Origin of the sequence: Haloarcula sp. KBTZ06 (genome assembly GCF_048595605.1) — an archaeon.
In the GTDB taxonomy this organism is placed as follows: Archaea; Halobacteriota; Halobacteria; order Halobacteriales; family Haloarculaceae; genus Haloarcula; species Haloarcula hispanica.
Genome location: NZ_CP184337.1, coordinates 1 through 220,145 on the forward strand (window position 1 = coordinate 1; position 220,145 = coordinate 220,145).

Below are 220,145 nucleotides of genomic sequence, written 5' to 3' on the forward strand. Positions count from 1 at the left end.
ATGAGCGACGACCCCGAGGACCGGATGCTCGGCTGGGACGAGTCCGTCTTTCGGGACGAACACGTCTTCGAAATCGACTGGCTCCCGGAGACGTTCAAACACCGGGACACCCAGATGGAGACGCTGAAGTACGCGCTCCGGCCGGCCGTCCGCGGGTCGCGCCCGCTCAACGTCATCGCCCGCGGACCGCCCGGAACGGGGAAGACGACGGCCGTCCAGATACTGTTCGACGAACTCACCGCCCAGACAGACGTGAAAACCGTGCGGGTGAACTGCCAGATGGACTCGACGCGCTATGCCGTCTTTTCCCGCCTGTTCGCCGAGATATTCGACTACGAGCCGCCGTCCTCGGGTATTTCGTTCAAGAAGCTGTTCTCCCAGATAACCGACAAACTGGTCGAGGAAGACGAGGTACTCGTCGTCGCGCTGGACGACGTGAACTACCTGTTCTACGAGAGCGAGGCCAGTGACACGCTGTACTCGCTGTTGCGCGCCCACGAGGCCCACTCCGGCGCGAAAATCGGCGTTATCTGTGTCTCCTCGGACCTCGAACTGGACGTCATCGACGCCCTCGATACCCGCGTCCAGTCCGTGTTCCGCCCGGAGGAGGTGTATTTCAACCCCTACGGACAGGCCGAAATCGCGGACATCCTGGGCGAGCGCGCCGACCGGGGGTTCAACGAAGGTGTCGTCGGCCCCACGGTGCTGGACCGCGTCGCCGAACTGACCGAAGAACAGGGCGGGGACCTCCGGGTCGGTATCGACCTCCTGCGCCGGGCCGGGATGAACGCCGAGATGCGTGCCTCCCGCTCTGTCGAAACGGAGGACGTCGAGGAGGCCTACGACAAGTCCAAATACGTCCACCTCTCCCGCCGGTTGCGGGAACTGTCGGATTCGGAAACCGCGCTTGTGGAGGTCATTGCCGCCCACGACGGCCAGCAGGCCGGCGACATCTACGACGCCTTCTCCGAGCAGACAGACCTGGGTTACACCCGGTACTCCGAGATCATCAACAAGCTCGACCAGCTCGACATCATCGACGCCGACTACACCAACGTCGAGGGTCGCGGTCGGTCGCGGGAGCTGACGCTCAACTACGACGCCGATGCGGTGCTGGAACGGCTGTAGCACATCGTATTAGAGCGTATTCTTCCGCTCCTCCGAAGCGGAACCGAGTCACTCCATCTTCTCGAACGTCGTCTCGGCCCACTGGACGGCGTAGTCAGCGCCGTACTCCAGATAGGCGTCGGTGTCGAGCGCGGCAAACGGCGCGGGCAGGTCGAGTCCGTGCTTGACGCCGCTACAGGCGAGTTCGGCGGCCGCGGCGAACTCCGTTTGGCCCTGGGCGATTTCGCTGGGGAGGTCTTCGAGGCGGGGCTGGAGGCGCTCGCCGGCATCCTCCCATGCCGCGTACAGCTCGGGGTAGTCGTCGGCCCAGTCGGCGAACTCCGCGCGGGTCTGGAGGCCCAGATACGCTGTGTACACCGCCGCTGCGAGCTGGTACCGGGCGTTGGCGTCGAGGTGGTCCTCGGTGGCGGCCACGAACTCCGGGTACTGTTCGCCGAAAAAGCCCAGAAAGTGCTCGGGTTCGTCGAGGCTGACCTCGACGAGCGCCTCCGCGACGAGAAACGAGACGAAGTCGTCCGGCGAGGTCTCCAGCCGTGGCTTGACAAACACGCAGGGGGGTTCCGTCTGGTGAGTCCAAGCAACGCCGCCGTCGCCCGGCATCCCGATAGTCAGGTCTCCGCCGATGTACTCCTGTAGCACCTCTGGCGCTGTGGTCGGCAGCCACGCGCCGTCGTAGGAAATCTGGTCGAGGCTGTCAGTCACCAGCAGGAGTTCCTCGGCGACTGCGGGGTCCAGCGTCTCGAAATCGCGGTCGCAGTTCAGTACGAGCGTCTCAGGGGCGTAGGCCGCACGTACTGCCGGCAGTTCGCCGGTCAGTGAACGCTCGGTGAACATCTACGCCGAGAACAGGACGAGGTTGATGACGATGCCGATGGACAGCAGTGCTGACATGCCGATTGTTCCGAGGACGATTTTCGTGGCCTTGCTCATGCCAATGAGTATCTCGGGCCGGACATTAAAACTTGAGAAACGATTTTGGGGGCCCACAGCGTCTATTGGGTATGGGTCGCGAACGATCTTCCACGGGCACAGACTGGGAAGAGCAAGTCGGCTACTCGCGGGCGATACGTGCGGGTGATACCGTCCGCGTTGCCGGTACCATCGCCACGGACGACGACGGCGAGGTCGTCGCGCCGGGAGACCCGTACGAACAGGCGAAACACGCCTTCGGTATCGTCGAGGACGCGCTCGCGGATCTCGACACCGCTATCGAGGACGTGGTCCAGACCCGGATGTACGTCACCGATATCGACGACCAGGAGCGGGTCGGCGAGGCCCACAGCGAGTTCTTCGGCGACGTGCGCCCCGTAGCGACGATGGTCGAGGTGAGCGGTCTGGCAACACCCGAGGCCGTCGTCGAGGTCGAAGCCGTCGCACAGGTCGAGTGACGCGGTCGACAGCGGGCCGGTGTGGACGATAGCGTTCGCCGTCAGTCGTCGGCCGCGCCCACGCCCGACCGCCTGGCTACCGCCCGCCACCCGCCGGACCAGAACCGGCCCGCGTTGACCGCGGCCTTCAGGTAGAAGTCACCGACGAGCGCGGCGAAGATCGCTGGCAGGCCGAGCCCAAGGCCCGGCGAGACGGCGATGTCGAGGACCGGAACCGTGACGACGAACGACGACGGGAGGGCGAGGGCAGCCACCGGGAGCCGGTAGCAGTAGCCGCCCAGAAACGTCCCGTACAGCGGCCAGCGGGTGTCACCAGCGCCACGAAGGCTGCCCCGCATCGTCCGGGAGATGGAGAAGCCGGCGACGAGCAGGCCGAAGACGCGAACGAACGCCGCCGCCAGGTCGGGGTAGGCGGTCCCGAACAGGGCGACGATGGGGCGGGCAAACACCACGAGCAGGACCGCCGCGACGAGCTGGACGGCGAGCGCGACGCGAAGCGTTTGCCAGCCGTAGGCGGTCGCTTCCCGCTCGTCACCGGCCCCCAGCGACTGCCCGACCAGCGTCGACGCGGCGGTCGCATAGCCCCATGCTGGCATCAGCGCCAGCAGCATCACCCGGCGGCCGATGGCGTAGGCCGCGAGCGTCGGCGTCCCCAGCACGCCGAGGATGAACAGGAACGGGAAGCGGGCGAACGTCTGGAGCAGTCGCATTCCGGACAGCGGGAGCGCGACGCGGACGATTTCGCGCATGAGGTCGGCGCTGAACTGCGTCCCGCCGGGCCGGAGCGTGACGACGTAGCGCCCGGACAGCAACAGCCCGAGGAAAATCACCGCCGCGAGCGTGTTGGCGATGGCCGTGCCCCACGCCGCGCCGGCGATACCGAGTTCGGGGAACGGGCCGACGCCGAAGATGAGGACAGCGTTGAGCGCGACGTTCGTCGGCAGCGTGAGCAGGCGGACGTACATCGGCGTCTTCGTGTCGGCGCTGCCGGCCAGCGCGCGGGCGGCGACCATGCTCCAGAACCGCGGGGCCAGCGACAGCATCACGATAGCCAGATACGTCGCGCCGAACCGGATGGTCGCCGGATCGTCGGTGAGAACCCCCACCAGAAGATCCGGATAGCGCCAGCAGAGCGCCGACAGCGGGATGGAGATGAGCAACGCGATCCACAGCGATTGCTTGACAGCGAGGTTCGCGCGCTCGGGCTGGTCGGCTCCCTGCAGCCGTGAGACGACGCTTATCGTCCCGGAGGAGACCGCCAGCGAGAGCCCGAACCCGACGAAGTAGTACTGGAAGCCGAGTTCGAGGCCGGCAATAGCCGCGTCACCGAGCGCTAGGCCGACCATCAGGAAGTCGGCGAGGCGCAGCAGGATCCGGAGCCCGCCGGTGACCATCACCGGCGCGGCGAGATCCGTCGCGGCAGTCGCCTTCTCTCGGTCGACGAGCCCTGCACTGGCCAGCAATGCGGGGAACGCAGTCAGAAGACGACGGAGGGGACCACCAGTCGACATCGCTCTGACCTGGGAAGTCCAGCCCCCTGTGGGTTTCGGGACGAGGCCATAGGCTTTTCTCCCGTAGCGCCGACAGGCCAGCACATGCCTTCCGTCGAAGCCGGCGAGACGTTCACCGAGACGCGGACGTTTCGACCCGAAGATGTCGACCAGTTCGCCGCTCTCTCCGGAGACGACCAGCCCCGCCACACGGAACCCGATGGGGACGGCCGGCGGATGGTTCAGGGGTTGCTCACCGCGTCACTGCTGACCAGTATCGACGGCGACCTCGAAGTGCTTGCCTCGCGGATGGACCTGCAGTTCCAGCGCCCGGTGTACACCGGTGAGACGCTGGTCTGTGAACTAACAGTTGTGAGCGCTGACCCGCATACCGATGGTGGCGTCGCTCTTGTGGGCGATGTGGCTGTCCGGCGAGTCAATCGCGACGATAACTCTGGTCAGGCTGACACAGCCGCCCCGAACTCGGCAGATAGTGCTCCCGCCGGAACCGTCGTGCTTGAAGCGACCGTCGAAGGACTAATCAGGGAATGAGCTGTTCGCCGTCGTCATCGTAGATCGTGATGGCGTCGACCGGACAGGTCCGGGCCGCGAACTTCGCGTCCAGTTCGGCGTCGTCTGGGACCTCCCGGACGAACACGTCCTCGTCCTGTTCCTCACTGTCCGCCAGCACCGCTTTGCCGGCGTCCTCGTCGCGCTCGAAGGCGTCCCACTCCGCGACACACTGGAACATCCCGATACAGGTGTCATAGTCATATTCGACTCGCATACCCTGTGTTGGCCGCTTGCGGCCAAAGGCGTTCCCCTCGGTGCTCGATGCGCCAGCGGACCGACGCGGTTGCAGTGCGACAGTTTAAATCGGGGCAGGACCCAAGCGGGGTGTAATGGACGTTGCGGACCTGCCGGGCGTGCCCGAGTGGCTCCCGGACCACCTGCGCGACGACGGCATCGAAGAGCTGTACCCGCCACAGGCCGAGGCCGTCGAGGCCGGCGTCACCGAGGGGGAGAACCTGGTCGCGTCGATTCCGACGGCGAGCGGGAAGACGCTCATCGCCGAGCTAGCGATGCTCTCCTCGGTCGCCCGCGGCGGGAAGGCGCTGTACATCGTCCCGCTTCGGGCGCTGGCCAGCGAGAAGCAGGCCGACTTCGAGGAGTTCGAACAGTACGGCCTCGACATCGGCGTCTCGACGGGGAACTACGAGTCCGAGGGAGGGTGGCTCGCGGACAAGGATATCGTCGTCGCCACCAGCGAGAAAGTGGACTCGCTGGTCCGCAACGACGCCCCCTGGATCGAGGACCTCACCTGTGTCGTCACCGACGAGGTCCATCTGGTCGACGACGGGGAGCGAGGGCCGACACTGGAGGTGACGCTGGCGAAGCTCCGGCGGCTCAACCCCGACCTGCAGACCGTCGCGCTGTCGGCGACCATCGGCAACGCCGAGGCGCTGGCGACGTGGCTCAACGCGGGGCTCGTCGACTCGGACTGGCGGCCCATCGACCTCCAGAAGGGTGTCCACTACGGGCAGGCACTCCATCTCGAAGACGGGAGCCAGCAGCGCCTCTCGGTGCACAACAACGAGAAGCAGACGGCGGCCATCGTCCGCGATACGTTGTTAAGTGAAATAGCAGAACTGGAAGAAAAACCGGACCGCCACCGGAACTTAATCGAAGAAGAGACTGGCGAGGTCTTGAGTCTCCAGGACGACTATAGCTCTACGATTAAAGAGGAGATACAAAATCTCTGTATCGATTCGCTTCAGCATGAAATCGGGAACGAACTCGGTGTTTTTGGAGTCGCTATCACGCACGACTCAGACTCTGCAGAGAGTCTCGCCATCCGTCTATCAGAGAGTACAGAGCCCTATATATCTGTGACAGAGAAACAAAACCTCAAAAAAATAGCAGAAAAAATCCGTCAGGTGGGTCATTCACCGTCTACAGACATACTATCAGAACTGCTACCGGCGGGAGTAGGAATCTACCACGATGGACTCTCTAATCAGGAGCGAGAGATAATAAAAGACTTAGCCAACGATGGACGGTTGAAATCATTGGTTTCAACCACTCCGCTCGCATTAAATAATGAGGGGGAAACTGAATCATTCACAGAAGGTGGTTCGATACTTGTATTCGTCAACTCCCGGCGCAACGCCGAGGCGGCGGCGGGCCGACTGGCGAACACCGTCCGGCCCCACCTTACCGCCGAGGAGCGGGACCAGTTGGCCGACATCGCCGAGGAGATCCGCGACGTGAGCGACACGGAGACGAGCGACGACCTCGCGGACGCCGTCGCGGATGGGGCGGCGTTCCACCACGCCGGCCTCTCGCGCGGCCACCGCGAACTCGTCGAGGACGCCTTCCGGGACCGGCTGGTGAAGGTCGTCTGTGCGACGCCGACGCTCGCGGCCGGCGTCAACACGCCCTCGCGGCGCGTCGTCGTCCGCGACTGGCGGCGCTACGACGGCTCGGCCGGCGGAATGGCCCCGCTCTCGGTGCTCGAAGTGCATCAGATGATGGGGCGGGCAGGCCGCCCGGGACTCGACCCCTACGGCGAGGCTGTTCTCATCGCGTCCAGCCACGACGAAGTGGACGAGCTGTTCGAGCGCTACGTCTGGGCCGACCCGGAGCCGGTCCGGTCGAAACTCGCGGCCGAACCGGCGCTGCGGACCCACATCCTCGCGACCGTCGCCTCCGGCTTCGCCCGCTCGCGGGAGGGGCTGCTGGAGTTCCTCGAACAGACGCTGTACGCCAGCCAGACCGACGATAGCGGCCAGCTCGAACGGGTCGTCGACGACGTGCTCACCTACCTGCAGCGCAACGACTTCCTCGAAATCGAGGGCGGAGAGCTGGATGCGACCTCGCTGGGCCACACTGTCTCGCGGCTCTACCTTGACCCGATGAGTGCCGCCGAAATCGTCGACGGCCTCCGGGACTGGGAGCGGGGGGCCAGCGACAGCACCTCGGCCAGCGGGTCGCCGGCTGACGCACCCGCTGAACCGCCGGCAGACAGCGGCTTCACGACCGCTAGCGAACTGGCCGAGGGTGCCGATGGGAGCGACGACGCCGACGCGGACCCGGATGACATCTCCGCGCTGGGCCTGTACCACCTCGTCTCACGGACGCCGGACATGTACCAACTGTATCTCCGGTCGGGCGACCGCGAGGAGTACGAGATGGAACTGTTCGAGCGAGAGGAAGAGCTGCTCGGACCTACGCCGTCGGAGTTCGAGGAGGGTCGCTTCGAGGACTGGCTCTCGGCGCTGAAGACCGCCCGCCTGCTCGAAGACTGGGCGACGGAGGTCGACGAGGCGACGATCACGGAGCGCTACGGCGTCGGCCCGGGCGACATCCGCGGGAAAGTCGAGACGGCCCAGTGGCTGCTCGGGGCCGCCGAATCGCTGGCCAGCGAGGTCGATCTGGACGCTGCGCGGGCCATCAGCGAGGCCCGCATCCGCGTCGAACACGGCGTCCGGGAGGAACTGGTCGACCTGGCCGGCGTCCGCGGCGTCGGCCGCAAGCGCGCCCGCCGGCTGTTTCAGGCCGGTATCACCGACCGCGCACAGCTCCGGGACGCCGATAAGTCGGTCGTCCTGGCGGCGCTCCGGGGCCGCCGGAAAACGGCCGAGAACGTGCTGGAGAACGCCGGCCACCGCGACCCGTCGATGGAGGGCGTCGAACCCGCAGCCGACGTGTCCGTCGACCTCGACGACGAGGCGGACACCGACACGAACGCCGAAGCGGCGGCGAACGAGGACCAGTCGAGCCTGGGTGATTTCTGATGCGGGTCGTCGAGGGCACTGCCGATATCGACGACGTGGGGGCGTTCGTGGAGACGCTCAGTGCAATCGGCGACAGCCACGGCGTCACAGTGCAGGCGTTCGACGCCCGCTACGTCGTGGACCGGGCCCACCTCGAACTGGCTGTCGAACTCGCAACTCGTGCCCACGACCGGGGCGACGCCATTGCTGAGGATTTCGGCGTCGAGATACTGCTGTACGCGGCCGGCCGCCGCCAGATCAACAGTGCACTGGCGATGGGCGTCAGCGAGGGGGCCTGTCCCGTCGTCGCGGTCGTCGTCGACCACGAACGGATAGATTCTCACGTAGGAAAAATCGAACAGAACGGTATCGAAGCAGCCGCGAGCGACGTTCGCGAGCAGCTTACGGCTGCGTCTACCCTGGGTGAGTACGACGAAGACCGCGTCCGGTCGTTCTTCGACGTGACTGACACCGAACTCGCCGCGACGGCCGGCGGCCTTCCCGATGCCGTTCGGGAGCGCGTCGCGCTGTTGCCGGTCGAGAAGTAGCGATAGAATTTTGACGATCTCTGTGCTATTCACGCACATGGACCCACAGCGGACGGCACGGCAGCGGGCCAGCGAACGTGCCCGCCGGGTCGAAGCGTCGGTCGACCGCACCACCGGCGGGGCCGCGTACCCGGTCCGCGTGGAGGAACTGGCAAACGAGTACGGCAGCGCCGACCCGCCCGCCGAGGACCTCTCGGCCGCGCTCGCGGGCAGCACCGACGGCGAGTTCGACTCGCCGACGGAGGTCCGGGCGGCGGTTCAGCAGGTGACACCACAGCACTGCGGTCGTACTGTGGCAACATTCGACGAGCGCGAGCAGTCGTGACCGCGCTGGAGACGCCGCTGTCTCTCGGTGGCGTCGAGGTCTCCCACCGGCTGTACCGCGCACCGGTACTGGAGTGTGCCGGCAACGGCGAGGCCGCCGTCGACACGCTCATCGACGAACTCGAACCCACGGCAGCCTCCGGTGTCGGCCTCCTCTTTCAGGGGGCGAGCATCGTCACCGACCGCGGCGGCTGTGCCGCGCCGAACATGACGCGGGTCCACGACCCCGCCTTCGTCGAGCGGCTCGAACGGCTCACCGGGGCGATTCACGACCACGGCGGTCGAATCTTCCTGCAACTGGCCCACGGTGGTCTCCGGAGCATGGCGACGTGGCACACCGAGTACCGCCGACAGCACCCGGACCAGCGCCAGCTCGCCGTCAGCCGCCCGCCGTGGCAGCTCCAGATGCTTGACCGGCTTGGCCTGATTTCGCTCCAGCCGGATGTGCTCTCGACAGAGGAGGTATGGGCCCTGGCCGAGCAGTTCGGGCGCTGTGCCGGCTACGCCGTCGAGGCGGGATACGACGGCATCCACCTTTCTGCGGCGAACATGAGCCTTATCCAGCAGTTCCTCTCGCCGTTTTACAACCGTCGGAACGACCAGTTCCGGGACGGCGTCCGCTTCCTCGAAGCAATCCACGACGCCGTTCGGGAACACGTCGGCGACGTGCCGCTGGTCACGAAGGTCCCAGCTGAGACCGCTGCGCCGAGTTTCGTTCGACGGCATCTCACTCGGAGGGATGGCGTGGCTATCGCGACGCGAGCGGCGGCTATCGGCTATGATGGTCTCGTTCCGGTCGAGGTGTCCCCGTTCTGGGACATGAGCATTGTCCGTGGTGCGTTTCCGGACCGGGCCTGGGACGCGAGTGACCTGCAGGACGACTACGCAGCAGTCTTCGGCGGCCGACTACGAGCGCGTGCCGTTCAGTTGCTTAATCGCCTGCAAGCCTGCCGTTTCAGCCGCGACCCGGGGTGGAACGCCGACTTCTGCCGGGCGGTCCGCGAGCGCGTGGACGTGCCGGTTCTGCTGGAGGGCGGACTTCGGACGCGGGCCGACTGCGACCGGTTCCTCGGAGCGACTGGAACCGTCCCCGCCGCCGATGCGGTCGGAATGGCTCGCCCGTTCTACGCGGAGCCGCGGCTCGGCGCTCGCCTGCTCAAGGGCGCAGACGCGCTGTGTGAGAGCTGTAACAACTGCATTGTCCCGCAGGTCACCGGCGAACCGGGTCGCTGTCGGACGCCGGCTATCGTCCGCGAGCAAGCCCGACTCCAGCGAGACGGTGCGTACGAGCGACCCGAGTGACCGATTTCGGACGCTCCCGCCGTGATAACTGGGCGGATACAAAGGCTCATACGCCCTCGGTCCCGAACGAACGCCGATGACGACAGGGATTTCGTCCGAGCGCGTCGAACTGTCCGTCGACGGTGAGGACGTCGATATTCACTACCGGACCGGCGGCGAGGGGCCGCCTTTGGTGTTTCTCCACGGCATCGGGCTGGACGCCGCGACAGTTTCGTGGCGTCACGCACTCCCCGCACTCGCGCCGGAACGGACGGTGTACGCACTCGATCTGCCGGGCCACGGCGACAGCGACAAGCCAGACCGCGCGTACACGACCGACTATTACCTTGAGACCGTGGCCGAGTTCATCGACGCGCTCGGTATCGAGGAACCCGCGCTGGCCGGCCTTTCGATGGGCGGCGCAATCGCGCTCGGACACGCGCTTGACGGCGGTCCGGTCGAACGGCTGGTATTAGTCGACAGCTACGGACTGGGTTCCGACGCCTACTGGCGCACAGCGGCCAGCAGCGTCTTGCAGACACCGATACTCGGAAATATGCTCTGGCAGGGTGTGGGATCGTCCCAATCGGCGATCAGAAACAGTCTCCGAAGCATGGGTCCCGGGGAGCCACCCCAGCAACTGGTCGAGGACGTCGACAGCGCCGTCGACCGCCAGACCGTCCGGGCGATGCGGCGCTGGCAGCGCAGCGAGTTCCAGTGGTGTGGCTTCCGGACCGACTACTCCGACCGGTTAGCGGAAATAGACGTGCCGACGATGTTGATTCACGGGGCCGTCGACCCACTGCTCCCCCGTCGGTGGTCCGAGCAGGCGGCCGGGACGGTCACTGATAGCACGCTGAAAATCTTCGAGAACTGCGGGCACTGTCCGCCGCGGGAACACCCCGACCGTTTCAACCGGGCCGTTCGAGCGTTCTGCTGACTATTCTGGCAGGTCGTCGATGAGGACGACCGCTTCGCCGTCGATGACGACTTCGTCGTCTGCGAGGACGCGCGTGGTTAGCCGGTACTGTTCGTCGCCGAGGTCCTCGACGATCTCACACTCGGCAGTGAGTCGGTCGCCGATACGGACCGGGTTGTGGAACTCCAGGTCCTGTGAGAGATAGATCGTCAGCCCAGGCAGGCGTGCCAGGGCCGCGCTGATGAGGCTGCCGACGAGCGTCCCGTGGGCGATGCGGCCGCGGAAGCGCGTCTGCTCTGCGAACTCGTCGTCCAGGTGAAGCGGGTTCGTGTCGCCGCTCGCGGCGGCGAACTGTTGCACGTCGTTCTCCGAGATCGTCTTCGTGAAATCGACGTGGTCGCCGACGCCGAGGCGGCCCGGGTGGTCTTCGGAGATCGAGACGTGCCACTCCGGGAGGTCTTCGTCCGGCTCGATACGGTCTGCGGGCGTGACGCCGTTCTCGTCCTCCTGCTGGACGCCGAACGCAGCGAACGCTGCCCGGTTAGCTGCAACGACGCTGTTGAACATATGTGACGATGTTTCAGTCCATGTGTCTAACAGCGGGTTTCGTGGCGATTCAGAACTCATCTGTTCTGCTAATTTATTGGTCGGAGTATTAAACCTTGGTGTTGGTTTCGCCTCAGATGTCGGTAAATACCGTCTAACGGGCGTCAGACGTGTATTTGGGGTTGAAGTTATCGGTGCTACAGAGCGTAGCACGTCCCTCGACGCTCCTCAATCGGTAATACCATTCTCTACCAATCAATGGTATTCAATGGGTTTCAGCGGAAAGTTTATATTGTTGAGGAGAGTACATGTAGTTGACCGATGGCCGACGAGGATGATGGCCTGCTGTGGCCTCCGATGTTCAAGGGGATGCAACAGGCAAGCGAGAACGCGATGGAACAGCAACAGCAGCTGATGAAACAGATGTTCGCCAGCGGTGGCATGCCGAGTTTCGATATGAATCAGCTCGGTGCCATGAGCCAGATGGCGACGTTCAAGACCCGCGTGCAAAGCGGGGGTCGGATCAGCATCCCCGATGCGGAGCGAGAGGCGCTGGGCATCGACGAAGGCGATATCGTTCAAGCCGTCGTCCTCCCGGTCACTAACAACAACAGCGAGTAATCCAACAATGGTAGACTACACAACCCCCGTCACGACAGCGTTCGAGATGCAGCGTACCACGATCGAGCAGAGCCAGAAGGCGCTCGAACAGAGCGTTTCCTTCCAGCAAAACGTCAACAGCGCGGTCATCGACAGCCTCGACACACAGGAGTCGGCACAGCGCCGCGGCGTCGAGCTTCAGCAGACCGCCTTCCACAGCTACCTCGACGCGATGGCGTCGACGATGCCCGGCATGACCGAGACTGTCGAGCAGATCCGCGAAACCGTCGACGAGCAGTTCGACTTCCTGCTCGAGAACCACGCCGAGATATTCGACAACATGGAAACGGAGCTCGAAGAGGGCGCTGACACCTACGACGAGATGACCGACGAGTACGTCACCGCCGTCAACGATCAGGTCGATATGCTCGTCGAGGCCCACGAGGAACTCGAAGCGCAGTCTGTCGAGGCCGCCGAGCAGTTCGGCGAGCAACTCGAAGAAGTGCAGGAGCAGGTCGAAGAGATTCAGGAACAGGTCGAGGAAGTGCAGGCCGAAGCCGCCGACGCTGTCGACGTCGAAGCGTAAATACGACAGTCGGTTTTTTTGTGCGCCCGCCGCCGAGGTACTATTATGAGTAATACAAACGACATTCAGGAGGAATGGACGGAGATGGTTGAGGAGATGAACAACGCGGTCGCTGACTCGATGGAGCAGAACATGAAGGCGCAGGCGGCCTTCGTGGAGTCGTGGGCTGACGCCGTCGAGGACACGATTCCCAAAGAAGAGGACCTTGCCGACGGGATGGATGGCTACAACCGCGCCTACGAGGAGTGGATCGACGCCGCCGAGCAGATGGTCGAGCGCTCGACCGACGCCGCACAGGGCGAGGACGTCGACCCCGCCGAGTTCCGTGATATCTGGCTGCAGTCCGCCAACGAGGCGTTCAAACACGTCATGGGAACCTCGGCCTTCGCGGCCGCCAACGGCCAGCTCGTCGAGTCGATGATGGAGATGCAACAGGAGGCCGACGACCTGAGTCAGGACGCTCTGGAGCAGATGGGTTTCCCAACGCGCAACGATGTCGACGAAGTTGCTGAGCGGCTCATCGAACTGGAGCGCCGTCAGCACGCGGTCGAACAGAAGCTCGACCGCATTCTCGAACACATGGAAGAGTAACTCATGTCCAGTAACCCGTTCAATCCGTTCGAGGCCGCGCTCAACTGGCAGCGCAAGACGCTGGAGAACATGACCGACGCCGCCGAGACCAGTCAGATCGCCGACGAGCGACTGGAGCTGATGGAGTCCGTCGAAGTCGGCCAGACGCCCAGCGACGTCGTCTACGAGGAGAACAAGCTCGAACTCCTCCACTACGACGCCGAGGCCGCCGGCATCGAGGTCGCCGAGGAGGACAAGGAAGCCGTGCCGATTCTCATCGTGTACGCGCTCATTAACCGGCCGTACATCCTCGACCTGCAGGAAGAGCGGTCGGTCGTCCGACGCCTGCTTGAGGCGGGCCACGACGTGTACCTCATCGACTGGAACGAGCCGTCGCGGCTCGACCAGCACCTCACGCTCGATGACTACGTCAACCGATACATGGATAACTGCGTCGACGTGGTCCGCGAGCGCTCCGGCCAGGACGCCATCAACATCCTCGGCTACTGTATGGGCGGCACGATGTCGGTGATGTACACCGCGCTCCACAAGGAGAAAGTCAACACCCTGGGCCTGATGGCCGCTGGGCTATGCTTCGATCACACCGGCGGCGTCCTCGAAGAGTGGGGCTCCGAGGAGTACTACTCCCCGCAGGACGTCGTCGATACGTTCGGCAACGTCCCCTCGGACATGCTCGACATCGGCTTCGCGCTGATGGACCCCGTCGAGAACTACGTCACGAAGTACATCCGGTTCGCGGAGAACATGGAGAACGAGGGCTTCGTCGAGAACTTCGGCCGCATGGAGCAGTGGCTCGGTGACGGTATCGACGTCGCCGGCGAGGCCTACGTTCAGTTCCTCGAAGACGTGTATCAGGACAACAAACTCTACAAGAACGAGCTTGAGCTCAACGGCAAGCACGTCGACCTGGACAACATCGACATGCCCGTCCTCCAGCTCATGGGCGAGTACGACCACCTCATCCCGCCGGAGGCCTCCAAGCCGTTCAACGACGTCATCGCCAGCGACGACACGCGAACCATCGAGTTCTCGACGGGCCACATCGGTCTCTCCGTCTCGTCGTCGACCCACGCTGACCTCTGGCCCGAGGTCGCCGAGTGGTACTCCGAGCGCAGCAAGGGGAGCGAGGAAGTCGACATCGAGGTCGAGTCCCCTGAAGACGACACAGTGGACCAGTCGGAATCCACTGATATCGAGGTTGACGCGACTGACGATGTCGATGCCGACGCTACCGAGGACGACGCCGACGCAGCCGACGAACCCGCCGACGTCGATAGCGTCTCCGGTATCGGCCCCACCTACGCCGAACGGCTGCACGCCGCCGGCATTCACAGCGTCGCGGACCTGGCCGAGTACGACGCGGCCGAACTGGCCGATATCGCCGAAACCACCGAATCCCGCGCGCAAGACTGGCTCGACCAACTGTAATCCGGCGGCGTTTTTCTGTTTCCCGTTGCACGACCAGCTATGCGCGTCTCGGTCATCGGCGGCTCGACAGTTACCGACGAACAGTACCAACAGGCACGCGAGGTCGGGAAACTACTCGGTGAGCACGGCCACGACGTCGTCTGTGGCGGTCTCACGGGTGTGATGGAAGCCGTCTGTCGCGGTGCGAGCGAGGCGGGCGGTCACACTCTCGGTATTTTACCCGGCGAGCGCCGGGCCGACGCGAACGACTACGTCCAGACAGCTATCGCGACGGGGATGGGAAACGCCAGAAACGTCCTCGTCGTGATGAACGGCGCGGCCGTCATCGCCGTTGACGGCGGCACCGGAACGCTCTCGGAACTCGGCCACGCCCTCGACATAAATCGCCCAGTCGCCGGGCTCGGTACCCACCGCCTCGACGGCGTGGCCGACGGCGACGCCATCGAACACGTCGACACCCCTGCCGAGGCTGTCGCATACGTTGAGTCTGCCGTGCAGTAGCCGTCGTTTCAGTCGAGTAGCCGTCTCAGTACCGCCGCAACAACGAGGTTCCCAACGCCAAGCAGCCTGACCCGACGATGGGCCCCGTCCTGTGGCGTGAACTCCACCGACAGCACCCAGCGATAGCCCAGCCGCGCCAGCGACAGTAACAGCCCCGGAACGAGCAGATGAAGCGCGCCCGCTAGTGCTGTTCCGACCCACAGCAACCGCCGTTCGGTCCGTGTCAGGTCCATACCGACTCAAAGGGATACGTCGGTTTGACCGTGGCGTCTACTTCGTGATAGTAGGATTCTTAGGGGCGAGACGGCGTTCACCGCGGCTACGCTATCGTCATAGCGTCGTTATCCACCTATACTGAAAACAAAAATAGAGAATCGCACCGATTCTTCACGAGGTCGACGGGCGAGGCAGGCATCCGCGGCCGAAGGCCGCGGTTCTCGGAATCGCCGCTTTGCGGCGATTCCGCCTTTTTCGCCCACGTTTTTGCGCGGGGGTTGAGGGCGCGAAGCGCCCGAGGCCCCTGCGCAAAAAGGTGGCTTACATCATGCCGCCCATACCGCCGCCCATGCCGCCCATGCCGCCGCCCATTCCGCCGGGCGCGCCGCCTGGGCCGCCGGGTCCGCCTTCGTCCTCGTCGTCGTCGCCCTGGCCACCCTTGAGGTCGCCAGCAGCGATGACGTCGTCGATGCGGAGGATCATGACGGCTGCTTCGGTTGCGCTTTCGACGGCCTGGGTCTTGACACGGAGGGGCTCGACGACGCCGTCCTCTTCCATGTCGACGACCTCACCCGTGTACGCGTCAAGCCCGGAGGTGACTGCGCCACCGTCGTGCTTGCTTCGGAGGTCGACCAGCGAGTCGATCGGGTCGAGACCGGCGTTCTCCGCGAGAGTGCGCGGGATGACGTCGATGGCATCGGCGAAGGCCTCGACGGCGAGCTGCTCGCGGCCACCGACGGAGTCGGCGTGGTCTCGGAGACCGAGGGCGAGCTGCGTCTCGGGGGCACCGCCGCCGGGCAGGACCTTGCCGTCCTCCAGCGTAGCGGCGACGACGCCGAGCGAGTCCTCGATGGCGCGCTCGACTTCGTCGACGACGTGTTCGGTGCCGCCGCGGAGGATCATCGTGACAGCGCGGGCGTCCTCGACGTCCTCGACGAAGATGCGCTCGTCGCCGGCGATGTCCTTCTGGGCGACGGAGCCGGCGAAGCCGAGGTCGTCGGCTTCGATGTCGTCGATGTTCGAGATGATGCGCGCGCCGGTCGAGCGCGAGAGCGCTTCGATGTCGGACTTCTTGGCGCGGCGCACGGCCAGAATGCCTTCCTGAGCGAGGTAGTGCTGGGCCATGTCGTCGATGCCCTTCTGGCAGAAGACGACGTCAGCACCGGCTTCTTTGAGCTGATCGACCATCTCCTTGAGCTGCTCTTCTTCCTGGTCGAGGAACTGCTGGAGCTGGTCGGGGTCAGTGACGTTGACTTCGGTGTCGAGTTCCGTTTCCGGAACCTCGATGGCCGTGTCGAGCAGGGCCACGTCGGCGTCCTCGACGGCGAACGGCATGTTGTCGTGGACGCGTTCCTTGTCGACGATGACGCCTTCGACGAGTTCGGACTCATCGGTTGCGCCGCCGACGACGGTTTCGATCTGGATGTTGTCTGTGTCGACGCTGCCGTCGTCGTCGACGACGGACTGTGCGGCGCGAACGACGAGTTCGGCGAGGATGTCCTTGGAGGACTCCGCGCCCTTGCCGGTCATCGCCGTCGCGGCGACCTTTTCGAGGGTCTCCGTGTCGTCGGCGTCGACGTCGATGGCGTTGTCCTCGAGAATCTCCTTGGCCTTCTCTGCGGCCTGGCGGTACCCCTGAGCCAGGATGCTGGCGTGGATGTCCTGGTCGAGGAGTTCCTCGGCCTTCGAGAGGAGTTCGCCGGCCATGACGACCGCCGTGGTCGTGCCGTCGCCCACTTCGTCTTCCTGGGTCTGGGCGACCTCAACGATCATGTTGGCGGCGGGGTGCTCGATGTCCATCTCGTCGAGGATGGTGACGCCGTCGTTCGTGACGACGACTGAGCCCGAGTTGTCGACGAGCATCTTGTCCATGCCCTTCGGACCCAGTGTCGTCCGAACGGCCTCGGCGACGGCCGTCCCGGCCGTGATGTTCATCGACTGCGCGTCCTTTCCGGATGTCCGCTGGGACTCCTCGGAAAGTACAATCATGGGCTGGTTGCCCATCTGCTGTTGAGCCATAGTCAAACGATGATTGAATGTGATTCTATATAAAAGCTGTGGTGCCGGACGCTGTATCGCCCGACTACATGCCACACTCGTCGGTGTGATACCGTATCACGTAGGTGGTTTATATACCCTTTCAGGGGCGCTCAGCGGCCCATTCCGAACCGCCGGTGGCGCAGTTCGGGGGTAATCTGGATGCGAGAGATGTCCTGGCCGGTTCGGTACCAGACAAACGCCGCTCTGGTGAACAGTTCGCGACACTCGATGCGGACCTCACGGGGGTTGCCCTCGGTCCGCTCGTGGATGTCCTCGATTGCGGCCCGCGTAAACAGGTCCGGGGCCTGCCCCTCGTAGGGGTCGCCCCGGAAGTACGCCAGCGAGCGAGCGGCGTACTCGGCCACGTCGTCCGGCGAGAACGGGTCGATGCCCTCGTAGTAGCGAAGCCGTGAGTCGAGCGTTCCCCGGATCTCCGCCACCCGCCGCTTCCCCTCCGGTGTTCCGGTGAGGAACAGCCGGACGCCGGCGTCGCCGGCCACCTGCAGCGGCGACAGCAGGTCCGCCTCCAGCACCTCGATTTCGTCGACGACCAGCAGAAGCGTCTTGCCGTCCTCGCGTACGCGACGGACGATTTCGTGGACGGCGTCTTTCGCTTCAGCGGTCGCCCACGGAATCCCGTCTCGGACCTGCGAGTAGTTGCGCTGGTCGATGGAGTAGCCCGCGGCGTAGGCGGCGGTTAGCACCGTCTGGTACAGTTTTCGCGGCGTCGTCTCGCGTGGATTGTCCAGATGCGTGATGACAAAGCCCTCGTGTTTCGAAAGGTCACGCAGGACGATTTCCCGGAAGGCCGTCTTTCCGGTGCCGTAGGGACTCACTAATCCGATGTGCTGGTCCTGCAGGAGCCAGGACGTGACCTGATTCAGCATCTCGGTGTCGTGGCGGACGTACAGCGGCTCGGGCATGTGGTCCAGCCCGGCTTCCTCGGTAAACGGGAGGTCTGTCACGGTATCGGCGGTCCCGCCCAGCGCCTCGCCGAAGGCCAATAGTCGCTGTTCGACCTCCTGCAACTGGTCCAGTAACACGCCGGCGGTGGCGCTCTCGGAACGTTCTTCTTCCTCGGACCGGAGCGATTCGAGCCGGTCCATTACCTCGGAAACCGACTGACCCGCGCCGCTGGTCCCCGATTGCTCTGTGTCGTCCACCACGGCTATCTCTCTCAGTGTTGCCCGTCCGGCGCGTTATATGTTACGCCCCGAATTTCGGGGAAGATAACGCGACCTACCGTCAGTTGCGAACTGACTACAACGGGAGCGGGAACGGAACCGAGCCGTAGGCGTACCCTTCCATGCTGCCGTCCGGCCGGGCGCGGAAGACGATGGTCGGCGAGTAGCCGACATCGGGCTGTTCGCCGTAGACCCGCCGCCAGTCGTCGTCCGGGAAGGAACTGCAGTCGACGACGAGGACGGCTCCGGGGTGGGCCGCTAGCTGGTCGCGAGTCTTCGCGTCACCCGATGCTTTGACCGCGGCGATACCGGTGTTGACCTGCCGTCGGGACGGCGGCCGTGGGCGGGTGACCTCCACGAGCGTGTCCTCGACTCGGAAATCGACGGAGTGGCCCGAGTTCAGTTCGACCTCGGGTCTGATGTCGTTGCCCGCGTCGACGAGCAGTTTGGCGACGTTGAACTCGCCCATCGTCGCTCGCATCCGCGAGAGGTCAAAGCCCTCGCTGGTCCCGAGTTTGCTCGCCATCGTGTAGCGGTAGTCGTCGAGTTCGCCAGTCGCGAGGAAGTCGTCGTAAAACGCCAGCCCGTCCGCCCGGTCGGCGTCCGGGAAGCCGCTGGCGTGGTCCCGGAAGAACGTCCGTGTCGACTCCCGGCCGTCCTTCGAGAGAAACACGGGCAGGAAGAAGTGCGCCAGCGTCTCGTACTCGGTGAGCCACGGGTCCTCCACCTCTAACTGGGCGAACAGCTCACGCTGGACCCACTCGCTAATCTCGTCGGGCACCTCGTCGAACGTGTACTTCTCCGTTCGCCACAGCGTCTCCGGGGTCTCGGTGTTCCCGACCCAGTACGCGCGCTGGCCGTTCCAGCAAAACAGCGCCAGATCGCCGTTGTCCATCTCCAGTCGGCGCGCGGCCCACCCCTCCGGCGGGGCGAACCACGGACCGTTCATCGTCGCACCGAAGGTGTTCTGCAGCGGTGTCAGCAGGTCTGTCCGGACCCGCTTCTCGCTCCATCGCTCGTTCGACCGTCGCAGACGTAAGGGACCAGCCACAGGGCCGTGTAGACGGTCAGTGGTCTTGGGCGTTCCGCCCTATCGAGACACCCCGGTTCGGACTGCTCGCACACTCTGTAGGTCGTGTGGTACGGTTTCTGGGACCACCGTTACATTGATAGTCACTACCAGCCAAGTTTCACCGTGGTAACCTATGTCGATGGGAGCGTACGACGACGACGAACACGAACGCCGTGAACGCAAGAACAGCGAGGTCGACCTGTCGGAAGACGACGACCGGAGCACGTACCACGGGAGTGTTGACTACGACGGTGACGAGTCGACAGAAGAGCTGCTCGACCAGTTCAAGCAGATCAACTCTGACTGACGGCGGCCGTTCTCGACCGGTAGCGCAATAGCCCGACAGAGGCGGCCGTCACGGCTGTGACGGCTATCACATGGCCGACCAGCGCCGCGAGCAGTACCGGCTGGTCAAGCACGAACGGAACGAGCACGAGCTGGAGGACGCCAAAGCCCCAGATCTCCAGGTCGGCCCGGATGAACACCCGCGCCGTCTCGGGGTCGAACCGGTAGCGCGCTGATCGCCACAGACCCGTGACGCTGGCCCACCAGCCCGTACCGATACGGTAGCTCACGTCCCAGAGGATGAGTAGGGTCAGATACACCACCAGTACCGGCGGCTCCGACCCGAACAGTTGGCCCAGAAGTGGCGTCGAGCTGACCTGCGGGTCGAAGACGAACAGGTGGGTGAGCAACGCCACGTACGCGAGGACGGACAGCACGACCTCGACGTTCGAGGCGAACAGCAGCGCGCGGTAGGTCGGTGGAACGTCGATACGGCGGATAAGCGTGCTGATTCGGAGCATCTCGGCGCTTCCGATGGTGGCGACGAACACGACGACCGTTCCGGCGATTGCGGCGCTCCAGACCTCGTAGTACCACGACAGAGCGACGATGGCGACCTCGAAGATGAGGAGCTGTATCGCCATCGCTGCCCACGTCGGTAGCCGAATCCCCGGCAGCGCGCCGATGATGCTCTCGTACACCCACGTTTCGCCGTATTCCGGACGGGCGCTATCCCCGCTCATCTGCCTGCACCACCCGTGGCCGCGGCCGCCTGCGCCGTTTCGCGACTCCGCGGTTCACTGAGGGCCAGCCTGACCGCGTCCGCGAACGGCGTCAGGTCGACGGCGAACTGTGCCTGAGCGGCCTCGGTGTCCGCGACCACTGGCGTCTTCAGCCCGTGGATGAGCGGCCGGGCGACGCTCGATGGCACGTCGGTCAGTAGACCGACCCAGTACGCAGACAGCTTCGGCGTCAGCACCGGTATCGGCACGATTTTCGGCTCGCCCGTGCCCATGATTCGCCCTGTCCGCCGCAGTATCTCCGCGTAGGTCAACACCTCCGGGCCGCCAATCTCGTAGGTCTCGCCGGCCGTCTCCGGCGTGTCGAGCACGTCGACCAGGTACGCGATGACGTCGTCGATAGCGATTGGGTGGCAGTCCGTGCGCACCCAACGCGGCGTCACCAGCACTGGTAGCCGCGTCGTCAGTTCGCGTATCATCCGAAAGCTCGCTGAGCCCGCGCCGATGATGATGGCCGCCCGGAACGTCGTCAGGTCGTACTCGCCCTCCTTGAGGAGGAACTCGACTTCGCGGCGCGACCGGAGGTGCTCGGACAGCGTCTCGTCGTCCTCGCCGAGGCCGCCGAGGTAGACGACTCGGTCGACGCCGGCCGCGTCGGCCGCCCGACGGAAGTTCCGCGCAGCGCGCCGGTCCCGCTCGGCGTAGTCGGTCCCGGCACGCATCGAATGGATGAGGTAGTACGCGACGTCGATTCCGGCGAGGGCGGCGTCGAAACTGCCCGCGTCGAGCAGGTCGCCTGTCGCCACGTCGACGCCGTCGGGCGGGGCGTACTCGCTCGGGTCGCGAACGAGCGCGCGGACGCTGTGGCCGGCCGCGAGGAGCGCCGGGGCGAGGTGGCCCCCGACGAACCCCGTCGCACCGGTCACGAGGACGTGCATACCCTTCCTGCAGGACGGGACGGGGTTAAAACCGTGGCCTGTTCGTGTCGCCCGTCAGGACTGTCGAACGAGCGGCTCGTACCAGTCGCGGTTGTCGCGGTACCAGTCGATGAACTTCGCGACGCCCTCCCGGATGGTGTGGTCCGGGTCGTAGCCGAGCAGTTCCTCGGCGCGGTCGGTCGCGGCGTGGGTGTGTTCGGCGTCGGCGTCGTGGCGTTCCTCGTAGACCAGGTCGAGATCCGGGTCGATCTGGTCCCGGATCTCCGTCGCGAGCGTCTTGATCTCGATGTTGTCCGTCGAGCCGATGTTCACGGCCTTGCCGTCGGCGGCGTCCTCGTGAAGCAGCGTCATGTTTGCGTCGATGACGTCTTCGATGTAAGTGAAATCGCGCGTCTGCGTGCCGTCGCCGTAGATGACCGGCGGCTCGCCGTTGTGACACCGGGAGACGAAATTCGAGATGGCCATGTTCGGGCGCATCCGCGGGCCGTAGACGGTGAAATATCGCAACGCGACGGCGGGCAGGTCGTACACCTCGCTGTAGGCGCAGGCGTAGCGCTCGGCGGCGAGCTTCGACGCACCGTAGGGTGAGACGGGCGTCGTGGGGTGTTGCTCGTCGTAGGGCAGGTACTCTGGCTTGCCATAAACGGAGGAGGAGGACGCCATCACGAACCGCTCGATGCCCTCGTCGCGGCAGGCGTCGAGGAGGTTCAGCGTGCCGTCGACGTTGACCTCGTCGTATTTGCGGGGGTTCTGGACGCTCGGGCGGACGCCGGCCTGGGCGGCCTGGTGGTAGACGTAGTCGGCGTCGGCGACGAGGTCCGTCACTAGCTCCGCGTCACGCACGTCGCCCTCGATGAACTCGTAGCTCCCGTCGCTGTTCCGGGCGGCCGCCTGTCCAGCTTCGATGTTGTGTTGCTTGATATCCAGATCGTAGAACGGGTCGCGGTTGTCCAATACGACCACATCGTGGCTGTCGGCGGCGAACCGCTGTGCCAGGTGGCCGCCGATGAACCCGGCACCCCCTGTGACCAGTATTTGCATTATCTGGACGGTGGCCATCGGACGACAAAAGTATGTCGAGAGTTAACTGTACTGAACTGTTCGAAGGGGCCAGCTACCTTGAAGTGTATACAGCGCATAAAAACTCGCTAATGGCATCTAGAGCCTGCGACGGGTGCGATACGAACGTTTCGATAGCCGGCGGTATCGCCAACATCTGGTCGCAGGAGTCCAGACCGACCGAGGGCATCGTCCTCGAACTCGGCGACGACACCGAGCATTTCCTCTGTTACGACTGCATCGACCAGCTTCCCGACGACCGCGAGGTGACGGCGGCGGACGTGGCCGCCCTCTAAGTCGTCACGTCTCCCGTTCGAATCCGGGCGTCCACCGCGTCACGCGCTCGTCGATTCTAAGACGGCCGTCGCGCCAGCGGAGAAACGTCAGTAGCAGGAGGCCGCCGACGACCACGAAGACCGAGTAGACGATCCCTTCTTCGCCCACCCAGCGTGCGGGGCCGACGATATCGACTGCGATCAGCTCGGGCGTCCGTTGTGAGTGGCCGAGACCGAACACCGCGCTCTGGGTGAAATTGTACCAGGCGTGAAAGCCGATCGGGAGGGCGAGGTCGCCGGTGAGGACGTACGCGCCGCTCAGGACCAGTCCGGCGAGCAGGTAATAGCCGTACTGGCTCGGGTGGTCGACCTTCCCGCCGTGCAGGAAGGCGAAGACGAGCGAACTCGCGAGCACCGCCACGCCGACCGCGGCCCACCGCGGGACGGGCCCGTCGGCCCCTTCGGCGAGGTTCTTCAGCATCGCCCCGCGGAAGACGATCTCCTCCCACGCCGACGCGAGGGCGACGTAGGTGAAGACGACGGCCATCGCCGGCAGGAACGGGAGATCGCCGGCTCCCTCCGCGACGCCGACGACAGTGGCCCAGCCCACGCCGACTGCGACGGCGAGCGCGCCGGCATTGATCACGGTCGCTATCGCACCGCCGACGGCGAATGACCGCCACCAGTGACGGTCGAGCGACAGGCCGTACTCGCCGACAGGTCGGCGGTCGAGGACCCGCGCGCTGACGAACACCGTGGCGACGAGGACCGCTCCGATCCCGGCCGCTTCGAGCGGTTCTCGGATGGGGTGCGTGAATCGGGCCCGAACGACGCTCTGTAGCGCCGCGAGGGCGAGAAACGACAGTACCGCCGGGAGAACCGCACGCAGTGGCGCTCTGAGCCTGCCGTCCGCGCTGTTCCAGATCGGCCAGACGAGGCGAGAGACAGTCCGCTCGACGACGCTCGGGGTCGTCCGGCTGTCTCTTTGCTCCGGTGACTTCGGTGGCATGTCCGGACGACCGGCCGGGACCGACGTATCACCGCGGGCACTGCTTCTGATTCGGAAGCCAGTGGACCGATTTTATTGCGTCTCGCTCGCTTTCAGCGAGCATGGACGCGGTCGGCGACGATGAACTGCTCGCGCTGCTCGAAGACGAGTACGCGCGGGCCATCATCGCCGAACTCACCACCGGACCGATGTCCGTCTCCGAACTCTGTACGGCCTGCGAGATGTCCGACCCGACGGCGTACCGCCGCCTCGACCGACTGGAAGCCGCCGACCTCGTCGCCGAACGGCAGGCCGTCGACCCCGACGGACACCACTACAAGCGCTATGTCGCGACCGTCGAGGACGTGACCGTCACGTTCGCCGACGGGTCGTACGACGTGGCTGTCACGCGGTCCTCGTCGGACCCGGCGGACCGATTCACCGACCTGTTCGAGGGGCTGTCCTGAGATGTTCGCGACGCTACTGCAGATACGCACGGGTGGGACCGATCCGGAAATTGCGCTGGCCGTCGTCGCGCTGTCGATACTCTCCGTCTTGCTCTCGGCCGCCATCGCCGTCGTCCTCGTCCGCGGCTATCGTCGCGGGCCGGGTCGGACGGGCATGCTGACGCTCGCCGTCGGGCTTCTCCTGCTCACGACTGTACCGGAGATCCTCCGCATCGCGCTCCCCACGGCCACCGGCGTCGGTGTCGTCGGGCGCTCGCTCCTCGTGAGCGCCTGCGAACTACTCGGGCTCGGAACGATCCTGTGGACCGTCTACGGGGGTGAGTCGTCGTGACGGTCCCGCTCGACCTGCTCGCGCCGGACGCCGTCGCGGAACTCTCGCGAGCCCTGACGGCCGTCGTCGGACTGTTCGTCGCGTCGCTGGCCTACCGGGGCTACCGGCGCAACGACGCGCCGAAGATGCGGTGGCTCGCCGTCGGAATCGGGTCGCTGACCGCCGGCGTCTACGCCACTGCCACCATCGCTGTCTGGGCGGGCGCTGGGGCTGGCATTGTGTTGCTCGTCAGGGGTCTCGTGACCGTCGCAGGGCTCTGTGCCGTGCTGTACGCGCTGTTCGTCGAGTGACTTCAGATAAGAACAAGTGTCAGATGTGGTCGCCCAAAGGCGACCGGAAATCTGCCTTAGTTGCGGACGACGTTCGTCGCGCGGGGGCCCTTGTCGGCCTGTTCGATGTCGAATTCGATCTCCTCGCCTTCTTCGAGGTCAGGGCCGCCAACGTCTTCCATGTGGAAGAAAACGTCATCGTCCGCGTCCTCAGTCGAGATGAAACCGTAACCGCCTGTGTCGTTGAAGAAATCAACCTTACCGTTTGCCATTGCAAATATACGTACAGGGGGTATATGTATAAGAGTTCCGAGAGTATCAGTACCACGACCGTGTGCCTGTGAACACGACCCACCCCCGTCATCTCGGCTAGCCGCCGACGCTCATCCAACGACAAGAAAGGTTTAGGCCGCCTCGTCCGTTGCTTTCTCGCGTGTACCCCGCGCGGATTACCGACGAGTTCCCGGCCCCGTCCTACCGGGGCAACCAGAAGCAGGCCCTCGCTGACATCCGTGCGGCCTTTGAGAGCGGCAAGGACGTGGTCCTCGTTCGCGCGCCGACTGGGAGCGGGAAGTCCCTGCTCGCTCGGGCTATCGCCGGCTGTGCCCGGACCGCGGGTGAGGCCGCCCCGGAACAGGTCATCGACGCCTACTACACCACACCGCAGGTCTCCCAGCTGGACGACGTGGCCGAGGACGCTCTGCTCGAGGACCTCTGTGTCATCCGCGGGAAGAACAACTACGACTGCATCCTCCCCGGCGAGACGGACACGCCGGTGAACCAGGCCCCGTGCGTGCGCGAACGGAAGTTCGACTGCCAGGTCAAACACCGCTGTCCGTACTTCTCGGACCGCGCCATCGCCTCGAACCGCCGCATCGCCGCGATGACACTGGCCTATTTCATGCAGACCGCCGGCAGCGACGTGTTCGGCAAGCGCGACGTGGTCGTCATCGACGAGGCCCACGGCCTGGGCGAGTGGGCGGAGATGTACGCCACCATCGACCTCTCGCCGCAGTCCATCCCGATGTGGAACGACATCGACGTGCCGGACATCGACGGCCTGGACGAGGCCGTCTCCTTCACTGAACGGGTCGAACACCTCGCCGAGCGCCGGGTGAAGGAACTGCGGAACAAGGCGGAACTCACCGGCGACGAGGTGGCCGAACGTGACTCGCTGAACACGCTCCGACAGGACCTCGGGTGGTTCCGCGAGGACTACACCGACACCGAGAGCGCGACCACCTGGGTCGTCGACCAGGCCGACGGCGAGAACGCCCCGGTGACGATCAAGCCGATGAACCCCGAGCGGTACCTCAAACACACCGTCTGGGACCGCGGCAACCGCTTCGCTCTGCTGTCGGCGACCATCCTCAACAAGGAGGCGTTCTGTGCGAACGTCGGTCTGGATCCCAGTAACGTCGCGCTCGTCGAGGTCGGCCACACCTTCCCCGTCGAGAACCGGCCGCTGTACGACGTGGCCCAGGGGAAGATGACCTACGAGCACCGCGACGACACGCTGCCCGACATCGCCCGGACCGTCGTTCGCATCATGGCACAGCACACGGACGAGAAGGGACTCATTCACTGCCATTCCTACGCTATTCAGGAGCAACTGAAGGACCTCCTCGACGACTTCGGCGTCGGCGCTCGCGTCCGCACCCACGATAAAGACGGCCGAGACGGGGCGCTGTCCGCCTGGAAGCGCAGCGACAACCCCGACGTGTTCCTCTCGGTGAAGATGGAGGAGGCCCTCGACTTGGAGGGCGATCTCTGTCGCTGGCAGGTGCTGTGCAAGGCTCCCTATCCAAACACCCGCGACTCCCGCGTCGCCCGACGGCTCGAAGACGACCAGTGGGGCTGGTACTACCGGACGGCACTGCGGACGGTCATCCAGGCCTGTGGCCGCGTCGTCCGCGCGCCCGACGACTATGGCGCGACCTACCTCGCGGACACGTCGCTCCTGGACCTGTTTGAGCGCGCCGAGCACGATATGCCCGACTGGTTCCGTGCGCAGGTCGACCGCCTCTCAGCGCCCGACCTGCCACGGTTCGCACCGGACCAGGCGCTTTCTGCGCTCAGTTCGGGGACCAAACGCCGGCACGACCGCTCGCGCTCGCGGTCCGGGGACGGCAACCACCCGCTGTCGGACGTGTGGGACTAGAAGAAGGCGAAGGCTAACCCGTAGACCACCGACGACCCGACCATCAGACCGACGAGAATGATGGCGATAATCTGCTGTCTGTCCATGCCGTTCCCTTGACTACTCGCCTAATTAGGCGTTACGACCGTCTGCCCGGGGCATGCTACCTGTTCTCACTTGTCTGGATTGCGTGCGTAAAGACGCCCTACTGCACCCGAGCGTCGACGACAACGTGGGCGACGCCCTCGCTGTACTCCTTGACGCGTTGGGTATCCAGAATCTCGACGTCCCGGCCGGCCTCGGTGGCGGCCGCCTCCAGTCGCTCGATGGGACGGTCGAACACGAGCGCGTCCGGCGTGGCCTCGTGCATGTGGAGGACGCCGCCGGGCGTGAGCGCGTCGAGCGCGCTGTCGAGGTACTCGTGGGAAGCGTCGGGCGGAGCCCGACTGTCCTCCGCGCGCGGCGCGGAGGCCTCGTAGTATCCCATCACGATTCGGTCGGCGCGTGCCTCCTCGGCGAAGCCCGGAACGACATCCCGGCAGTCGGCCCGGTAGGGGTGGACCCGCTCGTCCACATCGTTCAGCATGACGTTCTCGACCAGAAAGCGAAACGCCGTGGGATTGCGCTCGACGGCGGTGACCTGCGCGCCGGCACGGGCCATCGGGAGCGTGAAGTAGCCGATGCCGGCGAACATGTCCAGCACCCGCTCGTCTGCCGCGACGATGTCGCCCATCCGCGCCCGCTCGGCCTTGTTGCCGGGCGAGAACATAACCTCGGCGAGGTCCATCGCGTAGCGCGTGCCGTGTTCGGTGTGGACCGTCTCAGTGTCGCCGTCGCCGGCGATGACTTCGACGCTGGGTTCGCGGTGCTCGCCGGAGATGCCGTGGCGGGCCAGCACCGTTTCGGCCTCGCCGTGGAGCGCCAACAGCGCCTCGCCGACTTCCGCCGGCCGAGGGCTGTCGCCGATGTCGACCAGCACGACGGAGCCGAGGACGGCCCAGGAACTCGGCGCGGCAGCGATCTCCTCGTCGCTCCAGCTGCGCTCCCGGAGGTGGTCATCGAGCGTTCGGAGGCGACGCTCGCCGACCTGCCGGACGACCTCCCGGAACTGCGTCTCCTGTGGCGGGGCAGTTACCGGAACGGCGACGCTGTCCGCGGTCCACTCGGTGATGCTTCTGGTATCGTCGTAGACGCCCTCGGCCCGCAAAGATTCGATAGCGACTTGCGAGCGAGGCTTGGCGACGACAGCGGCTAGCTGCTGGTCGTCCGTCTCGCTCGACTCGCGTCTGGCTCCGTCCTCACTCATCGGTATCCGTGTTGTCTCCCTCGGCCGGGAGAATGTGCAACCCGGCGTGGCTCTTCAGCACCGGCACTTCGTCGGCGTCGGTGTCGAGGTAGTCGGGCCGCGGGACGGTCTTGCTCTCGAAGGTCTCGGGGTCTAACACCTGGGCGGCGTTGTCGTCTTCGACGGCGACGAGAGTGGTCGTCTGGGCGTCCTCGCGGAACCCCAGGCGGCGGGCGTCGGGCGTTTCGCCCTCTTCGAAACTGGCCTCGTAGTCTTCGCCCGTCGTCAGGCGGACGCCCTTGAGGTTCCCCTGCACCGAACGGACCAGCACCGGCCCGTCGCCGTCCTCCGGGTCGATGACCTCGCCCTGGCGGTACCGTGGCAGGCGGACGGCGTAGGTCATCCGGTACAGCTCCTGGCCGTCCTCGTCTTCGGAGATGAGACGCCGCGAATCGGAGTACGACCCGCCGAGCTGGGCGGTGATGCGCTTGGCGATGCCAAGCCCCATCTGGTTCGTCGAGATCTTCATGTCCAGCCCGTTGTCGACGGACTTCGTCTCGGTGATGAAGGCGTTGCGGTCGCCGGTCGCTTCACGGGCGGCGATGTACTCTTCTGCGATTTCTTCGGCCCGCTCGCGCTCGTCGTCGGTCGGGTCGCGCCCGTCGGCCCGCACCTGAACGATGCTGGCGAATGACCCGCCGGCGATCTTCCCGCAGCGCTTGCAGGTCTGCCGGGAGATGCGGACGGGGACGGTGACCTCCTCGGTGACCGGCGTCCCGCGGATGACGCCGGAGAACTCCGCGTGCATCCGGATGTTGTTCTTGTCGAGTTGCTCGGGGGCGACCTGCCAGGCGACCGACTGGGCGTCGACGTGGATACCGAGCGCCTCGCTGACCTGCTCGACGGCGATGTCGGTGTAGTCCTCCGCGCCGATGTCGACCCAGCGGTTCCCCTTGTGGACCGCGCCACACCGCGAACAGACCCGAACCTGGATGGTGTCGGGGGCGTCCACCAGGTCGAACTCCTCGAAGTAGCAGGCGTCACAGAGGACGTGCTCGGAGTTACGCTGACCGCCGGCACCCGCTAACTCCGGGCGCTCGTCGGTGCCCTCCGGTATTTCGTCACCGCAGCGTGGACAGAACTCTCCCGACCGGCTCATTACCGGCCTTACTGTACTGAACTGTTTAAGCCGTGTGTTCCGCCGCCGCGTCAGGACGCCGTCGGCAGGTCCAGCACTGCTCCCAAGCGGTCACTCACCCGTGAGCGTCGGCGCTGGGACGTCGGCGTCGACGGCCTCACGCCAGTCGTATTCCGGCTCCCAGTCCAGCATGCCCTGCGCTTTCGCCGTCGAGAGCGCCGACTGGTCGTCGTCCAGTTCACACTCCGCGGGACGCTCATTCCACTGCTCTTCGACGAGTTCAGCCGTCGGCCGGCCGACGTAGTTCTCGGCGGCGGCGACGTTGAACGCTTCGTGACCGCCGATGTCGGCACCGAGCGCCGCCGCGACCGCTGTCGCCACGTCGCGCACATCGACATACGACCAGCAGTTACCGGTGCCGCCGGCGAGGTCCCCCGTGGCCACGTCCCGGCAGTTGTACTCGCCGGGGTACTGAATCCACGACGGCCGTATCGACGCCACGTCAACGCCGTCGCGCCGGGCGACCATCTTCGCCACCTCTTCGCCGGCGACCTTCGACGTGCCGTACGGGTCCTCCGGCGCAGTCGGATGTGCCTCGTCTATCGGGAGATACGCCGGGAGCGGCGTCTCCTCGGCGAAGGCCAGTCCGTAGGCGCTCTCGGAGGACGCCCAGACGACGTCCGCGCCGGCCCGACCCGCCGCGTCGATGACGTTGTACGTCGCCGAAACGTTGGTGTCGAACACCCGCGAGCCCGCGTGGCGCTCCGGCGCTGGCAACGCGGCCCAGTGGACCACAGCGTCCGGGTCGATTTCGCTGAACAAATCACGGACCTCCACCCCTTCAGTCACGTCGGCAGCCTTGAAATCAATGTGCTCCCGCGTCTGAATCTCCCATCCGGGGTGGTCCAGGTCCACGCAGACGACGCGATACTCGCCGGCGAGGTGGTCGCAAATCCAACGCCCGGAGCGCCCGCGCCCGCCAGTGACGACGACTGTGTCGCTCATGCATCCGGTTGTTGCCCTGAGAGTAAATGTGTGTGGACAGTTGCCCCGCTGACGGTCCTCTGGCCCCGACGTGTGGCACTTTCCCACGATAGCGAGGTTTTAGAGTGTCGACCGTCTATCACTGGGCATGGAGTGGCAAACAGACTGGGGGCTCCGCGGCCGAATGGCCCTGACGATGTTCCTGCTGTTCGCGCTGTACATCGTCTTCCTCGGAGTGCTCGTTGTGGCTTTCGAGAACCTCGCGCTTATCGTGGTCGTCATGGGACTGTTCCTCGGTGCGCAGTTCTTCTTCAGCGACAAGCTCGCCTTGTATTCGATGGGAGCCCGGACGGTCGAACCGGAAGAGTACCCCGAACTCCACCGGACTGTCGACCGCCTGGCTCAGCAGGCCGACCTCCCGAAGCCGAAGGTCGCCGTCGCCGACTCTCGGGTGCCCAACGCCTTCGCCACCGGCCGGTCGAAAGACAGTTCGGCCGTCTGCGTGACGACGGGCATCATGGACACGCTCGATCAGGACGAACTGGAGGGCGTGCTGGCCCACGAGCTGGCCCACATCAAGAACCGTGACGTGATGGTGATGACCATCGCGTCGTTCCTCTCGACCATCGCCTTCCTCATCGTCCGCTGGGGCTGGCTGTTCAGCGGCGGCCGGGAGCGCGGCGGGCAGCAGGTACCGGTCATCGTCGCCATCCTCATCTCGCTGGTCGTCTGGGTCATCTCGTTCCTCCTGATCCGGACGCTCAGCCGCTACCGCGAGTACGCCGCCGACCGCGGCGGCGCGATGATTACCGGCAAGCCCGCCGCCCTCGCCAACGCGCTGATGAAGATCGACGGCCAAATGGACAAAGTTCCGAAGGAGGACATGCGCGACCAGGCGGAGATGAACGCCTTCTTCATCATCCCCATCGACGTCGGCTGGATCGGCCGCCTGGCCAGTACCCACCCGTCGACGGAGAAACGTATCGACCGCCTGCAAGACCTCGAACGCGAACTCGAAAGTCGGTAACGTCTGTTTATTATCTGATTTGCCGGCAGTCGTCTACGCGATAGTGTGGATTCTCACCGTGACAGCTATACAGAGCCAGAAAGCCCCGGCTGTCTGAACTCGGGGGTGGTTCGAAAGACGCTACGCGTCTTTCGTCATCACGAGAGAGCTTCGCTCTCTCGGACGAACTCGCTGCGCGCTTCACTCACTCCGTTCGTTCCAGTGCTTACGTCGTCCGCCGTCGTTCAGCCAGCCGCCCCTTTCAGTCCCTCCTGTGGCTGATTGAGCAGCCGAAACGGGTGGGACTGAAAGGGGCGAGTCGCTGGGCGTACGAGGCGACGTAAGCACCGCAACGTAGTGAGTAGCGAGGGACCACAGGTCCCTCGGACCATGCGAACGGCGCAGAGCGCCGTGAGCAGAGAGCGCAGCGAGTCGCAGTAGCCCAGCGACTCGGGGCTTTCTGGCTGTTAGAACAGTTGTCCCTGTCTTCGTACGCAACCACAGCAACTAGTCGAGACGCAAACCACCTTGGGCTCCGGCCCATAGAGGCACACATATGGGATTGCTCGACGGACTCAAGAGCGTCCTCGGGGTGAAAGCCGAGGCAGACGCGACACGCGACGCCGACCCCGACGACCTGTTCGGGATGAGCACCGCCTACGTCACGATGGAGGCCGACCTGGGGTACGAGCCGACCGGCGAGGCGGCACTGTGTTTCGCCGACGTCGACAGCACGGACTTCCAGGACGCCGTCGACGAGGTCGAATCTATTCTCGACGCCGGGATGGTCGAGACGGGCACGCGGGCGACCTTCGAGACCGACGACCACGGCTACCAGTGGGTCGTGTTGCACGACGACGACTTCGAGGACCTGCTCACGTCGATCCACTTCGCCGCGGACACGCTCGTCGAGCGGCGCTACGGGTCGCGCCTGCTCGCAGCGCTGTTCGCGTTCGAGCACACGCGCGACGACCAGACCGTCTACTGGGTGTACTCCTTCCGCCGGGGCGCGTACTACCCGTTCGCGCCGGACCCACACGACAGCCACGAGCGCAACACCTCCGCAGAGTTCAAACTGGACAGTAACCTCAGCGACGAAATCACCGTCGAGGACGACAAGGAGTACTGGTATCCGCTGTGGCCGGATCGCCCCGGCTACCACCCCTGGGAGTGACATGGCCGACGGCAGCGTCGCTGTCGGTGACCACGTCCGGCCGACCGAGGCCGGCCGCGACGGCCGCGTTCCCGCCGGTGTCTACCGCGTCGTCGGTACGGACGAAGACGCTGTGACGCTACTGGTGGTCGGCGACGCGGCCGGCCGTCGGGTCCACACCGGCGAGATAGTGACAGTCGCTTGCGAGGAACTCGACACGTTCGAGCTCGCCGAGAACCCGGACGCAAGTCGCTCACTTGCCACACACATTCTCTCACAGCTTGCCGGCCTCCGGTGGTCGCTCTGGCTGTTTTGGCGCTCAATCCGCTCCAGGCCGATTTCCGGCACGACTGCGATTACGCTCCTCCTCGTCGGCACGTTCGGCGAAGGGATACTGCCGGTGTCCGAGACGGTGCTGACTGTACTCGTTCTGCTGGGGACGCTGTTGCTCGTCTATCTCGTTCGAGCGGGTCCGGCCTGAATCCGTTTCCACCGCCCACCGACCCTCCTTCCCATCTAAAACTCCCGATACCATCTCGAAGCGTCCCGCTGCCGTCCCACACTTTCACTTTCACTCTGGTGTTAACGAGGCTTTATACCCCCGGACGCACAAGGCACGTCCATGTCCGCAAGTGAGGACCTCGAAGAACTGCCGGGTGTCGGTCCGGCGACAGCAGAGAAACTCGAAGACAACGGCTACGACTCCTACCAGGGGATTGCGGTCGCCTCCCCCGGTGAACTGTCGAACACAGCCGACATCGGCGAGTCGTCGGCGGCAGACATCATCCAGGCCGCACGCGAAGCGGCCGACATCGGCGGCTTCGAAACCGGGTCGACGGTGCTCGAACGCCGCGAGCAGATCGGGAAGCTCTCGTGGGGTGTCGACGAGGTCGACGACCTGCTCGGCGGCGGCGTCGAGACCCAGTCCATCACCGAGGTGTACGGCGAGTTCGGGGCCGGCAAGTCCCAGGTAACCCACCAGCTCTCGGTCAACGTCCAGTTACCGGCCGAACACGGCGGACTGGAAGGCAGCGCCATCTTCGTCGACTCCGAGGACACGTTCCGACCGGAGCGTATCGAACAGATGGTCAAGGGCCTCGCCGACGAGGTACTGGCAGACACGATGGTCCTCCACGGCATCGTTGAGGAGGGGGACGACGCAGACCCGACCGATGAGGACCTGCTCGATGACCTCGTCGCCTCCGTGCTGGAGAAGATCCACGTCGCGAAGGCGTTCAACTCCAACCACCAGATTCTCCTGGCCGAGAAGGCCCAGGAAATCGCAAGCGAGAGCCAGGACGAGGAGTTCCCCGTCCGCCTGCTCGCCGTCGACTCGCTGACCGCCCACTTCCGCGCCGAGTACGTCGGGCGTGGCGAACTCGCCGACCGTCAGCAGAAGCTCAACAAGCACCTCCACGACCTGATGCGGGTCGGCGACCTCAACAACACCGCCGTCGTCGTCACGAACCAGGTCGCCTCCAACCCCGACTCCTTCTTCGGCGACCCGACTCAGCCCATCGGTGGCAACATCCTCGGCCACACCTCCACGTTCCGGATGTACCTCCGGAAGTCCAAGGGGAACAAGCGCATCGTCAAACTCGTCGACGCGCCGAACCTCCCGGACGGCGAGGGTGTCATGCGCGTCGAAGAGGACGGCCTGCTGAACGAGTAGTCCGGATCCGGCAGTCACGGCTCGCCGACTCGATCGACTGCAGACCGTTTTCTCCAGCGGCCTTTGACACCTGCGACAGTTTTCATCCGGACTGGTGTGTGGACTGCTCCCGCGGCCCGAACCCCTTCGTTTCATGTCGAACCGACCCCCGTCTGGCGTCTTGCGACTGTCAGACGCACCGTGGTGAATGTGAAACTTCGCCACCCCAATCGCAAGACGGCAGTACATCTCCTGTCGAAACGGAGGGGTAGCAACCGGGAACCGACAGACGGCTGTCTGGTCGTCGATGTTCGTCGGGGGTAAACTGTCGACTGGAGATATCAGTGCCTACTCCTCGGTGGTCGGACGATGCGAAAATCAGGTGCGCAGCGTCAAATCAGTCGCCCGTCTGTCTCTGCGTCGGCGCTAGAACGCCTCGTCAGTCCCCAGCAGACTTCATACCGGTCTCTTCGAGGTCCGCACCGCCGACCGACGAGCGCAGGGCGTCCATCCCGTCGTCGCGGTCGATACCGAAGTTGTCCCGGTACAGTTCCTGCACGCGGTCGTACTCCTCGTCGCTGAGCGGCGGCGTATCGGGCGCGCCGGCCCACTCGTCGATGTCGGCGTTCGTCCGGAACGTCGGAGTGACCGACGCCACCTCGTCGTTGTAGAGGAGCCACTGGATGGCCGCCTGGCCCATCGTCCGTGCTCCGTCACGTTCTAGGAACCGGATTTCCTCGACTTTCTCCCAGCCGGTCTCGTACCACTCGCTCGGCCGGTGCGAGCGATGGTCGCCCTTGCCGAGTTCCGTCTCGGGGGTCACCTGCTCGTTCAGCAGCCCCGAGGAGTGCGGGACACGAGCGAGTACCGACGTATCGGCGTTCTGCTCGCGGATAGTGTCGATGAAATGCTGGCCGGGAGTCTGCTCGAAGAGGTTGAAGACGGTCTGGAGCGCGTCGAATTCGTTTGCGACCGCAGCGTCGCCCTCGGCGAGCCAGCCAATAGAGGGGCCGAGCGCCCAGCCGATGGCCTCGACTTTCCCTTCCTCGCGGAGTTCGTCCAGCGCCTCCAGCACGTCCTCGTCGACCTCGTCGACGTTGGCGTTGTGGAGCATCAGAAGTTCGACGTGGTCCATGCCGAGGCGGTCGAGCGAGCGGTCGACGGCGGTGTGAACCCACTCAGGTGTGACCTTCTTCGGGAGTTCGCCGTGGCCGGCCTGGGGGTTGTTGTAGAAGTCGTAGCCGATCTTCGTCGAGACGGTGACCTCGTCGCGGTGTTCCGCCAGCGCCTCGCCGATGATCTCCTCGCTGTCGCCGTGGCCGTACACGTCGCCGGTGTCGAAAAACGTCACGTCCTCCGCGAGTGCGTGCTGGACCATGTCGATAGCATCGTCGCGGGTGCGGTCGCCCCACCAGTCCGTGCCGACGACCCAGGCACCGAATCCGACTTCCGAGACCTCGACGCCGGAGTTTCCGAGTGTCGCGTATTCCATACCCGTTGTAGCGGCGCTGTCCACTTAGCCGTCTTGGTTTGCGGTGTCGGACCGCGTCCGAATCCGGAGCTCGGGGGTGGCGATAGCATCGAGCAGTTCGACCGTGCCGTACTCGCGGTGGACCCACCAGTATAGCGCGGCTCCGCCGACGCCAAGCAGCGGGAGCGCGATGAGGCCGCCTTCGGGGCCAAAGTTGCCGCCGGTCACCAGCGTCGGGCCGGTCGCATCGGTTGAGAGCAGGGAGACACCCATGCGGAGGCCGCTCACGGGGAAGCCAAGCAGTGCCAGCGTGTAGTTCCAGGCGACGTGGAAGCCGCTGGCGACCCCGAGTCGCCCGGTCAGGACGTAACACGCACCGAGCAGGAGGCCGTAGAGGGTGATGTTGGTCACGCTGAGCAGCGACGCGCTGGGGTTCGTCCAGTGGAGAACGCCGAATAGCGCGCCGGTCAGCGCCGTCGCGGCGATGACCGCGCGGCGCTTCCCGACCCAGCCAGCGAGCCCCTCGGCCGCATTCGTCAACAGGTAGCCACGGACGAGCACTTCCTCTGCAGTCGCCTGGACGATGAAGAACGCTCCCAAGAGGAGGACAGCGACCGGCGGTCCGAACGCGGTCAGTGGGAGCGGCCCGCTGTCGACGGTAGCGAAGATGACGCTGACTTCCACGAACCCTGCGCCTAGCTCGACAAGCAGGACGAGCGTGGGAAGCCCCGCCCCGAGCGCGAGGCCGAACGCAGCGTCGCGCCACCACTGTCGGTCGAACCCTAACCCGTAGTCAGAGAGCGTCCGTCGGTCCAGCAGATAGCCGAGTACGACAGCGACGGTGGTTCCGGCCGCAAAGAGCGCAATCTGGCGCGCAACTGCGACCGCTGGCGTCACGCCCACCACGGACGACACCACTGCGACCACTCCTGAGAGCAGAACGAGGCCGAATCCGGCGAGAAACACCCACAGTGTGACCCGCCACGGCGCTCGCAGCCGGCGCTCGGAGGGATTGACGATGTAGCGCCGTATCTCCATGATGAAATCCGACCTGACCATGTCGTCGTCTGGAACGGCGGCGTCTTAACTGTGGCTTGCTCGCCGAATTCCGTGGTATATGGTGTCGTGACACGGGTGTTACTGGGTAGGTTTCAGGTAACGGAAACCCCTATCTGCCCGCGAAGCCACGTACTCGACATGACGAAGCGTCACGTGTCGCTGCCACCGCTCGCTGAAGAGGGGCTCAGGGCGTTCATCGACGAGGTCGACGAGCGCCTTTCCGGTGACGAGGACACCTGCGATGTTGTCACTGACGTGTTGGTCGACCTCCACGGCGACCGGGACGCCTACGAGCGCTGGCAGGACGGCGCGGATATCTCCCCGGCCGAGCGGGTCCGGCTTCAGGGGTATGACCCCTGTAACACGACCCTCGAAAGCGAGTACTACGCCGAGAAAGACGAGGAGCGGTTCAAACGCTCGAAACACCTCCAGTGGCTCTGGCGGCAGTTCGACGCGACGCCGATGGCGGACAACGTCGAGTTCGCGCTCCGGTTCCGGCGGATGCTCGCCGACCACCTCTTTGACTCCTGTGGCGAGGGCTGTCGCTTCTTCAAGGGCATCACGTTCACCTACGGCCACAACATCGAGGTTGGTGACAACGTCGTGGTCCACGACGACGTCCACCTGGACGACCGCGGGAAACTCACAATCGGCGACCGCGTCTCTATCTCCGACGATACCCACGTCTACAGCCACGACCACGACGCCGTCGACCAGACCCACGTCGACAACTACCACACCATCATCGAAGACGACGTGCGCCTGACCTACGACTCGATGGTCCGGGCCGGTGTGAAGGTCGGCGAAAACGCTATTCTCGCGGCGAAGTCCATCGCCGGCAAAGATATCCCCGCCCATCACGTCGCTGCCGGCACACCGGCGAAGTCGCTGACAGTCAAGGACGGCTGGGAGTCCGTCGCAGAGCCCATTGAAGGGGCGAACGTCGACCGCCGTGCCGAACGGCAACTGTCCGTTACCCTGCCCGATAATCTGGAGCAGTTCGACGAGTTCCAGCGGGACCTCTCGCCGCCGGACCGCCAGTAGCCGGTGCGGCCACGCCGGCAGTCCTTTTGCCGCACCGACCGAACCCCTGGTATGCGAAGCGTCGCCATCAACGTCGGAGCGAACACGAACGAGCCCGGCTTTCGCGGGCCACTGTTCTCCGACGGCACCTTCGAGTATATTCCCATTCCCGAATCGAAACCGACCAGCGAGCCAGTGCCGACCTACGGCGACCTTGACCTGCGGACCGACGTTTCTGCGGTGGCCGACCAGCCGGTCCACTTCGACCCGGAGTTTCCCGAGGCCGGCGGCGAGCGCTACACGTACGGCGACGAACACGGCGTGAAGGCCGGACCGCTCTCGGAGCTGTCGGCCGGTGACTACCTGTTCTTCTACGCGACGCTGTCGATGGCCGACGAGCGTTCGGCCTGGGCGTCGCCGAAGTGGGGGGCCCACGTCATCGGCCACTTCCAACTCGCTCGTGACGCGGTGACCGGCGACGAGTACCGGGACCTCCCGTCCGAGGAACAGGCACAGTTCGCCTCGAACGCCCATGTGAAACGCGACCCCTTCGACGCTCGCGTTCTCATTCGCGGCAACGCCGACGAGTCACGACTGTACGACACGGTCGTCCCGCTGTCGGCACCGAGCGGCGGCACCGACGCGAACGAACTGGTCACCGACCTGTCGTCCGACTCGGGGAAGGGGCCGTGGTGGCGACGGCCGATGCGGTTCGACGAGGGTGGCACGGAGCGACTGCTCGAACTGGCTGAGAGCCACCCCAGCGCCCTCGAACGCTGAGGCAGCCGAATGAGTTATCACCGGTGAAAATAGAATGTGAAAGCATATGTCCAGACGGACTCAGGTAGCTGATATGCGTCTCTCTAGTGGGGTCCCCGGCTTCGACGAACTCATTGAGGGGGGGCTACTCCCGAATCGTCTTTATGTGGTCAGCGGCCCGCCGGGCAGCGGGAAGACTACTTTCTGCTCACAGTTCATTACACAGGGCGTCAAAGAGGGCGAGACGTGCCTGTACGTGACGATGCACGAGACCAAGACGGAGTTGATGCAGGACATGGCCGGCTACGAGTTCGGGTTCGACCGGGCCATGCAGTCTGACGCCATCCAGTTCCTCAACCTCGTCACCGAGAGCGGAAAGCGAACTATCACGCAGTTCGGCAGCGAGGGCGGCCTGACGAACCGCCTCGTCGCTTATATCAGACAGAACGACATCCAGCGGGTCGTCATCGACTCGACGATGCTGTTGCAGCATTTCATGAACGACGTCGAAGACGAGATCACGGGCTTTCTCTCCGCGCTGAAACAGACGGACGCGACGACGCTGCTCATCTCTGAGATGACCGACCCGTCCTCCTACAGCGACGAACACTACCTCGCACACGGCGTCGTCTTCTTCCACAACTTCCTCGAAAACGGGAGCATGACCCGCGGCGTCCAGGTTATCAAGATGCGAGGCACTGCCATCGACTGTGACATTCGGGAGATATCCTTCTCTGACGCCGGACTGCAGGTCCACGCCGACCGGAAAGTGGAGACATGAGCCGCTACGAGCGCGAGTTCGGGACCGACTGGGAGACCCTCGACAAGGACGAGGCGACCGACCGGGCCTACGCCATCGGCGTCGCCGAGCGCCTCGGGGAGTACAACCGCGAGGAACTCGAAGCCATCTACGCCGAGATGAACTCGGCGTACCACAAGAGCATGGTCGAACTCGCGTACGACGAAGGCCGCAACGAAGCGAAGGAAGCGGCGGAGACGACCAACGCCGACCGGGACGCCCTCTGGGCCGACCTGATCAACGGCGAGAAGACGTACATCGACGAAGACGACGTGCCGACCAGCGGCCGCGACGGTCTGCCGTCGGCGCTCGACTCCTCGGAACTGCTCGACAGGCAGTCGATCGACAGCACTGACGCCGTCGACAGACCGGACTTTCTCGACAGGTAGCTGGCTCCAGTGTGTGCACTCACCGACAGCGATAGCGCTGCTGCTCGCCCGTGTAAAAACGAAGGAGACGGGAAACCCGTCCAGAGCTGGGGTGGCCGCAGGTAGTGCTGGGCCGTTAGAAGGAGACTTGGTCCGGCCCGTCTTCGCCCATGCAGACCGGGTCGCGGTCGGAGTAGCCCTTTCGGCCGATGGCCTTGCTCGACACGCCCGCGAACGCCGCGAACTCGGCGTCTTCCGCGCTCTCGAAGGTTTCCGGGGCCGACCGGCTCAGCGCGTCGCCCAGCCGTTCGGTGCCGTTTGGCAGTTCTAGCTCCATGTCGCCGTCGCCCTCGATGATCTCTTCAGCGGAAACCGGGTAGTCATACGATTGGAAGGCGTCCGTCGCGTTGCTTAGCATTCGCATATGTCCCGAAAGTTCATGGTCGATAATAAACCTTCACTATAGATAATCATAATGTCTCTTAATGCGTATAAGGAACTCACGTTTCGTGTGCCCACGACACATGGCTCGACCAGAAGCGGCTTGCTGCTGGGGATTGTGGGTGTTGTATGGTCGTCGCTGACTTGCACGTACACACGACCCGCTCCGACGGGACGCTCTCCTTCGACGAGGTCCCGGCCGCCGCGAGACGAGCGGGCGTCGAGGTCGTCGCCCTCACGGACCACGACCGACTCCAGCCTGCACTCGACAGCCCCGTTACCGACCGGGACGGCGTGACGCTGCTCCACGGCATCGAACTCCGCGTCGAAACCGGGACCCAGCGACTGGACCTGCTGGGCTACGGCGTCGACCCGACCGACGAACTCCGGGCCGAGTGTGAGCGCATCCAGCGGAACCGCCGAGAGCGCGGCGCGCGCATCATCGAGTGTGTCGAGGACCGGTTGGGCGTCTCGCTCCCCGTCGAACCGCGTGACGGCCTGGGTCGCCCCCATATCGCCCACGGGATCGCCGAGGTGTCGGATCACACCTTCCAGTCCGCATTCGACGAGCTAATTGGCGACGACTGTCCCTGTTACGTCGCCCGGGAGGTCCCGTCCTTCGAGCGCGGCTGTGCAGTCCTCTCGGACGCGTGCGGGCTGGTCGGCCTCGCCCATCCGTTTCGATACCCCGATACGGCGGCCGCGCTGTCCAAGTGTGCGTCGCTCGATGCCGTCGAACGGTGGTACCCCTATGGCCGTACGGTCGACGACAGCCTCGTCGACGACGCTATCGAGCGATACGACCTCGTGCCGACGGGCGGCAGCGACGCTCACGGCGAGACGCTGGGTGACACCGGTCTGGACGCCGCCGCCTGGGGCAAGGTAGAAACAGCGCTCAGCGTCTGACAACCGGCAGACGGAACCCGAGGGTTCAATGTCGTCCGGGGCTACTATTCAGGTATGCAGTGTCACTACTGCGACCGTGAAGCCGACATCGCCGTCGAGAGCGACGGCATCAAGGTCGGTGTCTGCAAGACGCATTTCCGTGAACAGATGGCGGAACTGGAAGACGCCGACTGGCTCGAAGACCTCGACGAAGAACTCGACATCGACCGACGCGAGTGACCGACGCTCCGTTTTGCTGCTTCTGCCGTGGCGTGCCCCAGTGGCACCGATGTGACTCGCCCTGACTAACGGTTAAGGACTGTCCGCTGTACATGGCAACTATGGAGAAAGTCAGTCTTGACGCCGTCGAGTCGCGAATGGGGCCGGCGTCGGTCAAGCGGGCGCTCGCCGGGTCGCTCGGCACCGATGCCATCGCGCTGAACTACTACGAACTGGCACCGGGCGAGTCCTTCGGCTTCGGCTACCACCGACACCCGGACCAGGAGGAGGTGTTTCTCGTCCAGTCGGGCACAGCGACGTTCGAGACGGAGGACGGCGACGTGCGCGTCGGAGCCGGTGAGGCGATCCGCTTTGCCCCCGGTGAGTGGCAACGCGGCCACAACGAGGGCGACGAGCGCGTCGTTGCGCTTGCGCTCGGCGCGCCACAGGAGATGGGCGACACGGACATGCTTCGGCACTGCGAGGAGTGTGGCGGTCGCACGCACAACTACGTCGAGATGACGGACGACCGGGACGCGCTGGTGACACGCTGTGAGGAATGTGATGCCGAGACCGGCCGGTTCACCTGACCGTCAGAAGGTACTTCGACGGCTTAGTCATCGGAAGCAGCGGCGGTGCCGGTCGCGTCACCAGTCTGACGCGCGGCGAACTCGGTGAAGTTGTCGAACAGTCGCTTGGCCTCGCAGGCGGCGCGGTAGTTCTCCTCCGTGACGCCGTCCAGCACCGCCTCGATGCGCTCGTCGGAGAGCTGGCCGTCCTTACCTTTCGTCACCGTCTCGGCCGTCCTGGGGTCGTACTCGGGGTGGAACTGCACCGAGAAGACGTTCTCTTTCCGGAACCCGTGGACGCCGTAGTCGTTCTCGGCGAACGTGGTCGAACCCGGCGGCACCTCGGCGACACGGTCCGAATGCGTCGTGAAGACGGTAAACGACTCGTCGACGTCGGCGAGCAGTTCGTTCTCGCCGTCGTGTTCGACGGTTCGGTAGCCGATCTCGTACTCGTCCATCGCCTCGACGGTCCCGCCGAGCGCGTGCGCCAGCAGTTGGTGGCCGAAACAGACGCCCAGGAACGCGATGTCGCGGTCGACCGCGTCGGTCACCCAGGATTCGAGGTCCCGTATCCAGGGCTCGTCCCAGTAGACGGACGCGCGGCTGCCCGTGACCAGACAGCCGTCGAACGCGAAGGTGTCGGGCAGTTCGCGTTCGGTCACGTCGTATTCCACGAGGTCGGCGTCGAGTTCCCGCCGGAAGTTCCGGCGGTTGTCATCGCCGTCGTGGGCCGCGTTCAGTAGGGCGATCCGTGGCCTCATTACCAGTATGCAGCGGCTCAAACGGTAAAAACGTACGTACTGACGGTAGTGATTGCCGCTCACAGTGACGGGACACCGGCGTCGAAGCAGGCGCGGGTACAGCGGCTATCGGAGATAACTGGCCATTCGGAACTGTCTCGCTACGGGGCGTCGACGACTACGATACGTGCGTTTACGTTTGGTCCGCTTCCGGGTTGTTCGTCCGCCGATAGGAGCCCACCATCTTCCACAGCGTGTCGTTGAAGTCGTCGTTGTTGGCTTCGCTCTCGATCTGCCGGTACAGGTTTTCCGAGACTTCGATACGGGGCATCAAGTACGTATAGAGAGCGGGAGTAAATAAATCTCCGCTGACACGGAATCGAGTAAAAGCTTCAACGACCTCCTCTAGGGGCCATATAACCATCTGGCACCGAAAGAGATGAACCAGGCCATCCAGACGCAGAATATGACCAGCCACGTCCCGTACTGGACTGTTGGGTCGGGAATCAGAACGTACGCCACGACAAGCAAAACGGCGATGCTTGCCGCGGCTGCGGCGTCCCAGCGGTCCAGTGCGGGCGGATCGACCATCTGGGACTACTGTGAAATGCCGTAAGTATCGTTGTCCCAGTCGTTGACGCCGGTGTCGTAGACCGCCTGCTCGCGTTCGATGGCATCGATTCGCTCGCGGTCGGCGGCGTCGAGTTCCCAGTCGAACAACGCGAGGTTCTGGCGGACGTGCTCGGGAGAGGAAGACTTCGGTAGCACCACCACGTCGTTCTCGACCGCCCACTTCAGGATAATCTGGGCCGGCGACTTGTCGTATTCCTCGGCTAACTCCTGAATCACGTCGTCGGCGAACACCTCGGTCCGACCCAGCGGCGCGGCCGCCTCGACGACGGTGTCAGTGTCGCGGCAGAACTCGACGACTTGGTCCTGGGTGTTCCAGGGGTGGTACTCGATCTGGTTGACGGCGATGGGCACGTCGGCGACGTGCTGGGCGGCACCAAGCTGGTACGCGCTGAAGTTCGAGACGCCGACGTTGCGGATCTTCCCCTGGTCGTGGAGCGTCGCCATCGCGTTCATCGTCTCCCGGATGGAAGTCGCGGGGTTTGGCCAGTGGACGAGATACAGGTCGAGATAGTCAGTCCCGAGGCGGTCGAGCGACGCCTCGCAGGCCTCGATGACGGACTCGTAATCGAGGTGCTTGGGCAGCACCTTCGACGTGAGGAACACGTCCTCGCGGTCGTAGTCGGCCAGGGCCTCGCCGATTTCGGCCTCGTTCCGGTAGCCTTCGGCGGTGTCGACGTGAGCGTAGCCCGCATCGAGCCCCGCTCGAACGGACTCCTGTACGGTGTCGCCGTCGATGTCCCACGTCCCGACGCCGACCATCGGCAGTTCGTCGCCACTCGGAAGCGTCACTGTTGGGGGTGTCACAGTACGTGCCTCATCCGCCGCAGTCAAAACCGTTTCGCGCTCGTCGTGTCGTGGCACACGCCCGATTTACGTTTCACTCGGGACTGGCGATGTCGACCGGCTGGCCGGTGTCCGCGCTCCGGGCCAGCGCGTCCATGGCGCGCATGTTCCCCAGCGTCTCGGCCCGGTCGATGGGCGGCGCTTCGCCGTTCTCGACGGCGTCCGCGAACGCCTCGACCTGCAACTGATAGTGGTCCACCGGGTCGAACGTCTCTGTGACCTCGCGGCCGTCGACGCTGTACGTCAGCGAGACTGACTCGTCGTGTTCCGGGCCGAAGCAGTTCGGCGCTTCGAGCCAGCCGTCGTCGGTCTCGACCCGGTAGTACTCCCGTCTCGGTCCGTCGAACCCGCAGGAAACCGAGGCGACCCCCCCGTCGTCGTACGAGAGGACGCCGCTGAAGTTCGTGTCCACGCCGCTGTCCCGGGAATCACGGGCATGGGCAAACGCCCGGTCCGGCTCGCCGAGGAAGCCCCGGGCCGCGCTGACGGCGTAACAGCCCACGTCCATCAGGCTCCCGCCGGCCAGTTCCGGGTCCAGCCGGATGTTACTGGCGTCGCCGAGCGAGAACTTGAACGACGCGTCGACGGTGTGTACCTCGCCAAGTTCGTTTTTGACGATTTCCCTTGCCCGCCGGGTCCGCGGGTGGAACTGATACATGAACGCCTCCATCAGCGTGACGCCCTGTTCGGCACAGTAGTCGAAGAGGTCCACTGCCCCGGCAGTGTCGACGGTCAGTGGCTTCTCACAGAGCACGTCGAGCCCGTGGTCGGCGGCCCGCTGGCTCCACTTGGCGTGGAGCGCGTTCGGAAGCGGGTTGTACACCGCGTCGATATCCGCCTCGGCGAACATCGTCTCGTAGTCGCCGAAGGCACTGTCTATATCGAGGGCCTCGGCGACCTCGCTGGCACGGTCCCGGGTTCTGGAGCTGATCGCCGCGACCGTGTGGTCCGACTTCTGGATGCCCGGAATCACGTCCTTGCGTGCGATTTTCGCCGTCGAAATAATGCCAAAGCGCATACCGATACCCGACTCTCCGTTGATAAACAATTACCGACCTTTCGCTTCTGACTCGACGCTGACTTCCTGTTCGGATACGGCGGCCAGTCCGTCCGCTGGCGGCTCGCGTCTGTCGGGCACGAGTTCGGCGGCCACCTCGCGTGCGCGCTCGAAGTGGACCGCCGCACCGTCACACGCGGCCCCGGCACTCTCTCGCTTTGACTCGTCGCTGCCCTCACGCAGCGCCTCTTGCCCCGCTTCACGGTGTGCATCGACCAGTTCGACGGCGATGTCCGCGAGCGCCTGTCGGAGCGACGCCCGGTCGCCGTCGAAGCGGCGGTCACGACCCCAGTCCAGTTCGTACGCCGTCCGGTATCGGTCGAGGGCGGCTTCCCAATGTGTGGCCCGCGCTGCCGGGTCCGTCGCGGCTCTGGCCGCGCCCGCAGCCGCCTGTGCCGCGTCGACCGGGGCCGACAGGAGTTCGGCGTATTCCGCCTCGACTGCGTCCCGTGCGTCCGTGATGGCTTCTGCCGACGGCTCCGGTGCCGTTACCGCCAGTGCTCGTTCGTACTCGACGCTGGCCTGTGCGTACGCATCCGCGGCCCGCTCGTACGCCCGGTCCTCCCACGCGTGCCGGGCCGCGTCGCGGTGCTCCTCGGCCGCCCTGACGTGCCGTCGGCGCTGGCTGGTGTCGATCTGTGCTTGCGTTGACTGGAGGCGTGCATCGATGGTCGCTGTCGCCCCCTCCCCCAGCGATTCGACCCGTTCCCGTCCGCTATCGAGTGCCTCCTGTGCGGCCGTGATGTGCGTGGCTGCTGCGTCGGGATTCGCCGCCTCCAGTGCCGCCGTTGCAGCCTCGACCTGGGATTCAGCCCGGTCAAGCTCGGTCAGCGTGTGCGTCCAGACCTGTGTGGTTTCGTCGACGAACGTCCGTACTGGCGCTAGATCGCCCTTGCATTCGAACGCCCAGCGGTCTTCGTCGACGGTGACGATTTCGAGTGTCGACGTACGGAGCCCCGACTGACAGTGTACGGCCACAATGTCTTCGCAAGGGAGCGAAATGGTCCGGTCGCCGTTGTCGTCGCCGACGACGAACACGACCCGGATGTTCGTTGCAAGCAGATACGCGCGGTAGTCGCCGGCCGGCGTGAGCGACTTGTCGTTTCCCCGGCCAGCGACGACGCCGGACCGGTCGTTGTACGCGAGATATCGTGGCGTCTCTGCCGCCCGTAGATACTGCCCCAGCGGCTGCTCGAGCCGGCGTGTGCGTCCGAACAGCCCGTCGGTGTTCGCTCGCTCGAATATCGCCGGTCGACCCGAGGAGCGTACGTCGATAACGGTTTCCACAGTCTACCCCCGTTCGTCAGTATATTCAAATATATATTCGGAGAAATAAATACTTTGGCCGACAGCAGCGCTCAATCCGGTTGATTCGACCCCGGCCTTGTAAACGGTCAGTACGGCTGGCTTCGATCCGTCGGCTGACGCTGCGGGCTCCCGCTCGTCAGGTCGGCGACGCACTGCCGGCAGAACTGGTAGTCCTGCTCGTTCCTCGCCCCGCAGTGGGGACAGTCGATGGATTCAGTGCTGTCGTCGGTGGCGCTGCCACGGCGCCCTTCGGTATCGCCCTGCCCGGTCGCACCGGCGGGGTCACCCCGGTGCCGGTACGCATACAGCATGGTCAGGACATGGAGCCCCACGAGAAGCGCGATAGCGCCGTAGAGCCACTCGCTCACCATCATATGTAATGATACGTGAACGTACTACTTGAGGGTTGTGCTGGGTTACCAATGGTCGGTGGTTTCGGTTACGCTGGCGGGCACTCGATAGGGATCCTGTAGGCCAGCGTTCAAATAGGACCACGGAGCCACGGAACCCCATGCCCGCTTACACGCTCGGTGGTCCCTGATGGGTCGTCGAACGCTCGTCGCTGTCACCCGTCCCGACGGCCGCTACGACTGCCGCATCGCACACTGGGGCGTCGACGCCGACCCCATCGCCCAGTCCCGGCCGCTGGGGAACGACTGGACGGCGTCGGCTGTTCTCGCTGCCATCGATGCTACCCACGACCGGTTGGTCGTGCTTGACGGGTCGGTCTGGACCTACACCGTTTGCTGGCTCGATCCGACGCTGTCGGACCTCGACGATATCGTTCTGGCCCGCACTGCCGACCCGGATGCGTTCCGGACGTGGTGGGTCGGGCGCAAGGACGAGGCCTGTCGCGCCCTCGATAGCGACGGCTGCGACCCGGAAACTGTTCGTCGCGCCCTGCTCGCGTCGCTCCGAAACCGCGCTTCGTCCGTCCACTGCCCTGACGACGCGTCCTTTTTACGCGGGGACCGCTAACCGCCACCCGTGACCGCCGTCGAGACGCTGACCTACCCCGACCCCGCTGACGCGCTGGACCTCGCGTCGCGCAACGCCGACCGCGGCGCGCTGGTGACGCTTGTCGGCACCTGTACGGTCGAGTACGAGGGCCGAGCGGCCAGTTCGCTGGGGCTCGGTGACCGCCATGTGATGCTCAAGCCCGACGGGGCCGCGCTGGTCCACACCGACGAGGGCCAACAGCCGGTGAACTGGCAGCCGCCGGGCTGTGAGCACAGCATCAGCGTCGACGACGGCTCGCTGGTCGTCCGCTCCACGCGGTCGACCCCCGAGGAGTCGCTCGAAGTGGTCTTTGAAACGGTCGCCCACGCCGCCGCCTTCGACGTGACCGACTCCAAGGACCTCGCACTCACCGGCACGGAGGCCGATCTGAAAGACCGCATCCTCGACGAGCCGGCGCTGGTGGAGTCGGGCTTTACGCCGCTTGCGACCGAACGCGAGACCCCCGCCGGCGCGGTCGACATCTACGGCGAGGACGCCGACGGCCGGACGACGATACTCGAACTCAAGCGCCGGCGCGTGGGTCCCGACGCCGTCGGCCAACTGGGTCGGTACGTCGATGCCCTGGAGCGCGACCTGCACGCCGACACCGAGGTCCGAGGTATCCTCGTCGCTCCGTCGGTGACCGACCGAGCGCGTCAGTTGCTCGCCGAGAAAGGGCTGGAGTTCGTCTCGCTCGAGCCGCCATAACCGCTATTTTCTCCTCTTCTCTGGGAGCTGTCAGTCTCGCGCCCGTACTGACTGCCGCTGTCGTCACACGGTTGGATGACGCAGTTATCCGTCTACAGTAACCGTTCCATCGGTGTCAACGACCACGCGGTAGCCGCTGTAGTCGAACGCCACATGACCGTCGGTGTTCGAATCAGCGATGCACGTCGTCAGTGCATCCGGATTGATACTGTCGGCCAGTGGAGGGAGTGTCTCGACCGGCCGTCTCTCCGCGGTCGCGACAGCGCGAACGACTGCCGTGACGATGGACTGGTCGGTGCCGTGGACTTCTATAACGGTTGGTGATATTCCGGACACGGTTCTCTGACCTCATGTTGTATTTGTCTTGTAGATGTAAAGTTCAGTGTGGCTAGCATAGTAAACGCCGAAACACGATATATGCCAACACTCTTCACAGTATGCCAATTACATTTACCTATGTCCCAACAGTCTGGTAACGGCCGGGCGGTCACCCGCGTGGAGTTTGCCCTCTCTGATGGGTCGTATCCCTTCGTCTCGGTGTCTGCAGCCGAATCGTGTTCCGTGATTCTCGAAAAATGTCTCCCCCAGACAGACGACACGTACGCCGAGTTTTTTTCGGTCGAGGGTGCTCGCCCCGGCCGGCTTGTCGAACGCATTGAGGACGAAAACGGCGGTACGGCGCGGGTGATTGAGTGCACCAGCGACGGTGGGCTCGTCGAAATCAACGTGCGGGACAACTGTCCCGTTGTCTCGCTTGCGGACGCCGGGGCAGTACCACAGACCGCCCGGAGCGTCGATGGACAGGGGACTATCGTAGCCGATGTCCCGAGCCAAACCGATACGGCCGCGGTTATCGATTCGTTCTTGACGGCCCACTCGGATGCCGAACTCGCGGCGAAGAAACAGCGCGAGTCCATCGTGCCGCTGTTCGGGTTCCAGAACTACGCGTCCCACACCGAGCCACTGACCGACCGACAGCAGGAGGTTCTCGCGACGGCCCACGAAGCGGGGTACTACAACTGGCCCCGCGGGGCGACGGCCGCGGACTTAGCTGAACTCCTCGACATCTCGGAGCCAACGCTGCACAAGCACTTGCGGGCCGCCGAACAGAAACTCGTCGCGACGATGTTCGCCTGCCCGCACGACGAACGGGCCACTGCCAGCGATAGCTGATCGCGGCTGTTATTCAAGTCGGTCCTGCAGGTCCGCGAGCGCGTTCATCGCCTCGATGGGCGTCATCGTCGCCACATCCAGCGACGCCAGTTGCGCTGCCACGCCCGCCGGCAGTTCGGCCTCGGGAGTCGACCCGTTCGTCCGAAGCGCCTCCTGTGTGTGGCCGTCCGCTCCACCCTCGCTGGCCGGGGCCACCGCTGTTCCGTTTTCCGTCGGTCCTATCTCCGCGGCGGCGGAATCCGTGTCGGAGTCAGCCGTCTCGGCATCTGTCAGGAGGTCCCGCGACCGTTCGACGACGGATTCGGGGACGCCGGCCATGCTCGCCACTTCGACGCCGTAGGAGGCCGCCGCGGGACCGGGTGCGAGTTCGTGGTCGAAGCGCACGTCGTCGTCCTTGCGGCTGGTCTCGAAGTGGCGGTTGGTCGCGCCGGGCAGCGCCGCGGCGACGGCCGTCAGGTCGTGGTGGTGGGTCGCGAACAGCGTGTACGCGCCCACCTCGTCGTGGAGATGCTCGGTGACGGCGCGGGCGATAGCCAGCCCGTCGGCCGTCGACGTGCCGCGGCCGACCTCGTCCAGCAGGACTAGCGAGTCTTCGGTCGCTGCGTCCAGAATCGTCGCCAGTTCGGTCATCTCGATCATGAACGTCGAGCGGCCGCCGGCGATGTCGTCGCTGGCCCCGACGCGGGTGAACACTCGGTCGAGAATCGGGAGGTCGGCCGCCTTCGCGGGGACGAAGCTCCCCGCCTGTGCGAGCAGGCAGATCAGCGCGACCTGGCGCATGTACGTCGATTTCCCGCTCATGTTCGGTCCCGTGACGACGGCGAGGAAGGGCTGTATATCGTCCGCGGTGACACCGTCGTCGCTTCCGTCTCTGCTCGCTCGGACTGGCCCGCTCCCGAGATGCGTGTCGTTGGGGACGAAGGCGTCCTCGGTCCGCTCGACGACCGGATGGCGGCCGGCGGTGATGTCGATGCCGTCGCCGCCGACGGTCGGCCGGCAGTAGTCGTACTGCGCCGCAACCTCGGCGAAGGAGACCAGCACGTCCAGGCGGGCGAGACGGTCGGCAAGCGCCTGCACGCGCTCGGCCTCGTCGGCCACCTCGTCCCGGACCGCACAGAACAGGTCGTACTCCAGGTCGTCGGCCGCGCTCTCGGCGCGCAGAATCTCGTCCTCGCGCTCCTTGAGTTCCGGCGTGTAGTAGCGCTCGCTGTTTTTCAGCGTCTGGCGGCGCTGGTAGTCCGCGGGCACGGCGTCGAGGTTGGCGTTCGTCACCTCGATGTAGTAGCCGTGCACCGAGGTGTGGCCCACCTTCAGCGAGTCGATGCCGGTGCGCTCGCGCTCGCTGGCTTCGAGGTCGTCGATCCACTGCTTGCCCGACTGTTCGGTCGAGCGCAGTCGGTCCAGTTCATCGTCGTAGCCCTCGCGGATGACGCCGCCTTCGGTCACCTGCTGTGGCGGGTCCGGGCGGATCGCTGCCTCGATTTCCTCGCGGGTGTCGACCAGCGGGTCCAGCGTGGCGTGCAGGTCCGCGAGCAGGCGGGCATCGGCGTCAGCAAGGTGGTCACGAATATCCGGCACGACTGACAGCGTGGCGGCCAGCGACCGGAGGTCACGGGCGTTCGCCCGGCCGCGAGAGACACGCGAGATGAGCCGTTCGAGGTCGTACACGTCCGCGAGCAGGTCCGAGAGCCCTTCGCGGGTCGCCGGGTCGCGCTGGAGTTCCGCGACCGCGCCGTGGCGGGCCTCGATGCGGTCCGCATCGAGCAGCGGCCGGCGGAGCCAGTCGGTCAGTTTCCGCCGCCCTAGCGCACAGGCGGTCTCGTCGACCGTGTCCACGAGCGTTCGGTTCTCGTGGCCCCGGACCGAGCGCCGTTCGAACAGTTCGAGGCTCTCGACGGCGACGGCGTCCAGCAGCATGTACTCCCGCGGGTCGTACCGCGTGAGATGGTTGAGGTAGTCGAGCGTGCCGGCGGGGTCCACGTCCGCGTCGACCGGTTCGCCGTCGGGGCCGACCGCGCCGCTGCTGCCGCGGGTGTACTCAGCGTAGGCCAGCAGGCCGCCACAGGCCCGGATTTCCGCGTCGCCGGCGAGCAGGCGCTCCGGCGGGCCGAAGTACTGCCCCACGCGGTCCTCGGCGCGCTCCCGGTCGAAGGCGGCCGCGTCGTAGCGCGTCACCAGACAGGCCGGACCGAACACGGCGTCCCGATCCACGTCGACCTCCGGCCCGACGATGGCTTCCGCCGGGCCGAACCGGCTGAGTTCGTCGGCGACGGCGCTTTCCGAGCCGACACTGGTCGCGTAGCAGTCGCCGGTCGAGATATCCAGTAGCGCCAGCCCGTATCGCTCGCCAGCGGTCAGGGCGGCGACGTAGTTGTTGTCCGCCCCGCCCAGCAGTTCGCTCTCCGTGAGTGTGCCGGGGGTGACGATTCGCGTCACCGCCCGCTCGACCACGCCGCTGACCTCGTCGGGGTCCTCGACCTGGTCGGCGATGGCGACCCGGTAGCCCGCGTCCAGCAGCGTCTCGACGTAGGACTCGGCGTTGTCGATGGGGATGCCGGCCATCGGGTACTCGCCGGTCGAGTCCTCGCGCTGGGTCAGCGTGATCTCACACAGCCGGGCGACCCGCTGTGCGGCCGCACAGAAGGCCTCGTAGAAGTCCCCGACCTGAAAGAGGACCAGGGCGTCGTCGTACTGCCGGCACAGCTCGTAGTACTGTGCCATCATCGGCGTCAGGTCCTCCTCGAGCTCGGCCATCTTCTCTGGCGGGCCAAGCGCAGCGTCCATACCGATGGGCAACAGCCGGCCACTCATAGGCGCTCCGCTCTCCTGTGCGTGCTCTGTTCGCTCTGGGTGACACTGCGACCGCAACTGACCACTGATTTTTATACCGCCCGGGAGACGTAACCCGTATGTCACGTCGTGCCAACTACGCGCTCTGTCAGTTCCAGCAGCTCCTCGGCCCGTCGGCGGACTCGCTCGACGTTCCCTGGGCCGAGTACACCGGTGATTCGACCGATCCGATTTCCTTCGACATCCCCACCTCGTCACCGGATGACCCGTACGTGCAGATGCAGGTGTTCGACGTCGAGGACTTTGACCACGAGATCGTGGTCAACGGCGAGGCGCTGTCGGGGTTCGACATCGCGCCTGGCGAGGGGTGGCAGCTCTGGATGGACACGATTGCGCCCGAGCGACTGCACCTCGGCAAGAACACGATCCAGTTCCGACGGGACACCGACTCGAAGGACGCCTTCGTCGTCGGGTCGGTCACGGTCCACTGGACGGAACCCGTCGAGTGAATATATAAACAGGTCGTCGCTCGCTTGATGGGGCGTGCCAACAGCTACCATTACCGACGGACCGTACTCCCTCTGTCTGGTGGTTTCACCTGTTCTGGCTGTCTCAACGGGTGACCGACGAACGTCCCATAACCCATACTTTTATATAGAACCACATGCAATCTTCGCTTGATTATGAGCCAACGCCAGATGCAGGGCCAGCCGATGATCATCCTGGGAGAGGACTCCCAGCGGATGAAGGACAAGTCTGCACAGGAACACAACATCTCGGCCGCTCGCGCGGTCGCCGAGTCAGTACGCTCGACGCTCGGCCCGAAGGGGATGGACAAGATGCTCGTCTCCTCGATGGGCGACGTGACCGTCACGAACGACGGCGTCACCATCCTCTCGGAGATGGACATCGACAACCCGACAGCCTCGATGATCGTCGAGGTTGCCGAGACACAGGAAGACGAGGCCGGTGACGGCACCACCTCTGCCGTCGCCATCGCAGGCGAACTCCTCAAGAACGCCGAGGACCTCCTCGAACAGGACATCCACCCGACGGCGATCATCAAAGGGTTCGACATGGCCGCCACGCAGGCCAAGGACGAAATCGCGGATATCGCCACGGAAGTCGACCCCGACGACGAGGAACTCCTGAAGAAAGTCGCCGAAACCTCGATGACGGGCAAGGGCGCGGAGCTCAACAAGGAGCTGCTCGCCCAGCTCATCGTCGATGCGGTCAACGCCGTGACCGTCGAGGCCGAGGACGGCTCCGTCATTGCCGACCTTGAGTACCTCAACATCGAGACCCAGACCGGCAGCTCCGCCGGCAACTCCGAACTCCTCGAAGGCGCGGTCATCGACAAGGACCCGGTCCACGAGGAGATGCCGACCGAAGTCGACGACGCCGACGTCCTGCTGGTCGACACGGCCATCGAACTCGACGAGACCGAAGTCGACGCGCAGCTCTCTGTCGACGACCCGAGCCAGCTCCAGAACTTCCTCGACAAGGAAGAAGAGCAGCTCAAGGGGATGGTCGACCAGATCGCCGACACCGGCGCTGATGTCGTCTTCTGCCAGAAGGGCATCGACGACATGGCCCAGCACTACCTCGCCGAGAAGGGTATCCTGGCCGTCCGCCGCGCCAAGAAGTCCGACATCGAGTTCCTCAAAGAGGTTCTGGGTGCCCGCATCGTCTCCGATCTCGACTCCGCGAGCGCGGAAGACCTGGGTCACGGCTCTGTCACCCGCGACGACGCCGAAGGCCTGTTCTACGTCGAGGGCAGCGGCGACGGAGCCCACGGCGTCACGCTCCTGCTCCGTGGTTCGACCGACCACGTCGTCGACGAACTCGAACGCGGCGTCACGGACGCGCTCGATGTCGTCGCGTCCACGGTCGCCAACGGCAGCGTCCTCGGCGGCGGCGGCGCACCCGAAGTCGAAGTCGCCCGCCGGCTCCGCGACTACGCCGACAGCGTCGAAGGCCGCGAACAGCTCGCTATCGAGTCCTTCGCCGACGCGCTGGAGATCATCCCGCGCACCCTCGCCGAGAACGCTGGTCTCGACAGCATCGACACGCTCGTCGACCTGCGCGCCGCCCACGAGGACGGCGATGTCAGCGCCGGCCTGAACGTCTTCTCCGGTGACGTCGAGAACACGCTCGACACCGGCGTCGTTGAGCCAGCCCACGCCAAGCGACAGGCGATCTCCTCGGCTGCAGAGGCCGCGAACCTGGTCCTCAAGATCGACGACATCATCGCTGCCGGCGAGCTCTCGACCTCCGGCGGCGACGAAGGCGGCCCCGGCGGCCCCGGTGGCGCCCCTGGCGGTATGGGCGGCATGGGCGGCGGTATGGGCGGCATGATGTAGGAGACGAGCGGAGCGAAGTCTCCGAACGAGCGAATCGCCGTTTGCGGTTCGGTTTTTTTGCGGTTCTGTAACGCGCCGAGTCATCCCAGCGTGTATATCGAGACGTGAAACCGGAGAAACAGTTAGGTACGTCTCTGCGAAGTATCGACTGTCCCGGTCCGTTTGGTGGGACGGACTGGTGACAGCGGGTGGGGGCCTCTCTCCGTTTTGTGACTGATTCGACGGCGTCCAGCCGTTGCTCGCGTCATTCGGGACGCGCTGTTCGGTTTCGATGGCGTTCGGTCCGCTGTCGGTCTTCGAACACCACGTCCGTCGTTCCGAGGTCGCTGTAGCGGAGAATCTCGGTCACTCTGTGGGTATCCGTTCCGTTCACGACCGTGTACTGGAGCGCGTAGCCTCGGACGACGCCGTTGGGCGTCACGGTCGCCGAGAGGGAGACGTTGGTCACACGGTCGACGGGACGGGTGGCAACCGCGCTGTCGTCGGCCGACCCGGTTCCTTTGATGCGATACAACGGAACGCCGTACAGTTGCTTGATGACCTCGTCGCCGGGGCGGATGGATGTGATGTTAGTGGCGGAAAGCAGCGCTATGAGACGCCCGTTGAACGTGGGTTCGAAGAACAGCGCGGCCCGAGGTGGGCGTGGCGGGCCACCGATACCGCGGCTGTCCGCGACTACTTCCGCCGACGTCGACCCGTTGACGGTCGTCCGCCTGAGCGTGCGGCCGTCCCGCCAGGTGCTATGGATCTCACGCGCTGTCACACTCTCCCCGGATATCGTTCGGGTGGCCGTGTACGACTCGTAGCCCGCGCTGATGCTGGCACGGGTCCGGACGCGGCTGTGCAGGCCGCTGCCGTTCATGACGGTCCTGGTGTGGTGGACGCGATAGGAGGTGTTCGAGAGCTGGGCGACGTGGGCGCGGCCGAGCGCGGTGGCGTTGACGACGCGGTCGCCGACGACGCCCGGGGCGCGTTGCGCCGGACTCGTCGGTGCGTCTGCAGTCGGGACTGGAGCCGGTGTCACCGTCTCTCTGGCGGCCGCGTCGTCGCCGAACAGACCGGCACACCCGGCGCTCAGTAGACAGAGACAGACCGCGGCAATCGCCGCCCCGCGACGCATACCCGTGACTGGTCGTGTGGCGATATAACCCCTGTGACGGCGGAGGGCTGAATATTGTCGAGTGTCAACATACCGTATGCAGACGCTACTTCTCGGCACGGACGCGGTCGAGGACCACGCGGCGATGCCAGCAGTCATCGCCGCGGTCGCCGCGGCCTTCGCCGCCGATGCCAGGGAGAACACCATCATGCCGGCCAAGTCCTACGTCGACCTGCCGCAGTACAACGGCGACTTCAGGTCGATGCCGGCCTACGTCAACGCGGAAACGTGGGACGCCGCCGCGGTCAAGTGGGTCAACGTCCACCTGGACAACCCCCGCGACCACGACCTGCCGACCGTCCTCGGGACGCTCATCTACTCGGACCCCGAGACGGCGTTCCCGCTGGCCGTGATGGACGGCACAGTCCTGACGCGCCTGCGGACCGGGGCGGCCGCGGCGGTCGCCACCGACCATCTCGCCGTCGCCGACGCGGACTCCCTTGGTCTGGTCGGGGCTGGCACGCAGGCGTACACGCAACTGGACGCCATCTCGTCGGTCCGGGACATCGAGACGGTGGTCGTCGCCGACCGGGACGCGGAGAAACAGCAGGCGTTCGTCGACGCCTTCGCCGACCAGTTCGACGTACGTGCGGGCAGTATCGAGGACGCCGCCGGCTGTGACGTGCTGTCGACGATTACGCCCGTCGAATCCCCCATCGTCAACCGGGAGTGGCTCGGCGAGCGCACGCATATCAACGCCATTGGTGCCGACGCCGCCGGCAAGCAAGAACACGACGAACGCACGCTGCTGGACGCGAAACTCGTCATCGACAACTACGAACAGTGCACCCACTCCGGCGAGATCAACGTCCCGTGGGGCGAGGGCGTCCTGACTGATACCGACCTCCACGGGGAGCTCGGCGACATCGTCGCGGGCACCCTCTCGGGGCGGACCGACGACGACGGCATCACGCTCTTTGACTCGACGGGGCTGGCCATTCAGGATGTCGCGGCCGCCCACGTCGTTTATCAGAACGCAAGCGATGACGGCGACGGGACGCCGTTCTCGCTCGTCGACACCGACACGTCCTGATTACGACGAGGGCGTGAGCATCTCGGTCACTTTCGAGATGCCCCAGACGATGATGATAAACGGAAGGAGCGGCATCAGCAGGACGAACAGGCCGGCGAGCATCCCCCAACCGATCACGTCCATCCCCTCGTTGGGACGGCTACGCGTCCCCGGCGTGACCGACCGGAGCGGTGCCGGCAGTCGTCCGCTGTCCTTCGTGTCGTCGTCAGGTGATTCAGACATACTTTCTCTTGCACTGAAACGTGTATAAGCCTAGGCCCCGGTGTAACTACATTGCGCCGGCAACGCCGCTACCGATTGCGGCCCCGCACTCGCCACAGGCCACGAGGTAGAAGCGTTTGGAGGCGGTGAAGAAGCCGGTCGTCGAATCCATGTCGAGGAACTCTACATCGTCCTGGTCGGCCATCTCCGCGTCGCATTCCGGACAGTGGACCATCAGGCCGCACCTCCGTTGGACTTTGCGCCGGCGACGCCGCTACCGATAGTGACGCCACAGGCCGCGCAGTTGGCGGTGTAAAAGCGCTTGGAGGCTTTAATCAAGCCGGTCTTGGCGTCTACTTCGACGAACTCGATGTCGTCGGCCGTTTCCAGCGAGGTCTGGCAGTCAGGGCAGTGTACCATACACTCCCGACACCAGCCGAGACCGGCAAAAATCTTGTGTGGGGCGCCGCTCTCTCGGCCGGAGTACCGGCGACGCTATCGGCTCGACAGTCCGGGCGACATCGCTGCACTGGCAGTTGTGAGCGGCGTCTGGTCCTCGAAACACCCGAAACAGTGACAGTCCACCACACGCAATAGTTTGGTCACTGGGAACGCACTATGGGTAGCAAATCTGTGCTCGTCGTCGCAGCCGACAGGCTGGATACCGGGACTCTCGAATCCGCTCTCGCTGAGACGCCGGCTTCGATCACGCATCTGTCGGACCTCACGGCCCTCTTTGACACGCTCACCCATTCGACGTTCCACGCTCTCGTTCTGCCCGAAACAGTCGACGGCCAGTCCGGAACCGATATCGCGTACGGCGTCAGGAAGCTGTTTCCCGACCTGCCGGTGATCGTCGCTGGCGAGGACCCGGCGGCGGTCCCGGATACCCTCGACGTGACGGCTGTCGAGGCGTCGACACGTCTCGAAGACACCGTCGCCGAGGCCCTCCGGGACAGTCTCGACGCTGAGCCACCGACTGTTGCCGGACGCCCGCCGTCCCCGATGGAGACGCTGTTGCTCTCCCTGTTCAACGAGTTGCCGGACCACCTGTACGCGAAAGACGAGCAGGCACGACACGTCCTGATGGGTCGGGGGTTCAACGAGCCGACCGACCGGCTTGGCCTCACCGACGTCGAGGTCCCGGAACTGGCCGATGAACACGCGAGAGCGGCCCTGCGTGATGAGATGGACGTCATCGAGGGCGACACGGACCGGATCGAAGTGGAGGAGTTCCTCGATCTCGACGCGTCGTACGTCCGCACCCGCAAGATGCCGTGGTACGATTCCGCTGGGAACGTTCGGGGAATCGTCGGACACACTCAGGATATCACGGAGCGAAAGCTCCGCGAGCACGCGTTTCGCCGCCAGCACGAACGGATGGTGAAAGTCGCACTCGTGGCGTCTCACGAGCTTCGAAACGAACTCCAGATCGCCTACGGGCGACTCGAAGAACTGGCTGACTGTGACGATTCGACCGCCGACATCGAGGAGTCGCTCTCCCAGATCTCGACGATTATCGATACCGTGGTCGAACTCTCCACGAGCGATCCGAATGGCTCGAGCCAGCGCGACGAGATCGAACAGGTCCCGAAGCGAAAACACGTCTGGCTCTCCCGTCTCAGTCGGGAGGTGTGGGACACCCTCGCCGGCAGTGAGGCGTGCCTGACTTTCGACGGGGACACCCGCATTGTCGCCGATCAGGAGTCCGCCGGGCTGTTGCTCCAGATACTGTTCCAGAACGCGCTCGAACACGCTGGCCCGTCGGTTACCGTCACCGTCGGTACGACGGCCGACGGCTTCTTCGTCGCCGACGACGGCCCGGGCATCGATGTCGAACCGCCGGAGCGCGTGTTCGACGCGGGCCACACCGCTGTCCCGGAGAACACCGGATTCGGACTCTACGTCGCTCGCCGGGTCGCCGCGGACCACGGCTGGACGATCTCCATGTCCGAGAGCGAGTCGGGCGGCGCTCGATTCGACATCGGCAACGTCGACTGTCAGGCATAGCGGGCGGCTGGTCGACCTGTGGCGACGTTACCGCTCTGTGGTACGCCGGTCCCCCGGATTCACATCCATTCGGCTTGTGGGCTCGTGCGGCGGCCCCTGATAGCCTCCCGAAGGGAAAGGTATAGCACGGTCGCTGCCGGATGTTCCGATATCATGACCACGACCGGTGAGGAACGCGAGCGGGGGTTCGATCACACGGAGATCGAACCCAGGTGGCAGCGCACGTGGGACGAGGCCGACGTGTTCCGGATCGACGACGACGAGAGCGACCCGGAGTACGTCCTGGCGATGTTCCCCTACACCTCCGGGAGCCTCCACATGGGCCACGTCCGGAACTACACTATCACGGACGCCTACGCCCGCTTCGAGCGGATGCGCGGCGAGAGCGTCCTCCACCCGATGGGGTGGGACTCCTTCGGCCTCCCGGCTGAGAACGCCGCCGAGGAACGCGACACCAACCCGCGGGACTGGACGATGCAGTGCATCGACTCGATGCGCGACCAGCTCACTGAGATGGGCTTTGGCTACGACTGGGACCGCGAACTCGCGACCTGTGAACCCGACTACTACCAGTGGAACCAGTGGCTGTTCAAACAGTTCCGCGAGGAAGGGCTGGTCGAGCGTCAGGCCGCCGAGCTGAACTGGTGTCCCTCCTGTGAGACTGTCCTCGCCGACGAGCAGGTCGAGGGCGAAGAAGAGCTCTGCTGGCGCTGTGACACACCAATCGAAGCCCGCGAGATGGACCAGTGGTTCTTCACCATCACCGACTACGCCGAGGAACTGCTGGAGGACTTAGACGACCTCGACGGCTGGCCGAACAACGTCCGGGAGATGCAGCGCAACTGGATCGGCAAGCAGGCGGGCGCGAGCGTCGCCTTCGAGGTCGGCGACTACGGCGAGGTCGACATCTTCACCACCCGTCTGGACACCATCCACGGGGCGACGTTCTTCTCGCTGGCTCCCGGTCATCCCGTCGCGCAGGAGATCGCCCAACAGAACGACGAGGTTGCGGAGTACATCGAAACGGCCGAACAGGCCGACGAGGACGAACTGGACGTGACCTCCGGCGTGTTCACCGGCGAGTACGCCGTCAATCCTGCTACCGGCGATGAGATTCCGGTCTACGTCGCGGACTACGTGCTGACCGACGTGGGGACTGGCGCGCTGTACGCCGTGCCGGCCCACGACGAGCGCGACCACGAGTTTGCGGAGGCCCACGACATCGACATCGTGCAGGTCGTCGAACCCACCGAGGACGCCGACGCCGACCCCGAGGACATCGACGTGCAAGAGGCAGCGTATCCCGAAGACGGCCTGTTGGTCAACAGCGGCGAGTTCGACGGGCTGGCGAGCGCCGAGGCCCGCGACCGGTTCGTCGAGGAGTTCGACGGCGAACACCGAACCGAGTACAACCTCCGGGACTGGGGCATCTCCCGCCAGCGCTACTGGGGCACCCCGATTCCGATGATTCACTGCGAGGACTGTGGCTACGTCGAGGTCCCCGACGAGGACCTCCCCGTCGAACTGCCGGAGTTCGTCCACACCACCGGGAACCCGCTGGACGCCGCCGAGGAGTGGAAGCACGTCGACTGCCCCGACTGCGGGGCCGACGCGGTGCGGGAGACGGACACGATGGACACCTTCGTCGACTCCTCGTGGTACTTCCTGCGGTACACTTCGCCGGAGATGGACGACGCCCCCTTCGACACCGAGCGGGCCAGCGACTGGATGCCGGTCGACCAGTACGTCGGCGGCATCGAACACGCCGTGATGCACCTGCTGTACGCTCGCTTCTTCACGAAGGTGCTGGACGACCTCGACATGGTCGACGGCGTCCGCGAACCCTTCACCAACCTCACGAACCAGGGGATGGTGCTGGGCGAGGACGGCAACAAGATGTCGAAGAGTCTGGATAACGGCGTCTCACCCCAGCGCATCATCGAGGAGTACGGCGCGGACACGGCCCGGCTGTTCATCATGGAGGCCGCCCAGCCAGAGAAGGAGTTCGCCTGGAGTCCTGAGGGTGTCCAATCTGCTCATAGCTTCCTCCAGAACGTGTACACGCTGGTTTCGGAATACGCCAACGGCGAGGCGGAGACAGCCACAGACTTGGCGAACGGTGACGACATCGCGGACTACGTCGCCCGCGAAATCGACGCCACCGCGGCGAACGCGACGGTCGAGTTCGAGGACTTCCGCTTCAACCACGCGCTCCAGGCCGTGCGGGAACTGGTGTCGCTGCTGCGCCGCTATCAGGAAGCGACCACCCCCGACGCCGACACCTTCGAGCGCGGGCTGGCGACGGCGGCGAAACTGCTCGCCCCGGTCGCGCCCCACGCCGCCGAGGAGATGTGGGCCGAACTGGGCCACGACGACCTCATCGCAGAGGCCGAGTGGCCGGCTGCTGAAGCCCCCGAAGACTACGAGATGGAGCGCCGGCTGGTCGAGAACACCCGCGAGGACATCCGCGATATCGTCGACACGGTCGGCATCGAGGACCCACAGACCATCACGCTCGCCGTCGCGCCCCAGTGGAAGCACCGCGTGCTGGACCTCGCTCGGAACGCCGACGGCAACGTCGTCGGCACCGTCATGCAGGACGAGGACCTGCGCGAGCAGGGCGAGGCGGCCGCGGACTTCGCCAAGGAACTGGCCGGCCGCGCGCAGTCGCTGGACGAGCAACTGCCACCCGAGCGCGAACAGGCGGCGCTCGAACGTGCCGCGTGGCTCGTCGAACGAGAGTTCGGCGCCGACGTAATCGTTCAGGGACCAGCGGAAGCGGACCCCGACCTCGTCGGCAAAGCCGGCCCCGGTCGCCCGGCCATCGACATCGACGAGTAGCCCGTCGGCGTGCTATCGCTTTCTGAGCCCTACTCGGCCCTGACCAGGCCGGTGTCAATGAGGTCCTCGAAGACGCTCGCCGCGTGGCCGTCGGGGCCGACCCGCTCGTAGACGGCGACGACGCGTTCCTTCGCGATGACGTACGTCGTCCGCTGGCTCCGCCTGTCGACCAGCGGCACGTCGAACGCTTCACACAGCCGTCCCTCGGGGTCGGCTAGCAGGTCGAAACTGATGTGGTTCTTTTCCGCAAAGTCACGGTGACTCTCCACGCCGTCGGTCGAGACGCCGTACACTGAAACGCCGGCGTCCTCGAACCGGTTTGCGTGCTCCTCGAACTGCTCCGCCTCCGTCGTACACCCCGGCGTGTCGTCTGCCGGATAGAAGTACAGCACCGTCGGCTGCTCGAAGGCGGGCTGGACCGGGTTTCCGTGCTGGTTCGTCGCCCTGATCGTCGGCACGTCCGTGCCGGGTTCGAGTACCATCGTCAGTTTACGGGGATATCCGTCCCGTTATCGTCCTCGCTGTGTCCGACCTTCGCCAGCCGAACGGTGAGGACGCCGTCGTCGTAGCTCGCGGTGGTCTCATCGTCGTCGACGGCTTCGGGGAGGCGGACCGACCGGCTCAGTGACTGCTGGCGGCGCTCGCGCTGGACGTACTGGCCGTCAGTCGACTCTTGCTCCCGGCTCGACGTGGCGCTGATGGTGACTTCTCGGTCCTCGACGAGCTGGACGTCGATGTCGTCGCTGTCGTAGCCCGGCAGGTCCGCGTGGACGACGAAGGCGTCGCCCTCGTCGACGACATCCACTGGAATAGCGCCCATGTCGACGCCGAATTGCTCTCCCAGCATATCGAACGCGCGCTCGATCTCGCTGAACGGATCGCGGTCAGACATACACGGGGGTACACGGGCCCGGGACTTAACGCTTGAACGGGGCCGGCGGTGTCCCGCTGACTCAGTTGACGACCGTCTGCGAGTCGTACGACCCCAGCCGGCGGACCCAGCCCTTCTCGGCGATGTCCTCGATGTCGGCGAGGGCGTCCTGCGTGCGCTGCTCGTAGAGGCCGGCCGAGATATCGATGTGGAAGACGTAGTCGCCCAGGCGCTCGCCGCTGGGTCGAGATTCGACGCGAGTGAGGTTGATGTCGCGGTCGGCGAAGGGCTCCAGCAGTTCCAGCAGCAGGCCGGGGTAGTCGACGTCGGGGTAGACGATGAAGGAGGTCTTGCCGCCGGCCTCGCTGCGCTCGCTCTTCGGGGCGACGACAACGAAGCGGGTGGCGTTCGAGGACCGGTCCTGGATGTCCTCGGCGAGCACCTTCAGTTCGGTCCCGTTGGTCGCGTTCTCGGGGTGGCCGATAGCGGCGATGTCCGGGTCGCCGCGGGCGCGTTCGACGCCGCGGGCCGTCGACGCGACGGCCTCGACGTTGACGCCGGGGTAGTGCTCGTCGAGCCAGCCGCGACACTGGGCCAGCGCCTGGGCGTGGCTGGCCACCAGCGAGAACGACTCGTCCTGTGCGAGCAGCGCGTGGCGGATCGGCGTGATAATCTCCTCGACGACGGCAACGTCGTACTCCGCGAAGGCGTCGAGCGATTCGGTGACGGAGCCTTCGATACTGTTCTCGACGGGGACGACGCCGCGCTCGGCCTCGCCGCTGGCGACGGCTTCGACGATGGCGGTCACCGACTCGGAGAAGGATATCTCGTCGTCGGTGACTGCCTGTGCGGCGCGGTGGGAGTAGGTCCCCTCGGGACCCAGGGTAACAGTGGTCATACCCGGGGTACAGCGGTGGGAACCAAAAGAACCGTGGTCATCGGCAAGCGCTGTGCCGGGGCGGTCGCGGTATCCGTCTGACGCTGTCTCGGTGGCGTCAGCCGCCGTTCAGGACAACCGTGCCAGGTCCTCGTCAGTGCGGTCGATGGGGATCACGCCCACGCTTTGTTCGAAGTGGTCGAGATTGCTGGGTTCGGGAATGTACTTTTTTCAGCAAGCGTGAACGAATAGCGACTGTATGTCAGCATCACCGCAAGTGACTGATGCAACCGCGTTCGAAGACGGATCGCTCGGCCTGCAGGTCGTCCTGTTTGTCGTGACTGGAACGCTCTACGGCCTGTACTGGCTGTACAAGACCGCCAAGCAACTCGATGCAGGGACAGACCAGAACCTGACTCCCATCTTGGCAGTCATTCCTCTCGTAAACATCATCGGGATCTGGCAGCTCTCAAACGCGGCGGAAGCCGTCACCGACCAGAGTGGTGTGGTCCTGTTCCTGCTGTTCGTCGTCTTCGGTCCCATTTCGTGGTTCTTGATACAGTCAGGTATCAACGACGTTGCGACTAACTGACGGCGTCCTCGACTTTTCACGGACGCGAAACCCCGCTCCTGCTGTATCGCTTCCGGTGGCACTCCTCACTTGTTGCTACGGTGGAACAGCGCGAGGTGAACGAGAAGGTATCGCGAGGCGTAAAAAACCGTCACGCTGGCGACGAAGGCGAGCAGCGAGACCGTTGCAACCGACAGGCCGAACCCGGAGTCGACGAACGGGTTTCGACCCGTGAACGCGACGTATGCGGACACTGCGTCACCGCCGCCAAGCCCCACAGCGAACAGGCAAAGCGAGAGCACGATTGCCAGTCCGCCGGTCCCGAGGCCGACGTAGCGCGCGAAGTCCTCGGCGTTGAGCGCCGCGTGCGCCTGTCGCTCAGTCAGCGGGGCAAGCCGGACTCGGTAGAGGACTGACCCGACGAGCAACGTCGCACCGAACAACTGCAAGAACCCGCCGAACAGCCCGAGCAACAGCACCTTCGGCGAGGCGACGGCGGGGTCAACTGCCGGGAGAAACGCCGCGGTGCTGTCCGGATACAGACCGTAGATCGGTAGTAACAGTGCCAGCGCACCAAGCAGGGCGCTCTGGAGTGCGAGCGTTCGCGGGACGGTCTGTCTGAGATACGAGTGGCGTTCATAACGGAGTCGCTCGTACGTCGACCCCGAAATGATCGCCTGGGCGATGGTATCGTCGGGCTCTGAGTCAGTAGACATATCTTACCGGTTCCTAGTCACCGACAGTTTACTCAATCCACAATATAACCCTTTTGCACGGCGCAAGATTCTGTCTCTCTGTCAGTAAACACCCACAGAGTTGTGTTTGACTGGGCCTTCGTGAACCAGCCCCACACGTTCTCAGCGCGTGTGAACGGCTTCGCCGCGTGCCGCCGCGGCCGCCTCGTGGACCGCTTCGGAGAGCGTCGGGTGCGTGTGGATCGTCCCGGCGATGTCTTCAAGCCGCGCGCCCATCTCGATACCCAGCCCGAGTTCGGCGATAAGCTCCGACGCTTCCGGGCCGACGATCTGTGCTCCGAGCAGGAACTCCTCGTCAGCATCAGCGACGACGCGAACGAAGCCCTCCTTCTCGTTGACCGTGAGCGCGCGGCCGTTGGCCCGTACCGGCATCTGCCCAGTGACCGGGTCGAAGCCCGCCGCCTCGGCCTCGCTCTCAGTCATCCCGACGGTGGCGATTTCGGGGTCGGTGAACACTGCGGCGGGAATCGCCTGATGGTCGAACGCGGCGGGTTCGCCGGCGGCGGCTCTCGCAGCGACCTCGCCTTCGGCCATCGCCTTGTGGGCAAGCATCGGCTCGCCGGCCACGTCGCCGACTGCGAACACCGACTCGTACGCCGTCCGGCACTGGTCGTCGGTCGGGATGACGCCGTTCTCGTCCGTCTGGAGGTCGATGTTCTCCAGCGCGAGCGTGTCCGTGACCGGTTCGCGCCCGACCGCGACAAGACATTTCTCGGCGTTATACTCGGTGACCGCGTCGTCTTCGTCGACGGTCTGGACGCGAATGCCCTCCTCTGTCTCGTCCCAGTCGTCGGCCGCCTCGCCGAAGTTGAAATCGATACCCAGGTCCTCGGCGCGGTCGCGGACGACCGCCGCGACGTCGTCCTCGTAGCCGGGCAACACGTCGCCGAGCATCTCGACGACCGTGACCTCCGCGCCCAGTTTCGCGAACACCGTCGAGAGCTCCATGCCGATGTAGCCCGCGCCGACGACGAGCAGCTTCTCGGGGACCGATTCGAGCGCGAGCGCGTCCTTCGAAGAGAGGATGTGCTCGCCGTCGAACTCGAAGCCGGGGACCGCCATCGGTCGGCTCCCTGTCGCAACGATGGCGTGTTCGAACGACAGCGACTCCGAGCCTTGCCCATCGCCGCCGTGGGCGACCCGGACCGTCCCGTCGTCGACGAACTCGGCGGTCCCCTCCACCAGATTGACGCCGGCGCTCTCACACAGCGACTCGACGCCCCGTGTCAGCCGTGTGACGACGCCGTCTTTCCACTCTGTCATCCCGGCCATGTCGACGGCCGGGTCCGCGAACACACCCATCGATTCGGCCTGCCGGGCGTCGTGGGCGACGTCCGAGGCCGAGATGAGCGCTTTCGAGGGGATACAGCCGTGGTTCAGGCAGGTCCCGCCGTAGGCGTCCCGCTCGACGAGCGTCGTGTCCAGTCCCAGTTGCGCGCCCCGGATCGCGGCGACGTAGCCGCCCGGACCGCCGCCGATAACAAGCAGTTCGGTTCCCGTAGTGACATCTCCGACGACCATACCGGTGCCTCGTCCGGGTCCGTGAAAAGCTATCGCCCTTCACCTCGCTGTCGTGTCTCGCGTGCGCCGGCGATACAGATAATAGCCGACGACCGGTACCGACACCGCAAACGCCGGGAGCAGTGTCGATCCCACCCCGTGGACGATGCCGGCGAGCGCATACAGCGGTGTCGGGGACCAGTCGCCGTCGGTCCGCCGGAGCTGTCGACTGTCGAGAAAGAGGCCGACCGTGAGAAGCAGGCTGAACAGCACACTCGCCCAACTGGCGAGGACGGTCAGAGCAAACGCGCCGAGGAACGTTCCGAGACTCGCTTCACCGGCCGACCCTGACGATATGAACAGGTCCATCGACAGCCGGGAGAGGGCCATACACCCCGGCGGCAAGACGAACAGCGCGGCTAATCCGTACCAGATCCATGTGTCTCTCGTGGAGGGCATCACCAGCCCTGTCGTTCCAGTGACCCGTTTCGGTTTCGATTGCGAACCCGAGCGGCTACTCTAACAGGAGTCGCGTCGGGTCCGCCAGGTACTCCTTGAGCGTGTTGACGAAGCGTGCGGCGTCTGCCCCGTCGATGACGCGGTGGTCGATTGCTAGCGAGAGCGGGAGCGTGGGTTTTGCGACGACCTCGCCGTCTTCGGCCACCGGCCGCTCCTTCAGCGCCCCGATCCCGAGAATCGCCGTCTCTGGGACGTTGATTATCGGGCTGGCGTACTCGCCGCCGATGGCCCCGAAGTTCGTGACGGTGAACGTCCCGCCCTGCATCTCCGACCGCTCGATGTCACGCTCTCGGGCCCGCCCGACGAGGTCGTTGATCTCGTCTGCGAGTTCGACCAGGCCCTTCCCGTCCACGTCGTCGACGACCGGCACGACCAGTCCGTGGTCGGTCGCTGCCGCCACGCCGATGTTGTGGACGTCTCTGTAGACGATTTCCTCGTTTTCGGTGTCCAGGGCCGTGTTGAGCACCGGGTGCTGGTCCAGCGCCGCGGCGACGCATTTCACCACGAAGGGCGTGTACGTCAGCGTGACGTCGCGCTCCTCGGCGAGCGGTTGTAGTCGCTCGTGTGCCTCGACGAGGCCGGACACGTCGACCTGGTCGTGGTGGGTCGCGTGGGGCACCTCTCGCCGGGACCGAGCCATCTGTTCGCCGATGGACCGACGGACGCCACGGTACGGTTCGCGGCGCTCGCCGTCGCCTGTCTCGACGGCTGTCGTTTCGGCCCCAGCGCCGCCCGCCTCGGCTGCCGTTCCCGCCGCACCACCTTCGGCGCTGACGGCTTCGGCATCAGCCGCCTGCGCGGCCTGTTGTGCCTCCGCGTACGTCCGAACGGCCGACTCGTCGACGTAGGGCTGGCCGTCCCGGGTCTGGTCGGTCGGGACGGCGTCGATGTTCACGTCGAGTTCGCGGGCGGCCTTTCTGGTTGCCGGCGTCGCCAGCGTCTGGTCGCGATTGGCGGCCGCCTGTCCGTCACCGGAGACACTTCTGACGGCTGACTTGACAGCATTCCCGTCGTCTGTGTCCGCATCGTCGACCTGCGAAACTGCTGTGGTCGGGCCGTCCCCGTCGTCGGACGCCTCCGAAACGACCGACGTGGGGCCGTCGTCACTGTCAGCCGTCTCATCGGCTGACGCCGTGGCCGCCTCGACGTCCCCCTCGGTGACGCGACCGCCCGGCCCGCTCCCGTCGACGGCCGCGATGTCGACCCCCTTCTCACGGGCGAGTCGGCGAACGCTCGGCGAGGCGAACACGCGGCCGTCGGCCGTGCTTGCGTCCGACTGGTCCGACGCATCGGCCGCTGTGGCTTCGCTCGCAGTGTCGTCGGCTACTGCCTCTGTGGTAGCTTCTGCCGATTCGGCGTCGGCCGCACTGCCAGCCGCCGCGTCGGCCGCTTCGGCATCGCCCGCCTCGTCGATAGTGATGAGCACCTCGCCGGTCTGTACCATCTCGCCGACTTCGGCGTGCAGTTCCTGCACGACGCCGTCGACCGGCGACGGCACGTCGACGGCGGCCTTGTCGGTTTCTACCTCCGCGAGGACCTGATCCTCGGTGACGGCGTCGCCCGGCGAGACGTGCCAGGTCAGCACCTCACCCTCTGCGACCCCTTCACCGAGGTCCGGGAGATTGAACTCGAACATGCGTCAGAACTCCACTGCCTCTCTGATACCGTCTTTGATGCGGGCGGGTTCGGGGAGGTAGTAGTCCTCTAAGGCGTACAGCGGGTAGGGCACGTCGAAGCCGGTCACCCGCGTAACGGGGGCCTCCTGATACAGCAGGACTTCCTCCTGAATGGTGGCGATGATTTCGCCGGCCAGCCCGCCGGTTTTGGGGGCTTCGTGGACGACAGTCGCTCGCCCGGTCTTCTTGAACGACTCGACGATGGCGTCAGTGTCCATCGGCGACAGCGTTCGCAGGTCGATCACTTCGGCGTCGATGCCCTCCTCGGCCAGTTCCTCGGCGGCTTCGACCGTCGGCCGGGTCATCGCACCCCATGTGAACACGGACACGTCGCTCCCCTCACGACGGACCTTCGCCTCGCCCAGTTCGACCGTGTAGGGGTCGTCGGGGACCTCCTCGCGGAACGACCGGTAGATGAGCTTCGGTTCGAGGAAGATGACGGGGTCCGGGTCCCGGATGGCCGCCGTCAGTAGCCCCTTCGTCTCCTTCGGCGTCGACGGGACGACGACTTTCAGCCCCGCCTCGTGGACGTAGAACGCCTCCTTGGATTCGGAGTGGTGTTCCGGCGCGCGGATGCCGCCGCCGTAGGGCGCGCGAACGGTGAGCGGGCAATTGTATCGGCCGCGGCTCCTGTTCCGTAGTCGGGCGGCGTGACTGACAATCTGGTCGAACGCGGGGTACATGAACCCGGAGAACTGCATCTCCGGCACCGGCCGGAGCCCGTAGGCGGCCATGCCGATAGCCGTCCCGACGATGCCGGCCTCCGCGAGCGGCGTGTCGATGACCCGCTCGTCACCGAACTCCTCGTGGAGCCCCTGCGTCGCTCGGAAGACGCCGCCGTTCTTCCCGACGTCTTCCCCCATCACGACCACGTCTTCGTTCCGTTCCATCTCGCCGTAGAGGCCGTCACGGACGGCCTGTACGAGCGTCAAACTCTGTGTGTCTGCGTTCTGTGTACTCATTCCAGTAGCACCTCGTCACCGTGTCGCTCGCGCAGGTCTTCGAGGTAGTCCAGTTGCTGTTCGAGTCGCTGTGGCATCTCCGCGTACACGTCCGCGAACATCTCCTCCGGTTCCGGTCGCTCGGTCGCCTCTGCCTCGTCGATAGCTGTGGCCACCTCCTCCTGAATCGATTCGTCGATGGCGTCGACCCGCTCGTCGTCGAGCAGGCCCCGGTCCCGGAGGAACGCCTCCATCCGCGGAATCGGGTCTTTCTGCTTCCAGTGCTCGACCTCGCTGTCGTCGCGGTACACCGACGGGTCGTCGGCGGTCGTGTGCGCGCCGAAGCGGTACTGCACTGCCTCGATCATCGTCGGGCGGAGTTCACCCTCTGGTGGGTCGTGCGCCTTGTCGACGGCCTCGCGGGTCACCTGATACACCGCCAGCGGGTCCATCCCGTCGACCTGGACGCCGTCGAAGCCGTAGGCGTTGGCCTTCTGGGCGAGCGTCTCGCTGGCCGACTGGCGCTCCCGTGGCACCGAAATCGCCCACTGGTTGTTGTTACAGAAAAACACCGCTGGCACATCGAACACGCCAGCGAAGTTCAGGCCTTCGTGAAAGTCGCCCTCGGAGGTCGCACCGTCACCGAAGTACACGAGGGCAGCGGTGTCATCGCCCTTGAGTTTCGATGCCCACGCGGCCCCGGTCGCGTGCGGGATCTGCGTCGCGATTGGGACCGCAAACGAGAACGCCTGAACGTCTTCCGGCGGCGAATTACCCGACTCCGACCCCATCCAGTACAACAGGTCGTCCGACAGTGGCCATCCCTTGACGTACATTGCGAGATGTTCCCGGTAGCTCGGGAACGCCCAGTCGCCGTCTCGCAGCGCGAAGGCGCTGCCGACCTGCGAGGCCTCCTGTCCCGACATTGGGGGGTAAGTCCCCATCCGGCCCTGCCGTTGCAAACTCACTGCCCGCTGGTCGAAGTGCCGGCCAAGTTTGAGATACCGGTACATCTCCACCAGTTCGTCGTCCGAGAGGTCCGGCACCGTTGCGCCGTCGACCACTGTCCCGTCTTCATCGAGAATCTGTACCCTGTCCGCTGGGTCGCGCTGGAGGACACTCATAGAAACCGCCTCCGTCGAAGTGGCATACGACGACTGTTCACTCGCACTACCTTTAGAGCTTTCGCGGGGCTGAAAAACATCTCCGACGTAGGTATTACTGGGAATATGGGTGCCTAAGACATTCTGAGCCGGTTTAAATTCTGCCCAATTTATTAGTGATAACTCCGATGTATCAGTTGTCAGCGCGCACTTTCGCCCGCGCCTCGTCTGCACTCTGGCCCTCACGCAGGACGCTCTCGACGAACAGTTCGCCGGCCCGGTATGACGACCGAACCATCGGTCCCGAGGCGCAGTACAGGAAGTCGAATTCCTCCTCGGCGACCCGCTGCCAGGTGTCGAAGGCGTCCGGATGGACGTACTCCGAGACCTCCAGATGCGAGCGGGAGGGCTGGAGGTACTGGCCGAAGGTGACCACGTCGACGCCGGCCTGCCGGAGGTCCGACAGCGTCTGGTACACCTCGTGGGCGTACTCGCCGACGCCCAGCATCAGGCTGGTCTTGCTGTAGCAGTCGCTCTCGCGGTCGACCTGCCGAAGCACCGAGAGGGACTGCTCGTAGCCCGCCCGGCGGTCCCGGACTGGCCACTGGAGCCGGTCGACTGTCTCGATGTTGTGGGCGATGACATCCGGGCCGGCGTCGATGATCTTTCGTACGAGCTCCGGCTCGCCCTGGAAATCGGGGATGAGACACTCGACGAGGATTGACGGGTCACGCTCTTTGATGGCCCGGATCGTCTCGGCGAAGTGGCCCGCGCCCTGATCGGGCAGGTCGTCGCGGTCGACGCTGGTCAGCACCACGTAGTCCAGCCCGATCTCCGCGACGGCGTCGGCCACCTGTTGTGGCTCGTCGGGGTCTAACGGGTCCATCCCACCGGTTTCGACATCACAGAAGTTACAGCCCCGCGAACAGCGGTCGCCCATTAGCATGAACGTCGCCGTCCCCGGTCCGTCGCGCCCACTCCAGCACTCTCCGAGGTTGGGGCAGTTGGCCTCTTCACAGACCGTGTTGAGGTTGCGGTCCCGGAGCGTCTGCTTGATATCGGTGAACCGCTCGCCCGACGGTGGCCGCATCTTCAGCCAGTCAGGCTTGCGCGAACGACTCATTACCGGCAGTTAGGTTGGGTCGGTCAAAAACGTGCGGGGGTCATGTCCTCTGTCACATCCCTTGTTGAAGGCCAGTCGGGCGGTCAGGCGGCTCAGCCGAACCGACCGCCACCTGCGCACTCAGGGACATCAACGCTACTGCCCGCGTGCCCACCTCAGGCACGGCAGACAGCAAGCATATGTGCGGACATATCCACGACAGTTCGGTCCGTCCGGAGTTCGTCGACGAGCGCTCGCACACCGGCCCGCTGGTGCGCTGACAGCTCGTCAGCGGTCCCCCGGAGCGGGGCGGCGGCGAGTACTGACGCCAGCCCTTCCAGCCCGACCAGCGTCTCGACGGTTACTCCGCCCGCCTCTAACAGCGCCTCGAACTCATCGGCGCGGAAAAAATGGGTCTCGGTGAACGCCGCGTCGTGCCCGAGTTGCGCCACGAACGGGCGGTCGTAATCGCCCGTCTCGGCGAGTTCGGCCGCATGGACGAGGTGTTCCGACTCGCCGACCAGTGAGAGTACCAGCCAATTGAGCCGCCCCATGACGGAGGCGAACACCGGACTCCCGGCTTTTGTTACCCGACGGACCTCCCGTACGGCGGCTGCCCGTTCGTCAGCGTCGAGTATATGCGAAAGCGGCCCACCCAGACACAGCGTCGCGTCGAATACGTCCCGTTCGAACCCGAGGTCGCGCACGTCGCCCGCCTCGACGGCCACCCGCTCTTCGTACCCGTGCTCGGCGATTTTCTCCTGTGCGATAGCTCGCTGGCCCTTGCTGGGGTCGACAAGCGTGACATCGTATCCCTGTTCGGCCAGCCAGACGGCGTACCGGCCAGCACCGCCGCCCACGTCGAGAACGTGTCCCGTGTCGGGGAGGTTCGCTTCGAGCTGTGCAACGGTCCCCGACCACTCCAACTGCCCGTGTAGCGTGGCTGTCAGGCGGTCCCACTCGCTCTCGTCGTTCTCGTCGTAATAGTCCTCGGGGTCACTGATAGGCACACCTGCGCACTATCAGCCAGCTGAGTTAATTTTTTGCCAGGTGTGCTGGACACTCACACCGATGAACTGCACAGCGAAGCCAGAGAATGCATCCGCTTTTCACACACGTTCGCTCCCCCATAGAAACGCCTTTGCCGTCGCGGAACCGCGACTGTGACGTGTCATCCAGAACCGACAGCGAGCCGACTGTGGCGGTCGCGGAGGTGCTCCCCGAGTTTGCCGACGCCTTCCCGTTCGAGGAGTTCAACCGGATGCAGTCGGCGGCCCTGCCGGCCCTGCTGAACCGCGACGACAACGTCGTCGTCAGCGCGCCGACGGCCAGCGGGAAGACCGCGCTGGCGGAACTGGCCATCTGCAAGACGCTCGCCGAGGACGGGACCGCGCTGTTTCTCGCGCCGCTACGCGCGCTCACCAACGAGAAGGAGAGCGAATGGGAGCGCTTCGAGGACCTGGGCTACTCCGTCTACGTCGTCACCGGCGAGCGGGACCTGAACCCCCGCCGCGCCGAGCGGGCCGACATCCTCGTGATGACACCGGAGAAGGCCGACTCGGCCACCCGGAAACACGAGACCAGCCGCTACTCTTTCATCACTGACGTGGACTGCTGTGTCATCGACGAGGTCCATCTGCTCGATTCGGACCGGCGGGGGGCGGTGCTCGAAGTCACCGTCTCGCGGCTCCGCCGGCTCTGTGACCCGCGGGTCGTGGCGCTGTCGGCGACGATGCCGAACATCGACGACGTGGCCGACTGGCTTGATGCCCCCGACGAGACGACCTTTGCTTTCGGCGAGAAGTACCGACCCGTGCCGCTGAACGCTGACGTGAAGACCTACTCCCACGGCGAGAACGCCTTTGCCGACAAGTACCGGCGGCTCTACCGGGCGCTGGACCTCGCCGAGCCACACATCCGGGAGGAGGGTCAGGCGCTCGTGTTCGTCTCCTCGCGCCAGGACACGGTCCAGGCCGCGAAGAAGGCCCGCGACGAAATTGTCGAGCGAGATATCCCGATGGGTGCACGCGGGGACTACGATTTCCACAACGACGCCGCCGACCTCTCGAACGACACGCTCCGCCAGTCCGTGCTCGACGGCGTAGGCTTTCACCACGCCGGCCTCGCGCGCGAGGACAAGAACAAAGTCGAGCAGTGGTTTAAGGAAGGGAAGATTCAGCTCCTCTTCTCGACCTCGACGCTCGCGTGGGGCGTGAACCTCCCCGCCCGCTGTGTCGTCATCCGGGACACGAAGCTCCACGACCCGCTTGAAGGCGAGGTCGACATGAGCCCGCTCGACGTGCTCCAGATGCTCGGCCGCGCGGGTCGGCCCGGCTACGACGACATGGGCTACGCCTGGGTCGTCTGTGACCGCTCGGACGCCGACAAGTACCGCCGCCTGCTCCGGGACGGCAAGGAGATCGAGTCACGGCTCGCGGCGGAACTCGACGCCCACCTGAACGCCGAAATCGCGCTCGGGACCATCGACGACGTGGACGACGTGATGGACTGGCTCTCCACGACTTTTTACTATGCTCGCTCGCAGTCGGCCCCCAACGAGTATGACGCCGGCAGCGATCTCCGAAACCGGGTCAGTGACACGCTTTCCGCACTCGTCGACGAGGGTTTCGTCGAACAGGACGGTCTCAACGTCGAACCGACGCGGCTCGGGCAGCTAGCCTCGAAGTTCTACCTCCGGCTCTCGACCGCGCGCCGGTTCGCGGACGTCGCCGAACGGTGTCAGGACGCCGCCGACCCGGACTCCGCTGTCTCCGTTGACGCGGACGACCTGCTGACCGCGGTGGCCGGCGCGACGGAGTTCGACAGCGTCAGCGCCCGCTCCGACGAGGAGGACGCTGTCCACGCGGTGCTGGGAGACAGTGTCGACGACAGTCTCGACGCCGGCCAGCGGAAGGTGCTTGCCATCCTCCGCTCGGGCATGACCGGGACGACGCCCACGGAACTCAAAAGCGACGCGTGGGTCATCCGCCAGAACGCCCTTCGCCTGCTCGCGGCGATGCGGGAGTTCGTCGACACGCTGGGGCCGGCCCGCTACGCGAACCTGGCCTGCCGGGTCGAAGCCAGAGTCGAACACGGTATCAGCGCTGATGCGGTAGGATTGACCGCTATCGACGGCGTCGGCAGCGGCCGTGCTGGTAAACTCGCCGCTGCGGGGCTCACGTCACCCGCCGACGTGGTCGAAGCCGGCGAGGACGGCCTCGTCCGTGCCGGACTCTCGGACGGCGTCGCCGAACAGGTGCTCGCGAACGCGCGGGAACTCCCCGTCATCAGTATCGACTGGGGCGATTTCCCCGGGACAATCGCGCCCGGCGACAACGACATGCGGGAGGTGACGGTCAGGAACACCGGCGGCAGCGCCCGCGCGGGCCTGCGAGTGACGGTTAACGGGCGCGAGATGACCGCCAAGCCGTCGTATCTCGGCGAGGCCACGCTTCCGGTTGCCGTCTTCGGCGCGGACGCGGACGAACTCACGTTCACCGTCGAAGTCGCGTTCCCCGCGCTACCGCTCCCGACGATTACCGAAACCCGATCCGTGCTGGTCCGGTAATCGACGTTTCGACTGTCTCTCTGAAACTCGATCAGATAGCTCGATAAAATTTATAAAGCAATCTAAAAGCGTTACAGCGCTCCGTGAAATATCGTTGAAAGGTGCTGAAATCCGGTTAACATTCCGAAAAGAGCACGAATTATCCCCAAGGGTCTGGCGTTTATATGGGGGTATGGGTTCTTACGAAGAAGTGAGGAAGCCCACAATGTCCAGTGCATCGCCCTTCCGTTCCCCGATGGAAGCCGCCCCCAGTAGCCTCATCCTCCGGTCACTCACTCGTCCCTTGCAATTCATCGCGTTCTGGCTGGCTATCGTCACGCCGCTGGCATATCCGCCGCTGTTGCTGGGCGGGCTGGACAGTCAGAGCTTCCTCATCTTCGTGGGTGTCGTTGCCCTCAACGTCTTCGGCCTGCTGGCAGGCCGAGGATACGGTGACCCCGCCTGACCTGGCCGGGTCTTTCCCCTCCACGCCGGCATTTCACGCTGTTTCGTGACGCTCGCATCTCTGTACACCGTACTAATACCCGAACAGTATCGCTTCCCGGTCTCCGGCCCAGTTCTGTATCGGATCGCTATTACCCACCGCTTCTGATACTGCCGGCTGTACGTCTGTGACGAATATCGCCACTTCGGGGTGGCGAATCTCTTGAAATAGTTACAGCCGGAGTATGAGTCTGCCCTCTCTCCGCCCCTGCAAACAGACTATACTCGGCTGTTATACACCGCCTAACAGCACCTCGTGCAGTGTCGCGGCGTCGTCCGCGATCTCGTGGACCATCGACAGGTCCGTCTCATCGCCGTCGCCCCGGAATCCGACGGTCGTCATCCCGGCGGCGACGGCGGCGCGTGCGCCCGCGGTGGAGTCTTCGACGGCCCAGCAGTCCTCGGGCGCGACGCCGAGTTCTGCCGCGCCTCGCTCGTAGATGTCCGGTTCCGGTTTGCCGGGGCCGTCGATGTCGCCGGCACTGATGGCGACGTCGAACTTCGAGAGGAGGTCGAAGCGCTCGTCGGCCACGTCGATCCAGGCCCACGGCGCGGAGGTCGTCAGCGCCAGCGCCACGCCAGCGTCCCGCAGGTCGTCCAGTAGCTCGTGTGCCCCGTCGAGGACGGTCGCCTCTTCGCCGTAAATCCGCTCGCCGTGTTTCTCGAACAGACTCTCGAATACCTCGCGGCTGATTTCGAGGTCGTACTCGGCATCGAGGTCCGGATACACTTCCCGGTAGTTCCGACCGGTAATGGCGGCGACAGGGATGTCGTCGTTCGGTGCGGCCGTCGGAAGAATGTCCTCGCGCTGGGCACGGACCCAGTGCTCTTCGGATTGGACGAGCACGCCGTCCATATCGAAACAGACTGCAGCCGGTGGTTCGCTCATTGCCCCCCTGTCGCTCGGCGACGGCTTTGGCTGTTCCGACTCCGGCAGCGGTGACCGTTCGACGGGGCCCTGTCGCCGACTGAGGGTTTAAGTACCGGAACCCGGCCAGGTTGGCCCATGCACGACGGAACCCGTGTGATAGCTGGCGAATGTACGACCGTTTTCGAGGGAACGCGCGAGCGGGAGCAGCGCGGCGACGTGCTCGTCGTCGTCAAGCCGGACAATACCGTCCTCGTTCATGATGCTGAAGGGTATCAGCCGATCGCGTGGCTCACGCGCGCCGAAAGCGTCACCATCGACGACGGGGCGGTGACCGCCCGCGACGGCGACGAACTCCTCCGGGTGGTCCCTCACGAGGAACACGGCAGTGCCCGCTATCCGGCCTCGAACGCTGGTGTCCCGGTGCGTGACTGCCCCGACTGCGCCGGAACGCTGGTCCGCACCCGAAGCGATGTCACCTGTACTGGCTGTGACGCCGCCTACGGAATTCCGAGCGATGCCGCGGTCACCGGCGGCCGCTGTGACGACTGCGGACTCCCCACGCTTCGGGTGGAACGCGGGCGGGCGTTCGAACTGTGCCTTGACCGGGATTGTGACTCGCTGGACGACGCTGTCACCGCGGCCTTCGACCGCGAGTGGGACTGTCCCAACTGCGACGGTGACCTGTTGGTGCTCCGCCGCGGCGGCCTGCTCGCCGGCTGTGAGCACTACCCCGATTGTGACACCGGCTTCTCGATGCCGTCCGGCGTCGTCGTCGGCGACTGTGACTGTGGCTTGCCGCTGTTCGAAACTGCCGGGGGAACGCGGTGTCTGGACAGCACCTGTTCGGAACTGGGGTGAGGTTTCAAGCCTGTGTTTGCTGGGGGTACAGTTCTGAACCTCCTGAAAGTCTACTTAGCCAGTATTACCCAACCGACACTGGGTGGGAATGAAAGGGGCGAGACGCTGGAGGAAGGCAGCTGGTTCAAGCACCGCAGCGAAGCGAGGAGCGCAGACCGGCCCCCGACTCCAGCGTCTCGGGGCTTTCTGGCCCTTTGTGTCCACGACTGTGAAAACAGACCGGACCCGCAGGGGCTTTGTCGCCGCGGGAGCCACGTCAGGGCATGGAACTGACGCTCGACGGTGATGTCGTGCGGGCCGGCTACGAGGCGCGCGAGCGGTTCTACGACTCGCGGGGCTACGGCCAGGTCCGTAGCGGCGACATCGACCTAGCCCCGGTGGAGGCCGCACACCTCCTCTACCGCGGAGATATCGAGAGCATCGACGGGATGGACTTCCGGGCCTTTCTGGGGTCTGCGGCCGTCTCAGAGGTCGATTTCGCCGTCTACAAAGACCTGCGGGACCGCGGTTTTTACCTCACGCCCGCCCGCGAAGGATGGGTCGACGACGCCGCGGGCGCGGACTTCGTGGTCTACCCGCGGGGAAAGGGGCCGTGGGACAACGAAGTGGCCTACCGGGTCCGGGTCGTCGGCGAGCGCGACACGGTTGCCGCCGCCGACCTCGGCGACTGCGTGCTGGCGGTTGTCGACGAGGAGAGCGAGGTCACGTATCTCGACACCGACCGGCGCGACGTTGCAGGGACCAGCGACGCCGCCGTCCCGACGACGGAAGGCGAACTGCTCGCCGAGCGGGTGGTGTGCTGGGAACCGCCGGCGGAGCTGTACGATCAGGCATTCTACGGGCAGCGGCTCGACGACGACGCGGTTCAGCTCTCGCTCGTGGAAGCCGCGTATCTCGCAGAGGAGGGACTGCTCACGGTCGACGGGGGGGCCGACGCTGTCGTCGAGCGGGGCCGCGAGGTCGAGGGCGACCGCTTCGACCGCCGGTTGGCCGTCTACGCGGCCCTGCGAGCCAGCGGCGTCGCGCCGAAGACCGGCTTCAAATTCGGCGCGGACTTCCGGACCTACGCTAATGTCGAGAGCGCCGAGAACCTCGGTCACTCGGAGCTACTCGTCCGGGTACTGCCGGCCGACCACCGCTTCGAACCGCGGGACCTCGCGCTGGACGTACGGCTCGCCCACGGCGTCCGGAAGACGATGGTGTTCGCGCTCACCGCAAACGGCGGTGACGCGGATATCGAGTGGGTGGCCGTCGAGCGATTGACCCCCTGAGCCGGTCGAGTGCAGCGGTGCTGGAGTAAAGCTCCGCTGCCGGTCCGGACAGCGCACCGAAACGAACCCTTTTTGCGCCGACCGGGACCAAAGCACCTGTAACGTGGCTCACCGCGAGCCGAGCACATCCATGACGACAGACGATTCCCACCACGACGACGCATCGCCCGACGAGGACCGCCGCCAGTCGGGCGGAGAGTGGCGGGAGTCCGACGCCCGCTCCGGCGGCGAGTCGGTGCTACCGGACGGCGGCACTGAAGCCGAAGGGGCCGACGAGGCGACGCTCGACCCCTGGGGCTCCTCGACTATCGCCGACTACCGCAAACTGTTCGAGCAGTTCGGCATCGAGGAGTTCGACGAGGTGCTCCCCGAAGTTCCCAATCCCCACTACCTGATGCGGCGGGGCGTCATCTTCGGCCACCGGGACTACCGGCCGGTCGCCGAGGCGATGCGCAACGACGATCCCTTCGCCGCGCTATCGGGGTTCATGCCGACCGGCGACCCCCACATCGGCCACAAGCTGGTCTTCGACGAGATCATCTGGCATCAACAGCAGGGCGGGGACGCTCACGCGCTTATCGCGGACCTCGAAGCCCACAGCGCCCGCGGGCTCTCGTGGGATGAAATCGACGAGCACGCGACGGACTACGTCCTCTCGCTGCTCGCGCTCGGATTCGACCCCGACGAGGGGACGCTGTATCGCCAGTCGGACAACCGCGAGGTGCAGGACCTCGCGTTCGAACTCGGCGCAGAGGCGAACTTCTCGGAACTGCAGGCCATCTACGACTTCGACGGCGAGACTGACATCTCCCACATGCAGTCGGTCGTCACCCAGATGGCGGACATCCTCTACCCGCAACTGGACGAGCCCAAGCCGACGGTCATCCCCGTCGGCCCGGACCAGGACCCGCACATGCGGCTGGCCCGAGACCTCGCCGCGCGGATGCGGTACTTCGGCGTGACGGAGGCGTTCGCCAGTTTCGAAGCCGGCGGGGTTGAGCGGACACTGCTCCGCCAGGCCTACGACGCCCGCGAGGAGTACGCCGAGGACGCCGACCGACCACGGTGTGGCGAGGCTGCCGACTGGCTGCGCGACCATCAGCCAGCGCCCGCCGACGCCCGCGAGTCCGTCGTCGCGAAACTCGACGAGGCCGGAAAGGAACCGCTCCGACCGCGAATCCGGTTCCTCGACCGCAACGCCACCGACGCGGCCTTCGAGGCGCTCATCGAAGCCATCGACGGGGAGAAACGGGTGTACGACGAGCACATCGACACGTTCGACCTGGACCACGCCGAGGCTGAGGAGCTGGCTCGCCAGGTCGAACTCGACAACGGCGGCTACGGGTTCCAGCCGCCCTCGTCCATCTACCACCGGTTCATGACCGGCCTCACCGGCGGCAAGATGTCCTCGTCGATTCCGGCCTCGCACATCTCGCTGCTGGATGACCCGGAGGACGGCTACGACAAAGTGAAATCGGCCACCACCGGTGGTCGCTCCACAGCCGAGGAACAGCGCGAGAAGGGCGGGAAGGCCGACGAGTGCCCGGTGTACGAGCTGTACGCCTACCTGCTCTCGGGCGACGACGACGAGTTCGCCAAAGAGGTCTACGACGAGTGTGTTGGCGGCGAACGGCTCTGTGGCGGCTGCAAGGAGCAGGCCGCCGAACTGATGGCCGAGTTCCTCGAAGACCACCAGGAGAAACGCGAAGAGTGGGAGGACAAGCTCGACGAACTTGATATCGACCTCGACTCCGACCGCGCGCCGACGAGCGCGGACTGAGAACCGAGCCGAGACACCCCGTCTCGTGTCGAGACGAGTACACGCGCAACGCTTTTAGGCGCTAATCACAATCGCTCAGATATGGCACCCGAATCCCACCCAGGCGTCGCTCGTCAGCCACTCGACAGTCCGGGGTTCGGCTTCTTCTTCGCTGCCTGATCGTGTGTGGACTCTGACGGCGTCGAGAGGCGAGGTCAGACGAAACCGCGAACAGGAAGTGAGAACCGTTAACTGAGCGACCCGCGGTTATCCCCACAAGACCGAGACACCCGTATGAAACGACCACAGGCACAGGTGGCCGTCCTGCAGGCCGCCGACGCACAGGAAGACAGGCGTATCGACGACGTGGCTGCGGAGGCTGACATCAAGCCGGAAGCGGCCACCAGAGCGGCGTTCGAACTCGAATCCGACGGGCTGCTCGCCGTCGCCGAGGAAACGCTGGAACACTACGAACTCACCGAGGAGGGCGACCAGTACGTCCGGGAAAGTCTGCCCGAACAGGACCTCTACGAGGCGGCCGTTGACGCCGGCGCTGCCGACAACCCGGTCCAGATGGGGCAGGCCATCGGCGCGTCCGGCCTCGAAGGCGGCGCGGTCGACATCGCGCTCTCGAACTACGCCCGCAAAGCCTACGGCGAGATCGACAGCGGCGAGATCACGGCCAACCCGGACGCCGACCCCGGGTCAGACCCCGAGATGCTTGCACTGGAGGCGGTCGCCGACGGGCGCGTCGAAGACGCCGACGCGGACGCGCTCGACCAACTGGAACGGCGCGGCCTCCTCGACGTGCGAGAGGAGACTGTCCGCTCGGTCCGGCTCACCGACGACGGTGTCACCGCGCTGATGGAGGGCGTCGAAGCCGCCGAGACCGTCGACCAGCTCACCCCGGAACTGCTCACCAGCGGCGAGTGGGCAGACGTGGCGTTCACCGAGTACAACGTCGAGGCCGACGCCGAGGACGTGAGCCACGGCAAGGAGCACATCCTCCGCCAGACGGCCAATCGCGTGAAGGACACGCTCGTCGGCATGGGCTTCTCCGAGATGGAGGGCCCCCACGCCGACGCCCAGTTCTGGATCAACGATTGCCTGTTCATGCCACAGGACCACCCGGCCCGGACCCACTGGGACCAGTTCGCCCTAGAGGAGCCCGAGGAAATCGGCCACCTCCCCCCGGACCTCGTCGAACGGGTCCGTTCGGCCCACAAGGAGGGCGTCGGCCCCGACGGCGAGGGGTACCACTCGCCGTGGACCGAGGACATCGCCCGCGGGATGGACTTGCGCGGCCACACTACCTCGCTGTCGATGCGCTACCTCTCGGGCCATCAGGTCGGTGAACTCGACCCGCCCGAGCGCTACTTCAGCGTCGAGAAGGTGTATCGCAACGATACGCTCGACCCGACCCACCTCCTTGAGTTCTTCCAGATTGAGGGCTGGGTGATGGCCGAGGACCTCTCCGTGCGGGACCTGATGGGGACGTTCACGGAGTTCTACGAGCAGTTCGGCATCACTGATCTGGAATTCAAGCCCCACTACAACCCCTACACTGAGCCGAGCTTCGAACTGTTCGGCACCCACCCCGAGACCGGCGAGGTCGTCGAGGTCGGCAACTCCGGTATCTTCCGCGACGAGGTGCTCACGCCGCTCGGCGTCGACTGCGACGTGATGGCGTGGGGCCTCTCGCTCGAACGACTACTCATGCTCATGTATGGCTTCGAGGACATCCGCGACGTGCACGGGACGCTCTGTGATCTTGAACTGCTGCGGGAGACGGAGGTGATGCGCTGATGCCGGTCGTCGACGTCGACCCCGATGAACTACGGTATCTGACTGGGCACGACGAAAAAGACGACGACGAACTCAAGTCGGACCTGTTCAATCTCGGGCTGGAATTCGAGGGCTGGACCGAGGACGACGAGTTCCAGCTAGAGTTCGCGCCCGACAGACTCGACCGCCTTTCCGTCGAGGGGGTCGCGCGGTCGCTGCGCTACCACTACGGCGACGACCGCGGCGTGGAGGTCCCCAACACGAACAGCGCTGACTGGACAATTGAGGTCGAGGACCAGCCCGACGAGCGCCCGTATGTCACCGGTGCTATCGTCCGCGGTCTGGATATGGACGAGGCCGCGCTGGAGTCACTTATCCAGCTGCAGGAGAAGCTCCACGCGACGATGGGCCGCAAGCGGGCGAAAGGCGCGATCGGGGTCCACGACCTCACCATGCTGAAAGGCGACTCGGTCACGGACGAGACGGGGAAGTCTATCACCTACACCAGCGCCGACCCGGACGAGGCGACGTTCGTTCCGCTGGACGCCGACGCAGAGATGACCCCCAGCGAGGTCATGGCGTCTCACGAAACCGGCCAGACCTACGGTGACCTCGTGGCCGACTTCGACCGCGTCCCGGCAATCTACGACGCAATCGGCCTGTTCTCGTTCCCGCCGGTCATCAACGGCCGCCGGACCGAGGTCAGCGTCGACTCCCGGGACCTGTTCATCGAGATGACCGGGACCGACCAGTGGACCATCGACCACATGTGCAACATCGTCTGCTACGCGCTCGCCGCCCGCGGCGGCCAGGTCGAGAAGGTTGACGTGTCCTACGCCGACGACGCCCCCGGCGAGTACACCGGCAAGACGCTGGAACGGCCGGACTTCTCCGTCCGGACGAAGACGGTCACGCACGACCGCATCGAGTCCATCCTCGGCGTCTCGCTGGATAGCCGCGAGGTCATCGACTACGCCGAGCGCGCTGGCCTCGACGCGAGCGAGACTGAATCTGACGACGGTGTGGCATACGACGTTGAGGTCCCACCGTACCGCGTCGATGTCATCCACCCGCTGGACATCATCGACGACATCGGCCGGGCGCTCGGATTCAACAGCCTCGGACCGACCTACCCCGACGTGTCGACGGTCGGCGGTCGGCATGAACGGTCTCGGCTTGAGGACGCCGCCCGCGACGCTCTGGTCGGGCTGGGCTTCGAGGATTTGCTGAACTTCCACATGATAAACGAGGCCGAGAACTTCGAGCGAATGGGCCTTGACCCCGACAACCCGGACGGGGATGTCGTCGGCCAGACCGACCCGGTCACCATTCAGGAGCCCTACAGCGAGGACTACACCATTCTCCGGACGTGGGCGCTCCCGTCCATCATGATGGTGCTGGAAAACAACACCCACCGGAGCTACCCGCAGGATCTCGCCGAGATCGGACTGGCCGCCGGTCTCGACGACTCGGAGAACACCGGCGTTGCCGAACACCGCACCGTCGCGGCCGCGCTCGCGCGCACGGACGCTTCCTACGAGGATGCGAAGGCTCGCCTCCAGGCGCTCGCCGACGCCTTCGACAAGGACCTCGAAACGCCGCCGACCACGCATCCATCGTTCATCGGCGGCCGCGTTGCCGAAGTGGTTCTCGACGGCGAGCCGGTCGGCGTTATCGGTGAAATCCATCCGAAGGTGCTCGTCGAACACGACCTGGAACTACCTGTGGCTGCGTTCGAGTTCCGGTTAGACGCGCTGGAATAGCTTCGACTGCGAGCGGAGCGAGCGTCCAATTCTCTCCGCGCTGCTCTACTTGTCGCTCGGGTACACGTACTCTACGTCGCTCGGTTTTCCTGTGGCCTCTTCGCCGGTCTCGATGACGATGGTCGAGGAGAGCTTGTTGAACAGCCGCAGCCCTTCTTTCTCGTAGGCCAGCCAGCCGACGAGGATGTCGAGGGGAAGCAGGAACGCCTTCCCGAAGCTTTCGATGGCCGCCGTGCCGTAGTCGATGGCGTCGCCGCGCTCGTCCGTGACGGCGATGTTCATGACCATCTTGCCGGCTGACTGGCCCTGCTGGCCTTCGAGAACTGTCCAGTAGACGAACAGGCCGAGGCCGTTCAGGCCGATGGCTGGGGTGGTAACTGAGAGCCCCGGGTCAGGAGCGAAAACACGCCAGCGGCCTCGCCCAGTGCGGAGAGGACGATACCGACGAGCAGGACGTCGAGGAGCCAGGCGAGAAAGCGGTCGTCCCAGGCGGCGATGTGGTGGGTGCGGGGACTGTCGTCCATGCCGGCGATTCACCGCACCTGTACTTCAAGATTCGCTAGCTACAGGTCCGCGCCGACGGCGGCCTCGACGGAGTCGAAGCCGTCCTCCGAAAGCAGGTCCAGCAGCCCTTCGTTGATCTCGCGGGCGATGGTCGGGCCGCGGTACACCAGGCCGGTGTACAGTTGGACGACCGAGGCCCCGGCGCGGATCTTTCGGTATGCGCCCTCCGGTGTCGAGACGCCGCCGACGCCGACGACCGGCACGTCGACGCGCTCGGCGACGAACCGAACCATCTCTGTTGCGTCGTTCTCGATTGGCTTCCCCGAGAGGCCGCCCGTCTCGACCGCGTTCGGCGAGCGCAGACTGGCGGGCCGTTCCGTCGTCGTGTTGGTCGCGACGACGCCGTCTAGGTCGAGTTCAGTCACCAGATCAAGTGCATCCTCAACTGCCGGCTCGGGGAGGTCCGGCGAGAGCTTCACGAGCAGCGGGGCCGCGCCAGCGTCCTGTAGCTCACTGAGGATCGCTTCCATCGCGTCGCGGTTCTGGAGCTCCTCGAAGCCCTCCGAGTTTGGACAGGAGACGTTGACGACGAAGAAGTCCCCGCCTTCGGCGACGTGTTCGTACGTGGTCCGGTAGTCGTCGGGGGCCTCGCTCGTTCCGACGTGTTCGGTCTTGGCGATGTTGACGCCGACCGGGAACGGCGCATCGACGTTCTTCAGTCGCTCGCCGATGACGATGGCCCCGTCGTTGTTCAGGCCCATTCGGTTGATGATGGCCTCGTCCTCCCTGAGCCGGAACATCCGCGGGCGGGCGTTGCCGGCCTGTGGCTCGGCCGTGACGCCGCCGACCTCGGCGAAACCGAAGCCGAGCGACGCCAGCGCTCCGGGGATGGTCGCGTTCTTGTCGAAGCCGGCCGCGACCCCAACTGGGTTGTCGAAGGTCTGGTCAAACGCCTCCACTGCGAGTCGGTCGTCAGCGACGGTGTAGCGGTCGGCCATCGCCTCGGCGACCCGCGTTCCGTCGACTGCCTCCAGCAGTCGGTGGACGCTCCGGTTGGCAGTTTCGGCTGGCAGTGAAAACAGGAATGGTTTCGCGATATCGTAGGGTCTCATTGTGATGGTAGTCCGGTTGGCCCGAAAAACAGTGGTGACCGGTTGATATCGGGCGATGGCTCCGGCATCTCCGCCCGGTGGCACTGTGTCACCGTCGATGGTGCCTCAAAAGTCGTGTTCGACCTCTTCGGGGTCGGCCTTCTGGATGATAATCTTGTTGTCACGGACGCGGACGAACACCTCGTCGCCGATCTCCATCCCGGCCACGGCCAGCTCGTCTTCGTGAATGTTGATATGTACGTTGTGGTACTCGCCGTCCTCATCTTTGGCGCCACTCGGGCTGAGCTTCTTCTTTCGCACCATCGCGCTATCCTACTCCGCACTTCACCGCAGGATACACTTAAGTCTACCGTGCCGCCGGCCGCTGGCTGGTGGTTTTGTGGACGCGCGTGACGATTTCGACCCGAATATTCGGCTTGAACTGGCCGGTTTGCTGGTTTGAACCGGTACGTGATGGCTTCAATTTATAAAGGTACCCCCCGACGGAGGGCGGATTGGGGGGTATATTTATGTTCTGCCATGTGCTGAATTGGCATGGAGCGGTGAAATCCATGGCACCCGACAGTGACAAGCGCAACTTCGCACTGCGCGAAGACGGTGACGAATCGAGCGTCTTCTCGGGCGGAACACCTCGACAGGCTGCGCTGAAGGCAGCACGTCGACTCGAGCCGGCCGACGGTGAAGATCAGGCTGACCCTGAGGAGATACGACTACGGGAGAAAGGAACCCACAAAGTCCACATCTACGAGGCGTGGGCATGGGTCGAGGAAGCACCCGACGACAAACCCGACTGGATGCCCGGCGACATCACGAAAGGGAACGTCTCGAAGCAGGGCGTCGAACACCTAGACGAGATCTAGGTCGCATTCCCGACATTTTCGGTGCAACGCCCGGCCGGTAGCGGCTGCTGTAACTGTTCGTGCGCGCGCGGAGTCGACGTCTGTTTCGGCGTCCCATTCCCGACACGCCGTACTGACCGTCTGCAGTCGTGTGCAACACTCTCCCCCGTGTAATCTTGTCCCGTAGGCGACTCCCTTCGACGGGGTTAAGTGTGGCTCACCCATCGGAATGAAATGCGAACGCGGACAGGGGCCGACGCCCCCGAACGAACGCACTCGTTCCGACGCCCTTAAGTGTAACAGGGCATTCGGAATGAACGCGAAGGTCGCTCGCGTCGTGCGGTTCGACGCGAGCCCCATCCGATGCCCTTAAGTGTAATAGGGCACTCGGAATGAACGCGAACGACGTTCGGTCGGGGTGTTGAACCCCTGCCGACACGGACCAGGCGGGATCGACTCGCCAACGAAACTCGAAGCCTTTATGGTGGCTTCGAGACAACAATCAGGCCCGAAGAAATGAGGATTCCACCCCTGCGGTCCGCCGTCAAGATGGGATCTGATGTTAGCCCTGATAGTTCGGTGACACTCGGTCGACGGGTGTCCTCGAACACCCTTCGATAGCGACCACACCCATTATATGGGTGTGATCCCGCCTAACCCCCCGGCATTGTGCCGGGATACATTCCGGTTGATCCTGCCGGAGGCCATTGCTATCGGAGTCCGATTTAGCCATGCTAGTCGCACGGGCTTAGACCCGTGGCATATAGCTCAGTAACACGTGGCCAAACTACCCTACAGACCGCGATAACCTCGGGAAACTGAGGCCAATAGCGGATATAACTCTCAGGCTGGAGTGCCGAGAGTTAGAAACGTTCCGGCGCTGTAGGATGTGGCTGCGGCCGATTAGGTAGATGGTGGGGTAACGGCCCACCATGCCGATAATCGGTACGGGTTGTGAGAGCAAGAACCCGGAGACGGTATCTGAGACAAGATACCGGGCCCTACGGGGCGCAGCAGGCGCGAAACCTTTACACTGCACGACAGTGCGATAGGGGGACTCCGAGTGCGAGGGCATATAGCCCTCGCTTTTCTGTACCGTAAGGTGGTACAGGAACAAGGACTGGGCAAGACCGGTGCCAGCCGCCGCGGTAATACCGGCAGTCCAAGTGATGGCCGATATTATTGGGCCTAAAGCGTCCGTAGCCGGCCGGACAAGTCCGTTGGGAAATCGACGCGCTCAACGCGTCGGCGTCCAGCGGAAACTGTCCGGCTTGGGGCCGGAAGACCTGGGGGGTACGTCCGGGGTAGGAGTGAAATCCTGTAATCCTGGACGGACCACCAATGGGGAAACCACCTCAGGAAGACGGACCCGACGGTGAGGGACGAAAGCTAGGGTCTCGAACCGGATTAGATACCCGGGTAGTCCTAGCTGTAAACGATGCTCGCTAGGTGTGCCGTAGGCTACGAGCCTGCGCTGCGCCCTAGGGAAGCCGAGAAGCGAGCCGCCTGGGAAGTACGTCTGCAAGGATGAAACTTAAAGGAATTGGCGGGGGAGCACCACAACCGGAGGAGCCTGCGGTTTAATTGGACTCAACGCCGGAAATCTCACCGGTCCCGACAGTAGTAATGACGGTCAGGTTGACGACTTTACCCGACGCTACTGAGAGGAGGTGCATGGCCGCCGTCAGCTCGTACCGTGAGGCGTCCTGTTAAGTCAGGCAACGAGCGAGACCCGCACTTCTAGTTGCCAGCAATACCCTTGAGGTAGTTGGGTACACTAGGAGGACTGCCGCTGCTAAAGCGGAGGAAGGAACGGGCAACGGTAGGTCAGTATGCCCCGAATGGACCGGGCAACACGCGGGCTACAATGGCTCTGACAGTGGGATGCAACGCCGAGAGGCGACGCTAATCTCCAAACGGAGTCGTAGTTCGGATTGCGGGCTGAAACCCGCCCGCATGAAGCTGGATTCGGTAGTAATCGCGTGTCAGAAGCGCGCGGTGAATACGTCCCTGCTCCTTGCACACACCGCCCGTCAAAGCACCCGAGTGGGGTCCGGATGAGGCCGTCATGCGACGGTCGAATCTGGGCTCCGCAAGGGGGCTTAAGTCGTAACAAGGTAGCCGTAGAGGAATCTGTGGCTGGATCACCTCCTACTGATCGGGATCAGGCCTCTGGCCTGACCCACCTTTCGGTGTTCGAGAACTCCGTCGACCGGGCACCTATGAACTATCAGGGCTAACAACCGTGCGGATCTGCCGGGCCCATAGCTCAGCGGGAGAGCGCCGCCTTTGCAAGGCGGAGGCCCTGGGTTCAAATCCCAGTGGGTCCATACGACGTGCCAGCCCCGAACCGTGCCCCTTAAGTGTGGGACGGCGATGGGATATGGTACGACGACAGATGCACCAGGCCGGGTGAAACCGAGCCTGGGAAGGGTCGATTCGCCCACCATCTCCACCTTGGGGGCGAGTATGAAACCGTGTGTACGTGCGATCCAGGCGTCCACTGGACTCGTTCAGTTGAACGAGTCACAACGACGTTGGCTACTATGCCAGCTGGTGGATTGCTCGGCTCAGGCGCTGATGAAGGACGTGCCAAGCTGCGATAAGCTGTGGGGAGCCGCACGGAGGCGAAGAACCACAGATTTCCGAATGAGAATCTCTCTAACAATTGCTTCGCGCAATGAGGAACCCCGAGAACTGAAACATCTCAGTATCGGGAGGAAAAGAAAACGCAACGTGATGTCGTCAGTAACCGCGAGTGAACGCGATACAGCCCAAACCGAAGCCCTCACGGGCAATGTGGTGTCCGGGCTACCTCTCATCAGCCGACCGTCTCGACGAAGTCTCTTGGAACAGAGCGTGATACAGGGTGACAACCCCGTACTCGAGACCAGTACGCTGTGCGGTAGTGCCAGAGTAGCGGGGGTTGGATATCCCTCGCGAATAACGCAGGCATCGACTGCGAAGGCTAAACACAACCTGAGACCGATAGTGAACAAGTAGTGTGAACGAACGCTGCAAAGTACCCTCAGAAGGGAGGCGAAATAGAGCATGAAATCAGTTGGCGATCGAGCGACAGGGCATACAAGGTCCCATGACGAATGACCGAGACGCGAGTCTCCAGTAAGACTCACGGGAAGCCGATGTTCTGTCGTACGTTTTGAAAAACGAGCCAGGGAGTGTGTCTGTATGGCAAGTCTAACCGGAGTATCCGGGGAGGCACAGGGAAACCGACATGGCCGCAGGGCTTTGCCCGAGGGCCGCCGTGTTCAAGCGCGGGGAGCCATGTGGACACGACCCGAATCCGGACGATCTACGCATGGACAAGATGAAGCGTGCCGAAAGGCACGTGGAAGTCTGTTAGAGTTGGTGTCCTACAATACCCTCTCGTGATCTATGTGTAGGGGTGAAAGGCCCATCGAGTCCGGCAACAGCTGGTTCCAATCGAAACATGTCGAAGCATGACCTCCGCCGAGGTAGTCTGTGGGGTAGAGCGACCGATTGGTGTGTCCGCCTCCGAGAGGAGTCGGCACACCTGTCAAACTCCAAACCTACAGACGCTGTTTGACGCGGGGATTCCGGTGCGCGGGGTAAGCCTGTGTACCAGGAGGGGAACAACCCAGAGATAGGTTAAGGTCCCCAAGTGTGGATTAAGTGTAATCCTCTGAAGGTGGTCTCGAGCCCTAGACAGCCGGGAGGTGAGCTTAGAAGCAGCTACCCTCTAAGAAAAGCGTAACAGCTTACCGGCCGAGGTTTGAGGCGCCCAAAATGATCGGGACTCAAATCCACCACCGAGACCTGTCCGCACCCGTTACAGGGTGATCGAGTAGATTGGCGCTCTAATTGGATGGAAGCGGGGGCGAGAGCTCCTGTGGACCGATTAGTGACGAAAATCCTGGCCATAGTAGCAGCGATAGTCGGGTGAGAACCCCGACGGCCTAATGGATAAGGGTTCCTCAGCACTGCTGATCAGCTGAGGGTTAGCCGGTCCTAAGTCTCACCGCAACTCGACTGAGACGAAATGGGAAACGGGTTAATATTCCCGTGCCACTATGCAGTGAAAGTTGACGCCCTGGGGTCGATCACGCCGGGCATTCGCCCGGTCGAACCGTCCAACTCCGTGGAAGCCGTAATGGCAAGAAGCGGACGAACGGCGGCATAGGGAAACGTGATTCAACCTGGGGCCCATGAAAAGACGAGCATAGTGTCCGTACCGAGAACCGACACAGGTGTCCATGGCGGCGAAAGCCAAGGCCTGTCGGGAGCAACCAACGTTAGGGAATTCGGCAAGTTAGTCCCGTACCTTCGGAAGAAGGGATGCCTGCTCCGGAACGGAGCAGGTCGCAGTGACTCGGAAGCTCGGACTGTCTAGTAACAACATAGGTGACCGCAAATCCGCAAGGACTCGTACGGTCACTGAATCCTGCCCAGTGCAGGTATCTGAACACCTCGTACAAGAGGACGAAGGACCTGTCAACGGCGGGGGTAACTATGACCCTCTTAAGGTAGCGTAGTACCTTGCCGCATCAGTAGCGGCTTGCATGAATGGATTAACCAGAGCTTCACTGTCCCAACGTTGGGCCCGGTGAACTGTACATTCCAGTGCGGAGTCTGGAGACACCCAGGGGGAAGCGAAGACCCTATGGAGCTTTACTGCAGGCTGTCGCTGAGACGTGGTCGCCGATGTGCAGCATAGGTAGGAGTCGTTACAGAGGTACCCGCGCTAGCGGGCCACCCAGACAACAGTGAAATACTACCCGTCGGTGACTGCGACTCTCACTCCGGGAGGAGGACACCGATAGCCGGGCAGTTTGACTGGGGCGGTACGCGCTCGAAAAGATATCGAGCGCGCCCTATGGCTATCTCAGCCGGGACAGAGACCCGGCGAAGAGTGCAAGAGCAAAAGATAGCTTGACAGTGTTCTTCCCAACGAGGAACGCTGACGCGAAAGCGTGGTCTAGCGAACCAATTAGCCTGCTTGATGCGGGCAATTGATGACAGAAAAGCTACCCTAGGGATAACAGAGTCGTCACTCGCAAGAGCACATATCGACCGAGTGGCTTGCTACCTCGATGTCGGTTCCCTCCATCCTGCCCGTGCAGAAGCGGGCAAGGGTGAGGTTGTTCGCCTATTAAAGGAGGTCGTGAGCTGGGTTTAGACCGTCGTGAGACAGGTCGGCTGCTATCTACTGGGTGTGTTATGGTGTCTGACAAGAACGACCGTATAGTACGAGAGGAACTACGGTTGGTGGCCACTGGTGTACCGGTTGTTCGAGAGAGCACGTGCCGGGTAGCCACGCCACACGGGGTAAGAGCTGAACGCATCTAAGCTCGAAACCCACTTGGAAAAGAGACACCGTTGAGGTCCCGCGTACAAGACGCGGTCGATAGACTCGGGGTGTGCGCGTCGAGGTAACGAGACGTTAAGCCCACGAGCACTAACAGACCAAAGCCATCATTCATACGCACTGTGACTCATTCACCGACGAATTATCTCGTCGCTGAACGAGTCCAGGCGCAAACTGGATCGCACGTAATCACACGGTGGAAAAGTTGATCGAGACTGGTGCTATCGCGGTTCGATTCCGTGACTCGACGTTAGGCGGCCACAGCGGTGGGGTTGCCTCCCGTACCCATCCCGAACACGGAAGATAAGCCCACCAGCGTTCCGGGGAGTACTGGAGTGCGCGAGCCTCTGGGAAACGCGGTTCGCCGCCACCATTCATACTTACATAGCCCACTCAGGAGAGGTATCTCTCCCGAGTGGGCTTTCTGTATTTGTACAAACCGAGAGCTACGTGGCTGGATCGAGAGTTCGCAGACTTGTGAAGTCGAATTGAACGAATTCACAGCACTCCTCGACGGTGTCGCACCTGCTGTCTGTCGAGATGGTCCGAGCGGATCTTGACGATGTACGGCTCGTGTATGCCGTTAATTCCGCCGCGGGTCGCACTACTTGCCAACGCGAGCAGTTTGGTTCTTTGGACGGGGACAATCATCAATCTACAGTACTATCCCGGTCGAGGGAACGGTGATCTGGATCAGGCAATGGCTAATCGAATTCGCTACGCTTAAACGACCGAGTTGACTACCTCTATTCGCGCCAAGGTGGCAGAGTCTGGCCTAACGCAGCGGCCTGCAGAGCCGCCCATCGCCGGTTCAAATCCGGCCCTTGGCTTCCTCGTCTCTTACACCCCCGAGAAGTGCCGGTACGTAACTGTTACCTGCCTTTCTCTATAGACTCGACGTTGTGAACTGTTGCTCGAAAACGGTTGCACACAGAATCAAGACTCTATCGAAGAATACAGTACGGGCAGGCCGCTCATGGAATCCGCTTTCGACGGGGCAACGCCCGACCTATCGGGGTCGCACGAACTATAGTAGCCATTGAAAACCAATGCACACCTGATCGCACTGCCGTCGTGCGATCAGTGTGTAAATCGTTTCGATTGTTACTATAGTGTACGGCCACAAACTGGTTCCCGGGACATTCGAAGCTGGAGTTAGCGGAGATGGGGGCGGCGGAGAAAGATGGATGACGCTGCTGACCCGGTATCAACTCTTATTTGTCGGCACCAGTATTACAGTTGCAATGGGGTTGTTGGGACGGGAAATACGGCGGACAGTCGTCGACAACTACGAACTGCTACTGATTTGTCTGATCGCCATCGCTGCGGTTGGCGGATATCTCACGTATACGGGCCACGTTGCTCCGGGAACGGACACGACTACGCGTCAGGTGTCGTCGTGGCAGTCGTCCGGATCGTTCTCCCACAATGCGACAGTTCGCAACGGTACCTCGGCGTTTCCAGAGGGTGAAGTACTCGAAGACCAACCTGTGTATCTCCGGACGGTCGCCCCCGTATTGGACGGCGCGTTCATGTACACGTACAGCGCCAGCAACAAAAGCGACCTTACGGCCTCGGCTGACGTGTTTGTTCAGTATCGCTCCGTCGAATCAACCCAGAACGGAGAGCTCGTCTACTGGGAGGTCAAACGACCACTGACACAAGGCACTGTGCAGTCGCTGGCCGCGGGTGAGCGGCTGACGGTTCCGTTCTCGCTGAATGTCAGTCGCGCAGCCGAAACTGTTCGACGTATCGATTCGGAACACGGCCAGACGTCCGGTCGACTTGAGATGGCGGTGGTCTCTCAGGTGGCTCTTTCGGGGACGCGCAACGGGCAGTCGGTCGACACGACTCGGACGTATCGCCTCCCGATTATCCCGAGGCAGAGCAGCTACCGGGTCGAAAACGCTGGCCCGGTTCCGAACAGTGGTGACCGAACCGTCGAAGCGCAGGTCGAAAAAGCGTATGGACCGATCTGGACTCTCGGTGGCCCAGTGCTCCTGCTTGGTAGCTTTAGTGGTGCTGCTGCCATCGTCTACGGGCGCACGACCGACTATCTCACACTGACCGACGCCGAGCGCCGATGGCTCGCATACAAGTCCGCCCGTGAGGAGTTTGACGATTGGATAACCGTCGGCCGGGCTGATCCAGTCGACGACGACGTCTGGACGACTTCAGTTGATTCGCTCGTCGGGCTCGTGGACGTCGCAATAGACACCGAGGAACGTATCATCGAGTCAGATAGCGATTCTGAACTCATCGTGTACACTGGTGACCGACTGTTTCGGTACGCGCCTCCGCCAGAACCCGGAACTGATTCGACTGTGGGAAACAGTGACGCTGAGACACCGGACTGACCGGATTGTTTTACTGCTTTTCGGTGCCGTCGTCGTCGGCTTGCAGTTCGGGCAGTGCATCGAGTTCTGGGACCAGCCGGTACCCGGTCACCGTGCCGACTGCAGCGGAGAACGCGAGCGCCGCAACCAGCTGCGAGACTGGGCCGAAGCCAGCGCCTGAGGCAGCTGCCACGACAAGAACCGTGAGTACGATTCCGGCAAGACCGATCGCGGTCTCGCGGACAGCGACGCGCCGGAACCGGCGACGGCGGTCACTCGGTTGCGTCTGGAGTACCGGGAGGACATCGTGATATCGCGTCTGCACGAGGTAGTTCGTCACTACGACGAGCAGGCCAGCGATGAACGCCCACGGCCCCCAGCTAATTCCGAATGCCGGCTCGAAGCCGAGCGTGAATCCGTTCGGTTCGGCTGACTGTTGACTTTCGGGTGTCGTCGGCACGGGCTCAGCGCCACCGCCGGCCACGGTTTCGGGTTCTTCTTCGCTGGTGGTGGGCGTCTCAGCCGGTTCGTCGGTCGACGTCCCGACACCAGTACCGCTGCCACCGCTTCCGCCGCCAGCGGCTGTTTCAGTCTCGTTCCCGTCATCGTTTACGGTCTCGTTCGTCGAGTTACTGTCCGTCGGCGTTGGCGTCGGCGTCGTGGGATCGCCCCCGCCCTGCGTACCACTCCCATCATCGTTACTGGGTGGCACACCGCCACCACCGCCACCGGTTGACCCACCGCCGCTCCCACCGTTGCTCTCGTCCCCTTCGGTTGACTGCTGTTCGGGAACAGGGGCGGTGATCGATATCGTGCCAGTGAAGTTGCGCTCCGCTGGCGTCACTGCCAGCCCAAAGCGCACTGATTCGTCGGGCTCCAGCGAGACAGTGTCGCCGGCGACTTGTGCTCCGGTGTCCATCCGGTACATGCGAACTGTTTCCGGCTCGCTGTCCAGTTCGACGGTAGCGGCACTATCAGTCCCCTCGTAGCCCGCAAACCCGACCACGAACAGGTCATCGACGCGGGTCTGACCGTTCGGGAGCACTGGTGAAAGACTGATGCGTAGCTGCCCTGTCTCGTCGTATTCGACGTACTGGTCCCCGTTTACCGTGTCAGCGGGAGCCAAGTAGACGCCGGAGTTCCGGTCGGGTGCAACCTCGTCGCCGTCGATGAAGGCACCTGTCGCCATAGCGGTCCCTGCGAGGAGGACGACCGTTGCCATGACAGCGATGAGAGTGCGATTCATAGTTGGTTGTGTCGTGCCGACTGCGTTGGATCTTCGTGTGTGCCTGTATCTGGGCCTGTTGGTCGGCGGCCAGCGCCGGAATCGCGTTTCACTTACTGCTGGACCGCCTCGACGACGAAGGTCACGTCGCTGATCTCGCTGAGATCGTCGCCATCGACGCCGTCATCTCGGAGGTCGACAACGATGTCCAGTTCCACGGTGTCGCTGTAGCCGCCGTCTGAACTCCCGCCGTCGGGGTCGAGCGTGATAGCCTGGTCCGAGCCGACAATTGAGACGCCAGCGGACCCCTCCCGGAAGTCCAGAACTTCACCGTTTGTGGGGTCATCCCCAACCCCGGTAGTGCTGTCATCAATATAGAGGTTGACCTTGGATTGGCTGTTGTTGTCGACCTCCAAAGCGTTCTCGAAGCTGGTCTTCGCTTGTTCGTTGAGATTCGTCTGTTCGAAGTTGATGATATCAACCGACTCGTTTGTGTCCGTCCCGACGATGCTCGTGGCACCGCTCCCCGGGCTGAACCCCACCTGTGCCGATCCGGTATCGCCGGTGACTTCGAGATTGACGTTCCGGTCTGCTTCGATAGAGGTGAACGCACCGGATCCAAACACCGCACCCGTCCCCACACTGGCTGCACCAATACTAAGGAGAAAGCCACGCCGATTCATTGGAAGCTAGTTCACGGCATAGTGGCTTAGTACTGAACAGCGTTAGCGGCTTCAATGAGTGCTTTAGCCGGGCTAATGCAACAAAATAGTAAGTGGTAACCTCTCGATAAGCGAACTGAACATGAAACTGAACCGTAGAAGCGTACTCGGTCTCATCGGGACAGTCGGTATCGGATCTGGCGCGGCGTTCGGCTCTGGTGCATTTAGCACTGTCAGCGCAACGCGTGAAGTCGAAGTCAATGTCGTCGGTGCTGACGGCAACGGCTCCGAGATCGCAACCGAATTTACTGACGTGCTTGTCGACGCGTCCGCCGATGAGGTTGCGCTTCGGAATAGCAACGACGATCTCGTTACCGATGCCACGACCCTGTTTCCGACGAGTTCTGACTCTCTTGCTACCGATGGCGGTACGACTGTTTCGACCGACTACGTAAGCCTCATCGCGAACGACGTATCTGTCGTCTTTGGATACGAGGACGGTGGAACCGACGAACGGCTGATGCCAAACAGTACGTACGACTATGACAGTGGGTTCTTCAAACTGGTCAACAACGACGACGGAAACTCGACGACGTTCAATGTTGATCTGAGTACCGGCAGTGGCCTTCTCTCCGGTATCGGCGGGAGCACGGATACCTACAGCGAAGATGTGTCTGCGGGCGGGGTTTCTGACCTCTCTGCAACCCTCGAAACGGGCGACAGCGCCCAGGAAACCGAAGACCTGACAATCACAATCACTGAAGTATAACGGGTTGGCTCTGCTGTTCGACTCCTTCACCTATCCATGCCCTGCTGCCGGCAGACGCCTGTCCCTGGCGGTGGATGTCTAGCGTAGAAAACACAGTTACTTACCATTTACAATCAAATACGAACAAAAAATCTATCAAGTAGTGCAGTCTAAACAGAAACATGGGACAGGTGGGGGTTAGCCGGCCAGAAGAGCGACAGCTATCGCGTGATGACGTATACGACATACTGAGCAACCAACGGCGCCGGTACGCTTTACACGCGATAAAACAGGAGGACGAGTGCGCCGAACTCTCTGACCTTGCCGAGCAAGTCGCTGCGTGGGAAAACAACAAGTGCATTCAGGAGATCACGTCCACGGAGCGACACCGCGTGTACACGTCAATGCAGCAGACACACCTCCCGACACTTGAACGCGCGGGCGTCATCACGCACGACAACGGGACAGTTACGATGACCGATACAGCTGACAGCCTTGACGTGTATCTTGATGTCGTCCCGGGGGATTCAATTCCGTGGGCGGAGTACTATCTCGGACTCGCCGCTGTTTCGCTAGCGCTCGTCGTCGCTGTCTGGGTCGGTGTCTTTCCACCGTCGGTTCCGTCGCTCGTGTGGCCGACGGTCATCACGCTGCTGTTTCTCGTCTCTGCGGCGTACCACGTCACGGAGACTCGCCGGCTGCAACTCGGCGCAGCCGATAAGCCACCGGAGTTGTCGGAATGAACAAGAAGTGGACCCGACGTGGTGCACTCGCGTTCATCGCTGGTGGGGCAGGCCTGCTCGCTGCTGAAACATCCGGTGTCACTACCATCGACGCAAAGCGGTCCAGTAACCTGAAAGCGACCGACGGCAGCGATGCACTGCTTGGTATCGACATCGGCCCAGTCAGTGGAATGGACGGCCAGCAAGTGACACTGCTAACGCTCACCAACAACTTCGACCAGCAACTTACGAGTGTTCGTGTCAGCCCCGGTCCCGCTCCACCGTTCGAAACTGTCCAGACGCCGAACAGGCTTCTGCCGGGCGAGAGCGGCGATGTCACAACGACGCTCGCCTGTGACTCAGAAGGGAGTACCACTGTCAACCTTGATATCACTGCTACCGGCGACGACCAGCGTATCGAACTGAGCCGATCGGTTTCAGTCGAGTGTCGCGACCCCAAGGTGTCGTGGTGGCACTTCGAAGATGTTAGCAGAACGGATATCCCGGATTCCTGGGCCGCTGGCAACGATGGCGAACGGGAGTTTAGTTTTGACAGGGACCGCGACCGCTTTTATGAACCAGACCTAGCGACATCCAGTCAGGGCCGCGGCGAAGTGCTCAATTTCGATGGTGACGATGCCGTCACCGTTCCTGACGACGATACGCTCGACTTGACTGATGATTTCTCGCTCTCTGCCTGGGTATTCCCCCGAAGCCAGAATGGCCTCACACGACTGTTCAGCAAGTGGAACTCCCGTGGCGACGATAGCTATCAGTTCGGCTTCGGTGGTGGTTGGAAGGGTTCGGACGACAGAGAACTGCTCATCGAGACCACCGACGATAACAAACTCACGGGTGTTTCGCTGACGAAGAACCGGTGGGCACACGTCGTGTGGACCCACGGATCACAGGACAGGGTGTACGTCAACGGGGCGCAAAAGGGGCCGACGTTTTCGCTCCCCGATGCGCAGGCGTCCGAACAACCGCTTCGAATCGGTACAGGACTCAATTCTGGCGGGAACGCTATCTATGGATTCGACGGTGCCATGGACGAACCCAAGGTGTACGACGCCGCGCTCACCGCCGAGCAGGTGAGCAATCTCTACAATTCAAGCACGGCAAGCGCAGGTGGTGGCGGCGGCGATATCACCGGCTGAACCCGCGATCATTCACGCCCAAGCAGGCGGCGTACCTGTCGCTTCAGCGGGACCGACCGGTCTCGGCTCCGCTCGCGCGTTGTTCCGAACCCGAAGGTCGCCCCAACTGCCGCTGTGAGGCTTCCTAACACCAGGAGATTGAACGCCCCGATTGCCACCAGCGGGTGGACTCGGTGCAGTCCCGCGATGACGCCCGGCGGTGCTAGCAGGAAGTATCGATGCTCTTCGACGGTCACGACCGCCTGTTCGCCCGGTGGTGGGGCAGGCACCGACAGCGTTGCCGTCGCGGACCCGCCGCGCTGGACGACAAGCCGGTTACGGTCCATCGTTGCGTCCGGGTTTGGGGATTCGAGGACGATGAGCATCGTCACCAGCCCGCCGTTTTCGGCAGTGAACTCGCTTTCGACGGTCTCCCCGGGCGTGACATCCTCGCTAGTGCTGTCGATGGTGACGCTGTGAGTGCCGCTCGGAGCGACCATCGCCGCGTTGGCTGGGACGAGAATCAACACTGCCAGTGCGAGTATAACCGTCCAGCCATTGATGGCGTCCCCATCGCGCGAACGAGTCCGTTCTCTGGTCCGCTCCTCGCTGGCCCGGAAGCTGTCGACGAAGACGAGTAGAAACAGCCCGAGCCCGATAGAGATGAACAGTCCACTGAGGCCCTGCCCGCTCGTCAGGTCGCTGTTGCCCGGCCCGCCAATCAATACCAAGCCGCTTTCTGCCGCCGTTCGAGCGGAGCTGATGGCGGTGCCGAGACCGGGGAGCCGGACGACCTGTCCGTTGATCTGGAGTGCTGTCGCGACGACTCGGTCGTCCGTGACAACCGGCTCACCTCCGCTCTGGTCTCTGAAGGGGTTGTTGTCCCCTTTCGTGATGTAGCCGCCGTCGGTCTCCGCGACGACCCGGTGTGTCGTCAGTCCGCCGCCCTGTAGCTCGACCGCTTCGAACACGATGACGTCCCCCGGCTCAATCTCGCCAGCGACGGGTGCAGGAACGGCGACGAACGCGTCGCCCGTGTTCAGCGTCGGCGACATACTCCCTGAGGTCACGTACCCCAGCAGGATCGGCTGCCCGAGGAGTTGCCCGATAACGAGGGAGAGAACGACGAGGACAGCAAGCAGGGTGAACGCGTCCTCGACGGCCTGCCGCAGCATACCTGCAGTAGCCGGTCACAGGTTTTCAACCCTCCGAACAGCGGAGCAGTCGACGCAGTCGCTCATTATCCGAAGCGTACGAAATCGGCGCATGTGGTCTCTGCGCGCGACGCACTGTCGTATGGCGACCGCGTGGCAGGCCAGTTCTGGTCGACCATATCACTGACCGTCTCGATCACTCTGTTTCGACAGGGATCGTGTGGACCTGCCGGAGCGGCGCGATGTGTGCTTTCGCCGCCTCGTCCAGTGGAAAGGTCCCGTGGATGTCGGCCGGGACCTGGCCGTGGACGACACGCCCGAACGGCGCGGCGGCGGTGGGATACACCTGCTCGGCCAACCGGGCGACAGGGGCCGCGACATCGAGGCCTTCCAGCGCTTCCTTCACAGCCGCTTCGCCGACGTGAACGGACTCGCCTTCAATCAGGATGAACGCAAACGGCAGGTCGTCGAACTGTGCCTGGAGAAACGCCTGAATCGCGTCGGACTCCCAGGGGACCGGCGTGATGTCCGTGGCACAGCGGGTTACCGTCTCGGCAGCGCGCCGGAACAGGTCGGTACTGCCGTCGTAGACGAGAAGCGACTGAGTCACACCCCATGTACGGGTTTGGGCCGTTTGAACGTTGTGTAGTGTCACAACGGCTTATGCTTCTGTCCCTCTACGCTTCTGTATGGACGCACGGGACGAACCGATGACCAGACTCGCCCGGCGACTCGAAACAGTACTGGAGAGCGCGCTTGCCGATAGCGTGTCGTGGGCGGTCACTACTGACGGCCAAGTCGTCGCTCGACTGCCCGACCGCGAGTTCGCGTTCGAGCGGAACGATAGCCCGGATGGGTACCGGTGGACAGTCGTGTTACGCGCGGACGGGGCGGTCGTGAGCAAGTTCGGACCGTTCGAGACGGTCGACGGCGTCGTCGAGCAGGTCGAATCGCTCGTTCACTCAGAGGTTCGGTACACGGTTTGCTGTAACGGCTAACTGTCCCAGCGCCAGCACTACCCATCACGCGAATTCAGCGGCCGCGTTTCGGTCAGCGACACGTCGCTCGTGGGTAATCTCTATACGAACCCCGCACCAACGGATAGGTGTATGAGTTTGCTCAAGAGCAAGCACCTCCTCAACGGGATCGTCTCACTGGTCGTCAGCGTCGGTATCACTGTCTGGCTGGCCGACGACGAGGACGCGCCGTGGAGCCTGACTGACATGGCCATGGCCGTCGCTATTTCGTCGTTCCTGTCCGGCTTTTTCACCAGCTACTTCGCCGACTAACCGGGGAAAACGGGGGAACACCGATGCCGTTCCGGCCCGTCCGACTGGTATGGACAAACCAGAACCCGTCGACGACTGGCCCCACCGCCCGTTCTCGCCGACGGAAGCCAGTGCCTTGCTGGATGACATCGATGGCGCTGTCGCGGTCTGGGTGATGCACCACGACAACGACGTTCGGTCGGCCGTCGTTCTCGATGACGCCCCCGAGGACGCAGTCATCGACATTGTCGTCGAGACCGAGGCTGCCTTCGAAATGTACAGTTACACGAGCGGCGTGTGGATGGACTACGGTACGCAGCGGAAAGACGATCCGGATGCCCCGTCGATGGCAGGGACGCTCGACAGCTACGACGTTCTCGCTGGCGAGTCCGATATAGCCTGATCGATGCGATACATCGACACCGCCGTTACTGGGGCGAGACGCCCGTGCCACCCGTCTATCAAGACACTCGAAAAGTAATCATTAAACGGCGCGGCGACTGACCCTCCTGATATGCAACGACGAGCCGCGGCGGCGTACTTCGCGTTCTTCCTCGTTATCAGTGTTGCTGCGTACGCCTACATCGGCGTCGCGGAGAGTCAGCGGCCGGCGGTGTCGCTCGACGCTGACGCCGAACTGACCAACGAGAGTACGTTCACTGTCGACGGAACGGAATACACAGCCACGAACATCCACATGTCCGGCGGCGGCGGTGGCGGCCACGGCGGCGGTGGCGGTGGCAGCATGGCAGCTGACCTCTCGTGGACGAACGAATCGTCACGGTATACAGCGACGCTAGAGCACAACGCCACGACGACCTACCAGAACGATACCTACCGCGTGCACACTGACAGCAACGAGAGTACGGTGACCCTCGAAGAAGAACTCAACGTCAGTGCGCTCCTCGCCGAGGACACCTCAGTCCAGAACACGCTGGCGACCCAGAACGGGACCGAGTACGTAGTCTACCGGTCGAACAACACGCAAGTCCCGCTGAGTGAATGGCTCCCAGAGCCGGAGACGGTGTCGTTCACCACCGGCGATACCTACCCGCACGCGACCGATAGCGGCACCCAGGAGACCACGATCTCCGAAGTGACCGACGACGGCGCGACCCTCGAATGGTTCGCACCGCGCGAGAACACAATCGAACTTTCGGAGGGTGGGAACGTCACGCTGAACGAGCAGCAGTTCTTCACGCACTTCCCAGACCATAGCACCGTCCAGATCGTCCCGATTCAGCAGTACGACCAGTACCAGACGACGCTCGACCAGCAGGACTACTTCCACGAGCGCAAGAACGGCATCTGGGGCGTCTCGATACTCTCGGGCATCGCTGCCGTGCTGATGCTAGGGATGGCGTATATGCCCGTCCGCGGATAACAAGACGTCTGTTTTCGGCTCTGTTCTTGGCGACTGACTTACGCGTCGGCTGCCCAGCTGATGTACGCCAGTCCGACACCGATCAACCCCATCACGACCGCTGCCGCCAGTTGTATAATTACCGCGCCCATCGACGCGTACGTCTGCCACGGCGTGCTGGCAATCGCAGCGAGCGTGGCGACGACGAGCAGTACGCCCACAGTCACGCCCAACGGGCGCAGCGGTTGCGCGAGTGCGCGCTGAATTGTACCGGTATTTCCGTCCATACTGGTGCCATCCGCCGTCTCGGTGGTAAATGAACCGGTCTCGAACTCTGTCCTGTCGCGCTGCTTCTTGTACACAGAACAGCGGGCCGGGCAGGAATTGAACCAGAGGAAGACATACTCGCTCACATTCGTTCGCTGTGCGTGCCTTCCAGGGTTCAACTCCTTCCTGCCGGTTCACTCACCGACTCGCGGTGCTCGTCGGTTCGTTGCACGGGCCGGGAGGGAGTTGAACCCCCGACCATCTGGTTAAAAGCCAGACGCTCTGCCTAACTGAGCTACCGGCCCTCGCTATTCGCTCGGGGGAGCGGCGATTAAGACCTTACGGTCCGTCGTCGAAGTACGATTCGATAGCCTCGCTGATGACTTCTCCGGGGGAGGCCCCATCGAGTGCGGCCTGCCGGCGGAGTCGACAGTAGGCGTCGCGGCCGAGTTGTGTCCGCAACTCGCCCAGCGCGTACCCGTTTCTGGCGAGCGCCGCGTCCACGGACGCGCCGTCGTTGACACTGCTGGCAACGGACCGGATCTGGCGGACGGTGAGGTCGTGGTCGAGGGCGGCCCACGCCAGCAGGAGGCGGGACTCGCCGGAGACTCTGGCGATGTGTTTGGCCGCCGTCGGCGCAATTTCTCCCTTGGCGACGTGAATCCGGACGGACCGCGGGAGGTCGTGCACGCGGGACCACTTCCGGATGAACGAGACCGAGGCTTCGCCACCGGCCCGTTCGGCAGCGGCCTTGTAGGACCCCTCACCACGGACCAGGGCTGCACACGCGGCCGCGCCGCGCAGAATGAACACGTTGTCGTCGGCGCCGGCGGTGTTCTCGGAGAACTTCTCGACCGTTCTGGCGGCGAGCTCGAGGCTCTCGGGGTCGTCGGGATCGAACTCGATGGCCTCCTCGGGCCGCTGGCCAGTGAGTGCCGGGTCCCCGCGGATGACCGGTTTACCGACCGGTGATTCACGGTCGGTCGATGGAACGTAATTGTCGGGCCCCTCAGGCATCGATACGTGCTTGGGGAGCACCGCACAAAAGTATCCCGTACAGGGGTGTCATACAGGCTATTGTAAGTCATTCCGGGATTTCGCCGACCCGGGCCGGCGCAATTAATACGCAGTCACAACAGTCTGTATCAGTCGTCAGAGGCGCTCTCGCGCTCTTCGCTCATGTGCTCCCAGATTTCTGTGCAACCGCAGCCATCCTCGACGTTGTCGAGGTGGTCTGTGGTCGGCTCTTCGCGTTCGGCGTCGTCGTCGTGGGTCTGTTGTGCGTTCGTCATCGTTTCTGTCACAGCAGCGACCTGCGTGGCCGCCGCGTGGTGTCGTACTCCTTCGTAACGCCCCCACTATCTTAAACACGGACTCTCCTGTAAGCTTGGCCCGCACTGCGACTTACAGGCAACATATGTTTGTATCTCGTACAGATCCCACCAAATAGTGGGTCATTATGTTCTGATACACTCACCGCATGACTGCGGTGGATTCGACCCGATCCGGTGATACTTGTGACCGCCGATGCTCTCAGGTATCTCTGGAATCTAATGATATGTAATGACGACCGACGTTCACCAGCTCGACGACGGGGCCTGGATTTCCGTCAACGACTCGCGGGAAGTGAACGTCTCGGACCTGTGGTTGTTGGCTCGAAGCGACTTCTGTGGGTGTGAGACGACGGATTTCCTCGCCGAGGGGTTCGTAAAAGTGGGCGTGGATTACCCGGATATTCAGGCGCGAATAGCCGGTCAGTGTATCGCCTGCGGTGAAAGCGGTGTTACCGACTGGCTGACGGTCGGCCGCGTCGTAGACCCCGATTCCGGCGAATTCTACGGTGTCGTCCACGAGAGCGTCCATTTTCCGGAGAAGCGAACCCGGCTTGCCCGTCCCGAAGAATAGGCAACAATTTCTTGTTTCGGGGAGTGGTGGCGACGGTTGACGGCAAAGTGTGTTGTATAAGTCTGTGAGACTTGTGGAAGAACACATTAGCTATGCCCAGTAAAGTCGAGAAATGGAAAGACGAGGTCTACGGTAACGAGATTCGAGAGCATCTGATGGAGTTCGCAGAGAAGGGCTGGGACGCCATTCCGGAAGACGAGCACGACGCCTGGTTCGAGCGCTTCAAATGGTGGGGGCTGTACCACCAGCGTTCCGGCCAGGAGTCGTATTTCATGATGCGCATCGGGACGCCAAACGGCGTCATCAAGCCCGGCCAGCTCGAAGTCATCGGCGAAGTCGCGAAGGAGTACGCGACCGGCCCCGTCGATAACCCCGAGTTCGGCGAGGCCTACTGTGACTGGACGACCCGCCAGAGCATCCAGCTCCACTGGATCAAACTGGAGGACATCCCGGAGATCTTCGAGAAGCTCGAAGCCGTCGGTTTGGGCACCCAGCAGGCCTGCGGTGACTCCTGGCGGAACATCGTCGGCTGTCCCGTCGCCGGCAAGGACAAACACGAGCACGTCGACGCCTGGCCCGTCGCCGAGGACCTCCACGAGACGTTCAAGGGCAACGACGACTACTCGAACCTCCCGCGCAAGTGGAAGGTCGCCATCGCCGGCTGTGACGAAGGCTGTGGCCAGGGCGACATCAACGACCTCGCCTTCGAGCCCGCCGAGAAGGACGGCGAACTCGGCTTCAACGTCCGTATCGGCGGGGGCCTCTCCCGCAAGGAACCGCGCCTCGCCCGCGATATCGACGTGTGGGTGCCGCCGGAGCAGGCCGCCGACGTGGCCCACGGCATGTCCGCGCTCTTCCGCGACCACGGCGACCGCGAGGACCGCTTCAACGCCCGCATCAAGTTCCTCATGGACGAGTGGGGGCCGGAAAAGATGCGCTCGGTCCTCCAGGACGACTACGTCGACTTCGAACTGCCGACCGCCGGCGAGGACATGCGCGACCAGTACAGCTACAACACCGGGTCCCAGGACGGGCACAACGACCACGTCGGGATTCACGAACAGAAGGACGGCAACTACTACGTCGGCCTGAACGTCCTGGTCGGCCGCATGGGCGCCGACGACGTGCTCGAACTCGCGGAACTCGCCGACGAGTACGGTTCCGGCGAGGTCCGCTTGACCCAGCGCCAGAACATCATCGTCACTGACGTCCCCGAGGAGAACCTCGACGAGTTCACCAGCGAACCCCTCCTTGAGAACTACTCCCCCGAGCCGTCGCCGTTCATGCGCGGCTCCATCGCCTGCACGGGCACGGAGTACTGCTCGCTCTCTATCGTCGAGACGAAGAACCGCCAGGTCCGCTACGCCCGCTGGCTCAAGGACAACGTCGAACTGCCCGAGGACCACAAGGACTTCCACATCCACCTCTCTGGCTGTACGGCCTCCTGTGCCCAGCCCCAGATCGCCGACGTGTCCCTGCGCGGCATGAAGACCCGCAAGGACGGCGAACCGGTCGAGGCGCTCGACATCGGTCTCGGCGGCGGCCTCGGCGACGACCCGCGCTTCGCCGACTGGGTGGAGATGCGCGTCCCGGCCGACGAAGTCCCCGGCGCGATCAAGAACCTCGTCAACAACTTCAAGAACGCCCGCGAGGGCGGCGAGACCTTCCGTGACTTCGTGGAGGACCGCGACGAGGAAACGCTGGCCGAGATGGTCGAGCCCGAAGAGACGGACTACCACGACCCGTACATGCACAACACGAAGATGACGTGGTACCCCTACGCAGAGGACGACGACATGCAGTCCTCGCCTGCGCCGACTGACGGCTCTGGTGAGCCCCTGCCCTCCGACGACTAAGGCGCACTGCTGGGCATTCGCGTCTCGACTGTTGTCGAATTGCGCTGTGACCCGCCTTTCTCACACAGTTTCTCCCGACGCTGTGGCCGGGAGCGCGCTCTGTCGCGCGACCCGGGGGAGGGCAGGTCTGCCTGAGGATGAGACACAATTTAAGTCACCGTGAACATACCGCGAGCGAAGCGAGCGGTTTCCCCGGACTCGCCGCGGTGTGGCGAGTCCGGCCTTTTTCGTCGACGTTTTTCAAGGAGTGGTTCGCGCTTCGCGCGAACCCGACGCAGAAAAAGGTCGTTGGTAAGCCTTATTCGCCGCACTGGCGTAGCAGTAAGTGGCAGCGGGAGGCCGGCTCCCGTGGCGCAAGCCATGAGGAAAGTCCCCCCACCTGTCGGACAGGTGACCGGGCGCAAGCCCGGGGCGGGAGACCGTCGGCTCTGGAACAGCAACGACACGTCGTTGCCGGACCGATGAGGTGTGCGAATCCCGAGCGAGGCTGGTCGTGCCCCACCAGACGGTGCGGCACGCGGCCAAAGCGAGGGAGAGTTAACCCACCGAGGGCAGTCGCGACCCGGTGACTCCGGGGCGCGCAGTTGTGGACCACATCTGTGCTCCACCCGTGGGCCGCAGACGCCCCACCCATTCCGTGGGCCGCTGATGCGCCCCACGCTCCCGGCGACGGACCGATGGAACGGCGAAACCTCACCGGTGCAAGGCCGCGTCGACAGGTAGTCCGACGCTGCGCGCAAGCGCTGGACGTGGCCGCTCAGCCGAATGCTGGCCCGAACAGAAGGGGGCTTACTCCCCGCAGCCACTGATTCTGATAGCGGCGGGTCCGATGGTTACAAGCCCGCGCCGGCCGCAGGCCAGTGTATGACCGCAGCCGACCTTATCGACGCAGTTCGTGACGACCAGCAGACGGAACTCTCCCGACTGGGCTCCTCGAAGACGCTCTATGCTGACACCCGCGGCGAGATGGAACCGGACGTAGTGCTTTCGGCGGCCGCCGCCCGCGAGCAGGCAGCTCACGACACGTTCGACGCCTGGAGCGACGACGGCCACGACGACGCGGCGGTGCTGTTCGCCGATGCGGCGGGCGAGACGGCTGAGCGCCGCGATAGCATCGACGCCGATCCGGTCGACCGGACGCCGGCAATGCACGGCGTGCTCGCTGACCTCGATGGGACCGTCGAACGCCTCGGCGGCTTCGTCGGCTGGTCGCTCGTCGACAAGAAGGTCAAAGAGCAGTACACCGGCTTCTTCACCGGCCAAGCGGACCCACAGACGGCGAGTACGTTCCGCAGCGCCGGCAGCGACGTGGTGGACCTCCGCGACGAGGCCGCCGAACTGCTCGATGCGGTGTGTGAGAGCGACGACGACTGGGACGCCGCGGAGGCTGCTGCTATCGATGTCATCTCGACGGCTTACGACGAATACTTCGAGACGCTCGAAGATCTCGGCGTGAACCCGAAGCCGGTCTGCTAACGCTTCACGAACCACGCGGCTCAAGTCCGTCCAGCCCGATGTGTGGGTAATGAGCGACACCGGCGGACCACTCTCTATCGACCGACCAGATGTCGACCGCGAGTTCCGTGTCGACGCCCCGTTCGAGCCGGCGGGCGACCAGCCCGAGGCTATCGAAGGGCTCGCGTCGGGCTATCGCCAGGGGATGGACCGGCAGACCCTGCTCGGTGTGACTGGCTCCGGGAAGACAAACACCGTTTCCTGGGTCGTCGAGGAGATTCAGCAACCGACCCTCGTTATCGCCCACAACAAGACCCTCGCGGCCCAGCTCTACGAGGAGTTCCGCGAGCTGTTCCCGGATAACGCCGTCGAGTACTTCGTCTCCTACTACGACTACTACCAGCCCGAGGCCTACGTCGAGCAGACGGACACCTTCATCGACAAGGACGCCTCCATCAACGACGAGATCGACCGGCTGCGCCACTCCGCGACGCGCTCACTGCTCACCCGGGACGACGTCATCGTCGTCGCGTCGGTGTCGGCCATCTACGGCCTCGGTGACCCGCGAAACTACATCGACATGTCCCTCTCGCTCGAGGTGGGCCAGGAGATCGAGCGCGACGACCTGCTCGGTCGGCTGGTCGACCTGAACTACGAGCGCAACGACGTGGACTTCACACAGGGGACCTTCCGCGTGCGCGGGGACACGCTGGAGATCTACCCGATGTATGCCCGCTACGCCCTCCGAGTGGAGTTCTGGGGCGACGAGATCGACCGGATGCTGAAGGTCGACCCGCTGGAGGGCGAGGTCAAAAGCGAGGAACCGGCCGCCCTGCTCCACCCGGCGGAACACTACTCGATTCCCGAACAGCGGCTCCAGCGGGCCATCGACGAAATCAAGGAACTGCTGGACCAGCGTATCAGCTACTTCGAGCGACAGGGCGACCACGTCGCCGCCCAGCGAATCGAGGAGCGGACCACGTTCGACATCGAGATGATGCAGGAGACGGGCTACTGTTCGGGTATCGAGAACTACTCGGTCCACCTCTCGGACCGCGAGACGGGTGAAGCCCCTTACACCCTGCTGGATTACTTCCCCGATGACTTCCTCACGGTCGTCGACGAGTCCCACCAGACGCTCCCCCAGATCCGCGGCCAGTTCGAGGGCGACAAGAGCCGCAAGGAGAGCCTCGTCGAGAACGGCTTCCGCCTGCCGACGGCCTTCGACAACCGCCCGCTCACTTTCGAGGAGTTCGAGGAGAAGACCGACCAGACGCTGTACGTGAGCGCGACGCCGGGTGACTACGAGCGCGAACACAGCGATCAGGTGGTCGAGCAGATCGTCCGTCCGACCCACCTCGTGGACCCGGCCGTCGAGATCGCGTCGGCGACGGGCCAGGTCGAGGACCTGTTGGAGCGCATCGACGAACGTGTCGAGCGCGACGAACGGGTGCTCGTCACGACGCTGACCAAGCGGATGGCCGAGGACCTCACGGAGTACCTGGAGGAGTCCGGCGTCGACGTGGCATACATGCACGACGAGACGGACACGCTGGAACGGCACGAACTCATCCGGTCGCTCCGGCTTGGCGACATCGACGTGCTGGTCGGCATCAATCTCCTCCGGGAGGGGCTGGACATCCCCGAGGTGTCGCTCGTTGCGATTCTGGACGCCGACCAGGAGGGGTTCCTCCGGTCGGAGACGACGCTGGTACAGACGATGGGCCGGGCCGCCCGGAACGTCAACGGCGAGGTCGTGCTGTACGCCGACGAGCGCAGCAACGCCATGCAGTCGGCCATCCAGGAGACCCAGCGCCGCCGGCGCATCCAGCAGCAGTACAACGAGGAACACGGCTTCGAGCCGACGACTATCGAGAAGGAAGTCGGCGAAACGAACCTGCCGGGGAGCAAGACCGACACCGGCGGCATTTCCAGCGACGGCGCGAGCGACGCCGACGAGGCCGCCCGCCAGATAGAGCAACTGGAAGAACGGATGCAGGAGGCCGCGGACAACCTGGAGTTCGAACTGGCCGCGGACATCAGAGACCGCATCCGCGAACTGCGCGAGGAGTTCGATCTGGACGGCGGCGACGACAGCGACGGCGTGCCGGCACCCGGTCCGGAGTTCTGACCCGGAATCTAGACTCTGGTCTGACCCGGGTTCTGGGCACCGCTCTGATACTGCCCGCTCGCGCTGCTGTCAATCGGCCCGCTGACTCGCCCCTGTCCGGCACCGATGCCGCTGTCATCTCGACTTGGATTAATACAACCAAAATTGTTTTACGCGCTACTGCAGTTGTATAGCGTGATGTCCCGCGTCTCGCTCCCACACGATGCGAAGGCCGGTCCCACCAAGCCGGAGGTCCGGGCCGTTCTCGCTAGCAAACTCGCTCTCACCGGGTCCGACCACTTCGCGGAGGTCGGTTCCTGTACCGGCGCCGTCACCATCACGGCGGCGCGCCGGGCCGGGCGGGTCACTGCGCTCGAACGCAAGGGGAACCGACTCGACGTGACTCGCAAGAACCTCGCCGCTAACGACGTCGACGCCGATGTCGAACTGCGTGAGGCCGAGGCCCCGGAGGGCTTGCCGGACGACGCCGACGCCCTCTTCCTCGGCGGGTCGCGCAACTACGAGGCCATCCTCGACCACGCGGTCGAGACCGGTGTCGACCGAATCGTGATGAACGTCTCGCGGCTCGAAGTCGCTGGCGCGGCGACGGAGGCCTTCCGTGAGCGCGACATTCTGGAGGAGGTCGTCCAGTTCCAGGTGAGCCACGGCTACGAACTCGCCGGCGCGACGAGTTTCAACTCGGAGAACCCGGTGTACATGCTCGTCGGCAGCGCCAGCGAGGACGTTGCCGCCGACGGCGGGTCGCCGGCCGAATCTGCGGCGCAGGACGGAGGCGACCGATGACGCTCTACGGCATCGGCCTCGGTCCCGGCCAGCCCGACCTGGTGACCGTCCGCGGGAAGCGCGCCCTCGAATCCGCCGACGTGGTGTACTCGCCGGGGCGGCTCTCGCGCTCGGTCGCGACCGAACACGTCCCCGAGGAGCGCATCGGCGACCTCGACTTCCCGATGACACGCGACGAGGAGAAACTCCGGGCGGCTTGGAAGGACGCCGCCGCCGAAATCGCGCCGACGGCCCGCGACGGCGACGCCGCTTTCGTCACGCTCGGGGACCCGAACGTCTACTCGACCTTTGGCCATCTCCGGCGGACGCTGGCGGCGTTCCACCCCGAGGTCGACCTCGAAGTGGTACCCGGCGTCAGCGCCATGTCGGCGTTCGCGACGGCGCTCGGCGTCGAAATCACCGCGGGGTCAAGCTTAGCGCTGCGTGAGGCCGACCGCGGCGCGTCGCCGACCGGCCCCGATCGGATGATCCTGTTCAAGGTGACCGACGCGCCGGCGACCCACGAGGGGCTGGTCGAGGCCGGCTACGACGTTGTGTACGGCCGCCGGCTGTTCATGGAACAGGGCGAGACAGTTGTCACGGACGACCCAAGCGAAATCGACGAGCGAGACTACTACACGCTGGCCTACGCCGAGAAGCCCGAGACCCGCGTCGAGCAGGCGACCGACGCCTTCCTCGAAGCGGCCGACGAGAGCGGCGTCGTGACCGACGGCGGCGAAAACGGGTCTGGGGCGGTAGTGCGACAGGAGCGCTCCGAAGCCGCTCTCTGTGGCGACGAGGTGCAGCATGACTGAGGAACCGAACGAGGCTGGCGAGACTGACAAGACGGACCCGCAGACGGCCATCGACTCCGTCGCCGGCAACCGCGACGACCGCGTCTACGAGCACAACGCCGGCGACGAACAGGAGGGCATCCCCTTCGTCGGGGCCGGACCGGGCAACCCCCGGCTGCTGACCGTCGCCGGCCGCGAGCTACTGGCCGACGCCGACCTCGTGGTCCACGCCGGGTCGCTCGTCAACAGCGAACTTCTAGAGGAGTACTGCGCCGACGCCGAGACAGTCTCCTCCATCGGCAAGGACTTAGAAGAGCTGATTCCGCTGATGCGCGACGCCTACGAGGCCGGCGACACCGTCGTCCGGCTCCACAGCGGCGACCCCGCGATTTATGGAGCCGCGCTGGAGCAGATGGATGCGCTCGAACACGAGGGGGTCCCGACCTACATCGTTCCCGGCGTCACCTCGGCGTTCGCCGCCAGCGCGACGATGCGCACGCAGTTGACGCTGAACGAGGTCGCCAACCACGTCGCCTTCACCCGCCCGCAGGGCAAGACACTGGACGAGGACGAGGATCACATCTCCGAGTTCGTCGGCATGGGCGACGTGACGACCTGTATCTATCTGGGAACCCACGCCGTCAGCGAGACGATGGACCGTCTGCTCGAAGACGGCCACGACCCAGAGACGCCTGTTGCGGCGATTTATCACGCTTCCTGGCCCGACGAGGACGTCATCGAAGGCACGATTGCGACCATTGGCGAGAAACTGGAAGACGCGGGGTATCGCGCCTCCGCGATGGTCGTGATTGGGGACGCTGTTGGTGGTGAGGACTACGAGCGCTCCTTCCTCTATGGCGACTGGGCGAACCGTGGAAGTGACTCGACTGACGGAACGCAGGAAGCCGACGACTAGGATGACTCGTCAAATTGGTCAAGCACAATTCGAAAGCCCCCGGTCGCTCCGGTCGAGGGCCTCGCTGTGCGCGCTCGCTTCGCTCGCGTGCTTGCTTCGGCCGTCTTTCCGGAGCGACCGGCCCCTTTCAGTCCACCCGACAGCACCGCGCTGCACCGCGAGCCACACGCCTCCCCAACCGACTCACTCCCGACTGTCGTCGGCCGTTCGTCCCTCGCACAGCATCGGCGCGCCATCCGAGCGCGCCAGCGCGCGCCGACAGCAGTTTCGCGTCACCTCGCAGTCGAGTATTGACTCACAGACATCACCCACGCGGCTGCCCGGCCGGTCGCCTGGGGCAGTTTCACCGGCCGGACCTAACTCATGAGCACTGACACAGACGACGACTCCGGTTCGCACGGTTGCAAAGCACCCGATTCAGACGGCGAAGTAGCCGAGAATATCGCTATCGTCGCGTTCGAGCGGAAGATGGACACCGCCGAGGACATCGTCGACGGCATCGGCGACCGCTACGAGTCCATCGACATCCTCGAATACCACGGCGACGTGTTCGAGGAACACTGGGGCGAGTACGACTGCTTTATCGGGCTGATGGCGAGTGGCATCGCGATGCGCAAGACGGCCCACTTGCTCGACGACAAGTGGGACGACCCCGCAATCTGTGTCGTCGACGAGGAGCTCACCTGGGCCATCCCCATCACCGGCGGCCACCACGGCGCGAATCAGGTCGCCGACGACCTCGCAAGCATGGGCGCGGTGCCGGCGATGACGACCGCGAGCGAGGCCGCCGACAAGCAGGGCGTCGAGAAGCAGGCCAAGGCGCTTGACGCCCACGTCGTCAACGGGGACTCGACGGTCGCGACGAACCTCGCCGTGCTGGACGACGAACTCGGCCCCATCGAGCGCCTCGACGGCCCGAAGGCCGTGTTGGTCGACGACGACGTGACGGTGCTCAAGCGCAACAAGGACGACGGCGTCGTGCTCGGGTGTGGCAGCGTCGCCGGCGCGGATGTCGAGCAGTTCCACGCGGCCTGGGAACAGGCGCTGGACGAGGCCGACCTCGACCGCGACGACGTGGAGTTCATCGCGACTGGCACCCGAAAAGCCGACGAGGAAGGCATGCTCGCCGCTGCTGAGGAGTGGGGGCTGGGTGTCATTGCCTTCGAGAAGGAGACGTTGGAGGAGTTCGAGGGACCGACCCCCTCGCGGTCGAAGGAACTCATCGGGTGGCCGGGCATCGCCGAGGCGTCGGCCATCGCCGCCGGTAGCGAGCACGATCTGCTGGCCGAGAAGACCCGCTATGACGAAGCTGTGACCGTCGCTATCGGGCGCTAATCTCGCTTTTTCTCAGGCATTGCGGTTTCAGTTCCGGTCTTCGGTCACCGAGCAGCTACTGAACCATCTCTGGCCGCGACTCCACAACTGTCCCGAGTTCTTGCCGCTGTACAACTCTAAACTTATTTATTATGTGGACCTGTGGTGACAAATGTCGCATGACAACACTACTCGAAGACAAGACGGCGGTCGTCACGGGCGGCGCGAGCGGGTTCGGCCGGGCCATCTGCCGACGGTACGCGGAGCACGGCGCAGACGTTATCATTGCGGACCGACAGCAGGACCCCCGCGAGGGCGGCAAACCGACCCACGAACTGGTCGAAGCCGAGACAGACCAAACAGCACACTTCGTCGAGTGCGACGTGACCAACCCCGACGACCTGGAGGTGGCTGTCACCGCGGCCGAGGAACTGGGTGGCATCGACATCATGGTCAACAACGCCGGCATCTCCGAGATAGCTGATTTCTACGAGACGACTGAGGAGGACTACGACCGGCTGATGGACGTGAACACGAAGGGAGTGTTTTTCGGCGCGCAGGTCGCGACAGAGGCGATGCGGGAGAACGGCGGTGGCACTGTCATCAATATGTCCAGCTCCGGCGGCATCCGCGGCACCGGCCTGCTGGTCAACTACTGCACTTCGAAGGGCGCAGTCCGACTGTTCACGTACGCGCTTGCGGATCGCCTGAGCAACTACGACATCCGGGTCAATGCCATCCATCCGGGCTACAGCAAGACCCAGATGTTCGAGGACGAGCGCATCGACGACACGACGAAAATGATGCTGAAGGAACTCATCCCCTCCGGCCGCTTCGGCGAACCGGAGGAGATCGCCGACGTGGCGACGTTCCTCGCCAGCGATATGGCCTCCTACGTCAACGGCGAGAGCGTTGTAGTCGACGGAGGACTGACGAACACCTGACCGAAGCAGCTATTACACTGTTTGCGCTGCGATTCGTCGACGTGAGTACGGTTGCACAGCCACCGCTCTCGACTCTTCCCCGAGCTCGTATACAACCAAACTACCCCTTCCCAACACCTTCGGTTGGACTAGTACAAGCACAATTGTTTTATGCGAAAGCGGCGTTGTACTCACCATGCGCCACAGTATCGAGATTCGACCGGCGGCCCTCGGAGACCGAGGATGAGTAGCGACGGACGCCAGTCGACAGCGGCCGCGGCTGAGGCGACGCGTCCAGCCGACTACGGGACGCTGTACGTGGTCGGTATCGGGCCGGGGCTCCCCCACGACATGACCCAGCGGGCGAAAGACGTTATCCAGACCGCTGACTGTATCATCGCCTCGAACCTCTATCAGGAGTTCCTCCGGAAGGACGGCACGCTCCCGCCCCAATCGGCTGAACTCGACGGCGAAACCGATGACGGCGAAATCGCTGGCGAAGAAGGGGCCGTACTGGAGCGGCCCGACGGCAGTCAGCAGACGCTCATCCGGTCGTCGATGGGCAAACAGGTCGAACTCGCCCGCGAGGCCTTCGAGCGGGTCCGCGCCGGTGAGGACATCGCCCACGTCTCCGGCGGCGACCCGAACGTCTACGGGAAGTCCGACCTGCTGTTTACGATGGCCGACGCCGACGACGCCGACGATGTCCCCATCGAAATCGTCCCCGGTGTGACCGCGGCGCTGTCGGGCGCGGCGAACCTCGGCGCGCCGCTGTCGAACGATTTCTGTACGATTTCGCTGTCGGACAAATGGCGCGGCTGGGACGAAATCGAGGAGAAGCTCCGGGCGGCCGCGATCAGCGGCTTCGTCGTCGTCCTCTACAACTGCTGGCGCGACTACGAGCGAGCCGTCGATGTTCTGCGGGAGGAACGAGCGGACGACGTGCCCGCCGCTATCGTCAACGACTCTGGCCGCGGCGAGGCCGGCCGGAACCTCGACGACGAGACGGAGACGATCACGACGCTCGGCGAACTGTCCGAGCACGACGACAAGGTCGGCGGCATGGGCTCGTCCATCGTCGTCGGCACTCACGAGACCGAAGTCTGGCGCAACGATTATCAGGAGTTCCTCGTCACCCCGCGCGGTGGGCGTGACGTCGACGATTTCTAACAATGAGCACTGACAACACTACTGACGCAAGTACCGAGACAGAATCGAAATGCGGGGCGAGCGAGGCGGGAAGCGCCTCCGAGAGCGCGAGCGAAGTAGAGACCGATACCACCTCGAAATGCGGTGCGAGCGCGAGTTCGTCGACAGAGACGAGTCCGGACACGGGCGACGACACCGCCTCGAAGTGCGGGGCCTCATCGTCGTCCGAATCGTCGTCTTCCTCCAGCAGTAGCTCCTGTGGCGCGTCCTCGTCGTCCGGTTCCTCGGACGAGGAGGAGGTTGGCGCGACGGTTGACGACTTCGACGCCGAACCGGGCCGGCTCATCGCCGTCGGCCTCGGCCCCGGCCAGCCTGAAGGAATGACCGCTCGCGCCCGCTCCGCCCTCATGGACGCCGAGCACATCGTCGGCTACACGACCTACGTCGAACTGCTGCCCGACGAGATTACTGAGGGAGCCGACGACATCTACAACACGCCGATGTGTGGCGAAGTGTCCAGAACGGAGGAGGCCATCGACCGCGCGCTGGCGGGCAACGACGTGGCCATCATCGGCAGCGGCGACCCGAACGTGTATGCGCTGGCCGGCCTCGCGCTGGAGATCATCGAGTCCAAGGGCGCGACGGCGACGATGCTCGACTTCGACGTGGTTCCGGGCGTCCCGGCAGCTCAGTCCTGTGCCGCCCGCGTCGGCGCGCCGCTGGTCAACGACACCGTCTCCATCTCGCTGTCGGACCACCTCACAGACATGCCGACCATCGAGTCGCGGCTCCACGCCGCCGCCAAGGAGGGCTTTACCATCACCATCTACAACCCCTGGAGCCGCAAGCGCCGGGACAACTACGAGAAGTGCTGTGAGATCTTGCTGGAACACCGCGACCCCGAGACGCCCGTTGGCGTCGTCCACGCCGCCGGCCGCGAGGACGAACAGGTCGAAATCGTCGAACTCGGCGAATTGCCGGAACTCGGCGAAACGGACCTCGTCGACATGACCACCACCCTGCTCGTGGGCAACGAGGACACCTACGTCTGGGACGACCGGATGGTGACCCCGCGGGGCTACGAAACCAAGTACGACTACTAATGTACCGAATCACCATCGACCGCGAGGCCTGCGACGGTATCTTCGCCTGTCTCGTCCGCGACGACCGCTTCGTGGAGGACGGCGACGGCCTGGCGGCCATCGAAACGGACGACCGGACGGCAATCGAAGCCACCTTCGACGACGACCGACGGGACGACGCCGAGCAGGCCGCCGCGGCCTGTCCGCTGGACGCGATTCACGTCGAATCCGTCGAGGAGGACGCCGGGGCCGTCGGCACACCGGCAAGTGACGCCGAGGAGGTCCAGCCATGAGCGTCGAGACCGGCGCGCCGCGGGACATGCTTGCGGCCCATCCCGAGACAGCATACTTCTGGGGCCGGGTCGCCGGCGACGGGGAGTGTGAAGACGGCTGTGTCACGGTCCGAACCAACGACGAGACGGCCGCCCGGCGGCTCGCGTCCATCGCTGGCGCGGAACGGGCTGACCGCCGCATCGTCGAGCGAGCCTACGCCCACGACACCTCCATCACCCGCCAGGAGGAGGAGTTCACGGTGCAGGTCGTCGGCGGGCTCGCCGACCGCGCCAGCGCCGCGCTCGGCCTGCCCTTCGACGGCGAGTCGGGCGGCTACCGCTTCGACGCGCTGGCCGACTACGACCGCCAGCTCCTCCGGGGGCTGCTCGAAAGCTGTGGCACGGTCTGTTTCAAGTCCGACGACAACGCCGTCGGCATCTCCTTCGTCCACGAAGACGAACGACTCCTCCGGACGATACAGACGCTGCTCGACCGCTGTCCGGTCGACGCGCCCTACGACGAGCTCTCGGAGACCTCGTCGGGCTACTGGTTCGGCGTGGCCGACGACGCGGCACCTGTCCTCGGTGACTGGCTGTACGAGGGCAGCGAAGAGACGGGGCTGTTCGCGCCGAGCCGCCGGCGCAAGCTCCAGAAAAGCATTGAACGAGTCCGATGAGTGAAGCTATCACCGCGCCGGAGACGCTGGACGACGAAGCGGTGCTGCTGGTCGGCCACGGCTCCCGGCGCGAGAAGTCGAACGAACAGGTCCGCGACCTTGCGGTCGAACTGGAGGGCCGACTCGGCATCCCGGTCGACGCGGCCTTTCTCGAACTGGCCGAGCCGGCTATCGACGAGGCCATCGCGGGGCTGGCCAGAGCCGTCTCGCAGGTATCGGTGGTCCACCTCTCCCTGTTTGCCGCCAGTCACGTCAAAAACGACGTGCCCCTGGCCGTCGAGCAGGCCCGCGAGGCCCACCCGGAACTGACCATCAACAACGGCGCGCACCTGGGCGTCCACCCGGCGCTGCTGGACCTGCTGGACGACCGCGCGGCGGCCGTCGAGGCCGAACTGGGCGTCGACCGGGAGGAGGACGACGTGGCCGCCGTCGTCTGTGCCCGCGGGTCCAGCGACCCGGACGCAAACGCCGACGTGCACAAGCTCGCTCGCCTGCTGTACGAGGGCCGCGAGTTCTCGCGGGTCGAAGCGTCGTTCATCGGCGTTACAGAGCCGCTGCTCGACGACACCCTGCACGACATCGCCAAGACCCGGCCCGACGCCGTCGTCGTCATCCCGTACATGCTCGGGGACGGCGTGCTGACCGGCCGCATCAAGGACGGCGCACGCGAGTTCGACGAGGAATACCCCTACGTCGACGCCGCGCCGGGCGAACCGCTCGGGACCGACACGCGCCTGCTGGACGTGCTGGGCGACCGCTGGCAGGAAGCTCGGACCGGGAGCGTCGAGATGTCCTGTGACACCTGCAAGTACAAGGTCGAACTGGACGGCTACGAGGAGGACCAGGGCGGCGCTCGCGCGATGCTCCGGGCGCTGACCCACCAGGCCGAACACGCCGACCGCGAGAACGTCGACGACGACCCCCACGTCCACGACGCCCCCGAGAAACACGTCGCCGTCTGTACGAACCAGACCTGCGCACAGGACGGCGCACCCGCGGTCCTCGAACGACTGCGCCAGGCCGCCCGCGACAGCGACCAGTGCGACGCCCGCATCACGCGGTCGTCGTGTCTCGGCCGCTGCGGCGAGGGGCCGATGGTCGCCGTCTACCCGGACGGTGTCTGGTACGGCGGCGTCGAAGACGAGGACGCCGCCGACATCGTCTCCTCGCATCTTGACCGCGACCGCATCGTGAGCGAACTCGTCGACCAGACGCTTTGAGAGTACACCCTTCCAACACTACAACCATGAGCTGCTACGAAATCGAGGCCCTCCGACTGGGCCTCATGAACGTTCTCGGTACCGAAGACGACCACGCCCGCCAGCACGCCGAACAGGAGCTGGAGGGTCACATGACCGGCCCCATCGAGGCCCTCGCCGGCGCGGAGACGCTGGCCGCCATCGAGCGCCACCTCGACGCCGCGCTCGTGGACCTCGAAGAGGAGATCGCCGCGACCCCCGAAGACGACCCCGAGTACGACTACCTCCGGGGGCGACTCGTGGCGGTCCGCGACGCCGAGCGGGCGGTGTCGCGCATCACCATGCAGGGCGAGGACGTCCTCGACGGGCTGGGTGAGGCCCACGACGTCCTCCACGAGGCGTTCCCGGTCGATGAGTAGCCAGCGCGCCCCGACCGCCGACCTCGGGGATGTAGCACCAGCCCGCTCGCGCCATCAGGGCCGCCGCTCGGCGGTCACGCTAACCAATGGCCTCGCGGTCGTCGGCACCGCTGATGGGGACCTGCAGGCGTTCGACGTGTCGGCGGACGCCGGTCCGCTACACCGGCGCTGGCAGTACGGCACGGACGGCGAGCCGAGCGTCGTCGCGGCGGTGTCCTTCGACGGCGGTGTCGTCGTCGGGGAGCGCAGCGCTCGCGGGCAAATCCGCTGTCACGATGCAGGCGGCGACCTGCGATGGCGGTACGAAACCCGCGGGGACCTCGGCGAGGCCCAGCAGGAGACCAGATTTCTGTTGCCGTTCGTCGCCAGCCTCGCAACCGACGGCGGCCGGCTCTATGCCGCCGCCAGACGGTACGAGCGACGGACTGACGCCGACGGGAACGACCTCCGCCACTTCGAGAGCGTCGTCTACGCGTTCGCGCCCGACGGCACCGTCGACTGGACGTACCGGACCGACGGTTCGCCGATATCCCTCGACGCCGACGATGGCCGCGTCGCAATCGCCTACAACCGCTGTCCTGGCGACCACCAGCACGGCCTCGTCGTCCTCGATGCCGCCGACGGTGACCCGCGCTGGATGTGGGACCCCGGCACCGACGGCCAGCGGCGTGTCGGTGACGTGGCCTTGCTGGACGACGGCGCTGTCGTCTCCAGCCACGGCGACTACTGTGGCTACCGGCTCGACAGCGGCGGCCGGGAGCGCTGGCGCGTCCCACTGGCGACGCCGACCGACGTGGCCGGTGACACCGTCTACGCGTACCCGAACCACGTCCACGCGACGGACGAGGGCGCGGTGTTCGTCACCGGCAACACATATCCAGAGGACGGCCGTGAAACGGACGCCCGCCACCCGAACGAGCACACCGCCGCTGGTGTCTCGCTCGATGGTGACCGCCGCTGGGACGCCCCTGTCGGCGGTTTCGCCAGCGGGTTGGGGACTGACGGCTCGCTGCTCGCCGTTCCCGGCGCGCAGAACTTCCGGGACCGCGACGCCGACGACCACGCGCTTCGGCTGTTCGATGTCGCAGACGGCCCCGTCGACACGCTGGACACCGACGGCGTTGTGACGGCGGCCGCAGTCTCCGACGGGACCGCCGTCGCTGTCGAGGAGCCGGTCGTTTACCACGACGAGGGGCGCGAGCGCGGCGCGTATCGGCTGCATCGCGTCGGGATAGCGCAGCCCTGTCGCTGACGCGTCGACGTAGCGATCTCGGCTGTAACGGCACTCCAGACGACTTTTTGCTGTCCCCGGTTTGGCTCCGATTACCGTGTTATGTGGTGTCAAACTAACCGTTCGATAGCCGTAGCGTCTCGGTATAGGAGCCCAGTATGGCTGATAACACAGACCCGGACCACGAGGAGGCACAGCCGGCGGCGGACTACGAAGCCGACGACGACAGCACCGTCGACGACAGCGCCGACGACAGCACCGTCGACGACCGCCCAACCGAGCGCGAACGGGAGTTCGCGCAGATGCAGCGACGGCTCAACGAGCGGGAGATGGGTCTCGACCAGCGGAGCGCGGAACTCGATCGGCGCGAAGAGAAGAATGACGCCCGCGAGGAGGAGCTTGACCGGCGAGAGGCGGAACTGGACGAGCGGGAGTACCGACTTGATGAACGCGAAGCCGCTCTCGACGACCGGGAGACGGCCCTCGACGAGCGCGAGGCCGAACTGACGGAGTACGATGCGCAGTTGTCAGAACGTGCCACGGAACTCGACGAGCACGAGAAGACGCTGCACACCTACCTTTCGGGGCAGATGACGGACGTAGAGGAATCGGTCACGGAGACGATGCACGACGCGCTGGACCGGTACGAGGCGGATCGGTCGGCCGGTCGGTTCGGCCCGACCGGCACGATGCTTGTCGGGCTGACCGGTGTCGCGCTCGTCGTTGCCGGGATCGGGTTCGGCGCGCTGGTCTCGGCCGGTACGGCGTCGTTCGGCGTCGGCGGGACGACGACGAACCTCGCTATCGCCGCCGTCGTCGCTATCGTCGGCCTGGCGCTGAATCTCGGAACGGTTGCCGGAAAAATCTGAGCCGCGTCGTCGTTAGTCCGCGGTCGCGGGATAGTCCAGGTCGTCCGCGGCTGGGGTATCACTGTCCCCGAGCCAGGCGTGAACCCCTGCGATTGTGGCCCACAGCACTAGCTGGCCGAACACGACCGTCCAGCGGTAGGCCGCGACGAGCGCGGCAGGCACGTCACCGTGGACCGGGTTTGCCGGTGCGAGCGCGACCGGAACTGCGAGCAGTGCGAGCGGCAGCGCCATGGCTCCGAGTCGAATGGCGGTGTGGTGGCGCGCTGTCCGCTGATACGCGAGCCCGGCGAGCACTGCGACCAGCGCCCCCAGTGCCATCAGGCCGGCGTACCAGGCGAGGCGCGTCTCTGTCCCAAGCGCCTGCTCGACGCCCGGCGGCTGTGGCGGCAGGACGAGCCACGGCGCGCCGGAGACGGTGAGAAAGCCGGCTCCCGCAAGCGCCAGTCGCTTCGTCGCGCCCGAGCCGGGGATTGCAGGTTCGAGGAAGAAATACGCCATCCCGAACACTGCGACGCCGAACAGCAGGCCCCAGAGGACGCCGCCGCCGATGCTCGCGACGGCCGTCGTGAGCCCGGAGACGACGGGGCCGCCGCCGTGGCCGTGCCCGTGTTCGAACGTCTCCAGTCCGGCAGTGAAGCTGTTCCCGACTGTCGCGACGAACAGGCCGTAGACCAGCCCGCCGGCCACGCCGGCCACTGCGCCGCGTTCGAGGTAGTCAGTCGCCATCAGTGGCAGGTGATCCCGGCGCTGTGTCGGAAGTTGTGCAGCGAGTCGTGCAGCATCGGGTCCTGCACGAACAGCAGCGTGAAGCCGAGCGCCGCCACCAGCGCGACGGCAATGGCGATCTGCGGGCCGGTCAGCGACGCTCTGGCGCGTTCGATACGGTCATGCACGCTGTCCGTAGCGCGTGCGGTGTCAGTGTCGTCCTGCATTGAAATCTCGTTTGTCTTAAGAACAAGTAAGATTGTAAAACTTCCGCCTGAGACAGCTCCGGCCGGGGGTTATCGCTTGCTGGCGACGGCGTCGACGCGCTCGGCGGTCAGCGCGTCCAGCGGGACGACCGACGCGTCCGTTTCGTCAGCAACGAGGTCGAGCAGACCGGCGCGACTCCCTTCGCCCGCATCCACGACGACGGTGCGGTCGGCTGCTTCGCCGAGCGTCCGCGCCGCGTTTCTGGTCGCTGCGACCGGACTCCCGTCGGCGGTGTTCGCCCGGCCGTCGGTCACGACGACGACAACGCCGGCGTCCGGGTCCGCCCGGTCGAGCACTTCCCGAGCGGCCGCCAGCCCGTCCGGCAGCGGCGTCCGGTCGCCGGTCGGGAGGTCCTTCAGGTGTCGGGCCGCCAGCGAGACGCTCTCGGTCGGCGGGAGGACCACGTCCGCGCCCTCGCCGGCGAAGGTGACAAAGGCGACCTGGTCGCGGGCTTGGTAGGCGTCCTTCAACAGTTCCAGCACAGTCCCCTTCGCGGCTTTCATCGCCGGGCGCATCGACGCGCTTGCGTCGACGGCGAACACGACCAGCGTCTCGGCGTCGCCTGCACGAACGGACTTCCGAAGGTCACGTGACTCGACATGGCCGCTCCCGCGACTGGCCGCCGCCCGGACCGACGCTGCGGCGTCGACCTCATCGTCCCGGCCGGCGCGCTCGGTTCGGACCGTTGCACCGCGTTTCGTCCCTGTCGCGCTCGCACGGCCGCTTGCGCTCCCACCGTCGGTGTCGACCGACGGGGCATCCACGTCGGGTGCGCCGCTGTCGCCGACTGTGGCGCGGGACTGGCCCGGCAGCAGCGGGGTGGCGTTTTCCGGGTCGTCGGACTGGTTGGACTCTCCCTCCCCACCGTCGTCTCCGGCCGCTCCTTCGCCGTCGCCGGCCTCTGCTTCCTGCCGCTCGCCGTCGCTGTCGGCCGAGGTGGGCGTTGGCTGCTCGCCGCGCTCGCCTGACTCGTCGTCGCCGCCCTCGCCGGCGTCACCGCTGTCGTCCGGCCGCTGTTCTTGCTGTTCGCTTCCGTCCTCACCGCCTTCGGAATCGGCTCCGTCGTTTACTGACTCGTCGCCGGCCCCCGCTTCCTCTCCATCGTCTTCCGCGTCACCTTCCTCGTCACCGTTTTCTCCGTCGTCGTCGGACTGCTCCTCGGATTCGTCCTCGCCGTCCTCGAAATGGTCGTCGAGCACGTCGTCCACGTCCGGCGCGTCCTCGAAGGGCCGGGAGGTGAGCCGGTGGGGGAGCGCGAACTCGGCGGCGCGCTCGATGTCTGATTCAAGAACCGTCGTCCGCCCGTCGAGCGCGGCGAACGTCCGGGCCGCCCGCGCGGTGGCGATGTCGCCGCGGTGACCGTCGAGGCCGGCGTCCCGACAGAGTTCGGCGATCTGCTCGCGGAACTCGCGGGCGAGGGCGACCTCGGGCAGCAGTTCGCGGGCGGTCCGCAGGCGCTCGCCCGGGTCGCGGTCGGGTTCGCTCTGCATCTCCTCGTCGCCGTCCTCTCCCAGTGCTTGGTCGATGATAGCGACACGGTCATCGAGGTTCTCGCAGGCCGACACCTCGGTCTGCAGGGCGAATCGGTCCCGCAACTGCGGGCGGAGGTCGCCCTCCTCGGGGTTCATCGTCCCGACGAGGGTGAACTCGGCGGGGTGGGAAACGGTGACGCCGTCGCGCTCGACCCGGTTCTGGCCGCTCGCAGCAGCGTCGAGCAGCACGTCGACGAGGTGGTCGTCCAGCAGGTTCACCTCGTCCACGTAGAGGATGCCGCGGTTCGCGCGGGCCAGCAAGCCGGGGTCGAACTCGTGGTCGCCGTCGAGCGCGTCGGCCACCGACAGCGTCCCGACGACGCGGTCCCGGGTCGCGCCCAGCGGGAGCGTGACGAGTGGCACCGACCGCGTCTCGACGGGTGGGTCCGCCCGCGTCCGGCAGTCGTCACACTGGGCCTCCGGCCTGTCCGGTGGACAGCCGTAGGGACAGTCCGCGACCGCGCGCTGCTCGGGCAGCAGGTCGGCGAGGGCGCGCACGGCCGTCGATTTCGCCGTCCCCTTCTCGCCGCGGACCAGCAGGCCGTCGAGGTCGTCGTCTGTCGCGACGGCCAGCAACCCGTCTTTGAGGTCCCGCTGGCCCACCACGGCTGCGAAGGAGGCCTCCTGCGAAGCTTTTTTGCCGTCGCCGAGTACAACCATACTTGTATTAGTGCAAACGGAGATTTAATAACGTTATGCCACAGCTAGGACTCTACACCGCGACGGAGAACGAACTCGGGGCCGTCCAGCGGGCCGCGGACGAGGTCGACGCCGACCTCGTCGTGCGCTCGGAGAGCGACCTCGACGACGAGCCAGCGGTCGAGGCGTTCGTCGACGAACTGACAGACGCCGACGCCGTAATCCTGTGGCTCCACGGAGCCGAGGACAGCATGCCCGGCTACGAGATGGCCGTCGAGCGATTGCGCGAGGCCGGCGTCCCGCTCGTGGTGAAAGCGACGGGCGACGCCTTCGCCTTCGAGGACACGTCGGTCCCCGACGAGCACCGCGACACCGTGTACGACTACCTCGACAAGGGCGGGGCGAGCAACGTCGCCAACTGCCTCCGCTACCTCGTGGCGCAGTACGGCGACGCCGATCCCGCGTACGACGACCCGGTGACACTCCCGACGGAGGGCGTCTACCATCCCGACCATCCGGGCGCGAGCATCGAGGACCTGCGGGCGACATTCGACCCGTCGAAACCGACGGTCGCCGTGTGGTTCTACGAATCGCACTGGACACACGAGAACACCCGCTACGTCGACGCGCAGGTCCGGGCCATTGAGGCCCACGGGGCGAACGCGCTCCCGATATTCTGTGAACCGGCGACCGACGCCGAGGGCCAGTGGAACGCCGAGCAGGTCACCGAAGAGTGGCTGCTGGACGACGACGGCAATCCGCTCGTCGACGCCGTCTGTTCGTCGTTCATGTTCTCGCTGTCGATGGACGAGCGCGGCCGCAGCGCCGACGACGAGGGCCAGAGCGCGGAAGACGTGTTCCTCGACAAGCTTGGCGTCCCGGTCATCCAGACGGTGACGACGATGCGCTCGCGGTCCCGCTACGACAGCAGCGACACGGGCGTGATGGGCTTCGAACTCGCGCTCTCGGTCGCGCTGCCGGAGTTCGACGGCAACGTCATCACCCACCCCATCTCGGGCAAGGAGCGTACTGACGACGACGCCGGCATCGGCAGCGCGCCGAAACAGCACTTCCCAATCGACGACCGCATCGACCACGTCGCTCGGCTGGCGGTGAACTGGGCCGAACTGCGCCACACCCCGAACGACGAGAAGCAGGTCGCCGTCGTCCTCCACAACTACCCGCCCAGCGACGACGGCATCGGGACCGCCTTCGGGCTGGATTCGCCCGAGAGCACGGTGAATCTGCTGGAAGAGCTGGACAGTCGGGGCTATGACCTGGGCGACACGATGCCCGACAGCGGCCAGTCCCTCGTCGAACGCCTCACCGCCCAACTGACGCTGGACGACCGCTGGGTCGCGCCCGAGGACGTGCGCGAGATGAGCGTCGACACCGTCTCGCCGACCCAGTACGGCGAGTGGTTCGAGATGCTTGACGACGACTTCCGTGAGAACGTCGTCGAGGAGTGGGGCGACCCGCCCGAGCGCCCGTTCGCAATTCCCGGCGTGGAGTTCGGAAACGTGCTCGTGACAGTCCAGCCGCCACGGGGCTTCGGCATGGACCCCTCGAAGGTGTACCACGACTCCGACCTCCAGCCGCCCCACGACTACGTCGCGTTCTACCGCTGGCTCCGCAACAGCTACGAGACGGACGCTGTCGTTCACCTCGGGACCCACGGCAGTCTGGAGTGGCTGCCGGGCAAGACTGTCGGGCTGGACGGCGAGAGCGCACCGGACCAGCTCATCGACGACATCCCGAACGTCTACCCGTACATCGTCAACAACCCCGGCGAGGGGACCCAGGCGAAGCGGCGGTCCTACGCCGCCATCGTGGACTACTTGACGCCGGTGATGGCCAACGCCGGGACCTACGACGACTTGGCCGACCTGGAAGAACTGGCCGACCGCTACCGCGAGGCCGGCATGGAAGACGCTCGGACCGACGACGGCGAGCACCTCGCCGAGCAGCTCCGCCAGACCGTCGACGAACTGGACCTCGCTGTGGAGCTGGGCATCGCTGGTGAGATTGACGAGAAGGCCGACGTACGTGGCCCTGACGAAGCCGGGTCGACGCTCGCTGAGGGTGACGTGGCTGGCGACGACCTCGACATTGACGCCCTCGTCGAACGGGTCCACGAGTACCTCACCGACGTGAAGACGACGCAGATCCGGAAGGGGCTGCACACGATGGGCGAGCCGCCGGCCGACGACCGACTGGTCGACTACCTGGTCGCGCTCACGCGCCTCGAGAACCCCGGCGCGCCGTCCCTGCGCGAGAGCGTCGCTGGCGTGCTCGGCGTCGATTACGACAAACTGCGCAACGCCCCCGGCGAGTACGACGAGGCGCTGGGGATGACCTACGCCGAGGCCGCCGACCACGTCCACGAGACCAGCAAAGACCTCGTCCGGACGCTGGCCGAGCACGACTTCGACGTGCCCGAGAGCGAACTCGAAGACAACACCTCGGAGGTGAATATGAACCTTCTCGTGGTCGACATCGAACCGCTCGGGGATGCCCGCGTGCGGTCTGGCGCACACGAGGACCTCCGCGAGGCGCTGGCCTACATCTGCGAGGAAGCGGCCCCGCGGGTGGCCGGCGCGGCCGACGAGATTCCGCGAACTGCGGACGCGCTGGCTGGCGAGTACGTCCCGCCCGGCGGCTCCGGCGCGCCGACCCGCGGCGGCGTCGACCTGCTCCCCACGGCCCGGAACTTCTACACGCTGGACCCGCGGAAGGTCCCGGCCAAGACGGCCTGGGACGTTGGCAGCGAGGTCGCCGACGGCGTGCTGGAACGCCACGAAACGGACGAGGGCGAGTATCCCGAGGAAATCGGCGTCGTGGTCTGGGGCACGCCGACGGTCCGGACCCGCGGTGAGACCATCGCGCAGGTGCTCGCCCTGATGGGCGTCGAACCGGTCTGGTCCGACGCCGGACGCGTCGAGGACGTGGAGCCGATTCCGCTCGACGAACTCGGCCGCCCGCGCATCGACGTGACGACGCGCGTCTCCGGCCTGTTCCGTGACGCCTTCCCGGCGGCCGCGGGAGTCGTCCACGATGCCGTCGACGCCGTCGTCGACCTCGACGAACCCCACGAGATGAACTACGTGAAGAAACACGTCGAGGAGGAGACCGACGACCTCGTCGCCGATGGCATGGACGAGGGCGACGCCGAGAGCGCGGCGAAACACCGCGTCTTTACGACCCGGCCGGGCGGCTACGGTGCCGGGACGAACAAGGCCGTCGACGAGGGCAACTGGGACGACCGCTCGGACCTCGCCGACGTGTACGTCCAGTGGGGCGGCTACGCGATGGGCTCGCGCGGCCGGGTCAGCGACGCCCATGACGCATTTGAGCGCCGCCTGTCCTCGGTCGACGCGACGGTCAAAATCGAGGACACCGCCGAACAGGACGAGTTCGACTCCTCGGACTGGTACGCCTTCCACGGCGGTTTCATCTCCGCAGTCACGGAAATCGCCGGCGAGGAGCCGAACTCCTACGTCGGGGACTCCTCGGATCCGGACAACGTCGACGTCTACACCAACGAGGAAAAGGTCCGGAAGGCGATGCGCGCCCGCGTTCTGAACCCCTCGTGGCTCGACTCGATGGAGAAACACGGCTACAAAGGAGCCGGGGACCTCTCGACGACGGTTGACGTGGTGCTGGGCTGGGACGCGACGACCGACGTGGTCAGCGACACGCTGTGGGAGGACGTGGCCGAGCGCTACGCCTTCGACGCGGACCGACAGGAGTGGCTCCGGGACGTGAACCCCTGGGCGCTGGATTCGATCACCGACACCCTACTCGAAGCTATCGACCGCGGGCTCTGGGACGCCGACGACGAGACGCGGGACCGCCTGCGGGATCTGAACCTGGAGGTGGACGGTGATTTGGAGGCCCGTGCCGGGGCTGGCTCCAGCAACGATTCGACAGAGGTGACCTCAGATGACGACTAACACAGACGACGTGACAGACGACGAGACGAACAGCGACGACGACTTCGAGGAGTACGCCGACCTCGGCGCGACCACCTCGAACGCGATGGACATCGCGGAGACGTCGATGGACCGCGTGCGCGAACTCGTGCCGGACGAGACGCTGGCCGACCGGATTCGCCAGAAGTCAGTCCACGCGACCGGTGACCCCGAGTTCCAGCACCTGATGCGGTTCACCGGGACGGACGACGACGAACCGGTCCGTGCGGGGGCTCGCGCTGTCCTCGATGAACAGCCCATCGTCACCGACATCACGATGGTCAAGGCCGGCATCACCGGTCGCGGTCACGACTGTCCGGTCCAGAAGGCCATCGGTAACGGCGCGGAACTGGCCGCCGAAACCGGGATGACTCGCACGGCGGCGTCGGTCCTCGAACTCGACAAGCAGGGCGTCTACGACGGGGCGATTGCCGTCGTCGGGAACGCGCCGACCGCCGCGCTCGCGCTGGCGGACTGCATCGAGGACGGCACGCGCCCGGCGGTCGTCGTCGCCACGCCCGTCGGCTTCGTCAAGGCCGCCGAGAGCCGAGAGCGGCTCCGCGAGGTCGCCGCCGAGCACGGCGTGCCGACCATCACGAACGTCGGCCGCCGCGGCGGGAGCGGACTGGCCGCCGGGCTGACGAACGAACTGGTGCACGTAGCCTCAGACGTACGAGACGGGGAACTCACGCTCGATGAGTAGCGACGACTACGACCTCGATAGCGGGCCGGACCCAGCGGCCATCGCGGCGAGCGCGCCCGAGGACCCCGACGCCGACCGGCCGGTCCACGCTGTCGGCATCGGCCCGGGGAACCTCGATTTCCTGACGCCGCGCGGTGAGCAGGCGATTCGCGAAGCTGACGTAGTCGTCGGCTTCGAAACCGTCGTCGACTTCGTCGCCGACCGGACCGACGCGGACCTGCTGACCTGTGGCTACCGGGACGAACTCGACACGCTGGAGACTTTCGCCGAACGCGTGGCCGACGGCGAGCGTGGGACTGCGGTGGCGATGGGTGACCCGAACCATTCGGGCTACCAGTTCGTCGGGAAGGTCCAGCGCGCCGTCGACCGGCCGGTTCGTATCGTGCCGGGCATCTCCTCGCTGCAACTGGCTGCCAGTCGCGCCCGGACGCCAATGGAGGACACGACCTTTGTGACGCTCCACAAGAGCGGCGACCTCTCCACCGACCTCGACCGGCTCCGGAGCGACGTGGGCGACCGACACCTGCTCGTGTTGCCGCGCCCCTTCGACCTGATGCCCGAAGACGTCGCAGCCGAACTGCTGGACGCTGGCGGCGACCCCGAGCTGCCGGTGCTGGTCTACGAGCGACTGACCCACGACGACGAGGACCGGACCGCGACGACGCTCGGCGATCTTGCCAAAGATGCTGGCGGTGGCGGCAGGGACGACACGCGGTTCTCGGACCTGTCGGTGTTCGTCGTGCGGCGAGACTGAGGCCGTTTTACTGCGGTCAGCTAACTGCGGCGGGCTCTTGCTGCCGCCGCCTGTATTCGTTTATCAGACGGAACGCCAGCACGTACCCGATAGCAGCGAACACGATGGCCAGGATGATGTTCCCCGTCCACAGTCGGACCAGCACGTCGCCGCCCATCGACATCGACACACCGTCGAATGACAGCCCGGGTATCGGCCCCAGAATCCGGTTGCCGAGCCAGAAGCTCGACGCGTACACGCCCCACTTGACTGGCGGATTGAGTATCAGCACCGAGGCAAACAGCGCGACCTTGCTGAGCTGTCTGAACAGGTACGCGAGGACGAGAAAGGCGATGAACCCAGTGCCAAGCGTCGGTAGCGCGGTGAGGAACACACCGACGCTGAAGCTCATCGCGACCTCTCGCGGAGAGTGGTCCTCTATCAGCGCGGTCACCAGCTTCTCTTTGACCTGTTCCCGCGTCTGCGCTACTCGTCGGCGAACCATCTACGTGCCAGAATGTACCGTGGGTACAAATCGCTTCCTCTCGTCGACGGGAGCTCGGCACTGCCGCCGCGACAGCCCTAATCGCCCTCGCCGTCGGTCGCCATCGGCCGGTTTGTGGCGGCCAGCGTCGCCTCGAACGTCTGTGGCGTGCGCGTGTCGGCCATCGTCCGTGCCGTCTCGACGGCGGTTGCGACGGCCTCGGTGACGAGCGGATGGTCGCCCAGCGTGTCAGTGTAGGCGAGCCCGCCTCTGTCGAGGTCGAGCTTGGCGGGAATCTGCGTCTCAGTTGCGTCGGTCGGCGCGAGAAAGAGCGGCACGGCGACGGCGTGGTCGTGGGTGAGGTTGTACCTGACACATTCGACGGCGGGGTTTTGCAGCAGATAGCACGGTTCGACCTCGCCGAAGGCTGACCGCTCGCGCAGGCGCTCGGCGTGGTACTCCGTCACCTGCCGCTGATACGGCTTGCCGCTGGAGCCGAAGGCAACGAGTGCGACGGACGAATCGGCAGCTTCCGGTACCGCAGCGGCGGCACGATCACGGAGCGCTTCGGTCAGCAGTGGGCTTCGCCCAACCGGTTCGCAGTAATGCGTCTCGGCGTCGACCTCCTCGAGCGCCGCCGGAACGTCCGTGACTGTCGTGTGGTCGTGAGCGACGGTCATCGGGAGCGCAAACACCCGGTCCGCATCGATGGCTACCAGTTCGTCGCGTAACTCCCGACGGGGTTCGTGGTCGTAGGTCAGCACCGTCACGTCGGTGGCTACCCCGCGCTCGCGCAGACGGCGAGCGTGTGTCTCGTAGGGCGTAGCGCGTGACGTGTCCCGACCGATGAGCAGGAGTGTGTCGTGTGGCATTGGTAGCTCCTAACGCTAAAACAAGCTGAGTTGTTTTAGCGAAAGTTGGCTTGCCTGAACGTTGGCAGGAACCCACTAATACCTTTGGGTCCCCCGTCGTACCGGCTATCGACGACCGTCTGTGCAGCGCAGCGGGCACCGGGTCTTATGGATGCTGGACCGCAATCTCGGGCTATGGACGTGACCGAGAGTGACCTGCCCGGCGTGGGAAAGAAACACGAGGTGGACATCGGCGGTGGCCAACAACTGGTCGTCGTGACCCACAACACGGGCACTCGCGAACTGTATCTGAGAGAGAGCGAGGACGCCGACTCTGTGAAGTTGCTCGAACTCTCTGACCGGATGGCTCGGATAGTCGGCACGATACTCGAAGGCGCGTACTTCCAGCCGGTCGAATCCAATCACGTCGAGACGATGCTGTCGGAGGGCACACTGCTCGAGTGGTACGCAGTCGAGGACGACTCGCCGCTAGTCGGTGAGACGCTGGCCGGCGCTGATGTCGGTCAGCGAACTGGCGTCACTGTCGTCGCGATACAGCGCGACGACGACGTCATCGCCGCCCCCGCGTCCACCGCCGAAATCGAGGCCGGCGACACAATCGTCGTCATCGGCGAACGCGACAACTGTGAGCGGTTCGAGCAGCTCCTTGGCGGAGAGCTGTAGACAGATGCCTGTAGCCGGCTCGTTGGGGGGCTACCGCCGTGGCTGACCTGCTCGGTATCGGCGTGTTGTTCGCCGCCGTCGCGGTCGCTACCCTCGTCGCCGTGTGGCTGAACAAGTCGGTGATTCCGTTCTACATCATCATCGGGATGGTGCTGTCGCCGTCGGTTGCGGGGCAATTCTCCGTCGCCGGCTACGGCCTCCCCGTCGTCGAGTCCTCCGAGTTCATCGAACTCGGCGCGGAGCTCGGTATCGTCTTCCTGCTGTTTTTCCTCGGGCTTGAGTTCAATCTCGACCGGCTGCTGGACCGCTGGGAGCGCATCACCAGAGCGGGGACCATCGACCTCGCCATCAACTTCGGTGCCGGTCTCCTGCTCGGGTTCGCGCTGTTTCGCGACCCGCTCGCGGCCTTTCTGGTCGCCGGCATCGTCTACATCTCCTCGTCGGCCATCATCACGAAGTCGCTCATCGACCTCGGCTGGATCGCCAACGACGAGGCCGACCCGTTGCTCGGGACGCTCGTGTTCGAGGACCTGGTCATCGCTGTGTATCTCACGATAGCCGCCGCTCTCGTCGCCGGCGGGTCCGACGTGGGGGCCGCCGTGACCTCCGTCGGCGTCGCGCTCTCGTTCATCGTCGCGCTCCTGCTCCTGGCCCGCTACGGGACGCCGTGGTTCGAGCGGGCCCTGCAGACGAACTCGAATGAGTTCACAGTGATACGAGCCGTCGGCATCACGGTTCTCGTCTCCGGCATCGCCCTCGCTATCGGCGTCAGCGAAGCTGTCGCTGCCTTTTTCGTCGGGATGGCCTTCGCCTCGACCACCCACACACATAAACTGGAGAACCTGTTGGAGCCTGTCCGCGACACGTTTGCGGCGGTGTTTTTCTTCTGGATCGGCGTCGAGACCGACCCCCGATTGTTCGCAAGCGTCGCGGGGCTGGTCGCCGCCGCTGTCGTCGTCACCACGCCGACGAAAATCCTGTCGGGCTATCTGGGCGGCCGCGCGTACGACCTCGACCCCCGTCGGTCGATACGCGTCGGCCTCGGCATGGTCACTCGCGGCGAGTTCTCTCTGATCATCGCCGCCGTCGCACTGACCGGCGCAGGCACGTCGCTGTCGTCCGAGCTAGCCAACGCCGTCTACTCCTTTACTGTCGCCTACGTGCTCGTGATGAGTATTCTCGGGACGATGCTGATGCAGTACTCTGCTCCCTTCGAGGACTTTGCAACGGCCCGCTTCGGGGCGGAGTAACGAGAAAAATGTGGGGGCGGCCCTACAGTTCGCTGTCGGGAACGACGACGACCTTCCCGAAGCCTTCGCGGTCCTCGATTATCTCGTGTGCCCGAGCGATCTCGCTCATCGGCAGCGTCTCGCGGACTCGCGGCTCCATCTCTCCTTGCCAGACCAGATCAAGCACTTCGTCGGCCTGCCCCGGGGTGGCCATCGTCGAGCCGATGACCTGCAACTGGTTCCAGAAGATGCGGTTGATGTCCGTCTCCGGGTTGCCGCCGGTGGTCGCGCCGCAGGTGACGACCCGGCCGCCCTTGACGAGGCTTTTGAGCGAGTCCTGCCATGTCTGTGCGCCGATGTGATCGACAACCATGTCGACGCCGCGGCCGTCGGTCAGGTCCCGAATCTCGCTCGCGAAGTCCGCCTCCTCGTAGTTGATGGTGTGGTCCGCGCCCAGTTCTTCGGCGTAGTCGAGCTTTTCCTGGCTGCTGGCAGTGGCGAACACCTCAGCGCCGGCGTGGTCGGCTATCTGGACGGCCGCGTGGCCGACACCGCCGGAGGCACCGAGAACGAGAACGGACTCGCCGGCCTTCAGGTCGCCGCGGTCACGGAGCATCCGCCAGGCGGTCTGGAACACCAGTGGCGACGCGGCGGCCGTCTCCCAGTCGACGCCCTCCGGGACTGGCGTGAGATTCTCCGCTGGCACGGCGGCGTACTCGCTGTGGACACCCCGGACGTGCTCGCCGATGATGTGGAAATCAGGCGCGAGCGTCGGGTCGCCCTTCCGCGTGAACTCGTCGCCACCGCCGCTCTTGCCGGCGAGGACGGCGACGCGGTCGCCCGGCTCGAACCGCGAAACGCCGTCGCCCACCTCGTCGACGACCCCGGCGGCGTCACTCCCCGGGATGTGTGGCATATCGAGGTCGATGCCGGGGAGCCCGCGACGGGTCCAGATGTCGAGGTGGTTCAGTGCGGCCGCCTTCACGTCGATGACGACCTCGTCGCGGCCCGGTTCGGGGTCGGGAAACTCGCCATACTCGAGCACATCACGATCGCCGTGACTGTCGAACTGAACGGCTTGCATCGTCATCACTTCCCGTGGCTCGCTTATAAACGCCAGCCTCCCGGAGGCTATTCTGGTTGTCGTCGCCAGTGTTCGGTCTACCAGCGCCGCTCAATCTGTGTCTATTGCTTATTCTATTCTGTCTATGCACTGTATGGTTACAGAATACACATCTTCTCTCTATCTAGCCGACTTCTATTATTATCTATCGTATATGCGGCCATATCAGCCTGAGATACTGTGGATATCTGGAGATAAAAACACAAAAGACGCTAATTCAGATATCTGAGCGTCCTTCTCGGCCTTGCAACACTGTCCGGGCTTGGTGTGTGCTACTACTCACCACTGCTGGCTCGATGAGGAGCATACTTATCGCTCGAACCCGTTCTCTACGGCACCAATGACACACACATCAAACACACCCACTGGTCGCTCTCGGGCCGTTCCGACACGCGACTGCGTGGCTCCTCGCTGTGGGACAGCGGTGACCGACCGATGAATCTCTCGCTCGTTATCGTCGCGACGATGACTGGCGTCGCAACCGGCGTCGTGTTCGGACTGCTTGACGTTCCCATTCCGGCCCCACCGAATCTCGCCGGTGTCATGGGTATCCTCGGAATCCTCGTCGGCTATCGCCTCATCGAGTACTTCGACGTCGGCGTCAGCCTGCTGTCGTTGCTGAAGGTCTGACGACGATAGAGCGCTTTTCGGACCTGAGCGTCCTAGCTTCTCGCTACCAGAACGACAGTGACGGCAGTGACGACACTGCCGCCGTCAGTGGTCCGCGTGCTCGGTTCCGTTGTGGTGCTGGTGAGTGCTTTCGTTCTCGCCGTGGTCGGTTCCAGCCTCCCCGTGATCGTGATCGCGAGTGAGGCGGCCGTGGTACGTGTCGAGCGTCCGTTCGAGGAGCGCGGTCCGCGTCTCGTGGCCCTCGACGACCGGTTCGACCCACCGCGATTCGGTTCGCCAGTAGCCCATCACGTCGCCGGACGGCTCGATCACCTCCGCGTCGAGGCCCTCGACCCCCCAGTCGTCCGTGTACGCCTGGATGAACGAGACGACGACCGTCTCGATGCCGGCCGCGAGTTCGTGGCCGCGCGTGCTCTTCGTGACGTACGTCAGCCTGACGCGGCTGTCTTCGACGGCGAGCGAGTCGATGTCGACGAACCACTTCCGCAGGTTGGACTCGAACGCGGCCAGTTCGGTGTCGGCAGTACCGTCGGCTTCGTCGTCGCTACCTGCGTGTTCGTTGCCGTGGCTGTGTCCCTCGCCATGGTCGTGACTGCCGTCTGTGTGCGTGTGGCCGTGCGCCTCGTCGTGATGTGGCCCATCGTCTCCCTGCGCGGGCGTTGGCGTCGAGCCGCCGGCCCCGATGTCGTCCGACTGGCTGTTCTGCGTCCCGCCGAGGCTGCTACAGCCTGCGCTGGTCGCCGCAGCCAGCGCGAGGGTTCCGAGGAACCCACGCCGACTCCGTCGCTGGCTGGTGTCCCGCATGAATCAGGTCCTCCGTCGTGTTGCGAGCAGCGCCGCGCCGACGAGCGCGAACAGTGTGACGACGGCGGTGAACCCGGGTCCGGACGCGGCGGTCGTCTCCGACTCCGCGGTTGCAGTGTCATCCGCTGCTGTTGCCGCTGACTCGCCCTCGGTGTCCGCCGGCGTTGCAGTCCCCGTAGTGCCGCCGGATTCGCCGTTGCCGTCAGTCCCGGATTCGGCCTGCTGGTCGGTCGAAATCCAGACCGGGCTGGTCAGCGCTCGGTCGCCGTCCTCGTCGACGACGCGGAAGGCGACCCAGGCGTTCCCGTCGATGTCCACGTCAGTGCTCATGGTGTCGTTCGTCCCGTCGAGCGTGACGTTCGAGACCGTCGTGCCGTTCCGGATGACCTCGGCGTAGGCCAGTTCGTCGAGGTTCCGGACCGTTGCGGACGCCTCTACGGACGACCCGGCGGTCGTGTTCACGGTCTCGCCAGGCATCCTGTCGTCGACGGTGAACTCGACGGCGGGACCGTACGTCGCGTACGTATGTCCGTCTTTCACGGACTGGGCCCACTTCTCAGGCGTGACGGGTCCCTCAACGTATGCCCGCGTGCGGGCGGTGCCGTATTTCGCCGGGAAGCACTGCGAACAGTGGTCGTCGCTGACACCGGTCGCCGTGATCTCGTAGCCCTCGTTCCAGAGGGTGAACAGCCCCTGAACGCTGGCAGCGTCGGATTCGCCGTACGGACCGTTGTACGCCTCGATGGCGTCGACCATCGGAAGGTACTCCTCGTGTTGGCCGGGCGCACTGTCGAGGCTGACAAAGCGGTCACCCGGATGGTTGATCTGGAACACCGTTGCGTTGTGTCGGTTCCGGGACTCCTCGATGAACTCCACGAGGGTCCCGTCGGAGTCGACCATCTCCTCGCCGTGCATCGGGTAGGGGTTGAAGTGCCCGAGGTCACCGGTGGTTATCTCTTCGCTCCGGATGAACATGATGTCGCGCTCTGCGGCCTGTGACTCCATCGAGCCCCAGCCGCCGATGGCGTTGTGGTCGGAAATGAACACCGCGTCGACGCCCGCCGATTTCTGGATGGCGACGAAGTTGTCGATGGGCGTCTTGCCGTCGAAGCTGACGCTGCTGTGGGCGTGGGGATCGATGCCGACCCAGTTGCGTTCGCTGGGGTCCAGCTCCTCGGTGAACGTCGCGTTGACGCTGACTTTCTCGCCGGGCGTCACCGAGATGTTCTTCTCGACTGGTTCGGCGATGTAGCCGGTCCCGTGGTTGAACACCAGCGTGTAGTTGCCGGGCGGAAGCTGGAACGAGGCCGTGCCGGCCGGCGTCGTCCGGGTGTAGACGGTCTGGACCGCGGTGCCGCCGTCGAGCACCGTAATCCGGGCATCGGCGGGACTGACCTCGCCCTCGTCGTCTATCGTTGCGGTGACGTTGACGGGAGCCGGTCCTTCTAGCGAGTCGAAGTCGGCGGTTGTCGTTTCGCCGCCGCTGACGGTGACGGACTTGGGCTCTGATGCTGCGAACCCGCTGGCATCGGCCGTCAGCGTGTACTCACCGGCGGGGAGTTCGAGTTCGTACGTTCCGGTCTCCGACCCGACGGTGTAGGTGAACGCGCGGTCGCCCTTCGAGGCGGTGACTGTGGCCTGTGAGACGGACTCGTTGTCCGTGCTTTCGATACTGCCAGTCACCGTCCCTGTCTCGGTTCCCTGCTGCTTGTTGTAGTACTCGCTGGTCGCGCTACTTGAACCGTCCTCGCCGACAAAGAGAGCGAACTCCGCTGACCGCGTTTCGCCGGGGTCGAGACGGTGTTCGAGCCACGGGTCAATCCAGGTTGTGGAACCCGTGTACGAGGTAAAGGAGTCGTTCCCGCCCCAGACGCCGTAGCTCACGCGGTCACCAGTGAGCGCGGCCCAGGGCTGGTCGAGTGTGTCGGCACTCACTGGCGGCGAGCGCGTCTCCTCGATTCTCCCCGAACCGGGGAGCCAGGTCGACTGCCCCTCGGAACTCAGTGCTGCCCCGCTCTGGAGACGCTCGGAATCATTGACCGGAAGGCGCTGGTCGCCGCCGTTCTCCATCGTGGTGTTGATCCAGATGTGGCTGGAATTGGCCGGCAGCGTGTACGTCGTCGTGACTGAAACGTTCGGGTTCGTACTGACGTGGCCGGTCGCGGTGACGACTGCTGCGTCGTTCGGACCGGTTGCGTTCTGGCGCTCGAAGGACTCGTAGTTCGGCCACGTTCCGAAGTTGTTGAACGCGAACTCGGCGACGCCGATCTGGTCGGTCGTCAGCCCGTACGCGTTGGCGTCGTAGATACCGCCCGGCAACGTGCCGAAAGGACCGTTAGTTTCAGTGCCGATAGCGGCGGCGACTTCGCTGTTTTTCAGGACGATGGTCTCGTTCGCCGGCGTCTCGCCGCCCTTGATTTGCTCGCCGGTGACGGCGACCGGCCTGTCCGGTCGCTCGACGTGGCCCGACGAGGCCAGCCACTTCACCGTTCGGAAGAGGAACGGCCGCGTATCGGTCTGCTGGTGTTCGGCCTGCCACTCGTCGGTGAGATACGTCGTGAGCGACTTCTGGCTGCCGAAGGCGACGACGCGGCCGTTGTCACCGATGTCCCACGTCGCGGCCGCACCGACGATGCGCTCGCCGCGGGGGTACTCTTTCTCTGTCGTGGAGTAAGTGTACTCGTAGGTATCGCTGTCACCGTACAGCAACGGGGCCTGCGTCCCGTTGTCCGTGTCGGTCACGTTGAGACTGACGCCGTCGTACTCCACGGTGTCCACGTTGTTCATTATCGGATGTTGGCCCGTGTTGTGGAGCACAACTCGCCACTCGTAGTCTTCGACTGTCTTGTTGGTCGGGTCCTGAATGTTCCGGAGCCACTTGTCGCTCTCGCCGTTGAAGTGGAGCCCGTACGGGTCGGTGATGTCGTTGAGCTTGCCGGCGTGACCCTGTAGCGGTGAGGTCCAATCCCCGACGACGAACAGGCTGCCGCCGTTTCTGACGTATTCGTCGATCGCATCCTGTTCGGCCTCGCTATAGGCCGTCTGAGGGACGGGAATAACGACCACGTCGTAGTCCGACAGCCCGTTCGCGGCCGAACTGTTCCACGAGGTCAGCCCGCCGGTCGTCGACCGTTTCGTGTCGACGTCGTACCCGCGTTCGCTGAGTCGGTTTGCGAACTTCGTGAACGTCGAGCCCTGATGACTCCCGTCGATCAACACGTCGACCCCGGCCCCACTGTTGTTGAGATCGACCGAATTATCAGGCACTGGACAACTACTGTCAAGCTGACAGGTCGCCCCACCAGCTGCGGCTGTCTGTGTCGCTGTCTGGCTATTCGCCGTTACCAACTCGTTTTGCTCGCTCGGTACAGCAGCGGCACTTCCAAGGAAGCCGGTGCTGACCACCGACAGAACGAGTAGTACGCTGAGTAGTACTGGTCGTATGTGATTTCTGTCCATCACTTCCCGTACAGTATTATGACTATATAGTTAAAATTTATGATAGACGCACTATTTCCGGATACTGACTGTTGTCTGTAACGAACGACCAACTTCGCCTCGTCCCTTCGAACCGTGGCTCGGATTTCGACTCTGGGGATGGACCGACTCTTTGCTGTCCCCTGCTATCACACCGCTTGGCCAGTATAAGACGGCGTTGACGGACACACCTAATCTGTCGGCCACACATTCCGACACACCGATTGTGGTAGCGACGATGGCCCGACAGATCGTCCACAGGTCTGTCTACAGCGGTGCTTCCGTGTTACATCCGGTACGTACCAGCCTTTAAGACCCGATGGGCGGAATTTCGGAGGTATGTCACGCAAAGTCTTCTTTGATACGGACCCTGGCTGCGACGACGCGGTCATGCTGGCGATGGCGCTCGGTCACGATGCAATCGACGTTGTCGGTCTCTCGACTGTCTGCGGGAACACGACTATCGAGAACACGACGCGAAACGCCCACGCGATACTGGGCCTCGGTGGCTACGACGTTCCGGTGTCCCGGGGCTGTGGGCGTCCGCTCGTCGACGATCTCACGACCGCCGAGTGGATTCACGGCGAGAACGGGCTCCACGGCGACATCCCCGACGCCGACGGCGACACGCGGGACATCCACGGGGCCGACGCAATCGTCGAAGCCGCCCACGAGTACGGGGACGAACTGACGATCGCAGCCGTCGGTCCGCTTCCGAATCTGGCGATCGCACTGGCCAAGGAGCCCCGGTTACCCGACCTCGTCGAGGACATCTATCTCATGGGTGGGGCGGCGATGACGACCGGGAACGTGACGCCGATGGCCGAGGCCAACTTCCACAACGACCCCGCGGCGGCCAGCCGCGTCCTGCAGGACGCCAACACGCGGATGGTCGGCCTGGACGTGACCAACCGCGCCACCGTCTCCCCCGAGTTCATCGAGGAGTTCCGCACGGCCGACGGCGTCCGCGGAACCATCGCCGAGTGGCTCGACTACCGACCCGACTCCGGGACCTACCCGCTCGCCGACGCACCGGCTATCCACGACGCCGCCGTCGTCGCCGATCTCATCGACGAATCGGTACTCACCTTCGAGGAGTACCACATTGAGGTAGACACGACCGGCGGTCCCTGCCACGGGGCCGTCATCTGTGACGAGCACGGCACGACCGACAACGACCCCAACAATCGTGTCGCTGTCGACATCGACGTCGACCGATACCGGGACATCCTTGAGACGGGCCTCCAAGCCTACGCGACGCAGTAGCGACCGCTTGCTGTGTCGGTTCTGCTATTACAACGCCCTGATAACACCCGTGAAACTGTCTTCGGGGCGAAAATCCGATGAGCCGACAGCCTGAAGCCACGGAAACCAGACCACTGAGGCGCGGACTGCTCCACCGCTGCAGCACGAGTGTGTCCGAACTTGCGCTACTGTGCTATTGCCGACCGAATGCCAATATGGCACAAGTCTGTGATTCACTTTGTGCAATATTACCACACCAGCGTCTGTGTGGATTATTTGTTGTAGTTCCGTCAAATTAGCACCCAGCAAACATTTTATATAAACGTTCAATCTAATGTATGCTGTGTCACGAAGCAACAAAGAAGACCTAGAAGCCGCTTCAGCGGACCGATCGGAGAACGATACGACGAACACACCAGTCGACCGGCGGAAGTTCCTCTCGGCTACTGCTGCACTCGGCGTTGCGGGAATCGCCGGCTGTGCTTCCAGTTCCGACAACGGCACCGAGCAGACCGACGAAGCATCTACAGATGCTGAGGAGACCACGACCTCATCTGGCACGGCCGAGAGCACATCTGAACCTGCAACGGGCGAGGTGACGCTCGTCCACGACACCCACGTCCACGGCAGTTATGGCGACCTCGAAGAGGCGGCGAACATCGCTACCTACTTCGACCTGATGAATCAGATCGCGGACAACAACGACCACTCAATAAAGGTCGGATCCGGCGACGACCTGGCCACCTCTATTCTCTCCGCACAGTTCGACGGCAAACACATCGTCGACGCGTTCAATGAGGGCGGGCTGGAGTTCGACACGTTCGGGAACCACGACTTCGACAGAGGGCCGGACGTGTTGCGGGACCGCATTTCCGACAGCGAGTTCCAGTGGGTGAGCGCGAACGCCCGCAACGCACAAACGGGCGACGTGTTCGGCGCTGAACAGGGAGCGAGCCAGTACGAACTCGTTTCGGCCGGCGATGTGACTGTCGGGCTCACGGGCATAATCAACGTCGAAGCGCCGACGATCACCACCATGGGCGAGACGACGGAGGTCCCGGGCCTCGAAGCCCCGGTCGAGGAAGTCGTGACCGAAATGCGGGACGACGGCGCTGATCTTGTCGTCGTGCTGTCCCACGTGGCAAGCCCGGCCGCCGTCGAGCTCGCGGAGTCTGTCGACGGTATCGACGCCATCGTCGGCGACCACGCCGCGACGTTCTCCGAGGAGCCCCAAGTCGTGAACGACACGGTGCTTTCCTTTGTTGACGACGAGTACGACTACCTCGGCGAACTGACGCTCACTGTCGAAGACGGGGAGCGAACCGACCACAGCCTGACGGTGTACGACACCGCTGCCGCGGTTGATGAGGGCCGCGTCGAACCGCACCCAGGTGTGTTCGAAGTCGCGGAAAGCTACGAAAGCAAGCTCAGCGACGAGCTCGACGTCGTCATCGGAGAGACAACCGTCCCACTCGATGCCCGCGAGGACACTGTGCGTTCCGAGGAGTCAAACTTCGGGAATTACATCGCCGATGCGCTCCGCAGCCACGGCAACGCGGACGTCGCAATCCAGAACGGTGGGGGTATCCGGACCGACGAACTCTACCCCGAAGGGGACATCACGAGACGAATGGTCTACAGCGTCCTCCCGTTCGGGAACAACCAGGTGACCATCGAGGTCACCGGTGAAACGCTGGTCGAGGCACTGGAGCTCAGTTCGACCGGCGGGGGCGGATTCCTGCAGGTGAGCGGTATGCGCTACACATACGACCCGGACAAATCGAAGGGCGACCGCGTCACGGAGGTAACAGTCGGTGGTGAGCCACTCGACACCGAAGCGACCTACACCGTCGCAACGAACGGCTTCACCGCCACAGGCGGCGACAGCTACACGATGTTCCAGGACGCCCCGAGGATTATCGACGCGAACGAGGGCGAACTGCTGTCGGTCATCGTCGAGGACGCAATCGAGGAGGACGGGACGATTTCGCCGTCGGTCGAAGGCCGAATCAAGACAGAGTAGCTACGAACATGGATTCGCTTGGCCGACCATGATTGTCTCGCCGCTGTGTGCGGCGTGTCCTACACTGGGCCGCATCGCCGTCGTGCGCTCTCTCGGCGTCGGTCGTCTGGCATCCCAGCGCCCGCCTTCCGTGCGATGGTTGTAGCCGGGTTCCGTCGTCTCGGCGGTAGCAGATTCTCTCCCGATGTGGCACTCTGGCCCGGAGTTGCATCTCGATCGTAGCTGACAGTACACGGCCAGGCCATGTCTGGCGTGAGAACTGTCATCTCCTCGCTGTGTCCCCGAGTAGCCCCCTACGTCCCGTCTCCGAGCGTGAGCGTCGTGTCGTCGAACTCCAGAAACGCAGTCTGGTAGCCGCGATGTCGCGCGACCTGTGGCGGGGCCCCGACCGAAAGCGTCACGTCGTCACCCATCGCGATAGCAGGGAACGGGGCACCGTAATGATACCCCAGTTCGGGGTGAATGGCTGCCTTCAGTGGCTCGCGGACCTCCTCGCCGGCGTTGGCCACAGTTGCTCGGAGACCCATGAACGGGAGGGGATACTGGTTGTACGGCGTTCGAGCGGACACGGCGAGATACGGACCAGAGCTGTCGATTCCGGCCGGAGCCCTACGCAGCACCTGCACCACAAATTCCGCAGCACCACTTTCGATGATCCCGCCGTGTTCACCCGGTAGCGACGCTGCATCCGCCAGCCTTCCGTCGGGCTGCATATCCGTCTCCATCGGTTCGAGCGCCCCCGCTTGTCCCGCCTCGTCGACGAACCGCTCGCGAATGTTGTTCGTGATGTCGGTTCTGAACAGCAGGTCGAACTCGGCGTCCACCGCGTCGGTGAACCGCCCGTGATACTCCCCTAACTGCCGCGCTGAGACCGGGTCAAACGAGAGTTGCACCGTGTACTCTCCCTCCTCCGGAAACGCGACGTTGTCCCCGAAGTGTGGGCCCATCTGCTGGGACAGCATCGGCCACAGCGACTTTTCGGTCACACTGTCGCCGCTCGCGGCATCTCGAACCTCGACAGGCGGGCTACCCAGCGGGATGCGCTGGTTGTACTCCGGGTCCCACACGGTTGCCATGAGATGCAGTCCCTGCCCGTCCTCGATCTGTACGTAACTCTTCTCCTTGCCAGTTAGTATCCAGAAGTCGTGAAGCAGTGTATAGGACATCGCCACCATATACGGTCCTACCTCCGCCATACCGACCATCCGCATCCCGTCTTGATGTGCCGGGATGTGCACTAATGGCCGTTCCTGGGCAGACGCTGTCGGGAGCTCATTTCCCCGTCCCTGTTCGGTTCCCTCGGGCGTCGATTCGGTACCGCCAGGTGCAGCCTCGGACGGGGTCTCGTCCGCGGCGTCATCCCCCGTTGCACAGCCGGCGACACTCACCCCAAGTGCTACCCCGCTCGTAGCGATGAAGTCCCGGCGCGTCGGGTTTCTCCTGGGCGACATGGTATCCCTCTGCTCTCGGAAAGGATAAAAAAACCTTGTCAGGGATAGACCGTCGCCGTCGTTCGGGCGGACTGTGGGGCCGGCTGGGTCACGACGGACGGGGGAACGAGCGTTTCGAGCGGGGCGGGAGCAAGTAGTTCCCGCGTCGAACCGTCGTAACGTATTGCAGTATCCCGTTGTTGTTCTTCGTACCGACGCCGCCGACATTCGCAACGTCGTCGCCGTTCATGCCGTTCCGGGTCCGGATAAAGTCCGTTATGCCCTCCTGAAGACTGAGGAAGTGTACTCCGGTTTGGCCATCGTCTACCGTCGCGAAATCGCGCCGGAGGAGCCGTGGGTCACCGCCCTCATCTCGTGCACGCGCGAGTTTCTGTGCGTGCCCGACCACTCCCTTCTCAAATGCGTCGTCCTCGACTCGGTCAGCGACGCCAGTCTCCGCTACGAGCGACGAATCACCGAGGTTGTCGCCCACGCCCTCGACCAGGTTCTTCGCTGCGTGCGTCGCCGAGAACATCTTGGCGACGCGCTGTTCCCGGGAGTCTTGGTTGTACCACTGTTCCAGTTCCGTGTGTAGCAGTGAGAGGTGTTGCGTGGTCCCGCCCGTGAACGGCCCCTCCGCGATCGTTACGCTGTCTTCCGTCGCCTGATTCTGTCGAAACCCCGATTTGAAACCCATGAACAGCGGTGCATCTTCGGGGACCGCGCCGTCCGGAACGCCATCCACGTCGTCGTGTTCCGCCGGGAGCCCCGCACCGATAAACCCTGTCCGTCGGTCGATCAAATCGACCGTCCCGTCTATGGTTTCGGTGACTTCGCTCCCGTTTGCGGTCTCCAGCTCACCGAACAGCGCTTGCTTGGCCTCCAGCACCGCCGAAGCGCGGTCGCTTGCCAGATGAACGAGGAGATCCGGGGTATCGAACGACGGGTCCTCGAAAGGGGCCAGCGCCGCTGGCTGTGGCAGGTCGACCAACTCGGAGAGCGGTTCGTCATACCGGTCGAAGTACGCTGGGGAGTAGCCGACAGTAAACAGAAGCCCGTCAGACCCCCACCGATACGTCTCCTCTAGCTCGCGAAACGCGTTCTCCGCTTGTGTCCGGTCGCCATCATTGACCGGTCCGTCGCCAACATAGTCGGCCAGCAACAACACATGGTGCCGAGCCGGCACCGGATTCCCGTGCTCGTCGGTTCGAGAGAACTCGTTCCACGCGTGCTGTCGACTCGGTAGTTCAGCCTCCGATTCGGTGCCAGCCGGCCGGTCGGTACCGCGGTCTGTCCCTCCCGCCTCCGTTGGCTGCCCCTCCAGGTCGAGGCAGGCTGCGAGCCCTGTCGACCCTCCGAGGGCGACGGCTGCGCGGAGCGTTTCCCGGCGGGTCAGGGTCCTGTCTCCGTCTGTCATCAACTACTATCCGTTCGGACGATTCCGGCATAAGTATTCGCCTGGGACCCAACAGGACGACGCTCGGCGGCCTGTCCCCGCGAACGACGAGACGGCTCGCTACTGCGGCAGTCAAAACGGACGGAGTGCGCTTACCGGGAAAAACAGTGCCGCTATTCGTAGACGTGGACGCTCCCGGTGGTGTTGTCCTCGATGTAGTCCCAGTCGTACTCCACGCCCAGGCCGGGGCCGTCGGGGACGCTGACTGTCCCGTCGTCGTCGACGGCGTCCATCAGGTCGGAGTAGCCGCCCTCGTACACTGGCGGCTGGGTGTTCTGGCAGTCCGGGTGGACCAGCGCCATCTCGTAGTAGTTCGAGTTCCGGCAGGCGGCGATGCAGTGGCGCTGGGCGGGGCCGGGTGCGTGGAACTCCACGTCGAGGCCGTACGCTTCGGCCATGCGAGCCACCTTGATCGCACCGGTGATGCCTGCATCGTACTCGGGGTCGGCTCGGAGGAAGTCGGTTGCCTCGCTGGCGGCGAAGTCGGATTTGATTTCCAGTCCGCGGATGTGTTCAGTCTGGAGGATCGGCGTGTCGAGTTTCTGTGCCAGCTTCTTGTGGGCGTGCTGTGAGATACCGCCGTCACGGAACGGGTCCTCGTACCAGAAGAAATCCTGTTCATCGAGCGCCCGGCCCAGTTCCAGCGCGTCGGCGAACGTCTCCAGTTCGCAGGCGGGGTCGTGCATCAGGTCCATCTCGTCGCCGACCGCTTCGCCGACGGCGTGGACTGCCTCGACTTCGCGGTCGAGACTTCGGGCGTCGTCGCCGCCGCCCCAGCCGTGAATCTTGAAGCCGCCGAAGCCCTCGTCGCGGCACTCCTCGGCGAAGTCGGCGAAGGCCTCGGGCGAGTCCAGCCCGCCCGCGTCGTCGCCGTGGTACGTCGACGCGTAGGTGGGGATACGCTCGCGGTAGGTCCCCAGCAGTTCGTGAATCGGTGCGTCGTAGTACTTGCCGGCGAAGTCCCACAGCGCGATGTCGATTGGGCCGATGCCCATCCGGTCGTACTTCCGGAGCGCGCGCTTGCATTCGGACCAGTGCTTCTCGCGTTTCAGCGGGTCCTTGCCAATAAGATACTGGGCAATGATGTTGTACTGGGCGGCTGCCGGCGAGTTCCCGCCGACGTACTCGCCCGTGATTCCCTCGTCAGTGTAAATCTGTACGCCGAACAGTTTCCGCGTGGTTGTCTCGCCCGGCGCATAGACCAGATTGAAGCCGTGCTTGTCGGTCCCGACGTCATTAAGGGGGTACTCGAACTCTCGGCTTTCGATCCTCGTTATCGTTGGCGACATTTGCCGGACATACTGTGGTGGGGATATTAAAGCTACCCCGCGACAGATACGCCGTCGCTGTTTGAGTGGTCGACACAGCAGCGACCGGAACCACGGTCTCACTCAGTCCAGCGCGTCAATACGGCGAATACCGGCCTCACCCAGCCGAACCGAACAGCCGATGTACAGCGGTTCGATGACTCGGGGGTAGTCGAACGACACCGCGTGCTCGTGGAGCACCTTCGGGTCGCCGGCTTCGCCCTGCCACATATCGTGATGTGAGGGGAGCAACCGGGATAGCTGGAGCTGATTTGCGGCCTCGATAATCTCGTTTTCGTCCATGTACCACTTCGTTCTGACACCGCAGTCCGGCTCGGGCTCGTAGATAGAGCCGACGGTGCCAAACGCCAGCGCGCCCACGTCGATGTCGAACCGTTCGCCGACGTCGGCAAACGCCTCGGCAGGCCGGCTATCGCCGGCGTGGAAGAACGTCCCGGCGTCGTGCTTGATGACGTACCCCACCGGTTCGATGGCGTCGGGGTCGTTGGTGCCAGTAACGTGAACGGTGAAATCGCCGACAGCGAACTCGTCGCCGACGGTGATTTCGTTGCGCTTCTCGTCGGGCACCCGCATCTCACCGTCGTAGTCCGGAGAGTCGTACGACGCCGACGGCGCATACAGGTCCGCTCCGAGGTCCTCGACCAGCGGGCCGTACGACGGCGGGTGCATGTGGTCGATGTGTTCATGTGTGACGAGCGTGGCATCACACTGGGTCGCGTCGGCGGGGTCCATCGGTACCGGAATCATGCGGATGAGGTTCGGCGGGTCGCCAGTCCCGAAGTAGGGGTCGATGTACAGCGTCGTCGACTGCGACCGGAGTACGAAGCCGTTACAGCCGAGATACCAGATTACGACGCCACCGCCGGGGTCTGTCGCCTCTATCTCGTCGTGGACGAACCAGTCGTCCCACGTTGACTGAACCATGCGCCGAACTACGCCTGGCCGGGTCAAAAAATCTCGTACCGCATTCAGTCGAGTGTGACTGTCAACTCCGTCTCGGAGGCCTCGTAGATTGCCTTGATCGTGTTGATGTCGACGAGGCCGTGTTCACCGTCGGCGTAGGGCTCAGTGTCGGTCAGCAGACAGTGGGCGAAGTACTCGAACTCTTCTTCCATCTGATCGATCTGTTCGAAGTCGATGTCGACCGTCGTTCCCTCGTGAGAAAGCTGGAGCGCGCGGTCGTCCCAGGGATAGAAGGCCGGTTCGACGCGGACCTTGCCCTCGGTTCCGAGTACGGAGATGTGACTGTCGAGATGGGCGTTCTGGCTGGCTGTACACATCGCGTACATGTGGCCGGGGAAATCTAACTGGAACGCGCCGTGTTCGTCTGGCACGTCGGCGAACTCTTCCTGTACCGATGCGACAGTCCCCCGGACGGCCACGGGGTCGGCATCCAGCAGGAATCGGCTCGTGTTCAGCGGATAGAGGCCGATATCCATCACGGCACAGCCGCCGGAAAGCTCCCCGTCCAGCCGCCACTGGTCGGGGTCGGGGACGAGTTCGAGGATGGGCTCGGTCATATTCCCGTGGACGAACAGCGGTTCGCCGATGTACCCTTCGTCGATGAGGTCTTTCGCCCGCCGGACGGCTGGCTCGGTGTGCATCCGGTAGGCGATCATCAGCGTCGCGTCGTGCTCGTCACAGACCTCGACCATTCGCTCGGCGCGCTCGATGGTGGCCTCCATCGGCTTCTCACAGAGGATTGCCTTCCCCAGTTCTGCCGCCGTCTCGACGTAGGGGAGGTGGAGCGCGTTCGGGGTGACAATGTAGACGGCGTCGTACGCATCGCTCGCAGCCCCGTCGTGGAACTCCTCGTAGGTGATCGCGTGTTCGACTGTCTCCGAATCAGCGGCCACATCGGCCGCCTTCTCGCGGTCACTGCTGACCAGCACAGTCGTTTCACAGAGGTCCCCCGCGTCGACGGCGGGCATCGCCTGTTCGGTGGTCCACCAGCCGACGCCGATCATCGCGAACCGTACTGGATCGTTGGTCTCTGTCTGTTCCTGCCAGTCTCGACGGTCGAATCCTCCCGTGAGCGCGTCAACGTTCATGCCACTGCCATCGACTGGCTGGATATTATCTTTTGTGTTGGCACGCCCGTGTCAGCTCCCGCTGTTCCAGAGTAGCGAATGGTAGTTCGTCTGTTGAGTAAACTAGTCCCAGCAGATGACATAGATGTTTGGTATTATGGAACGATATGACAGTCTCACCCGCATATATTCTACAGCGACCCGTCGATAATCCGGGCGGAAAATACTGTTTCACGGGCCGTCTGTGGACTGTCTTCGTCTACGCTCTCCGGTTTCCGTATCGAGAATAACGACAGTACAACCGTTACGGGAACATTCCATAATACTGAACGGACTGTCGAGGGCGGAGCGCCACGGTTCGTTTGACAAGGGGGCCGCTTCGAAGCTCCGCCCCGCTCGCTGTGTTCACACGGGGTGTCTACAATGACTGCCAACGACAGAACGGCGCTGCGCCCAATCGGATACCGGTCCCGTTTCTCGCCGTATTCTGACCGGTCCGGCTAGTGGCACTTCGCGGTAGTGAAACTTGCTTCGGATGCCGGGGCGCTAATAACGAGAGTGGAACGTCTGTACGGGACAGACAGTGTCGATGCTGGGACCGTTCCACCATCGTCGGCCGGTTGGGCTACGACCATGACTTTGTACGCTCGCTCTTGCGGTGGACAAGAGCAACAGGATATTAAGAATAATACTATATAACTTTATTGTAACAGAAACTACACTCCACCGTCAGCGACGGTGGCCGCCTCGATTAGCTGTTGCGGTACACCGTCTTGATGTAGCTGAAGAACTCCAGCCCGGCGTCGCCCTGCTCGCGGTAGGTGTTCGTCGAGGAGCGCTTGAGGCCGCCGAAGGGAACGTGCAGTTCCAGTCCGGTCGTCTTCTCGTTGACCTTGACCACACCAGACTCGGAGCGCTCGATGAACTCGTTTTCCTCCTCGATTCGGTCGGTCACGATGCTGGCCGAGAGCCCGTAGTCGATGTCGTTGGCGACCTCGACACCTTCGTCGAAGTCGGAGACAGGAATCACGGCGAGCACCGGCCCGAACACCTCTTCCTGTGCGATGCGCATGTCAGGTTCGACGTCGGAGAAGACGGCCGGCGAGATGAAGTTCCCGGCGTCGTACTCGCCACCAGCGAGCTCTTCGCCGCCCGTTTCGAGGGTTGCTCCCTCCGACTGTGCGATGTCGATGTACTCCAGGCTCCCCGCGAGCTCGTCCTCACTGACGTGGGGACCCATGCCGGCCCGGTCGAGGCCGTTTCCGATCTCGAGCGACTCTGCATAGTCGACGACGGCGTCGAGGAACTCGTCGTACACGTCCTCGTGGACGATGGCCCGGGACGTGGCCGTACAGGCCTGGCCCGTCCCGCCGAAGGCCCCTGCTCCGACGATGTCGGCCGCTTTGTCCACGTCGGCGCTCGGCATGACAACGGTCGGGTTCTTCCCGCCCATCTCTGCCTGCGCGCGCTTCCCGTTGCTTGTCGCCTGTTCGTAGACGTGCTCGCCGACGGCCGCGCTGCCGGTGAACGACACTACGTCGACATCCTCGTGGGTGGTCAGTCGCTCGCCGACCTCGCTACCGGGGCCACAGACGAGATTGATAGCGCCGTCCGGAATCCCGGCCTCGTCCAGCGCCTCGACGATCATCGCGCCGACGGTCGGCGCCTGCATCGCGGGCTTGATGACGACGGTGTTGCCGACCGCAAGCGCCGGGGCGATCTTCCAGGCCGGAATCGCGATGGGGTAGTTCCACGGCGTGATAAGCGCCGCGACGCCCATCGGCTCTTTTTTCGTCTGCAGACCGGCGCGGCCGCCGCTTGGCTGTTTGACAGTGCCGCCGAAGTCGCGGGCCTTCTCCGCGTAGTAATAGAAGATATCAATCGCACGCTGTACCTCGCCCTCGGCTTCGCCGAGCGGTTTCCCCTCTTCGCGGGTCAGCGTCTCCGCAAGCTCGTCTTTCCGGGACTTCAGGATTTCACCGGTCTCACGCAGGAGCACGCCGCGCTCCGGGCCAGACATTCCGCCCCATTCGTCTGTTGCTTCCGCCGCGGCCGCGACCGCTTCGTCGGCGTCCGCCGCCGAGGCCACCGGAACCGTGCTGACGACGTCAGTCTCGTCTGCCGGGTTCGTGACGTCCTGTGTCTCTCCGCTCCCGGTCCACTCACCGCCGATATAGTTCTCATACGTCTGCGTCATACGTTTGATTCATCTCATTCCCAATACTTACGCGTTTCCCATCCTTCGCTGTGCCGCGTCGTTCGACGGTATGGAACGACCGGTGGGTCACGGGGGAATGCTGGATAACAGGCACCGTAGCCAGTGTACCCAGCGTCGCCGGTCCAACCCCGAATTCGCGATGCCCGACTCACAGCGGAACCGCAATTGAAGGCACTAAAATAGCTACCGCTGTCAAACAGCACGACAATACGATCTGTGTGTTGCCAGATCTGTCACAACGTCAGCGTGGCCGCGTTGCGGTATCTGCGTTGCTTGGAAATTACTATTCGTCGGTCCGTACCGGTCTCCCTGAGCTATTCGCATTCTGTTGCCGTGTCGCTACGACTGATCGCTGCTGCGCCTCCTCCTAGTATATAAATCCATCTCATAGTATAACATGTGTATGTATGTTATTGATCCGCTGCTGGTAGTTGCTGGACTGGCCGCCGCCCGAGCCGCTCTCCCGACATTTGATATAGCGGTATTTAATTTATAGCGATAAACAGCACCGACGAAAAAATATCAGCCAATGCGCTGTAGTACGCCCAAAGGCTCTTGAACCGGGTCGAATCTACCACACGAACGGTGCCGGTGTTACCCTCAGATTTCAGAATATGGGTAACAAGTGGACAAGTGTGAACACAAATACTGTACTACTCTCTCCAGAATTAACTATTTAGTACTACCAGATGATACTGACGCCCGTACCGAAATTAAACCCGGGCCAACTCGTCGCTGTCCACTCTTTCGAGAAGGGCGTCAACAAGTGCGCTCTTCCGGTGTGAGACCAGCAGATGGCAGTAAATGTCGTCTTCGCTGTCCGCACCACAGTTACACAGCGGGCATCCGTATGTGTGGCTCTTTGCCCCCTCGGTCGCTCGCTGCGGGATGCTGGCTTGCATATGCGGATGTAAGGGCCTTGCCGAACATAGCGGTTTCTAGGACCGCTATGTTGCTCTCAATGTGCATATAGAGACTCTCCCCGTGTCAGCCTCAGACGCGACACATCCGGCTGCTCACTCACCTCGACGAGATTGGTGTACAATGTTCGTATCCCTCTCACGCCTCAAACGAGACTGTCGTTGGTCAGACACGCCAAAACCGACGTGTTTCGACCGGTATCTACCACGAAGAATACCGATTCTTAGTCATATATCTCCTATATGTTTACTGAAATGCAAGATATATCTCTAAAAGAGCTAGTGTGCATATACTACGGCGCTACCGACCGTCGCTGAACGACGCAGCTACCGACGGCTGCCTGACGACTCACTCACCCTCGCGGAACTACCGTGCTGCGATCTCCTGTAGCCGCTGTATCCGTTCGTCTATCGGCGGGTGCGTCGATAGGAGACGTGAAAGCTCGCTGTCCGCTTCGCTGTGAACGTATAACTGTCGCAGGAGACCGGTCTCCGGCTTCGACGCCTGCTCGATTTTCGTGAGGGCTCGGGCGAGTCCAACGGGATTCCCCGTTATCTCGATCGCGCGGTCGTCGGCTGCCAACTCTCGACGCCTGGAGTAGCCGAGTATCAGCAGCGTTACCGCGAACCCGAGACCAGCAACGACCTGTAGCGCGTACTGCTGTGCCCGCCCGAGCCAGGAACGCGACCACGACGACGGGTCGCCGCGAAGCAACGCGAGCGAACGGGCGATACCGCCGGTTAGCACCACGGTGGGGAACACCACGAGGCCAGCGAGCCCGACAAACGTCTGGACGAGGCTGTACGCGACAGTCTGAACGAGCGCGTCGCGGGTCTCTAAGTGTGCGAGTTCGTGTGCCAGCAGCGCCTCGAACTCCGTCACGGATAACAGTTGGAACAGCCGCCGGTCGACGACGATGACCCCAGCGCCGCCGCCGATGGCGAACGCGTTCGGGATCGGCAGCTCCGCCAGTAGCAACGTCGGCGTCTCGACGTCCATCTGATCGACGAGCGTGTCGAGGCGGCGGTAGACCTCCGGCACACGCGCCCGCGAGAGTTCGACTGCGTCGAGAGACCGCTTGAGCCGCGCCGTAGCAGCCCAGTAGTTCACGATGCCGAAAACAATTGCCGTCCCGATAACGACCAGAGCGGCTGTCAGTGGTGACGGACGGCTGTCCCACACTGGTAGAAGCAGCGCGTACCCCACGTATGCCGCCGAGAGATAGACCAGCAACGACAACACTCCGACGACGGCCATGAGGAGCCGTCGGGTCACAGCCATGTTCGTCGGTACGCCGCTGTGCGAAAAAATCGCTTCGGTGGCGTCACCACTGTTCCGTCCTTCGAATACTGCGATGCCAGTTTCGCGGCCATCGAGGATTTGATATAGCGATATCGAATTTACTTCGGCTCCAAAAACGGAATACCTACTTCGCCGGACCGGCGACAAATCAGCGTTTCAGGCCTTGCTGCCGGTGATAGATACGAAGCAGCGCACACTGTAGCCGACACGCCTTTTTCACCGCCACACGGACCACTCAGTATGCGAACCGCACGACTTCTGACCGAGGATGGACCGCTCACCGGCGAATACGTCGATGGCGTCGTCCACGCTGACGACGGCCAGTACGTGGTCGGTCGCGATGGACGACTGCTCCCGCCGTGTGAACCGACCGCGCTGTACTGCGTCGGCCGGAACTACGCTGCGACCAACGACCAGATGGATTACGACCGGCCCGAGGAGCCTGACTTCTTCATCAAGCCGCCGACGTCACTGCTCGCCCACGAGCAGGACATCTCCTACCCGCCGTTTACTGACGAGTTGACCTACGCCGGTGAGCTTGCCGCGGTCATCGGCGAGCGGTGCCACGATATCGACCCAGCTGATGTTCCGGACGCAGTCGCGGGATACACGATCCTGAACGACGTCGACGCGCTGGACCAGCAGGGCCGAACCGCACGCAAGGCCTTCGACGGGTCCGGGCCCCTGGGGCCATGGATCGAGACTGATGTCGACCCCACCGGTATCGACATGTACACCGATATCAACGACGAGCGCCGGCAGTCTGCCAACACCAGCGAAATGCTGTTCGGTCCCCATGAAGTGGTCGCGTACCTCTCGGAGCGGTTCACGTTCCGCCCTGGCGACGTTGTTGCGTTCGGCAGTCCGGCCAACCCGGGGACGGTCGCGCCCGGTGACACAATCGAGATAACCTACGAGGGTGTCGGGACGCTCCGGAACTCGGTCGTTTCGCTATAACGGCATTAAGACGCTGGAATAGCCATATAGCGGCCTTCTTTAGCCTCTTCTCGACAGATTAGTGAATCTGAGCGCTATGGCTCGATAAACCACTAAACGCTATACAAAATCACTGCAGCCGGGACCGAATCGTCTCCGCGGTTTGCTCGCCGATACCGTCGATAGCCGTCAGTTCTTCATCAGAGGCTGTCCTGACGTTGTCCACACTGCCAAAGCGCCGGAGCAGTCGCTTCCGCGTCTCGGGGCCGATGCCGGGCACGTCGTCAAGGGTCGTCGACACTTCGTCCCGTAGCGTCTGGTGGTACTGGACGGCAAAGCGGTGGGCCTCGTCGCGAATCCGCTGGAGCAGGTGGAGCTGCGGGGCGTCGCTGTCCCAGTCGTACACGCGGTCGGGCGCGATGACCAGTTCCTCGTCCTTCGCCAGCGCGATGGCCGGCACGTCCCAGCCGGTCTCGGCGAGGGCGTCGCGGGCCGCCCCGAGCTGGCCGTCGCCGCCATCGATGAGTAGCAGGTCCGGGTCCGGCCGGTCGTCCCGGCCTTCGACGGCGCGTGCGGCCCGCCAGCGGAGGAGTTCGCGCATGTTCGCGTAGTCGTCGTTCTGTTCGGTGAGCTTTTTCCGCCGGTAGTCGCTCTTCTCGGGCGTCTCGTCGACGAAGGTGACGTTCGAACCGACGGCTGACCGACCCTGTGCGTGGCTCACGTCGAAGCCCTCGATACGGCCCGGACGGTCGATGCCAAGGGCGTCGGCCAGCCGTCCGGTCTCGTCGTCGGTCCCGCCGCGCTGGCGGGCGTTTTTTAGTGCGAGGTCGACCAGCGTCGCCTCCCGTCCGGCACCCGGCACACCAAGCGTGACGCCTTCGTTCTCCAGCCACGCTTCGAGGTCCGGATCGGCGGGGGCCTCGGCACAGAGAATCCGGTCGGGTAGCTCCCGCTCGGCGTAGTACTGCGGGATGAACGCCCGATACACGCCAGCGGTCCCTTCACCGTCAGGTGCGTCGAGCGTGTGTCGGTCCCGCTCGACGAGCTTGCCGCCCTCGGCGTGGAGTCGAGCGACGATGGCGCGCTCGCCTTCGACGGCGGCCCCGAGTACGTCCGTCGTCTGGTATCCCCCGGAGTCGCTGACGGCAGTGTCGCCCTCGCCGTGGAGCGCCTCGACGGCCCCGAGCTTGTCCCGGAGGTTTGCGGCGCGTTCGAACTCTTGGTTCTGTGCAGCGGCCTCCATCTCGCGGCGCAACGGGTCCGCCAGAACACCGGTTTCACCCTCGAAGTACCGCGTGACGGCTTCGACGTCCTCGGCGTACTCGCCCTCGCTGATTTCGCCGGTGCAGGGTGCGGTACAGATGCCCATCTCGTAGTCGAGACAGGGCCGGTCCCGGTTGCTGTACTTGTGGTCGGAACACCCCCGGAGCCCGTACGTCTCCCGCAGTGCCTTCACCACCGTCTCGACCCGCCCCTTGTCGGTGAACGGCCCGTAGACGGTTGCGCCGTCCGCGGGGTCACGGGTCACCTCGATTCGGGGGACGGCATGGTCGGTCAACTGGACCAGCGGGTAGGACTTGTCGTCTTTCAGCCGGACGTTGTACGGCGGCCGGTGGCGCTTGATGAGGTTCGCTTCGAGGAGCAGCGCCTGTGTCTCGGTGTCGGTGACGGCGAAGTCGATGGTTTCGGCTCGCTCGACCATCTTGGCGATGCGCTCGCTCCGCGGGTCGGCGTACGAGCGCACGCGGTCCCGCAGGTCGACAGCCTTCCCGACGTAGAGGACCCGGCGTTTGTCGTCCCGGCCCTGTTCGAACAGGTACACGCCGGGCTCCCGTGGCAACGACCCCGCGCGCTCTCGAACCTCGTCGGCGTCCATTAGCACAGGGTTGGCGCTCGGCGGGGTTGAACGTCACGGGAGCGGGTCGTCTGGCGCCGACTGGGCCGCACTGCCGGCATCGGCAGGCGGAGCCTCCGGAACGATGGCAGCTTCGATCCGGTCGACGACGCTCTCGTCGTCCGGTGCAGTCAGCTCGATATCGTCGTCGCCGGCGACGCGCACGACGAGCAGTCGGTCGCGGCTCCAGAGGTAGACACCGAGGACGACGGCGGCAAAGGCCAGTGCGAGACCGCCGAACAGTCGCATCAGGTCGTCCAGTTGCGCCATCAGCGTCAGCATCGTCTGGAGCATTCCAAGCATGCCCCCGATACCGACGGCGCTCGCGGCACCGCCGCTGTCCAGCGAGACGTTGCCCACGAGGCTGTCGAGGCTCACGGTCATCCCGGCGGCCACAAGCACGACACCGACGACCAGCGCCTTCACGCCGAGTTCGAGGAACGACCAGTCGCCGCTGGTGGTGACGTCGACGCCCTCGACGTTGGGGCGGTCGACCTGTCGGTAGTTCGACCCCTCGCGGTCCGGCGTGAACACGAGGACGCGGTGACTCGTCACGACGACCCCGCCACGGTCCAGCCAGACGTCCGCTTCGATCACCTCGCCGTCGTACAGGAGGCTCTCGGCCCGTGCGACCCAATCCATACACCCCGTTTACCGCGGACACCTGTATATTCTCCCCCCGTAACCGCTAACTGTGCGCCCTCGAACATGACAGTATGACCGCCGACCCCCGCTGCCCTCACTGCTCGGAGAAGGTCAGTGCGACCGCGACGTGGTGTATGCACTGTGGCCGGGACTTCGAGAGCCCGGTCGACGCCGGAACCGGAACGACGGTTCTCGATGCCGGCGGCAGCCAGACCACGTCAGACCTCGAAGCGGCGCTGAACGCCGGCGACGTCGACGGTATCCAGAACGCTCTCGCACAGAGCGACAACGGGCCGACACTCGTCGGTGTCGTACTTGCCGGTATCGCGCTGTTTACCCTCCCACTCGTCTCGCCCCCGGGCGCTGCACTGTATCTCCTCGTCGTCGCCGGTGTCGGGGCAATTGCCGCGACACAGTCGACGTTCGACGCGGCGCTCAGAACCGGCGGGAAGGCACTCGCACTCGCTCCCTTCCTGCTGGTGTTTCTCGACGTGTTCCTCGGATATCTGTTCAGCGGAGCGGTAGCGACCAGTGCCACAGTTCTGTTCGGCCCGGCAATTTACGCCGGTCTGGTCATGTACGGCGTCCGCTGGTATCGTCGTCGCTGAGCGGTCTGCGGTGACCCGAACCCGAGTTGGCGTGCATCTCGACCAGCGTGTCGGCGACTTGCTTGACCGCTCTATCCGCGACGGCCGCTCGCTGGGCATCCGTGAGCGGGGTGTGGCGGCCCATGGACGAATGTGGTTATTCAACTGATAAATACTTCGTGGAAGGTACAACCGCCATCTGTGTCTTTTCCTCGTGAGCGGTCCGCTCTTCTCAGGCCGCACGCCGGTTCGCTTCGCCCGGTATCAAAACTACCATGCCTCCCGGATTCGAGTGGTCATCTACTACAGGTGGTTCTGTGACCGAAAAACGCGAATACAAAGACGACTATCAGGACAAGACGCTGTATCTCCCGGGGCCGACCGAGGTGCGCGAGGACGTTATCGAGGCGATGGCCGAACCGATGTTCGGCCACCGGATGGACCGGATGACGGACCTCTACACCACCATCGTCGAGGACACGAAGGAGTTCCTCGGCACCGACAACGACGTCATCGTGCTCACGGCGTCGGGCACGGAGTTCTGGGAGTCGACGACGCTCAACCTGGTTGAGGACAGCATGCTCGTGCCGACCTCCGGCGCGTTCAGCGAGCGCCAGGCCAACGTCGCAGAGCGCCTCGGCAAGGACGTCGACCGCATCGAGTACGACTGGGGCACGGCGGTCAAGCCCGGCGACATCCGTGACGCGCTCGAATCCGGTGACTACGACGCCGTCGGGGCCGTGATGAACGAGACCTCGACCGGCGTCCGGAACCCTATCGAGGAGATCGGCGACGTGGTCGCGGAGTACCCGGACACCTACTTCATCGTCGACGCGATTTCCTGCCTCGGCGGCGACCAGATCGACATCGAGGCACACGGCATCGACGCCATCTTCACGTCCACGCAGAAGGCCTTCGCCATGCCGCCGGGGCTCGCGGTCTGTGCCGTCAGCGACGCGGCCTACGAGCGGGAACTGGAGAAAGACTCGGCGTCGTGGTACGGCGGCTTCCAGCGCTGTCTGGACTACTACGACCGGAAGGGCCAGACCCACTCCACGCCGGCGATTCCGCTCATGCTCGCGTACCGCAAGCAGATGAAACACATGCTTGATGAGAGCCACGACGCCCGCGACCAGCGCCATCAGGAGATGGCCGAGTACACGCGCGAGTGGGCGCGAGAACACTTCGACCTCTACCCCGAGGAGGGCTACGAGTCCCAGACGGTGACCTGCATCGAGAACACGCAGGACATCAACGTCGCCGAGACGGTCGAGACCGTCTCCGAAGAATACGACATGGTGTTCTCCAGCGGCTACGGCGACATCAGCGAGGAGAGCTTCCGCATCGGGCACATGGGCGAACACACCGTCGAGAGTATCAAAGAACTAACCGACGCAATCGAGGACGTCGCCGATCTGTAAATTGAGAAATAATCGACTGAGGCCGGGGCTATAGGCCGTTCTGGGGCGGTTCGCTTCTACCACTTGGCGTTTTCACAGTTTGATAATGCTGGGAAGACTATATTACTGCCGACTACTTTGATGTAGATAGACGAACCATATGAGTAAAAGCAACAGGCGGAGTAGGGACAGCGACTCCTCAACACCGATGAACGTGACCAGAAAACAGTTCGACTGGAGCGAGACGCGACCGAGCGCGGCAGTGACTGAGTACATCTCCGCCATGACCGGCCGGGAACAAACTGACTTCGCACCGCTGTACGAGACTGTCGACCCCGAAGCGCTCGACTCACTCGTCGACTCCTCGAAGCGCTCGACGCCTGTCAGTATCTCGTTTGAATATGCCGGTCACTCGGTCACTGTCCGAAGCGACGGGGAACTCGTTATCAAGGCACCAAGCGCCAGTATTGGCCGATAACTTTCGGTTTGCGGAGTTTTTGCCCCTCCTCTCCTGTTTTCCCCCTGATAGCGATTGTGCTTGTGCAGGATCGAAACGCCCAGCTCCGAATATCTATAAAAAACCGTTTTTAGGCCTCGACACCCCAATTATCAGTGTTTGAATTCGAAAAGGTAGGCATAAGTCAGGAGGTCAGAAATTCGTACGTATGACTGGGACGAACGTGCGAGCGAGGGTTGTGACCCACTACAGCCGACGAATCGGGGTCGCAATCGGTGTGACGCTCGCAGTCACGCTCGCGTTCGGGGCTGTGTTTGCCGCGCACGCGGCAAATCAGGGGGCTGGACTCGCGGCCATTTCTGGGACGCTGTTCGTGGTAACGCTCAATCTCGGACTGCTCGCGATTGTTCTGGCCGGGAACGCGGCGGTCGAACTCCGGCGCCTGACCGACGCCGCGACAGCTATCGAGGACGGCGACCTTGAGACTAGTCCGGACGTCGACCGCGCGGACGAGTTCGGTCGCCTCGCATCGGCTTTTGACAGTATGCGCCGCTCTCTCAGCGACGCGTTCGACGAGTCCGAAACCGCACGTAAGGAGGCCGAACAGGCCAAGCAAGACGCACAGGCGGCGCGACAGGAGGCCGAGGAGTTCAACGAAACGCTCCTTGATCATGCGACGGACATCGGTGACGCAATGACGGCCGCGGCTGACGGCGATTTCACCCGAAGTCTCGACACAGACACCGGTGTCGATGCCGTCGAACGGATCTCGGTCGCCTACGAGGAGATGGCCGACGGCCTCTCGGAAACTGTCGTCGATATCCGGCAGTTCGCAACTGATGTTGAGGAAGCAAGCACGGCCGTCGCTGCCGACGCGACAGAGGTCGAGGAACTCAATCAGTCTCTTGCCGTCGATATCCGGGAACTGGCCGGCGATATCGAAGCACAGGCAACCCAGCTCGAAACGGCCATCGAAGAGACGAACGACCTGTCCGCGACCGTCGAAGAAGTCGCCTCGACGACTGACGAAGTCGCTCGACAGGCCGGGGAAGCCGCGAACGTAGGCGCGACCGGGACAGACCGTACGGCAGAGGCCATTGAGGCCATCGAAGGAATCGAAACCGCTGTGACCCACCTCGACGAGTTGGTGACTGACTTGGATGACCGCATGGACGACGTCGCGGCCACGACCGGGCTGATAGATGATATCGCCGAGCAGACGAATATGCTCGCACTGAACGCCAACATCGAGGCCTCACACGCCGGTGACGGCGGTGACGGGTTCGCTGTCGTCGCCGAGGAAGTCAAGACGCTCGCGGAGGAAACCCAGGCGGCGATCGACGAGATCGAGAGTATCGTTGAGGGGGCTCGCGGGGAAGTCGACGAGGTGGCCGACGAGATGGACCACACCAGAGAGCGCATCGACGCGGGCGTTACCACGGTCAATCAGGTCGGTGACGCCGTCGAGCGGTTGACTGACACTGTCGACGATGTCGACGCTGCGATGGCCGAGATCTCACGGGCGACCGACGACGGTGCCAGCGCGACCGAGGAACTGGCTGCGACTATCGACACCGTCGGCGAGGTCGCCAGCGACGTCGCCGAACAGTCCCACGACCTGGCCGATACGGCCCAGGAAACCGCCGAAACGATGAGTGCCGTCCGGCAGCGGGCAGAGGACCTCTCGACACGGACCCGAGAACTCATCGATCGACTCGATGCGTTCGAGACGCGGGCAGTCGGTCACGGTGGAACGGACGGGGCGACACCGACCGCCGGACAACAGCGCGTCGGGGGCGACGATGATTAGCGGGTCGGCCGTCTACGAGATCGCCGCGGTCCTGCTGGCCGTCGCGGCCGTCGTGCTCTCTGGGTGGCTCAGGCGCATTCCGTCGTCCCACCGACACTACTGCTACCCGGTGGTGGCCGTCGTCGGGATTTCGGCCGTGACGACCGCGCTGACGGCGGCTGGCGTCCTGCCAGTGCCCGGGTCCCAGCTCACTGTCCCGAACATCGTCGACGACTTCGTCGCGTACACGGTGCTGTGGACGCTCACGGTCGCGATAGCCGGGGCGTCCCGCCGAACGTTGGCTGTCGCCGCCGCCATCCCGGCGGTACAGGTCATCGCTTTCAACGGCGGGACGATCGTCGGCGGCGCTATCGGACTCGTCGGCTTTGGCGTCCTCGTTATCGGCCAGCTCCTGCTTGCGTACCTGTTACTCGGCCCAGTCTGGCGTCGTGCGGCCGACCTGCCCGACGACCAGCGGCTCCTGCACTGGAAGTCCCGGAACCTCCTGTTGTTCCTCATCGGGATGCTCATCGCCTACTCGTTGCTTGCGGTTGCGGACGTGTTCGACCCGTTCGTGTTGACCGTCATCAGCGAGTACATGGGGCTCCTGATCCGCGTCGGCTTCGCCGGGTTCCTGTTTGCCAACGTCGATGCTATCGCGGTCGACCGGACCGGCTTTGCCGACGTAGCATCGGAGTCGGCTGGCGCTCAGCGCGCTGATTGACGAGGGCCGCTGTTGTTGGTATAACACTCTGCAATCCCAGACGGAGTTGCTTAGTGGTCGGCACCCAGAACAGACTGTAATGGCTGTAGCCGACGACGCTGATCTCGCGGACAACCCCTATGTCGAGGGACCCCCGACCGAGTTCGAGGACACAACGACTCTCGACGAAGCGACGGCCCGCGAGCAAGCCGACCAGTTGCGCGAGGCGCTCCGCTATCACGACTACTGCTACTACGTCGAGAACGACCCGGTCATCGGCGACCGGGCCTACGACGCGCTGTTTGCCCGGCTCCAGCGACTCGAATCGGCGTTCGACCTCGACACCGACGGCAGTCCGACCCAGCGCGTCGGTGGCGAGCCACTGGACGAACTCCCCGACGTCGAACACGTCGCCCGGATGGGCTCTATCGACCAGGGCGGCGAGGAAGCGGACGTACGGGAGTTCGACGAGCGGGTTCGCGACGGGCTGGGAACCGACGCCGTTCAGTACTTCTGCGAGCCGAAGTTCGACGGCCTCTCTATCGAGATCGTCTACGAGGACGGCGTCTATCAGCGCGCTGCGACCCGCGGCGACGGCGAGGTCGGCGAGGACGTGACCGAGAACGTCCGGACCATCTCCAGTGTCCCCCAGCGGCTCCGCGGTGACTACCCCGACTTCCTGGCCGTCCGCGGCGAGGTGTACATCCCGCGGGACGCCTTCACGGCGTTCAACCGCGAGCGCGTCGAGCGCGGCGAGGACCCCTTCGCGAACCCCCGCAACGCCGCCGCCGGGACGCTCCGCCAGCTCGACCCGGCGGTGACCGCAGAACGCCCGCTGTCGGTGTTCTTCTTCGGCGTCCTTGACGCTTCGGTCAGCTTCGAGAGCCACAGCGAGATACACGAGCGGTTCCCCGAGTGGGGCCTCCGGGTGTGCCAGCGGACCGCTGTCGTCGACGACATCGACGCCGCCATCGACTACCGGACCGACCAGCAGCAGGCCCGCGACGACCTCGATTACGAGATCGACGGCGTCGTCATCAAAGTCGACGACATGGACGCCTGCGACGAACTCGGCTCGACCTCGCGCGCCCCGCGGTGGGCCTTCGCCTACAAGTTCCCGGCCCGCAAGGAGGAGACGACGGTGCGGGACATCGTCGTGCAGGTCGGCCGGACCGGCCGGCTCACCCCCGTCGCGCTGATGGACCCCGTCGAGGTCGGCGGCGTCACCGTCTCCCGCGCCTCGCTGCACAACCCCTCGCTCATCGCCGACCTCGGCGTCGACGTGGGCGACCGTGTCCGCATCAAGCGGGCCGGCGACGTCATCCCGGACGTCGTCGAAGTGCTCGATGACAACGGCGACGGCCACTTCGAGTTCCCGGACACCTGCCCAGCCTGTGACAGCCCGGTCGAGCGCGATGGCCCGATGGCGTTCTGCACCGGCGGCCTCACCTGCCCCGCCCAGCGCGAGCGCAGCGTCGAACATTACGCCAGCCGCGACGCGCTGGACATCGAGGGCCTGGGCGAGAAGGCCGTCCAGCAACTGCTGGACGCCGACCTCGTCTCGGACCCCGCGGACCTGTACGAACTCACCGTCGAGGACCTCACTGACCTGGAGGGCTGGGGCGAGACCAGCGCCCGGAACCTCGTCGAAGGGATGGACGACGCCCGCGAGCCGCCGCTTGCGAACTTCCTCGTCGCGCTGGGTATCCCCGAAGTGGGCACCGTCACCGCACGAAACCTCGCCCAGGAGTTCGGCACGTTCGAGGCGATACTGGACGCTGCCGACGAGGGCAACACCGACGCCTTCGAGGCCGTGTCCGACGTAGGTTCGACCGTCACGCGCTCAATCGTGGAGTTCTTCGAGGGCGAGGGCAACCGCGCCGTCATCGACCGCCTGCTCGACCACGTCGACCCGCAGGCCGCCGAAGAAACGGGCGGTGATGCACTGTCGGGCCAGACGTTCGTCTTCACCGGCTCGCTTGACGGCTACACCCGCAGCGACGCACAGGACCTAATCGAGCGCAACGGCGGGTCAGCGACGAGCAGTGTCTCCGGCAACACGGACTATCTGGTGCTGGGCGATAATCCCGGCCAGCGCAAACGGGACGACGCGGAAGAACACGGCGTCAAGACGCTCACCAAGAGCGAGTTCGAAGAATTGCTGGACGACGCTGGTGTCCTGTAGGCCTACAGGTCCTTGTTTTCGAAGACGTAGTAGCCGGCGACCAGCGGGACGACCAGCCACAGCAGGAGGTAGCCGATGACCGCAACCGTCCCGTACTGGGGCGGTAGGGCGGCGTTAGTACACTCGGCACCGGCCTGGGTCACTTCGAGTGTTCCACCCAGCATTTTCTCACACGTCGCCTGCGGACTCGACGTCAGGAGGAGCCGCGAGCGGATCGGCGAGCCCTGCAGGATCTCTTGGACGAGTGTGCGGTACGCCGCGATGGGGCTCAGCAGCGAGACGAACAGTTCGACGTGAAGCTGGGTCACCTCGCCGATGTTCGCGTGGTCCGACAGCAGGTTCCCCAGGCCCGTCCCCAGATTCGACCAGAACACCTGCAGGTAGACGTAGATCCCGAGCGACGCCGCCATCGCCCGGCGTGCAGTCTTCAGCGCCGCCGAGAGGCCGATTGCAAATGCCGTGAACACGACCCCGTAGGCCATCGTAGCGAGCGCAAACAGCAGGAATGATTTCCACGCAATTTCAATCTCCGACGGGAGTATCACCAGCAGGGTCGTCAGGAGCCCGACCGTGACCGGAATGAGCGTGATCGCGCTCCGGCCGACGAACTTGCCCGCGAGCAGTTCGCCGCGCGTGTACGGGAGCGAGAGCAGTATCTTCAGGGAGCCGCGCTCGCTCTCCCGGGCGATGGCGGCGTAGCCGATGACAATCGCGACTGCAGGTAGCAACGGTGCTGCAATCGGCAGTGCGAACCGGACGTACGCGTCCGTCGTCAGCGACGCCCCGGCCTCGGCGAACTGCTGGCCGACGTTGAAATACAGGCCAAGCAGTGCCGGTAGTGCGAAGAGGACGATGAATATGAACGAGAGGACCCATATCCACGGCGAGCGGACCGTATCGCGGAACTCCTTTTTTGAGATGGGGTACCAGTCGGCGAATTCGGAGTTCTTGATGCTCGTGTCGATATCGCCGAGGAGGCGCTTGGCGGGGTTCTGCTCGGCGCTCATGCGTCGACCTCCGGTTGCTCCTGGTCTTGCTGTTCGGTGTAGGCGGCGAACACTTCATCGAGCGAGGCCTCCTCTGTCTCGAAGTTGGCGACCTCGCCCCCGCTCTCCTCGACGGCGTTGAGGACCGCCATCTTCGCGTCGCCGTCGCAGGTGACTGAGAGCGTATTTCCGTCCGCGGTCACCCCCGACACCGCATCGATTCCCTCGATTGCTGCAATCACGTCGTCAGTGCCATCGCCGTCGGCCAGCGTCACACGGAGGACGGTGTCCCCGGCGGCGGCCTCGCGCAGCCCGGCGACGCTGTCTTTCGCGATGAGGCGGCCGTTCTGGAGGATACCGACCGTGTCACAGACGGCCTCGACCTGGCCGAGGATGTGACTGGAGAAGAAGACAGTCGCGCCGCGCTCGTTCTCCTCGCGGATGATCTCACGCATCAGCCGTGCGCCGTTCGGGTCGAGCCCAGTCGTCGGCTCGTCGAGGATGAGGAGGTCTGGCTCGCCGACGATGGCCATTGCGAGCACAAGCCGCTGTTGCATCCCCTTGGAGTAGCCGCCGGCCTTGCGGTCGATGGCGTCGGCGATGCCGACCCGTTCGGCCAGTTCGTCGGCGTCGGCGTCGGCGTCTTTCGATTCGATGACAAAGGAGAGGTGCTGGCGACCGGTGAGCCGGTCGTACACGTCGTAGCCTTCGGGGAGGACTCCAGTGCGGGCACGGATTCGCTTCGGTTCTTCGTGGATGTCGTGGCCGAGCACCGTCGCCGACCCGTCGGTCGCGCGGACGAAATCCAGGAGGATGTTGATCGTCGTCGACTTCCCGGCCCCGTTCGGGCCGAGGAAGCCGAAGATTTCGCCCTCCTCGACGGTGAGGTCGACCCCTTGCAGCGCGGTGAGACTCCCGAACTGCTTGGTGACGCCATCCAGTTCTATCGCTGCCATACGGCCGGTTTGTGACGGCCGCCTGTATAGTCTTTCGTGTTCCAGTTATCACGCAAGAAAGTCAGAACGCGGCGACACACCGCCTCAGGCCCGGTTATACTTCAGCGTCGGGGTCGTGGCGCTCGGCCATCCGTTGGGCCTCCGTGGCGTAGCGCTCCCGCGTCTCCTCGTCGGTTACGGGTTCGAGCTTGTCGACCTCGACATCCGTCGCTGCCGTAATCCGTTTCCGTCTGAGCAGGTTCGGTGAGAGCTGCTTGGTCAGGTGGCGGTCGCCCTCCGGGGGCGCGTAGATGAGCGTTACCATGCGCTCGTCGCCGAAACTGGAGCGCTCGACCAGCCAGCACTGGACCGTCTCCTCGTCGTCGGTCATTGCTGTGTCGTTTGCGGGCCGGCGGTTTATATCTTACAACGCCCCAGACCGCTGTTACCGGGTCACATTCAGCCCTTGCTCAATGTCCGCGGTGAACTCCTCGTCGATGTCGACCGCAGTCCCGGCGTTCCGGACCGTATTCGTCGCGACCACGCCCGCGTTGCCCGACCGGAGTCGGATGCCGGCCGCTGAGGCGTTGCTGACCGTGTTGCCCGTGATGGTGAAACTGTACGGTCGCTCTGCACTCCGTGCGTCGGTGTTGTCCGCATCCGCTGGGACCGTTCGCACAAGGATGCCAACCGGACAGTTGTCGACCTGATTACCCGAAATAGTGATGTCGGACGACCGGGCTTTGGGGGTCCCGGCTACCTCGTCCCGGAGGTGGGTCTCCTTGTACTCGATTTCGATGCCCGCCTCGCCGCCAGGGTCGGGTGCGAACTCCGTCAGGTCCTGACAGACGTTCCCGACAATGGTTCCGCGCTGGGCCGGCGAGCAGGCGATGAGGCTGTGGCCGCCGTCGACGGTGACGTTACCGATGACGGCGAAGTTCGCGACGTTATACGGCGCGATGTTATTGAACTTCACGCCGACGACGCGGTTCCCGGCGATGACCACATCGCTGGACTGCCGGAGGTCGCGGTCGCTGCCGGTCGGTGCGGCCCGGCTGGTGATACCGTACCAGTTCGGATTGACGGCCTCGTTGTGCTCGACCGTCACGCCGGTACACCGCGTGAACGACAGCGCCATCTGGAAACCGTTCACTGTGCGGTTGCGAGCGATGTAGACGCCGTCGCACTGATCGGCCTGAATGGCTTGGTTGTTCAGCTGTGTCCCGTTGGCGTCGAACTCGATGTCGGTGACGGCGACGTTGTCACCGCGCACGCGAACGAGGTCGTGGCCGGCCGGCAGCGGGTTCGACTGGGACTCGGACGGTGCGGGGTCCTCGCCCGTTCCCGTCTGTGACGCAACGAACCGGGTTCCCTGCTGTCCGGTCAGTGTGGTGTTGTCGCCCATCGTCGCCGGCTCGCCAAATCGGAAAGTATCGGCGCTCGCGATAACGGCCCCGCCGCTGTCCGGCACGTTGTCGAAGGCATACTGGAACGCCTCATCGGCAGTACCGCCGGTCGAGAACGCGACGCTGCCGCGGTCGCCATCGAGAACCAGATACTCCGTACCGTTGCCGTTCCCGTTCGACTGGCCGGCTCCGGTCGTGACGACGTACACTGCCCCTGTCCCCGATAGTCCAGCGCCCGTCTGTGCCTGCCCGGTTCCGCTGAACAGTCCGATGCCCGCTACGGCACCGATACTCGACAGAACGGACCGTCGTGACGCGCCCCAGTCCGACTGTCGCGACCCAGTACTAGCTCCATTTGTGTCAGCAGTCATTCAAGTACGGCTGCCCGGCCGTTCGCAATAACCGCTTATAATAGCGGTCTGAACCATACGTACCCGTCAATACCTGAACTGTCCGGGCCGACTGACGCCGACTAGTGAATCTCTGGGGTGCCAATTTGTTGGCGACGTGGTACTCCAGACGACAGAACGCGACACCCGGGCTCACTATCCCCACCGTTGACAGCAGATTTATGCCGACAGCGACGGGACAGTACGACAATCCGACGTGGGCTCCGACGACTCGCCGTTCGACGACGTGTCGGCTGACCGGGACTACCTTCGGGTCCTGCTCACTGCCGTTTGTGTCGTCGCCGTGGTGCTGGCGACGGCGACGCTCCCGATTCTGGCCCCTGGTGGGACACAGAGCCCGATGGAGTCCCTTATTCCCCTCCCGCAGGAGAACCCGTTCGGGGAGGCTGGGGGGACCTCGACTGGCGGCAGCGGCGGGCAACTCGGTGCGCTGAACCCGGGAAGCCAGACTGATGTTGGCGGCTCGCTCGATAGTGGCGACAGCGGCGACAGCCCGTATCAGTCACAGGACACGGAGCCGCATTTCACCGTCACGAGTTCGGAACCGGCGTACTGGCGGACTGGCGCATATGAAACCTACACCGGCACGGGCTGGGACGGGCAAGCGGACCCGCAGGCCTATCAGGGACCGATGGCGGTCGACGGGATGGCCGACTCGACGGTCGATTACGAGGTGCAACTGGCCAAGTCCGCCACGTCGCTGCCGACCGTCTGGCGGCCGAAATCGGTGTCCCGGGACGACGTGATGGTCACCGAGTACGGCGCGGTCACGTCCGAGCGACCGCTCCCTGCCGGAACGACCTACAGCGCGACCAGCGTGACACCCCCCGACGACCCAGAGGTGCTACGAACGAGTGGCCGCGACTACCCTGCGGACATCGAATCACGCTACACGGGCGTGCCGGCGTCAACCTCGGCGCAGGTGGGCCCGTTCACCGACCGGCTGACCGAAGACAGCGACTCGCCCTATCAGACCGCGGCGACCATCGAGCAGTGGCTAGAGGCGAACAAGAACTACTCGCTGAACGTCAGCCAGCCGCCCGAGGACGACGTGGCCTCGGAGTTCATCTTCCAGATGGACAAGGGGTACTGCGAGTATTTCGCCACGTCGATGGTGGTGATGCTGCGGAGTCAGGACATCCCGGCGCGCTACGTCGTCGGCTACTCGACTGGCGAGCGGACCGGCCAGAACCAGTACACTGTTCGCGGGATGAACGCCCACGCGTGGGTCGAGGTGTACTTCGAGGGCGTCGGCTGGGTGAAGTTTGACCCAACGCCGGGACAGGAGCGCCTTGCGTCCGAACAGCAGGCGATGCAAAACAGCAGTCAGGACTACAGCGCCGCGGAGTCCGGAAGCCCCGACGAGGAGTTCGCCGTCGGGACGCCGGCGGGCGAGCCACAGACCGAGACCCCGACCGACGGAGGTGGACAGGAGTCTGGCGGTGACGAAACTGAGGGCACTGAGACCGGTGCAGACGGGACCGGTGACAGCGACGGAACTGGCGACTCGGGCGACGGACAGACGGTCTCGCAGTCCGGTGAGTTCATCGTCGAACTCAATCGGACGGCGACGCCGGGCGCGGCGGTGGCCGCGACGATAACCCGCGACGGCGCGCCGGTTGAGGGCGCGACTGTCTCGTTCAACGGTGAGCCGGTCGGAACGACGGGACCGGATGGCACCGTTTCCGGGACGGTCCCCTACGAAGACGAACTGACGATTAGCGTCGATGCACCTGGCGACGAGGACGCACTCATCGCTCCGTCGGTCCCGCGTGACAGCACTCGTGCTTTCGCTGTGACCGGCCCGCAGACCCAGCAGTCGACGAACGCGAGCTACGAACTGAACACGAACGCGTCGGTGAGCATCACCGGCCAACAGGTCACCGGCGGCGAGGTGACCGTCACTGCGACCATCGACGGGGTGCCGGTGCGGGACGGTGATGTCCTGCTCAATGGCGAGCAGGTGGCGACGACGGACCGGCGGGGGCGGGCAACGGTCACGCTCCCGACCGAGCCGGGCAACGCCTCGATTGCCGTCGAGCGCGACGCTGTCAGCGGGAACACGACCGTCGTGCTCGAACAGCTCTCCGTGGCAACGTCGCCGTCGCTCCCGCTGGCCTTGCCCGTCGCTGGCCAGACGGTGAACGCGACGATGGGCGGAGACCCGGTCACGAACGCGACAGTCGCCGTCGGCGGGGAGCCGACAGCACGGACCGGCGCGGCCGGTCAGGCAACGGTCGGGATGCCGTTTGCGGCCAGCGCCGAAATTTCCGTTTCGAAGTACGGCCAGACGGCCACGACGACGGTCGGTGGCCTGCTCGTCAACGCCGCGGGCGTCGTGCTCGCTCTCGGTGTTCTCGTCGCTGGGACGGTCATCGGTGCTCGTCGGAGAAACGTCACGCCGGGGACGGTATGGGGCTGGGTTCGGGCCGCACGCGAACTCGCCGTCGGGGCGCTCGTCGGCGTTGCGGTGGTGGCCGATGACCTGCTGGGTCGCCTCCGAACGCGACTCGAACGCACTGTCACGGCGCTCCGGGACCTGCTCGCCGGCCGCCGGTCCCCTGCGGCATTGCTCGACGCGTTGCGAGCGTGGGTCAACGAACGCCTTTCAGCGGCCGAAGAGGCAGCCAGCGATGCGGTGGCGGCCGTCTCCACGACTGACTCGAACGGGGGCGACGGAACGCCCGCGGCTCGCGTCACCATCCGCGAGGCGTGGACGCGCTTCCTGACCCACGTTTCCCTCCGGCGGTACTGGACGCGGACACCCGGCGAAATCGCGACCCATGCCATCGAACGGGACGGCCTCCCGCCGGCCGCGGTTCGGACGGTCCGGGACGCGTTCCGGGCGGTCGAGTACGGTCAGCGAGACCCACAGGAGCACGTCGCGGCCGTCGAGGACGCGATCCGGACTATCGAGGCGGCCGCCGGGCAGCAGTCCAGCGCGACCGACGACACTGACGACGCGACGGAGGGGCGGCCCTGATGCGCTTGCGAACGGTCGTCTTCGGGACTGTGGGGCTGCTGGCGACCGCCGTCGCGGCCGCCCTCATCTTTGCGCCGACGGCCGCCGGCGAGTCCCTGGCCGCCGTGTTCGGCAGTGTTGCCCCGACGACCGCCCTCCTCGCCGGGAGCCTGACCGTCGGGCTCTGTGCGGTCCTTGCCGGCTGGCTCGGTGGGCTCCTCGGCGGTGGCTCGGCGACCGCCTTCGACGTGGCTATCGACACCCCACCGGAAGACGTGACGGCCACGGAGAGTCGGCTGTTCGCCGCCGACATCGACGCGGCCATCGACGACGCGGTTGCGGGCGACGACGAGGCGATGGACACGGTCACCGAGCGACTCGCCGCGGCGGCGACGACGGCCTACGCTGTCGGCAGCAGTGTCTCGCAGGCGTCCGCCCACCAGGCAGTACGCGCAGGGACGTGGACCGACGACGCCGTCGCGGCGGCACTCCTTTCCCCGACAGAGCCGCAGTCGCTGCTGGCCCGACTCCGGCTGTGGCTCGACCCGGAGAGCGAGCGCCGCCGCCGCATCCGCCGGACGGTCGACGCTATCGAGCGGGTGTCGGGGGGTGAGCGCTGACGATGCATCGCCGCGTGCGGCGCTGGAGCGGCGGCCTCGCGGCCGCGCTGTTTCTCGTCAGCGTCTCGCTTTTGACAGCCGAGCCGCTGTTGCTCGCGGCGACCGCGATTCCGCTCATCTACGTCGCCTACGGCTCGTTGTCCCGGGTGCCGGCGGGAACCGACTTGCAGGCGGCACGGTCCGTCTCCGACGCCCAGCCGACGCCCGGCGAACCGGTCGAGGTCGAACTCACCGTGACCAATACGGGCAGCAGTTCGCTGACCGACGTGCGGGTCATCGACGGCGTGCCCGAGGAACTGGCTGTCGTCGAGGGGTCGCCGCGGCTCTGTACGTCACTGCGGCCAAACGAGAGCGCCACACTGTCATACGCGGTGATGGCCAAGCGCGGGACCTACACGTTCGACGCCGCCGCGGTGCGGGTACGGACGCTGTCGGCCAGCGATGAAGTGACCGTCGACCTGCCCGTCGCCGGCGACGGGACGCTGACGTGCTCGAACACCGTCTCCGAAGTGCCGATGGCCGACGCCACGCTCCCGCGGGCGGGGACGCTTCCGACCGACTCCGGCGGGAGCGGCCTCGAGTTCCACTCCACGCGGAGCTACCAGCCCGGTGACCCGGTCAACCGAATCGACTGGCGGCGCTACGCCAAGACCGACGAGCTGACGACCATCGACTACCGGGAAGAACAGGCTGTCAGGACGGTGCTGGTCGTCGATGCGCGGCCGCCGGCCCGCGTGACACCGGAGCCTGGGTTCCCGACCGGAGCCGAACTGTCGGCCTACGCCGCCGAGCGCCTGTTCGATGCCCTCTCCCGGACCAGCGTCGTCGCGAGTGTCTGTGCTGTCGGGTTGGCTCCGGAGGACGTTCCCGGCGGGCTCGGCCCCGACGGACTGGCGTGGGTCGACGCCTCGGGCGGCCACGCGGCCGCCCACGCGAGACAGATATTCGATAGCGTGGGTCGCGCCGCGGCCCGACAGTCGGACACCGACGCGGCCGGTGACGCTGGCGCGTCCGAGGACGAGTCCCCACAGCAGCCTCACAGGGGCGACGCGCAGGTGACGACGGCCGACGGCGGGACCATCGAGGACCCGGGCCTGCTCGCCGTGCTCGCTCGGCTCCCGCCGACCGCGCAGGTAGTCGTGTTTTCGCCGGCCGCCGACGATTGGCCCGTCTCGCTGGTGTCGTCGCTCGCGGTCCGTGACTATCCGACGACGCTCGTGAGTCCGTCGCTGGCCCGCGGGGACTCGCTCGGCGCGGCCGTCGCCGGCACCGAACGCACCGCCCGGCTCCAGCGGGCCGAACTGTCCGGCGCGACCGTCATCGACTGGGACCTCGACAGCCCCATCGACGTGGCGCTCCGTGCCTCGCTCGCGGACCTGTTCAGCGTGTAACTATGGACGACACAATCTCGCTCCCGACCCGGATGCCCTGGACCAGCCTCGTGACCGTCGTCGGCGTGACGGCGCTGCTGGTCGCGGGACTGCTGGGAACCGTTTCCGCCGACCGGGCCGCGCTCGTCGGTGTGGCCACCGGCGTCTTGCTGGCGCTGTCGCTGTGGCTGAGCGGCTGGGATCACTGGCAGGCGGTCGGGACGGTTCTGGCCAGCGCCCTCGCGCTGCCGGTCGCCGTCGGGCTCATGGTCGCCACCGGCGGCACGGTCGCCTCGCTCGGTGCCGAACTGTTTCCCGTCTCCTCGCAGACTGGCGTCCGCCCGGCGGTCGTCACACTGCTGTCGCAGGTGGTCGTCGTCCTCGGCTGCCTGACCGCCGTCTTCGGTGCGACCGCGGCCACCCGCGGCGTCGTCGACACTGAGCGGGTTGGGGCCTACGGCGGCCTCGTCGTGCGGACGACCGCCGTTCCGTTCGCTGTTGCCCTCGTGCTGTTCACGCGAGGGGCCGTCGACTTCCTGCAGTCCAACACCGGGACGCCGGGCGTCCAGCAACTGACCGGCGAACTCCTCACTCGGGTGCTGGGACCGATTTTCGACCCGGTTCCGGGGCGAACGCATATCGCCATTTTCAGTCTGTTGCTCGCCCTCGCCGCGGCGGCGCTGGCTCACGGGCTCGACGCCTTGCCGCTGGCCGAACTCGTCCCGGAAACGAGCGACGCACCCGATATCGACAGGGCCGTCGCCGCCGCCGAGCGAACGCTCCGGTGGACGGGCCGACTCGCCTTGCTGGTCGCTCCGGTTGCCGGCCTGTTCGAACTGGGCCTCGGCCAGGAATCCATGGCCGAACTACTCCCTGTCGGACTGTACGACCTGCTCGTCACAGTCACGGCCGCGCCGGGCCTCCGCGGCCTCCTCTGGTGGCTGTTCCTCAGTGGGACGGCCGTCTCGGTGGCTGTCTGGTTCCTCCGGCGGACGGTCCAGAGTTCGGCCGACCGCGTCGGGACCGTTCTCGCACCGTACGTCGGCGGGGGCGTCATCACGCTCGCCGCGGTGGTGGTCGCGGGGCCGGCAGTCGATGCCATCGAAACGGCGCTCCGGGCGACGCCGGCCGCGGCGGCCGTCGAACAGTTCTTCGTTCCGATACTGGACGTGTACGGCCCCGAGACCGTCACGCTGTCACTGGCCGTCGTGGCGCTGTTTACCGTCGTCGGCGCAATTGGACAGCTGTGGCTGGCGCTGGCGACGAATTATCTGCGTGAGCGGACGGCCGGCGTCACGCTCGCGGCTGCTGGTCTGTTCGGTGCGAGCGCGTTCGCCGCGACGCTTGACACCTCGACGTGGCTGGTGCTCGTGGGGCTGGTCGGTGCGGTCGTCGTCTGGGACGCCGGTTCCTTCGGGACAACGCTGGGACACGAGGTCGGAACCGGGGCCGCGACGCGCCGCACCGAACTCGTCCACACCGGCGGAACCGTCGCGGTCGGCGGCGTCGGCGCGGCGGCGACGCTGGGTCTGGCCGGCGTCGCCCGGGGTTCTATCGCTGTCGAGCCGTCGGTCGCCGTGGCTGGTCTCGTGGTCTGTCTCGTCGCCGTGCTGGCACTCGTGGCCGCGATACGGTAGGGCGCACCGAACAATCCATTGTGGTGTGGTGACAAGCAAGTAGCATGACCGACCGGTCCCCGCTGGAGCGAGCCAGAGACAACGTGACGGAACTCACCTCTCTGGCGGTCACCGGGTTCTGGCTCGTTGCTCTCCTCACCGGGCAGGAGTGGTGGCTCGTGGCGCTGCTCGTCGGCTACGTCGTGGTCGTTCCGCTGACCGAACTGCTGTACGGCGATGCGGACGAGGAGGTGGAAGATATCGAGGAAGCGGACCCAGCACCGTCGAGCGATACTGGCGACGAAACACCGCTGGAGCGTCTGCGCTGCCGGTACGCCGAGGGGAAGCTGACCGACGAGCAGTTCGAGCGGAAACTGGAGCGGCTGCTGGAGACGGAGACGCTGGAGGACGTTGAGGACGCGACTCGGGACGAGCGGGAACGGGAGTTCGAGCGGAGCTGAGTGTGAGTAGCGTCGCCGGTCGGTGTCGTTCTCACGCCGAGCGGGTGCCGGGCATCGACTTCCTCGGCGAAAGCGATGGGTTCCGCCGCCTATGAGTCAGTGGGCGGCCATCGAGGACAGGACGTTGAGGCAGTACACGCCGGCGACGATGAGCGCGATTCCGACGACGCCGACGGGGTCGACCGGTTCGTCGAACACGACGGTTCCGATGGCCGCGACACCGACGATACCCAGGGCGGCCCACGTCCCGTAGACGACGCCGATGGGGAGCTCCTCCAGGGTCAGCGAGACGAGGTAGAACGCCACACCGTAGCCAAGGACGACGCCGAGGCTGGGAACGGGCTTCGAGAACCCCTCTGAGAGCTTGAGCGCGGTCGTTCCGAGCAGCTCCGAGGCGATTGCCGCTCCGAGCAACACGTACGGATTCATAGTGAGAACGCCGGCCGGCGGTGGGATGAACGTACTGAAACGCCCCGCCACTTTCGGTGTGTTTCGGCCGCTCGGCGGCTCTGGCGGCGCTTCCGGCGGCAGGGTGCCCACATCGGCGGCGCTCCTCGCGCCGGCCGCACCCGCGTCGAGTCCGGTCCTGTGGACCTTTGTACCGGCCGCTCGACCACCCGACGATGACCGAACTGGCCGAACTCGGGCTCTCGAACTACGAGGAGACGGCGTATCGGACGCTGCTGGTGACCGGTGCGGTGTCCGCGAGCGACCTCTCCGACGCGAGCGGCGTCCCCCGGGGGCGGATCTACGACGTGCTCAACGGCCTCGAAGCCCGCGGGATAGTCCGGACCCAGTCGACTGACCCGACGCGGTACACCCCCGTCGACCCGGAGACGGTCGTCGACAGGCTGCTCTCGGAGCGGACCCGCGAACTGGCATCGGAGTTCGATCGGTACCGGTCCGTCGCCGCGTCCGTCAGGGCGGACCTCCTGCCCGCGCCGCCCGTCGACAGCAGTTTCTGGCTCGGATCGCTCGGAAGCGAGGAGATGCGGGCGGCGATGAGCCGGCACGTCAGGACCGCCCGAGAGCACGTCCGGGCGACCGTCGGTCCGCCGTACGAGCGCGCGTCGTGGGAGACGCTCCAGACCGAGGTCGACGCGTTCCTCGACGGTGTGGGCGAGGACGTGCGGGTCGACCTGCTCTGTAGCGAGGCGGTACTCGACGTGCTTCCCGAGTCGCTCCCCGACCTGCTCGCCGACCGCAACGCGGCGGTCCGGGCGGTGCCGACGGTCGGGGTCTCCTTCGACGTGATCGACGCCGCGGCGGTGACGGTCGACGTTCCGGACCCGCTCTCGCCCGCCGACAGGCTCGGCGTGGTCGGGATCACCGATTCGGAGGTCGCGGCGGCGTTCGAGGCCCGCTTCGAGCGACTGTGGGTCGAGGCGGAGCCGTTGCTGGAGCGGTAATCCGGAACCGACTGACGGCCCCCCGTCTCAGCGGCCAGGGTTGACTGCAGGCACCTCGACGCGGTCCAGCACATCATCGACGACCGTCGACGGGTCGACGCCGCGGACGCCCGCGTCGGCGGTCAGGACGAGTCGGTGGGCGAACGCCTCCCCGACGACGCTTTTCACGTCGTCCGGGACGGCGTAGTCGCGGCCGTCGAGGACCGCGGCGGCGCGAGTCGCCTCGAACAGTCGCTGAATACCACGCGGGGAGACGCCGACGTCCACGCGGTCGTCCTCGCGGGTGGCCCGGCCGAGTTCGACGACGTAGTCCCGGAGCGTGCCGTCGACGGTGACTGATTCGACAGTCCGCTGGAGCGCCGGCAGGCGCTCGCCGTCGATGACGCTGGTGACGCTCGGGGCCTGTGCCGTCCGGTCGGCCCGCCGGTCGATGAGTTCCCGCTCGCCGCCGAAGTCGGGATAGCCCATCGACGTCTTGACGATGAAGCGGTCCCGCTGGGCCTCGGGCAGGCCGAAGGTCCCCTCCTGTTCGACGGGGTTCTGCGTGGCGATGACGAAGAACGGCTCGGGGAGGTCGTGGGTCACGCCGTCGACGGTCACCTGCTTCTCGCCCATTGCTTCGAGCAGTGCGGCCTGCGTCTTGGGCGGTGCGCGGTTGATTTCATCGGCCAGCACGACGTTGGCGAAGACGGGGCCAGGCTGGAAGTCGAACTCGCCGGTGGCCTCGTTGAACACGTTCGAGCCGGTGATGTCGGACGGCAGCAGGTCCGGCGTGAACTGCACCCGCTTGAAGGAGAGATCGAGCGCCGTCGCGAACGACTGGGCGGTGAGCGTCTTCCCCGTGCCGGGTACGTCTTCCAGCAGGACGTGCCCCCGGGCGAGAACCCCGGTCATGACGGTTTCGAGGAAGTGGTCGTCGGCGATGACGGCACTGCCGACCGCGTCGAGGATCTGTCGGCTGGTTCGTCCGGCAGTGTCGTGGTCCATACCGGCGTGTAGACAGCCACCGACAAATACCCTCTCCCTCGGGTCCACCGGTCGGCGTACCGATACCATGCCATCTTATCACAATAAGAGAGTATTGCCGTAACTCTGAGTTATAGATAGCTAGGGATATATGCATACTGCACATGACCAACGACTACGGATTCGGGACGCGCTGTGTCCACGCCGGCCAAGAGGAGCCGGATCCGGCGACGGGGGCACGCGCGCCGCCAATCTATCAGACCTCGTCGTACGTCTTCGAGGACGCCGACACCGCGGCCGACCGGTACGCACTGGAAGACGACGGCAACGTCTACTCGCGGTTCGACAACCCTACTGTCCGGATGCTCGAAAACCGCATCGCCTCCCTCGAAAACGCCGTCGACGCCGTCGCGACGGGGTCGGGGATGGCCGCGCTCGACGCCGGGACGTTCGTCCTCGCGGCCAACGGCGACAACATCGTGACGGCCTCCTCTATCTATGGCGGCACGCATTCGTACTTCTCGAAGGCCGCCAGCCGGCGGGGCATCGAGACGCGGTTCGTCGACACGCTCGACCCGGACGCCTACGCCGCGGCCATCGACGAGGACACGGCCTACGTCCACTTCGAGACCATCGGGAACCCCTCGCTCGTGGTCCCGCCGATGGAAGACATCGCCGAGGTGGCTCACGACCACGGCGTCCCCGTCTTCGTCGACAACACGTTCGGGACGCCGGCGCTCTGTAACCCGCTTGACCACGGCGTGGACCTCCTCTGGGAGTCGACGACGAAGTGGATCCACGGCTCCGGAACGACCGTCGGCGGCGTCCTCGTCGACGGCGGCTCGTTCCCCTGGGACGAGTACCCCGAGAAGTTCCCGGAACTGGGCGGCGAGAACGAGGCCTTCGGCAAGAACTTCACCGAGGCATTCGGCGACCGCGCCTTCTCCGTCGCCGCCCGCCAGCGCGCCCTCCGTTCGCTCGGCGACGGCCAGAAGCCGTTCGACGCCTGGGCGACGCTTCAGGGGGTCGAGACGCTCTCCCTGCGGATGGAGCGCCACTGCGAGAACGCGATGACCGTCGCACAGCACCTCGACGACCACCCCGATGTCGCCTGGGTCACCTATCCCGGACTGGAGAGTCACGAGACCCACGACTTGGCACAGCAGTACCTCTCCGGTGGGTTCGGCGGCATCGTCACGTTCGGGCTGGAAGCCGGCTACGATGCCGGTCGACGGTTCTGCGAGGAGACGGACCTCGCCCAGTTCCTTGCGAACATCGGCGATGCCAAGACGCTGGTCATCCACCCGGCTTCGACTACCCACGCCCAGCTCAGTGAGGAAGAGCAACGCGCCAGCGGCGTGACGCCGGACCTCCTCCGGTTCAGCGTCGGCATCGAAGACCCCGAAGACATCATCGCGGACATCGACGACACAATCGAGCGAATCACATGAACGTCGAACACAACACAGTCTCGCTGGGCGAGTTCGAGTTCGACTGCGGCGAGACGATTCCGGATCTCGAAATCACCTACGAGGCCTACGGGGAGTTCGACGGCGACAACGCGGTGCTGGTCTGTCACGCGCTGACCGGTAGCGCCCACGTCGCGGGCCGCGACCGGGTCGACAGCGCCGACCAGGCCCGCGCCTGGTGGGACGACATCGTCGGCCCGGGCAAGGCCATCGATACCACGGAGTACTACGTCGTCTGTGCGAACGTGCCCGGCTCGTGCTACGGGTCGACGGGGCCAAAAAGCGAGAACCCGGAGACGGGCGAGCCCTACGGCACCGACTTCCCGCCGGTCACTGTCACGGACTGGACTGAGGCCCAGCGCGCGCTGCTCGACGAACTCGGGATTCCCCACCTCCACGCGGTCGTCGGCGGCAGCGTCGGCGGCATGAACGTCATCGAGTGGGCCAAGCGCCACCCGGACCACGTCGACCGCATCGTTCCCATCGCCGCGGCCGCGCGACTGGACACACAGTGCCTCTCGCTCGACGCCATCGCCCGACGGGCCATCACGACCGACCCGAACTGGAACCAGGGCCACTACTACGGCGAGGACCAGGACCCGCCCAGCGACGGGCTGGCGCTGGCCCGCCAACTGGGCCATGTGATGTACCTCTCGAAGGCGTCGATGGAGCGCCGCTTCGGCCGCCGCGCCGCCGGCCGGGACGCCGTCCGCACGTTCCCCACCGACGCCGCGGGCGCGTTCTTCCCGTACCGCGACGTGGAGTCGTACCTCGATTACAACGCCGAGAAGTTCACCGAGCGCTTCGACGCCAATAGCTACCTCTACCTGACGCGGGCGATGGACAACTACGACCTCGCCGCCGGGTTCGAGTCCGACGCGGACGCGCTGGCGGCCTTCGACGGCGACGCGCTGGTGATGTCTTTTACCGCCGACTGGCACTTCACCACCCAGCAGGCGGAGGCGCTGGCCGACTCGCTCCGGGCGGCCGACGCGAACGTCGCCCACCACGTCATCGACTCCGACCACGGCCACGACGCGTTCCTCGTCGAACCGGACAACGTTGGGCCGCCGCTCGCGGACTTCCTCGACGACGGCGTCGCGGGCAAGGCCGTCACCGACTCGGTGGTCGAGGACAGCCAGGAGAGTGACTTCGCACCTGTCCACAACAGCCTGTTCTCGCAGTAGCGACGCGAGTGCCGTTCGCCGACAGGCGGGTTCGCTGGCCCCGATTCGGCTCGTCAATCATGCATATTCTGTCTTACGGTAGCATTTAACATATTTCGGAACGACTAGCTCTATGTATGGCTGACATGACCACGAACATCGAAAGCGAGGAGTATTCGTTCGGCCAGACGGTGTACGACGAGGACGGGGACGCACTCGGGACCATCCGCGGGTTCGACGAACACGGCTTCTACGTCACGGTCGAGGACGGCATCGAGTCGCTGTCGAGCGAGCATCTCAGCGCCGGGGCCGCGGGCGAGGCCGAACTGATGTGGCGCTGCTGGGAATGCGGCGAGATGGGCCAGATAGAGGACATCCCCGACGAATGCCCGTCCTGTAACGCGCCCAAGGAAGACATCTACTACTGGCAGGAGGACTGAGGCGACGCCCGCGTGACAGGCCGGGCTTACGCCCGCTCGAATCGCTCGGCGACGGCCGGTCCGACTGACTCCCGCACGGTCTCGACGGCCGACGGCGGAAGCGAGAACCGAAGTGTCGTCCAGTCGAGTTCGAGAACCGCGTGCCCGTCCGCATCACCGATGACTACGTACACCAGCGTCCCCCCGTAGACGCGCGCCAGCGCGTCGAACGTTTCTGCCGTCATCGGCACCGTTCCGGTCGTGTGGGTGTCGGTAGCCGACACGTCGGTGTGGCCCGCGAGCGTCTCGACAGCGAACCGTTCGTGTTGGGGGGTGTCTCGCCGGCCGACACCGAGGTGGACAAAGGCCTTTTCCGGGGACCGCGGTGACGCGTCCAGCACCGCCGCGAGCACGTCCAGCCCGACCGCTTCGTCCGGGTCGGACAGTTCGAACCGACGTATGGTTTCGTCTTCAGGCCAGGTCGGCCCCGGTTCGACGCCGCCGATGCCCTCCCACGCCGTGACGATTGTCTCGGTCAGTCGGTCGATGCCGATTTCGTCGATCGCCCGAACTACCGCCTCGGCGTCGTCGGAGTCGCCCATGGCCCCTCGTTCGTCGCTCGCGGCAAAGTGCGTGCTGATTCCGACCGCCGGTGATGGGTTTTTGTTCGGGCCGTCCCTGCTCGTCGGTATGGATATCGTCGTCGTCGGGGCCGGAAGCCTCGGCAGCCTCGTCGGTGGCTTGCTCGCCCGCGAACACGACGTGACGCTCGTGGGCCGCGAGCCACACGCCGGCAGCGTTAGCGAGAACGGTCTGTCGGTGGTGGGAACCGAGGAGTTCCGGGTCCGTCCGGGCGCACAGACGACGATTCCACAGCGTGCCGACCTCGCGCTGGTGACGGTCAAGGCCTACGACACCGCCGCCGTTGCAGCGGACCTCGCGGACTGCACGCTCGACGCTTGCCTCTCGCTCCAGAATGGGATGGGCAACGAGGAGCGGTTAGCCGCCGAACTCGACTGTCCGGTGCTGGCGGGGACGTGTTCCTACGGCGCGCGGCTCAGGGAACCGGGCACCGTGGCGTTCACCGGCCGCGGCGACATCGTACTCGGGGACCGCAACGGCGGCCGGTCCGCAACCGCCGACGACGTCGGGGCGGCGTTCCGTGCGGCCGGTATCGAGACAACCGTCGCAGCGGATATGCCGACCCGCCTCTGGGAGAAACTCGCGGTCAACGCCGGTATCAACGCTGTGACCGCGCTCGCCCGCGTGGCGAACGGCGCGCTGGCCGACTCGCCGGCCGACAACATCGCGGCGGACGCTGTACGGGAAACGGCCGCCGTCGCCCGCGAGCAGGGGATCGACCTCTCGGACGAGCGTGCGGTATCGCTCGTCGAACGTGTCGTCGACGACACCGCCGCCAACCACTCGTCGATGTACCAGGACATCTCGGACGGCCGCCAAACGGAAATCGACGCCATCAACGGCTACGTCGCGGCGACTGCGACGGCACCAGTCCCAGTCAACGAGACGCTTGCCGGGCTCGTCCGTACGTGGGAGCGACACCGCGAGCGGTAGGTTCTGGAATCACACAACGACTATATACACGTCTCCTATGTGTGTCTCACATGACTCCACAGACCGACGGAGCGCGGCTCGACGCGCCGCGTAGTGCTCCCAGCAGGACTGCTTCGTGTACTACAGCGAGGGGACCACTGGTATGACAGCGGACGACGCGGCCGGGAACCGCATCGTCGACTACGAACTGTTCGAGGTCCCGCCGCGCTGGCTCTTCCTTCGGCTGGAGACGGCCGATGGAACCGTCGGCTGGGGCGAACCAGTCGTCGAGGGCCGAGCACACACCGTGCGTGCGGCCGTCGAGGAACTGCTCGACAGCTATCTCATCGGAGAGAACCCGGAGAACATCCAGGACCACTGGCAGGCGATGTACCGCGGCGGCTTCTACCGCGGCGGCCCGGTCCTGATGTCCGCCATCGCCGGCATCGACCAGGCGCTGTGGGATATCAAAGGGAAGCAACTCGGTGCGCCGGTCCACCAGCTTCTGGGCGGCCAGGCCCGGGACCGGATTCGGGTGTACCAGTGGATCGGCGGTGACGAGCCCTCCGACGTGGCGAACGCCGCTCGGGAACAGGTCGACGCCGGGTTCACAGCGCTGAAGATGAACGCAACGCCCGAAATCGAGCGCGTCGATAACCCGGCCACGGTCGAGGCCGCCGCGACGCGACTCCGGGAGGTCAGGGAGGCCGTTGGCCCGGAGGTCGACATCGGCGTCGACTTCCACGGCCGCGTCACGAAGCCAATGGTCAAGCGCCTGGCGTCCGCGATGGAGCCCTACGAACCGATGTTCATCGAGGAACCGGTGTTGCCCGAACACAACGACGCGCTGCCGGCGCTTGCGGCTCACACCGACATTCCGATTGCGACCGGCGAGCGGATGTATTCGCGCTGGGACTACAAGGCGGTGTTCGAGGACGGGGCCGTCGACGTGATCCAGCCGGACCTCTCCCACGCCGGCGGCATCACCGAGGTGTACAAGATCGCGTCGATGGCCGAGGCCTACGACGTGGCGATGGCCCCGCACTGCCCGCTCGGCCCGGTCGCGCTGGCGTCCTGTGTTCAGGTCGACGCCTGCTCGCCCAACGCTCTCATCCAGGAGCAGAGCATCGACATCCACTACAACGAAACCACCGACGTGCTGGACTACCTTGCCGACCCGTCGGTGTTCGACTACGAGGACGGGTTCGTCACTGTCCCCACCGACCCCGGACTGGGTATCGACATCGACGAGGCGTTCCTCCGGGAGCAGTCCCAGCAGGACGTCGACTGGCACAACCCCGTCTGGCGACACGACGACGGCAGCGTCGCCGAGTGGTAGCTCGGCGGCTCCTCATCGGTAACTGGCTAGGTGGCTCCCCCTCGGTAACTGGCTATCCCCTCGCACTCTCTCACCGGACAACTGTGAGACCGGCAGCACGGACACGCACCAAAGGAAAGGGCTCATATTCCGCGCCCGATACGTACCTGTATGGCCTCCTCAACGTCGTGGAAGCGCGATTTCGCGAGCGGCCTTATTATCCTGTTGCCGCTGCTGGTGACGGTTTACGTTATCATCTATCTCTACTCTATCCTCGCGTCCGCGGCGGTCATCCCGGCGATTGACGGCGAACTGCTAGCGGCGCTCGGACTCCCCTCGGGAACGTCGTCTGTCGAACTCGCACGGGTGTTCACGACGCTGATTATCTTCATCCTCATCGTGTTCTCTATCGGCTATCTGATGCGGACGGCCTTCGGCGACATCGTCGAACGGGCCATCGACGACGCGATGAACCACGTCCCCGGGCTCCGGGTGGTGTACAACGCCTCGAAGATGGCGGTCGAGACAGCTGTCGGGGGAACCGAAGAACTCCAGGCGCCGGTGAAACTCGAAGTGTGGGACGGGATGCGGATGACCGCGTTCAAAACGGGCCAGACGACCGAGGACGGCCGCGAGGTGCTCTTCTTGCCGACAGCGCCGAACATCACGACCGGCTACGTCGTCGAGGTCGAACCGCACCGCTACGAGGAAATCGACGAGCGCGTCGAAGAGGCGCTGACACGGATTCTCAGCGCCGGGTTCGGCGATACGGACCGTAGTACCGCCACGCCGATTCCGGTCGCCGACGAGGAAGACCTCGCGGACGATTAGCCGCGCGGTTCAGTACCCGCTCAGACGTAGTGGAACCACTCTTCGCGGTCGCCGCTCTCGATGACGTCGAAGAAGGCTGACTGGAGTTCGTCGGTGACCGGTCCCTTGGTCCCTTCGCCGATCTCGTTGTCGTCGACGCTTCGGATGGGCGTGACCTCCGCCGCCGTGCCGGTAAAGAACAGCTCGTCAGCGGTGTATAGCTCACCGCGGGAGATGGTCGCTTCCTCGTGGACGGTGTAGCCCATCTCCTCGGCGAGCGTGATTGCGGTGTTGCGGGTGATGCCTTCGAGGATGCTCTCGGCCAGTCCGGGCGTGTAGATTTCTCCGTCCCGGACCATGAAGATGTTCTCGCCCGGCCCTTCGGCGACGTTGCCTTCCTTGTTCAGGACGATAGCTTCGGTGTAGCCGTTCCGGCGGGCCTCCTCGCCGGCGAGCATGCTGTTGACGTACAGCCCCGTCGTCTTGATGTTGGTCGGAATCTGGCTGGAGGCGTGCTTGCGCCAGGACGACACCATCACGTCGACGCCCTCTTCCAGCGCTTCCTCGCCCAGATACGCGCCCCACGGCCACGCGGCGATGGTGGTCTTCGTCGGGCAGTCCTTCGGGCTCACGCCGAGCGAATCGAAGCCGTAGTAAACGATGGGGCGGATGTAACACGACTCGAACCCTTCCGTTTCGATGAGTTCCGTCGTCGCCTCGGTGAGTTCGTCCTTGCTGAACTCGATGTCGAGGTCGTAGGGCTTCGCGGACTTGTACAGGCGGTCGAGGTGTTCTTCCCAGCGGAAGATGGCCGGCCCCTGTTCGGTGTCGTAACAGCGAACGCCCTCGAAAACGCCGGTCCCGTAGTGCAGCGCGTGCGTGAGGACGTGGGTCTGAGCGTCCTCGAAGTCGACGAACTCGCCGTCCATCCAGATGCGGTCGGTTCCCTCGAACATCTCTGGACGGTCGCTCATCGCACGACCCCTCCGGTGAGTTGACAGTCGCGATGCCCGCGGGTGATGCCTCCTGCTGTCTCGTCGTGTGTCATATCTACCCCATTGATTCCCTTGGTTAAGAGTGTTGACGATACCCCCGCGGGTCAGGGTCGTGTTGTCTCGTACGGCCAGTACGGAGCACTGCCCCGGCGAGCACAAACGCTTTAGTGGAATCTGGCCGTCCGCACCGCACATGTCCTCCCTGAAGCGGTCGCTCCACCGCAGCGTCGCTGTCCTGTTGCTTCCGCTGGGCCTGCTCCTGATTCAGGCCGAGGTCATCACGCGAAATCTCTCCGGCGTCGTCGAATCACCGGTGCCCGGGCTCTCTCGGGCCGTGGGTATCGCTTTGTTCACTGGAGCGACGCTGTACCTCGTCGCCAGCGGTCTCAGACAACTTGCAGCGGCGGCGGATACTCCATTCTGACTCGCAAACCGGTCCAGTCCCGTGATTGCTGGAAATAAACACTGGCTGTCTGCTTCCCACACTGTCGGACGTTGCTCTCTCAATAATTCTGCGGCACGGAGTGGTGACTACTCTGTCTCAGCTACAGCCACCAGTATCAGTCGAATCGCTCTAGCAGGCTGGCACCTTCGACGTACACAAGCCCTTCGCGGTCGGCGTAGGCCCGCGCTGCTGCCGGGGGCAGCGCTGCGCCCGTCTCATCGTCCAGCATCTCACAGACGACGGCGGCCGCTGGCAGGTCGGCCGCGTCGGCGAGTTCGAGCGCGAGTTCGGTGTGGCCCTCGCGGTCGGCCAGGCCGTCCGGGGCTGCCCGGAGGAGGTGGACGTGGCCCGGCGACCGGAACGCCTCGCTGAACGCCTCTGGGTCGGGGTCCGTCGCGGCGGCAGCCAACTCTCGGATCGTCAGTGAGCGGTCGTCGTCGGTGATCCCGGTGAACGTGTCGCGGTGGTTCACCGTCAGCGAGAACGAGGAGCGCTCGTCGTAGGCGAGGTCGTGGTCGGCCGCCGTCGGATGGTCGAGGACCTCCTGCATGAACGGCAGTTCCAGCGCCTCGGCGACGCGGTCCGAGAGCGCGACGCAGACGAGGCCCCCGGCGTCGTTGCGCATCCGGGCGACGGCGTCGGGGCTGACGGCCCCGGCCGGGTAGACGAGGTCGGTCTCACCTTCGCGGTCGGCGGCGTCGTGGATCAGCACCGGCTCGCCGCGGGCGAAGGCGGCGACGGCGTCGGCCACGCTGTCGGCGTCAACGGCGGTTTCCTCACTCCGAGACATGCACGATCACCTCGTCACCGTCGGCCAGTTCCAGCACCTCGCGGAGCTTCTCGGGCGCGATTACTTCGAGTTGCTCCTCGCCGTGGTGGGTCCGCTCGGGGGCGATGACGTGGGCCGGCTCGTACTCGCCATCGCTCCCTTCTATCGAGGCGGGGTAGCAGTACGCGGGACCGTACGTCCGCTCGTCGTCTTCCCACCCCTCGATGGTGACCGGTTCGATGGCGCTCATCCGCGCTCGCTTGCGGACGCTCTCGGCCGTGAGTTCGAGGTTGAGCGTGCCCGCGAACGGCTCGTACCCCAGTCGCTCGATGAACTGCTCCATGTAGCCCGGCAGCGTGATGTAGTGTCGTCCCTCTCCCATCCCCGAGGTGACGACGCCGGTCAGGTCGACGCTGGCGTCGGACTCGAAGATCCGCCGGTAGTCGGCGTACTCCGACTGGAGGCGGCGTTCACCGTCCCCGGTCAGTTCGACCTCTTGCCCGTCGCTGACGATGTCCCGGGCCAGTAGCCCGGCGTCTTCGAGCCGCTGGAGCCGCCGCGAGGCGGTCTGGTTCGAGGCGTCCAGCCGTTCCGCGAGATCGGCACAGGACACCTTTGCCGACTCATCGAGCGCACCGTCGAGGGCGAGCAGTTTCAGCGTCGCCAGTTCGTCCCGACCGACGCCCTGTCCCGTTGATTCAGCCATGCATTGCAGTAGGGATTCCCGCCGGATAAGCATACCGAAGGTGGAATGCATTCCACTTTTGGAACGGAGAAAAACTGGTACGGGGTTGGTAGCAGAAGCGCGTCTTACCGTTTCTACTGGATACAATTCAAGCCGCTGCCTAACACGTTCGGCCCTATCACACTGCTGTGATAGATGATAAGACGCGGCTGGGAGACACTGGTCGAAAATGCATCATGAGACCGCGAAACCGGGTATCGGCCCCGATTCGTTTCGATTGGGCTATTCAGAGGCTGCCTTCGAGCAACGAGACAATGGACTCTGTCCGTTTGTCGACTTTGTCCATGTTGGTGCATGGCTCTTTATCAACCGTGAGGACTCCATCGCTGTAGTTGATCTCACCAGTCATCCCTGCGACGTTCTTGAACACGACCGACTCCAGCTCTGCTTCAAGCGCTTCCCGCCCCAATTTGTCGCTACAGATTGCCTCGAAGGCACTGATTGTCGGTAGAAAATAGACTTTCGTCCACCCTTCGAACCAGAGCTCTTCGTTGACTCTCTCGTCGATAAGTGATTCCCACTGGATATCGAGATCGACCTCAAAACCCGCTGCGTCGTCAATTGAATCCTTTAGCGACGGCATTTCTTCTTCCTGAAACTCCTTTACTTTTCGCTTACTTTTTAGATCCATTAATATTCACGCGATTGAAAATACGCCCCCTTATGTATTTAATACTATTCTTTCGGACTACGATCTTTCACTACGAGTGGCACTCCTGAGTGGTGTCTGGCCAGTTCTTTCCACTCCTACGCAAACTCGAAAAGAGCGCTCTCGATAGGACAGAATCAAACCCACCGGTTCCATTCCTCTGGATCTGTAAGAACAAGCGGATTAACCGCTATTCAACGGAGCAGGCGAAAAAGCGACTGCCTTCGCTCACGGTTTCGCTGTTCGCATTGTGGTCCCACTCCGCTCGACTTGCGTCCCGATGTCGTACATGGCACTCAGTACTCGACGAGCGAATCCTGCTCCCAGAACTCGCTCGACTTCTCCAGTTTCGGAACCCATGTGTTCTCGTCCTCGGCGAGCATCGCCACGCGGGAGTCTTCGACCTCCTTCAGCACGTCGTGGTCGGGGAGGTACTCGCCCATCTCTCGTGTGAACTCCCGGACCTCGCTGTGGTCGGGCATCGAGTCGCGGTCGAGACGGCCCCGCGAGTGGCCGACGTGCATGTACGCCTTCATCTCGACGAAGTCCGCATCGGCCCGGTCACACATCGCCGCGTACCACTCGGGGTGGTGCATGTTGTGGCCTTTGACCAGCGTCGTCCGGATGACGGTGCGGGTGTCGTCTTTCTCGGCCAGTACGTCCAGCGTGTCGATGAGCGAGTCCCAGGCGTCGTCCTCCATCGCCTGCACCGTCGAGTCGAACGTCTGGCGGTCGGCGGCGTCGACGGAGACGTACAGTTGCGTGGGGTCACACCGCTCCAGCATCTCCGTGTTGGTCCCGTTGGAGACGAGGAAGGTGGTGATGTCGCGGTCGTGGAACTCCTCGATGAGTTCCGGCAGGTGCGGGTAGAGCGTGGGTTCGCCGTCCAGCGAGATGGCGACGTGGCGCGGTTCCATCGCCTGGTCGAACACCTCGCGCGGGACTTCATCGTTGCCCCCGAAGCCCGACAACAGTTTCCGCTGGAGTTCCACGGAGGCGTCGGCGACCGCCGCGGGGTCGTCCCACTCCACGTCGCCGAGTTCGTAGGCGTGGCCGGCGTGGTCCCGCCAGCAGAACACGCACCGCTCGTTGCATTTCACGACCGGCGTCATCTGGATGCAGCGGTGGGACTCGATACCGTAGAAGATGTACTTGTAACACTTCCCTTCGCCGCGAAGGGCGTTTTTCGTCCAGCCGCAGGTCTGGGCGGCCGTGTGGTTCTCGCTGTGGTAGGCCGGGTCCGAGACCTGCTTCGGACCGCCGTCGGCGTCACTCATTGCTGTCGGCTTCAACAGCCAGCGGCAAAAACTCCCGGATGTTGCGCGTCAGTCACGATACGCTCGGACCGCGTGTGGCAACTTACGTCAGCTTGACGATGGGGTTGCTCATGTGGTGGCCGACGACGTTGCCGTTCTCCATGATCCGGTCGTAGCCATCGTCGTCAACTTCGATTCGGGTTTCGCTGTCCTTCTGCATCAGATAGAGTGTTTTGTTCATACACCTGTGGATGCCCCTGATAGGCAAGACCAGAACTACTAGGTGTATAGATACGCGCTGTGATGTATGCTATATGTATCAAATCCCGGCGGAGATGTATCTCAGCCGGAAGATTTTGGGGGCTCCGGATAGTGAGTACATAGTATGGGTGTGCTTGACACGGTCTCCGAGCTGTTCGGCTCCGGGGACCAGCACTACCGGTTCCGCTGTGACGACTGCGGGACCGAGTTCGCACAGCGCGTGGCGACAGTCGAGGACCTGACCTGTCCGGAGTGTGGCGCTGGGGCGGTGCGGCCGGCCGAAGCAGCGTGAGGTTGGGGTGCCACTAAGCCCCGAGTCAGCGGCCCAGATCGTAGAACTCGTCGTTCGGACGGATGTCGGCGAGCTGTGCCAGCCGGTTCGAGAGGTTGAAGAAGGCGGCGACGCTGCCGATGTCCCAGATCGCGCGGCGGCTGTAGCCGTGGTCCTCCAGCCGTTCGAGGTCTGCGTCCTCGATACGGGCGGGCGATTCTGTCAGCTTCACCGCGAAATCCAGCATCGCCTTGTGCGTCTCGTTGATGTCCGCAGTTCGGTGGTTCGCGGCGACCTGTTCGGCGAGCTTGGGTGCGTCGGCGTAAATACGCAGCAGCGCACCGTGGGCGACGATACAGTAGAGGCAGTCGTTGACGCCGCTGACGGCGACGATTATCATCTCGACTTCCTCGCGTTCCAGCGCCGTCTGCTCGACCAGCGCGTCGTGGTACGCGAAAAAGGCCCGGAAGTGCGAGGGACGATAGGCCATCGCCGGGAAGATGTTCGGCGTGAAGCCGGCGCGTTCGGTCTCCTCTTCGATGCGTTCCTGCAGGTCTTCGGGGAGGTCGTCGATGTCGGGGGTTTCGAACCGAGCCATCACTGTGTCGGAGTCTGCCATACCACACGTCCGTCCGGCCGCGGCTTGAAAGTTAGCTGCCTGTCTGGCCATGGCTGGCGAGAGCTGCTGTATAGTTCTTCCGGGGACGTGGCACGAGGTCGAACAGCCACGCCGGCTCTTTTGCTAGGCGGCGCGACCGTTCGTATGCATGTCAACGACGACAGAGACGACACAGACGTACGACGTCAGTACCGGCAACTGGAAAGCCGGCGTGCTCGGCGGTATCGCCGGGAGCGCCGTGATGGGTGCCTTGATTCTCGTGATGAACACCGCGACGCTCGCCGTCGCAATCCCGTCCCTGTACGGGCTCGCGCCGCCGCCGAGCCCAGCGGCTGGCCTCGTCGTCCACCTCTCCCATGGGGCCGTGATGGGCGTGATGTTCGCCGGGCTGGCGAGGGTCCTCAATCTGGAATCGTCCGGCAAACTGCTTGGGCTCGGCGTCGGCTGGGGCGTCGCCACCTGGGTGCTCTTTGCCGCGCTTCTGATGCCAGTCTGGCTCGGTGCGGTCGGCTCGCCGGCCTCCCCGCCGTTCCCGAACTTCGCGCCGCCGTCGCTGCTGTGGCACGTCGTCTACGGGGGCGTCCTCGCGGTCGTTTACGCCGCGACCGTGGACCGCATCTGAGACCCAACCTGAGCCGTCGCGGTCGCCGCTACTGCTCCTGAAACACGGTCCACTGTCGCTCGTCGGTTCTGGCGTCGGCTATCGCCTCGACCTTCTCGCGCTGCAGGTCGTCCAACTGCGCAGTCGCCAGCCGAATCCACGACAGGAACTCCCCGCGGAGCCGCTCACGCACTACTTCAGGCGGCTGTGGCGTGTAGACGTACACATGCCCGCCCTCCGGCCTGATTCGCCGGCGCTTCTCGACGACGCCGAACTCCGCGAGATGGTTGAGATGGCGCGCGACGACGCTCCGGTCGTAGCCGATCTGTTCGGCCAGTGCTGCCACGGTCAACTCACCGCCCTCCATCACGCAGAGACAGACGTCCAGCTCGGTACCGGACATCTCGAAGACGGTCTGCAGCAGGGTTTCGAGCGACGGCTCGCTGACCGCCGCGTCCGTCGCCTCGGTCGCCGCCATCGGCTGGCCACAGCACTCCGGCCGGTTCTCGCCGATACCGATGCCGCCGCAGGTCGCACACTCGAACAGTCGCGGTTCGTCGGCGGAGGGTGTCATACGACGGGCTACTCACCCCGCCGGTAGAAGCTTCAGGTATGGTCGGAGTAACTACGGGCGGGTGCCGGCGGGTCGCGGTTTCTCGCCCGTCATATAGATGTTAGTCCAAAGGTCTAAGCCCTCCCGGGACGGAATACAATTCACTATGAGCACTGACACAGAGGACGCCAACGACCTGCGCGAGCGAATCACGAACTTCCTGCGTCGCAACTTCCCCCAGATCCAGATGCACGGCGGGAGCGCGGCCATCGAGGAGATCGACCGCGAGGAAGGCAGCGTCACGATCCGCCTCGGCGGCGCCTGTTCCGGCTGTGGCATCTCACCGATGACCATCCAGGCCATCAAGACGCGCATGACCAAGGAGATCCCGGAGATCAACGAGGTCACCGCGCGCACCGGGATGGAACAGCAGGAAGGGATGTCCGGCGGCAGCGGCGGCATGAGCCCCTCGTTCCCCGGCGAGTCCCGCGGCGGCGACGTCGGCGGCGACGAAGACGAAGGCCCCGAAGCGCCGTTCTGAGGCCAGCTCTCGATCTTTTTTAGATTCGTGGCTAGCCGCAGGTGTGGAAGCGTCTCTGTGAGTCGCCGTCTCTGGCTCGTCGCATCCGAACCAGCGCAAGCAACCATCACTGCAGCAGCGAGTCACACAGATTAAGACGACGGGGCCAGACGGCGGGGATATGGAGACGGTCGATACGGTCGTTTGGGCGCTGTGGGCGATGTTGCCGGCGTACATCCCGAACAACGCCGCGGTACTCGCTGGCGGTGGCAGACCGATAGACGGCGGTCGGACCTGGGGCGGGCGGCGGGTGCTCGGCGACGGCAAGACCTGGCGCGGGACACTGATCGGAACCGCCGCCGGGACACTGCTCGCGCTCGGACTGACACAGGCCGCGCCCAGCGTGAGCGCTGCCCTGGGAACCGACCTCCCGACGTTTCCGCTCCGTGCGGGGCTTGGACTCGCCTTCGGCGCGATGCTCGGGGACATCGGCGCGTCATTCCTCAAACGCCGGACGGGCCGCGAGCGCGGCGCCGCGTTCCCCGGACTGGATCAACTGGATTTCGTCGTCGGGGCGTTGCTCTGTGCGCTTGTGGCCGCGCCGTCGTGGTTCACCGAGACGTTCACGCTCCCGGTGCTGGTCGTCGTTGTCGTCGCGACGCCGGTGTTACACGTCGTCACCAACGGTCTCGCCTACCTGCTCGGGCTGAAAAACGAGCCGTGGTAACAGTTGTAGCGGCCCGTGGCGTTTTCCAATAGAACTACTTCTATCGCCCACAACGCACACTCGATGGCCCTGGCCACCTCCCTCCCGGTCGGTAGACGTGCCCCGCCGATCATTAGACGTGCGACGGCTGCTGGCGTGCTCTGTACGGCGGTCTTTCTGCCGATCATGTACGTGCTCCTGCACGCGTACGTAGTCCTCACGGTAAGCGTCGGTCCCGTCGACACGCTCAACAGACTGATCGACTTCGCCCTCGTCGCCGGCGGCGCGACGACGTTCGCCGCGGGATTCGTTTCGCAGTGCGTGCTCGGAACTGTGCTCCCCGAGACGACTGCGTAACGACATCGAATCGACGAAGAAGTGCGTTTTTACGCGCTGACCGTGGAGTGTCGGGTATGACAACACGCGGGGAGACACTGCGACTGGCGACGCGGGGATCGGACCTCGCGTTGCGCCAGGCGGCGACGGTCCGGGATTCGCTGAGCAGTCGCCGGCTGTCGGTCGAACTCGTCGAAGTGGAGACGACAGGCGACCAGATACGGGACGAGCTCATTCACCGACTGGGGAAAACCGGCGCGTTCGTACGCAGCCTCGACGAGAAGGTTCTCGACGGCGAACTCGACGCGGCGGTCCACTCGATGAAGGACATGCCGACCGAACGGCCCGAGCGCCTCGTCGTCGCGGCGGTCCCCGAGCGGGCCGCCGCCGAGGACGTGCTGGTGACGCCGGACGGCCGCTCGCTCGATGAACTGCCGGAAGGCGCGACCGTCGGCACGTCGAGCCTGCGACGCAAGGCACAGTTGCTCGCCGAGCGCGACGACCTCACCGTCGAACCGCTCCGGGGCAACGTCGACACGCGCATCGCGAAGCTGCTGGCCCCGTCGCTCCAGCAGGAACATCAGGAGCGCCACGAGGCCGAACAGGAGCGGAAGGGCAACGCTGGCGACCCCGACACTGACGAAGAAGAAGAACACCCCTACGACCGCACGGTCGAGGAGTGGTTCGACGACCTCACCGAGTTCGAACGGCGGGCGATGGAGCGGGACCCGGACGTCGAGTACGACGCCATCGTGCTGGCGAAGGCCGGCCTCCACCGGGCCGGCCTCACGCGTTACGTCGGCATGTCCGACCTCGACCCAGACCGGTTCGTGCCGGCCCCGGGGCAGGGCGCGCTGGCGGTGACCGCCGTCGACGGCGACCTCGCGCTGGACATCAAAGACCGGCTGGACGACCCCCAGACGCGCGTCGAGACGACCGTCGAACGGACGATTCTCGAAGAGCTCGGCGGCGGCTGTGTCGCGCCCATCGGCGTCCACGCCCACCTGGAAGGCGGTGTCGTCCACACGCGGGTGCGCGTACTCTCACAGGACGGCACCGAGGAGGTCTCGGTCGGCCGCGACATCCCGGCCGAGTACCACATTGACGCGGCACAGGACCTCGCAGCGGAACTCGCCGAACAGGGCGCTGACGACCTCATCGCCGAGGCCAAGCGGGACTCGACGGAGGCAGACGACGACGCTTCGACGGCGCGGGAGGAAGACGAGGAATGACGGACGCTGCACCCGGCAAGGTGTATCTGGTCGGCTCCGGTCCCGGCGACCCGGACCTGCTGACAGTCAAGGCAAAGCGCCTGCTGGAGGAGGCCGACGTGGTGTTGCACGACAAGCTCCCCGGCCCCGAAATCATCGGGATGATTCCCGAGGAGAAACGCGAAGACGTGGGCAAACGCGCCGGCGGCGAGTGGACGCCCCAGGAGTACACTAACGCCCGACTGGTCGAACTCGCCGAGGAGGGTAACACCGTTGTCCGACTGAAAGGCGGCGACTCGATGGTGTTTGGCCGCGGCGGCGAAGAACTGGCCCATCTCGCGGAGAACGGAATTCCCGTCGAGATCGTTCCGGGAATTACGAGCGCTATCGCCGGCCCCGAAGCCGCCGGGATTCCGGTCACGCACCGTGATTACACGTCTTCAGTCTCCTTTGTCACCGGCCACGAGGACCCGACGAAGGACGAATCGGCCGTCGACTGGGAGGCCCTGGCCGCGACCGGCGGCACGCTCGTCGTCCTGATGGGCGTCGGCAAACTGCCGCAGTACACCGAGGCCCTGCGCGAGACGGGGATGGACCCCGATACGCCGGTCGCCCTCGTCGAACGTGCCACTTGGCCGGACCAGCAAGTCGCTACCGGGACGCTCGACAGTATCGTCTCGGTCCGCGATGAGGCCGATATCGAACCCCCCGCGATCACCGTCATCGGCGAGGTGGCCGGCGAGCGCGAGCGGGTGGTGGAGTTCCTGGAGGGGTACTGATGCGCGAGGAACCGCGCCTCCGCGTGGCTGCCTTCAGGCCTGCCGACGACCGCCTCGATAGCGCGGTCGAACTGCTGGAATCGCTCGGCGCCGACCCGGTCCCGGACCCGATGCTGGCGGTCGAACCAGCGGCGGCCGGCGACACCGACGGTGACGGCGACGACGGCCCGGTCACGCCGCGCACCGACGCCGACTACGTCGTCCTGACCAGCAAGACCGGCGTCGAACTCGCCGCCGAAGCCGGCTGGGACCCCGGCGAGATGACGGTATGTGCCATCGGCGAATCGACCGCCGAGGCGCTTCACGAGGCCGGCTACGGCGTCGACATCATCCCCGCGGAGTACTCTTCGACGGGACTTGTCGAAACGCTGTCCGGGGCGGTGGCCGGCACAAAAGTCGAAGTCGCCCGGTCGGACCACGGCTCTGCGGTGCTGACTGACGGGCTGGAGGCTGCCGGCGCGTACGTCCACGAGACCGTGCTGTATCGGCTGATCCGGCCGCCGGAATCGGGCGATTCAGCGGACTTGGCGGCCGACGGCGACCTCGACGCGGCGCTGTTCACCTCTTCGCTCACCGTCCAGCACTTCCTCGATGCGGCCGCGGACCGCGGCGTTCGCGAGGCCGCAATCGACGGGCTGAACGAGGCGACCGTCGGCGCGATCGGCGAGCCGACGCGGGAGACGGCCGAGGACGCCGGCATCTCGGTCGATGTCGTCCCCGATCAGGCCGACTTCGAGGCGCTGGCCTGCGAGGCCGTCGAGGCGGCCGCCCCGACACACTACGAGTAACGAGACTCGGACGGCGGTTTCGGCGTTTCTTCGGAGCTATTCTGCGGCCTCTTCGACGGCCTCGCGCTCGTCCATCTCGGCCCGCAGCGTCGCCAGTTCGTTCTCGACGGCCCGCTCGCTGGAGAGCCGGTCGAGTTCCTGGTCGATGGAGTCACCGTCGTCGAGTACCGATTCGAGCTGGCCGCTTTCTTCGAGTTCTTCGAGCGCGGCCGCGCGCGCCTCCATCTGCTCCGTGCGCTCAGTCGCGCGCTCGATGGAGCGGTGCACGTCGGTCATCGTGTCGCCAGCGCCGGTAAACGCCTCCGAAACCCGCGCCGACGCCTCGGCGGCCTGATAGCGGGCTTTCATCGTCTCTTTTTTCGTCCGGAACTGCTCTATCTGGCTGCTCAGTTCGGCCCGCTTGCCGACCAGCCGGTCCTGGGTCTCCTGTAAATCGTCTATCTGACCCGTCAGATCCGTTATCTGGCTGACGTTCACCTGCTTCTTCTCAAGCGCCCGGCGCGCGAGGTCGTCGCGCCCCTCCTGCAGGGCGGCCCGGGCCTGTGTGTCGTGTTTCTCGACGTTCGACCGCAACCGGGTTCGGTGTATCTCCAGCCGTTTCTTCTGGGTCGTCACGTCGGCGATACCGCGGGTCACGTCCTGCAGTTCGTCCCGCATCTGTTCGTATGAGTAGTCAAGTTCCGCCGCCGGGTCCGAAGTCCGACTGAGCAGGGCGTTGAGCTTGGCGCGGATGGCGAACGCGAACCGTCGGAGCAGACTCATCGGGATTGCTCCGGTCGGACAGGAACTCGAAGCGATACCGACTGCGGCTCGGTCGTGACAACACTCATGTCACCTCGTATGACTGTAGCCATTATAATAACAGGGTATTACTCGATTTAATACGGGGTTAATCGGCTAAAACGACGGAAATCCGCGGTTATTCGAGCTTACCGTCTGACTACTTGATGGGGTGCCGGAATCAATCGATGGACGACGATGACACGAACCCTACTGCGCACGGTCGGCACGCTGGTGCTCGCGCTGACACTCTTCACAGCGGCGGCCGCGGCTGCGCCCGCGGTGGACGGTGACGACGGGACGAACGCCGTCGGCCCGCCCGGCGGTCTCCCGGATCAGGTCCCTGACTTTGTGACAACGATCATCGAAGCGATTCAGGAGTTCCTCGCCGGTGGGAGCGACGACAGCCCCGGCTCGGACGTGAGTGGGGCGGCGACAGGGGCCGGGACGTAGACCGATGAACGGAAAGCTGCTCGCCGTCGGCGGCGCTGTCGTGCTCCTGCTCGCGGGTGTCGGCGGCGCGTTCGTCGCCGGCCTCGGCCCGTTCCAGGCGGAAAGCAGCGGGCAGGACCTCTCGGAGTTCCCGACGGAGACGCCTGATAGCGATACCGCCAGCACTGAGGACGGAACCAATGCTGACGGCGGCGCGGCCAGTACCCCGCCGTTTGCGTTCACCGTCGATTCCATCGAGGAGTGTGGCCAGACCTGTCGTGACGTGACTTCCACGCTGACGAATCAGCAGAACAGTACGGCGGCGGAAATCACCGTCTACACGCGGATTTACGCCGGGAACTCCACCGACGACGGTGACGTGGTCTGGGAGGGCTCCGAGGACGTGGGGACGCTCGAAGCTGACGAGTCCTACACCACGACCCGGCGCGTCGACCTGTCGTTCCGCGACGCCTACGCTATCGAACAGGCGGACGGCTGGATAACCATCCGGACGACTGTCGAGACGGCCGACCGGACCGTCACGCTCAGCGACCAGCGGAAGGTCGCCTGACGGGGCAGGCCGCTCCGGGACGACTGACTGCGCGTCTGAACGTTTTTATGCCGGAGCGCACCTATCCTCGGTACGATGACTACGACCGGCCCCGTTCCAGCGCTCGCCGACCGCGCGGCCGCCTGCGCCGACCGACTCCGGGCGGCCGACCGCGTGTTGCTGGCCTCCCACATCGACGCCGACGGGCTGACCAGCGCCGCCATCGCCACCGCGGCGCTGTCGCGGGCCGGCATCCCCGTCGAGACCGTGTTCAAGAAGCAACTCGACGCCGCTGAGATCGAGAGCATCGCGGCTCGGGAGTACGACACCGTGCTGTTCACGGACTTCGGGTCCGGCCAGCTCGACGTGATCTCCGAACACGTCGCCGCGGGCAACTTTGAGGCGATCATTGCCGACCATCACCAGCCGTCGGCCCCGGACGACTGCCACTCCGACGCGGTCGTCGACACCGACGGCTACGCCGACTTCGAGACGCATCTCAATCCGCTACTCGAAGGTATCAACGGCGCGTCGGAGCTCTCGGGTGCAGGCGCAGCGTACGTCCTTGCCCGCGCGCTCTCGACCGGGGAGACTGACAACCGCGACCTCGCCGCGCTGGCGGTCGTCGGCGCAGTCGGGGACATGCAGGCCGTCGGCGGGGAACTCGTCGGAGCCAACGCCGGTCTCGTCGAGGAGGGCATCGCCGCCGACGTGCTGGAGGAGGGCACCGACCTCTCGCTGTATGGCAAACAGACCCGACCGCTGCCGAAGCTACTTGAGTACGCCACGGAAGTTCCGATTCCAGGGATTTCGAACGATCAGGCTGGCGCGACGCGGTTCCTCGAAGGCCTCGGTCTGGACCTGAAAGCCGATGGAGACTGGCGGACGTGGGCGGACCTCTCCGACGACGAGCGCCAGACCGTCGCCAGCGGGCTGGTCCAGCGTGCCGTCGAGCGCGGCGTCCCGGCGGACAAGATCGAGACGCTCATCGGCACGACCTACACGCTGACTGCGGAACCGCGCGGCACGGAACTCCGGGATGCGAGCGAGTTCTCGACGCTCCTGAACGCCACGGCCCGCTACGAACGAGCGGACGTGGGACTGGCGGTCTGTCTCGGCGAGCGCGACGCACCGCTGGAGCGGGCGCGGACACTGCTGTCGAACCACCGCCGGAACCTCTCGGAGGGACTCACGCTCGTCAAGGAGCGCGGCGTCACCCAGGCCGGGACCGTCCAGTGGTTCGACGCCGGTGACGCCATCCGCGAGACCATCGTCGGCATCGTCGCCGGGATGGCGCTGGGGACCGACGGCGTCGATTCGGACAAGCCAATCATCGCCTTTGCCAGCACCGACGAGGACGAGACGAAAGTGTCCTCGCGGGCGACCGGCCCGCTGGTCGGCCGAGGCGTGGACCTCTCGGTCGTGATGCGCGACGCCGCCCAGGCCGTCGGCGGCGATGGCGGCGGGCACGACATCGCGGCGGGCGCGACTATCCCGACCGGCGAGGAATCGGCGTTCATCGAGGCGGCCGACGAGATTATCAGCGAGCAGGTATCGTAACCAAGCCGTCACAAACAGCGCGGTAGGGTGACTGACGACGCTGCCACCAGTATCAGCAATAAAAGCTATACGTCCGCTTCTCCGAACACCCCACGATGGACTCTCGGGGCCTGTTCGATATCGCGCTCGTCGTCGTCGCCGGCCTGCTAGCCTACACTGAGACGTTCGGCTTCGCGAATCCGCGGACGACGCTGCAAGAGATTATCGCAGCTATCGCCAGGCTGGACATCCGTGTCTTTCTCGTCCTGGGTGGCATCTTCGGCATCTGCTTCGTCGCGTATCTCACGATGTATCTCCCCCAGAAGGACGCACGCACGATACAACGGTGATACTGTCGGCTGTAACTATCTCTGGATAGTCGCCACCCCTGGGAGGCGAAATTCGTCACAGACGTACAGCCGACAGTATGAACATCGGGCCATCTTTATCCCCAGCCCTGTACCGTTCTGACAATGACAGAGTTCGACCCCGAGAAGTTCGAGGACAAGTACGCGAACTACTTCCCGGAGCTCCAGAAGGCCTACAAGAACGCCTTCGAGCGGATGAACGACGCGTACGACTCAGAACTGGTCCACGCGATCGACCAGCAGGTCCTCAACGAGTCGGAGCCGTTCTACGAGGACGGCGAGTTCAGTGTCGAACTGCCGGAGAACCCGACCGAGCGGCTCTCGGCGATCATCGTCGACGACGAGAAACTCGACGCCGTGCTCTCCGAATACGTCGACGAGATCGAGCGCGAACTGCGCCGCGTCTTCGACATCGACGACTGACTGCACTCGCCGCGGTTCGGCAATTGCTGCGTTATTCCTGTTCTGCCGGTATCTCCGACGAGAGCGGGCGGTGACGCCCTACTGGTCGGCCCTCATGGTCTCGTTCGGTTCGGGCGCTGGGGTTGAATCCGGCTCGGACGGCAGTGCGCCGCCACCGCCCGTTCCGGCACCGGGGAGCGAGCCGCCAGGTCCGGACTCGCCGGAGTCTGCGGGCTGTGGTGCGTCTGCGGGTGATTTCTCGCCTGTAACGAGGAAGTCAAGCAGATTCCCGACTAGCTGTTCGTTATCGGCCCGGTAGAGGAACTCCTGTGTGAATACGTTCGTGTCACCGACGGTGACGACGTTCCCCGAGCGGGCAACGACGCCGTACGTGTCCTGTCGCCGGGTCTTCGAGAGCGTTGTCTGTTCCGTCGTAGTGACCACGGTGTCGCCACCCTGAACGGGGAGTGCGGCGTAGAAGACCGTTCGGTCGACGCCCTCTGTGAGTTCCGTATCGCCCGTCGGCGTCGCGTAGACGTTCTGGTAGTTGGTGTCGTACTCGTGCATGTTGTACAGGTAGCCGTTCCCGTACGAGAGGCCGTACTGACTCGCCAGTGGGGCCATCGGCATGGTCACGCTATCGGAGCGAACCGGGCCGAACAGCCCCAGGCCGGCGGGACTCGCCTGTGACGGCTCGTTCAGCAAGAGCACGCGACCGCCTGCGTCGCTGAACGCGGTCAGACCGTTCATCTCACTCTCGGTGTAGCGCTGTTCCGCGCCGAGAACGACGAAGGCGTCAGCCGAACGCAGTGACTCGTTGAGCGGGCTTCCGCTCTGTCGCTCACCGACGTGGTAGCGTACCGTCGCTCCGTTCTCGGTCAGGGTCGATACGAGCGGTGTGAGCGCTTCGCGGTCGATGTCGCCGGCGTGAGCGACGTCGATAACGACGACCTTCCCGGACGCGTCAGCCGACATCGAGAGGTCACCGCTCTCGGCTGCCGGCGTCGCGACGGACTCGTCGCTGTTGAACGACGGGGCGTTCACCTGGGTTACATCGGGGGCCGCCTGACTGCCACCACCACCGCCGATTGCTACGGTGCCGACGACCGCCGAGAGGATGAGGATACCGACGAAGAATCCTGCTCGAACGACCGTACTTGAGCTATTGGCTGCCATTTCAGGCACCTCCCTGTGCGCTGCTGTTGTAGACGACTTGCTGATTTTCCGGCGTGCCGTATATCATGAGGAAGTGGACTGTGTCGACGCCCTGGAACGTGTACGGTGCGCCTTCGGCGGCGACGGTAGCGTTCCCACCGGCTTCACTCCCGCCACTGAGCAGGAACAGCCCCCGTGGGTCCGCGGGGTTGCGGTACACGACCTGATACTCCGAGAGGTCGGCGGCTTCGGCCGCGCCGGCTATCGCGGCTTCGAGTCCACCGACTTCGTCCGCATAGCCGGTCTGGACCGCGCGACCGCCCTGATAGGCTGACGCTTCAGCGACAGTCTCGCGGGACACGTTGAGCCTGTCACCGCGTTCGGTCATGACTGCCCCGACGAAGGCCCGCTTCATTGATTCGAGACTGGCGTAGTATTGGTCGCGCGTCATACCTCGATGGGCTTTGTCGGGTCCAGTGGTGGCGGCGGAGCTCAGACCGTCGCTCGGCGCGGTTCCGATGACGCCGACGTGGCCGACGAGACTGGCCGGCGTCACGTAGATGCGGTCGCTCGGGACCGCGGTGTAGTACGCGCCGGAAGCGGCGTACTGGTTCACACTCGTATACACCGGTTTTTCGGCCGAGAGCCGCTTGACCGCCAGATACATCGATTCACTGGCGGCGGCGCTTCCCCCTGGACTCGATACCCGGAGGACGACCGCTTCGACCGACTCGTTGCTGCGGAGTTCGCGGAGCTCCTGTATCGTGTCCTGTGAACTAGAGCCGGAGATTGTTTCGTCGATGTTCACTACAGCGACGTACTGTTCGTCACCCTCGGCGACCGACGCCGCATACGGCACGACGGCGGCACCAATGAGAATGGCGATAACCGCAAGTACCGTATATGATTGGAGGGCAGTTGCGACCCGTCTATCGATTGGGTTGTTCATGCGACAACATAGATTCGCTGTCACGTTAGCCTAATAAAAGCATAGCCTGAACTGCTGGGTCAGAAGTCGCCGGACCGGAACGACATGAGAAGTTTCCTTACTGTCGACCTGCAACTGATATCTATGGATCAACGAAAGCCGCCAGCCACGGAAGAGGGCTGGTACGCGCTGCACGATTGCCGGAGTATCGACTGGGACGCCTGGCGCGAGGCCCCCCAGCGAGTCCGCGACCGTGCGCTCTCGGAGGGGATCGGCTTCCTCGACGCGTACGAAGCCGTCGAAGACGCCGAGGAGGGACAGACGGCAGTGTACACCGTCATGGGTCACAAGGCGGACATCATGATCCTCCACCTGCGGCCGACGATGGGCGACCTCGACGCGGCCGAACGGCACTTCGAGCAGACGGAGTTCGCCGCCTTCACCGAACAGGAGTTCTCGTACGTCTCCGTGACGGAGGCCTCAGGCTACACCGAGAAGTCCCGCGAGTACTTCGAGGGTGAGGTAGACGACGACTCCGGGTTGGCCCAGTACATCCAGGCCCGACTCCACCCCGACGTGCCCGACGACGAGTTCGTCTGCTTCTACCCGATGAGCAAGCGCCGCCAGCCCGACCAGAACTGGTACGACACCTCCTTCGAGGAGCGGGCGGCCCACATCAAACGCCACGGCGACATCGGCCGCACCTACGGCGGCGACGTGAACCAGATGATCGCCGGCTCCATCGGCTTCGACGACTGGGAGTGGGGCATCACGCTCTGGAGCGACGACATGCGCCACATCAAGGAGCTGCTGACCGAGATGCGCTTTGACCCCTCGACCTCGCAGTTCGCCGAGTTCGGCCCCTTCTACGTCGGCCGGCGGTTCGATCCCTCGGAGTTGCCGGCCGTGCTGGCCGGCCAGCGGGTGCCGACCGACGACGAGTCGGTTCCGGAGACGCCGGCGGACGTTGCGGAACACGAGCACGCTCCGACTGATGCCGGCACGAGTCACAGCCACGCCGAAGAGCCGACGGCGAGCGACGCACAGGCCGGGGCACACGCCGGCGGGGACACCGATAGTCACGGCGGTGCCCACCCCGGCAGCGCCAGCGAGGGTGACCATCCGCATTCGGAGGAATCGTCCGACGGGGATGACTCGGGGTCGTCGAGCAGTTCGGGCGGCCGGCCGGACGTCTCGGCCGACTTCGAAGAGGTCGACGACGCCGCACAGCGGCTCGGTCGGCTGGGACTGCACGAAGGTGAGGCGTACGACGCCGGGGACTACGCGCTGGTGTTTCACTCCTCGGCGGATGCGGAGGACATCGTCGACGACGTGTCCGACCTCGAGAGCAGTTTCGACCACTACGACCGCCACGTCCGGACGGCCGTGCGCGCCGACAGCGGCCAGACCTACGTCGTCAGCATCTGGACGGCGAAAGACGCCGCCGAGACGGCGGCCGGGTTCCTGTCCGATATCGACGGCGTCGAGGAGCAACTCGGCGGCCCGCTCGGCGAGGGTGCCGAGAGTAGCGAGACCGAGGCCAACAGCGACGCCCAGACCGCCGAGTCGTCGCAGTCCATCCGCGAGTCGCTCGAGTCGGCGGGCGTCTACGCCGGGCAACCGCACGGCGAGGACGTGTACGCGCTGGTCGTATACTCCGAAGCTGACGCCGAAACGCTCGACGAGGAAGTCGCAGACCTCCGGAGCGCGTTCGACCGCTACGACACCCACGTCCAGACGACGGTGTACGGCGACACCGACGGCGATGTCGCGGCTGTCGCGTCGCTGTGGGACACCGAAGACGCCGCCCAGACCGCCAGCGACTACCTCACCGACCTGTCCGGTGTCGTCGGCCGCCACGGCGAGGGCGACGGGTTCGGGACGATGGGGATGTTCTACACGGTCAAGCCCGAGTACCACGACGACTTCGTCGAGAAGTTCGACACTGTCGGCGGCCTGCTCGAAGAGATGGACGGCCACCGCGAGACCTCGCTGCTGTTCAACCACGACGACGCGAACGACATGTTCATCGCGAGCCAGTGGGACTCACAGGAGGATGCGATGGCGTTCTTCCGCTCGGACGACTTCTCGGAGACGGTCGACTGGGGTCGCGACGTACTGGCTGACCGACCGCGGCACGTCTTCCTGGCCTGAATCAGAGGCCAACTGTTCGTTAGTGACTGGCGACGAACCGCAGCCGCCGGTAGTCGACGGTCCACGTCTCAGTCTCGGTGTCGTATAACGTCGGTCGCAGCCGGTCCTCGATACTGTCCAGAACGGCTCCGTGGTCGCGTTCGGGGACCGGAGCCAGCACCGAATCGCCGAACATTTCGAGCCATTCTCTCAAGCCCGCGCTACCGCCTTCAAGCGGTGTCGGACGGTCAAACAGCCACGCTGCGGTGACCTCCAGTCCGTGCGCTTCGAGACGCGACGTGTACTCGCCGAGGCTCGGGAAATACCACGGGTTCCCGGTCTCGTAGCCCCGTTCGGCGAGTACCGAACGGACCGCTGTTTCGACCTGTGAGACGTTCCCCTGGCCGCCAAGTTCCGCGACGAAGCGACCGCCTTCGTCCAAGGCCTCGGCGACCATCGACAACACGGCGTCGTGGTCGTCGCTGGGTATCCAGTGCAGTGCGGCGTTCGAGAAGACAGCGTCGAACGTGCCGGGGTCGTAGTCCCGGGCGTCGGCGACCTCGAACGTCAGGTCGGGGTACTGCTCGCGAGCCTGAGCGACCATCTCTTCGGCGGCGTCGATGCCGACCACAGCCGCACCCCGGTCGGCGATTTCGGCCGTCAGGTGGCCCGTGCCACAGCCGATATCGAGGACGCGCTCGCTCGGCTGCGCGTCCAGCAACTCGACCACGTCCGCTCCGTACTCGGCGACAAAGCTGTGTCCCCCGTCGTAGTCGTCGGGGTCCCACTCGTTTTCCGGCATTGACTGGGCTATCGCCCGAGTGGAATGAAAAGCGTACTGTCGGTGTGTGATTCCGTCTCAGTCGTCGTCTTCGGTCGTCGTCCGGTCGATGTCCTTCTCGCCGAAGTAGATCTCCGCTCCGTCCTGGGCCACCTTCTCGGCGAGGACGGCACATTTCACCCGCATCGGCGAGATGTCGACACCGAGCATCTCGGTGATGTCGTCGCGGTCCATCGCTTCCAGGTCCTCGACCGCCATCCCCGCCAGCTCCTGTGAGAGCATCGACGCGGAGGCCTGGGAGATGGCACAGCCGTCGCCCTGGAAGGCGACCTGCTCGATGGTCTCCTCGCTCTCGTCGAGGACGACATCCATCCGTATCTCGTCGCCGCACATCGGGTTCTCGCCGATGTGGGTAAACGTCGGGTCCTCGATCTCCCCGTAGTTCCGCGGGTTCTTGTAGTGATCGAGGATCTGCTGCCGGTACATATCCGAGCCACCGATACCCATAATTGAACTAAGATACGGCTGTCAGTCGGAAAAGCGTTCCGAGGTATCGGTTCGCATGTATTTTCCTTCGCCAGGGACCGCCCCGACGGTCTGTGAGCACTGACCGACGCTCTCCCGTCAGTAGGCAGTATTTACTATCGCAGCTCGTTCTGTCAACACATGGGGCAGAACGACGCTTCGGCTTCGACCGACTGTGCTGTCCGACCCGTGGGGTTCGTCAGCGATGCGCCGGTAATCCGACAGATTGGCGACCGGTCGCTGTATCTCGGAAACAAACACGCGGCACGACCCGAGACACACGACCAGTCCTTCGACTACGTGCTTTCAGCGACGAGCGAGGCGTACCCGCTCACGACCGCCCACCATCCGCTCACTGACGGCCCGGGGAACGAGTGGGCGGCGTTCGAGGCGGCCGTCGATACCGCCCGGCGCTTCGTCCGAGCGGACGGTCCGGCACTGATTCACTGCAAGGCTGGCGTCTCCCGGAGTTCGACGCTGCTTGCGACGGCCATCGCCGCCGAGGAGGACCGCCCGCTCTCGAACGCGCTGGCGGCTGTACAGGAGGCCCGGCCGATTGCGACGCCGAACCCCGCTCTCTATGAGCTAGCTGTCATTTACCTCGCTGCGGACCCGTGATTTCCCGATACGTACCTATTGGACCTACTCCGTGACGGCGTTCTCGTCTTTCGTGACGACTTCGTCGCGGACTCGGTCGACCCACAGCGCAACCGGCCAGTCCTCTGTCTGGTACGGCTCATTCCCTTCGAGCAATTCGAGGCGTCCGACCGAGTCCGACGGCATTGCGACCAGTCCCTCGTGACTGGTTTCTCCCACAGATTCTATCTTGTGTCGTGCCCCACCGGGTAGATAGACGAACTCGAGTCGTTCAGCCCGGATTACTTGCTCGCTTCCGTCTTCGCGTTTCAGCGTGTATCTGGCGGCACCATCGAGGCACAGACACACCTCGTCGAAACTGGGTGCGTGCGTGTGCCAGTCAATGACCGCGCCAGGGTCCATCTCGAAGTACAGCAACTTGAATTCGTTCGTGATACACACCGGGTACGTCCGGATGTCGTCCCCACCCTGCTCGAAGTGGCTGGCGTCGTCGAGCGACACCTTGTACATCGTTTGATCGGGAAGGTGCGTGTAATCGAGGGCTTCCGGCGTCAGCGGCCGCTCCGCTTCATCGGTATCAGTCATTGTTCCGCCGAAAGTTATCGGCGGTGTGTCATATAGGTGGCGTGCACCGCGGTAATGTAAAAAATTGCCAATAAATCACTCCGCAACTCCGACGGAGACTGCGAGTGGGATTACGCGAACAGCTGGCGGGCGTCGTCGATAGCTGAAACGAGCTTGTCCACTTCTTCACGCGTGTTATAGATGTAGAACGAGGCTCGTGCGGAGGCGGGGACGCCCATCTTGTCGTGGAGGGGCTGGGTGCAGTGGTCGCCGGCGCGGATGGCGACGGCGGAGTCGTTGAGGATCGAGGAGAGGTCGTGGGCGTGGACCGAATCGAGGTTGAACGCGACCAGACCGCCTCGTTCCGTTCCCGCGGACGGGCCGTACGTCTCCACGTCGCCTTCGTCCCGGAGTTGTTCAAGCGCGTACTGGGCGAGTTGTTCCTCGTGGCGCTGGATTCGTTCCATACCGATGTCGTCGAGGTAGTCACAGGCCTCCGCCAGCGCGATGCCCTGGCAGATGACGGGCGTGCCGGCCTCGAACTTCCAGGGGAGGTCGTTCCAGGTAGCGTCCTCGAAGGTGACCTTCTTGATCATCTCGCCGCCGTAGAGGTACGGCTCCATCTCCTCAAGCAGGTGCTTCTTGCCGTAGAGGACGCCGATACCGGTCGGACCGGCCATCTTGTGGCCCGAGAAGGCCAGGAAGTCAGCGTCGATGGCTTCCACGTCGACTGGGCGGTTTGGGACCGACTGCGCGCCGTCGACGAAGATGTACGACCCGTGGTCGTGGGCGATGTCCGCCAGCTCCGAGACCGGATTGACCGTGCCGAGCGTGTTCGAGACGTGGACGACGCTGACCATCGCCGTGTCGTCGGTGATGATCTCGCGGGCGTGGTCCATGTCGAGCGTGCCGTCCTCCTTGACGCTGATGTACCGACACGTCGCGCCGGTCTTCTTGGCGATCTGCTGCCAGGTGACCAGCGAGGCGTGGTGTTCCATCTCCGTGAGGACGACCTCGTCTTCTGGCCCGAGTTCGTTCAGGCCCCAGGCGTAGGCGACGAGGTTCTCACTCTCCGTCGTGTTCTTCGTAAAGACGATTTCCTCGCGCTCGCCCGACGCGCCGATGAACTCGGCGACGCGGTCGTGGGCCTTCTCGTAGGCGACGCTGGCCTCCTGGCTGAGTTGGTGGAGGCCGCGGTGGACGTTGGCGTTCGTCGTCCGGTAGTAGTCAGCGATGGTCTCGACGACCGGCTCGGGCGTCTGCGTTGTGGCCGCGTTGTCGAGGTACACCACCTGCTCGCCGTCGAATTCGCGCTGGAGGATGGGGAAGTCCTCGCGGATACGCTCTACGTCCAAGAGCTCGGATTCAGAATGTCCCATTACCTCTATACAGGGACTCGACAGGCAACATTCCTTCGGTCGCAGGTATTACGGAACGGTTCGACGAGAGTGCGGCCAGTCAATGTGACAGCCTGCAGACGGGCCAGTAAACGAGCGCTCAGCACCACCGCAGCCGCGTTGACGATTAGTGGCGTTCCGGAGCGCGAACCGGCGGGGTTTCCTGACAGGCGGGACAACTGACTGGCGTATCTCCGTCTACTCTACGGGTCCGCGCCCGACGGTGTAGACGCGATGACTGGTGTCAGACAGGGTCAGTGTGTCCCGTCCGTCGATGACGACTGAGCCCGCTGGTCGGCCTATCGAGTCCCAGTCTAGCGCCCCGAACTCGTCGTGCGGTGTGACCATGACGATAGCGTCGTAGTCCCGCTCTGACGCCCGAGAAAGTGGTAGCTGCTCCAGGTCGAACTCGGCGGTATCGTCGAGAAGCGGGTCGATCCCGTCGACGTCGGCCCCGGCCGCTGACAGCCTCTCTGCGATTGGACGGGCCGGCGATGTCTGCGTTTCCTCCACACCGGGTCGATAGGTCAGCCCGAGCACAAGGACGCTGGCCGCGGCCAGTTCCACGCCGTCGGCGGCCAGTTCCTCGCGGAGTGTCTCGACTGTAAACACCGGCATCGAATCGTTGACCTCGCGTGCGGTTTCGAGCAACGGCGCCTCGGTGTCAAACGGTTCGATGAGGAAGTGGGGGTAGACCGGGATACAGTGGCCACCAACTCCGGGTCCAGGATCGTGGATGTCACAGAACGGTTGCGTGTTGGCAGCCTCGATTGCTGCCCGAACGTCGACGTCAAGCTCGTCGGTGAACGTCGCTAGCTCGTTTGCCAGCGCGATGTTGACATCACGGTACAACCCTTCAAACAGCTTGACACATTCGGCAGTGGTTGCGTCGGCGACAGCGATAACACCGCTGTCGTTGATACTGGCGTAGATGCACTCTGCCAGTCGGGTGCTCTCATCGTCGACACCGCCAACGACCTTCGGGTACGCGCCGCGGATGTCCTGAATAGCGCGTCCACTCGCGGTCCGCTCGGGACAGAATGCGACACCGAACGCATCGGTCTCTAAGCCGGCTGCCGCAGCGATGCCGGGCCGGACGCGGTCAGCAGTCGTCCGTGGTGGAACGGTGCACTCAACGAGGACGAGGTCGCCGGGCGCGACGCCCTCCGCAATCCCGTCGATAGCAGCGTCAAGCATGGAGAGATCGGGCTCAGACGTGTCCGTAAGTGGTGTTGGTACGATGACGACGTGAACGGTCGCTGCAGCCGCCGCAGCGGCCGGGTCAGACGTCGCGCGAAGTTCCCCGGCGGCGACACAGTCTGCCACTAAATCGGGCAGTCCCGGTTCGCGCTGGACGTGGCAGTTGCCAGCATTGACACTTTCAACGACTGCCGGATCGATGTCGACACCGATGACAGCGCCACAGACGTCGGCAAACACAGCAGCCAGAGGGAGCCCCATCTTGCCGAGTCCGTACACTGCCACCGGAAGGGTTCCGTTTTCAAACGCGGTTTGAACCTGCTCGGCAGTGGCGTCGTTCCCGTAAACGCCACCTACTGACTCAGTCTGTCTGTGCATTGGTGGTGAACTCCCTTTCCGAAGACCCCGCGTCGAACGCTTTTCGGTCAATTGTCTGTGCTAACTCGACGGCTCGGATCCCGTCCTCACCTGTGACACGCGGTTGGCTGTTCGTCTGTACAGCATCGAGGAAGGACTCGAGTTCGCGTTTGAGTGGTTCCCCGGTGCGTACTGCCGGCTTCTCGACGATACTCTCATGGCGGTACCGGACCTCGTTGTCCGTCGCAACGTACTCCGGAACTGACTGGCGATGGACTTCTAGTGACTGATCAATGAAGTCAGCAGTCACGTAACAGGAATCCGCGGTGATTTTGAACTGGCGGATCTTCTTTTCTGTGACCCTGCTCGCCGTCAGTGAGCCGATGACTCCGGAGGAGAACTCTAACGTTGCTGTCGCGTATCGGCCCTGTGCAGCGCCGCTGACCTGAATATCTGATACTGCGGACGGCAGGAGATGACAGATCAGATCGATGTCGTGTATCATGAGGTCGGTGACTGCCGAGTCCTCAACGGTGCGATCGACTGACGGCCCTAGCCGTTTGGCCGACACAGAAATAACATCGATATCTGCGAGGATCTCCTCTAAGACCTCTGTCACAGGGTTGAACCGCTCTATATGGCCTACCTGAAGGGTCACGTCCACGGCATCCGCAGCGTCGATGAGGTCGCGTCCGGTCGCAGTCTTCACGACCAACGGCTTTTCGATCAACATCCCAGTCCCAGCGTCAATACACTGTCGAGCAACCTCGGCGTGGTACCGCGTCGGGACGGCGATTGAGACCGCATCGGCTTGCTTGCACAGGTCCGCGCTGTCACAGGCCCGGACCTCATTTTTGTCAGCGATCTGCTTTGCTCGGTCCGCGTTGGCGTCGGCCACACCGATCAGCGTCGCACCGGACAGTTCGTTGTAGACACGGGCGTGGTGTCGACCCATTGCTCCGACGCCAACAACTCCGACATCGAGCGTCTCACCCATACGTCTGGACCACCTCCCCAACTCGCTCGATCTCACGCTGCTCCAGCGCCGGATGTACCGGAAGTGAGCATACTTCCGCAGCTGCGCGCTTCGCTTCGGGCGTGTCGGCAGTAACACCGCTGTACGCCTCTTGTTCGTTGATCGGGGTCGGGTAATAAACACCGCATCCGATATCGTGTGCGGTGAGATGGTCGATCAATCCATCTCGGTCCCGACAGCGAACAGTGTACTGATTGTAGGCGTGCCGGCGGTCGGACGGTTCGACAGGAGTCGTTAGGTCAGTTGCCGAGAGTGCGTCAGTTAGTATCGTCGCGTACTCTCGCCGGGTCGCGACGTACTCTGGAAGGCATTCTAGTTGTGCCAGGCCGATAGCGGCGGCGATACTCGTCATCCGGAAATTATGCCCTACGTCGGTGTATCCCTCGTCGCCACGACCGTGGTTGACGAACCGCTCGGTCCGACCCGCGACCACAGGATCGTCGGTGACAACCATCCCACCCTCGCCAGTAGTCATGTTCTTTGTTGGATAAAAGGAGAAACAGGCCACATCGCCGAGACTACCGACCGGCTCGCCGCTGACGGCCGCTCCATGGGCCTGTGCCGCGTCCTCCACCAGCGGGATGTCATGCTCGTCAGCGATCCTTCGCAATCTGGTCATGTCGGCAGGTAATCCGTAGAGATGAACAGCGATGATAGCGTCGACGGCCCCATCGTGGGCCGCAATAGTCCGTTCAACGCTGTCGGGGTCTAAGGTGTACGTTGCCGGAGCGATGTCGGCAAATATCGGCTCCGCCCCGGCGAGGCGAACTGCGTTCGCGCTCGCGATGAACGAGAACGTCGTCGTCAGGACACGGTCGCCACTTCCGATGCCAAGTCCTTTCAGCGCGGCGTGGAGGGCTGTGGTCCCGTTAGCGGTAGCAACGGCGTGGGACACCCCACAGTGCGTGGCGAACTCGGTTTCGAACTTTCGCACCTGCGGGCCATCCGCCAGCTGTCCGCTATCGAGCACTGCTTGCACCCGCTCGCGCTCCGCATCCCCGATGTCGGGTGTGGCAAGGTTGATCATTGCTCTAGCCTGTTTCGTGTATCTAGTTCAGGCGGTAGTGGTTCGTGGCTGGCCGGGACGCCGACTGCCAAGCTATTCGGCGGAACATCCGTCGTGACGACTGCCCCTGCAGCAACAAAGCTGTGCTCGCCGATGGTCACATCGGGTAACACCGTGGCGTTCGCCCCGACAGTGACTCCGTCCTCAATAGTTGGCCCCGCCAGTCCACCGTCGCTACGCACTGGATATCTGTCGTTTGTCAGGACTGCATGTGGGCCGAGGAAGACGTTGTCCCCGATGGTTGTCTGAGACGGGACGTACACCCCTGTCTGAAGGCTAACATGAGAGCCAATGTCCGTCTTCCCATCGATAACAGCGTTCGTTCCGAGTACGACATCGTCACTGATGGTTGTATGCTCCCGCACCAGTGCGTTGTGTCCCGTGACAAACGATGCTCCAACGGCGACGTCACAGTAGATTACTGTCCCGGCACGTACTGTTGCCGCTGTGCCGAGGACTGTCGGTGAGACATCGTCATTGTACTCGTAGCCCACCGTCGCCTGTGGCGAAATAGTTGCGCTCTCACCCACCTCAGCTTGCATAGAATTCGATACCTCCGCTCACCCTGTTGCTCGTAAATACGTTGTTCAGCAGGAAAGGAACCAGCGTGTTACTGGCCGAGTACTGCTCTCCATACCACCAACAAGCCCTATGGTTAGAAGGCATGTCCAAGCGGCTATTTTTACTATACAGGTTTTATTATAAAGTATATATTCTATATAATACTACCATACCTATCAGTAAGTTATTCTTTTCAACGAATAATTATATGCACAGTACCTGTAAAATCAGGAGTACTGTACAAACCACCGATACAGTTGCAGTAGTGAATCGATACCGGCTCCGCTCCGCTCCATAGAGTAGAATCCGGTTAGCTCGGGCCCGAAATGGAGTTTATACCTGTTTAGACGGGGGTCACCTGCACCCACCAGTTCATAGGCTGTTCGCCCCCGCTCGATCGCATCAGTAATCCCTCGCCAGATGAGCAACTCATTGACCGGGAGGTCCACATGATCGGGGGGCTTGACGTTCCCGAGCCAGCCCGAAATTGTGTCTCCGTCGTCGTAATAAATGTGCCCGCCGACGACATCGCCATCCACTCGGAGAACGTAGGGGCGGATTTGCCCCGGTTGAAGCGCTTCGTAGAGCCGCCCGGGGAACCCAGTGGGAACGGGGAACGGCTCGCCCTGCTCGTTGTACCGGCTTTCAACGTGGTGCATCACCGTCTCAGTCGCGTCGAGTCCTTCCTCAGAGATCGTGTACTCGGACTCCGACTCCTGCCCGATACGGAGCCGCCGACGCGCCTCGCTGGTAAACCGGTCTCGAACGGCGTCTTTTCCACCAGAGAGGTCGGTGACATACGTATACTCCGGCCGAACTGTACAGTCATTCCACTTGAATTGCCGGACGTCATCGAGCCCGGTTGGCGACCGCACTCGGAGGTACTTCGGATCAATCGTGTCTTCGATATACTCGAATGCCGCATCGATGAATCCCTGCCGACGTCGCTCCCGCTTGCGTTGTTTGGGGTCCCCTCGAACGACGAACGCCGGACCAAGTCGGGGAATCCAGAGGTTCGGTGGCGGGGAAAAAACAGCACTGAACGGCCCCTTGCGAAGCTCGAAGATCGGCAAGACACCGATCGGTTCCTGTCCCTTGAACCCCATCAGCCGGTGGAGTTCCGTCCCTGACTCGGCTGCCAGTTGCTCTAGAGCCGCACACCGGTGAAAGACAGTAGCGTGTGGCGAATGTTCAAGAGCGCTATCCCACTCTTCATGTCGGTCTGTCCCGACGCACTCAATCTCGATACTCATTGTCGTGGTTTGGTTCCAATTGTCATCTCAGTAGTTCTGTCCGCGATAGAGCCGGCGCCCGAATTTGAACGCACGCCAGGCGACCGCCGAAAGCCCTCTGTCCCACTGGACGATCGGGCGGACCGCTGGTCCGTACTGTGACTTGTACGAAAACAATCCGTCTCTGAAGTCCGCACCTGTCGTGCCGAAGTCGTAGCTCTCGAAGCCAGCGTCAATGGCCCACTGAATGGCCGCGCCATGGAGCTGTTCCGATGTCCCGTATTCGTAGGCTGACGTCTCCGGAACTGCCGAAAAGTAGTATCTGAGGGCTGACTGCTCCTCATCTACGATGCAGATGTGTCGGCCGAGGGTATCGCCCTCGCGGCGAGCAGTAAACACCTCGACTCGTTCGTCCATGTGTTCGGCAAGCGCCTCAAAGAAGGCCATTGGAAAGCTATCCGCTCCGATTCGCTCCATGTTCTGGACGTAGTCAGCATGGATCGAGGCCAGCATCGAGCCATCGAAGTCAGTCCGTTCGACGGTGACTGCGTCGTTGCGTAGTTCCGTCCGTCGTGTCCGGTCCATTCCGGACTCGATACGGTCCCACCCGGGCGTGAGGTCAAGTACGAGTCGGCAGGAAGTGACCGTCGATTCATACCCCTGACCGATGAGATACTTACTGTATCTGTTCTGTGCCTGGCTCCCCGTCCGGATTTTGTGCGAAAGCGCCTGCCGTGGCGCTGCTGTTATGAGTGCCGACAGCATCGCATCGAGACACGCCTCGTGGTCTGTGGCGATTACTGGACCGCCAGTGCCGGGATGGAGCGACACTAGACGCTCAGTTGGCAGGTGGCAAGCCGTCGCTTCCACAACCCGATCGGGGCCCGGTAGATCCGCTGGGTCGGGGGTTGCAACCGGTACCAGGACGGTCGGAAGCACGGCAACCGGGTTCGATCCTTTCGTCACGACCGCATGATAGGCCGGCCGATCCAGACCTGCTTCGACTGCCCGGAGCCATTCGTACCGGTGGAACACCGTTCCGAGGTCCGACTGTGTGACGAGATTGTTCCACTGGTTCGCGTTGACGGCTCTAACTGTACTGTGGATCGTCGTCTCGTGAGCAGTCATGCACACCTCCGGTCGATAGCTGATCGGTATACTGCGGTCAGACGCTCTGCCATCCGATTCAGACGTAGCGGCTCGACAGCAGCCCGTCCGTGGACAGCCTCTGACGACTGGAGGGTCGCTGTAAGTGCCGTCGTGAGTTCTTCGTCGTCCGCGCAGACGGCAGACCGAGCGGCCCCATCGATCAGACTCGCGACGTCACCGACATTTACCGAGACCACTGGTGTATTACACGCCAGCGCCTCTTTGACCGCGTTCGGTGACCCCTCGTGGGTCGAGGTCAGTATGAGCGCATCTGCGGCGTTCATGTATGTCGGGACCCGGTCGTGGGCGACCCCATGGACGACCTCAAGCGAGACCGGCGTGTCGAGACGCTCGTTGACCGCATCTATGACACGGACGGCTCGGGGATGGTCCTTTTCGGCACGGTCGGGGTCGTAAGGAAACAGCACATGATACCTGCTGTCATCCCAGCCCAACGTCTCTTTGGCAGTTTCGGTCGGGACTGGCTCGAACTGCTCGAAATCGACGGCATGAGGGATCACATGACACGCTTCTCCAAGCGCATCAGCCATGGCCGAAGACATTACGACGACTTCGTCAGCGAGCGTGGCACACTGGCGACTCAGCCGGTCGTACTGGCCGAAAATGTCCGATCCCCATAACGACAGGACGACCGGACGGGTCGGCTGTGCCAGTGCCATCGGCGCAGTCAATCCATAGTTAGCGTGGACGAGGTCGTATTGCCACGGGGCGGCACTGAGCGATTCCGTGTAGAACCGGAGATACGCCATCGGTGACCGAGTAGCTTCGTCGCCACCGGGCACCTCCAGAACCGTACAGTTGATGCCGTGACGCTCCAGCGCTTCGACTTGCTTGTGAAAAAACGGCCGCCGGGTTGTCACAAGCTGAAGAACGTCCATCGGGATTTACTCCCTCTTTGTGGCAGGAGTGGTCGCTGGGTCCTGCCAGAGACACTCAGTCACGCACATCCACCTCTGTCCCAGAACTCTTCCGGTGGTCGAGGACCACTCCGAGCGAAAAGACGAGGACGCCAAACAGGTTTGCGAGCGCCGCCGCTGTAAGTCCAGTGTCTTGTGCCAGCCCCAGTACGCCGGCGACCAGTCCGACGCAGATCGCACTGAAACCAGCGACGTAACACAGTACGAGCGGGTAGACTCCCTCTCGGACGTATGCTCGATCCAGTCGTGAACAGAAGTTCCGCACCAACAGCCACGAGACCTTTGGAATGTACTCCCGGTAGCGAATACTCGACTCGGCTTCATCGTACTTCGCTGGCATCGGAACATCTGCAACCCGCATCTCACTGACGCTGAGTTCCACAAGCAGATCGTTGCAGTACCCGTAGTACTCGTACATCTCGTCAAGGTCGATCGCCAACAGCGCCTGCCGTGATATGGCTGTATACCCGTTCTGGGGGTCTGTTATCCTCCAATAGCCCGACGCGACCCTTGTCAACGCTGTGAGGATCGCATTGCCGACAAGCCGGGCACGGGGCATCGATTCACGATACGCCGGTCTGTGGAGACGGTTACCCTTCGTGTAGTCCGCCTCGCCGTCGATGATGGGATCGAGGAATGAGTCGAGAATACTCGGGTCCATCTGCCCATCACCGCCCATCACGGCAGTTACGTCAATGTGGTCCCGCAACGCATGGCGGTAGCCTGTTTTGATCGCGCCACCGACGCCGCGATTGGTTTCGTGGCGTATCGGGCAGACTCGCTGTTCAAACCCACCATCTGTTTGCACGGATTGCTCCGGATTGGATGGGGCATCCGCCTGGTCCAGTCTTGCGTGTGCCTGAATTTCTGTCCATGTGTCGTCCATCGAGCAGTCGTCGATAGCGTAAATCCGGTCGACGTATTCCGGAATTGTATCGATGACAGTACCGACAAGTCCTGCTTCGTTGTACGCTGGGACAACCACACCAACAGTGTGCCCTCTATACATCCTCACCCATCAGGCTGAGACAGTCAACTGGCCCCACCAAGGCCTCGCTCGATCGCCTAGCACATATGTATAGTATCATATCTCTCTGCTAACTCCACAGATAGTGTGGCGATGGCTGACTCTCAGTTAATTATAAGTTCATTATCGGTAGAAGGATATCCTTACCAGGTCTGCTGCGGGGCCGAGCCGACAGTCCGCTGTGCGACTGTCTCCATGGTCCGGACCGCGAGACCCGGCCCACGCTTTTGATTGATATATGATAATACCGACTCCATCCGCTTGATCCCCGCGTCGTTGATGAGATTGTTTGGATGAAGCCAGAGGTGGAAGATTCCATCACCACCGTCGACCTGATCGACCCCTCGCTGGACCATTTTGACAACGGGGTCAGCCCACAGTGTCTCTGTTATCTGGCGAGCCCATCCTTCGAAGCAAAACAGTAACAGCGACGCCGGGATCTCAACGAGTCCATGCTCGTCGACACGAGGATGGACAATGGGCGGCGTAATTCCTAGCGGCGAGCCACTGACGGCCCGAACCAGTGGCGTCAATCGATTGTCGGTGTGCCAGCACGGTGGCTGCCGCCCACGGTAACAACGAAAACCCGATCTCGCAAGGACATCGCGATGTGCAACACGGTTACGTGGGAACACGAAACTGGACAACTCAATTCCGCAACGGTCGGCGAGCTTGTGACACCGCCCCAATTCGGCCGCCGCAACAGACTTCGAGGCCCTGCTAGACTGGAAATTAACGTGCGAAAAGGAATGACAAGCGATTTCGTGGTCGACTGTCGCGTCGGCAACTGTGTCAATGAGATCCGGCGCGCACCACAGTTCCTCATGCTCTGAGGGCCGTTCTCTGTCAAACCACGCCGCATTGAGCGGGTGGTTCGGGTGTCGACCATCACAGTCTTCAAGGAACAAGTGGCCAACGACCGCCCAAGTGGCGGGAAGATCATACTTTTCAAACAGGTCCAACAACTCTAGCCACATTTCTCGGGCGCGCGCGAGTCGTCGCTCCGGTAAGACCGGGAAATCGACAAACCCCCATGCGAGTTCGGCGTCCAGCGAAATGACGACGGTCCCCATCGATTGGGTGTCTTCAGAATCTAGGGTGTTAGTAACGTTCTCCTTAGAGTACTTTTTAGCGCCGTGGACACCCCACATCGCCGTCAGGAATGTTCTGTCCGTAGTGGTTGTTCCCGAAATGAAGGTTTGTTAATGATTCGACATGTGGCTGGATGACTGCTTCGTTACCCCGACCCGCCGATGGCTGCTTTGGGTTGTAAAACCAGTTGTGGTGGATCTCACCACGGTCTTCGGGGACGCCACGGATGCTGACGTGCGTTCCCGGTTCCTCAGGATGTTGACCAACGTGTCGGAGGGGCGTGAAGGTGTTATGATGGATCAGCAGCGTCGTTCCACCCGGCTGATGTGTTCCGACCTGGTAGGATGGTGTTTCGGTGCCGCCAAAGTGATTGTATCGGACCTCGTATCCGGCCTCCCCGGTCCCACTCGCAACAGAATGGCGATTAAAGTTGAATCTGTTGTACTCTATAAGCGTATTGTCCCCGTCTAAACATTGGATACCGTAGCCCAGTCCGCCCATGGGGTTGTCGTGGATATGGCAGTGATGGATATGTGTCGACGTTCGGAGTTTGAGTGCTGCGTGGTTGAAACCCCATAGCTCGGTGTTGTCGATTTCACAGCCTGCTCCCTCAACGGTGACGCCACTGGATACCGGGGTACCGTACTCGCGATATCCGGTTTCGGGTCCACTGATCCGGAGTCCGGTCAATCGGACATCCTCGCTCAGGCCCATGAGGTGTTCATAATCGATGACGCCAGTGGAGATCTGGCCACCCGACGCGCCGTCGATACCACGGTTAGAAGCGAGGGTTACTCCGGTAGGCACAGTTAGCCGGTCACTTCCGGTAACTGGTGAGGCATCAATGGTAGCGTCGCCAGCAACGTAGACAGTATCGCCGCGGCCGGCAGCATCCAGTGCAGTAAGCAACTCGGAGAGTGTCTCGACTACGTAGTTGGCATCTGACTCAGGAACCGTGTTGGCATACCCGCTGCCACCGCCGATCTCTGTAGCCGGATCTGGAGACCGCTCAAACGGCGAGAGGTCGATCTGCTTCCCATCAACGTATACCGCAGCGAACGGCTCAACGGGCCCGAAGTCGACAATCTCGCCGGAAAAGTAGTACTGGTCGCCGTAGCCGTTACCAGTATATCCGTCGATCGTCCAGGTGTCGTCGTCGTTACGGACGATGCTGTCATTGTCGTCAGCGGCGTTTTCCGTATCACCAGTACACGGAATCGGCTCACCCGTCGTCGTCAGTTCGTAATCGAGTTCAGAAGGGTCTTCCGTGGTCTGTATCTCAACGACGTGGTCAGCAGGCGCAACTACCTCCGAGACTGTCACTACCGCTCCGTCCAGCCGGATTTCGTAGTTCCCACTGGCATTGAAACCGGTAACGATACCGTTGATCTCGTAGCTATCGCCGAATCCATTGCCTGTCCGCCCAATTGCAGTCCACGTTTCGTCGTCGTTTTTCGCCACGCTATCGTTGGCCTCTGCTGCGTTCTCGCCGTCATTTACCGGGACGATCTCGCCTGTTGTAGTGAACTCGTAGCGCACGTCAAGGGAGCCAGTCTCGCTTTGCTGATCCGTTGAAATTATTTCGAGAGTACGAGAAGATGGCATTCCAAGTCCATTCGGAATCATCGGTACTGTACTTGCAGCCAGTATGCCTCCCAGTAGCTGCCTTCGTGTCAGTAGTGACCGTCCCTCTTTGGTGGAGTCCGCACTAGAACTGGCCCCATCATAACTGTGGGGTAGTATGTAATCCTTTTCGACCATTCAGGAGTACATTACTAATAATGGAATAAAGCGTAATTACGACTACCGCATCTTTCGAGGCCAAGTAACTACCAGTTACGATTCAGTTGGCAGGAACAGATTCAGACAGTAAGCCGAACCTTCCGCACGGATGAGTCGATAAGAGACAGCGGCTCGCCGGGAACCTGAATGGTTGAGTCGGTTATTAGGCACTCGTCTGCACTGGTGAACCTAACTCCATCGCGCCCCGCTCCCGACTGCTTGATTACGCAGTCCCGCAGTACTGTTCTGTCTCGATCAGCGATAACAACGGCAGCACCGCCGGCTGCGTCGCCAGTCACACTAACGTTCTGGAGAGTAAGTGGTGCCCCGGTGCCGCCACTGTCCCCACTGATGGCCCTGACCGCATTGTACTCGTCTTTGTCGACGTGGATCGTCGTGTTGCGAAGGGTTGCAGAGTCGTGGTCGGGGTGATAGACGATAGCACCGAATCCGGGGCCTGCGTCACTAGTGATAGTGATATCACAGTCGCTGATGAACTGCCCGGACTGGGCACGTAGCCTGATGCCGCGGACGTTTAGCTTCTCCAGTGACGGGTACGGTGGTACCGAATCGACGCGAACCGTGACTCCGTAAGCCGTCGATCCGGTTGATCCCAGCCGAACGTTAGCGATGTTGTTATTTGCGTACAGACCCCCTCTGACGTGCACAACGCCGTCCCGACCCGTATAGTTCCGACTGCTTCGGCCCGGTGCGGAGGCGTAGAGTCCGTTATTGGGGAAGTTAGCGACAGTGCAGTTCTCGAACCGAAGTGTCCCGGCGTGGTTTTTACCGACGAAGACACCAACACCGTTCCCCCCTTGATGTCCACCGTCGGGGGCAGAGACATCTCTCACAACCCCTGTCGAATCCGGGTCGCGCACGTCAAACCGGAACCCGACATGTGGTGTCGTCCGGTCCTGATCCGGCAATTGACCACGGATTCTGAGGTCCTGAGCCAGAAAGTCACCATTAGCAATCACCCTCAGGGTGTTTCCGAATCCCGGCCGTGAAAAGTCAAATGTCAGTCCTTTTAAAAGAAGGTCTTCGATACCCTCGAACGTAATGAGTGAGCGCTGATCGCTGGCTGGTGTCGCGGGCTCAAAC

221 protein-coding genes, 3 tRNA genes, 3 rRNA genes, 1 other RNA gene and 2 pseudogenes (1 of these 230 running past the window's edge) are annotated in these 220,145 nt (G+C 64.3%); 121 read left to right on the plus strand and 109 right to left on the minus strand.

Features of this window, described 5'->3' with window-relative positions:
• Positions 1 to 1,128, plus strand: a complete 1,128-nt coding sequence (locus ACNO8S_RS00005) for an ORC1-type DNA replication protein (RefSeq protein WP_008307001.1) — start codon at positions 1 to 3, stop codon at positions 1,126 to 1,128.
• Positions 1,129 to 1,176: 48 nt separating this feature from the next.
• Here the strand turns inward: ACNO8S_RS00005 and ACNO8S_RS00010 are convergent, their stop codons facing one another.
• Both ACNO8S_RS00010 and ACNO8S_RS00015 read right to left on the minus strand, forming a co-directional pair.
• Positions 1,177 to 1,962, minus strand: coding sequence for a DUF7089 family protein (locus ACNO8S_RS00010; RefSeq protein ID WP_420182287.1), 786 nt, complete (start codon positions 1,960 to 1,962; stop codon positions 1,177 to 1,179).
• Positions 1,963 to 2,058, minus strand: a complete 96-nt coding sequence (locus ACNO8S_RS00015) for a hypothetical protein (RefSeq protein WP_420182288.1) — start codon at positions 2,056 to 2,058, stop codon at positions 1,963 to 1,965. It lies immediately after the preceding gene.
• Between the two features lie 71 nt (positions 2,059 to 2,129).
• Here ACNO8S_RS00015 and ACNO8S_RS00020 point away from each other — a divergent pair, with 71 nt between their 5' ends.
• On the plus strand, positions 2,130 to 2,516 hold the full coding sequence (locus tag ACNO8S_RS00020) for a RidA family protein (protein WP_336358694.1): 387 nt from the start codon (positions 2,130 to 2,132) through the stop codon (positions 2,514 to 2,516).
• 41 nt (positions 2,517 to 2,557) lie between these two features.
• Here ACNO8S_RS00020 and ACNO8S_RS00025 read toward each other — a convergent pair whose 3' ends face one another.
• Complete coding sequence (locus ACNO8S_RS00025) at positions 2,558 to 4,027, minus strand: MATE family efflux transporter (protein ID WP_420182289.1); 1,470 nt, start codon at positions 4,025 to 4,027, stop codon at positions 2,558 to 2,560.
• 84 nt (positions 4,028 to 4,111) lie between these two features.
• On the opposite strand from ACNO8S_RS00025, the gene ACNO8S_RS00030 reads away from it, so the two are divergent.
• Positions 4,112 to 4,558 (plus strand): MaoC/PaaZ C-terminal domain-containing protein, encoded by a 447-nt coding sequence (locus ACNO8S_RS00030; RefSeq protein ID WP_151102764.1) that lies wholly within the window; start codon positions 4,112 to 4,114, stop codon positions 4,556 to 4,558.
• Here ACNO8S_RS00030 and ACNO8S_RS00035 read toward each other — a convergent pair.
• The gene (locus ACNO8S_RS00035) at positions 4,548 to 4,793 is read right to left on the minus strand and encodes a ferredoxin (RefSeq protein ID WP_004960333.1); all 246 of its coding nucleotides are present in this window, start codon (positions 4,791 to 4,793) and stop codon (positions 4,548 to 4,550) included. The genes ACNO8S_RS00030 and ACNO8S_RS00035 overlap by 11 nt on opposite strands.
• 115 nt (positions 4,794 to 4,908) lie before the next feature.
• Here ACNO8S_RS00035 and ACNO8S_RS00040 point away from each other — a divergent pair, with 115 nt between their 5' ends.
• The 5 genes from ACNO8S_RS00040 (at position 4,909) to ACNO8S_RS00060 (ending at position 10,875) form a co-directional block, all read left to right on the plus strand.
• A complete protein-coding gene (locus tag ACNO8S_RS00040) occupies positions 4,909 to 7,803 on the plus strand; it encodes a DEAD/DEAH box helicase (protein WP_420182290.1) in 2,895 nt (964 codons plus the stop codon).
• On the plus strand, positions 7,803 to 8,330 hold the full coding sequence (gene cgi121 / locus ACNO8S_RS00045; protein WP_420182291.1) for a KEOPS complex subunit Cgi121: 528 nt from the start codon (positions 7,803 to 7,805) through the stop codon (positions 8,328 to 8,330). Before ACNO8S_RS00040 ends, cgi121 begins: the two co-directional genes overlap by 1 nt.
• 37 nt (positions 8,331 to 8,367) lie before the next feature.
• Positions 8,368 to 8,655, plus strand: coding sequence for a hypothetical protein (locus ACNO8S_RS00050; protein ID WP_191450339.1), 288 nt, complete (start codon positions 8,368 to 8,370; stop codon positions 8,653 to 8,655).
• Positions 8,652 to 9,956 carry an NADH:flavin oxidoreductase gene (locus ACNO8S_RS00055; protein WP_420182292.1) on the plus strand — a complete coding sequence of 435 codons (1,305 nt, stop codon included), beginning with the start codon at positions 8,652 to 8,654 and terminating at the stop codon, positions 9,954 to 9,956. Before ACNO8S_RS00050 ends, ACNO8S_RS00055 begins: the two co-directional genes overlap by 4 nt.
• Positions 9,957 to 10,032: 76 nt before the next feature.
• Entirely contained in the window at positions 10,033 to 10,875 is an 843-nt protein-coding gene (locus tag ACNO8S_RS00060; RefSeq protein ID WP_050007573.1) for an alpha/beta fold hydrolase, read from the plus strand.
• On the opposite strand, the gene ACNO8S_RS00065 is transcribed toward ACNO8S_RS00060, so the two are convergent.
• Positions 10,876 to 11,421, minus strand: a complete 546-nt coding sequence (locus ACNO8S_RS00065; RefSeq protein ID WP_008306979.1) for a MaoC family dehydratase — start codon at positions 11,419 to 11,421, stop codon at positions 10,876 to 10,878.
• 300 nt (positions 11,422 to 11,721) lie between these two features.
• On the opposite strand from ACNO8S_RS00065, the gene ACNO8S_RS00070 reads away from it, so the two are divergent.
• The 5 genes from ACNO8S_RS00070 to ACNO8S_RS00090 are packed head-to-tail and all read left to right on the plus strand — an operon-like array spanning position 11,722 to position 15,106.
• Positions 11,722 to 12,021 (plus strand): AbrB/MazE/SpoVT family DNA-binding domain-containing protein, encoded by a 300-nt coding sequence (locus tag ACNO8S_RS00070; protein WP_014039168.1) that lies wholly within the window; start codon positions 11,722 to 11,724, stop codon positions 12,019 to 12,021.
• Positions 12,022 to 12,028: 7 nt separating this feature from the next.
• Complete coding sequence (locus tag ACNO8S_RS00075; RefSeq protein WP_050007574.1) at positions 12,029 to 12,586, plus strand: hypothetical protein; 558 nt, start codon at positions 12,029 to 12,031, stop codon at positions 12,584 to 12,586.
• Positions 12,587 to 12,631: 45 nt separating this feature from the next.
• Entirely contained in the window at positions 12,632 to 13,177 is a 546-nt protein-coding gene (locus ACNO8S_RS00080) for a poly(R)-hydroxyalkanoic acid synthase subunit PhaE (RefSeq protein WP_050007575.1), read from the plus strand.
• A gap of 3 nt (positions 13,178 to 13,180) precedes the next feature.
• Complete coding sequence (phaC, locus tag ACNO8S_RS00085; protein ID WP_058990864.1) at positions 13,181 to 14,605, plus strand: poly(3-hydroxyalkanoate) polymerase subunit PhaC; 1,425 nt, start codon at positions 13,181 to 13,183, stop codon at positions 14,603 to 14,605.
• Positions 14,606 to 14,644: 39 nt separating this feature from the next.
• A complete protein-coding gene (locus tag ACNO8S_RS00090) occupies positions 14,645 to 15,106 on the plus strand; it encodes a TIGR00725 family protein (protein WP_014039172.1) in 462 nt (153 codons plus the stop codon).
• Positions 15,107 to 15,114: 8 nt separating this feature from the next.
• Here ACNO8S_RS00090 and ACNO8S_RS00095 read toward each other — a convergent pair whose 3' ends face one another.
• The 4 genes from ACNO8S_RS00095 to ACNO8S_RS00110 form a co-directional block, all read right to left on the minus strand.
• Positions 15,115 to 15,339: a hypothetical protein gene (locus tag ACNO8S_RS00095; protein ID WP_014039173.1), complete on the minus strand. Its 225-nt coding sequence runs from the start codon at positions 15,337 to 15,339 to the stop codon at positions 15,115 to 15,117.
• A 304-nt stretch (positions 15,340 to 15,643) separates the two neighbouring features.
• Complete coding sequence (thsA, locus tag ACNO8S_RS00100; RefSeq protein ID WP_008306969.1) at positions 15,644 to 17,326, minus strand: thermosome subunit alpha; 1,683 nt, start codon at positions 17,324 to 17,326, stop codon at positions 15,644 to 15,646.
• Positions 17,327 to 17,472: 146 nt separating this feature from the next.
• On the minus strand, positions 17,473 to 18,468 hold the full coding sequence (locus ACNO8S_RS00105; RefSeq protein WP_044951571.1) for an ATP-binding protein: 996 nt from the start codon (positions 18,466 to 18,468) through the stop codon (positions 17,473 to 17,475).
• A 154-nt stretch (positions 18,469 to 18,622) separates the two neighbouring features.
• Positions 18,623 to 19,597, minus strand: coding sequence for a DUF5784 family protein (locus ACNO8S_RS00110; protein WP_050037371.1), 975 nt, complete (start codon positions 19,595 to 19,597; stop codon positions 18,623 to 18,625).
• A 154-nt stretch (positions 19,598 to 19,751) separates the two neighbouring features.
• On the opposite strand from ACNO8S_RS00110, the gene ACNO8S_RS00115 reads away from it, so the two are divergent.
• Positions 19,752 to 19,925 carry a DUF5786 family protein gene (locus ACNO8S_RS00115; protein WP_004516474.1) on the plus strand — a complete coding sequence of 58 codons (174 nt, stop codon included), beginning with the start codon at positions 19,752 to 19,754 and terminating at the stop codon, positions 19,923 to 19,925.
• Here the strand turns inward: ACNO8S_RS00115 and ACNO8S_RS00120 are convergent.
• Genes ACNO8S_RS00120 through ACNO8S_RS00130 form a run of 3 tightly spaced genes read right to left on the minus strand, consistent with a single transcriptional unit; the run spans position 19,912 to position 22,622 of the window.
• Positions 19,912 to 20,646, minus strand: coding sequence for a DUF7530 family protein (locus ACNO8S_RS00120; protein ID WP_014039177.1), 735 nt, complete (start codon positions 20,644 to 20,646; stop codon positions 19,912 to 19,914). The two genes, ACNO8S_RS00115 and ACNO8S_RS00120, sit on opposite strands and share 14 nt — an antisense overlap.
• Entirely contained in the window at positions 20,643 to 21,581 is a 939-nt protein-coding gene (locus tag ACNO8S_RS00125) for an NAD(P)H-binding protein (protein ID WP_050037372.1), read from the minus strand. The genes ACNO8S_RS00120 and ACNO8S_RS00125 overlap by 4 nt, the downstream gene beginning before the upstream one ends.
• A 54-nt stretch (positions 21,582 to 21,635) precedes the next feature.
• Complete coding sequence (locus ACNO8S_RS00130) at positions 21,636 to 22,622, minus strand: SDR family oxidoreductase (protein ID WP_044951575.1); 987 nt, start codon at positions 22,620 to 22,622, stop codon at positions 21,636 to 21,638.
• A gap of 110 nt (positions 22,623 to 22,732) precedes the next feature.
• On the opposite strand from ACNO8S_RS00130, the gene ACNO8S_RS00135 reads away from it, so the two are divergent.
• Entirely contained in the window at positions 22,733 to 22,936 is a 204-nt protein-coding gene (locus tag ACNO8S_RS00135) for a DUF7561 family protein (protein ID WP_008306949.1), read from the plus strand.
• 4 nt (positions 22,937 to 22,940) lie between these two features.
• Here the strand turns inward: ACNO8S_RS00135 and ACNO8S_RS00140 are convergent, their stop codons facing one another.
• Complete coding sequence (locus ACNO8S_RS00140; protein ID WP_151102771.1) at positions 22,941 to 23,924, minus strand: CPBP family intramembrane glutamic endopeptidase; 984 nt, start codon at positions 23,922 to 23,924, stop codon at positions 22,941 to 22,943.
• Between the two features lie 101 nt (positions 23,925 to 24,025).
• On the opposite strand from ACNO8S_RS00140, the gene ACNO8S_RS00145 reads away from it, so the two are divergent.
• Genes ACNO8S_RS00145 through ACNO8S_RS00155 form a run of 3 tightly spaced genes read left to right on the plus strand, consistent with a single transcriptional unit; the run spans position 24,026 to position 24,991 of the window.
• Entirely contained in the window at positions 24,026 to 24,370 is a 345-nt protein-coding gene (locus tag ACNO8S_RS00145; RefSeq protein WP_050007576.1) for an ArsR/SmtB family transcription factor, read from the plus strand.
• A gap of 1 nt (position 24,371) precedes the next feature.
• Complete coding sequence (locus ACNO8S_RS00150) at positions 24,372 to 24,701, plus strand: hypothetical protein (protein ID WP_050037373.1); 330 nt, start codon at positions 24,372 to 24,374, stop codon at positions 24,699 to 24,701.
• On the plus strand, positions 24,698 to 24,991 hold the full coding sequence (locus ACNO8S_RS00155) for a DUF7521 family protein (protein ID WP_420182293.1): 294 nt from the start codon (positions 24,698 to 24,700) through the stop codon (positions 24,989 to 24,991). Before ACNO8S_RS00150 ends, ACNO8S_RS00155 begins: the two co-directional genes overlap by 4 nt.
• A 56-nt stretch (positions 24,992 to 25,047) precedes the next feature.
• On the opposite strand, the gene ACNO8S_RS00160 is transcribed toward ACNO8S_RS00155, so the two are convergent.
• Complete coding sequence (locus tag ACNO8S_RS00160; RefSeq protein ID WP_004516469.1) at positions 25,048 to 25,242, minus strand: cold-shock protein; 195 nt, start codon at positions 25,240 to 25,242, stop codon at positions 25,048 to 25,050.
• Between the two features lie 161 nt (positions 25,243 to 25,403).
• Between ACNO8S_RS00160 and ACNO8S_RS00165 the strand changes: the two genes are divergently transcribed.
• Positions 25,404 to 27,131 (plus strand): helicase C-terminal domain-containing protein, encoded by a 1,728-nt coding sequence (locus tag ACNO8S_RS00165; RefSeq protein ID WP_420182294.1) that lies wholly within the window; start codon positions 25,404 to 25,406, stop codon positions 27,129 to 27,131.
• A gap of 184 nt (positions 27,132 to 27,315) precedes the next feature.
• Here the strand turns inward: ACNO8S_RS00165 and ACNO8S_RS00170 are convergent, their stop codons facing one another.
• From ACNO8S_RS00170 to ACNO8S_RS00180, 3 genes are all read right to left on the minus strand, one after another.
• Positions 27,316 to 28,416 carry a class I SAM-dependent methyltransferase gene (locus ACNO8S_RS00170; protein ID WP_420182295.1) on the minus strand — a complete coding sequence of 367 codons (1,101 nt, stop codon included), beginning with the start codon at positions 28,414 to 28,416 and terminating at the stop codon, positions 27,316 to 27,318.
• A complete protein-coding gene (locus tag ACNO8S_RS00175; RefSeq protein ID WP_420182296.1) occupies positions 28,409 to 29,554 on the minus strand; it encodes a 60S ribosomal export protein NMD3 in 1,146 nt (381 codons plus the stop codon). The genes ACNO8S_RS00170 and ACNO8S_RS00175 overlap by 8 nt, the downstream gene beginning before the upstream one ends.
• Positions 29,555 to 29,644: 90 nt before the next feature.
• The gene (locus tag ACNO8S_RS00180; RefSeq protein WP_420182297.1) at positions 29,645 to 30,538 is read right to left on the minus strand and encodes an NAD-dependent epimerase/dehydratase family protein; all 894 of its coding nucleotides are present in this window, start codon (positions 30,536 to 30,538) and stop codon (positions 29,645 to 29,647) included.
• A 127-nt stretch (positions 30,539 to 30,665) separates the two neighbouring features.
• On the opposite strand from ACNO8S_RS00180, the gene htpX reads away from it, so the two are divergent.
• The 4 genes from htpX (at position 30,666) to radA (ending at position 34,348) form a co-directional block, all read left to right on the plus strand.
• Complete coding sequence (htpX, locus tag ACNO8S_RS00185) at positions 30,666 to 31,544, plus strand: zinc metalloprotease HtpX (RefSeq protein ID WP_008306935.1); 879 nt, start codon at positions 30,666 to 30,668, stop codon at positions 31,542 to 31,544.
• 535 nt (positions 31,545 to 32,079) lie between these two features.
• Positions 32,080 to 32,697: a PspA-associated protein PspAB gene (gene pspAB, locus ACNO8S_RS00190; protein WP_420182298.1), complete on the plus strand. Its 618-nt coding sequence runs from the start codon at positions 32,080 to 32,082 to the stop codon at positions 32,695 to 32,697.
• A 1-nt stretch (position 32,698) separates the two neighbouring features.
• Positions 32,699 to 33,157, plus strand: a complete 459-nt coding sequence (locus tag ACNO8S_RS00195; RefSeq protein ID WP_420182299.1) for a hypothetical protein — start codon at positions 32,699 to 32,701, stop codon at positions 33,155 to 33,157.
• A gap of 141 nt (positions 33,158 to 33,298) precedes the next feature.
• Positions 33,299 to 34,348 carry a DNA repair and recombination protein RadA gene (gene radA / locus ACNO8S_RS00200; RefSeq protein ID WP_014039191.1) on the plus strand — a complete coding sequence of 350 codons (1,050 nt, stop codon included), beginning with the start codon at positions 33,299 to 33,301 and terminating at the stop codon, positions 34,346 to 34,348.
• A 418-nt stretch (positions 34,349 to 34,766) separates the two neighbouring features.
• Here the strand turns inward: radA and ACNO8S_RS00205 are convergent, their stop codons facing one another.
• Entirely contained in the window at positions 34,767 to 35,819 is a 1,053-nt protein-coding gene (locus ACNO8S_RS00205) for an aldo/keto reductase (RefSeq protein WP_050007583.1), read from the minus strand.
• Between the two features lie 24 nt (positions 35,820 to 35,843).
• The gene (locus ACNO8S_RS00210) at positions 35,844 to 36,857 is read right to left on the minus strand and encodes a CPBP family intramembrane glutamic endopeptidase (RefSeq protein WP_014039193.1); all 1,014 of its coding nucleotides are present in this window, start codon (positions 36,855 to 36,857) and stop codon (positions 35,844 to 35,846) included.
• Between the two features lie 138 nt (positions 36,858 to 36,995).
• On the opposite strand from ACNO8S_RS00210, the gene ACNO8S_RS00215 reads away from it, so the two are divergent.
• From ACNO8S_RS00215 to ACNO8S_RS00230, 4 genes are all read left to right on the plus strand, one after another.
• The gene (locus ACNO8S_RS00215; protein WP_146417747.1) at positions 36,996 to 37,901 is read left to right on the plus strand and encodes an acyltransferase; all 906 of its coding nucleotides are present in this window, start codon (positions 36,996 to 36,998) and stop codon (positions 37,899 to 37,901) included.
• Between the two features lie 51 nt (positions 37,902 to 37,952).
• On the plus strand, positions 37,953 to 38,660 hold the full coding sequence (locus ACNO8S_RS00220; protein WP_336329604.1) for a hypothetical protein: 708 nt from the start codon (positions 37,953 to 37,955) through the stop codon (positions 38,658 to 38,660).
• A gap of 73 nt (positions 38,661 to 38,733) precedes the next feature.
• Complete coding sequence (locus ACNO8S_RS00225; protein WP_044951579.1) at positions 38,734 to 39,420, plus strand: RAD55 family ATPase; 687 nt, start codon at positions 38,734 to 38,736, stop codon at positions 39,418 to 39,420.
• Positions 39,417 to 39,827, plus strand: a complete 411-nt coding sequence (locus ACNO8S_RS00230; RefSeq protein WP_014039197.1) for a hypothetical protein — start codon at positions 39,417 to 39,419, stop codon at positions 39,825 to 39,827. The genes ACNO8S_RS00225 and ACNO8S_RS00230 overlap by 4 nt, the downstream gene beginning before the upstream one ends.
• A 115-nt stretch (positions 39,828 to 39,942) precedes the next feature.
• Here the strand turns inward: ACNO8S_RS00230 and ACNO8S_RS00235 are convergent, their stop codons facing one another.
• Complete coding sequence (locus ACNO8S_RS00235; RefSeq protein WP_023843068.1) at positions 39,943 to 40,230, minus strand: DUF5789 family protein; 288 nt, start codon at positions 40,228 to 40,230, stop codon at positions 39,943 to 39,945.
• A 146-nt stretch (positions 40,231 to 40,376) separates the two neighbouring features.
• Between ACNO8S_RS00235 and ACNO8S_RS00240 the strand changes: the two genes are divergently transcribed.
• The 3 genes from ACNO8S_RS00240 (at position 40,377) to ACNO8S_RS00250 (ending at position 41,941) form a co-directional block, all read left to right on the plus strand.
• Positions 40,377 to 41,153 carry a PHP domain-containing protein gene (locus ACNO8S_RS00240; protein WP_050007581.1) on the plus strand — a complete coding sequence of 259 codons (777 nt, stop codon included), beginning with the start codon at positions 40,377 to 40,379 and terminating at the stop codon, positions 41,151 to 41,153.
• Between the two features lie 54 nt (positions 41,154 to 41,207).
• Complete coding sequence (locus tag ACNO8S_RS00245) at positions 41,208 to 41,372, plus strand: DUF6757 family protein (RefSeq protein ID WP_014039200.1); 165 nt, start codon at positions 41,208 to 41,210, stop codon at positions 41,370 to 41,372.
• A gap of 101 nt (positions 41,373 to 41,473) precedes the next feature.
• Positions 41,474 to 41,941, plus strand: coding sequence for a cupin domain-containing protein (locus ACNO8S_RS00250; RefSeq protein ID WP_420182300.1), 468 nt, complete (start codon positions 41,474 to 41,476; stop codon positions 41,939 to 41,941).
• Between the two features lie 23 nt (positions 41,942 to 41,964).
• On the opposite strand, the gene ACNO8S_RS00255 is transcribed toward ACNO8S_RS00250, so the two are convergent.
• From ACNO8S_RS00255 to ACNO8S_RS00285, 7 genes are all read right to left on the minus strand, one after another.
• A complete protein-coding gene (locus ACNO8S_RS00255) occupies positions 41,965 to 42,681 on the minus strand; it encodes a type 1 glutamine amidotransferase (RefSeq protein ID WP_420182301.1) in 717 nt (238 codons plus the stop codon).
• Between the two features lie 172 nt (positions 42,682 to 42,853).
• Positions 42,854 to 42,991, minus strand: coding sequence for a hypothetical protein (locus ACNO8S_RS00260; RefSeq protein ID WP_004516449.1), 138 nt, complete (start codon positions 42,989 to 42,991; stop codon positions 42,854 to 42,856).
• A gap of 74 nt (positions 42,992 to 43,065) precedes the next feature.
• The gene (locus ACNO8S_RS00265) at positions 43,066 to 43,251 is read right to left on the minus strand and encodes a hypothetical protein (protein WP_420182302.1); all 186 of its coding nucleotides are present in this window, start codon (positions 43,249 to 43,251) and stop codon (positions 43,066 to 43,068) included.
• A 6-nt stretch (positions 43,252 to 43,257) separates the two neighbouring features.
• Complete coding sequence (locus ACNO8S_RS00270) at positions 43,258 to 44,052, minus strand: aldo/keto reductase (RefSeq protein WP_420182796.1); 795 nt, start codon at positions 44,050 to 44,052, stop codon at positions 43,258 to 43,260.
• Positions 44,053 to 44,170: 118 nt separating this feature from the next.
• A complete protein-coding gene (locus ACNO8S_RS00275; protein WP_050037390.1) occupies positions 44,171 to 45,154 on the minus strand; it encodes a Gfo/Idh/MocA family protein in 984 nt (327 codons plus the stop codon).
• Positions 45,155 to 45,184: 30 nt separating this feature from the next.
• Positions 45,185 to 46,480, minus strand: a complete 1,296-nt coding sequence (locus ACNO8S_RS00280) for a hypothetical protein (RefSeq protein WP_420182303.1) — start codon at positions 46,478 to 46,480, stop codon at positions 45,185 to 45,187.
• Positions 46,481 to 46,587: 107 nt separating this feature from the next.
• Positions 46,588 to 46,875 carry a zinc ribbon domain-containing protein gene (locus tag ACNO8S_RS00285; RefSeq protein ID WP_004590026.1) on the minus strand — a complete coding sequence of 96 codons (288 nt, stop codon included), beginning with the start codon at positions 46,873 to 46,875 and terminating at the stop codon, positions 46,588 to 46,590.
• 166 nt (positions 46,876 to 47,041) lie between these two features.
• On the opposite strand from ACNO8S_RS00285, the gene ACNO8S_RS00290 reads away from it, so the two are divergent.
• On the plus strand, positions 47,042 to 47,479 hold the full coding sequence (locus ACNO8S_RS00290) for a DUF6735 family protein (protein ID WP_420182304.1): 438 nt from the start codon (positions 47,042 to 47,044) through the stop codon (positions 47,477 to 47,479).
• A 9-nt stretch (positions 47,480 to 47,488) separates the two neighbouring features.
• Positions 47,489 to 48,208, plus strand: a complete 720-nt coding sequence (gene nucS, locus ACNO8S_RS00295; protein ID WP_420182305.1) for an endonuclease NucS — start codon at positions 47,489 to 47,491, stop codon at positions 48,206 to 48,208.
• A gap of 84 nt (positions 48,209 to 48,292) precedes the next feature.
• On the opposite strand, the gene ACNO8S_RS00300 is transcribed toward nucS, so the two are convergent.
• Positions 48,293 to 48,544: a HalOD1 output domain-containing protein gene (locus tag ACNO8S_RS00300; RefSeq protein WP_336329608.1), complete on the minus strand. Its 252-nt coding sequence runs from the start codon at positions 48,542 to 48,544 to the stop codon at positions 48,293 to 48,295.
• A 120-nt stretch (positions 48,545 to 48,664) separates the two neighbouring features.
• Between ACNO8S_RS00300 and ACNO8S_RS00305 the strand changes: the two genes are divergently transcribed.
• Positions 48,665 to 49,381 (plus strand): helix-turn-helix domain-containing protein, encoded by a 717-nt coding sequence (locus tag ACNO8S_RS00305; RefSeq protein WP_023843070.1) that lies wholly within the window; start codon positions 48,665 to 48,667, stop codon positions 49,379 to 49,381.
• Between the two features lie 9 nt (positions 49,382 to 49,390).
• Here ACNO8S_RS00305 and mutS read toward each other — a convergent pair whose 3' ends face one another.
• Positions 49,391 to 52,165: a DNA mismatch repair protein MutS gene (gene mutS / locus ACNO8S_RS00310; RefSeq protein ID WP_420182306.1), complete on the minus strand. Its 2,775-nt coding sequence runs from the start codon at positions 52,163 to 52,165 to the stop codon at positions 49,391 to 49,393.
• A gap of 125 nt (positions 52,166 to 52,290) precedes the next feature.
• Here mutS and ACNO8S_RS00315 point away from each other — a divergent pair, with 125 nt between their 5' ends.
• Both ACNO8S_RS00315 and thsB read left to right on the plus strand, forming a co-directional pair.
• Positions 52,291 to 52,680, plus strand: coding sequence for a DUF7383 domain-containing protein (locus tag ACNO8S_RS00315; protein ID WP_064287056.1), 390 nt, complete (start codon positions 52,291 to 52,293; stop codon positions 52,678 to 52,680).
• 174 nt (positions 52,681 to 52,854) lie between these two features.
• Positions 52,855 to 54,534 carry a thermosome subunit beta gene (gene thsB, locus ACNO8S_RS00320; RefSeq protein WP_050037394.1) on the plus strand — a complete coding sequence of 560 codons (1,680 nt, stop codon included), beginning with the start codon at positions 52,855 to 52,857 and terminating at the stop codon, positions 54,532 to 54,534.
• 244 nt (positions 54,535 to 54,778) lie between these two features.
• On the opposite strand, the gene ACNO8S_RS00325 is transcribed toward thsB, so the two are convergent.
• Complete coding sequence (locus ACNO8S_RS00325) at positions 54,779 to 55,654, minus strand: hypothetical protein (RefSeq protein ID WP_420182307.1); 876 nt, start codon at positions 55,652 to 55,654, stop codon at positions 54,779 to 54,781.
• A 76-nt stretch (positions 55,655 to 55,730) separates the two neighbouring features.
• Here ACNO8S_RS00325 and ACNO8S_RS00330 point away from each other — a divergent pair, with 76 nt between their 5' ends.
• Positions 55,731 to 56,726 (plus strand): ornithine cyclodeaminase family protein, encoded by a 996-nt coding sequence (locus ACNO8S_RS00330; RefSeq protein WP_420182308.1) that lies wholly within the window; start codon positions 55,731 to 55,733, stop codon positions 56,724 to 56,726.
• On the opposite strand, the gene ACNO8S_RS00335 is transcribed toward ACNO8S_RS00330, so the two are convergent.
• From ACNO8S_RS00335 to ACNO8S_RS00345, 3 genes are read right to left on the minus strand one after another with little or no spacing between them, the layout of a single operon-like run.
• On the minus strand, positions 56,727 to 56,948 hold the full coding sequence (locus tag ACNO8S_RS00335) for a DUF7535 family protein (protein ID WP_014039216.1): 222 nt from the start codon (positions 56,946 to 56,948) through the stop codon (positions 56,727 to 56,729).
• A gap of 46 nt (positions 56,949 to 56,994) precedes the next feature.
• Positions 56,995 to 57,162 carry a hypothetical protein gene (locus tag ACNO8S_RS00340; protein ID WP_014039217.1) on the minus strand — a complete coding sequence of 56 codons (168 nt, stop codon included), beginning with the start codon at positions 57,160 to 57,162 and terminating at the stop codon, positions 56,995 to 56,997.
• Positions 57,162 to 57,347, minus strand: coding sequence for a hypothetical protein (locus tag ACNO8S_RS00345; RefSeq protein WP_014039218.1), 186 nt, complete (start codon positions 57,345 to 57,347; stop codon positions 57,162 to 57,164). The genes ACNO8S_RS00340 and ACNO8S_RS00345 overlap by 1 nt, the downstream gene beginning before the upstream one ends.
• A gap of 198 nt (positions 57,348 to 57,545) precedes the next feature.
• Here ACNO8S_RS00345 and ACNO8S_RS00350 point away from each other — a divergent pair, with 198 nt between their 5' ends.
• The gene (locus ACNO8S_RS00350; protein WP_151144717.1) at positions 57,546 to 58,937 is read left to right on the plus strand and encodes a sensor histidine kinase; all 1,392 of its coding nucleotides are present in this window, start codon (positions 57,546 to 57,548) and stop codon (positions 58,935 to 58,937) included.
• Positions 58,938 to 59,090: 153 nt separating this feature from the next.
• Positions 59,091 to 61,778, plus strand: a complete 2,688-nt coding sequence (leuS, locus tag ACNO8S_RS00355; protein ID WP_420182309.1) for a leucine--tRNA ligase — start codon at positions 59,091 to 59,093, stop codon at positions 61,776 to 61,778.
• 29 nt (positions 61,779 to 61,807) lie between these two features.
• Here leuS and ACNO8S_RS00360 read toward each other — a convergent pair whose 3' ends face one another.
• The 3 genes from ACNO8S_RS00360 to pheA form a co-directional block, all read right to left on the minus strand.
• Entirely contained in the window at positions 61,808 to 62,260 is a 453-nt protein-coding gene (locus ACNO8S_RS00360) for a peroxiredoxin (RefSeq protein ID WP_050037399.1), read from the minus strand.
• Between the two features lie 2 nt (positions 62,261 to 62,262).
• Positions 62,263 to 62,670 (minus strand): Hsp20/alpha crystallin family protein, encoded by a 408-nt coding sequence (locus ACNO8S_RS00365; protein ID WP_050037400.1) that lies wholly within the window; start codon positions 62,668 to 62,670, stop codon positions 62,263 to 62,265.
• 61 nt (positions 62,671 to 62,731) lie between these two features.
• Positions 62,732 to 63,547, minus strand: coding sequence for a prephenate dehydratase (gene pheA, locus ACNO8S_RS00370; RefSeq protein WP_014039223.1), 816 nt, complete (start codon positions 63,545 to 63,547; stop codon positions 62,732 to 62,734).
• A 238-nt stretch (positions 63,548 to 63,785) separates the two neighbouring features.
• On the opposite strand from pheA, the gene ACNO8S_RS00375 reads away from it, so the two are divergent.
• Positions 63,786 to 64,118 carry a hypothetical protein gene (locus ACNO8S_RS00375; protein ID WP_420182310.1) on the plus strand — a complete coding sequence of 111 codons (333 nt, stop codon included), beginning with the start codon at positions 63,786 to 63,788 and terminating at the stop codon, positions 64,116 to 64,118.
• A 65-nt stretch (positions 64,119 to 64,183) separates the two neighbouring features.
• Here ACNO8S_RS00375 and ACNO8S_RS00380 read toward each other — a convergent pair whose 3' ends face one another.
• The 8 genes from ACNO8S_RS00380 to ACNO8S_RS00415 form a co-directional block, all read right to left on the minus strand.
• The gene (locus ACNO8S_RS00380) at positions 64,184 to 64,813 is read right to left on the minus strand and encodes a hypothetical protein (RefSeq protein WP_129755887.1); all 630 of its coding nucleotides are present in this window, start codon (positions 64,811 to 64,813) and stop codon (positions 64,184 to 64,186) included.
• Between the two features lie 141 nt (positions 64,814 to 64,954).
• On the minus strand, positions 64,955 to 66,373 hold the full coding sequence (gene lpdA, locus ACNO8S_RS00385; RefSeq protein ID WP_420182311.1) for a dihydrolipoyl dehydrogenase: 1,419 nt from the start codon (positions 66,371 to 66,373) through the stop codon (positions 64,955 to 64,957).
• A 39-nt stretch (positions 66,374 to 66,412) separates the two neighbouring features.
• Positions 66,413 to 66,721, minus strand: a complete 309-nt coding sequence (locus ACNO8S_RS00390; RefSeq protein ID WP_050007658.1) for a hypothetical protein — start codon at positions 66,719 to 66,721, stop codon at positions 66,413 to 66,415.
• A 145-nt stretch (positions 66,722 to 66,866) separates the two neighbouring features.
• A complete protein-coding gene (locus ACNO8S_RS00395; RefSeq protein ID WP_050037403.1) occupies positions 66,867 to 68,507 on the minus strand; it encodes a dihydrolipoamide acetyltransferase family protein in 1,641 nt (546 codons plus the stop codon).
• Between the two features lie 3 nt (positions 68,508 to 68,510).
• Positions 68,511 to 69,509: an alpha-ketoacid dehydrogenase subunit beta gene (locus ACNO8S_RS00400; protein WP_064287048.1), complete on the minus strand. Its 999-nt coding sequence runs from the start codon at positions 69,507 to 69,509 to the stop codon at positions 68,511 to 68,513.
• A complete protein-coding gene (gene pdhA / locus ACNO8S_RS00405; RefSeq protein ID WP_420182312.1) occupies positions 69,506 to 70,612 on the minus strand; it encodes a pyruvate dehydrogenase (acetyl-transferring) E1 component subunit alpha in 1,107 nt (368 codons plus the stop codon). The genes ACNO8S_RS00400 and pdhA overlap by 4 nt, the downstream gene beginning before the upstream one ends.
• A gap of 172 nt (positions 70,613 to 70,784) precedes the next feature.
• Positions 70,785 to 71,714, minus strand: coding sequence for a lipoyl synthase (lipA, locus tag ACNO8S_RS00410; protein ID WP_420182313.1), 930 nt, complete (start codon positions 71,712 to 71,714; stop codon positions 70,785 to 70,787).
• Positions 71,715 to 71,869: 155 nt separating this feature from the next.
• Complete coding sequence (locus ACNO8S_RS00415; protein ID WP_420182314.1) at positions 71,870 to 72,703, minus strand: class I SAM-dependent methyltransferase; 834 nt, start codon at positions 72,701 to 72,703, stop codon at positions 71,870 to 71,872.
• 188 nt (positions 72,704 to 72,891) lie between these two features.
• Here ACNO8S_RS00415 and ACNO8S_RS00420 point away from each other — a divergent pair, with 188 nt between their 5' ends.
• Together ACNO8S_RS00420 and ACNO8S_RS00425 are read left to right on the plus strand one after the other, a co-directional pair.
• Entirely contained in the window at positions 72,892 to 75,261 is a 2,370-nt protein-coding gene (locus ACNO8S_RS00420) for a DEAD/DEAH box helicase (RefSeq protein ID WP_050037408.1), read from the plus strand.
• Positions 75,262 to 75,466: 205 nt separating this feature from the next.
• Positions 75,467 to 75,706: a hypothetical protein gene (locus ACNO8S_RS00425; RefSeq protein WP_225306736.1), complete on the plus strand. Its 240-nt coding sequence runs from the start codon at positions 75,467 to 75,469 to the stop codon at positions 75,704 to 75,706.
• Positions 75,707 to 75,976: 270 nt separating this feature from the next.
• Here ACNO8S_RS00425 and ACNO8S_RS00430 read toward each other — a convergent pair whose 3' ends face one another.
• Entirely contained in the window at positions 75,977 to 76,633 is a 657-nt protein-coding gene (locus tag ACNO8S_RS00430) for an HAD family hydrolase (protein ID WP_014039234.1), read from the minus strand.
• Between the two features lie 117 nt (positions 76,634 to 76,750).
• Between ACNO8S_RS00430 and ACNO8S_RS00435 the strand changes: the two genes are divergently transcribed.
• The 5 genes from ACNO8S_RS00435 (at position 76,751) to pheT (ending at position 84,051) form a co-directional block, all read left to right on the plus strand.
• Positions 76,751 to 77,473, plus strand: coding sequence for a topoisomerase DNA-binding C4 zinc finger domain-containing protein (locus ACNO8S_RS00435; protein WP_420182315.1), 723 nt, complete (start codon positions 76,751 to 76,753; stop codon positions 77,471 to 77,473).
• Between the two features lie 263 nt (positions 77,474 to 77,736).
• Entirely contained in the window at positions 77,737 to 78,744 is a 1,008-nt protein-coding gene (gene endA / locus ACNO8S_RS00440; RefSeq protein ID WP_420182316.1) for a tRNA-intron lyase, read from the plus strand.
• Positions 78,745 to 78,874: 130 nt separating this feature from the next.
• On the plus strand, positions 78,875 to 80,524 hold the full coding sequence (locus ACNO8S_RS00445) for a tryptophan--tRNA ligase (protein WP_420182317.1): 1,650 nt from the start codon (positions 78,875 to 78,877) through the stop codon (positions 80,522 to 80,524).
• Positions 80,525 to 80,797: 273 nt separating this feature from the next.
• On the plus strand, positions 80,798 to 82,309 hold the full coding sequence (locus ACNO8S_RS00450; protein ID WP_420182318.1) for a phenylalanine--tRNA ligase subunit alpha: 1,512 nt from the start codon (positions 80,798 to 80,800) through the stop codon (positions 82,307 to 82,309).
• Positions 82,309 to 84,051 carry a phenylalanine--tRNA ligase subunit beta gene (pheT, locus tag ACNO8S_RS00455; RefSeq protein ID WP_420182319.1) on the plus strand — a complete coding sequence of 581 codons (1,743 nt, stop codon included), beginning with the start codon at positions 82,309 to 82,311 and terminating at the stop codon, positions 84,049 to 84,051. The genes ACNO8S_RS00450 and pheT overlap by 1 nt, the downstream gene beginning before the upstream one ends.
• A 45-nt stretch (positions 84,052 to 84,096) precedes the next feature.
• On the opposite strand, the pseudogene ACNO8S_RS00460 reads toward pheT, so the two are convergent.
• From ACNO8S_RS00460 to ACNO8S_RS00470, 3 genes and pseudogenes are all read right to left on the minus strand, one after another.
• A pseudogene (locus ACNO8S_RS00460) lies at positions 84,097 to 84,575 on the minus strand (RDD family protein).
• A 39-nt stretch (positions 84,576 to 84,614) separates the two neighbouring features.
• A complete protein-coding gene (locus ACNO8S_RS00465; protein ID WP_420182320.1) occupies positions 84,615 to 85,667 on the minus strand; it encodes a quinone-dependent dihydroorotate dehydrogenase in 1,053 nt (350 codons plus the stop codon).
• A 105-nt stretch (positions 85,668 to 85,772) separates the two neighbouring features.
• Entirely contained in the window at positions 85,773 to 85,970 is a 198-nt protein-coding gene (locus ACNO8S_RS00470) for a hypothetical protein (RefSeq protein WP_004516407.1), read from the minus strand.
• A 248-nt stretch (positions 85,971 to 86,218) separates the two neighbouring features.
• Between ACNO8S_RS00470 and ACNO8S_RS00475 the strand changes: the two genes are divergently transcribed.
• The 7 genes from ACNO8S_RS00475 to ACNO8S_RS00505 all read left to right on the plus strand — a co-directional run bounded on the left by ACNO8S_RS00475 (position 86,219) and on the right by ACNO8S_RS00505 (position 94,210).
• Positions 86,219 to 86,527 carry a non-histone chromosomal MC1 family protein gene (locus ACNO8S_RS00475; protein ID WP_004516406.1) on the plus strand — a complete coding sequence of 103 codons (309 nt, stop codon included), beginning with the start codon at positions 86,219 to 86,221 and terminating at the stop codon, positions 86,525 to 86,527.
• A gap of 660 nt (positions 86,528 to 87,187) precedes the next feature.
• Positions 87,188 to 88,659, plus strand: a 16S ribosomal RNA gene (locus ACNO8S_RS00480).
• 105 nt (positions 88,660 to 88,764) lie between these two features.
• Positions 88,765 to 88,836: transfer RNA gene (locus ACNO8S_RS00485), tRNA-Ala, on the plus strand.
• A 201-nt stretch (positions 88,837 to 89,037) separates the two neighbouring features.
• Positions 89,038 to 91,967: ribosomal RNA gene (locus tag ACNO8S_RS00490) — 23S ribosomal RNA — on the plus strand.
• A 136-nt stretch (positions 91,968 to 92,103) separates the two neighbouring features.
• Positions 92,104 to 92,226: ribosomal RNA gene (gene rrf / locus ACNO8S_RS00495) — 5S ribosomal RNA — on the plus strand.
• Together the 16S, 23S and 5S rRNA genes with 2 tRNA genes alongside form the textbook arrangement of a ribosomal RNA operon.
• A gap of 381 nt (positions 92,227 to 92,607) precedes the next feature.
• Positions 92,608 to 92,683: transfer RNA gene (locus ACNO8S_RS00500), tRNA-Cys, on the plus strand.
• 414 nt (positions 92,684 to 93,097) lie between these two features.
• Positions 93,098 to 94,210 (plus strand): DUF5305 domain-containing protein, encoded by a 1,113-nt coding sequence (locus ACNO8S_RS00505; protein ID WP_420182321.1) that lies wholly within the window; start codon positions 93,098 to 93,100, stop codon positions 94,208 to 94,210.
• Positions 94,211 to 94,220: 10 nt separating this feature from the next.
• Here ACNO8S_RS00505 and ACNO8S_RS00510 read toward each other — a convergent pair whose 3' ends face one another.
• The gene (locus tag ACNO8S_RS00510) at positions 94,221 to 95,435 is read right to left on the minus strand and encodes a hypothetical protein (protein ID WP_420182322.1); all 1,215 of its coding nucleotides are present in this window, start codon (positions 95,433 to 95,435) and stop codon (positions 94,221 to 94,223) included.
• A gap of 92 nt (positions 95,436 to 95,527) precedes the next feature.
• Positions 95,528 to 96,055 carry a hypothetical protein gene (locus ACNO8S_RS00515; protein WP_014039244.1) on the minus strand — a complete coding sequence of 176 codons (528 nt, stop codon included), beginning with the start codon at positions 96,053 to 96,055 and terminating at the stop codon, positions 95,528 to 95,530.
• Positions 96,056 to 96,218: 163 nt separating this feature from the next.
• On the opposite strand from ACNO8S_RS00515, the gene ACNO8S_RS00520 reads away from it, so the two are divergent.
• The 3 genes from ACNO8S_RS00520 (at position 96,219) to ACNO8S_RS00530 (ending at position 98,703) form a co-directional block, all read left to right on the plus strand.
• Complete coding sequence (locus ACNO8S_RS00520) at positions 96,219 to 96,845, plus strand: hypothetical protein (protein ID WP_420182323.1); 627 nt, start codon at positions 96,219 to 96,221, stop codon at positions 96,843 to 96,845.
• Between the two features lie 161 nt (positions 96,846 to 97,006).
• Positions 97,007 to 97,567 carry a DUF7344 domain-containing protein gene (locus tag ACNO8S_RS00525; RefSeq protein ID WP_050007652.1) on the plus strand — a complete coding sequence of 187 codons (561 nt, stop codon included), beginning with the start codon at positions 97,007 to 97,009 and terminating at the stop codon, positions 97,565 to 97,567.
• Positions 97,564 to 98,703, plus strand: coding sequence for a LamG domain-containing protein (locus ACNO8S_RS00530; RefSeq protein WP_050007651.1), 1,140 nt, complete (start codon positions 97,564 to 97,566; stop codon positions 98,701 to 98,703). The genes ACNO8S_RS00525 and ACNO8S_RS00530 overlap by 4 nt, the downstream gene beginning before the upstream one ends.
• A gap of 8 nt (positions 98,704 to 98,711) precedes the next feature.
• On the opposite strand, the gene ACNO8S_RS00535 is transcribed toward ACNO8S_RS00530, so the two are convergent.
• Complete coding sequence (locus ACNO8S_RS00535) at positions 98,712 to 99,857, minus strand: signal peptidase I (protein WP_420182324.1); 1,146 nt, start codon at positions 99,855 to 99,857, stop codon at positions 98,712 to 98,714.
• Positions 99,858 to 100,032: 175 nt separating this feature from the next.
• Positions 100,033 to 100,446 (minus strand): hypothetical protein, encoded by a 414-nt coding sequence (locus tag ACNO8S_RS00540; RefSeq protein ID WP_014039249.1) that lies wholly within the window; start codon positions 100,444 to 100,446, stop codon positions 100,033 to 100,035.
• Between the two features lie 79 nt (positions 100,447 to 100,525).
• Here ACNO8S_RS00540 and ACNO8S_RS00545 point away from each other — a divergent pair, with 79 nt between their 5' ends.
• The 4 genes from ACNO8S_RS00545 (at position 100,526) to ACNO8S_RS00560 (ending at position 102,488) form a co-directional block, all read left to right on the plus strand.
• The gene (locus tag ACNO8S_RS00545) at positions 100,526 to 100,834 is read left to right on the plus strand and encodes a hypothetical protein (protein ID WP_129755900.1); all 309 of its coding nucleotides are present in this window, start codon (positions 100,526 to 100,528) and stop codon (positions 100,832 to 100,834) included.
• 111 nt (positions 100,835 to 100,945) lie between these two features.
• Positions 100,946 to 101,125, plus strand: a complete 180-nt coding sequence (locus ACNO8S_RS00550) for a hypothetical protein (protein ID WP_014039251.1) — start codon at positions 100,946 to 100,948, stop codon at positions 101,123 to 101,125.
• 49 nt (positions 101,126 to 101,174) lie between these two features.
• Positions 101,175 to 101,507 (plus strand): hypothetical protein, encoded by a 333-nt coding sequence (locus ACNO8S_RS00555; protein WP_420182325.1) that lies wholly within the window; start codon positions 101,175 to 101,177, stop codon positions 101,505 to 101,507.
• 111 nt (positions 101,508 to 101,618) lie between these two features.
• The gene (locus ACNO8S_RS00560) at positions 101,619 to 102,488 is read left to right on the plus strand and encodes a hypothetical protein (protein WP_146418050.1); all 870 of its coding nucleotides are present in this window, start codon (positions 101,619 to 101,621) and stop codon (positions 102,486 to 102,488) included.
• Between the two features lie 38 nt (positions 102,489 to 102,526).
• Here ACNO8S_RS00560 and ACNO8S_RS00565 read toward each other — a convergent pair whose 3' ends face one another.
• The 4 genes from ACNO8S_RS00565 to ACNO8S_RS00580 all read right to left on the minus strand — a co-directional run bounded on the left by ACNO8S_RS00565 (position 102,527) and on the right by ACNO8S_RS00580 (position 104,026).
• Positions 102,527 to 102,880 carry a hypothetical protein gene (locus ACNO8S_RS00565; RefSeq protein ID WP_261385018.1) on the minus strand — a complete coding sequence of 118 codons (354 nt, stop codon included), beginning with the start codon at positions 102,878 to 102,880 and terminating at the stop codon, positions 102,527 to 102,529.
• 85 nt (positions 102,881 to 102,965) lie between these two features.
• Positions 102,966 to 103,039 (minus strand) — tRNA-Lys (locus ACNO8S_RS00570).
• Between the two features lie 34 nt (positions 103,040 to 103,073).
• A complete protein-coding gene (locus ACNO8S_RS00575) occupies positions 103,074 to 103,751 on the minus strand; it encodes a DUF7119 family protein (protein ID WP_050037418.1) in 678 nt (225 codons plus the stop codon).
• A 128-nt stretch (positions 103,752 to 103,879) separates the two neighbouring features.
• Positions 103,880 to 104,026, minus strand: coding sequence for a hypothetical protein (locus ACNO8S_RS00580; protein WP_008311379.1), 147 nt, complete (start codon positions 104,024 to 104,026; stop codon positions 103,880 to 103,882).
• 271 nt (positions 104,027 to 104,297) lie between these two features.
• On the opposite strand from ACNO8S_RS00580, the gene ACNO8S_RS00585 reads away from it, so the two are divergent.
• The 18 genes from ACNO8S_RS00585 (at position 104,298) to ACNO8S_RS00670 (ending at position 121,688) form a co-directional block, all read left to right on the plus strand.
• Complete coding sequence (locus ACNO8S_RS00585; RefSeq protein WP_005536443.1) at positions 104,298 to 104,639, plus strand: hypothetical protein; 342 nt, start codon at positions 104,298 to 104,300, stop codon at positions 104,637 to 104,639.
• Between the two features lie 92 nt (positions 104,640 to 104,731).
• Complete coding sequence (locus ACNO8S_RS00590; RefSeq protein ID WP_014039257.1) at positions 104,732 to 106,495, plus strand: nitrite/sulfite reductase; 1,764 nt, start codon at positions 104,732 to 104,734, stop codon at positions 106,493 to 106,495.
• Positions 106,496 to 106,822: 327 nt separating this feature from the next.
• Positions 106,823 to 107,299, plus strand: an RNA gene (gene rnpB, locus ACNO8S_RS00595) — RNase P RNA component.
• Positions 107,300 to 107,359: 60 nt separating this feature from the next.
• Positions 107,360 to 107,971, plus strand: coding sequence for a hypothetical protein (locus ACNO8S_RS00600; RefSeq protein WP_014039258.1), 612 nt, complete (start codon positions 107,360 to 107,362; stop codon positions 107,969 to 107,971).
• A 49-nt stretch (positions 107,972 to 108,020) separates the two neighbouring features.
• Positions 108,021 to 110,081: an excinuclease ABC subunit UvrB gene (uvrB, locus tag ACNO8S_RS00605; protein WP_420182326.1), complete on the plus strand. Its 2,061-nt coding sequence runs from the start codon at positions 108,021 to 108,023 to the stop codon at positions 110,079 to 110,081.
• 177 nt (positions 110,082 to 110,258) lie between these two features.
• Positions 110,259 to 110,864 (plus strand): precorrin-6Y C5,15-methyltransferase (decarboxylating) subunit CbiT, encoded by a 606-nt coding sequence (gene cbiT / locus ACNO8S_RS00610; protein ID WP_050037422.1) that lies wholly within the window; start codon positions 110,259 to 110,261, stop codon positions 110,862 to 110,864.
• A complete protein-coding gene (locus tag ACNO8S_RS00615) occupies positions 110,861 to 111,658 on the plus strand; it encodes a cobalt-factor II C(20)-methyltransferase (RefSeq protein ID WP_014039261.1) in 798 nt (265 codons plus the stop codon). The genes cbiT and ACNO8S_RS00615 overlap by 4 nt, the downstream gene beginning before the upstream one ends.
• Positions 111,651 to 112,553, plus strand: a complete 903-nt coding sequence (locus ACNO8S_RS00620) for a cobalt-precorrin-4/precorrin-4 C(11)-methyltransferase (protein WP_420182327.1) — start codon at positions 111,651 to 111,653, stop codon at positions 112,551 to 112,553. The genes ACNO8S_RS00615 and ACNO8S_RS00620 overlap by 8 nt, the downstream gene beginning before the upstream one ends.
• Before the next feature lie 363 nt (positions 112,554 to 112,916).
• Entirely contained in the window at positions 112,917 to 113,888 is a 972-nt protein-coding gene (gene cbiG / locus ACNO8S_RS00625; protein WP_014039263.1) for a cobalt-precorrin 5A hydrolase, read from the plus strand.
• A gap of 158 nt (positions 113,889 to 114,046) precedes the next feature.
• Positions 114,047 to 114,811 (plus strand): SDR family oxidoreductase, encoded by a 765-nt coding sequence (locus ACNO8S_RS00630; RefSeq protein WP_050037425.1) that lies wholly within the window; start codon positions 114,047 to 114,049, stop codon positions 114,809 to 114,811.
• A gap of 222 nt (positions 114,812 to 115,033) precedes the next feature.
• Positions 115,034 to 115,960, plus strand: a complete 927-nt coding sequence (locus ACNO8S_RS00635; protein ID WP_050007644.1) for a precorrin-3B C(17)-methyltransferase — start codon at positions 115,034 to 115,036, stop codon at positions 115,958 to 115,960.
• A 2-nt stretch (positions 115,961 to 115,962) separates the two neighbouring features.
• A complete protein-coding gene (cobJ, locus tag ACNO8S_RS00640; protein WP_014039266.1) occupies positions 115,963 to 117,042 on the plus strand; it encodes a precorrin-3B C(17)-methyltransferase in 1,080 nt (359 codons plus the stop codon).
• Positions 117,042 to 117,314 (plus strand): ferredoxin, encoded by a 273-nt coding sequence (locus tag ACNO8S_RS00645; protein WP_420182328.1) that lies wholly within the window; start codon positions 117,042 to 117,044, stop codon positions 117,312 to 117,314. The genes cobJ and ACNO8S_RS00645 overlap by 1 nt, the downstream gene beginning before the upstream one ends.
• Positions 117,311 to 117,970: a cobalamin biosynthesis protein gene (locus ACNO8S_RS00650; protein WP_420182329.1), complete on the plus strand. Its 660-nt coding sequence runs from the start codon at positions 117,311 to 117,313 to the stop codon at positions 117,968 to 117,970. The genes ACNO8S_RS00645 and ACNO8S_RS00650 overlap by 4 nt, the downstream gene beginning before the upstream one ends.
• The gene (locus ACNO8S_RS00655) at positions 117,967 to 119,190 is read left to right on the plus strand and encodes a CbiX/SirB N-terminal domain-containing protein (protein ID WP_014039268.1); all 1,224 of its coding nucleotides are present in this window, start codon (positions 117,967 to 117,969) and stop codon (positions 119,188 to 119,190) included. Before ACNO8S_RS00650 ends, ACNO8S_RS00655 begins: the two co-directional genes overlap by 4 nt.
• Positions 119,191 to 119,216: 26 nt before the next feature.
• Entirely contained in the window at positions 119,217 to 119,588 is a 372-nt protein-coding gene (locus ACNO8S_RS00660; protein ID WP_014039269.1) for a DUF3209 family protein, read from the plus strand.
• A complete protein-coding gene (locus ACNO8S_RS00665) occupies positions 119,581 to 120,840 on the plus strand; it encodes a PQQ-binding-like beta-propeller repeat protein (RefSeq protein ID WP_420182330.1) in 1,260 nt (419 codons plus the stop codon). The genes ACNO8S_RS00660 and ACNO8S_RS00665 overlap by 8 nt, the downstream gene beginning before the upstream one ends.
• A 137-nt stretch (positions 120,841 to 120,977) precedes the next feature.
• A complete protein-coding gene (locus ACNO8S_RS00670; RefSeq protein WP_420182331.1) occupies positions 120,978 to 121,688 on the plus strand; it encodes an Rnase Y domain-containing protein in 711 nt (236 codons plus the stop codon).
• A 12-nt stretch (positions 121,689 to 121,700) separates the two neighbouring features.
• On the opposite strand, the gene ACNO8S_RS00675 is transcribed toward ACNO8S_RS00670, so the two are convergent.
• The 3 genes from ACNO8S_RS00675 to ACNO8S_RS00685 form a co-directional block, all read right to left on the minus strand.
• On the minus strand, positions 121,701 to 122,414 hold the full coding sequence (locus ACNO8S_RS00675) for a CbtA family protein (RefSeq protein WP_050037432.1): 714 nt from the start codon (positions 122,412 to 122,414) through the stop codon (positions 121,701 to 121,703).
• Positions 122,414 to 122,620, minus strand: coding sequence for a CbtB domain-containing protein (locus tag ACNO8S_RS00680; protein WP_014039273.1), 207 nt, complete (start codon positions 122,618 to 122,620; stop codon positions 122,414 to 122,416). The genes ACNO8S_RS00675 and ACNO8S_RS00680 overlap by 1 nt, the downstream gene beginning before the upstream one ends.
• A gap of 69 nt (positions 122,621 to 122,689) precedes the next feature.
• Positions 122,690 to 124,852 carry a VWA domain-containing protein gene (locus ACNO8S_RS00685; RefSeq protein ID WP_014039274.1) on the minus strand — a complete coding sequence of 721 codons (2,163 nt, stop codon included), beginning with the start codon at positions 124,850 to 124,852 and terminating at the stop codon, positions 122,690 to 122,692.
• A gap of 35 nt (positions 124,853 to 124,887) precedes the next feature.
• On the opposite strand from ACNO8S_RS00685, the gene cobN reads away from it, so the two are divergent.
• From cobN to ACNO8S_RS00700, 3 genes are read left to right on the plus strand one after another with little or no spacing between them, the layout of a single operon-like run.
• Positions 124,888 to 128,784, plus strand: coding sequence for a cobaltochelatase subunit CobN (gene cobN, locus ACNO8S_RS00690; RefSeq protein ID WP_420182332.1), 3,897 nt, complete (start codon positions 124,888 to 124,890; stop codon positions 128,782 to 128,784).
• Positions 128,774 to 129,505, plus strand: a complete 732-nt coding sequence (locus ACNO8S_RS00695) for a precorrin-8X methylmutase (RefSeq protein WP_064287280.1) — start codon at positions 128,774 to 128,776, stop codon at positions 129,503 to 129,505. Before cobN ends, ACNO8S_RS00695 begins: the two co-directional genes overlap by 11 nt.
• Positions 129,498 to 130,259, plus strand: coding sequence for a cobalt-precorrin-7 (C(5))-methyltransferase (locus ACNO8S_RS00700; RefSeq protein ID WP_420182333.1), 762 nt, complete (start codon positions 129,498 to 129,500; stop codon positions 130,257 to 130,259). The genes ACNO8S_RS00695 and ACNO8S_RS00700 overlap by 8 nt, the downstream gene beginning before the upstream one ends.
• 16 nt (positions 130,260 to 130,275) lie before the next feature.
• Here the strand turns inward: ACNO8S_RS00700 and ACNO8S_RS00705 are convergent, their stop codons facing one another.
• Together ACNO8S_RS00705 and ACNO8S_RS00710 are read right to left on the minus strand one after the other, a co-directional pair.
• Positions 130,276 to 130,743: a DUF2062 domain-containing protein gene (locus ACNO8S_RS00705; protein WP_014039278.1), complete on the minus strand. Its 468-nt coding sequence runs from the start codon at positions 130,741 to 130,743 to the stop codon at positions 130,276 to 130,278.
• Positions 130,744 to 130,820: 77 nt separating this feature from the next.
• A complete protein-coding gene (locus ACNO8S_RS00710; protein WP_050037436.1) occupies positions 130,821 to 131,594 on the minus strand; it encodes a CbiX/SirB N-terminal domain-containing protein in 774 nt (257 codons plus the stop codon).
• 174 nt (positions 131,595 to 131,768) lie between these two features.
• Here ACNO8S_RS00710 and ACNO8S_RS00715 point away from each other — a divergent pair, with 174 nt between their 5' ends.
• Together ACNO8S_RS00715 and ACNO8S_RS00720 are read left to right on the plus strand one after the other, a co-directional pair.
• Positions 131,769 to 132,257, plus strand: a complete 489-nt coding sequence (locus ACNO8S_RS00715) for a cation:proton antiporter regulatory subunit (protein ID WP_014039280.1) — start codon at positions 131,769 to 131,771, stop codon at positions 132,255 to 132,257.
• 38 nt (positions 132,258 to 132,295) lie between these two features.
• On the plus strand, positions 132,296 to 133,507 hold the full coding sequence (locus tag ACNO8S_RS00720) for a cation:proton antiporter (protein ID WP_151144667.1): 1,212 nt from the start codon (positions 132,296 to 132,298) through the stop codon (positions 133,505 to 133,507).
• Positions 133,508 to 133,529: 22 nt separating this feature from the next.
• Here ACNO8S_RS00720 and ACNO8S_RS00725 read toward each other — a convergent pair whose 3' ends face one another.
• On the minus strand, positions 133,530 to 134,570 hold the full coding sequence (locus ACNO8S_RS00725; RefSeq protein WP_044951606.1) for a zinc-binding dehydrogenase: 1,041 nt from the start codon (positions 134,568 to 134,570) through the stop codon (positions 133,530 to 133,532).
• Between the two features lie 474 nt (positions 134,571 to 135,044).
• Between ACNO8S_RS00725 and ACNO8S_RS00730 the strand changes: the two genes are divergently transcribed.
• Positions 135,045 to 135,239: a XapX domain-containing protein gene (locus tag ACNO8S_RS00730; protein WP_004518274.1), complete on the plus strand. Its 195-nt coding sequence runs from the start codon at positions 135,045 to 135,047 to the stop codon at positions 135,237 to 135,239.
• An 84-nt stretch (positions 135,240 to 135,323) separates the two neighbouring features.
• On the opposite strand, the gene ACNO8S_RS00735 is transcribed toward ACNO8S_RS00730, so the two are convergent.
• Positions 135,324 to 136,043 (minus strand): hypothetical protein, encoded by a 720-nt coding sequence (locus ACNO8S_RS00735; RefSeq protein WP_014039283.1) that lies wholly within the window; start codon positions 136,041 to 136,043, stop codon positions 135,324 to 135,326.
• Between the two features lie 3 nt (positions 136,044 to 136,046).
• The gene (locus ACNO8S_RS00740; protein ID WP_420182334.1) at positions 136,047 to 139,502 is read right to left on the minus strand and encodes a CehA/McbA family metallohydrolase; all 3,456 of its coding nucleotides are present in this window, start codon (positions 139,500 to 139,502) and stop codon (positions 136,047 to 136,049) included.
• A gap of 357 nt (positions 139,503 to 139,859) precedes the next feature.
• Between ACNO8S_RS00740 and ACNO8S_RS00745 the strand changes: the two genes are divergently transcribed.
• Both ACNO8S_RS00745 and ACNO8S_RS00750 read left to right on the plus strand, forming a co-directional pair.
• A complete protein-coding gene (locus tag ACNO8S_RS00745) occupies positions 139,860 to 140,786 on the plus strand; it encodes a nucleoside hydrolase (RefSeq protein WP_044951612.1) in 927 nt (308 codons plus the stop codon).
• 313 nt (positions 140,787 to 141,099) lie between these two features.
• Entirely contained in the window at positions 141,100 to 142,788 is a 1,689-nt protein-coding gene (locus ACNO8S_RS00750; RefSeq protein ID WP_014039286.1) for a bifunctional metallophosphatase/5'-nucleotidase, read from the plus strand.
• A gap of 293 nt (positions 142,789 to 143,081) precedes the next feature.
• Here ACNO8S_RS00750 and ACNO8S_RS00755 read toward each other — a convergent pair whose 3' ends face one another.
• The 8 genes from ACNO8S_RS00755 to ACNO8S_RS00790 form a co-directional block, all read right to left on the minus strand.
• Positions 143,082 to 144,239: an iron transporter gene (locus ACNO8S_RS00755; protein ID WP_420182335.1), complete on the minus strand. Its 1,158-nt coding sequence runs from the start codon at positions 144,237 to 144,239 to the stop codon at positions 143,082 to 143,084.
• Positions 144,240 to 144,327: 88 nt separating this feature from the next.
• Complete coding sequence (locus ACNO8S_RS00760) at positions 144,328 to 145,635, minus strand: DUF7405 family protein (RefSeq protein WP_420182336.1); 1,308 nt, start codon at positions 145,633 to 145,635, stop codon at positions 144,328 to 144,330.
• A 152-nt stretch (positions 145,636 to 145,787) separates the two neighbouring features.
• A complete protein-coding gene (locus ACNO8S_RS00765) occupies positions 145,788 to 146,963 on the minus strand; it encodes a mandelate racemase family protein (protein ID WP_420182337.1) in 1,176 nt (391 codons plus the stop codon).
• A 102-nt stretch (positions 146,964 to 147,065) separates the two neighbouring features.
• Complete coding sequence (locus ACNO8S_RS00770) at positions 147,066 to 147,926, minus strand: MBL fold metallo-hydrolase (protein ID WP_420182338.1); 861 nt, start codon at positions 147,924 to 147,926, stop codon at positions 147,066 to 147,068.
• Between the two features lie 44 nt (positions 147,927 to 147,970).
• The gene (gfo6, locus tag ACNO8S_RS00775) at positions 147,971 to 149,053 is read right to left on the minus strand and encodes a D-xylose 1-dehydrogenase Gfo6 (RefSeq protein ID WP_420182339.1); all 1,083 of its coding nucleotides are present in this window, start codon (positions 149,051 to 149,053) and stop codon (positions 147,971 to 147,973) included.
• A gap of 730 nt (positions 149,054 to 149,783) precedes the next feature.
• On the minus strand, positions 149,784 to 151,229 hold the full coding sequence (locus tag ACNO8S_RS00780) for an aldehyde dehydrogenase family protein (RefSeq protein ID WP_014039292.1): 1,446 nt from the start codon (positions 151,227 to 151,229) through the stop codon (positions 149,784 to 149,786).
• Positions 151,230 to 151,963: 734 nt separating this feature from the next.
• Positions 151,964 to 152,152: a hypothetical protein gene (locus tag ACNO8S_RS00785; protein WP_014039293.1), complete on the minus strand. Its 189-nt coding sequence runs from the start codon at positions 152,150 to 152,152 to the stop codon at positions 151,964 to 151,966.
• A gap of 385 nt (positions 152,153 to 152,537) precedes the next feature.
• Positions 152,538 to 153,452 carry a M48 family metallopeptidase gene (locus tag ACNO8S_RS00790; RefSeq protein WP_225306737.1) on the minus strand — a complete coding sequence of 305 codons (915 nt, stop codon included), beginning with the start codon at positions 153,450 to 153,452 and terminating at the stop codon, positions 152,538 to 152,540.
• 261 nt (positions 153,453 to 153,713) lie between these two features.
• On the opposite strand from ACNO8S_RS00790, the gene ACNO8S_RS00795 reads away from it, so the two are divergent.
• Positions 153,714 to 154,430 carry a fumarylacetoacetate hydrolase family protein gene (locus ACNO8S_RS00795; RefSeq protein WP_151144645.1) on the plus strand — a complete coding sequence of 239 codons (717 nt, stop codon included), beginning with the start codon at positions 153,714 to 153,716 and terminating at the stop codon, positions 154,428 to 154,430.
• A 109-nt stretch (positions 154,431 to 154,539) separates the two neighbouring features.
• On the opposite strand, the gene ACNO8S_RS00800 is transcribed toward ACNO8S_RS00795, so the two are convergent.
• Both ACNO8S_RS00800 and ACNO8S_RS00805 read right to left on the minus strand, forming a co-directional pair.
• Positions 154,540 to 156,285, minus strand: a complete 1,746-nt coding sequence (locus tag ACNO8S_RS00800; RefSeq protein WP_151144642.1) for an excinuclease ABC subunit C — start codon at positions 156,283 to 156,285, stop codon at positions 154,540 to 154,542.
• A gap of 33 nt (positions 156,286 to 156,318) precedes the next feature.
• Complete coding sequence (locus tag ACNO8S_RS00805) at positions 156,319 to 156,945, minus strand: hypothetical protein (RefSeq protein ID WP_050037444.1); 627 nt, start codon at positions 156,943 to 156,945, stop codon at positions 156,319 to 156,321.
• Between the two features lie 137 nt (positions 156,946 to 157,082).
• On the opposite strand from ACNO8S_RS00805, the gene ACNO8S_RS00810 reads away from it, so the two are divergent.
• Positions 157,083 to 157,556, plus strand: a complete 474-nt coding sequence (locus ACNO8S_RS00810; RefSeq protein WP_050007531.1) for a hypothetical protein — start codon at positions 157,083 to 157,085, stop codon at positions 157,554 to 157,556.
• On the opposite strand, the gene ACNO8S_RS00815 is transcribed toward ACNO8S_RS00810, so the two are convergent.
• On the minus strand, positions 157,522 to 157,680 hold the full coding sequence (locus ACNO8S_RS00815) for a hypothetical protein (protein WP_154020793.1): 159 nt from the start codon (positions 157,678 to 157,680) through the stop codon (positions 157,522 to 157,524). The two genes, ACNO8S_RS00810 and ACNO8S_RS00815, sit on opposite strands and share 35 nt — an antisense overlap.
• A 172-nt stretch (positions 157,681 to 157,852) precedes the next feature.
• Between ACNO8S_RS00815 and ACNO8S_RS00820 the strand changes: the two genes are divergently transcribed.
• From ACNO8S_RS00820 to ligA, 5 genes are all read left to right on the plus strand, one after another.
• Positions 157,853 to 158,956: a pyridoxal-phosphate-dependent aminotransferase family protein gene (locus tag ACNO8S_RS00820; protein ID WP_014039299.1), complete on the plus strand. Its 1,104-nt coding sequence runs from the start codon at positions 157,853 to 157,855 to the stop codon at positions 158,954 to 158,956.
• A gap of 187 nt (positions 158,957 to 159,143) precedes the next feature.
• Positions 159,144 to 159,413 (plus strand): HalOD1 output domain-containing protein, encoded by a 270-nt coding sequence (locus tag ACNO8S_RS00825; protein WP_008311299.1) that lies wholly within the window; start codon positions 159,144 to 159,146, stop codon positions 159,411 to 159,413.
• 187 nt (positions 159,414 to 159,600) lie between these two features.
• Entirely contained in the window at positions 159,601 to 161,202 is a 1,602-nt protein-coding gene (locus ACNO8S_RS00830) for a methyl-accepting chemotaxis protein (protein ID WP_014039302.1), read from the plus strand.
• Positions 161,195 to 161,905, plus strand: a complete 711-nt coding sequence (locus ACNO8S_RS00835) for a bacteriorhodopsin (RefSeq protein WP_050038265.1) — start codon at positions 161,195 to 161,197, stop codon at positions 161,903 to 161,905. Before ACNO8S_RS00830 ends, ACNO8S_RS00835 begins: the two co-directional genes overlap by 8 nt.
• A gap of 79 nt (positions 161,906 to 161,984) precedes the next feature.
• Complete coding sequence (gene ligA / locus ACNO8S_RS00840) at positions 161,985 to 164,069, plus strand: NAD-dependent DNA ligase LigA (RefSeq protein WP_420182340.1); 2,085 nt, start codon at positions 161,985 to 161,987, stop codon at positions 164,067 to 164,069.
• Positions 164,070 to 164,071: 2 nt separating this feature from the next.
• Here the strand turns inward: ligA and ACNO8S_RS00845 are convergent, their stop codons facing one another.
• From ACNO8S_RS00845 to ACNO8S_RS00860, 4 genes are all read right to left on the minus strand, one after another.
• A complete protein-coding gene (locus ACNO8S_RS00845) occupies positions 164,072 to 165,076 on the minus strand; it encodes an ABC transporter permease (protein ID WP_420182341.1) in 1,005 nt (334 codons plus the stop codon).
• Complete coding sequence (locus tag ACNO8S_RS00850) at positions 165,073 to 166,011, minus strand: ATP-binding cassette domain-containing protein (RefSeq protein WP_420182342.1); 939 nt, start codon at positions 166,009 to 166,011, stop codon at positions 165,073 to 165,075. Before ACNO8S_RS00850 ends, ACNO8S_RS00845 begins: the two co-directional genes overlap by 4 nt.
• 94 nt (positions 166,012 to 166,105) lie before the next feature.
• Positions 166,106 to 166,381: a hypothetical protein gene (locus ACNO8S_RS00855; protein WP_008311289.1), complete on the minus strand. Its 276-nt coding sequence runs from the start codon at positions 166,379 to 166,381 to the stop codon at positions 166,106 to 166,108.
• Between the two features lie 54 nt (positions 166,382 to 166,435).
• Complete coding sequence (locus ACNO8S_RS00860) at positions 166,436 to 167,767, minus strand: NosD domain-containing protein (protein WP_420182343.1); 1,332 nt, start codon at positions 167,765 to 167,767, stop codon at positions 166,436 to 166,438.
• A gap of 235 nt (positions 167,768 to 168,002) precedes the next feature.
• Between ACNO8S_RS00860 and ACNO8S_RS00865 the strand changes: the two genes are divergently transcribed.
• The 5 genes from ACNO8S_RS00865 to ACNO8S_RS00885 are packed head-to-tail and all read left to right on the plus strand — an operon-like array spanning position 168,003 to position 174,835.
• Entirely contained in the window at positions 168,003 to 170,789 is a 2,787-nt protein-coding gene (locus ACNO8S_RS00865) for a transglutaminase TgpA family protein (RefSeq protein WP_420182344.1), read from the plus strand.
• Positions 170,789 to 171,388, plus strand: coding sequence for a DUF7269 family protein (locus tag ACNO8S_RS00870; protein WP_151144630.1), 600 nt, complete (start codon positions 170,789 to 170,791; stop codon positions 171,386 to 171,388). Before ACNO8S_RS00865 ends, ACNO8S_RS00870 begins: the two co-directional genes overlap by 1 nt.
• Positions 171,389 to 171,390: 2 nt before the next feature.
• On the plus strand, positions 171,391 to 172,779 hold the full coding sequence (locus ACNO8S_RS00875; protein ID WP_151144627.1) for a DUF58 domain-containing protein: 1,389 nt from the start codon (positions 171,391 to 171,393) through the stop codon (positions 172,777 to 172,779).
• Positions 172,780 to 172,781: 2 nt separating this feature from the next.
• Positions 172,782 to 174,395, plus strand: coding sequence for a DUF7519 family protein (locus ACNO8S_RS00880; protein ID WP_420182345.1), 1,614 nt, complete (start codon positions 172,782 to 172,784; stop codon positions 174,393 to 174,395).
• Between the two features lie 44 nt (positions 174,396 to 174,439).
• Positions 174,440 to 174,835, plus strand: a complete 396-nt coding sequence (locus ACNO8S_RS00885) for an SHOCT domain-containing protein (protein WP_420182346.1) — start codon at positions 174,440 to 174,442, stop codon at positions 174,833 to 174,835.
• A gap of 96 nt (positions 174,836 to 174,931) precedes the next feature.
• Here the strand turns inward: ACNO8S_RS00885 and ACNO8S_RS00890 are convergent, their stop codons facing one another.
• Entirely contained in the window at positions 174,932 to 175,264 is a 333-nt protein-coding gene (locus ACNO8S_RS00890; RefSeq protein WP_050037452.1) for a DMT family transporter, read from the minus strand.
• 194 nt (positions 175,265 to 175,458) lie between these two features.
• Between ACNO8S_RS00890 and ACNO8S_RS00895 the strand changes: the two genes are divergently transcribed.
• The gene (locus tag ACNO8S_RS00895; protein ID WP_420182347.1) at positions 175,459 to 176,244 is read left to right on the plus strand and encodes a TrmB family transcriptional regulator; all 786 of its coding nucleotides are present in this window, start codon (positions 175,459 to 175,461) and stop codon (positions 176,242 to 176,244) included.
• 27 nt (positions 176,245 to 176,271) lie between these two features.
• On the opposite strand, the gene ACNO8S_RS00900 is transcribed toward ACNO8S_RS00895, so the two are convergent.
• Positions 176,272 to 177,231, minus strand: coding sequence for an AAA family ATPase (locus ACNO8S_RS00900; protein ID WP_050007727.1), 960 nt, complete (start codon positions 177,229 to 177,231; stop codon positions 176,272 to 176,274).
• Between the two features lie 143 nt (positions 177,232 to 177,374).
• Between ACNO8S_RS00900 and ACNO8S_RS00905 the strand changes: the two genes are divergently transcribed.
• From ACNO8S_RS00905 to ACNO8S_RS00915, 3 genes are all read left to right on the plus strand, one after another.
• Complete coding sequence (locus ACNO8S_RS00905) at positions 177,375 to 178,661, plus strand: O-acetylhomoserine aminocarboxypropyltransferase/cysteine synthase family protein (protein ID WP_064287320.1); 1,287 nt, start codon at positions 177,375 to 177,377, stop codon at positions 178,659 to 178,661.
• The gene (gene metX, locus ACNO8S_RS00910; protein WP_050007728.1) at positions 178,658 to 179,866 is read left to right on the plus strand and encodes a homoserine O-acetyltransferase MetX; all 1,209 of its coding nucleotides are present in this window, start codon (positions 178,658 to 178,660) and stop codon (positions 179,864 to 179,866) included. Before ACNO8S_RS00905 ends, metX begins: the two co-directional genes overlap by 4 nt.
• Before the next feature lie 116 nt (positions 179,867 to 179,982).
• Positions 179,983 to 180,285, plus strand: a complete 303-nt coding sequence (locus ACNO8S_RS00915; RefSeq protein WP_008311270.1) for a DUF7130 family rubredoxin-like protein — start codon at positions 179,983 to 179,985, stop codon at positions 180,283 to 180,285.
• A gap of 26 nt (positions 180,286 to 180,311) precedes the next feature.
• On the opposite strand, the gene ACNO8S_RS00920 is transcribed toward ACNO8S_RS00915, so the two are convergent.
• Positions 180,312 to 180,866: a hypothetical protein gene (locus tag ACNO8S_RS00920; protein WP_420182348.1), complete on the minus strand. Its 555-nt coding sequence runs from the start codon at positions 180,864 to 180,866 to the stop codon at positions 180,312 to 180,314.
• 88 nt (positions 180,867 to 180,954) lie between these two features.
• Between ACNO8S_RS00920 and ACNO8S_RS00925 the strand changes: the two genes are divergently transcribed.
• The 3 genes from ACNO8S_RS00925 to ACNO8S_RS00935 all read left to right on the plus strand — a co-directional run bounded on the left by ACNO8S_RS00925 (position 180,955) and on the right by ACNO8S_RS00935 (position 183,967).
• Complete coding sequence (locus ACNO8S_RS00925) at positions 180,955 to 181,839, plus strand: ketopantoate reductase family protein (RefSeq protein ID WP_129755936.1); 885 nt, start codon at positions 180,955 to 180,957, stop codon at positions 181,837 to 181,839.
• Positions 181,840 to 181,981: 142 nt separating this feature from the next.
• Complete coding sequence (gene dgoD, locus ACNO8S_RS00930) at positions 181,982 to 183,157, plus strand: galactonate dehydratase (protein ID WP_420182349.1); 1,176 nt, start codon at positions 181,982 to 181,984, stop codon at positions 183,155 to 183,157.
• Between the two features lie 150 nt (positions 183,158 to 183,307).
• A complete protein-coding gene (locus ACNO8S_RS00935) occupies positions 183,308 to 183,967 on the plus strand; it encodes a DUF502 domain-containing protein (protein ID WP_014039323.1) in 660 nt (219 codons plus the stop codon).
• A 20-nt stretch (positions 183,968 to 183,987) separates the two neighbouring features.
• Here ACNO8S_RS00935 and ACNO8S_RS00940 read toward each other — a convergent pair whose 3' ends face one another.
• Positions 183,988 to 184,920: a branched-chain amino acid transaminase gene (locus tag ACNO8S_RS00940; protein ID WP_004964767.1), complete on the minus strand. Its 933-nt coding sequence runs from the start codon at positions 184,918 to 184,920 to the stop codon at positions 183,988 to 183,990.
• A 214-nt stretch (positions 184,921 to 185,134) separates the two neighbouring features.
• On the opposite strand from ACNO8S_RS00940, the gene ACNO8S_RS00945 reads away from it, so the two are divergent.
• Positions 185,135 to 185,365, plus strand: coding sequence for a hypothetical protein (locus tag ACNO8S_RS00945; protein WP_008311264.1), 231 nt, complete (start codon positions 185,135 to 185,137; stop codon positions 185,363 to 185,365).
• A 136-nt stretch (positions 185,366 to 185,501) separates the two neighbouring features.
• On the opposite strand, the gene ribB is transcribed toward ACNO8S_RS00945, so the two are convergent.
• The 5 genes from ribB to ACNO8S_RS00970 all read right to left on the minus strand — a co-directional run bounded on the left by ribB (position 185,502) and on the right by ACNO8S_RS00970 (position 189,046).
• On the minus strand, positions 185,502 to 186,176 hold the full coding sequence (gene ribB, locus ACNO8S_RS00950) for a 3,4-dihydroxy-2-butanone-4-phosphate synthase (protein WP_008311262.1): 675 nt from the start codon (positions 186,174 to 186,176) through the stop codon (positions 185,502 to 185,504).
• On the minus strand, positions 186,163 to 186,861 hold the full coding sequence (locus tag ACNO8S_RS00955) for a DUF120 domain-containing protein (RefSeq protein WP_008311261.1): 699 nt from the start codon (positions 186,859 to 186,861) through the stop codon (positions 186,163 to 186,165). The genes ribB and ACNO8S_RS00955 overlap by 14 nt, the downstream gene beginning before the upstream one ends.
• Positions 186,862 to 187,126: 265 nt before the next feature.
• Positions 187,127 to 187,531, minus strand: a complete 405-nt coding sequence (locus ACNO8S_RS00960; RefSeq protein WP_023843095.1) for a hypothetical protein — start codon at positions 187,529 to 187,531, stop codon at positions 187,127 to 187,129.
• Positions 187,532 to 187,845: 314 nt separating this feature from the next.
• A complete protein-coding gene (gene twy1 / locus ACNO8S_RS00965) occupies positions 187,846 to 188,826 on the minus strand; it encodes a 4-demethylwyosine synthase TYW1 (protein ID WP_044951627.1) in 981 nt (326 codons plus the stop codon).
• An 82-nt stretch (positions 188,827 to 188,908) separates the two neighbouring features.
• The gene (locus ACNO8S_RS00970) at positions 188,909 to 189,046 is read right to left on the minus strand and encodes a hypothetical protein (RefSeq protein ID WP_004964745.1); all 138 of its coding nucleotides are present in this window, start codon (positions 189,044 to 189,046) and stop codon (positions 188,909 to 188,911) included.
• Positions 189,047 to 189,190: 144 nt separating this feature from the next.
• Here ACNO8S_RS00970 and ACNO8S_RS00975 point away from each other — a divergent pair, with 144 nt between their 5' ends.
• Entirely contained in the window at positions 189,191 to 189,358 is a 168-nt protein-coding gene (locus ACNO8S_RS00975) for an FmdB family zinc ribbon protein (RefSeq protein WP_014039328.1), read from the plus strand.
• Positions 189,359 to 189,383: 25 nt separating this feature from the next.
• Here ACNO8S_RS00975 and ACNO8S_RS00980 read toward each other — a convergent pair whose 3' ends face one another.
• A complete protein-coding gene (locus tag ACNO8S_RS00980) occupies positions 189,384 to 189,956 on the minus strand; it encodes a peroxidase-related enzyme (protein ID WP_014039329.1) in 573 nt (190 codons plus the stop codon).
• A 148-nt stretch (positions 189,957 to 190,104) separates the two neighbouring features.
• Here ACNO8S_RS00980 and ACNO8S_RS00985 point away from each other — a divergent pair, with 148 nt between their 5' ends.
• Positions 190,105 to 190,578, plus strand: coding sequence for a DUF6789 family protein (locus ACNO8S_RS00985; protein ID WP_014039330.1), 474 nt, complete (start codon positions 190,105 to 190,107; stop codon positions 190,576 to 190,578).
• A 28-nt stretch (positions 190,579 to 190,606) separates the two neighbouring features.
• Here the strand turns inward: ACNO8S_RS00985 and ACNO8S_RS00990 are convergent, their stop codons facing one another.
• Positions 190,607 to 191,131: a helix-turn-helix domain-containing protein gene (locus tag ACNO8S_RS00990; protein WP_014039331.1), complete on the minus strand. Its 525-nt coding sequence runs from the start codon at positions 191,129 to 191,131 to the stop codon at positions 190,607 to 190,609.
• Between the two features lie 145 nt (positions 191,132 to 191,276).
• Here ACNO8S_RS00990 and ACNO8S_RS00995 point away from each other — a divergent pair, with 145 nt between their 5' ends.
• From ACNO8S_RS00995 to ACNO8S_RS01020, 6 genes are all read left to right on the plus strand, one after another.
• Positions 191,277 to 191,651: a NifU family protein gene (locus ACNO8S_RS00995; protein ID WP_014039332.1), complete on the plus strand. Its 375-nt coding sequence runs from the start codon at positions 191,277 to 191,279 to the stop codon at positions 191,649 to 191,651.
• 160 nt (positions 191,652 to 191,811) lie between these two features.
• Complete coding sequence (locus tag ACNO8S_RS01000; RefSeq protein WP_151102831.1) at positions 191,812 to 192,357, plus strand: CDP-2,3-bis-(O-geranylgeranyl)-sn-glycerol synthase; 546 nt, start codon at positions 191,812 to 191,814, stop codon at positions 192,355 to 192,357.
• A gap of 63 nt (positions 192,358 to 192,420) precedes the next feature.
• Entirely contained in the window at positions 192,421 to 192,693 is a 273-nt protein-coding gene (locus ACNO8S_RS01005) for a hypothetical protein (protein ID WP_151102832.1), read from the plus strand.
• Positions 192,694 to 192,749: 56 nt separating this feature from the next.
• Positions 192,750 to 193,904, plus strand: coding sequence for a hydroxymethylbilane synthase (gene hemC, locus ACNO8S_RS01010; RefSeq protein WP_420182350.1), 1,155 nt, complete (start codon positions 192,750 to 192,752; stop codon positions 193,902 to 193,904).
• Positions 193,901 to 194,662, plus strand: a complete 762-nt coding sequence (gene cobA, locus ACNO8S_RS01015) for a uroporphyrinogen-III C-methyltransferase (protein WP_014039336.1) — start codon at positions 193,901 to 193,903, stop codon at positions 194,660 to 194,662. Before hemC ends, cobA begins: the two co-directional genes overlap by 4 nt.
• Positions 194,662 to 195,450, plus strand: a complete 789-nt coding sequence (locus ACNO8S_RS01020; RefSeq protein ID WP_420182351.1) for a uroporphyrinogen-III synthase — start codon at positions 194,662 to 194,664, stop codon at positions 195,448 to 195,450. The genes cobA and ACNO8S_RS01020 overlap by 1 nt, the downstream gene beginning before the upstream one ends.
• Positions 195,451 to 195,486: 36 nt before the next feature.
• On the opposite strand, the gene ACNO8S_RS01025 is transcribed toward ACNO8S_RS01020, so the two are convergent.
• Complete coding sequence (locus ACNO8S_RS01025; RefSeq protein WP_420182352.1) at positions 195,487 to 196,212, minus strand: PspA/IM30 family protein; 726 nt, start codon at positions 196,210 to 196,212, stop codon at positions 195,487 to 195,489.
• Between the two features lie 216 nt (positions 196,213 to 196,428).
• On the opposite strand from ACNO8S_RS01025, the gene ACNO8S_RS01030 reads away from it, so the two are divergent.
• The 5 genes from ACNO8S_RS01030 (at position 196,429) to ACNO8S_RS01050 (ending at position 199,542) form a co-directional block, all read left to right on the plus strand.
• The gene (locus ACNO8S_RS01030) at positions 196,429 to 196,683 is read left to right on the plus strand and encodes a hypothetical protein (protein WP_023843099.1); all 255 of its coding nucleotides are present in this window, start codon (positions 196,429 to 196,431) and stop codon (positions 196,681 to 196,683) included.
• A gap of 4 nt (positions 196,684 to 196,687) precedes the next feature.
• Positions 196,688 to 197,233 carry a hypothetical protein gene (locus ACNO8S_RS01035; protein WP_014039340.1) on the plus strand — a complete coding sequence of 182 codons (546 nt, stop codon included), beginning with the start codon at positions 196,688 to 196,690 and terminating at the stop codon, positions 197,231 to 197,233.
• 75 nt (positions 197,234 to 197,308) lie between these two features.
• On the plus strand, positions 197,309 to 198,772 hold the full coding sequence (locus tag ACNO8S_RS01040; RefSeq protein WP_014039341.1) for a single-stranded-DNA-specific exonuclease RecJ: 1,464 nt from the start codon (positions 197,309 to 197,311) through the stop codon (positions 198,770 to 198,772).
• Positions 198,773 to 198,867: 95 nt separating this feature from the next.
• A complete protein-coding gene (locus tag ACNO8S_RS01045; protein ID WP_014039342.1) occupies positions 198,868 to 199,101 on the plus strand; it encodes a hypothetical protein in 234 nt (77 codons plus the stop codon).
• A 123-nt stretch (positions 199,102 to 199,224) separates the two neighbouring features.
• The gene (locus tag ACNO8S_RS01050; RefSeq protein ID WP_014039343.1) at positions 199,225 to 199,542 is read left to right on the plus strand and encodes a DUF5783 family protein; all 318 of its coding nucleotides are present in this window, start codon (positions 199,225 to 199,227) and stop codon (positions 199,540 to 199,542) included.
• A 78-nt stretch (positions 199,543 to 199,620) separates the two neighbouring features.
• Here ACNO8S_RS01050 and ACNO8S_RS01055 read toward each other — a convergent pair whose 3' ends face one another.
• Together ACNO8S_RS01055 and ACNO8S_RS01060 are read right to left on the minus strand one after the other, a co-directional pair.
• Complete coding sequence (locus tag ACNO8S_RS01055) at positions 199,621 to 200,697, minus strand: DUF4350 domain-containing protein (protein WP_050037465.1); 1,077 nt, start codon at positions 200,695 to 200,697, stop codon at positions 199,621 to 199,623.
• Between the two features lies 1 nt (position 200,698).
• A complete protein-coding gene (locus ACNO8S_RS01060; RefSeq protein ID WP_014039345.1) occupies positions 200,699 to 201,625 on the minus strand; it encodes a S49 family peptidase in 927 nt (308 codons plus the stop codon).
• Between the two features lie 123 nt (positions 201,626 to 201,748).
• Here ACNO8S_RS01060 and ACNO8S_RS01065 point away from each other — a divergent pair, with 123 nt between their 5' ends.
• Positions 201,749 to 203,758: a heme-binding protein gene (locus tag ACNO8S_RS01065; protein WP_420182353.1), complete on the plus strand. Its 2,010-nt coding sequence runs from the start codon at positions 201,749 to 201,751 to the stop codon at positions 203,756 to 203,758.
• 19 nt (positions 203,759 to 203,777) lie between these two features.
• On the opposite strand, the gene ACNO8S_RS01070 is transcribed toward ACNO8S_RS01065, so the two are convergent.
• Positions 203,778 to 204,539, minus strand: coding sequence for a class I SAM-dependent methyltransferase (locus ACNO8S_RS01070; RefSeq protein WP_050037467.1), 762 nt, complete (start codon positions 204,537 to 204,539; stop codon positions 203,778 to 203,780).
• A gap of 57 nt (positions 204,540 to 204,596) precedes the next feature.
• The gene (locus tag ACNO8S_RS01075) at positions 204,597 to 205,025 is read right to left on the minus strand and encodes an iron-sulfur cluster assembly scaffold protein (protein WP_008311217.1); all 429 of its coding nucleotides are present in this window, start codon (positions 205,023 to 205,025) and stop codon (positions 204,597 to 204,599) included.
• Between the two features lie 159 nt (positions 205,026 to 205,184).
• Between ACNO8S_RS01075 and ACNO8S_RS01080 the strand changes: the two genes are divergently transcribed.
• Positions 205,185 to 205,661: a protein-tyrosine phosphatase family protein gene (locus ACNO8S_RS01080; RefSeq protein WP_023843100.1), complete on the plus strand. Its 477-nt coding sequence runs from the start codon at positions 205,185 to 205,187 to the stop codon at positions 205,659 to 205,661.
• A 24-nt stretch (positions 205,662 to 205,685) separates the two neighbouring features.
• On the opposite strand, the gene ACNO8S_RS01085 is transcribed toward ACNO8S_RS01080, so the two are convergent.
• The 14 genes and pseudogenes from ACNO8S_RS01085 to ACNO8S_RS01150 all read right to left on the minus strand — a co-directional run.
• A complete protein-coding gene (locus tag ACNO8S_RS01085) occupies positions 205,686 to 206,225 on the minus strand; it encodes a cupin domain-containing protein (protein WP_014039350.1) in 540 nt (179 codons plus the stop codon).
• Positions 206,226 to 206,335: 110 nt separating this feature from the next.
• On the minus strand, positions 206,336 to 207,583 hold the full coding sequence (locus ACNO8S_RS01090) for an aminotransferase class V-fold PLP-dependent enzyme (RefSeq protein ID WP_420182354.1): 1,248 nt from the start codon (positions 207,581 to 207,583) through the stop codon (positions 206,336 to 206,338).
• A 216-nt stretch (positions 207,584 to 207,799) separates the two neighbouring features.
• Positions 207,800 to 209,179 (minus strand): nucleotide sugar dehydrogenase, encoded by a 1,380-nt coding sequence (locus ACNO8S_RS01095; RefSeq protein ID WP_050037470.1) that lies wholly within the window; start codon positions 209,177 to 209,179, stop codon positions 207,800 to 207,802.
• On the minus strand, positions 209,163 to 210,155 hold the full coding sequence (locus tag ACNO8S_RS01100) for a Gfo/Idh/MocA family protein (RefSeq protein ID WP_014039353.1): 993 nt from the start codon (positions 210,153 to 210,155) through the stop codon (positions 209,163 to 209,165). Before ACNO8S_RS01100 ends, ACNO8S_RS01095 begins: the two co-directional genes overlap by 17 nt.
• Positions 210,148 to 211,221 (minus strand): DegT/DnrJ/EryC1/StrS family aminotransferase, encoded by a 1,074-nt coding sequence (locus ACNO8S_RS01105; RefSeq protein ID WP_014039354.1) that lies wholly within the window; start codon positions 211,219 to 211,221, stop codon positions 210,148 to 210,150. The genes ACNO8S_RS01100 and ACNO8S_RS01105 overlap by 8 nt, the downstream gene beginning before the upstream one ends.
• Complete coding sequence (locus tag ACNO8S_RS01110) at positions 211,218 to 211,802, minus strand: acyltransferase (protein WP_014039355.1); 585 nt, start codon at positions 211,800 to 211,802, stop codon at positions 211,218 to 211,220. The genes ACNO8S_RS01105 and ACNO8S_RS01110 overlap by 4 nt, the downstream gene beginning before the upstream one ends.
• Positions 211,803 to 212,048: 246 nt before the next feature.
• Positions 212,049 to 213,074, minus strand: a complete 1,026-nt coding sequence (locus tag ACNO8S_RS01115; RefSeq protein ID WP_014039356.1) for a GNAT family N-acetyltransferase — start codon at positions 213,072 to 213,074, stop codon at positions 212,049 to 212,051.
• A gap of 27 nt (positions 213,075 to 213,101) precedes the next feature.
• Positions 213,102 to 214,181, minus strand: a complete 1,080-nt coding sequence (locus tag ACNO8S_RS01120) for a GNAT family N-acetyltransferase (RefSeq protein WP_014039357.1) — start codon at positions 214,179 to 214,181, stop codon at positions 213,102 to 213,104.
• The gene (locus ACNO8S_RS01125; RefSeq protein ID WP_023843102.1) at positions 214,178 to 215,101 is read right to left on the minus strand and encodes a glycosyltransferase; all 924 of its coding nucleotides are present in this window, start codon (positions 215,099 to 215,101) and stop codon (positions 214,178 to 214,180) included. Before ACNO8S_RS01125 ends, ACNO8S_RS01120 begins: the two co-directional genes overlap by 4 nt.
• A gap of 55 nt (positions 215,102 to 215,156) precedes the next feature.
• On the minus strand, positions 215,157 to 216,149 hold the full coding sequence (locus tag ACNO8S_RS01130) for a glycosyltransferase family 2 protein (RefSeq protein ID WP_044951633.1): 993 nt from the start codon (positions 216,147 to 216,149) through the stop codon (positions 215,157 to 215,159).
• Positions 216,150 to 216,310: 161 nt separating this feature from the next.
• Positions 216,311 to 216,523, minus strand: coding sequence for a hypothetical protein (locus tag ACNO8S_RS01135; protein WP_420182799.1), 213 nt, complete (start codon positions 216,521 to 216,523; stop codon positions 216,311 to 216,313).
• Between the two features lie 327 nt (positions 216,524 to 216,850).
• Positions 216,851 to 217,318: pseudogene (locus ACNO8S_RS01140) on the minus strand (polysaccharide deacetylase family protein); the annotation flags it as partial.
• Positions 217,296 to 219,020: a right-handed parallel beta-helix repeat-containing protein gene (locus tag ACNO8S_RS01145; protein ID WP_233425843.1), complete on the minus strand. Its 1,725-nt coding sequence runs from the start codon at positions 219,018 to 219,020 to the stop codon at positions 217,296 to 217,298. The gene ACNO8S_RS01145 and the pseudogene ACNO8S_RS01140, both read right to left, overlap by 23 nt.
• A 101-nt stretch (positions 219,021 to 219,121) precedes the next feature.
• Positions 219,122 to 220,145 carry the 3' portion of a twin-arginine translocation signal domain-containing protein gene (locus tag ACNO8S_RS01150; protein ID WP_050037473.1) on the minus strand. Its footprint extends 299 nt past the window's final position, so only the last 1,024 of its 1,323 coding nucleotides appear in the window; the start codon falls outside the window, past its right edge — the gene reads right to left on this strand; the stop codon is at positions 219,122 to 219,124.

What these genes read in the sequence shown, in the direction of transcription:
- ACNO8S_RS00520 (WP_420182323.1), top strand. Translation starts at nt 96,219, where the DNA reads ATGAAACTGAACCGTAGAAGCGTACTCGGTCTCATCGGGACAGTCGGT.
- ACNO8S_RS01060 (WP_014039345.1), bottom strand. Translation starts at nt 201,625, where the DNA reads ATGAACAACCCAATCGATAGACGGGTCGCAACTGCCCTCCAATCATAT.
- ACNO8S_RS00240 (WP_050007581.1), top strand. Translation starts at nt 40,377, where the DNA reads ATGGTCGTCGCTGACTTGCACGTACACACGACCCGCTCCGACGGGACG.
- ACNO8S_RS00170 (WP_420182295.1), bottom strand. Translation starts at nt 28,416, where the DNA reads ATGAGTGAGGACGGAGCCAGACGCGAGTCGAGCGAGACGGACGACCAG.
- ACNO8S_RS00750 (WP_014039286.1), top strand. Translation starts at nt 141,100, where the DNA reads ATGTATGCTGTGTCACGAAGCAACAAAGAAGACCTAGAAGCCGCTTCA.
- hemC (WP_420182350.1), top strand. Translation starts at nt 192,750, where the DNA reads ATGACAACACGCGGGGAGACACTGCGACTGGCGACGCGGGGATCGGAC.
- ACNO8S_RS01085 (WP_014039350.1), bottom strand. Translation starts at nt 206,225, where the DNA reads ATGACTGATACCGATGAAGCGGAGCGGCCGCTGACGCCGGAAGCCCTC.
- uvrB (WP_420182326.1), top strand. Translation starts at nt 108,021, where the DNA reads ATGAGCGACACCGGCGGACCACTCTCTATCGACCGACCAGATGTCGAC.
- ACNO8S_RS00925 (WP_129755936.1), top strand. Translation starts at nt 180,955, where the DNA reads ATGGATATCGTCGTCGTCGGGGCCGGAAGCCTCGGCAGCCTCGTCGGT.
- ACNO8S_RS00905 (WP_064287320.1), top strand. Translation starts at nt 177,375, where the DNA reads ATGACCAACGACTACGGATTCGGGACGCGCTGTGTCCACGCCGGCCAA.
- ACNO8S_RS01110 (WP_014039355.1), bottom strand. Translation starts at nt 211,802, where the DNA reads ATGCAAGCTGAGGTGGGTGAGAGCGCAACTATTTCGCCACAGGCGACG.
- ACNO8S_RS00635 (WP_050007644.1), top strand. Translation starts at nt 115,034, where the DNA reads ATGAGTAGCGACGGACGCCAGTCGACAGCGGCCGCGGCTGAGGCGACG.
- ACNO8S_RS00150 (WP_050037373.1), top strand. Translation starts at nt 24,372, where the DNA reads ATGTTCGCGACGCTACTGCAGATACGCACGGGTGGGACCGATCCGGAA.
- radA (WP_014039191.1), top strand. Translation starts at nt 33,299, where the DNA reads ATGTCCGCAAGTGAGGACCTCGAAGAACTGCCGGGTGTCGGTCCGGCG.
- ACNO8S_RS00710 (WP_050037436.1), bottom strand. Translation starts at nt 131,594, where the DNA reads ATGCCACACGACACACTCCTGCTCATCGGTCGGGACACGTCACGCGCT.
- ACNO8S_RS00365 (WP_050037400.1), bottom strand. Translation starts at nt 62,670, where the DNA reads ATGTCTGACCGCGATCCGTTCAGCGAGATCGAGCGCGCGTTCGATATG.
- ACNO8S_RS00970 (WP_004964745.1), bottom strand. Translation starts at nt 189,046, where the DNA reads ATGAACAAAACACTCTATCTGATGCAGAAGGACAGCGAAACCCGAATC.
- ACNO8S_RS00670 (WP_420182331.1), top strand. Translation starts at nt 120,978, where the DNA reads ATGGCTGATAACACAGACCCGGACCACGAGGAGGCACAGCCGGCGGCG.
- pdhA (WP_420182312.1), bottom strand. Translation starts at nt 70,612, where the DNA reads ATGAGTGTCCTCCAGCGCGACCCAGCGGACAGGGTACAGATTCTCGAT.
- thsA (WP_008306969.1), bottom strand. Translation starts at nt 17,326, where the DNA reads ATGGGCAACCAGCCCATGATTGTACTTTCCGAGGAGTCCCAGCGGACA.
- ACNO8S_RS00120 (WP_014039177.1), bottom strand. Translation starts at nt 20,646, where the DNA reads ATGAGCGGGGATAGCGCCCGTCCGGAATACGGCGAAACGTGGGTGTAC.
- ACNO8S_RS00075 (WP_050007574.1), top strand. Translation starts at nt 12,029, where the DNA reads ATGGTAGACTACACAACCCCCGTCACGACAGCGTTCGAGATGCAGCGT.
- ACNO8S_RS01100 (WP_014039353.1), bottom strand. Translation starts at nt 210,155, where the DNA reads ATGGGTGAGACGCTCGATGTCGGAGTTGTTGGCGTCGGAGCAATGGGT.
- ACNO8S_RS00555 (WP_420182325.1), top strand. Translation starts at nt 101,175, where the DNA reads ATGGACAAACCAGAACCCGTCGACGACTGGCCCCACCGCCCGTTCTCG.
- ACNO8S_RS00810 (WP_050007531.1), top strand. Translation starts at nt 157,083, where the DNA reads ATGCACTGTGGCCGGGACTTCGAGAGCCCGGTCGACGCCGGAACCGGA.
- ACNO8S_RS00285 (WP_004590026.1), bottom strand. Translation starts at nt 46,875, where the DNA reads ATGATGGTGAGCGAGTGGCTCTACGGCGCTATCGCGCTTCTCGTGGGG.
- ACNO8S_RS00330 (WP_420182308.1), top strand. Translation starts at nt 55,731, where the DNA reads ATGCAGACGCTACTTCTCGGCACGGACGCGGTCGAGGACCACGCGGCG.
- ACNO8S_RS00535 (WP_420182324.1), bottom strand. Translation starts at nt 99,857, where the DNA reads ATGCTGCGGCAGGCCGTCGAGGACGCGTTCACCCTGCTTGCTGTCCTC.
- ACNO8S_RS00060 (WP_050007573.1), top strand. Translation starts at nt 10,033, where the DNA reads ATGACGACAGGGATTTCGTCCGAGCGCGTCGAACTGTCCGTCGACGGT.
- cobJ (WP_014039266.1), top strand. Translation starts at nt 115,963, where the DNA reads ATGAGCACTGACAACACTACTGACGCAAGTACCGAGACAGAATCGAAA.
- ACNO8S_RS00350 (WP_151144717.1), top strand. Translation starts at nt 57,546, where the DNA reads ATGGGTAGCAAATCTGTGCTCGTCGTCGCAGCCGACAGGCTGGATACC.
- ACNO8S_RS00740 (WP_420182334.1), bottom strand. Translation starts at nt 139,502, where the DNA reads ATGGACAGAAATCACATACGACCAGTACTACTCAGCGTACTACTCGTT.
- ACNO8S_RS00985 (WP_014039330.1), top strand. Translation starts at nt 190,105, where the DNA reads ATGTCAACGACGACAGAGACGACACAGACGTACGACGTCAGTACCGGC.
- ACNO8S_RS00250 (WP_420182300.1), top strand. Translation starts at nt 41,474, where the DNA reads ATGGAGAAAGTCAGTCTTGACGCCGTCGAGTCGCGAATGGGGCCGGCG.
- phaC (WP_058990864.1), top strand. Translation starts at nt 13,181, where the DNA reads ATGTCCAGTAACCCGTTCAATCCGTTCGAGGCCGCGCTCAACTGGCAG.
- ACNO8S_RS00380 (WP_129755887.1), bottom strand. Translation starts at nt 64,813, where the DNA reads ATGTCTACTGACTCAGAGCCCGACGATACCATCGCCCAGGCGATCATT.
- mutS (WP_420182306.1), bottom strand. Translation starts at nt 52,165, where the DNA reads ATGGACGCTGCGCTTGGCCCGCCAGAGAAGATGGCCGAGCTCGAGGAG.
- ACNO8S_RS00650 (WP_420182329.1), top strand. Translation starts at nt 117,311, where the DNA reads ATGAGCGTCGAGACCGGCGCGCCGCGGGACATGCTTGCGGCCCATCCC.
- ACNO8S_RS00425 (WP_225306736.1), top strand. Translation starts at nt 75,467, where the DNA reads ATGTCCAGTGCATCGCCCTTCCGTTCCCCGATGGAAGCCGCCCCCAGT.
- ACNO8S_RS00220 (WP_336329604.1), top strand. Translation starts at nt 37,953, where the DNA reads ATGCGAAGCGTCGCCATCAACGTCGGAGCGAACACGAACGAGCCCGGC.
- ACNO8S_RS00675 (WP_050037432.1), bottom strand. Translation starts at nt 122,414, where the DNA reads ATGGCGACTGACTACCTCGAACGCGGCGCAGTGGCCGGCGTGGCCGGC.
- ACNO8S_RS00275 (WP_050037390.1), bottom strand. Translation starts at nt 45,154, where the DNA reads ATGCGCTTTGGCATTATTTCGACGGCGAAAATCGCACGCAAGGACGTG.
- ACNO8S_RS00035 (WP_004960333.1), bottom strand. Translation starts at nt 4,793, where the DNA reads ATGCGAGTCGAATATGACTATGACACCTGTATCGGGATGTTCCAGTGT.
- ACNO8S_RS00725 (WP_044951606.1), bottom strand. Translation starts at nt 134,570, where the DNA reads ATGCAAGCCGTTCAGTTCGACAGTCACGGCGATCGTGATGTGCTCGAG.
- ACNO8S_RS00875 (WP_151144627.1), top strand. Translation starts at nt 171,391, where the DNA reads ATGCATCGCCGCGTGCGGCGCTGGAGCGGCGGCCTCGCGGCCGCGCTG.
- ACNO8S_RS00025 (WP_420182289.1), bottom strand. Translation starts at nt 4,027, where the DNA reads ATGTCGACTGGTGGTCCCCTCCGTCGTCTTCTGACTGCGTTCCCCGCA.
- ACNO8S_RS01000 (WP_151102831.1), top strand. Translation starts at nt 191,812, where the DNA reads ATGGAGACGGTCGATACGGTCGTTTGGGCGCTGTGGGCGATGTTGCCG.
- pheA (WP_014039223.1), bottom strand. Translation starts at nt 63,547, where the DNA reads ATGACCACTGTTACCCTGGGTCCCGAGGGGACCTACTCCCACCGCGCC.
- htpX (WP_008306935.1), top strand. Translation starts at nt 30,666, where the DNA reads ATGGAGTGGCAAACAGACTGGGGGCTCCGCGGCCGAATGGCCCTGACG.
- ACNO8S_RS01105 (WP_014039354.1), bottom strand. Translation starts at nt 211,221, where the DNA reads ATGATCAACCTTGCCACACCCGACATCGGGGATGCGGAGCGCGAGCGG.
- ACNO8S_RS01095 (WP_050037470.1), bottom strand. Translation starts at nt 209,179, where the DNA reads ATGCACAGACAGACTGAGTCAGTAGGTGGCGTTTACGGGAACGACGCC.
- ACNO8S_RS00580 (WP_008311379.1), bottom strand. Translation starts at nt 104,026, where the DNA reads ATGACGAACGCACAACAGACCCACGACGACGACGCCGAACGCGAAGAG.
- ACNO8S_RS00590 (WP_014039257.1), top strand. Translation starts at nt 104,732, where the DNA reads ATGCCCAGTAAAGTCGAGAAATGGAAAGACGAGGTCTACGGTAACGAG.
- ACNO8S_RS01125 (WP_023843102.1), bottom strand. Translation starts at nt 215,101, where the DNA reads ATGGACGTTCTTCAGCTTGTGACAACCCGGCGGCCGTTTTTTCACAAG.
- ACNO8S_RS00995 (WP_014039332.1), top strand. Translation starts at nt 191,277, where the DNA reads ATGAGCACTGACACAGAGGACGCCAACGACCTGCGCGAGCGAATCACG.
- cbiT (WP_050037422.1), top strand. Translation starts at nt 110,259, where the DNA reads ATGTCCCGCGTCTCGCTCCCACACGATGCGAAGGCCGGTCCCACCAAG.
- ACNO8S_RS00695 (WP_064287280.1), top strand. Translation starts at nt 128,774, where the DNA reads ATGACGACTAACACAGACGACGTGACAGACGACGAGACGAACAGCGAC.
- ACNO8S_RS00860 (WP_420182343.1), bottom strand. Translation starts at nt 167,767, where the DNA reads ATGACTGCTGACACAAATGGAGCTAGTACTGGGTCGCGACAGTCGGAC.
- ACNO8S_RS00885 (WP_420182346.1), top strand. Translation starts at nt 174,440, where the DNA reads ATGACCGACCGGTCCCCGCTGGAGCGAGCCAGAGACAACGTGACGGAA.
- ACNO8S_RS00870 (WP_151144630.1), top strand. Translation starts at nt 170,789, where the DNA reads ATGCGCTTGCGAACGGTCGTCTTCGGGACTGTGGGGCTGCTGGCGACC.
- ACNO8S_RS00065 (WP_008306979.1), bottom strand. Translation starts at nt 11,421, where the DNA reads ATGTTCAACAGCGTCGTTGCAGCTAACCGGGCAGCGTTCGCTGCGTTC.
- ACNO8S_RS00745 (WP_044951612.1), top strand. Translation starts at nt 139,860, where the DNA reads ATGTCACGCAAAGTCTTCTTTGATACGGACCCTGGCTGCGACGACGCG.
- ACNO8S_RS01045 (WP_014039342.1), top strand. Translation starts at nt 198,868, where the DNA reads ATGGACTCTCGGGGCCTGTTCGATATCGCGCTCGTCGTCGTCGCCGGC.
- ACNO8S_RS00375 (WP_420182310.1), top strand. Translation starts at nt 63,786, where the DNA reads ATGTCAGCATCACCGCAAGTGACTGATGCAACCGCGTTCGAAGACGGA.
- ACNO8S_RS00245 (WP_014039200.1), top strand. Translation starts at nt 41,208, where the DNA reads ATGCAGTGTCACTACTGCGACCGTGAAGCCGACATCGCCGTCGAGAGC.
- ACNO8S_RS01025 (WP_420182352.1), bottom strand. Translation starts at nt 196,212, where the DNA reads ATGAGTCTGCTCCGACGGTTCGCGTTCGCCATCCGCGCCAAGCTCAAC.
- cgi121 (WP_420182291.1), top strand. Translation starts at nt 7,803, where the DNA reads ATGCGGGTCGTCGAGGGCACTGCCGATATCGACGACGTGGGGGCGTTC.
- ACNO8S_RS00715 (WP_014039280.1), top strand. Translation starts at nt 131,769, where the DNA reads ATGGACGTGACCGAGAGTGACCTGCCCGGCGTGGGAAAGAAACACGAG.
- ACNO8S_RS00340 (WP_014039217.1), bottom strand. Translation starts at nt 57,162, where the DNA reads ATGGTCCACTGTCCGGAATGCGACGCGGAGATGGCCGACCAGGACGAT.
- dgoD (WP_420182349.1), top strand. Translation starts at nt 181,982, where the DNA reads ATGACAGCGGACGACGCGGCCGGGAACCGCATCGTCGACTACGAACTG.
- ACNO8S_RS00700 (WP_420182333.1), top strand. Translation starts at nt 129,498, where the DNA reads ATGAGTAGCGACGACTACGACCTCGATAGCGGGCCGGACCCAGCGGCC.
- ACNO8S_RS00115 (WP_004516474.1), top strand. Translation starts at nt 19,752, where the DNA reads ATGTCGATGGGAGCGTACGACGACGACGAACACGAACGCCGTGAACGC.
- ACNO8S_RS00760 (WP_420182336.1), bottom strand. Translation starts at nt 145,635, where the DNA reads ATGACAGACGGAGACAGGACCCTGACCCGCCGGGAAACGCTCCGCGCA.
- cobA (WP_014039336.1), top strand. Translation starts at nt 193,901, where the DNA reads ATGACGGACGCTGCACCCGGCAAGGTGTATCTGGTCGGCTCCGGTCCC.
- cbiG (WP_014039263.1), top strand. Translation starts at nt 112,917, where the DNA reads ATGAGCACTGACACAGACGACGACTCCGGTTCGCACGGTTGCAAAGCA.
- pspAB (WP_420182298.1), top strand. Translation starts at nt 32,080, where the DNA reads ATGGGATTGCTCGACGGACTCAAGAGCGTCCTCGGGGTGAAAGCCGAG.
- ribB (WP_008311262.1), bottom strand. Translation starts at nt 186,176, where the DNA reads ATGTCTCGGAGTGAGGAAACCGCCGTTGACGCCGACAGCGTGGCCGAC.
- ACNO8S_RS00180 (WP_420182297.1), bottom strand. Translation starts at nt 30,538, where the DNA reads ATGAGCGACACAGTCGTCGTCACTGGCGGGCGCGGGCGCTCCGGGCGT.
- ACNO8S_RS00890 (WP_050037452.1), bottom strand. Translation starts at nt 175,264, where the DNA reads ATGAATCCGTACGTGTTGCTCGGAGCGGCAATCGCCTCGGAGCTGCTC.
- ACNO8S_RS00975 (WP_014039328.1), top strand. Translation starts at nt 189,191, where the DNA reads ATGGGTGTGCTTGACACGGTCTCCGAGCTGTTCGGCTCCGGGGACCAG.
- ACNO8S_RS01055 (WP_050037465.1), bottom strand. Translation starts at nt 200,697, where the DNA reads ATGGCAGCCAATAGCTCAAGTACGGTCGTTCGAGCAGGATTCTTCGTC.
- ACNO8S_RS00140 (WP_151102771.1), bottom strand. Translation starts at nt 23,924, where the DNA reads ATGCCACCGAAGTCACCGGAGCAAAGAGACAGCCGGACGACCCCGAGC.
- ACNO8S_RS00080 (WP_050007575.1), top strand. Translation starts at nt 12,632, where the DNA reads ATGAGTAATACAAACGACATTCAGGAGGAATGGACGGAGATGGTTGAG.
- ACNO8S_RS01070 (WP_050037467.1), bottom strand. Translation starts at nt 204,539, where the DNA reads ATGCCGGAAAACGAGTGGGACCCCGACGACTACGACGGGGGACACAGC.
- ACNO8S_RS00855 (WP_008311289.1), bottom strand. Translation starts at nt 166,381, where the DNA reads ATGACCGACGACGAGGAGACGGTCCAGTGCTGGCTGGTCGAGCGCTCC.
- ACNO8S_RS00435 (WP_420182315.1), top strand. Translation starts at nt 76,751, where the DNA reads ATGCACGACGGAACCCGTGTGATAGCTGGCGAATGTACGACCGTTTTC.
- ACNO8S_RS00615 (WP_014039261.1), top strand. Translation starts at nt 110,861, where the DNA reads ATGACGCTCTACGGCATCGGCCTCGGTCCCGGCCAGCCCGACCTGGTG.
- ACNO8S_RS00215 (WP_146417747.1), top strand. Translation starts at nt 36,996, where the DNA reads ATGACGAAGCGTCACGTGTCGCTGCCACCGCTCGCTGAAGAGGGGCTC.
- ACNO8S_RS00230 (WP_014039197.1), top strand. Translation starts at nt 39,417, where the DNA reads ATGAGCCGCTACGAGCGCGAGTTCGGGACCGACTGGGAGACCCTCGAC.
- ACNO8S_RS00505 (WP_420182321.1), top strand. Translation starts at nt 93,098, where the DNA reads ATGGGGTTGTTGGGACGGGAAATACGGCGGACAGTCGTCGACAACTAC.
- ACNO8S_RS00940 (WP_004964767.1), bottom strand. Translation starts at nt 184,920, where the DNA reads ATGAGCGACCGTCCAGAGATGTTCGAGGGAACCGACCGCATCTGGATG.
- ACNO8S_RS00990 (WP_014039331.1), bottom strand. Translation starts at nt 191,131, where the DNA reads ATGACACCCTCCGCCGACGAACCGCGACTGTTCGAGTGTGCGACCTGC.
- ACNO8S_RS00400 (WP_064287048.1), bottom strand. Translation starts at nt 69,509, where the DNA reads ATGAGTACACAGAACGCAGACACACAGAGTTTGACGCTCGTACAGGCC.
- ACNO8S_RS00630 (WP_050037425.1), top strand. Translation starts at nt 114,047, where the DNA reads ATGACAACACTACTCGAAGACAAGACGGCGGTCGTCACGGGCGGCGCG.
- ACNO8S_RS01145 (WP_233425843.1), bottom strand. Translation starts at nt 219,020, where the DNA reads ATGGTCGAAAAGGATTACATACTACCCCACAGTTATGATGGGGCCAGT.
- ACNO8S_RS00955 (WP_008311261.1), bottom strand. Translation starts at nt 186,861, where the DNA reads ATGGCTGAATCAACGGGACAGGGCGTCGGTCGGGACGAACTGGCGACG.
- ACNO8S_RS01050 (WP_014039343.1), top strand. Translation starts at nt 199,225, where the DNA reads ATGACAGAGTTCGACCCCGAGAAGTTCGAGGACAAGTACGCGAACTAC.
- ACNO8S_RS00265 (WP_420182302.1), bottom strand. Translation starts at nt 43,251, where the DNA reads ATGGTCGATCCGCCCGCACTGGACCGCTGGGACGCCGCAGCCGCGGCA.
- ACNO8S_RS00755 (WP_420182335.1), bottom strand. Translation starts at nt 144,239, where the DNA reads ATGTCGCCCAGGAGAAACCCGACGCGCCGGGACTTCATCGCTACGAGC.
- ACNO8S_RS01030 (WP_023843099.1), top strand. Translation starts at nt 196,429, where the DNA reads ATGACACGAACCCTACTGCGCACGGTCGGCACGCTGGTGCTCGCGCTG.
- ligA (WP_420182340.1), top strand. Translation starts at nt 161,985, where the DNA reads ATGGCTGTAGCCGACGACGCTGATCTCGCGGACAACCCCTATGTCGAG.
- ACNO8S_RS00575 (WP_050037418.1), bottom strand. Translation starts at nt 103,751, where the DNA reads ATGCCTGAGGGGCCCGACAATTACGTTCCATCGACCGACCGTGAATCA.
- ACNO8S_RS00475 (WP_004516406.1), top strand. Translation starts at nt 86,219, where the DNA reads ATGGCACCCGACAGTGACAAGCGCAACTTCGCACTGCGCGAAGACGGT.
- twy1 (WP_044951627.1), bottom strand. Translation starts at nt 188,826, where the DNA reads ATGAGTGACGCCGACGGCGGTCCGAAGCAGGTCTCGGACCCGGCCTAC.
- ACNO8S_RS00125 (WP_050037372.1), bottom strand. Translation starts at nt 21,581, where the DNA reads ATGCACGTCCTCGTGACCGGTGCGACGGGGTTCGTCGGGGGCCACCTC.
- ACNO8S_RS01065 (WP_420182353.1), top strand. Translation starts at nt 201,749, where the DNA reads ATGGATCAACGAAAGCCGCCAGCCACGGAAGAGGGCTGGTACGCGCTG.
- lipA (WP_420182313.1), bottom strand. Translation starts at nt 71,714, where the DNA reads ATGAGTCGTTCGCGCAAGCCTGACTGGCTGAAGATGCGGCCACCGTCG.
- ACNO8S_RS00645 (WP_420182328.1), top strand. Translation starts at nt 117,042, where the DNA reads ATGTACCGAATCACCATCGACCGCGAGGCCTGCGACGGTATCTTCGCC.
- ACNO8S_RS00315 (WP_064287056.1), top strand. Translation starts at nt 52,291, where the DNA reads ATGTCACGTCGTGCCAACTACGCGCTCTGTCAGTTCCAGCAGCTCCTC.
- ACNO8S_RS00545 (WP_129755900.1), top strand. Translation starts at nt 100,526, where the DNA reads ATGGACGCACGGGACGAACCGATGACCAGACTCGCCCGGCGACTCGAA.
- ACNO8S_RS00050 (WP_191450339.1), top strand. Translation starts at nt 8,368, where the DNA reads ATGGACCCACAGCGGACGGCACGGCAGCGGGCCAGCGAACGTGCCCGC.
- ACNO8S_RS00360 (WP_050037399.1), bottom strand. Translation starts at nt 62,260, where the DNA reads ATGGTACTCGAACCCGGCACGGACGTGCCGACGATCAGGGCGACGAAC.
- ACNO8S_RS00195 (WP_420182299.1), top strand. Translation starts at nt 32,699, where the DNA reads ATGGCCGACGGCAGCGTCGCTGTCGGTGACCACGTCCGGCCGACCGAG.
- ACNO8S_RS01005 (WP_151102832.1), top strand. Translation starts at nt 192,421, where the DNA reads ATGGCCCTGGCCACCTCCCTCCCGGTCGGTAGACGTGCCCCGCCGATC.
- ACNO8S_RS00550 (WP_014039251.1), top strand. Translation starts at nt 100,946, where the DNA reads ATGAGTTTGCTCAAGAGCAAGCACCTCCTCAACGGGATCGTCTCACTG.
- ACNO8S_RS00390 (WP_050007658.1), bottom strand. Translation starts at nt 66,721, where the DNA reads ATGGACCTGTTCATATCGTCAGGGTCGGCCGGTGAAGCGAGTCTCGGA.
- ACNO8S_RS00900 (WP_050007727.1), bottom strand. Translation starts at nt 177,231, where the DNA reads ATGGACCACGACACTGCCGGACGAACCAGCCGACAGATCCTCGACGCG.
- ACNO8S_RS00800 (WP_151144642.1), bottom strand. Translation starts at nt 156,285, where the DNA reads ATGGACGCCGACGAGGTTCGAGAGCGCGCGGGGTCGTTGCCACGGGAG.
- ACNO8S_RS00305 (WP_023843070.1), top strand. Translation starts at nt 48,665, where the DNA reads ATGTCCCAACAGTCTGGTAACGGCCGGGCGGTCACCCGCGTGGAGTTT.
- ACNO8S_RS00770 (WP_420182338.1), bottom strand. Translation starts at nt 147,926, where the DNA reads ATGGTTCAGTCAACGTGGGACGACTGGTTCGTCCACGACGAGATAGAG.
- ACNO8S_RS00805 (WP_050037444.1), bottom strand. Translation starts at nt 156,945, where the DNA reads ATGGATTGGGTCGCACGGGCCGAGAGCCTCCTGTACGACGGCGAGGTG.
- ACNO8S_RS00825 (WP_008311299.1), top strand. Translation starts at nt 159,144, where the DNA reads ATGAACGTGACCAGAAAACAGTTCGACTGGAGCGAGACGCGACCGAGC.
- ACNO8S_RS00325 (WP_420182307.1), bottom strand. Translation starts at nt 55,654, where the DNA reads ATGCGTCGCGGGGCGGCGATTGCCGCGGTCTGTCTCTGTCTACTGAGC.
- ACNO8S_RS01035 (WP_014039340.1), top strand. Translation starts at nt 196,688, where the DNA reads ATGAACGGAAAGCTGCTCGCCGTCGGCGGCGCTGTCGTGCTCCTGCTC.
- ACNO8S_RS00945 (WP_008311264.1), top strand. Translation starts at nt 185,135, where the DNA reads ATGTCCTCCCTGAAGCGGTCGCTCCACCGCAGCGTCGCTGTCCTGTTG.
- ACNO8S_RS00705 (WP_014039278.1), bottom strand. Translation starts at nt 130,743, where the DNA reads ATGGTTCGCCGACGAGTAGCGCAGACGCGGGAACAGGTCAAAGAGAAG.
- ACNO8S_RS00830 (WP_014039302.1), top strand. Translation starts at nt 159,601, where the DNA reads ATGACTGGGACGAACGTGCGAGCGAGGGTTGTGACCCACTACAGCCGA.
- ACNO8S_RS00730 (WP_004518274.1), top strand. Translation starts at nt 135,045, where the DNA reads ATGAATCTCTCGCTCGTTATCGTCGCGACGATGACTGGCGTCGCAACC.
- ACNO8S_RS00655 (WP_014039268.1), top strand. Translation starts at nt 117,967, where the DNA reads ATGAGTGAAGCTATCACCGCGCCGGAGACGCTGGACGACGAAGCGGTG.
- ACNO8S_RS00290 (WP_420182304.1), top strand. Translation starts at nt 47,042, where the DNA reads ATGGGTCGTCGAACGCTCGTCGCTGTCACCCGTCCCGACGGCCGCTAC.
- ACNO8S_RS00880 (WP_420182345.1), top strand. Translation starts at nt 172,782, where the DNA reads ATGGACGACACAATCTCGCTCCCGACCCGGATGCCCTGGACCAGCCTC.
- ACNO8S_RS01115 (WP_014039356.1), bottom strand. Translation starts at nt 213,074, where the DNA reads ATGAGTATCGAGATTGAGTGCGTCGGGACAGACCGACATGAAGAGTGG.
- ACNO8S_RS00530 (WP_050007651.1), top strand. Translation starts at nt 97,564, where the DNA reads ATGAACAAGAAGTGGACCCGACGTGGTGCACTCGCGTTCATCGCTGGT.
- gfo6 (WP_420182339.1), bottom strand. Translation starts at nt 149,053, where the DNA reads ATGAACGTTGACGCGCTCACGGGAGGATTCGACCGTCGAGACTGGCAG.
- leuS (WP_420182309.1), top strand. Translation starts at nt 59,091, where the DNA reads ATGACCACGACCGGTGAGGAACGCGAGCGGGGGTTCGATCACACGGAG.
- ACNO8S_RS00560 (WP_146418050.1), top strand. Translation starts at nt 101,619, where the DNA reads ATGCAACGACGAGCCGCGGCGGCGTACTTCGCGTTCTTCCTCGTTATC.
- ACNO8S_RS00465 (WP_420182320.1), bottom strand. Translation starts at nt 85,667, where the DNA reads ATGAGACCCTACGATATCGCGAAACCATTCCTGTTTTCACTGCCAGCC.
- ACNO8S_RS00005 (WP_008307001.1), top strand. Translation starts at nt 1, where the DNA reads ATGAGCGACGACCCCGAGGACCGGATGCTCGGCTGGGACGAGTCCGTC.
- ACNO8S_RS00450 (WP_420182318.1), top strand. Translation starts at nt 80,798, where the DNA reads ATGAAACGACCACAGGCACAGGTGGCCGTCCTGCAGGCCGCCGACGCA.
- ACNO8S_RS00145 (WP_050007576.1), top strand. Translation starts at nt 24,026, where the DNA reads ATGGACGCGGTCGGCGACGATGAACTGCTCGCGCTGCTCGAAGACGAG.
- ACNO8S_RS00735 (WP_014039283.1), bottom strand. Translation starts at nt 136,043, where the DNA reads ATGCGGGACACCAGCCAGCGACGGAGTCGGCGTGGGTTCCTCGGAACC.
- ACNO8S_RS00525 (WP_050007652.1), top strand. Translation starts at nt 97,007, where the DNA reads ATGGGACAGGTGGGGGTTAGCCGGCCAGAAGAGCGACAGCTATCGCGT.
- ACNO8S_RS00620 (WP_420182327.1), top strand. Translation starts at nt 111,651, where the DNA reads ATGACTGAGGAACCGAACGAGGCTGGCGAGACTGACAAGACGGACCCG.
- ACNO8S_RS00130 (WP_044951575.1), bottom strand. Translation starts at nt 22,622, where the DNA reads ATGCAAATACTGGTCACAGGGGGTGCCGGGTTCATCGGCGGCCACCTG.
- ACNO8S_RS01130 (WP_044951633.1), bottom strand. Translation starts at nt 216,149, where the DNA reads ATGTATAGAGGGCACACTGTTGGTGTGGTTGTCCCAGCGTACAACGAA.
- ACNO8S_RS00920 (WP_420182348.1), bottom strand. Translation starts at nt 180,866, where the DNA reads ATGGGCGACTCCGACGACGCCGAGGCGGTAGTTCGGGCGATCGACGAA.
- endA (WP_420182316.1), top strand. Translation starts at nt 77,737, where the DNA reads ATGGAACTGACGCTCGACGGTGATGTCGTGCGGGCCGGCTACGAGGCG.
- ACNO8S_RS00335 (WP_014039216.1), bottom strand. Translation starts at nt 56,948, where the DNA reads ATGTCTGAATCACCTGACGACGACACGAAGGACAGCGGACGACTGCCG.
- ACNO8S_RS00935 (WP_014039323.1), top strand. Translation starts at nt 183,308, where the DNA reads ATGGCCTCCTCAACGTCGTGGAAGCGCGATTTCGCGAGCGGCCTTATT.
- ACNO8S_RS00680 (WP_014039273.1), bottom strand. Translation starts at nt 122,620, where the DNA reads ATGCAGGACGACACTGACACCGCACGCGCTACGGACAGCGTGCATGAC.
- ACNO8S_RS00585 (WP_005536443.1), top strand. Translation starts at nt 104,298, where the DNA reads ATGACGACCGACGTTCACCAGCTCGACGACGGGGCCTGGATTTCCGTC.
- ACNO8S_RS00070 (WP_014039168.1), top strand. Translation starts at nt 11,722, where the DNA reads ATGGCCGACGAGGATGATGGCCTGCTGTGGCCTCCGATGTTCAAGGGG.
- ACNO8S_RS01020 (WP_420182351.1), top strand. Translation starts at nt 194,662, where the DNA reads ATGCGCGAGGAACCGCGCCTCCGCGTGGCTGCCTTCAGGCCTGCCGAC.
- ACNO8S_RS00105 (WP_044951571.1), bottom strand. Translation starts at nt 18,468, where the DNA reads ATGGACCGGCTCGAATCGCTCCGGTCCGAGGAAGAAGAACGTTCCGAG.
- ACNO8S_RS00835 (WP_050038265.1), top strand. Translation starts at nt 161,195, where the DNA reads ATGATTAGCGGGTCGGCCGTCTACGAGATCGCCGCGGTCCTGCTGGCC.
- pheT (WP_420182319.1), top strand. Translation starts at nt 82,309, where the DNA reads ATGCCGGTCGTCGACGTCGACCCCGATGAACTACGGTATCTGACTGGG.
- ACNO8S_RS00235 (WP_023843068.1), bottom strand. Translation starts at nt 40,230, where the DNA reads ATGCGAATGCTAAGCAACGCGACGGACGCCTTCCAATCGTATGACTAC.
- ACNO8S_RS00095 (WP_014039173.1), bottom strand. Translation starts at nt 15,339, where the DNA reads ATGGACCTGACACGGACCGAACGGCGGTTGCTGTGGGTCGGAACAGCA.
- ACNO8S_RS00980 (WP_014039329.1), bottom strand. Translation starts at nt 189,956, where the DNA reads ATGGCAGACTCCGACACAGTGATGGCTCGGTTCGAAACCCCCGACATC.
- ACNO8S_RS00660 (WP_014039269.1), top strand. Translation starts at nt 119,217, where the DNA reads ATGAGCTGCTACGAAATCGAGGCCCTCCGACTGGGCCTCATGAACGTT.
- ACNO8S_RS00175 (WP_420182296.1), bottom strand. Translation starts at nt 29,554, where the DNA reads ATGAGCCGGTCGGGAGAGTTCTGTCCACGCTGCGGTGACGAAATACCG.
- ACNO8S_RS00160 (WP_004516469.1), bottom strand. Translation starts at nt 25,242, where the DNA reads ATGGCAAACGGTAAGGTTGATTTCTTCAACGACACAGGCGGTTACGGT.
- ACNO8S_RS01080 (WP_023843100.1), top strand. Translation starts at nt 205,185, where the DNA reads ATGGGGCAGAACGACGCTTCGGCTTCGACCGACTGTGCTGTCCGACCC.
- ACNO8S_RS01120 (WP_014039357.1), bottom strand. Translation starts at nt 214,181, where the DNA reads ATGACTGCTCACGAGACGACGATCCACAGTACAGTTAGAGCCGTCAAC.
- thsB (WP_050037394.1), top strand. Translation starts at nt 52,855, where the DNA reads ATGAGCCAACGCCAGATGCAGGGCCAGCCGATGATCATCCTGGGAGAG.
- ACNO8S_RS01090 (WP_420182354.1), bottom strand. Translation starts at nt 207,583, where the DNA reads ATGGGACATTCTGAATCCGAGCTCTTGGACGTAGAGCGTATCCGCGAG.
- metX (WP_050007728.1), top strand. Translation starts at nt 178,658, where the DNA reads ATGAACGTCGAACACAACACAGTCTCGCTGGGCGAGTTCGAGTTCGAC.
- ACNO8S_RS00270 (WP_420182796.1), bottom strand. Translation starts at nt 44,052, where the DNA reads ATGGTCGGCGTCGGGACGTGGGACATCGACGGCGACACCGTACAGGAG.
- ACNO8S_RS00845 (WP_420182341.1), bottom strand. Translation starts at nt 165,076, where the DNA reads ATGAGCGCCGAGCAGAACCCCGCCAAGCGCCTCCTCGGCGATATCGAC.
- ACNO8S_RS00445 (WP_420182317.1), top strand. Translation starts at nt 78,875, where the DNA reads ATGACGACAGACGATTCCCACCACGACGACGCATCGCCCGACGAGGAC.
- ACNO8S_RS00015 (WP_420182288.1), bottom strand. Translation starts at nt 2,058, where the DNA reads ATGAGCAAGGCCACGAAAATCGTCCTCGGAACAATCGGCATGTCAGCA.
- ACNO8S_RS00850 (WP_420182342.1), bottom strand. Translation starts at nt 166,011, where the DNA reads ATGGCAGCGATAGAACTGGATGGCGTCACCAAGCAGTTCGGGAGTCTC.
- ACNO8S_RS01075 (WP_008311217.1), bottom strand. Translation starts at nt 205,025, where the DNA reads ATGGGTATCGGTGGCTCGGATATGTACCGGCAGCAGATCCTCGATCAC.
- ACNO8S_RS00020 (WP_336358694.1), top strand. Translation starts at nt 2,130, where the DNA reads ATGGGTCGCGAACGATCTTCCACGGGCACAGACTGGGAAGAGCAAGTC.
- ACNO8S_RS00135 (WP_008306949.1), top strand. Translation starts at nt 22,733, where the DNA reads ATGGCATCTAGAGCCTGCGACGGGTGCGATACGAACGTTTCGATAGCC.
- ACNO8S_RS00815 (WP_154020793.1), bottom strand. Translation starts at nt 157,680, where the DNA reads ATGGGCCGCCACACCCCGCTCACGGATGCCCAGCGAGCGGCCGTCGCG.
- ACNO8S_RS00665 (WP_420182330.1), top strand. Translation starts at nt 119,581, where the DNA reads ATGAGTAGCCAGCGCGCCCCGACCGCCGACCTCGGGGATGTAGCACCA.
- ACNO8S_RS01135 (WP_420182799.1), bottom strand. Translation starts at nt 216,523, where the DNA reads ATGGTCCAGCGAGGGGTCGATCAGGTCGACGGTGGTGATGGAATCTTC.
- cobN (WP_420182332.1), top strand. Translation starts at nt 124,888, where the DNA reads ATGCCACAGCTAGGACTCTACACCGCGACGGAGAACGAACTCGGGGCC.
- ACNO8S_RS00255 (WP_420182301.1), bottom strand. Translation starts at nt 42,681, where the DNA reads ATGAGGCCACGGATCGCCCTACTGAACGCGGCCCACGACGGCGATGAC.
- ACNO8S_RS00430 (WP_014039234.1), bottom strand. Translation starts at nt 76,633, where the DNA reads ATGAGCGAACCACCGGCTGCAGTCTGTTTCGATATGGACGGCGTGCTC.
- ACNO8S_RS00090 (WP_014039172.1), top strand. Translation starts at nt 14,645, where the DNA reads ATGCGCGTCTCGGTCATCGGCGGCTCGACAGTTACCGACGAACAGTAC.
- ACNO8S_RS00960 (WP_023843095.1), bottom strand. Translation starts at nt 187,531, where the DNA reads ATGGATCTAAAAAGTAAGCGAAAAGTAAAGGAGTTTCAGGAAGAAGAA.
- ACNO8S_RS00510 (WP_420182322.1), bottom strand. Translation starts at nt 95,435, where the DNA reads ATGAATCGCACTCTCATCGCTGTCATGGCAACGGTCGTCCTCCTCGCA.
- ACNO8S_RS00210 (WP_014039193.1), bottom strand. Translation starts at nt 36,857, where the DNA reads ATGGTCAGGTCGGATTTCATCATGGAGATACGGCGCTACATCGTCAAT.
- ACNO8S_RS00685 (WP_014039274.1), bottom strand. Translation starts at nt 124,852, where the DNA reads ATGGTTGTACTCGGCGACGGCAAAAAAGCTTCGCAGGAGGCCTCCTTC.
- ACNO8S_RS00395 (WP_050037403.1), bottom strand. Translation starts at nt 68,507, where the DNA reads ATGTTCGAGTTCAATCTCCCGGACCTCGGTGAAGGGGTCGCAGAGGGT.
- ACNO8S_RS00470 (WP_004516407.1), bottom strand. Translation starts at nt 85,970, where the DNA reads ATGGTGCGAAAGAAGAAGCTCAGCCCGAGTGGCGCCAAAGATGAGGAC.
- ACNO8S_RS00225 (WP_044951579.1), top strand. Translation starts at nt 38,734, where the DNA reads ATGCGTCTCTCTAGTGGGGTCCCCGGCTTCGACGAACTCATTGAGGGG.
- ACNO8S_RS00780 (WP_014039292.1), bottom strand. Translation starts at nt 151,229, where the DNA reads ATGACGCAGACGTATGAGAACTATATCGGCGGTGAGTGGACCGGGAGC.
- lpdA (WP_420182311.1), bottom strand. Translation starts at nt 66,373, where the DNA reads ATGGTCGTCGGAGATGTCACTACGGGAACCGAACTGCTTGTTATCGGC.
- ACNO8S_RS01040 (WP_014039341.1), top strand. Translation starts at nt 197,309, where the DNA reads ATGACTACGACCGGCCCCGTTCCAGCGCTCGCCGACCGCGCGGCCGCC.
- ACNO8S_RS00040 (WP_420182290.1), top strand. Translation starts at nt 4,909, where the DNA reads ATGGACGTTGCGGACCTGCCGGGCGTGCCCGAGTGGCTCCCGGACCAC.
- ACNO8S_RS00030 (WP_151102764.1), top strand. Translation starts at nt 4,112, where the DNA reads ATGCCTTCCGTCGAAGCCGGCGAGACGTTCACCGAGACGCGGACGTTT.
- ACNO8S_RS00345 (WP_014039218.1), bottom strand. Translation starts at nt 57,347, where the DNA reads ATGGTACACTGCCCTGACTGCCAGACCTCGCTGGAAACGGCCGACGAC.
- ACNO8S_RS00600 (WP_014039258.1), top strand. Translation starts at nt 107,360, where the DNA reads ATGACCGCAGCCGACCTTATCGACGCAGTTCGTGACGACCAGCAGACG.
- ACNO8S_RS00785 (WP_014039293.1), bottom strand. Translation starts at nt 152,152, where the DNA reads ATGCAAGCCAGCATCCCGCAGCGAGCGACCGAGGGGGCAAAGAGCCAC.
- ACNO8S_RS00010 (WP_420182287.1), bottom strand. Translation starts at nt 1,962, where the DNA reads ATGTTCACCGAGCGTTCACTGACCGGCGAACTGCCGGCAGTACGTGCG.
- ACNO8S_RS00260 (WP_004516449.1), bottom strand. Translation starts at nt 42,991, where the DNA reads ATGCCCCGTATCGAAGTCTCGGAAAACCTGTACCGGCAGATCGAGAGC.
- ACNO8S_RS00915 (WP_008311270.1), top strand. Translation starts at nt 179,983, where the DNA reads ATGGCTGACATGACCACGAACATCGAAAGCGAGGAGTATTCGTTCGGC.
- ACNO8S_RS00795 (WP_151144645.1), top strand. Translation starts at nt 153,714, where the DNA reads ATGCGAACCGCACGACTTCTGACCGAGGATGGACCGCTCACCGGCGAA.
- ACNO8S_RS00205 (WP_050007583.1), bottom strand. Translation starts at nt 35,819, where the DNA reads ATGGAATACGCGACACTCGGAAACTCCGGCGTCGAGGTCTCGGAAGTC.
- ACNO8S_RS00790 (WP_225306737.1), bottom strand. Translation starts at nt 153,452, where the DNA reads ATGGCTGTGACCCGACGGCTCCTCATGGCCGTCGTCGGAGTGTTGTCG.
- ACNO8S_RS00765 (WP_420182337.1), bottom strand. Translation starts at nt 146,963, where the DNA reads ATGTCGCCAACGATAACGAGGATCGAAAGCCGAGAGTTCGAGTACCCC.
- ACNO8S_RS00895 (WP_420182347.1), top strand. Translation starts at nt 175,459, where the DNA reads ATGACCGAACTGGCCGAACTCGGGCTCTCGAACTACGAGGAGACGGCG.